Annotated in this window: 176 protein-coding genes, 1 tRNA gene, 4 pseudogenes and 1 CRISPR repeat array (2 of these 182 only partly in view); of the genes and pseudogenes, 108 read left to right on the forward strand and 73 right to left on the reverse strand. The window is 40.5% G+C overall.

Going from position 1 to position 230,686, the window contains the following annotated elements:
* The 3 genes from lipB to QI031_RS06020 all read left to right on the forward strand — a co-directional run.
* Positions 1-536, forward strand: the 3' portion of a protein-coding gene (gene lipB, locus QI031_RS06010) for a lipoyl(octanoyl) transferase LipB (protein ID WP_281484291.1). It extends 139 nt beyond the left edge of the window; only the last 536 of its 675 coding nucleotides appear in the window; the start codon falls outside the window, past its left edge; it ends in the stop codon at positions 534-536.
* A gap of 199 nt (positions 537-735) precedes the next feature.
* The gene (locus QI031_RS06015) at positions 736-1,791 is read left to right on the forward strand and encodes a tetratricopeptide repeat protein (RefSeq protein WP_281484292.1); all 1,056 of its coding nucleotides are present in this window, start codon (positions 736-738) and stop codon (positions 1,789-1,791) included.
* Positions 1,792-2,006: 215 nt separating this feature from the next.
* Positions 2,007-2,249: a hypothetical protein gene (locus QI031_RS06020; RefSeq protein ID WP_281484293.1), complete on the forward strand. Its 243-nt coding sequence runs from the start codon at positions 2,007-2,009 to the stop codon at positions 2,247-2,249.
* A gap of 68 nt (positions 2,250-2,317) precedes the next feature.
* Here the strand turns inward: QI031_RS06020 and QI031_RS06025 are convergent, their stop codons facing one another.
* The 3 genes from QI031_RS06025 to QI031_RS06035 form a co-directional block, all read right to left on the reverse strand.
* Entirely contained in the window at positions 2,318-2,947 is a 630-nt protein-coding gene (locus tag QI031_RS06025) for a thermonuclease family protein (RefSeq protein WP_281484294.1), read from the reverse strand.
* 80 nt (positions 2,948-3,027) lie between these two features.
* Complete coding sequence (locus QI031_RS06030; protein ID WP_281484295.1) at positions 3,028-3,348, reverse strand: S-layer protein; 321 nt, start codon at positions 3,346-3,348, stop codon at positions 3,028-3,030.
* Between the two features lie 185 nt (positions 3,349-3,533).
* Positions 3,534-3,671 carry a hypothetical protein gene (locus QI031_RS06035; RefSeq protein WP_281484296.1) on the reverse strand — a complete coding sequence of 46 codons (138 nt, stop codon included), beginning with the start codon at positions 3,669-3,671 and terminating at the stop codon, positions 3,534-3,536.
* 605 nt (positions 3,672-4,276) lie between these two features.
* On the opposite strand from QI031_RS06035, the gene QI031_RS06040 reads away from it, so the two are divergent.
* Positions 4,277-4,705, forward strand: a complete 429-nt coding sequence (locus QI031_RS06040; RefSeq protein ID WP_281484297.1) for an acyl-CoA thioesterase — start codon at positions 4,277-4,279, stop codon at positions 4,703-4,705.
* Positions 4,706-4,780: 75 nt separating this feature from the next.
* Here the strand turns inward: QI031_RS06040 and dnaA are convergent, their stop codons facing one another.
* Positions 4,781-6,169: a chromosomal replication initiator protein DnaA gene (dnaA, locus tag QI031_RS06045; RefSeq protein WP_281484298.1), complete on the reverse strand. Its 1,389-nt coding sequence runs from the start codon at positions 6,167-6,169 to the stop codon at positions 4,781-4,783.
* 143 nt (positions 6,170-6,312) lie between these two features.
* Here dnaA and QI031_RS06050 point away from each other — a divergent pair, with 143 nt between their 5' ends.
* The gene (locus QI031_RS06050; protein WP_281484299.1) at positions 6,313-7,569 is read left to right on the forward strand and encodes an HhoA/HhoB/HtrA family serine endopeptidase; all 1,257 of its coding nucleotides are present in this window, start codon (positions 6,313-6,315) and stop codon (positions 7,567-7,569) included.
* A 68-nt stretch (positions 7,570-7,637) separates the two neighbouring features.
* On the opposite strand, the gene QI031_RS06055 is transcribed toward QI031_RS06050, so the two are convergent.
* On the reverse strand, positions 7,638-8,684 hold the full coding sequence (locus QI031_RS06055; RefSeq protein WP_281484300.1) for a glycerate kinase: 1,047 nt from the start codon (positions 8,682-8,684) through the stop codon (positions 7,638-7,640).
* Between the two features lie 26 nt (positions 8,685-8,710).
* The gene (locus QI031_RS06060) at positions 8,711-9,043 is read right to left on the reverse strand and encodes a DUF565 domain-containing protein (protein WP_281484301.1); all 333 of its coding nucleotides are present in this window, start codon (positions 9,041-9,043) and stop codon (positions 8,711-8,713) included.
* Positions 9,044-9,643: 600 nt separating this feature from the next.
* Here QI031_RS06060 and QI031_RS06065 point away from each other — a divergent pair.
* The 4 genes from QI031_RS06065 (at position 9,644) to QI031_RS06080 (ending at position 14,377) form a co-directional block, all read left to right on the forward strand.
* Complete coding sequence (locus QI031_RS06065) at positions 9,644-10,249, forward strand: hypothetical protein (protein WP_281484302.1); 606 nt, start codon at positions 9,644-9,646, stop codon at positions 10,247-10,249.
* A 94-nt stretch (positions 10,250-10,343) separates the two neighbouring features.
* Entirely contained in the window at positions 10,344-12,332 is a 1,989-nt protein-coding gene (locus QI031_RS06070) for an ArnT family glycosyltransferase (protein ID WP_281484303.1), read from the forward strand.
* 184 nt (positions 12,333-12,516) lie between these two features.
* Positions 12,517-12,999, forward strand: a complete 483-nt coding sequence (locus QI031_RS06075; RefSeq protein WP_281484304.1) for a Uma2 family endonuclease — start codon at positions 12,517-12,519, stop codon at positions 12,997-12,999.
* A gap of 40 nt (positions 13,000-13,039) precedes the next feature.
* Positions 13,040-14,377 carry an IS701 family transposase gene (locus QI031_RS06080; RefSeq protein WP_281481473.1) on the forward strand — a complete coding sequence of 446 codons (1,338 nt, stop codon included), beginning with the start codon at positions 13,040-13,042 and terminating at the stop codon, positions 14,375-14,377.
* 270 nt (positions 14,378-14,647) lie between these two features.
* On the opposite strand, the gene QI031_RS06085 is transcribed toward QI031_RS06080, so the two are convergent.
* Positions 14,648-15,873 (reverse strand): ISAzo13 family transposase gene (locus QI031_RS06085; RefSeq protein ID WP_425526025.1). Its coding sequence is split into 2 segments (ribosomal slippage): positions 14,648-15,390 and positions 15,390-15,873, totalling 1,227 coding nucleotides; the frame shifts between segments, so codons are not numbered across the junction.
* A gap of 458 nt (positions 15,874-16,331) precedes the next feature.
* On the opposite strand from QI031_RS06085, the gene QI031_RS06090 reads away from it, so the two are divergent.
* The 3 genes from QI031_RS06090 (at position 16,332) to QI031_RS06100 (ending at position 17,205) form a co-directional block, all read left to right on the forward strand.
* Positions 16,332-16,529 carry a hypothetical protein gene (locus tag QI031_RS06090; RefSeq protein WP_281484305.1) on the forward strand — a complete coding sequence of 66 codons (198 nt, stop codon included), beginning with the start codon at positions 16,332-16,334 and terminating at the stop codon, positions 16,527-16,529.
* A gap of 82 nt (positions 16,530-16,611) precedes the next feature.
* Complete coding sequence (locus QI031_RS06095; protein ID WP_281484306.1) at positions 16,612-16,839, forward strand: hypothetical protein; 228 nt, start codon at positions 16,612-16,614, stop codon at positions 16,837-16,839.
* 51 nt (positions 16,840-16,890) lie between these two features.
* Entirely contained in the window at positions 16,891-17,205 is a 315-nt protein-coding gene (locus QI031_RS06100; protein WP_281484307.1) for a hypothetical protein, read from the forward strand.
* A gap of 190 nt (positions 17,206-17,395) precedes the next feature.
* A CRISPR array of direct repeats spans positions 17,396-18,529; the repeat unit is 37 nt; unit sequence GTTTCAATCCCGCGAACGGGTTTCATTTATTTGAAAG.
* A 298-nt stretch (positions 18,530-18,827) separates the two neighbouring features.
* Here the strand turns inward: QI031_RS06100 and QI031_RS06105 are convergent.
* Positions 18,828-22,217, reverse strand: a complete 3,390-nt coding sequence (locus tag QI031_RS06105) for an ATP-binding protein (protein WP_281484308.1) — start codon at positions 22,215-22,217, stop codon at positions 18,828-18,830.
* A 962-nt stretch (positions 22,218-23,179) separates the two neighbouring features.
* Here QI031_RS06105 and QI031_RS06110 point away from each other — a divergent pair.
* From QI031_RS06110 to QI031_RS06140, 7 genes are all read left to right on the forward strand, one after another.
* Positions 23,180-23,491 (forward strand): circadian clock protein KaiA, encoded by a 312-nt coding sequence (locus QI031_RS06110; protein ID WP_281484309.1) that lies wholly within the window; start codon positions 23,180-23,182, stop codon positions 23,489-23,491.
* A gap of 292 nt (positions 23,492-23,783) precedes the next feature.
* Complete coding sequence (kaiB, locus tag QI031_RS06115; protein ID WP_214430437.1) at positions 23,784-24,098, forward strand: circadian clock protein KaiB; 315 nt, start codon at positions 23,784-23,786, stop codon at positions 24,096-24,098.
* A gap of 81 nt (positions 24,099-24,179) precedes the next feature.
* Positions 24,180-25,739, forward strand: a complete 1,560-nt coding sequence (gene kaiC, locus QI031_RS06120; protein ID WP_281484310.1) for a circadian clock protein KaiC — start codon at positions 24,180-24,182, stop codon at positions 25,737-25,739.
* A gap of 104 nt (positions 25,740-25,843) precedes the next feature.
* A complete protein-coding gene (locus QI031_RS06125) occupies positions 25,844-28,135 on the forward strand; it encodes a TolC family protein (RefSeq protein WP_281484311.1) in 2,292 nt (763 codons plus the stop codon).
* Between the two features lie 416 nt (positions 28,136-28,551).
* Positions 28,552-28,929 carry a hypothetical protein gene (locus tag QI031_RS06130; protein ID WP_281484312.1) on the forward strand — a complete coding sequence of 126 codons (378 nt, stop codon included), beginning with the start codon at positions 28,552-28,554 and terminating at the stop codon, positions 28,927-28,929.
* A 165-nt stretch (positions 28,930-29,094) separates the two neighbouring features.
* The gene (locus tag QI031_RS06135) at positions 29,095-29,601 is read left to right on the forward strand and encodes a hypothetical protein (protein ID WP_281484313.1); all 507 of its coding nucleotides are present in this window, start codon (positions 29,095-29,097) and stop codon (positions 29,599-29,601) included.
* 140 nt (positions 29,602-29,741) lie between these two features.
* A complete protein-coding gene (locus tag QI031_RS06140) occupies positions 29,742-30,521 on the forward strand; it encodes a photosystem II electron transport protein, Sll1252 family (protein WP_281484314.1) in 780 nt (259 codons plus the stop codon).
* Positions 30,522-30,534: 13 nt separating this feature from the next.
* Here the strand turns inward: QI031_RS06140 and QI031_RS06145 are convergent, their stop codons facing one another.
* The 3 genes from QI031_RS06145 to QI031_RS06155 all read right to left on the reverse strand — a co-directional run bounded on the left by QI031_RS06145 (position 30,535) and on the right by QI031_RS06155 (position 35,309).
* Positions 30,535-31,875 (reverse strand): cytochrome P450, encoded by a 1,341-nt coding sequence (locus tag QI031_RS06145; RefSeq protein WP_281484315.1) that lies wholly within the window; start codon positions 31,873-31,875, stop codon positions 30,535-30,537.
* A 187-nt stretch (positions 31,876-32,062) separates the two neighbouring features.
* Positions 32,063-32,323: a DUF7219 family protein gene (locus QI031_RS06150; protein ID WP_281484316.1), complete on the reverse strand. Its 261-nt coding sequence runs from the start codon at positions 32,321-32,323 to the stop codon at positions 32,063-32,065.
* 115 nt (positions 32,324-32,438) lie between these two features.
* Positions 32,439-35,309, reverse strand: coding sequence for a sensor histidine kinase (locus tag QI031_RS06155; protein WP_281484317.1), 2,871 nt, complete (start codon positions 35,307-35,309; stop codon positions 32,439-32,441).
* Between the two features lie 66 nt (positions 35,310-35,375).
* On the opposite strand from QI031_RS06155, the gene QI031_RS06160 reads away from it, so the two are divergent.
* On the forward strand, positions 35,376-36,506 hold the full coding sequence (locus QI031_RS06160; protein ID WP_281484318.1) for a quinone-dependent dihydroorotate dehydrogenase: 1,131 nt from the start codon (positions 35,376-35,378) through the stop codon (positions 36,504-36,506).
* A 412-nt stretch (positions 36,507-36,918) separates the two neighbouring features.
* On the opposite strand, the gene QI031_RS06165 is transcribed toward QI031_RS06160, so the two are convergent.
* The gene (locus QI031_RS06165; RefSeq protein WP_281484319.1) at positions 36,919-37,653 is read right to left on the reverse strand and encodes a hypothetical protein; all 735 of its coding nucleotides are present in this window, start codon (positions 37,651-37,653) and stop codon (positions 36,919-36,921) included.
* 252 nt (positions 37,654-37,905) lie between these two features.
* On the opposite strand from QI031_RS06165, the gene QI031_RS06170 reads away from it, so the two are divergent.
* The 8 genes from QI031_RS06170 to QI031_RS06205 all read left to right on the forward strand — a co-directional run bounded on the left by QI031_RS06170 (position 37,906) and on the right by QI031_RS06205 (position 46,271).
* A complete protein-coding gene (locus QI031_RS06170) occupies positions 37,906-38,250 on the forward strand; it encodes a hypothetical protein (RefSeq protein ID WP_281484320.1) in 345 nt (114 codons plus the stop codon).
* A gap of 53 nt (positions 38,251-38,303) precedes the next feature.
* Positions 38,304-40,478 (forward strand): pentapeptide repeat-containing protein, encoded by a 2,175-nt coding sequence (locus QI031_RS06175; protein ID WP_281484321.1) that lies wholly within the window; start codon positions 38,304-38,306, stop codon positions 40,476-40,478.
* A gap of 291 nt (positions 40,479-40,769) precedes the next feature.
* On the forward strand, positions 40,770-41,483 hold the full coding sequence (locus tag QI031_RS06180) for a PspA/IM30 family protein (RefSeq protein ID WP_281484322.1): 714 nt from the start codon (positions 40,770-40,772) through the stop codon (positions 41,481-41,483).
* 6 nt (positions 41,484-41,489) lie between these two features.
* Positions 41,490-42,395: an extracellular solute-binding protein gene (locus QI031_RS06185; protein ID WP_281484323.1), complete on the forward strand. Its 906-nt coding sequence runs from the start codon at positions 41,490-41,492 to the stop codon at positions 42,393-42,395.
* Between the two features lie 284 nt (positions 42,396-42,679).
* Positions 42,680-43,174 (forward strand): hypothetical protein, encoded by a 495-nt coding sequence (locus QI031_RS06190; protein WP_281484324.1) that lies wholly within the window; start codon positions 42,680-42,682, stop codon positions 43,172-43,174.
* 40 nt (positions 43,175-43,214) lie between these two features.
* Entirely contained in the window at positions 43,215-43,982 is a 768-nt protein-coding gene (locus QI031_RS06195; RefSeq protein WP_281484325.1) for an SDR family NAD(P)-dependent oxidoreductase, read from the forward strand.
* 100 nt (positions 43,983-44,082) lie between these two features.
* The gene (locus QI031_RS06200; RefSeq protein WP_281484326.1) at positions 44,083-45,108 is read left to right on the forward strand and encodes an alpha/beta hydrolase; all 1,026 of its coding nucleotides are present in this window, start codon (positions 44,083-44,085) and stop codon (positions 45,106-45,108) included.
* The gene (locus QI031_RS06205) at positions 45,075-46,271 is read left to right on the forward strand and encodes a DUF4336 domain-containing protein (RefSeq protein ID WP_281484327.1); all 1,197 of its coding nucleotides are present in this window, start codon (positions 45,075-45,077) and stop codon (positions 46,269-46,271) included. Before QI031_RS06200 ends, QI031_RS06205 begins: the two co-directional genes overlap by 34 nt.
* Before the next feature lie 44 nt (positions 46,272-46,315).
* On the opposite strand, the gene QI031_RS06210 is transcribed toward QI031_RS06205, so the two are convergent.
* The 5 genes from QI031_RS06210 to QI031_RS06230 form a co-directional block, all read right to left on the reverse strand.
* Positions 46,316-46,738, reverse strand: a complete 423-nt coding sequence (locus QI031_RS06210; protein WP_281484328.1) for an ASCH domain-containing protein — start codon at positions 46,736-46,738, stop codon at positions 46,316-46,318.
* 116 nt (positions 46,739-46,854) lie between these two features.
* Positions 46,855-47,928 carry a c-type cytochrome biogenesis protein CcsB gene (gene ccsB / locus QI031_RS06215; RefSeq protein WP_281484329.1) on the reverse strand — a complete coding sequence of 358 codons (1,074 nt, stop codon included), beginning with the start codon at positions 47,926-47,928 and terminating at the stop codon, positions 46,855-46,857.
* A 255-nt stretch (positions 47,929-48,183) separates the two neighbouring features.
* Positions 48,184-49,914, reverse strand: a complete 1,731-nt coding sequence (locus tag QI031_RS06220; RefSeq protein WP_281484330.1) for a DUF3352 domain-containing protein — start codon at positions 49,912-49,914, stop codon at positions 48,184-48,186.
* A gap of 394 nt (positions 49,915-50,308) precedes the next feature.
* Positions 50,309-50,938, reverse strand: a complete 630-nt coding sequence (locus QI031_RS06225) for a chorismate lyase (RefSeq protein ID WP_281484331.1) — start codon at positions 50,936-50,938, stop codon at positions 50,309-50,311.
* Between the two features lie 140 nt (positions 50,939-51,078).
* A tRNA-Leu gene (locus tag QI031_RS06230) sits at positions 51,079-51,159 on the reverse strand.
* Between the two features lie 468 nt (positions 51,160-51,627).
* Between QI031_RS06230 and accC the strand changes: the two genes are divergently transcribed.
* The 3 genes from accC (at position 51,628) to QI031_RS06245 (ending at position 55,141) form a co-directional block, all read left to right on the forward strand.
* Positions 51,628-52,971 (forward strand): acetyl-CoA carboxylase biotin carboxylase subunit, encoded by a 1,344-nt coding sequence (accC, locus tag QI031_RS06235; protein ID WP_281484332.1) that lies wholly within the window; start codon positions 51,628-51,630, stop codon positions 52,969-52,971.
* A 516-nt stretch (positions 52,972-53,487) separates the two neighbouring features.
* Positions 53,488-54,435 carry a DNA adenine methylase gene (locus tag QI031_RS06240; protein WP_281484333.1) on the forward strand — a complete coding sequence of 316 codons (948 nt, stop codon included), beginning with the start codon at positions 53,488-53,490 and terminating at the stop codon, positions 54,433-54,435.
* Positions 54,407-55,141 carry an HNH endonuclease gene (locus QI031_RS06245; protein ID WP_281484334.1) on the forward strand — a complete coding sequence of 245 codons (735 nt, stop codon included), beginning with the start codon at positions 54,407-54,409 and terminating at the stop codon, positions 55,139-55,141. The genes QI031_RS06240 and QI031_RS06245 overlap by 29 nt, the downstream gene beginning before the upstream one ends.
* Positions 55,142-55,246: 105 nt before the next feature.
* Here QI031_RS06245 and QI031_RS06250 read toward each other — a convergent pair whose 3' ends face one another.
* Positions 55,247-55,540: a YggT family protein gene (locus QI031_RS06250; RefSeq protein ID WP_281484335.1), complete on the reverse strand. Its 294-nt coding sequence runs from the start codon at positions 55,538-55,540 to the stop codon at positions 55,247-55,249.
* A 267-nt stretch (positions 55,541-55,807) separates the two neighbouring features.
* Between QI031_RS06250 and psbX the strand changes: the two genes are divergently transcribed.
* From psbX to QI031_RS06270, 4 genes are all read left to right on the forward strand, one after another.
* Positions 55,808-55,927 (forward strand): photosystem II reaction center X protein, encoded by a 120-nt coding sequence (gene psbX, locus QI031_RS06255; RefSeq protein ID WP_214437294.1) that lies wholly within the window; start codon positions 55,808-55,810, stop codon positions 55,925-55,927.
* 237 nt (positions 55,928-56,164) lie between these two features.
* Positions 56,165-57,079: a Ycf66 family protein gene (locus QI031_RS06260; RefSeq protein ID WP_281484336.1), complete on the forward strand. Its 915-nt coding sequence runs from the start codon at positions 56,165-56,167 to the stop codon at positions 57,077-57,079.
* A gap of 54 nt (positions 57,080-57,133) precedes the next feature.
* Positions 57,134-57,703 carry a hypothetical protein gene (locus QI031_RS06265; protein WP_281484337.1) on the forward strand — a complete coding sequence of 190 codons (570 nt, stop codon included), beginning with the start codon at positions 57,134-57,136 and terminating at the stop codon, positions 57,701-57,703.
* A 305-nt stretch (positions 57,704-58,008) separates the two neighbouring features.
* Positions 58,009-58,536, forward strand: coding sequence for a TolB family protein (locus QI031_RS06270; RefSeq protein WP_281485942.1), 528 nt, complete (start codon positions 58,009-58,011; stop codon positions 58,534-58,536).
* A gap of 72 nt (positions 58,537-58,608) precedes the next feature.
* Here QI031_RS06270 and QI031_RS06275 read toward each other — a convergent pair whose 3' ends face one another.
* Entirely contained in the window at positions 58,609-59,616 is a 1,008-nt protein-coding gene (locus QI031_RS06275; protein ID WP_281484338.1) for a succinate dehydrogenase/fumarate reductase iron-sulfur subunit, read from the reverse strand.
* Positions 59,617-61,155: 1,539 nt separating this feature from the next.
* On the opposite strand from QI031_RS06275, the gene QI031_RS06280 reads away from it, so the two are divergent.
* The gene (locus QI031_RS06280) at positions 61,156-61,593 is read left to right on the forward strand and encodes an AbrB family transcriptional regulator (protein WP_281484339.1); all 438 of its coding nucleotides are present in this window, start codon (positions 61,156-61,158) and stop codon (positions 61,591-61,593) included.
* A 251-nt stretch (positions 61,594-61,844) separates the two neighbouring features.
* On the forward strand, positions 61,845-62,651 hold the full coding sequence (locus tag QI031_RS06285; RefSeq protein WP_281484340.1) for a CPBP family intramembrane glutamic endopeptidase: 807 nt from the start codon (positions 61,845-61,847) through the stop codon (positions 62,649-62,651).
* Between the two features lie 95 nt (positions 62,652-62,746).
* Here QI031_RS06285 and QI031_RS06290 read toward each other — a convergent pair whose 3' ends face one another.
* The 4 genes from QI031_RS06290 to QI031_RS06305 all read right to left on the reverse strand — a co-directional run bounded on the left by QI031_RS06290 (position 62,747) and on the right by QI031_RS06305 (position 65,763).
* Positions 62,747-62,965: a type II toxin-antitoxin system HicA family toxin gene (locus tag QI031_RS06290; RefSeq protein WP_281484341.1), complete on the reverse strand. Its 219-nt coding sequence runs from the start codon at positions 62,963-62,965 to the stop codon at positions 62,747-62,749.
* Positions 62,965-63,207, reverse strand: coding sequence for a type II toxin-antitoxin system HicB family antitoxin (locus QI031_RS06295; protein WP_281484342.1), 243 nt, complete (start codon positions 63,205-63,207; stop codon positions 62,965-62,967). Before QI031_RS06295 ends, QI031_RS06290 begins: the two co-directional genes overlap by 1 nt.
* A gap of 168 nt (positions 63,208-63,375) precedes the next feature.
* Positions 63,376-64,320 (reverse strand): heme o synthase, encoded by a 945-nt coding sequence (locus QI031_RS06300; protein WP_281484343.1) that lies wholly within the window; start codon positions 64,318-64,320, stop codon positions 63,376-63,378.
* 459 nt (positions 64,321-64,779) lie between these two features.
* Positions 64,780-65,763 carry a COX15/CtaA family protein gene (locus QI031_RS06305; protein ID WP_281484344.1) on the reverse strand — a complete coding sequence of 328 codons (984 nt, stop codon included), beginning with the start codon at positions 65,761-65,763 and terminating at the stop codon, positions 64,780-64,782.
* A gap of 414 nt (positions 65,764-66,177) precedes the next feature.
* On the opposite strand from QI031_RS06305, the gene QI031_RS06310 reads away from it, so the two are divergent.
* The 3 genes from QI031_RS06310 to QI031_RS06320 all read left to right on the forward strand — a co-directional run bounded on the left by QI031_RS06310 (position 66,178) and on the right by QI031_RS06320 (position 69,936).
* A complete protein-coding gene (locus tag QI031_RS06310; protein WP_281484345.1) occupies positions 66,178-67,260 on the forward strand; it encodes a cytochrome c oxidase subunit II in 1,083 nt (360 codons plus the stop codon).
* Positions 67,261-67,415: 155 nt separating this feature from the next.
* Entirely contained in the window at positions 67,416-69,152 is a 1,737-nt protein-coding gene (ctaD, locus tag QI031_RS06315) for a cytochrome c oxidase subunit I (protein WP_281484346.1), read from the forward strand.
* Positions 69,153-69,312: 160 nt separating this feature from the next.
* Entirely contained in the window at positions 69,313-69,936 is a 624-nt protein-coding gene (locus QI031_RS06320) for a cytochrome c oxidase subunit 3 (protein ID WP_281484347.1), read from the forward strand.
* Positions 69,937-70,190: 254 nt separating this feature from the next.
* Here the strand turns inward: QI031_RS06320 and QI031_RS06325 are convergent, their stop codons facing one another.
* Positions 70,191-71,339, reverse strand: coding sequence for an AI-2E family transporter (locus QI031_RS06325; RefSeq protein ID WP_281485943.1), 1,149 nt, complete (start codon positions 71,337-71,339; stop codon positions 70,191-70,193).
* A gap of 121 nt (positions 71,340-71,460) precedes the next feature.
* Here QI031_RS06325 and QI031_RS06330 point away from each other — a divergent pair, with 121 nt between their 5' ends.
* Complete coding sequence (locus tag QI031_RS06330; protein WP_281484348.1) at positions 71,461-71,979, forward strand: tetratricopeptide repeat protein; 519 nt, start codon at positions 71,461-71,463, stop codon at positions 71,977-71,979.
* Positions 71,980-72,033: 54 nt separating this feature from the next.
* Complete coding sequence (locus tag QI031_RS06335; protein ID WP_281484349.1) at positions 72,034-72,948, forward strand: DUF3153 domain-containing protein; 915 nt, start codon at positions 72,034-72,036, stop codon at positions 72,946-72,948.
* A gap of 160 nt (positions 72,949-73,108) precedes the next feature.
* Here QI031_RS06335 and pdxH read toward each other — a convergent pair whose 3' ends face one another.
* Positions 73,109-73,753 (reverse strand): pyridoxamine 5'-phosphate oxidase, encoded by a 645-nt coding sequence (gene pdxH / locus QI031_RS06340; protein ID WP_281484350.1) that lies wholly within the window; start codon positions 73,751-73,753, stop codon positions 73,109-73,111.
* Positions 73,754-73,878: 125 nt separating this feature from the next.
* Here pdxH and QI031_RS06345 point away from each other — a divergent pair, with 125 nt between their 5' ends.
* From QI031_RS06345 to QI031_RS06355, 3 genes are all read left to right on the forward strand, one after another.
* Entirely contained in the window at positions 73,879-74,976 is a 1,098-nt protein-coding gene (locus QI031_RS06345) for an AI-2E family transporter (protein WP_281484351.1), read from the forward strand.
* A gap of 276 nt (positions 74,977-75,252) precedes the next feature.
* A complete protein-coding gene (locus tag QI031_RS06350) occupies positions 75,253-76,050 on the forward strand; it encodes a segregation/condensation protein A (protein WP_281484352.1) in 798 nt (265 codons plus the stop codon).
* A 254-nt stretch (positions 76,051-76,304) separates the two neighbouring features.
* Positions 76,305-77,474: a nucleotidyltransferase family protein gene (locus tag QI031_RS06355; RefSeq protein ID WP_281484353.1), complete on the forward strand. Its 1,170-nt coding sequence runs from the start codon at positions 76,305-76,307 to the stop codon at positions 77,472-77,474.
* Positions 77,475-77,576: 102 nt separating this feature from the next.
* On the opposite strand, the gene speA is transcribed toward QI031_RS06355, so the two are convergent.
* Positions 77,577-79,595, reverse strand: coding sequence for a biosynthetic arginine decarboxylase (gene speA / locus QI031_RS06360; protein WP_281484354.1), 2,019 nt, complete (start codon positions 79,593-79,595; stop codon positions 77,577-77,579).
* 162 nt (positions 79,596-79,757) lie between these two features.
* Here speA and ndk point away from each other — a divergent pair, with 162 nt between their 5' ends.
* Complete coding sequence (gene ndk, locus QI031_RS06365) at positions 79,758-80,207, forward strand: nucleoside-diphosphate kinase (RefSeq protein WP_281484355.1); 450 nt, start codon at positions 79,758-79,760, stop codon at positions 80,205-80,207.
* 316 nt (positions 80,208-80,523) lie between these two features.
* Here ndk and QI031_RS06370 read toward each other — a convergent pair whose 3' ends face one another.
* Complete coding sequence (locus tag QI031_RS06370; protein ID WP_281484356.1) at positions 80,524-81,252, reverse strand: TerC family protein; 729 nt, start codon at positions 81,250-81,252, stop codon at positions 80,524-80,526.
* Between the two features lie 180 nt (positions 81,253-81,432).
* Entirely contained in the window at positions 81,433-81,633 is a 201-nt protein-coding gene (locus tag QI031_RS06375) for a hypothetical protein (protein WP_281484357.1), read from the reverse strand.
* Positions 81,634-81,948: 315 nt separating this feature from the next.
* On the opposite strand from QI031_RS06375, the gene QI031_RS06380 reads away from it, so the two are divergent.
* Positions 81,949-83,658: an alpha/beta hydrolase gene (locus QI031_RS06380; RefSeq protein ID WP_281484358.1), complete on the forward strand. Its 1,710-nt coding sequence runs from the start codon at positions 81,949-81,951 to the stop codon at positions 83,656-83,658.
* A 309-nt stretch (positions 83,659-83,967) separates the two neighbouring features.
* Positions 83,968-84,789: a class I SAM-dependent methyltransferase gene (locus QI031_RS06385; RefSeq protein WP_281484359.1), complete on the forward strand. Its 822-nt coding sequence runs from the start codon at positions 83,968-83,970 to the stop codon at positions 84,787-84,789.
* Positions 84,790-84,842: 53 nt separating this feature from the next.
* Here QI031_RS06385 and QI031_RS06390 read toward each other — a convergent pair whose 3' ends face one another.
* The gene (locus QI031_RS06390) at positions 84,843-87,032 is read right to left on the reverse strand and encodes a transglycosylase SLT domain-containing protein (RefSeq protein ID WP_281484360.1); all 2,190 of its coding nucleotides are present in this window, start codon (positions 87,030-87,032) and stop codon (positions 84,843-84,845) included.
* 732 nt (positions 87,033-87,764) lie between these two features.
* Here QI031_RS06390 and QI031_RS06395 point away from each other — a divergent pair.
* From QI031_RS06395 to QI031_RS06410, 4 genes are all read left to right on the forward strand, one after another.
* Positions 87,765-89,555 carry a bifunctional serine/threonine-protein kinase/formylglycine-generating enzyme family protein gene (locus tag QI031_RS06395; RefSeq protein ID WP_281484361.1) on the forward strand — a complete coding sequence of 597 codons (1,791 nt, stop codon included), beginning with the start codon at positions 87,765-87,767 and terminating at the stop codon, positions 89,553-89,555.
* 41 nt (positions 89,556-89,596) lie between these two features.
* Complete coding sequence (locus QI031_RS06400; protein ID WP_281484362.1) at positions 89,597-90,229, forward strand: Uma2 family endonuclease; 633 nt, start codon at positions 89,597-89,599, stop codon at positions 90,227-90,229.
* Positions 90,230-91,167: 938 nt separating this feature from the next.
* On the forward strand, positions 91,168-92,361 hold the full coding sequence (locus QI031_RS06405) for an iron-containing alcohol dehydrogenase family protein (protein ID WP_281484363.1): 1,194 nt from the start codon (positions 91,168-91,170) through the stop codon (positions 92,359-92,361).
* Entirely contained in the window at positions 92,358-93,563 is a 1,206-nt protein-coding gene (locus tag QI031_RS06410; RefSeq protein WP_281484364.1) for an aspartate aminotransferase, read from the forward strand. Before QI031_RS06405 ends, QI031_RS06410 begins: the two co-directional genes overlap by 4 nt.
* A gap of 417 nt (positions 93,564-93,980) precedes the next feature.
* Here the strand turns inward: QI031_RS06410 and QI031_RS06415 are convergent, their stop codons facing one another.
* Positions 93,981-95,318, reverse strand: a complete 1,338-nt coding sequence (locus QI031_RS06415) for an IS701 family transposase (protein WP_281481473.1) — start codon at positions 95,316-95,318, stop codon at positions 93,981-93,983.
* Positions 95,319-95,954: 636 nt separating this feature from the next.
* Here QI031_RS06415 and QI031_RS06420 point away from each other — a divergent pair.
* Both QI031_RS06420 and QI031_RS06425 read left to right on the forward strand, forming a co-directional pair.
* Positions 95,955-96,572: a helix-turn-helix transcriptional regulator gene (locus tag QI031_RS06420; RefSeq protein ID WP_281484365.1), complete on the forward strand. Its 618-nt coding sequence runs from the start codon at positions 95,955-95,957 to the stop codon at positions 96,570-96,572.
* Positions 96,573-96,939: 367 nt separating this feature from the next.
* Positions 96,940-98,550 carry a vanadium-dependent haloperoxidase gene (locus QI031_RS06425; RefSeq protein ID WP_281484366.1) on the forward strand — a complete coding sequence of 537 codons (1,611 nt, stop codon included), beginning with the start codon at positions 96,940-96,942 and terminating at the stop codon, positions 98,548-98,550.
* Positions 98,551-98,617: 67 nt separating this feature from the next.
* Here QI031_RS06425 and QI031_RS06430 read toward each other — a convergent pair whose 3' ends face one another.
* Both QI031_RS06430 and holA read right to left on the reverse strand, forming a co-directional pair.
* The gene (locus QI031_RS06430; RefSeq protein WP_281484367.1) at positions 98,618-99,094 is read right to left on the reverse strand and encodes a DUF4168 domain-containing protein; all 477 of its coding nucleotides are present in this window, start codon (positions 99,092-99,094) and stop codon (positions 98,618-98,620) included.
* A 108-nt stretch (positions 99,095-99,202) separates the two neighbouring features.
* Positions 99,203-100,192, reverse strand: a complete 990-nt coding sequence (gene holA, locus QI031_RS06435) for a DNA polymerase III subunit delta (protein ID WP_281484368.1) — start codon at positions 100,190-100,192, stop codon at positions 99,203-99,205.
* Between the two features lie 290 nt (positions 100,193-100,482).
* Between holA and QI031_RS06440 the strand changes: the two genes are divergently transcribed.
* Entirely contained in the window at positions 100,483-101,271 is a 789-nt protein-coding gene (locus QI031_RS06440) for a DUF1868 domain-containing protein (protein WP_281484369.1), read from the forward strand.
* Positions 101,272-101,500: 229 nt separating this feature from the next.
* Here QI031_RS06440 and QI031_RS06445 read toward each other — a convergent pair whose 3' ends face one another.
* Positions 101,501-102,283, reverse strand: coding sequence for an RDD family protein (locus QI031_RS06445; RefSeq protein ID WP_281484370.1), 783 nt, complete (start codon positions 102,281-102,283; stop codon positions 101,501-101,503).
* Between the two features lie 38 nt (positions 102,284-102,321).
* Positions 102,322-103,167: a hypothetical protein gene (locus tag QI031_RS06450; RefSeq protein ID WP_281484371.1), complete on the reverse strand. Its 846-nt coding sequence runs from the start codon at positions 103,165-103,167 to the stop codon at positions 102,322-102,324.
* Between the two features lie 80 nt (positions 103,168-103,247).
* On the opposite strand from QI031_RS06450, the gene QI031_RS06455 reads away from it, so the two are divergent.
* Positions 103,248-104,198 (forward strand): stage II sporulation protein M, encoded by a 951-nt coding sequence (locus QI031_RS06455; RefSeq protein WP_281485944.1) that lies wholly within the window; start codon positions 103,248-103,250, stop codon positions 104,196-104,198.
* 123 nt (positions 104,199-104,321) lie between these two features.
* Here the strand turns inward: QI031_RS06455 and QI031_RS06460 are convergent.
* Positions 104,322-105,092, reverse strand: a pseudogene (locus tag QI031_RS06460) (ATP-binding response regulator); the annotation flags it as partial.
* Positions 105,093-105,178: 86 nt separating this feature from the next.
* Between QI031_RS06460 and QI031_RS06465 the strand changes: the two are divergent.
* Positions 105,179-106,666 carry an IS1380 family transposase gene (locus QI031_RS06465; protein WP_281481118.1) on the forward strand — a complete coding sequence of 496 codons (1,488 nt, stop codon included), beginning with the start codon at positions 105,179-105,181 and terminating at the stop codon, positions 106,664-106,666.
* 228 nt (positions 106,667-106,894) lie between these two features.
* Here the strand turns inward: QI031_RS06465 and QI031_RS06470 are convergent, their stop codons facing one another.
* A complete protein-coding gene (locus QI031_RS06470) occupies positions 106,895-109,390 on the reverse strand; it encodes a PAS domain-containing protein (protein ID WP_281484372.1) in 2,496 nt (831 codons plus the stop codon).
* 382 nt (positions 109,391-109,772) lie between these two features.
* On the opposite strand from QI031_RS06470, the gene QI031_RS06475 reads away from it, so the two are divergent.
* The 4 genes from QI031_RS06475 to QI031_RS06490 all read left to right on the forward strand — a co-directional run bounded on the left by QI031_RS06475 (position 109,773) and on the right by QI031_RS06490 (position 114,151).
* A complete protein-coding gene (locus QI031_RS06475) occupies positions 109,773-110,240 on the forward strand; it encodes an Hsp20/alpha crystallin family protein (RefSeq protein ID WP_281484373.1) in 468 nt (155 codons plus the stop codon).
* A 204-nt stretch (positions 110,241-110,444) separates the two neighbouring features.
* Positions 110,445-112,325, forward strand: a complete 1,881-nt coding sequence (gene dnaK, locus QI031_RS06480) for a molecular chaperone DnaK (RefSeq protein WP_281484374.1) — start codon at positions 110,445-110,447, stop codon at positions 112,323-112,325.
* 549 nt (positions 112,326-112,874) lie between these two features.
* Entirely contained in the window at positions 112,875-113,120 is a 246-nt protein-coding gene (locus QI031_RS06485) for a hypothetical protein (protein WP_281484375.1), read from the forward strand.
* 11 nt (positions 113,121-113,131) lie between these two features.
* Complete coding sequence (locus QI031_RS06490) at positions 113,132-114,151, forward strand: hypothetical protein (protein ID WP_281484376.1); 1,020 nt, start codon at positions 113,132-113,134, stop codon at positions 114,149-114,151.
* 605 nt (positions 114,152-114,756) lie between these two features.
* Here the strand turns inward: QI031_RS06490 and QI031_RS06495 are convergent.
* The 8 genes from QI031_RS06495 to QI031_RS06530 form a co-directional block, all read right to left on the reverse strand.
* Positions 114,757-116,283 (reverse strand): adenylate/guanylate cyclase domain-containing protein, encoded by a 1,527-nt coding sequence (locus QI031_RS06495; protein WP_281484377.1) that lies wholly within the window; start codon positions 116,281-116,283, stop codon positions 114,757-114,759.
* Between the two features lie 403 nt (positions 116,284-116,686).
* On the reverse strand, positions 116,687-117,709 hold the full coding sequence (gene cheB / locus QI031_RS06500; RefSeq protein ID WP_281484378.1) for a chemotaxis response regulator protein-glutamate methylesterase: 1,023 nt from the start codon (positions 117,707-117,709) through the stop codon (positions 116,687-116,689).
* Between the two features lie 2 nt (positions 117,710-117,711).
* Positions 117,712-120,804 carry a hybrid sensor histidine kinase/response regulator gene (locus tag QI031_RS06505; RefSeq protein WP_281484379.1) on the reverse strand — a complete coding sequence of 1,031 codons (3,093 nt, stop codon included), beginning with the start codon at positions 120,802-120,804 and terminating at the stop codon, positions 117,712-117,714.
* A 14-nt stretch (positions 120,805-120,818) separates the two neighbouring features.
* The gene (locus QI031_RS06510) at positions 120,819-121,568 is read right to left on the reverse strand and encodes a chemotaxis protein CheW (protein ID WP_281484380.1); all 750 of its coding nucleotides are present in this window, start codon (positions 121,566-121,568) and stop codon (positions 120,819-120,821) included.
* Positions 121,569-121,589: 21 nt separating this feature from the next.
* The gene (locus QI031_RS06515; RefSeq protein WP_281484381.1) at positions 121,590-123,179 is read right to left on the reverse strand and encodes a HAMP domain-containing methyl-accepting chemotaxis protein; all 1,590 of its coding nucleotides are present in this window, start codon (positions 123,177-123,179) and stop codon (positions 121,590-121,592) included.
* A 29-nt stretch (positions 123,180-123,208) separates the two neighbouring features.
* A complete protein-coding gene (locus QI031_RS06520) occupies positions 123,209-124,501 on the reverse strand; it encodes a CheR family methyltransferase (RefSeq protein WP_281484382.1) in 1,293 nt (430 codons plus the stop codon).
* Between the two features lie 7 nt (positions 124,502-124,508).
* Positions 124,509-124,967 carry a chemotaxis protein CheW gene (locus tag QI031_RS06525; RefSeq protein WP_281484383.1) on the reverse strand — a complete coding sequence of 153 codons (459 nt, stop codon included), beginning with the start codon at positions 124,965-124,967 and terminating at the stop codon, positions 124,509-124,511.
* Between the two features lie 19 nt (positions 124,968-124,986).
* On the reverse strand, positions 124,987-125,988 hold the full coding sequence (locus QI031_RS06530; RefSeq protein ID WP_281484384.1) for a hypothetical protein: 1,002 nt from the start codon (positions 125,986-125,988) through the stop codon (positions 124,987-124,989).
* 1,151 nt (positions 125,989-127,139) lie between these two features.
* Here QI031_RS06530 and QI031_RS06535 point away from each other — a divergent pair.
* From QI031_RS06535 to QI031_RS06610, 16 genes and pseudogenes are all read left to right on the forward strand, one after another.
* Entirely contained in the window at positions 127,140-128,165 is a 1,026-nt protein-coding gene (locus QI031_RS06535; protein ID WP_281484385.1) for a cyclic nucleotide-binding domain-containing protein, read from the forward strand.
* Positions 128,166-128,347: 182 nt separating this feature from the next.
* The gene (locus QI031_RS06540; protein WP_281484386.1) at positions 128,348-129,973 is read left to right on the forward strand and encodes an NHLP bacteriocin system secretion protein; all 1,626 of its coding nucleotides are present in this window, start codon (positions 128,348-128,350) and stop codon (positions 129,971-129,973) included.
* A 214-nt stretch (positions 129,974-130,187) separates the two neighbouring features.
* On the forward strand, positions 130,188-132,410 hold the full coding sequence (locus QI031_RS06545; protein WP_425526011.1) for an NHLP family bacteriocin export ABC transporter peptidase/permease/ATPase subunit: 2,223 nt from the start codon (positions 130,188-130,190) through the stop codon (positions 132,408-132,410).
* A 71-nt stretch (positions 132,411-132,481) separates the two neighbouring features.
* The gene (locus QI031_RS06550) at positions 132,482-133,639 is read left to right on the forward strand and encodes a DUF7005 family protein (RefSeq protein WP_281484387.1); all 1,158 of its coding nucleotides are present in this window, start codon (positions 132,482-132,484) and stop codon (positions 133,637-133,639) included.
* A gap of 109 nt (positions 133,640-133,748) precedes the next feature.
* Complete coding sequence (locus tag QI031_RS06555) at positions 133,749-134,426, forward strand: DUF7847 domain-containing protein (protein WP_281484388.1); 678 nt, start codon at positions 133,749-133,751, stop codon at positions 134,424-134,426.
* A 384-nt stretch (positions 134,427-134,810) separates the two neighbouring features.
* Positions 134,811-137,525, forward strand: a complete 2,715-nt coding sequence (locus QI031_RS06560) for an NHLP bacteriocin export ABC transporter permease/ATPase subunit (RefSeq protein WP_281484389.1) — start codon at positions 134,811-134,813, stop codon at positions 137,523-137,525.
* A 233-nt stretch (positions 137,526-137,758) separates the two neighbouring features.
* Complete coding sequence (locus tag QI031_RS06565) at positions 137,759-139,600, forward strand: hypothetical protein (RefSeq protein ID WP_281484390.1); 1,842 nt, start codon at positions 137,759-137,761, stop codon at positions 139,598-139,600.
* 120 nt (positions 139,601-139,720) lie between these two features.
* Positions 139,721-140,851, forward strand: a complete 1,131-nt coding sequence (locus QI031_RS06570) for a quinone oxidoreductase family protein (RefSeq protein ID WP_281484391.1) — start codon at positions 139,721-139,723, stop codon at positions 140,849-140,851.
* Positions 140,852-140,866: 15 nt separating this feature from the next.
* Positions 140,867-142,327 carry an MBL fold metallo-hydrolase gene (locus QI031_RS06575; RefSeq protein ID WP_281484392.1) on the forward strand — a complete coding sequence of 487 codons (1,461 nt, stop codon included), beginning with the start codon at positions 140,867-140,869 and terminating at the stop codon, positions 142,325-142,327.
* Between the two features lie 208 nt (positions 142,328-142,535).
* Positions 142,536-142,886: a Nif11-like leader peptide family natural product precursor gene (locus tag QI031_RS06580; RefSeq protein WP_281484393.1), complete on the forward strand. Its 351-nt coding sequence runs from the start codon at positions 142,536-142,538 to the stop codon at positions 142,884-142,886.
* Between the two features lie 55 nt (positions 142,887-142,941).
* On the forward strand, positions 142,942-143,280 hold the full coding sequence (locus QI031_RS06585) for a Nif11-like leader peptide family natural product precursor (RefSeq protein ID WP_281484394.1): 339 nt from the start codon (positions 142,942-142,944) through the stop codon (positions 143,278-143,280).
* A 216-nt stretch (positions 143,281-143,496) separates the two neighbouring features.
* Complete coding sequence (locus QI031_RS06590) at positions 143,497-146,778, forward strand: type 2 lanthipeptide synthetase LanM family protein (RefSeq protein ID WP_281484395.1); 3,282 nt, start codon at positions 143,497-143,499, stop codon at positions 146,776-146,778.
* Positions 146,779-146,820: 42 nt separating this feature from the next.
* Positions 146,821-147,229 (forward strand): annotated as a pseudogene (locus QI031_RS06595) (four helix bundle protein).
* 70 nt (positions 147,230-147,299) lie between these two features.
* Positions 147,300-148,754, forward strand: a complete 1,455-nt coding sequence (locus QI031_RS06600) for an MBL fold metallo-hydrolase (protein ID WP_281484396.1) — start codon at positions 147,300-147,302, stop codon at positions 148,752-148,754.
* A 9-nt stretch (positions 148,755-148,763) separates the two neighbouring features.
* Positions 148,764-149,450, forward strand: coding sequence for a 2OG-Fe(II) oxygenase (locus QI031_RS06605; RefSeq protein WP_281484397.1), 687 nt, complete (start codon positions 148,764-148,766; stop codon positions 149,448-149,450).
* Between the two features lie 44 nt (positions 149,451-149,494).
* Positions 149,495-150,604, forward strand: a complete 1,110-nt coding sequence (locus QI031_RS06610) for a hypothetical protein (RefSeq protein WP_281484398.1) — start codon at positions 149,495-149,497, stop codon at positions 150,602-150,604.
* 343 nt (positions 150,605-150,947) lie between these two features.
* Here the strand turns inward: QI031_RS06610 and QI031_RS06615 are convergent, their stop codons facing one another.
* Together QI031_RS06615 and smc are read right to left on the reverse strand one after the other, a co-directional pair.
* The gene (locus QI031_RS06615; protein WP_281484399.1) at positions 150,948-151,925 is read right to left on the reverse strand and encodes a PRC-barrel domain-containing protein; all 978 of its coding nucleotides are present in this window, start codon (positions 151,923-151,925) and stop codon (positions 150,948-150,950) included.
* Positions 151,926-151,983: 58 nt separating this feature from the next.
* Positions 151,984-155,607: a chromosome segregation protein SMC gene (smc, locus tag QI031_RS06620; RefSeq protein ID WP_281484400.1), complete on the reverse strand. Its 3,624-nt coding sequence runs from the start codon at positions 155,605-155,607 to the stop codon at positions 151,984-151,986.
* Positions 155,608-155,771: 164 nt separating this feature from the next.
* Between smc and QI031_RS06625 the strand changes: the two genes are divergently transcribed.
* Entirely contained in the window at positions 155,772-156,539 is a 768-nt protein-coding gene (locus tag QI031_RS06625) for a Uma2 family endonuclease (protein WP_281484401.1), read from the forward strand.
* Positions 156,540-156,568: 29 nt separating this feature from the next.
* On the opposite strand, the gene QI031_RS06630 is transcribed toward QI031_RS06625, so the two are convergent.
* Positions 156,569-158,575: a serine/threonine-protein kinase gene (locus QI031_RS06630; protein WP_281484402.1), complete on the reverse strand. Its 2,007-nt coding sequence runs from the start codon at positions 158,573-158,575 to the stop codon at positions 156,569-156,571.
* Between the two features lie 224 nt (positions 158,576-158,799).
* On the opposite strand from QI031_RS06630, the gene QI031_RS06635 reads away from it, so the two are divergent.
* Complete coding sequence (locus tag QI031_RS06635; protein ID WP_281484403.1) at positions 158,800-159,657, forward strand: hypothetical protein; 858 nt, start codon at positions 158,800-158,802, stop codon at positions 159,655-159,657.
* Between the two features lie 105 nt (positions 159,658-159,762).
* Here the strand turns inward: QI031_RS06635 and QI031_RS06640 are convergent, their stop codons facing one another.
* A complete protein-coding gene (locus QI031_RS06640; RefSeq protein WP_281484404.1) occupies positions 159,763-161,649 on the reverse strand; it encodes an aspartate kinase in 1,887 nt (628 codons plus the stop codon).
* Between the two features lie 190 nt (positions 161,650-161,839).
* The gene (locus tag QI031_RS06645; protein WP_281484405.1) at positions 161,840-162,289 is read right to left on the reverse strand and encodes a hypothetical protein; all 450 of its coding nucleotides are present in this window, start codon (positions 162,287-162,289) and stop codon (positions 161,840-161,842) included.
* Between the two features lie 398 nt (positions 162,290-162,687).
* Here QI031_RS06645 and QI031_RS06650 point away from each other — a divergent pair, with 398 nt between their 5' ends.
* Positions 162,688-163,332, forward strand: a complete 645-nt coding sequence (locus tag QI031_RS06650; RefSeq protein WP_281484406.1) for a Uma2 family endonuclease — start codon at positions 162,688-162,690, stop codon at positions 163,330-163,332.
* Between the two features lie 59 nt (positions 163,333-163,391).
* Positions 163,392-163,775 carry a calcium-binding protein gene (locus tag QI031_RS06655; RefSeq protein ID WP_281484407.1) on the forward strand — a complete coding sequence of 128 codons (384 nt, stop codon included), beginning with the start codon at positions 163,392-163,394 and terminating at the stop codon, positions 163,773-163,775.
* A gap of 12 nt (positions 163,776-163,787) precedes the next feature.
* On the opposite strand, the gene QI031_RS06660 is transcribed toward QI031_RS06655, so the two are convergent.
* The gene (locus QI031_RS06660; protein ID WP_281484408.1) at positions 163,788-164,348 is read right to left on the reverse strand and encodes a sugar O-acetyltransferase; all 561 of its coding nucleotides are present in this window, start codon (positions 164,346-164,348) and stop codon (positions 163,788-163,790) included.
* A 153-nt stretch (positions 164,349-164,501) separates the two neighbouring features.
* Between QI031_RS06660 and QI031_RS06665 the strand changes: the two genes are divergently transcribed.
* Positions 164,502-165,683: a patatin-like phospholipase family protein gene (locus QI031_RS06665; RefSeq protein ID WP_281484409.1), complete on the forward strand. Its 1,182-nt coding sequence runs from the start codon at positions 164,502-164,504 to the stop codon at positions 165,681-165,683.
* Between the two features lie 282 nt (positions 165,684-165,965).
* Here QI031_RS06665 and QI031_RS06670 read toward each other — a convergent pair whose 3' ends face one another.
* Positions 165,966-166,913: a diguanylate cyclase domain-containing protein gene (locus QI031_RS06670; RefSeq protein WP_425526012.1), complete on the reverse strand. Its 948-nt coding sequence runs from the start codon at positions 166,911-166,913 to the stop codon at positions 165,966-165,968.
* Positions 166,914-168,109: 1,196 nt separating this feature from the next.
* Between QI031_RS06670 and QI031_RS06675 the strand changes: the two genes are divergently transcribed.
* Complete coding sequence (locus QI031_RS06675) at positions 168,110-168,832, forward strand: Uma2 family endonuclease (protein ID WP_281484410.1); 723 nt, start codon at positions 168,110-168,112, stop codon at positions 168,830-168,832.
* Positions 168,833-168,863: 31 nt separating this feature from the next.
* Here the strand turns inward: QI031_RS06675 and miaA are convergent, their stop codons facing one another.
* Positions 168,864-169,766, reverse strand: a complete 903-nt coding sequence (gene miaA / locus QI031_RS06680; RefSeq protein ID WP_281484411.1) for a tRNA (adenosine(37)-N6)-dimethylallyltransferase MiaA — start codon at positions 169,764-169,766, stop codon at positions 168,864-168,866.
* A gap of 446 nt (positions 169,767-170,212) precedes the next feature.
* Here miaA and gyrB point away from each other — a divergent pair, with 446 nt between their 5' ends.
* The 3 genes from gyrB (at position 170,213) to rpoD (ending at position 175,868) form a co-directional block, all read left to right on the forward strand.
* Positions 170,213-172,153, forward strand: coding sequence for a DNA topoisomerase (ATP-hydrolyzing) subunit B (gyrB, locus tag QI031_RS06685; protein ID WP_281484412.1), 1,941 nt, complete (start codon positions 170,213-170,215; stop codon positions 172,151-172,153).
* Positions 172,154-172,326: 173 nt separating this feature from the next.
* Entirely contained in the window at positions 172,327-172,977 is a 651-nt protein-coding gene (locus QI031_RS06690) for a fasciclin domain-containing protein (RefSeq protein WP_281484413.1), read from the forward strand.
* Positions 172,978-174,695: 1,718 nt separating this feature from the next.
* Positions 174,696-175,868, forward strand: coding sequence for an RNA polymerase sigma factor RpoD (gene rpoD / locus QI031_RS06695; RefSeq protein ID WP_281484414.1), 1,173 nt, complete (start codon positions 174,696-174,698; stop codon positions 175,866-175,868).
* Positions 175,869-175,987: 119 nt separating this feature from the next.
* Here rpoD and QI031_RS06700 read toward each other — a convergent pair whose 3' ends face one another.
* Both QI031_RS06700 and gyrA read right to left on the reverse strand, forming a co-directional pair.
* Positions 175,988-176,179, reverse strand: coding sequence for a chlorophyll a/b-binding protein (locus QI031_RS06700; RefSeq protein WP_281484415.1), 192 nt, complete (start codon positions 176,177-176,179; stop codon positions 175,988-175,990).
* 289 nt (positions 176,180-176,468) lie between these two features.
* Positions 176,469-178,985, reverse strand: coding sequence for a DNA gyrase subunit A (gene gyrA, locus QI031_RS06705; RefSeq protein WP_281484416.1), 2,517 nt, complete (start codon positions 178,983-178,985; stop codon positions 176,469-176,471).
* A gap of 216 nt (positions 178,986-179,201) precedes the next feature.
* On the opposite strand from gyrA, the gene QI031_RS06710 reads away from it, so the two are divergent.
* On the forward strand, positions 179,202-179,606 hold the full coding sequence (locus QI031_RS06710) for a response regulator (protein WP_281484417.1): 405 nt from the start codon (positions 179,202-179,204) through the stop codon (positions 179,604-179,606).
* Positions 179,607-179,887: 281 nt separating this feature from the next.
* Here the strand turns inward: QI031_RS06710 and QI031_RS06715 are convergent, their stop codons facing one another.
* Positions 179,888-180,757, reverse strand: a complete 870-nt coding sequence (locus QI031_RS06715; protein ID WP_281484418.1) for a tetratricopeptide repeat protein — start codon at positions 180,755-180,757, stop codon at positions 179,888-179,890.
* Positions 180,758-181,114: 357 nt separating this feature from the next.
* On the opposite strand from QI031_RS06715, the gene QI031_RS06720 reads away from it, so the two are divergent.
* On the forward strand, positions 181,115-181,438 hold the full coding sequence (locus QI031_RS06720) for a DUF1825 family protein (protein ID WP_281484419.1): 324 nt from the start codon (positions 181,115-181,117) through the stop codon (positions 181,436-181,438).
* A 237-nt stretch (positions 181,439-181,675) separates the two neighbouring features.
* Here the strand turns inward: QI031_RS06720 and QI031_RS06725 are convergent, their stop codons facing one another.
* Positions 181,676-183,595 carry a transglycosylase domain-containing protein gene (locus tag QI031_RS06725; RefSeq protein ID WP_281484420.1) on the reverse strand — a complete coding sequence of 640 codons (1,920 nt, stop codon included), beginning with the start codon at positions 183,593-183,595 and terminating at the stop codon, positions 181,676-181,678.
* Between the two features lie 173 nt (positions 183,596-183,768).
* Between QI031_RS06725 and tyrS the strand changes: the two genes are divergently transcribed.
* From tyrS to ctpC, 5 genes are all read left to right on the forward strand, one after another.
* On the forward strand, positions 183,769-184,959 hold the full coding sequence (gene tyrS, locus QI031_RS06730; protein WP_281485947.1) for a tyrosine--tRNA ligase: 1,191 nt from the start codon (positions 183,769-183,771) through the stop codon (positions 184,957-184,959).
* 87 nt (positions 184,960-185,046) lie between these two features.
* Complete coding sequence (gene pyrF / locus QI031_RS06735; RefSeq protein ID WP_281484421.1) at positions 185,047-185,766, forward strand: orotidine-5'-phosphate decarboxylase; 720 nt, start codon at positions 185,047-185,049, stop codon at positions 185,764-185,766.
* A complete protein-coding gene (locus QI031_RS06740; RefSeq protein WP_281484422.1) occupies positions 185,763-186,383 on the forward strand; it encodes a hypothetical protein in 621 nt (206 codons plus the stop codon). The genes pyrF and QI031_RS06740 overlap by 4 nt, the downstream gene beginning before the upstream one ends.
* Positions 186,384-186,638: 255 nt before the next feature.
* Entirely contained in the window at positions 186,639-187,865 is a 1,227-nt protein-coding gene (ispG, locus tag QI031_RS06745) for a (E)-4-hydroxy-3-methylbut-2-enyl-diphosphate synthase (protein WP_281484423.1), read from the forward strand.
* Positions 187,866-188,183: 318 nt separating this feature from the next.
* A complete protein-coding gene (gene ctpC / locus QI031_RS06750) occupies positions 188,184-189,470 on the forward strand; it encodes a carboxyl-terminal processing protease CtpC (RefSeq protein ID WP_281484424.1) in 1,287 nt (428 codons plus the stop codon).
* A gap of 48 nt (positions 189,471-189,518) precedes the next feature.
* On the opposite strand, the gene QI031_RS06755 is transcribed toward ctpC, so the two are convergent.
* A complete protein-coding gene (locus QI031_RS06755; RefSeq protein ID WP_281484425.1) occupies positions 189,519-189,704 on the reverse strand; it encodes a DDE transposase family protein in 186 nt (61 codons plus the stop codon).
* A gap of 271 nt (positions 189,705-189,975) precedes the next feature.
* Positions 189,976-192,441, reverse strand: coding sequence for an ATP-dependent helicase (locus QI031_RS06760; protein ID WP_281484426.1), 2,466 nt, complete (start codon positions 192,439-192,441; stop codon positions 189,976-189,978).
* 157 nt (positions 192,442-192,598) lie between these two features.
* Here QI031_RS06760 and QI031_RS06765 point away from each other — a divergent pair, with 157 nt between their 5' ends.
* Positions 192,599-194,260, forward strand: a complete 1,662-nt coding sequence (locus QI031_RS06765; protein WP_281484427.1) for a glycosyltransferase family 39 protein — start codon at positions 192,599-192,601, stop codon at positions 194,258-194,260.
* Here QI031_RS06765 and QI031_RS06770 read toward each other — a convergent pair whose 3' ends face one another.
* Together QI031_RS06770 and QI031_RS06775 are read right to left on the reverse strand one after the other, a co-directional pair.
* On the reverse strand, positions 194,261-195,598 hold the full coding sequence (locus QI031_RS06770; protein ID WP_281484428.1) for an SCP2 sterol-binding domain-containing protein: 1,338 nt from the start codon (positions 195,596-195,598) through the stop codon (positions 194,261-194,263).
* Positions 195,599-195,653: 55 nt separating this feature from the next.
* Positions 195,654-196,112: a MarR family winged helix-turn-helix transcriptional regulator gene (locus QI031_RS06775; RefSeq protein WP_281484429.1), complete on the reverse strand. Its 459-nt coding sequence runs from the start codon at positions 196,110-196,112 to the stop codon at positions 195,654-195,656.
* Between the two features lie 251 nt (positions 196,113-196,363).
* Between QI031_RS06775 and QI031_RS06780 the strand changes: the two genes are divergently transcribed.
* On the forward strand, positions 196,364-197,380 hold the full coding sequence (locus QI031_RS06780; protein WP_281484430.1) for a sulfate/molybdate ABC transporter ATP-binding protein: 1,017 nt from the start codon (positions 196,364-196,366) through the stop codon (positions 197,378-197,380).
* 18 nt (positions 197,381-197,398) lie between these two features.
* On the opposite strand, the gene QI031_RS06785 is transcribed toward QI031_RS06780, so the two are convergent.
* On the reverse strand, positions 197,399-197,725 hold the full coding sequence (locus QI031_RS06785) for a hypothetical protein (protein ID WP_281484431.1): 327 nt from the start codon (positions 197,723-197,725) through the stop codon (positions 197,399-197,401).
* Between the two features lie 551 nt (positions 197,726-198,276).
* Entirely contained in the window at positions 198,277-199,449 is a 1,173-nt protein-coding gene (locus QI031_RS06790; RefSeq protein WP_281484432.1) for a DUF7453 family protein, read from the reverse strand.
* 225 nt (positions 199,450-199,674) lie between these two features.
* Here QI031_RS06790 and QI031_RS06795 point away from each other — a divergent pair.
* Together QI031_RS06795 and QI031_RS06800 are read left to right on the forward strand one after the other, a co-directional pair.
* A pseudogene (locus QI031_RS06795) lies at positions 199,675-200,016 on the forward strand (element excision factor XisI family protein).
* 41 nt (positions 200,017-200,057) lie between these two features.
* Positions 200,058-200,663, forward strand: coding sequence for a hypothetical protein (locus tag QI031_RS06800; protein ID WP_281484433.1), 606 nt, complete (start codon positions 200,058-200,060; stop codon positions 200,661-200,663).
* 35 nt (positions 200,664-200,698) lie between these two features.
* Here QI031_RS06800 and QI031_RS06805 read toward each other — a convergent pair whose 3' ends face one another.
* Positions 200,699-200,836: a hypothetical protein gene (locus tag QI031_RS06805; protein WP_281484434.1), complete on the reverse strand. Its 138-nt coding sequence runs from the start codon at positions 200,834-200,836 to the stop codon at positions 200,699-200,701.
* 61 nt (positions 200,837-200,897) lie between these two features.
* Positions 200,898-206,627 carry an alpha-2-macroglobulin family protein gene (locus QI031_RS06810; protein WP_281484435.1) on the reverse strand — a complete coding sequence of 1,910 codons (5,730 nt, stop codon included), beginning with the start codon at positions 206,625-206,627 and terminating at the stop codon, positions 200,898-200,900.
* 1,049 nt (positions 206,628-207,676) lie between these two features.
* Here QI031_RS06810 and QI031_RS06815 point away from each other — a divergent pair.
* Both QI031_RS06815 and patX read left to right on the forward strand, forming a co-directional pair.
* Positions 207,677-209,446, forward strand: coding sequence for an FAD-dependent oxidoreductase (locus tag QI031_RS06815; protein ID WP_281484436.1), 1,770 nt, complete (start codon positions 207,677-207,679; stop codon positions 209,444-209,446).
* A gap of 101 nt (positions 209,447-209,547) precedes the next feature.
* Positions 209,548-209,760 (forward strand): heterocyst-inhibiting protein PatX, encoded by a 213-nt coding sequence (patX, locus tag QI031_RS06820; protein WP_281484437.1) that lies wholly within the window; start codon positions 209,548-209,550, stop codon positions 209,758-209,760.
* Positions 209,761-210,122: 362 nt separating this feature from the next.
* Here patX and QI031_RS06825 read toward each other — a convergent pair whose 3' ends face one another.
* Complete coding sequence (locus tag QI031_RS06825) at positions 210,123-211,022, reverse strand: ferritin-like domain-containing protein (RefSeq protein WP_281484438.1); 900 nt, start codon at positions 211,020-211,022, stop codon at positions 210,123-210,125.
* A gap of 408 nt (positions 211,023-211,430) precedes the next feature.
* On the opposite strand from QI031_RS06825, the gene gifA reads away from it, so the two are divergent.
* The 8 genes and pseudogenes from gifA to QI031_RS06865 all read left to right on the forward strand — a co-directional run bounded on the left by gifA (position 211,431) and on the right by QI031_RS06865 (position 220,777).
* The gene (gifA, locus tag QI031_RS06830) at positions 211,431-211,631 is read left to right on the forward strand and encodes a glutamine synthetase inactivation factor IF7A (RefSeq protein ID WP_281484439.1); all 201 of its coding nucleotides are present in this window, start codon (positions 211,431-211,433) and stop codon (positions 211,629-211,631) included.
* 435 nt (positions 211,632-212,066) lie between these two features.
* Positions 212,067-212,297 (forward strand): NifU family protein, encoded by a 231-nt coding sequence (locus tag QI031_RS06835; protein ID WP_281484440.1) that lies wholly within the window; start codon positions 212,067-212,069, stop codon positions 212,295-212,297.
* Positions 212,298-212,799: 502 nt separating this feature from the next.
* Positions 212,800-215,034 (forward strand): glycoside hydrolase family 57 protein, encoded by a 2,235-nt coding sequence (locus tag QI031_RS06840; RefSeq protein ID WP_281485948.1) that lies wholly within the window; start codon positions 212,800-212,802, stop codon positions 215,032-215,034.
* Between the two features lie 406 nt (positions 215,035-215,440).
* Positions 215,441-216,532 carry a protein kinase domain-containing protein gene (locus tag QI031_RS06845; RefSeq protein ID WP_281484441.1) on the forward strand — a complete coding sequence of 364 codons (1,092 nt, stop codon included), beginning with the start codon at positions 215,441-215,443 and terminating at the stop codon, positions 216,530-216,532.
* A 338-nt stretch (positions 216,533-216,870) separates the two neighbouring features.
* Positions 216,871-218,913 (forward strand): protein kinase domain-containing protein, encoded by a 2,043-nt coding sequence (locus QI031_RS06850; RefSeq protein ID WP_281484442.1) that lies wholly within the window; start codon positions 216,871-216,873, stop codon positions 218,911-218,913.
* Positions 218,914-218,944: 31 nt separating this feature from the next.
* Positions 218,945-219,526, forward strand: coding sequence for an NADPH-dependent FMN reductase (locus QI031_RS06855; RefSeq protein WP_281484443.1), 582 nt, complete (start codon positions 218,945-218,947; stop codon positions 219,524-219,526).
* Positions 219,527-219,855: 329 nt separating this feature from the next.
* Positions 219,856-220,395 (forward strand): annotated as a pseudogene (locus tag QI031_RS06860) (Rpn family recombination-promoting nuclease/putative transposase); the annotation flags it as partial.
* A gap of 190 nt (positions 220,396-220,585) precedes the next feature.
* Complete coding sequence (locus tag QI031_RS06865; RefSeq protein ID WP_281484444.1) at positions 220,586-220,777, forward strand: hypothetical protein; 192 nt, start codon at positions 220,586-220,588, stop codon at positions 220,775-220,777.
* A gap of 42 nt (positions 220,778-220,819) precedes the next feature.
* Here the strand turns inward: QI031_RS06865 and QI031_RS06870 are convergent, their stop codons facing one another.
* On the reverse strand, positions 220,820-223,714 hold the full coding sequence (locus QI031_RS06870; RefSeq protein ID WP_281484445.1) for a glycerol-3-phosphate acyltransferase: 2,895 nt from the start codon (positions 223,712-223,714) through the stop codon (positions 220,820-220,822).
* Between the two features lie 695 nt (positions 223,715-224,409).
* Between QI031_RS06870 and QI031_RS06875 the strand changes: the two genes are divergently transcribed.
* The gene (locus tag QI031_RS06875; protein WP_281484446.1) at positions 224,410-225,375 is read left to right on the forward strand and encodes an SGNH/GDSL hydrolase family protein; all 966 of its coding nucleotides are present in this window, start codon (positions 224,410-224,412) and stop codon (positions 225,373-225,375) included.
* A gap of 60 nt (positions 225,376-225,435) precedes the next feature.
* Here QI031_RS06875 and QI031_RS06880 read toward each other — a convergent pair whose 3' ends face one another.
* The 7 genes from QI031_RS06880 to treY all read right to left on the reverse strand — a co-directional run.
* Complete coding sequence (locus QI031_RS06880; RefSeq protein ID WP_281484447.1) at positions 225,436-225,666, reverse strand: hypothetical protein; 231 nt, start codon at positions 225,664-225,666, stop codon at positions 225,436-225,438.
* Positions 225,667-225,779: 113 nt separating this feature from the next.
* Positions 225,780-226,400: a hypothetical protein gene (locus tag QI031_RS06885; protein ID WP_281484448.1), complete on the reverse strand. Its 621-nt coding sequence runs from the start codon at positions 226,398-226,400 to the stop codon at positions 225,780-225,782.
* A 112-nt stretch (positions 226,401-226,512) separates the two neighbouring features.
* A complete protein-coding gene (locus QI031_RS06890) occupies positions 226,513-226,875 on the reverse strand; it encodes a pepsin/retropepsin-like aspartic protease family protein (RefSeq protein ID WP_281484449.1) in 363 nt (120 codons plus the stop codon).
* The gene (locus QI031_RS06895) at positions 226,872-227,189 is read right to left on the reverse strand and encodes a hypothetical protein (RefSeq protein WP_281484450.1); all 318 of its coding nucleotides are present in this window, start codon (positions 227,187-227,189) and stop codon (positions 226,872-226,874) included. The genes QI031_RS06890 and QI031_RS06895 overlap by 4 nt, the downstream gene beginning before the upstream one ends.
* Before the next feature lie 306 nt (positions 227,190-227,495).
* Positions 227,496-227,846 carry a hypothetical protein gene (locus QI031_RS06900; protein ID WP_281484451.1) on the reverse strand — a complete coding sequence of 117 codons (351 nt, stop codon included), beginning with the start codon at positions 227,844-227,846 and terminating at the stop codon, positions 227,496-227,498.
* Positions 227,847-227,996: 150 nt separating this feature from the next.
* Entirely contained in the window at positions 227,997-229,541 is a 1,545-nt protein-coding gene (locus tag QI031_RS06905; RefSeq protein WP_281484452.1) for a trehalase family glycosidase, read from the reverse strand.
* Positions 229,542-229,787: 246 nt separating this feature from the next.
* On the reverse strand, positions 229,788-230,686 hold the final stretch of the coding sequence (gene treY / locus QI031_RS06910) for a malto-oligosyltrehalose synthase (protein ID WP_281484453.1). The gene runs 1,924 nt beyond the window's last position; the window shows 899 of its 2,823 coding nt (coding positions 1,925-2,823); its start codon lies off the right edge, out of view — the gene reads right to left on this strand; its stop codon occupies positions 229,788-229,790.

Here is a 230,686-nt window from a genome sequence, read left to right on the forward strand (position 1 = left end):
TCTTGCTAGAGCATCCGCCTGTCTACACTTTAGGACAAGGAAGTAAGTCAGAATTTATTAAATTTGACCTTGACAAAAGTCAATTTGAGGTATACACGATTGAACGCGGTGGTGAAGTTACTTACCATTGTCCTGGTCAACTAGTGGGGTATCCAATTTTAAATCTGCACCGTTATCGTCAAGATTTGCATTGGTATTTGCGGCAATTGGAAGAAGTGATCATTCGAGTACTAGCAGTTTATGGCTTGCAAGGCGATCGCCTGACGGGTTTTACTGGTGTTTGGTTAGATGGGCGCAAAGTTGCCGCGATTGGTATTAAAGTCAGCCGTTGGATTACTATGCACGGTTTTGCGTTAAATGTTTGTCCTGATCTGACAGGCTTTAGTCAGATTGTTCCCTGCGGTATTGCTGATAAACCTGTAGGCAGTTTAGCCGAATGGATTCCAGGTATCACCTGTCAAGAGGTACGTTCTCATATACCCAAGTGTTTTGCTGAGGTGTTTGGTGTAAAATTTGTGGACGAACCAGCATCATAATAATTATCACTGACATTGATAGATAAGCAAGTTTGTAGTAAAGACTTTAGTCCTTATAAAACGGCAGGATGGACACTCAACTACAAATCACGTCCACAAGTATCAAAGACTCATCCACGAGTAGTTATCAAAAATTCATCCGGTTTTTGGGGATTTCCGGGTTAGTCCTGATAAAATCTGAAAAAGTGTGAGCAGCGTTATGCACAACCGTATATTTATTACTTTATTTTTAACTTTATCTCTGACTAATATACCCCAGTTTGTAGTCGCTCAAAACAATATTGAACAGCTATTGCAACAAGGCGAAGCTGCCTATAAAGCCGGTAAATACTTAGAATCAGAAGCAACATATCGCAGGATTATTCAAATTGAACCAAATAATGCCACTGCTTACTATAAACTTTGTGATGTGTTGGATGAGCAGAACAAACTTGATGAAGCAGTAACAGCTTGTCAAAAATCGGTTCAACTAAACTCACAAGATGCAAAAACTCACAATCTTCTTGGCTACATTTTTCACAGACAGAAGAAATTAGATGCAGCTGTTGCCGCTTTCCAAAAAGTAATTCAACTCAACCCCAACTATTATACTGTTTACAACAATCTCGGCAATGCCTTAACAGAGCAGAAGAAATTCGATGCAGCTGTTGCCGCCTTCCAAAAAGCAGTTCAACTTGACCCCAACTATGCTGGTGCTTACAAAGGTCTCGGCATTGCCCTCAAAGAGCAGAAGAAATTCGATGCAGCTGTTGCCGCCTTCCAAAAAGCAGTTCAACTTGATCCCAACTATACTACTGCTTACTACAATCTCGGCATTACCCTCAAAGAGCAGAAGAAATTCGATGCAGCTGTTGCCGCCTTCCAAAAAGCAGTTCAACTTGATCCCAACTATACTACTGCTTACTACAATCTCGGCATTACCCTCAAAGAGCAGAAGAAATTAGATGCAGCTGTTGCCGCCTTCCAAAAAGCAGTTCAACTCAACCCCAACTTAGCTAATGCTTACTACTTAGCTACTGCTTACTACAATCTCGGCAATGCCCTCAAAGAGCAGAAGAAATTAGATGCAGCTGTTGCCGCTTACGAAAAAGCAATTCTATTCAACCCCAACTTAGCTACTGTTTACTACAATCTCAGCATTACCCTCAAAGAGCAAAAGAAATTAGATGCAGCTGTTGCCGCCTTTCAAAAAGCAGTTCAACTCCAACCCTACTATGCCTACTGTTTAAAACAATCTCAGCGTTGCCCTAAGTGAGCAGAAGAAATTAGATGCATCTGTTGGCGCTTACAAAAAAACCTTAATATTGCCAGAAGACAACAGTGAAATTAGCTTGGATGAATTACAGCTGCAACCAAATACAAAAGTAGCTAGACTAAATTATGACTTTTATCGTATTAAAACTTTCTACTAATGTCGAAGGTGACATCCGTATGGCAGAACAAGAACAGGACATTAAACAAAACTAGTTTATGATGGGAGAAAAACCTAAGACTCCTCTAAATATTCAACTTATCCGCCACCTCCAAGTTATTCCCAAAAAAGGCATCGAAGCCCATTTTTCTGGGAAAACTAAACAGATTAAAATTGGACTAGATGAAGATTTTCCAGTTTCCAAAATTCAGGGTAGCTGGTTAGATCGCATTTTACCTCGTGATGTAATTATTGCACTGTTCTCTTTTGGGGCTGCTACAGTTGCGAATCTTATCTCTTAGTTATTTAGTAATGCTTCTAAATCAGCATCAAATAATAGCAATAAACCATAGTTGTCAATTGTTAGTGGTTAGTTGTTTTTGATCTGGTTTAATACCTTAGCACCACTTACTTTATTTAAACTCCGATATTCCCAAGGATTAACAAACTTAGCATCACTCCAAATTCCTAGCCGTCTTTGTTTCGCTTCAGTTTCGGCTTGTTGCACTAAGTCTTTACTGGGACACTTATTCAAATAAGGACGATATACTTTTGCTAACCCTTCCCGTAACAAAACTTGCTGTACAAAAGTACCATTTTTCAAGCGGATTTCTGCGATTTTACGTCCATAGCGATCGCTATCTGTAATATTTAGTATGACGCGATCGCCTCCTTGTTGCACTAGTTGCTGTACTCGTGCTTGCGCTTTTGTACCCCAGGTAAATTGATTGCGATCGCTAGCACGTTTAGTGGCTTTTTCTTTCTGGGAATGAGCAATTTCTGGTGCATCCATACAAGCAAAGCGTACTGTGAATTTATTACCTTGGGAATCTTTAACTACCAAAGTATCGCCGTCGCTAACTCGTTCGACCAAATCTCCAGAAATGCCGAAAAAGCGTAGATGCGAAGCAGCTTGTCGTAAGACATCGCAGCCGATCAGTCCCAGAAGAATAATAGTTACACCAAGTCCAATTTGTATTCTTTGAATTAACTTATCCATCCCAACTCACTCAATTGCCTCTGAGGCACGATACTAACAAAGAGATTTAGAGATTGGGTAGTAGTAAGAAATTTTATTCTTTATTTTTGCAACTGCTGTTCTGGCTGCGATGGTTGCTGCTGGCTTTCAGTTGGTCGAAATTTCTCAAATAAAGCGGGTGGTGTTGCTTGGCGGAATGCTCCACAATAATGCATTGTCATCACTGCTTTAAAAGCCCAATGGTCTGATGGTACATCACTAAAAGGATTTGGCAATGTTTGTGCCTGATTTTGAACACAAGCATTGATAACTTGATTTGATTTCTCTAGCTCAGTGTTACTATCTTCTTGAGCTTTTACAGGAGCGATTAAGCCAGTCGTGGCTATTACTATGATGACTATTGATATACATTTGCGGTTCATAAACGAGATTTATTGATCTAACACAGCACAGTGAAAATAAACCACCCATGATAAATATCTGAAACCCTTGCAAAAAGTTAAATACGAATTACAAACTTGTACTAAGCGAAGTCGAAGTATTACGAATTACGGCTTATTTTAGTTCCTAGACTGCTGCCTAGAAACTAAAATTAACTAACTGACAATTAAGTTTTAGAAAAAATTGTCAGCACTGATAACACTATAATTAATCCACCAATCCAAAGAGCTAATGATCCCCAAGTTACAGAATCTTTTTGTACTTTCTGCCATAAACTTGTACTTAAATTATTCCGAATAGCCATGTTATGACCTCCAATTTTGAATGAACCTGCTATTAAACAGGATGAATCGAGGCTGCATAATATTAAATTAAGTCAACTAAATTTTTGGGAGTATTAGACTTCAATTACTAATTCCCAAGTATTAACTCAATCAAATTTAAACAAATCAATGCAGCCTATGTCAGCGCATTTTTTCAACAAAAACCAAACAAAAATTTACAAAAAGATATTTTTTGATGATTAATTTAATTGTCTCATAGGTAATTGTTTGCAGTACTCACACTCGTAATTTTGAGAAAATTCTTAACGATCCCTTAAACTTTGAGGAACTGCGTTAATATTTATACTGCTTACTGTAAATCACGTATATTTGTTGTAAAAATAGGTGAGCAATACTGTTCGGTTAAGCATGTTTAACTTTAAATTGCGCTTTGGGAAAAGGTTAAAGGCTTTTCTTTTCCCTTTTACCCTTCCCCTTTCCCCCTTAACCAAAAGATATTGAATAGGCGATCGCTTTTTCTCAATCATGAATAAAACTCCTGTAGAAATGGCAGTAATGCGGAAGTAGAAAAACTAAGATAAAGAAAGTTTGCTTACTAAAACAGCGTCTTACTACCAAATCACCCATGCAACCATTCAAAACCCTACTACGCGTTCGCCACTATGAAATGGATGCTCTTGGACATGTTAACAACGCAGTTTACCAAAACTACTTAGAACAGGCAGCCATTGAACACTCGGAATATCTGGGTGTAAATTTTGATTTTTATCGAGAATTGGGTGGCGTATTTGTCATGCGGCGGGTAGAAATTGAATATTTGCGTCCTTCTGTAGCCGGCGATACGCTAGAAGTCACCACTTGGTTAAAGCAAATGCGTGGCACTCGTGCTTTTCGCTGTTACGAAATTCGCAAACAAAACCAAGATGATTTGTTAGTTACAGCAGAAGCACTATGGGTATGGGTGGATACTAAAACAATGCGCCCAAGACCAATTCCTAATGTGATGTTAGACAAATTTTTAAACATTCAAACTAGCACCACAAGGGGAAATTAAAAATTAAAAATGAATACTTCGTGAATAACAAGATCCCCAACTTTAATAAGTCGGGGATCTGAGCCTCTAAGTCAATTATTTTCCTGATGATTTATGAGAACGGCTCATCATGTTGATGCGATCGCTCAGTTGACGTAGAGTTTGTAGTAAAGCGCGATCGCTTTGTTGAAGTTGGTTGATTTTGTCATAACTGTAGATCACCGTTGTATGGTCTTTACCGCCAAACTCTTCCCCAATTCTCGGCAAACTCAAATCGGTGTGTTGACGCATGAGATACATTCCTATTTGACGCGCCCAGCTAATTTCCCGTCGCCGCGAATTACTCTTAAGGTCTTCAATCGAAATACCAAAAGCATCAGCAATAACTGTTAAAATTACTTCAGGGGTAGCCTCTACTTTCTCGCTAGGTGTTTGTAAAACTGGCGCGAGGTTTTCCACAGTCATAGATAAACCCCCTATAGAAATATAAGCTACCGCCCGAATTAAAGCTCCTTCCAACTCGCGAATATTAGAAGTATAGTTAGTAGCAATATATTCAATAACATCTTTAGAAAGATGAATATTTTCATATTCAGCCTTTTTTTGCAGAATGGCCATTCTGGTTTCTAAGTCTGGAGTTTGCACATCGGCAATTAACCCCATAGAAAACCGAGAACACAGACGCTCTTGCAATCGAGGAATTTGATTAGGAGGGCGATCAGATGCAATCACAACTTGCTTGCCAGCTTCATGTAAAGTATTAAAAGTATGAAAAAATTCTTCTTGGGTATATTCTTTACCTTCCAGAAATTGAATGTCATCTACTAACAACACATCAGCAGCCCGGTAATGCTCTCGAAAAATTTGCATACTATCATTGCGAATTGCTGTAATTAAGTCGTTAGTAAACTGTTCCGTAGATACATAAAATATTTTGGAATCTGGGTAAATTTCGCAGCGATAATGACCAATAGCTTGCATAAGGTGAGTTTTGCCCAAGCCGACACCACCGCATAGAAATAAGGGATTAAACTCTCTACCTGGAGATTCAGCAACAGCCAAAGATGCTGCATGAGCCATCCGATTGTTCGCACCAACTACAAAACGAGAAAATACATATTTAGAGTTTAATTCTGTAGTTGTCTGTCCTTTTTTAGGCACAGTTTCAGCAGCAATGCTTTGGTTTGGTAAATATCCAGTAACTTTTTGTTCACCCAGATTTGAGACTCCATCACCCTGAGCAACAGTAATATAAATTTCTACGGGTTTACCTAAAATGTCTTGTACTACATTGGCAATAGTGTTGATGTAATATTTTTGTAACCAATTACGAGCAAAAGGGTTAGGAGTGATAATTACCAAGCAATTATTTTCTAAGCGCTCCGCACTAGCAGTTTTAATCCAAGTTTCAAAGGTGGGGCGGGATAGTTCTACCTGTAGACGCTCTAGTACCTGATTCCATAGACTTTCAATGGGGAGTTCCATTATTTACCACCTTTGCTGCTAATCGTCACAATAGAAGATATAAGCAAGCACTAATTTATCATTCATTAGCCCTAAACCTGGGACATATTTGGTAGGCGATAGATCCTACCACCCACTTGTTCAGCACGGAGAAGCAAACACACATGAAGACAACAGAACATGACTTGGAAGGCCAAGACAATGATACCTGGGGTTTTACCCACAGGAGAGGATCAACCAATATTATATTAATGCTATTGGGTGGGGTAGCAGCATTGTCCCTAGGGAGCTGCTCGCTTTTACCTGCTAAGAATGATTCTTTGTCTCAGGTTCCAGGACAACAGACAAATAATACTAATCCAATAATTGCTCCTCCACCAATTATTTCATCGTCGGGAGATCCTAATTTTGTAGTCAAAGTAGTACAAAAAATCGGAGGTGCAGTAGTTCGGATTGATTCTTCTAGAACAGTCACTTCTCGCGTACCAGATGAATTTAACGATCCATTTTTCCGGCGATTTTTTGGTAATACAATTCCATCAGAACCTAGACAACGGGTTGAACGGGGTAGCGGCTCTGGATTTATTATTGATTCTTCAGGTCGAATTTTAACTAATTCTCATGTGGTAGATGGTGCTGATACTGTAACCGTTACCCTAAAAGATGGCAGAACTTTTGACGGTAAAGTACTGGGTGAAGATCCTGTTACAGATGTAGCTGCGATTAAAATTAATGCTAATAATTTGCCAATCTTAGCTTTGGGCAACTCCGATGCTTTGCAGCCAGGAGAAGCGGTAATCGCCATTGGTAATCCTTTAGGGTTAAATAATACCGTCACTTCTGGGATTATCAGCGCTACAGGTCGCTCTGGTAGTGATATTGGTGCTAGTGACAAACGCGTTGACTATCTGCAAACTGACGCAGCAATTAATCCAGGTAACTCCGGCGGGCCATTACTGAATGATCGTGGTCAGGTAATTGGCATGAACACAGCGATTATTAGAGGCGCTCAGGGTTTAGGTTTTGCTATTCCTATCAACACGGTACAAAGAATTGCTCAGGAATTAATCAGTAAGGGCAAGGTTGATCATCCTTATTTAGGCATTCAAATGGTGACACTAACGCCAGAAATTAAAGAAAGACTTAATGATAGAGGAGGCGATCGCCTTAGTGTAGCAGCAGACAAAGGTGTTTTATTAATTGATATTGTTCCTCGTTCCCCCGCATCACTCGCTGGACTGCGCTCTGGTGATGTAATTCAAAGTATTAATAATCAACCTGTAACAACAATTGAAGAAGTACAAAAGCTGGTAGAAAGTAGCAAAATCGGTAGTCCTCTACAAATTCAAGTAAATCGAAATGGGCAAGTTGCTCCCATTGTAGTTACCCCTGCACCTTTACCAATGCAACGTGAAGGCTGATTTTAAAGACTTCTAAGAGGCTCAGATCCCCGACTTCTTAAAGAAGTCGGGGATCTTGTTGTTCAAAATTAAATAAGATTGCTATAAACTGCACCAAAAGTATGATCGGCATTAACCTCAATCACCAAATCGATGGCCGATGAAGATTTGACTAATGGCTTGATAAATAATTCTGGGTGAAGCGATCGCCAAAAATAATTGACAAATTCCTCAACTTGTGATTCCGTCATTCCCGATTTACCAGCAGTAATCATTTGTTGTTCTGCCTGTTTGCGCCATGCCAAAGAACAACGATAATCAGTGGGATAAAGCAAAATTAAGTTATCTAATCGTTCCCACAGTGGCAGATAATTATTTAACTGCTGATTGAGATCACGAGCAAAGACCCGATCTTCATCTGTAATAATTGGTGGTGGCGCACTATTAAACACTTCAGGATCAATTGGTCTAACACCCACAAACCAACCTTCAAACAACACAATATCTATATCTGCAATGATTTCTGGAGTAGTGCGATCGCCTGCACCATTATAAGCAGATTTATCAAAGCGCGGAACAATTACAGGACTTTGGCGTTGGCGAATCTGATTTAGTACATTTAAACCTAAGTCTATATCGTGAGTTCCTGGTGGCCCCCGCCAAATTAAACGCGGATTTTGCTGTGTTAAAGTTAGGCGATCGCTGTACGTTTTATACAAGTCATCCAAAGATAAACTTAAGGTACGGTATCCTAACTGCTGAAGAATCAAGTTCAGCACTTGAGACATTGTAGTTTTGCCTGTACCTTGTCCTCCTAAAATCCCCTGAACTATAGGACGGCCTAATTTTTGGCGATGTGATGCTATTTTTATAGCTAATGGTAGCCATAAATCCCACAACACAGTTAACATGTCCTGTGGTGGCATTAAAAGGCTAGTTTGACAAAATTGGCGAAAAGCTGGCCAGATGGATTTGAGTAAATGCGATCGCTTCTGTATGACTGCATCAATGTTTTTTAGTGTGATGCCAAAAGCTTTTGCCCTTAGTTGATCTGCCAACATTGCTGATCGTGCTTGCTGTAGCCAAGTTGTATCTATGACATCCATTGTCAAAATTTCACTTAGCCACAAATTCATTTATTTAATCTCCTTTGCCGCAGACATTATGAACCCAGTTTAAAGGCTTCGACAAACATGCTATAAATAAAACCCACTTTGAGAAGATTTATCGATTCTACCCAAAGCGCTTGTCTAGCCATAAAGCTACGACTATAAAATATCCTGCTAGCAATCTCCGTCAGCCCTACTAAAAGACCAGCGATCATAATATCTATCGTACCTCTTTGTCCAGCTATAGTAGCGATCGCTGTTCCTAAAAAAAAGCCAAACAAAAAACAAATTATCAGTAGCGATAGTCTCCGCCAAGGATTCAAAAACCATTGCCCTAAGCTTCTAGCAATGGACTCAAATAAATTATTAAGACGAGTGTTTTGCATCAATGAGACTGATAGTGAAAAGTCAAGATTTGATGAAATATATTGATATTCGAGACTGGCTTCCCCTTATGGGCGGCTTGGCTTTTCTGTTGCCTGTTGCCCGTTCCCTGTTTCTTTTTATTTTAAAATTAGTATCCTCTATCGTTAGGTGTATTTTTTGTCATAGTTTCTTATAGTATGACGATATTATCTACAAAAAAGCGAGTATTGTTAAGAAATATAAAAAAATTCCAGCAGCTAAATTTGAGAGTTTGACAAAAGTCACTTTGTTACTCACATTACGCGAACCCCAAAAATTTCTGTTTGTGTTTCTACGAGTCAATCTACTATTTATGTATCAAATTTTAACTTTAATCTGAACTGATGTTGACAAAAAGCCACGAATAAATAAGGATAGAGTCTTTTTTATAGTTGAGAAATCAGGTAATCATTCATGCCCATAGTTTATAAAAAAAATGATATTTATGATACATTACACTCCATAATTATACAGACTCTAAAGTAGGTTAAGTGAGCAACTTTCCACAATTGCCACTTTTGAATAATAGGCTACCATTTGGTCAAGACTAGACAAATATTTATTTCTAATAATTATCAATTATGAAATCTTCGGTGTATCGTAACGCTGCTATTACAACTTGTATATTGGGGCTACTGGGTTTACTAGCAGGTTGCTTGGGAATGACTGTGTCTTTTGAGTCCGCGAATCCAGACAAAACTTTGACAGTATCAGATGATACAAGTCAACCAAGAACAAATCCGGCATCCGAAGTTGCATCGCAAACAAGTATTTCTGCTAGTATTACTAATCCCCCAAGTACTAGTAAAACTACCCCTGTATTGGCATCTCGTCAGGGTGCGGCTGACAATGCTAAACAGCAGGGGAGTTTGCGGATGAGTAATCAAACAGATCAGCCTGTGCGGCTGGCACTATTGGCCAGAGAATCACCAGTCAAAGGCTCTAATAGTAAAAAAAATAACTATGATGTTCCAGCACATTGGGATTTTGCTCCTAGCGAAGGTAGTAACAAGGGGTTGATTCTTTCTTTGCCTAATGGAAACTTAAAGTTAGAGAAGGGAGATATATTAGTGGCTTTCGCACAGGACGGTTCTCGACGCTATTGGGGTCCTTACGTTGTTGGAGAAACTTCTTTACCTATTTGGAACTCTCAAAACCAAGAATGGCAATTGGTACTTAGTCAGTAATTGCTTAAAAAGCAGGAATAAAGAACAAAATGTAGGTAGTCAACGACTAATGATTAATGACTGTTGACTATATGACTTATTGACAGATAACGAAATGAGGATGAAATTGAGTATTCCCGCAATTATTGACCAGTGGTTCAAAAAGATAGTGGCGCGTCCGTCTCTTGCTGTAACTGTGTCAATTTTGTGGTTGATACTGATTAATTGGGTGGCTTATTGGTGGAATTTGGGCAGTATTGGCTTGATTGATGAAACCGAGCCGCTATTTGCCGAAGCTTCTCGTCAAATGTTGGTCACAGGTGACTGGATTACTCCTTTTTTCAATGGTGAAACTCGTTTCGATAAACCTATTTTAATTTACTGGTTTCAAGCGATCGCCTATGCAATTATTGGAGTGAATGAGTGGGCAGTAAGGCTGCCTTCAGCGATCGCTGCACTAGCAGTTATTAGCTTGACTTTTTACACTTTACAATGGCATTTGGCAAAAAAAGACGAATTAGAGCAGGTTTTACGCCCGACTCGTCGCTATTTAACGGCTGCTGTAGCAGCTGCGGTACTGGCATTAAATCCTGAGATGGTTGTCTGGGGCAGAACTGGTGTCTCAGATATGCTACTGACTGGGTGTATGGCATCAGCCTTGTTATGCTTTTTTTTGGGATATGCAGGGAAGGAGGAGCAGGGGGCAGCACTTCGGCTACGCTCAGCGACCGGGGGCAGGGAGCAGGGAGCAGGGGGCAGCACTTCGGCTACGCTCAGTGACCGGGGGCAGGGGGCAGGGGGCAGGGAGCAGGGAGCAGAGGGCAGGGAGCAGGTAATAACTAGTCAATCTTTACTTCCTAGTAAGTGGTATTTAGCTTTTTATGTATTAATTGCTGGGGCAATTTTAACCAAAGGCCCTGTAGGAATTGTTTTACCTGGGTTAATTGTTTTTGCTTTTCTGCTATATGTGGGCAAGTTGCGAGAAGTATTACGGGAAATGCGCTTTTTTGTAGGGATGCTGATTGTTGTAGGTTTATCAGCTCCGTGGTATTTGTTAGTGATTTGGCGCAATGGCTGGAGTTTTATTAACTCCTTCTTTGGTTATCACAACCTGGAACGCTTTACAGAAGTAGTTAATGGTCACTCAGCTCCCTGGTACTTTTACTTTTTGGTAGTGTTGCTGGGTTTTGCACCATACTCAGTTTACTTGCCTTTGGCAATGTTTCGGTTAAAGTTTTGGCAGCGATCGCTTTGGCGCACTCAAGAACGTGCTGGGCAATTGGGCTTATTTGTCTGCATCTGGTTTTTGAGTGTTTTTGGCTTTTTCAGTATTGCTGTTACTAAACTTCCTAGTTATGTTTTGCCTTTAATGCCAGCAGCCGCTATTTTAGTAGCCCTGTTATGGAGCGACTTTTTCTCAAGTAAAAATGAAGCAAGATCATTCCCTTCATTTTCTGTTACCTCCTCTGCTGCTTTTTTTTGGAGTGGTTGGATAAATGTCGTGTTTTTATCCGCACTCGCAGTAGGAATGTTTCACTTATCTCAGTTATTAGGTAGTGATCAAGCTGCGCCTAATTTCCGCCTCCAAATTGAAAACTCTGGTTTACCCGGACTAGGTGGCTGGATTTTGCTTTTGAGTGCCGTTATCATTGCATTTTTAATTATTAGTCGCCGTTGGTACTCTGTGGTTGGTGTGAATTTGCTGGCATTTGTGGCATTTTTGATTATTGTTTTAATGCCAGCTATGTTTTTGATGGATCAAGAGCGTCAGCTACCTTTGAGACAGTTATCTGCGGCTGTAGTACAAGTACAAAAACCAAACGAAGAACTACTTATGGTTGGGTTCAAAAAACCAACTGTAGTTTTTTACTCTCATAAACACGTCAATTTTATCAAGCTGACAAAAGATGCTGTCAAGCATATTCAAAACCAAGTTGCCCAACAAGAACAGCCTAATTCGTTATTAGTACTGGCTGAACAGAGAAACTTTGTCAAAATGGACTTGCAGCCAGATGGTTACGAAAATTTAGCGACTAAAGGTGCTTATCAGTTAAATCGAATCAATTTTAAAAAAATGAAACAAAAAAAATCAAACATTTCTTAAATTGCACAACTACTTGTAAGGTCGTTAACGTCATTAGTCATCAGATATAGCAGCTAAAAGACAAATTAAGACATCAACTAATCATAAAATCTTTGCAACAAGAAACTTTCAAGCTTTTCCCTGTTCCCTGTTCCCTGCTATATACAATAGCTGTATTGAATCATCGATGAGGAGTGCGATCGCTATGACCGCAGCAACCAAGAAACTTACTTTTGCAGAGTATCTTCAGTATGATGATGGCAGCGATACTCAATACGAATTGGTGGATGGAGAATTAATCGCGATGAGTCTTGGCACTGGCAAGCACGGCGGCATCTCCAAGTTTTTAGAACGAACCTTCGATGATGAAAGTGCCAAAATAGGAAGAGATTGGACTGCACAAAAGTTTTCTGTGGGGATTCGTTCACCACGCAAGGGACGCTGGGACACTTCGCGGGTTCCAGACGTAGTAGTTTTACCAACACAACAGTGGGAAGCACTCTCCAACCGGGAAGCAGTCATCGAACTCAATGAACCTCCCCCTATACTAGTAGTGGAAGTCGTCAGCGAATCTACTCAAACCACAGATTACCGCAGCAAGCGTTCTGAGTATGCTGTCCTGGAAATTCCCGAATACTGGATTGTTGATCCTAGCCCTCTTCTGTCACTTTCCGGGTATTCTAAATAAAAGAATTAAAAGAAAAAACTCTCTTCAGGTAAGCAGAGCAATGGATGTAGAATTACAAATCCTGAAACATTTGTCGAGAGATGCCCACCCAACAGTTGCGCTCATAGATGAATATTGTGCAGAGTATAAAGACCTGTTCAAAGAGGTAAGAAATTATGAATGCTTTAAATATTTACATTTGGGGATAATATCAACGATAAAAAGAAAATCGTTACCAGAAATAGCTAAAGTAGTAAGTATAAACTCTGCTCAGTCATTACATCATTTTATAGCCTATTCAGATTGGTCAGTAAAGAAATTAAAGAGCCGAAGATTAAATAAATTAAAGAGAGCGTTAAACGATCAGGCGATAACCGTAGTAATAGATGAAACAGGAGACAGGAAAAAAGGTAAAAAGACAGATTATGTGGCTAGACAATATTTAGGGAGCGTAGGAAAAATAGATAATGGAATAGTGACAGTCAATGCTTATGGAGTTTATGACAATATAACATTTCCCTTAAGTTTCAAAGTATTCAAACCAAAGGGGACTTTAAAAGAAGGAGATAAATATAAAACTAAAATAGAATTAGCGTCAGAAATTATTACAGAATTAATTAGTGAAGGCTTTAATATTGAGTTGGTACTGGCGGATAGTTTATATGGTGAGAGTAGCGAATTCATCAGAAAATTGAATGAATATGAATTAGCTTATGTTGTGGCAATAAGAAATAATCACGGAGTCTGGCTACCAGCCAACCAGAGCGTTAGAGCGAATAAGTGGTGTAAATTTAAAAGAACATTTAGCAATCAAAAATCAGAGACTAGATATATTCGAGAAATAATTTATGGAAAAAAAAGAACCATAACTTATTGGGAAATAACTACTGACCCAGAAACCATGCCGGAAAATTCTACTTCTTTCGTGATGACAAATCTTCAAGGTAACTTGAAGAAGATTTTAGGCGACTTATATGGATTAAGAACCTGGGTTGAATATGGTTTTCGGCAGTGTAAACAGGAACTGGGCTGGACAGATTACAGGTTTACAAATTTCCAACATATTCAGAGATGGTGGGAGATTATTTTTTGTGTCTACACAATGATTAGTTTAAGTTCTCCACCTTTCTTATCCTTAAATCAAGCTCCTCAAATTGAAACAGAGGTACAAAACAGTGTTTGTATTGATTGTGTAGATTTTTCTAATCATAAACAATGGAATCATGATTATGGATGGAAGAATACTTTAAATAATCTTCGCTTAATTGTTCAACCTCTCTTATTATTTTGGTTGATTTATCCCTGGCTAGATGTTTTTCCCAATTCCGATTTATTGCTTGGATTTAATCACCTAATTTGTACAATGAACCAATTTAAACCTTTTTTCTCTTCTGGATAATTTCAGTTATTTACTACTTGCTTATTTCGGAAAGTGACAGAAGAGGGCTAGGGACTTCCAAGAAATAAATTAATCAGCAAAAATCATAAGTTAATCTTTAAGAGATAATGATAATCATTCTGAAAGGGTAAGAGGTGGTTGCCGTCGGCAACCACCTCTTACCCCCTCAAACACAGAAGGAAAAGTCTGCATCTGCACTCTGTAAATAATTTCAGTGCAATATCATAATTAATATTCATGTTTTTAGATTTAAAAACTGAAGAGTGAAAATTAAGTGCTGCCACAACAAATATCAACAAACCATTTGCCTAAATCGGGAAATTTTTCATGTTCCGAGTTAGTGAGTCTTTCTATTTGTTTTTCAACAGCAGACATAGCCTCCTTAGTAAGAGTAACCCCAGTTTCATAAGTTTGAGTCACTAACTTAACCACAGGATTCTTACCTTTCCACGTCATGTTTTGAGCAAATTTTAAAGCGGTTGCAACTTCATCTAAAATACTGCCATTCCAAGAATTTTCTAATATCCCCCATACTCGCTCGATGGGATTATATTTGCTGTGATAGGGTGGATAGTAGGCTAAACGTATATTCAGTTGATATTCATGAACAAACTCAACGATACGTTTCATAAACTGGGTACGTCTAGAATTATTATCTGTCCCATTATCCTGGTTAATAATCAGGGTTTTTATTGAGGAAAATCGCCAACTCTCACTCTTCCAAAAATCTTCTAGAACGTCTACAATAAAATCACTCGTTACATTAGACTCTGTAAAGTATAAAAATAGTTCGTCTAATTCTGGAAGGAAGATGCCGTAAGGAGTTACGGTAGTTTTTGGATGAAAATTATGGTCTTCTGTTTCTGTGACAACTCGGTTTTTACCTCCTCTGTCAAAGTAGCCAATATCTACACGGGCTTTGGCATCCAGACTGAGACGTAAGATACTTGGATCATCCAGGGCGGATTGATTAACTATTGCTAATTGTTCAAAGATTGCGTCTGTTTCTGGAATTTTTTTTGAGGTAAAACTTTTGCTACTCGCTTGAGTCTATAACCTAAATCATTCAATTTAACTCTCATTGTTTCTTCAGTAGGTAACTGTTCATCCGTATAACCAAATTTATCAATTAATAGCTTTCTGACCTGACTAGCAGTTAGGCGTGTATACAGCCTTTGGCTTTTAAAACTTGGATCTGTTTGGCTTTGGAAATCAACTAATTTTTTGATATCTTCTAACAGGTTTGGTAAATGCTCTTCTACTTTCCATCTACCCCTAGCTGAATAATTATCTATACAACTAATCCCACTGGTTAGTTCTTTAATTCCTTTACGAATAGTATTTCTATCCCAGCCCAATTCTTTTTGAGCCAGTAATTGTCCTCCGTAACCTAATTCCATGACAATTTGTGCTTGAAAACGCCGCCTTGCTGCACCTTTGAGTTGGTTTGCTGTTTCCTTGAATACTTTTTTGACTGAATCAGTTAATTCGAGCAACACTCCTGTCCACCCACAAAATTCCCTCCAAATTGAATTTACTACGAATAGGGGGGAAGGAGAAGCAGCCTGCGGCTGCTTCTCCTTCCCCCCTTAGAATGATTATCATTATTATAATTGGTCATTTTATTCCTTGGAAGTCCCCTATTCAAGAGTTAGTAACAATATGTAGCTTAGTAGAAGGATTCTATAATGCTGTCACATTTCGAGGAGAAGAACATATTATATCTTTTACTTTCCCAGAATTGGATTTGAGTGCAGAACGAGTACTAAGTAGGCGAAATTGATGTGCCGTCTCTGCGATTTACTAAACTGAACTTTCCCCCAAGTAAAAAGAGCTAACTGTTATCTAGAGCGACTTTCCGGCGAAAGGGTTTCATTTATTTGAAAGTTTCGCATGTTATCTTGAAAGTGTATACCACTATTATACAATAAGTTCGTATATCTGGTTTACATTTATGGCAGGAAGAAAGAAGTTAAACCGTGAGAGTTTACACGCAAGAGTCGCCCCAAAAACAACAGAAAAACTCAAGCAAGTTGCGCTAAATCTTGGTTATACATACAACAATGAAGGCTCTACCGGACAGCTTTTGGATGCGATCGCGTCTGGCGAAATCATTCTGGTTGTTACCAAAACACCCGCCAAAAGTGGTTGACGCTTATTGCAAAAATGGTTATACTAAAAGAGTGGAAGACCAACAACTTCCACACTGAACCATTGAAAACAAAAGGAGGTCTATGACACAATCCGGCAAAAGCGGGAATGGGAACCAAGAACCAGCCCCAAACCCTGAAGATATCCGGTTTTACGAAGAGGCTTATTTAGTTTCAGATGAAGACCAGACCGAACCCATTGGATGGGTAGAGTCAGATATCAAAGGGAATGAGCGTAGGTTTCTTGAAGAACTTCCCTCTGAAATGAGGTTCGACGACTTTGATTCTAATAGCGAGTCAGAATCAGAGTAGAACCAGTGATTTAGTGTTACGTCCCCAGAAACCTGGGGACTTTCTTCAATTATGTCAGACACCACAGTTTTTCTTCCAGACTATTACCGAATTTTCGAGCGCCGTACTGGAGAATGGTTTCTCAAAACCGTCCGGCTAATCCACAAAGAGCTTCCGTTCAGCGTTGATCTCAGAGACTTTAAACTGCTTTACGGAATTACTGATGAGCAAATCGGTATTGAGTTATTCCGTATCAATGGCGGCAAAAGTGGCTATTATCTGGCCAACCTGCGACATAAGCGATTTTATTATTGCGGAACAGGGACGGAGGGAGTGAAAACGAAATTGCGATCGCTCGGTATTGGGCGCGAAGACCCCATGCAATGATGAACGCTATCTAAAGGGCAGTCGCTCCACTTGGTGAGGCAGCCCGCAGAAAGTTGTTCCAACAAAGAGGAGCTAGCGCGGTCATGAGGGTCTTCCCCAGGAGCGACTAGCGTTGGACTGTCGAACCCGCAGGGGCAAAATTTATTTGAAAGTTTATAGTAACTGGTCAAAACTACTGTTGTCTGGATGAGTTTCAATCCCGCGAACGGGTTTCATTTATTTGAAAGTCAGAGAAGCGATCGCAATTAAGGCCGCGGCCAGTTTCAATCCCGCGAACGGGTTTCATTTATTTGAAAGTTCCCGCAGCTTTTACCTGACGCTCGACATCTGCGATGTTTCAATCCCGCGAACGGGTTTCATTTATTTGAAAGCTAGGGCTGGAATGCAAGTATTTATCGGATGTAACTAGTTTCAATCCCGCGAACGGGTTTCATTTATTTGAAAGCCCATTTATATTACCCATGTAAACTATTCCTATTTGTTTCAATCCCGCGAACGGGTTTCATTTATTTGAAAGCCAGGGATAGAAATAGTTGTGTGATTAATAGACAATCCCGGTTTCAATCCCGCGAACGGGTTTCATTTATTTGAAAGCAGAGTCAGCCGTAATACTTTTGGCCTTAAAAGACGTTTCAATCCCGCGAACGGGTTTCATTTATTTGAAAGACAAAGTTGGCAGCCTTCAAATTCTTTAATCAGGTTGTTTCAATCCCGCGAACGGGTTTCATTTATTTGAAAGCATAATGCTTTTCAACTTTCTAATGATATTGCAGTGTTTCAATCCCGCGAACGGGTTTCATTTATTTGAAAGTTTGCGGGCAGCGCGCATTGTCGTAAGGCGTAATTCCTGTTTCAATCCCGCGAACGGGTTTCATTTATTTGAAAGGTAAAGGAGTTCGTAGCATTTATTAGACATGATTGAAGTTTCAATCCCGCGAACGGGTTTCATTTATTTGAAAGTCAGGTTTGAGATTCGCTATGGAGAAAGAACACATGTTTCAATCCCGCGAACGGGTTTCATTTATTTGAAAGTTGAGTATCTAAATCATCCCAATTTACATCATCATGTTTCAATCCCGCGAACGGGTTTCATTTATTTGAAAGCTTACCGTCAATGGCTTCTAGCAAGTCAATGGTTTGGTTTCAATCCCGCGAACGGGTTTCATTTATTTGAAAGTTACAGTGTCAAAATGGTTTATATAACTATATGTCCTAGTTTCAATCCCGCGAACGGGTTTCATTTATTTGAAAGTCCCAAACTTGTTGGAAATATTCAAACTGTCGTGTGTTTCAATCCCGCGAACGGGTTTCATTTATTTGAAAGCCCGCCAGCCAGAAGCTAATTACAAAGCTAGTCCTATCGGCATTTTTGGCAGGTCTACTTAAAAAGTCCGTTTCCGGCATTTATAAATAGCTCTTTATTAGTACTTTAACCGCTGAAACTATTAATTTGTCAAGGTTCTGTGGATTTGGCGGGAGGTGGGGGGTTTTCGCCCGTGCTTTGCCCTGCCAAAAAATCTTGTTAGCATCATAATACGATTGTCTGTTGTTGTCGAGGTTGTTCGCAACCATTAGACACAAAAAACTAAAGTCATTATTAAAGCTTGAATATCTATGACTGTTTAAACTTTTCCATACTGACCTTTCACAGCTAAAGCTTGATTGATATGACTTAATAAGTCTTCCATTGAAATCGAGCGAGGTAAAATTTGGGTAGCGATCGCACCAACAACAGTTTCTACAGACTCAGAGGCACTCTTTCTTGACTTGTCCGGTAATGAAGTCATCTCAATGCTATTTAATCTTTGATCTATCACCACAATTGGCGGTAAATCGAAAGGTGAATCTGCCAAGGTTTTCAGTACTTTGAGCGCTTCTTTTTGGATAGATGATTCTCCTAAACAAATCAGCAGCAAGTCAACGCTTTGGTGACGAATTTGTTGCAATACTTCTGCCCAACAGTTTCCCATTGCGGCTTTTAAGCCAGCTGTTTGCAGGTACTGAACTAAAGCTTGGAACCATTCAGAACCCCGTTCGACGGTTTGACTACTAAGTGAGGAATTTTTAGCTGTGCGATAATTCTTCACCTGTTTACGTCTGATTTGCGGTAAGTCGCGCAACATTGTTAAATCCACTACTAAGATGCTGGGCGGATAACAAACACCAGAGGCAATTTGCAGTACTGACAATAAAGCATCTGGTTTACCATTGCGAGTGCTGTTGTCTTGATCAAGAGGTGTTAAGCAAGGAAACACGGACAGTTCAGGTATTTGGGAAGCTGCTAGGGTAGTTGCGACATCGCAAGTTACTAGGGGAAGTTCAGCTAATCGCGGGTGCTGAGTCAACTGTTTTAGGTAAGTTTGGGCTAAAGAACTTTCTAAATCCAGTAAAATGACATCAAATTGCCAAACTCGTGCTAATAGTTCTGCCTGATCTAAGTCATCTACTTCTATCACCCGATGTTCTCGCAGTGAAGGACGAGGACTGATTGATTCCAATGCCGGATTCACTAATCTTAGAATCCGTAATGGGTTTGTTGTAGAGGTGATTTCGCTACTGTCTACTCCTGGTTCTTGAATGACTGGTGGCTTACACAATTCTTTGAGAAGTGGCTCTAAGGCTTGATGCTCTACTGGCAAGTTCAAAAAACCATCAGCTTGGTTAGCGTAAGCTTGGTCTTTTTCAGCTCCGGTTGCTGTCACCATCACAGGAATATGGCGAGTTGCAGCATCAGATTTAAGTAAGGTCAGCACATCCCACCCAGACAACAGAGGTAACAAGGGATTCAAGAAGATAGCCTGTGGTTGTAAACGTCGGGCTTTTTCTACTGCCTCTGTTCCTGAGCGCGCAATAACTACGCGATAACCTAAACCTTTGAGTTGCTCGGTTAAATCTTCAATATATCTAGCTACTGCTTCAACCACTAAGACTAACCGTTGTGAGCAAGGAGGATGATGCTGTATGGCGGTGGTGATGCGCTGATGTGCTGAGGTAACAACTCCTTGCTTGGTATTGCGTGTTTCCCCCTCAGTTCGTGTTCTTACTTCTGCTTCAGTGAAGCCTGTTGTTGGGGGACTAGGTGGTAAAAGTAGTGTAAATTGGCTACCTTTACCTTCACGAGATAAGAAACTAACATCACCTCCATGCAGACGCGCTAGCGCCCTAGTTAAAACTAGTCCCAAACCAGTACCTTCAAACTGACGGGTAAGAGGGTTTTCCAGTTGTTGAAATTTTTGGAAGATTAAATGTTGTTGATGTTCAGGGATACCAATCCCTGTATCCCAGATTGTAAAAGCAATCCAACCTTCCCAACGATTAACGCGCAAACCAATTTCACCTGATGTTTCGGTGAATTTAAAAGCGTTGGAAAGCAAGTGTACTAGCATCTGGCGTAAGCGTAATTCATCCGCTACGATTTGGTCTAAATCTGGTTCAATCGTTAGAGTAAATTCGGGAGATGACGAACTTTCTGCTGGAGGTTGATTATTGGGTGTGGCTTTGGTAGTTTGAGTGTGAATCGCTTTTGCTTCCAAGAGGGCGCGATCGCACACTGAGCGAATTTTCACTGGTACAGGAGTCAAGTCCATCTGTCCAGTTTCCATGCGGGTCAAATCTAAAATGTCGTTGACCACACTCATTAAGTGTCGTCCGCTTTGATGAATTAATCCGGCATAACGAGCTTGACGTTCGTTGAGTTCTCCCAATTGCTGATCAACCAACAAGCGTGATAATCCTAAAACAGCGGTTAAGGGCGTTTTCAGTTCATGGCTGATACAAGATAAAAACTCATCCTTTAACCGATTTAGTTGCACAAGATCAGCATTCTTCGCTGCTAATTCTTTACAAAGCTGTTGCTGTTCGGTGACATCAGTAGCTAAAACTAACCACAAGTCAGTATTAGCCACTGAGTCTTGAGGGCTGAGTAAAATCTCTGAATCATTACTTAAGACTTTCAACTCTGGACTATCTAAGGGAATTTTGGCAAATTGCCAAATTCGCTCTTGACCATTTTGCACCTCGACAACACAGGTACAAGTACCCACTTGTCCATCTAAAAAACATCGTGATGCACTGGCTGTGGGTGCAGGCTGTTCAAGGTCATTGATCAGTGGTGTTGCGACTGATGAAGATATTAGGGCTTCATTCCTGACAGATAAGGTATGTTCTCCAGGATGAAGTTTTAGTGGTAAGGATTGCTCTTCGCGCCCTTGTTCATTACCTTTAGCTATTTGGTGGACGTATTCTGGCTGGACGAGTAAGACAGGAGCTAGTATGGCCTCTACTTGTTGCCGCACTCCTTCGGGATCTTTGAGTACTCCTAGTTGCTGCCACCAAGCCGGATTTTGCATTACCACTTCACCACTACCTGTTTGTAACATTAGAGGCCAAGGTAGTCGCTCTAATAACTGCATTAGTGGTTTATGTACCGAAGGTTGACGAGGATTATTCCTGGGCGATCGCCGTTGAGTTTTTAACCCTGTATTCTTTTTGTTAGCAGTGTTTACATATTTATATTCTTGCTCACCACTCCTAGACGATCTCTCGGCATTAGAGTAAACATTTCCTCCAACACTGTTTACAGCTTTTTCTTGAGCCAATAATCTCAAAAGGCGTTTACTATCCAATAGTCCTAAAAATTTGCCATCTATATCAACTAATGCCCAATCTAAGTTATTGTTGATGTAGGCGCATTGTCCAGATAAAAGCAGATTAAATTGCTTTAGACGATCATTTGCTGGCAATGTCTGAATCGGCTCAATCAAAGTTTGACCTAAGGTCGACAACGGCTGTTGTAAATTTAAAAATTGATTTTCACTAGCTACAGCCAATAATTTTTGGCTCAAACAAGCAGAGTACAACAACCCAACTGGGCATTGTTGTTGGTTTACTACTACCAAGCGATCGCACTGCTCTTGATCAAAAATCTCCAGCACCACTGCTAGAGTGGTTGTTTCTAAGCAGATAGGTACGGTTGCTAAGAAGTCATAAAGCGGGTAATGTAGCATTGACATAGGGCTTCGGGGTTCACTCTTCCTGTGGTAGACTCTGGCTTGACTAATCAGTGATTTAGTCTGAGTAGCGTTGATGCCTGAAGCAATAACCTTTAAGAAGACTCATATAAGCGATTTTATTATTTAAGCTTCAACACCATTGAAACCATTGGGTTAATTCTTTCAGACAACTTTTGTTTGAGCCGCTAGTTTCTATAAGCGGCAGCGTTTCCTTTTGTCGCTTGAGATTTCTAGGGAAACATTCTTACCCAATATCCTACTAATGTTGAAATTCTTCATCGATAGTAACGGCTAAAACAATTATGGCTCTAAAGATTCGCTTTAGAACCTTGAGGAATTATAATGATTTAGAATGCGACAATACTTTAAGTTCGTTTAAGTATCTTATTAAGGAGCGCAATAAAAAATTATGATTCAGACGGACATGCATATACAAATCAAAATTAAGTTATGTCTACTCTAAAACTAATCTTCCATCTAATGACCTCCTAAATCTTAACTTCTTACGCCCGGTTGTTTTTTTGACTAAATCAGGTTTAGCGAAAACATGGCGCAGATAATTTTTGGAGTGAACCCATAAGTTCACTGCACACTTACTGTTTCCTTTACTACCCCTATTATTCTACCTACCAGTATTTTGGTTAGGGTGATTGACAAAATATCTTTAAGTATATAGATATTACTACCCGTATCGATTTTTCAAGCAAATTTAAAAAAAATTTTAGATTGTCCAGCAAGATTAACTTACAAACAAAGTTCAAGGAGCAGATATGGAGTTTTAGCACATCCGCCATTGACTAATTGTACCTTTTACCTTTAGTTACTGCCACCACTGAAAGAATTTATCATTTACTGAGGTATTTAAAGCCAGACCTCAATAAAATTCTGACAACAGATATTCTGACAAATATTTCTATGTATTTGCTTGCCAAGAGCAAAAACCACAGCAGGTTTCTCAGCAAATGACTCAAGTTGATCAGGACGTATTATTACGGCAACTCAAATCAGATTACCGCGAAATTCTTATAGATTACTTTACTACAGACAAAACACTGAAGAAAAAAATTGATAAATTTATCAACGTGGTATTTTGTGCTAATATTCCTGTGCCACAAATCATAGAAATTCACATGGACTTGATTGAAGAGTTTTCTAAGCAGTTAAAATTAGAAGGAAGGAGTGATGAGACGTTACTCGATTACCGTCTAACACTGATAGATGTTTTAGCCCACCTGTGCGAAGTATATAGGTGTTCAATTTCTAAACAAAGCTAATCTATCATAGTCAAAGATAGTCAAAAATGAAGGAATAAAATGGAGTTTTTTCAGTAGTCAGTAGTCAGCGGCACAGCGAAAAATGCTGTCTTGGGTTTTACCCAAAAAAAGCAACTTTTCAAGAAGATTTGTGAAAACTACCGATCAAGGGAAGGGATATTAAACCAAAAAATAACTAACAACTGACAATTGACCACTGACACGCGCAGCGTTAATTAAAGCTAGATTATTGTTAAAATCCACATTGATTATAATATTATAATTTCATTCTCATGCTCAAGCCCATAGCTTTATGAATAAAGCCAGAAAAACCTATGTTCTCAAGCTCTATGTAGCAGGCAACACCCCTAACTCTGTGAGGGCATTAAAAATCCTTAAAAACATTTTAGAACAAGAGTTTCAAGGTGTTTATGCTTTGAAAGTAATAGATGTGTTAAAAAATCCGCAACTAGCAGAAGAAGATAAAATATTAGCTACACCAACATTATCTAAAATTTTGCCGCCTCCTGTTCGCAAAATTATTGGTGATCTTTCAGACAGAGAAAGAGTATTAATTGGATTAGATCTACTTTATGAAGAGTTGAGTGAAGAAGATTGGGAAGAGTAAATTAATCCTTAAAAAAAGATTACCAACTATTAAATTAAAATTCAGAAAAACCTAAGTTTAATATCTACTTGTCATGAAGCAATGAGCGAAAACGAGCAACCAGAAAAAAAGATTACACCAATCGGGGGTGTAGAAAAGATTCGTACAATGATAGAGGGTTTTGATGATATTACTCATGGTGGTTTACCGATGGGTAGAACTACCTTGGTGAGTGGCACTTCTGGAACAGGAAAAACTTTATTATCTCTTCAGTTTCTCTACAACGGTATCACTTATTTTGATGAATCAGGAGTATTTGTTACTTTTGAAGAATCACCTAGCGATATTATTAAAAATGCTCATATTTTTGGCTGGCATTTACAACGCTTAATCGACGAAGGTAAATTGTTTATTTTAGATGCTTCTCCCGATCCAGAAGGTCAAGATATAGTCGGTAATTTTGACCTTTCAGCGCTCATCGAACGCTTGCAGTATGCCATTCGTAAATACAAAGCCAAACGAGTTTCTATTGACTCCATCACAGCAGTATTTCAGCAATATGAAGCAATGGGAGTAGTGCGGCGAGAGATTTTTCGCTTAGTTGCACGTCTTAAACAGCTCAGTGTCACTACTATTATTACAACCGAACGTAATGAAGAATACGGCTCTGTCGCTTCTTTTGGGGTGGAAGAATTTGTTTCTGATAATGTTGTAATTGCACGCAACGTTTTAGAAGGAGAACGTCGTCGTCGGACAATGGAAGTTCTCAAATTGCGGGGTACAACTCACATGAAAGGAGAGTATCCTTTCACAATTACGAATGGAGGCGTAAATATTTTCCCATTGGGAGCAATGCGCTTAACTCAAAGGTCTTCTAATGTACGCGTATCTTCTGGAGTCAAAACCCTAGATGAAATGTGTGGTGGTGGTTTCTTTAAAGATTCTATTATTTTAGCAACAGGAGCCACAGGTACAGGTAAAACCTTATTAGTGAGCAAGTTTATCCAAAATGGCTGTATTAATGGTGAACGAGCAATATTGTTTGCTTATGAAGAGTCACGCGCTCAATTGTCTCGCAACGCCTCTTCTTGGGGAATTGATTTTGAAGAGTTAGAACATCAAGGTTTACTCAAGATAATTTGTACATATCCTGAATCTACTGGTTTAGAAGATCACTTACAAATTATTAAATCAGAAATTGCATCCTTTAAGCCAGCTCGCATTGCCATTGATTCACTTTCAGCACTTGCAAGAGGTGTAAGCAATAATGCATTTAGGCAGTTTGTGATCGGAGTTACCGGTTATGCTAAGCAAGAAGAAATAACTGGTTTTTTTACTAATACAACTGACCAATTTATGGGTTCACATTCAATCACTGATTCCCATATTTCCACAATCACTGACACAATTTTGATGTTACAGTACGTAGAAATTCGGGGGGAAATGTCGCGGGCTATTAATGTATTTAAAATGCGGGGTTCGTGGCATGACAAAGGTATCCGTGAGTACAATATTACGCCTGACGGCCCCGAAATTAAAGATTCTTTCCGTAATTACGAACGAATTGTCAGTGGCGCTCCTACCCGCGTGAGTATTGATGAAAAGGCGGAACTTTCTCGTATAGTTAGACGTTTTGAAGATAAATCGACTTCTGATTCTTAGATTTTGTATCGTGCTATATTCTCTTCTAAATTTAGTATCGTGCTATATTCTGTGGTGAAGAAAGGTTTTCTGCCGCTAGATTGATTGTCGTGTGAGGGGATGCGGTGAAAGGACAACAATTATTTCATAGTTTTTTGCCTGGCGTTACAGCAGCGGTATTAACAACCCAGCCGACTTGGGCTGGGGAAATGAAGGTAAGTGGTATACAACTAACGTCTTCTCCTGATGTGTTGACTTCTGTTGATAGTCGAACATTTGTTGATGACAATATTGTTCATACCCAACTACCAAATACCACGGGCAACAATTTTCCTGACTTAGTACCAGATAACGGTTTGACTAAGCTCAGTTCTAAGTCTTTAAGTAGTAACAGTAACCCAGTAATTTTAAAAGGAAATACTGGTGTACCTGTAGAGCAAATATCTGAGAAAGATGAAGGTAGATTTTTTAGTTTGACATCTACTGTAAATCCTGATCAACAGCTAAAGCAGAATCATTTTACAAGCAATAAAAAACAGAGTAATTTAGGTATTTATCAGCAACAGTCAAAGACAATAGTCGTTCCTGTTGTTACCTCAAAAACCCATTCTGTTGAAAAAACAACTTTTTCTTTGTCTTCTTTACGGCAGCCAGTATTACCTAAAAAAAATCTTGAAACTCAGTTGCCAACAGTTTTACAAACTGCTGTTAGAGGTGTAGGGGCGGCAAAGTTATTGGAGGTACAAAGTTGTTATCAGGAAAAGGCGAATTTGACTACTTTGCTTTTATCCTCAAGAGCCTGTCAACATTCCAGTCTGACTGGGAAACAAATAGCTCAAAGCAATATTCCTGAACCAACTACACCTGCTGATTCACAATTAACCCCCAATCAGCCAGGAACAGTAACTCCTGCCCCCGCTGATTCACAGTTAATTCCCAATCAGCCAGGAACAGTGACTCCTGCCCCTGCTGATTCACAGTTAACCCCTAATCAACCAGGAACAGTGACTCCTGCCCCTGCTGATTCACAGTTAATTCCCAATCAGCCAGGAACAGTGACTCCTGCCCCTGTTGATGGTGTGCCAATTCCTAATAATCTCAATCCCAATGCCAATCCCTTACAGTATCCCACCAAACCAGAGGAAGTCAGGCTTCAGGTAAATCAGCCGATTACTTTGCTACAGGCTTTAGAATTAGCACGGCGCAACAACCGAGATTTACAGGTGTCGTTATTGGAGCTAGAACGTAGTCAAGCGGCTCTACGTGAGGCACAAGCTGCTTTGCTGCCTAGTCTTAATGTTAGTGCTGATGTTACTCGCAGTCAGTCTGCTGGAGCTCAGTTACAGCGGGAACAACAAGAACGGCAAACAGGAATATCACAGCCAGGAGATGAAGCCAGTACAGGTTTTAATGGTCAAGCACAACTAAGTTATGATCTCTACACTTCTGGGAGACGGCAAGCTAGCATCAAACAGGCCGAAGAACAGGTACGGTTCAATGAGTTGGCTGTAGAAAACCAATCTGAGGAAATCCGCCTCAATGTCACCACTGACTACTACAATCTGCAACAAAGGGACGAACAAGTACGCATTGCCCAGTCATCTGTAGAGAATGCCCAAGCTAGTTTACGAGATGCTCAGGCTTTAGAGAGAGCTGGGGTAGGTACTAGATTTGATGTACTGCGATCGCAAGTTAATTTAGCTAATTCTCAACAAGACTTAACTAATGCTCGCTCCCAGCAGCAAATTGCCCGTCGTCAGCTAGCGACGCGATTAAGTTTGGCACAATCGGCGAATATCAGTACAGCAGACCCTGTACAATTAGCTGGTCTTTGGAACCCAACATTAGAAGAAAGTATCGTCCTGGCTTATCAAAACCGTCCAGAACTACAACAGCAGTTAGCACAACGCAATATTAATGAGCAACAGCGAAGAGAAGCACTTTCAGCGCTAGGGCCTCAAGTAAGTTTAGTTGCTAGCTACAACCTGCTAGACGAATTTGATGATAGTAACAGTGTCACCGATGGTTATTCCGTGGGAGTCAGGGCAACCATGAACTTGTACGATGGAGGAGCAGCAAGAGCCAGAGCAGCTCAAGCCAAAGCTAACGCAGAAATTGCCGAAACCCAATTTGCTGAACAACGCAACCAAATTCGTTTTCAAGTAGAACAAGCCTTTTCTACCCAACAAGCAAATTTGGAGAATGTACAAACTGCTAATGCTGCTTTAGAACAAGCTAGAGAAGCTTTACGTTTGGCGCGTTTGCGATTCCAAGCTGGTGTAGGTACGCAAACTGATGTAATTAACTCTGAAAATGACTTGACAAGAGCTGAAGGCAACCGAATCCAGGCAATTTTGGATTACAACCGTGCTTTAGCTCAGTTACAAAGATCTGTTACATCCAGAGCATTACCTTAGTTGGTCATTAGTACTCATACTAAAATGACTATCCATAGGTTTTGTACCAGTCCAAAAACAGCTAGGGAATCAATTCCCTGGCTAATATCAATATGCTTCGTGTCTACTATGACGCGATCGCCTGACTACATCCAAATCAAGTTATAATTACCACTGACACAGGGACTCATACCGTTTTACTTTAAAGTTGATACATTTGGGCAAGCAGGGGAAGCAGCACTTCGGCTACGCGGCAGTTGAGCGTAGTCGAAACTCAGTGACCGGAGGCAGGGGGAGTAAGAAAAGTAATTTGTATCAATATTTCGTGAAATAGTATCAGGGGTGTAGAAATTTTGGGATTATAAATATTAAGTGGGCTTAATATCACGCACTCAATAAATAGCTGAGTGTCAAAATGCTTGGCTTGTACAAAACTCATGACTCAAGTTACATCAAGAGAAATTGCGCTATTTCGCTCTCAATTAACAGATGATCCCATCGCTATGGAAGCACTGGACTTGATTGAGGACTGCGACGGAGATTTAGAAGATGCAGCAATGACACTAGCCATTCGGGCGGGACAAAAACCAGAAAGAACAAATTCAGAGTGGTTAGACGCTTTAGCTAGAAAATGGCGTGCAGTCATTTGTGAACAAGAATATCGGGAAGACTTACTTAATAGTTCACTTGTAAAAATGATGGAACACCTCAAAACAATGCCGACGTTTCCTAAAACTTTAGCAACGCCGATGGTGATATACATCCTTAAGCAAGGTGTAAACAATTTTTGTGAGCCATTGGATTCGTTAAAATAACAGAGTAACGAGTGCTGAAAAAAGCAAAGCGCGAGGTTTTATTCTCTCAATATTTAAAATGCCCAATACTTCGACTACGCAGTAGTTGAGTTTCGACTTCGCTCAACTGCCGCGCAGGCTAAACTCAGTACAAGTACCCCATGCCCAATGCCCCATCTTTAAATAATGAATTACCTTGTTACCGTATTACCAGACCGCATCCAAGCCGAAGCTGCTTACTTAGCCTTAGAAAAAGAAGGTATAAATAGTACTATCTTGGGTAGGGGATACAAAACTGCTGACGAGTTTGGCTTAATTGATCCCAAAGAGCAAGCTAAAAAGCAAGTACAGCTAATGGCATTTTGGCTAGTCCCATTTGGATTTTTTGCAGGTTTTACATTCAGCGTGATTACTGGTTTAGACACCTTTGCTTGGGCGGGTGAAATTGGCAATCATGTTATTGGCGGACTTTTGGGCGCTGCCAGTGGCGCGATGGGTAGTGTATTTGTTGGCGGTGGAGTTGGTTTAGTCTTGGGTGGTGGAGATGCTTTACCTTACCGCAACCGCTTAGATGCAGGAAAATACATCGTTGTTGTTCAGGGTTCTGAAACTCTATCTCGGCAAGCAACCCGAATATTGCGCCAGTTTGATCCAGAAAATATTCAGGGTTATGCTGATACAACTAGCGTGTAGCGAAAATTTGTGTAGGCAGTATAATCTCTAGTCCCTAGCCCCTAGCTCCTAGTCCCTAATCTCAACGAGATACACCTCACTAAAATAAAAAACGCTATAGTTTTAGCTGATTTATTTTCCATAATTTATAAATTTTCAGAATGTTACCACGAGAAGAACTTTTAAAGGGTGTTGAAAATCGAGATAGTGTAGCTCGTGTAATTGATCAGGCAGAACAAGCTATCAAAACCTGGGAAGTAGTTTTGACAGATTTTCTGTCTCCGCCAGAACTTGCAGAAATTCAGCGGGCGTTTAGTCGGTTAACAGAAGTAGAATTAATAGCATGGGGCGGTTATCCGCAAGCAGAACGTCAAAGAATAGCGATCGCTCGTTCTGAAATACCCTTAGATCAATCTCAAGTCAGCCTTGTTGCTTTAGAAATTGCCGGAAATTTTCTGTTTGATACCGCCACTCACCGCGACTTTTTAGGCGCAATGTTGGGAACAGGAATTGTCCGCGAAAAAACAGGGGATATTATTGTTTTAGGAGAAAGAGGAGCGCAAGCAATTGTTGCCCCAGAATTAGTAGAATTTTTGACAATGAGCCTAACACAGGTGCGATCGGTTCCTGTGAAAACTCAGCCGATTGAGATCAACGAGTTAAAAGTTCGAGAACCCAAGAAAAAAGAATTAACTACTGTAGAGGCTTCTTTAAGATTAGATGCGATCGCATCGGCTGGTTTTGGCATGTCCCGCAGTAAAATGGTTGATTTAATCGATAGCGGTGATGTCCGTGTCAACTGGAAAGAAGTTACTCAAGCTAGTTCTCAAGTTAAATCAAGTGACTTAATCGCCATTCGTGGTAAAGGGCGTTTAGAAGTTGGGGAAATCGCTGTTACTAAAAAGGAACGTTACCGAGTTCAATTAACAAGATATATGTAACACTCCCATCGCTTTAGGCAATTTGCTTGAGTTGCACCTTCAGCCCGTTTTCCGGACGTAAGGTAATTGAAGGCTGTGGTACGATTGGATGTTCTGGTACTAAATCTACTTGGAAGCGTTGAGCGATCGTCGCCAATAACAAAGCCGCTTCCATTTGAGCAAAACCTTTACCAATACAAATTCTTGGCCCATCCCCAAAAGGAAAATATACTCCTTTAGGCAGATGCTTTTCAAATTCTTGTGTCCATCGTTCTGGTTGGAAAGCTTCAGGATTCTCAAAATACTTGGGATGACGATGCATTACCCATTGGCTAATCATGATTGCCATGCCTTGGGGAATTTTGTAATCGCCAATCTGGGTATCTACTGCTGCTTCCCGCCCCATCAGAGCAACTGGAGGATATAGCCGCATTGATTCTTTAACAATTTGCTGTGTATAATCTAACTGCCCAAGATCTGCAAGTGTTGGTAACTTTCCTTGCAGAACTTGATCAAGTTCTGATTGTAATTTTTCACGCACTTCAGGATTTTGTGCCAAAAGCATCCACGTCCAAGATAAAGCATTAGCAGTTGTTTCATGTCCTGCTAACATTAAAGTGGCAACTTCATCCCGCAATAGTTTATCATCCATCTGCTGGCCTGTTTCTTCGTCTTTAGCCTCCATTAACATTGTTAGCAAATCATTAGTTTTTTCTTCACTATTGCGACGTTCTTGAATCAGTTTATAAATAGCCTCATCCATTTGGGCAATAGCATTACGATAACGGATGTTTTCAGGTCTTGGAAACCACTCCAACACTAGAAAATTCTGCCGCCGCTTGCTTTCAAACCATTGCATTGCCCTATCTAATGCGTTGGCAACAACTTGTGCTTCTCCTGCATTTATGTCAGCGCTAAATATGCACTTCATAACTATTTGCAGGGTCAATTGCATCATATCTGCATGAATGTCATGAGTTTCACCATCTTGCCAAGTTTGCAGGATTTTGTTGGTGTACTCTACCATTGTTTCGCTATAGTTATTAATTCGTTTTTGGTGAAATATCGGTTGGGCAAGGCGACGTTGCCAAAACCAAGATTCTCCTTCTGCACTTAATAACCCTTCTCCTAGTAAGCTTTTTAAGGCGCGTAAGCCTCGGCTTTTAATAAAATCATTGCGATTTTTGAGAACTTCTTCTATATATTCAGGATTAGTTACTAAACAACTAGATGTTAACCCCAGTTGCAAAGGAACAATATCACCATAGTCACGACAACTAGTCAGAAACCCTAATGGGTCTTTTCCAAGTTCAAATAGATGTCCAACGATAGAGTTAACCGACGGTGCTGGTAACTCGAATATATCTTTAGCCATACCCAAAATTCTCTAGGTTGATGTGTACTCAAGAACGTTAATTCAACGTTAATATTAAATTCTTCATCACATAGAGAGATTTATAAGGTGATGTAGTGATACCAAGTTGAAGAATGATCACTACAGATGTAGTAGCGCATCTTTCAGACAGTTTTTTATTTTTATTCTTGCTCAATTTAAAGTAACTTCAGGATGAAGGGGGTAGTTCCTTACCAATTCCCAGTTTTTTCTTACTGTGCTTCAACTGCTTCCAAACTGCCTTAATCTGCTGATAAGCCTCAAGAGGAGCAAGCTTTCCTGATGTTTCTAAACAGCTAATGTAGCTAACTATTTGAGTAAATTCTTGCAAGTTGGCATTAAAAACTAGATTTTCTGGTTTAGTTTGACCGTAATAGCGACTGCGAGGGTAAATAAATTTGTTTTTATCTGGCTGATGAGGTTGTACCATAGATTTATCTCTATATAAATAGTTTTGACTAAAGTTTTAATATACTGTCAGTTGCTGGTTATTAGCAACTTGATTATTTTAAGAGAATGCCAGATTTATCAAGAAAGTCATCCGACTAAGAATTACCACCAGCTAAGGGTAGTAGTAGACGGCTAACAATACGTTGATCTGGTAACTGATAAAATTGTAGTTCTCCTGCCAATTGCTGCATTAAGTTTTGACAGATCAACAGATGTAAGCCTGGTGGTTGGTTGAGAAAGGAAGGAACAAGCACGTCTTTGGGTGTATTGTGATCTAGTGCTGCTAGCAATTGTGGTTCAATAATGCCGTTATCTGTGATTGACAGTTCTAGAAATTGATCATCTAAACGGCGACACCAGATATCAATTCTGCTACCACTTTGACAACGGTGACAAGCTGCAACCAATAATTCATGAAGAACTAATTCAAATTTGACGATATCACCAGCGATCGCTAGTGAAGATGGATAATCTGAAGTTTGGATTCCTTTGAAACGTGCGGAATTTGCTACCGACTCTTGCTCCTCTACCGATTGTCCCAAATTATGTACACCAGTCCACAGCTTGTTGTGTTTAAATAAATTGTCTACTCGTTCGAGCGATCGCTTAAGAAAACTGGCTATAGGCATAGTTTCGCTGCTAATATGCAACTGCCATTGTTCCAGTTTGAGCATTCCAGTCATAGAGGCAGTTGTATGATCTAACTGCCGTAGCAGTAGCTGGTAGCGTGTTTGAGTTAGTTCATTAGTAGGAATGCCCAAATCTTGTATTTGACCTAGTAATATTACTGCTGTTCTTTGGATTTCTTGTAAACGCCGATGTTTATACCAATTAAGTTGTTGTAATTCTTGGGTTGTAGATTCTAAAAGTTGGGTAATTTGCCGCTGACGACGTGACCAAGCTAACTGATCTACTAAAATTTCTGTAGCATTTAAGCTTTGTTGTGACCATTGACGCTCTCGACGGTCTGCTATTAAAACTACCCCTGTTGGTTGATAATCAGTAGCAGTACGTAAGGCCATAACTAAAATTTGACCGATGCCTGAACCATTCAACCATTTCTTAGTTTCCGATGGTAAATCATCTACATTTACATTTAAGTAACCATCTTTAGCTAGCGCCCACTGAATTAAAACTTCAGCTTGAATGGATACTTTCGCATTGGTAACAATCCCAAACCCATGTTCGGTAACTAATCCAGGGATAATTTCTGCACAAGACTGACCAAAAGACCAAGACAGTAATAATGTCAGAGGACAGTTGAGAACAGCTGCAATTTGCTCTAATGCCGTACGTTCTAAATGATTGTCTCTAACCTCATTTTTTTCGTTTTGGGCTTGTTCTAGGGTGTATAAACACTGTTTGATGCCATGTAAAATTTTTTGCTGTTGCTTTGTATCACTTTGCAATTGCCACTGATGCACAATCACCCCAATTTGTTGAGCGACAATCCAGAATAATTCCTTTTCTAAACTTGTCCAAGTACGATGATTTTCGTGAGCAATTAGTACCAATGCTTCTGGTGCATGACCTTGGGCGCAGTTGCAAACTAAAAGCGATCGCACATTATTTTCTATTAAAGGGGAACGCCAATTTAAAAACCGTAAATCTTCATTTAAGTTTTCCACTTCCACTGCAATTGTTGCAGACTTTAACATTTGCAGATCCATGTCTTTCAAAGTATGAAAAGTAAATGCTAAAGGACGGCGATTATGAGGTTGAGTTTGATAGAGAATTTGATAATTATGCTGATCAAGGTCGTATTGTAATAGTAAAAAGCGCGTAGCTGCTAGTCGAGCCAATACTCTGGTTGCACAGTTACGTAAAGTTTCGTGAAGATCGTGATGGCTATAAATAGCTTGGGCAACTTGACTAGTTAGCTGTGTATCATCTTGAATTATTTTAATAGTGCTTTCCATGCTTTCGACAGGAGCAACCAAAGAAATTAATCCCGCCGCGCTTTGGACAAAATTCTTGTCTGTCTCTGTCCAAATGCGAGGTTCATTGCCTTCTACCGCCAGAAAACCTAATAAATCATTTTGCCAGATGATGGGTGCTGCCAACAGCGATCGCACCTTTAGGCGTTGTAACAATTTAGCTGTAAAATGACTTTCTAATGAACTCCGGGCATCACCAATCCAGACAACTTGATTCACTGACAAAGCATAATATAATTCACTCAATTCCTGCACTGTCATTCCTGCTGCTGGTTGCTGACTAGAATCACGACCAATATTAATCAGTTGATTACTCATCCGACACCAAAAGTAACGCCCTTGGCGCTCAAACCAGTAAACGTTTGTCCGGTTGGGGGAAATAAATTGATGTGTTGTCTCTATAACCGCTTTGAGTCTTTGATCTAAGTTAGTGAGAGTGCGTAAGTTTTCTAATAATACTAATAATGGCTCATCAGGACGTTTGGTTTGCTTTTGCTGCAAATCCATTTCATGTCTATAAAGTACTGCCCCCAACTCACCCAAAACTATCAACAGCCTAGCTTTCGCTTCTGCTGGCAGTAAATAACCCCAGCGTTCTGAACCTAATAACAGCAAACCCAAACAACGATCTCTATAGCGAATTGGCAAAAAAACCGTTCCTTGGATGTTGAATTTTCTGCCTGTTTCTTGCCACACTGCGGCACGGATTTCAGTTCGTAAGTCTGCTAATCCTAAAGGACGCTGTTCGATTACTACTTGCTCTAATAAATCACCTGGGTTGAGGACAACTCGTTTATGTAACAATTTGGTGTCATGATCGGGTGTTATGCCTCCTTGACCCAACAATGCATGTTTGAGGCGATCGTAAGTAGCAATCCAAATTAAACTGTAATCAAACTGCTGTTGAATATAAGAAATAGTTGTTTTAATCAGAACTTCAACATCATCTTGTTCCCTGAGGCTTTGCAGGACATATCCCAAGGCTTGGATTTGCTGTTCGGCGGCTATAGTTTTTTGTGGCTGCCCCATCTGATTATTGGTTACATAGCTTGTAATATATAAGATGCCCAGAAAACTACTCTGATTAATAAGCTGTTGGATATTTATCAAGTTGCAATTCGTCCACTTTTATTCAATCTGCTCAAAACAGACCCAGAGTGGTTACATCAGCAGACGATTTGGAGTTTAAGCTGGCTTTCGCAAACAGACGCTAGCTGGGTAAACCGGAGGCTAGAAAAATCTTTGTGTCTCAAAGATTCACGTTTAGCACAAACTTTATTTGGCTTACAATTTCCCAATCCTTTAGGTTTAGCGGCTGGATTTGATAAAGATGGGATGGCAGCTAGTATCTGGTCGAGTCTGGGTTTTGGTTTTGCAGAATTGGGTACTGTCACGTTTGTAGCCCAACCAGGAAATCCCCGTCCTCGTTTGTTTCGTTTACCGATGGACAAAGCTGCTCTCAACCGCATGGGTTTTAATAATAGCGGAGCAGCAGCAATGGCCGCACGATTAGCAAAAAGCCAGCAAGAGTTAGGCTGGTCAATACCGATTGGTATAAATTTAGGTAAATCTAAGGTTACGCCCCTAAAAGCAGCAGCAGAAGATTATCTCAATAGTTTTCGCTTACTCAAAGAATTGGGCGACTATTTTGTCGTTAATGTTTCTTCACCTAACACACCAGGATTGCGATCGCTCCAAGATGCTGCCATGCTAAGTACGATCTTGGATTTATTGCAAACCGAAAATAAACACCAAAAACCAATTTTTGTCAAGATAGCGCCTGACTTGGAATGGGAAGCGATCGCCGATATTATTTCTTTAGCCAAGACCTATAAATTAGCAGGAATTATTGCCACCAATACCACAATTAGGCGTGAGGGACTGCAAACTCAAATCATTAGCCAAACAGGCAAATCACCCCAAGATGAAGCTGGGGGAATTAGCGGTATGCCATTACGCGATCGCTCTACTGAGGTAATTCGGTTTATTTGGCAGCGAACCCAAGGACAAATACCGATCATCGGCGTTGGTGGCATATTTTCCACTAAAGACGCTTGGGAAAAAATTACAGCTGGTGCTAGTTTGATCCAGGTGTATACAGGCTGGATTTACGAAGGCCCGATGATGGTAAGCCAGATCCTCAAAGGTTTACTTTCTAAGTTAGAAGAAAATAACTTAAGTTCCATCACCGCAGCTGTAGGCTTAAAAGCAAACATTTCTAAATAAATAAAGTCCACTCGTAGTTTTGTTAGTGGTCAGTGGTCAGTGGTCAGTAGTCAGTGGCAAAGCGAAAAGTCTGTGCGTCCCGGTTTCCGGGCGCAGAACTTTTCAAGACAGCGAAAAGTCAAGCCAGTCTCGTGGGCGGCTTTGCCACGCCAGTCCGCACAACGGGGGGAACCCCCGCAAGCGGCTGGCTCGACTTGAGAGAACTGGCGCTGTGCGTCCCAGTTTCCGAAGAGAAGTTGCCGGGGAGATGTTCTCTCCGGCAAACTTCGGGGCGCAGAACTTTTCAAGAAGATTTGTGAAAACCACCCCTTCAGGGATGGAGTATTAAACCAAATTACAAAAAACAACCTAACAACTGACAATTGACCACTGACACGCGCAGCGTCAATAAATGACTTTTGCCTGAAAATTTTTAATTTTTGCCTTCTTCCTCAAGTGGGAAAAACTCCTTATTTTTTTCAGAGAATGTCCAAGCAATGCCATCTGGGTCTTTGCTGCGACTCCACTCTGGAAACTCTGGATCGTTTCGTCGTTTATAAACTGTGCTGGAATAAACATTTAGCCGCTTGGCTAGTTCTGATTGAATCAGAGAGCCAAAAACCAATTGCTGTTCTAGCGATCGCTGTGCTTCCGTATGGGTTGCTGGGGTTACTAATTCCGGTTCTGTTTCCTCCTTTACTGGTTGTTGTGGCGGTGGTTCCAAAAGCGAACGTGCAGTTTTGGTAACTGGTTGAGCCGGAAGTTTTTTCACAGGCTCACTACTATCAAGTATGTTGCCTAAAATACTGGCAGTTATAAAGTAATAAACTTCACCTCCTTCTTCAGAGTTGCGTAGGCTAGCACCAAATTCCGCAGCTTTACTATCTAGGTAGCGTTTGGCAACTGATCCAGAAAAACTGCCCTTAATTGCCAAATCCATCGGCGTTATCTGACCCTGGTTTTCCCGAATTAACTGATGGAAAATTGGATTAACTTGCTGACACCACTTTTGCCATCGATATTGCTGCCAAAGATTGAAACCTAGGGCTAGCAAAATTAACACTAGTAAAGCTTTCCAAGTAGAAACCAAGAAAATAATCAAAAACGAGATTGGCAAAAGCAGAACGAGAAACGCTTTCCCGTTGCCTTCCATTAGTTTTTCACTCATGCTGATTCTTGCCAAGTGAATTTTTGTGAAATAGTACTATATATCTTGGCAAAAATTGTGACATTTTTTTGTATCATTTGGCAAAGTCTTGGCAAATTTGTTAGCAAAAACCAGACTAAATCTAATAATTTTTACCTTTGGATCAAGGTTTTCTGGCTTAGACATTAGCTAAAATCACAGACACAACCGCCAAACATCAGATTTGGTTGGTCTGTTATTAAATAAGCATCCTAGCTAAGGTAGAAAAAACTGATGAATCCTCAACCTGAAGAAGACTTGCAACGCCGGCTGCAAAAGCTAGAGGCAGAGATTAATTCCTCACCGGGCGAAGTTAGACAACCACAAGAACCAAAAAATACATCTGAGGCTAGTCTGTTCGACTTCAAATCACACTTGAGGCGATCGCAACTTTGGTTTAACAACTTGTCTAAAATCAGCCAAGTAATCTTTGTGGGTGTGGCAGTACTGTTGGGCTTGGCAATAATCCAAATAACACTGAAACTTGTGGCATCGGCAATTAGTCTGGCAGTTCTAGCAGGGTTAGTGTATCTTGGATACAAATTTTTCGTGTCTGGTAGCTTTCGCAATAAGCAATAGTCTATGTTAACTGCGCCGGCAACGGCGCAAATAAAATCAAAGGAAATTATCCGATGGCGACTCCAATTGTCAGGAGAAGTAGTAATCAATCGAGTTTGTCAAAAACATCAGAAACAGCCAATGCACAGCCATTAATTACTAGGCGTTTTGCTGCTTGGACTGCTGAAATTACACTAGTGATTGTCAGTGGGTTAATTCCCTTAGGAATTGGTGCTTATATCAATTCTAGAAGTGATGTCAACCGCGTACCCCTCAACCCCTTGCTAGTGGTCACAGAAAGAGCGATCGCTCGTCCCTTAGCTTTACCTGTTAGCTATGGCATCCGTAACGTCGCCAGTCCAACCAATTACTTGTGGACAATAGCTTTGTTAGCACCATTGACGCTTTCATGTTGGCAATTATATTTACTAGCTAAAACTGGTAGTACTATTCCTAAACGTCGATTTGGTGTGCGGATTGTCAACGAGCAAGGTACAGCACCGGGTTTAGCGGCAGTTGTAGTCCGCGAAGGAATTGGTCGCTGGACTGTACCAGTGTCTGTTGCTTATATTCTTTGGCGTTACAGTTTTGCCTTTCCAAATTTAGGATTATTCACATTTTTAGCTGTATTAATGGTGCTGGGTGAAGGAATGGCTCTACCTTCACGCCAAGGACGACGAGCATTACACGATTGGTTAGCTGGTACTTATGCTATAGATAGCACTCGTCCCTTACCAACTTCACCAGCCACTAGCAAAGAGCAAGCTTTGCCGATGGGAACTAGTGAACTTGAACGCCAGGAAGAAGAAAATGAGCAAGTGGCCTCCCCAGTTATGGTAATGGCAACCGAAGCCCCCAGTCTTCGCACCTTGTGGCGGCGAATGCGGCAAAACCCCAGCCTGACTTTATTTGGTGTAGCGCTGGTCAGTATGACTGCTGTTTTGGCAACTTTAATTACTACTCAAGTTTATATTCAAACTCAGCAAACCCAGCGTGAAACTAAACAAATCAACAGTCAAAAATTTTTAGCCCTAGTCAAACAATTAAGTCCTAACTCTGGCGCTACCACCGAAGAACGCCAAAGTGTCATTTTAGCGATGGGTGGTCTCAATGATCCGCAGTCTATCCAATTTCTGACGGATCTTTTAGTTAACGAAACCAATCCCGTGCTTGTGGATACGATTCAACAAGCTTTAACAAGTATTGGAACTAAAGCTATCCCAGAATTAAAAAACAAAAATCAGTTTTTAGCTGGCGAGTTAGCGGCTATAAGTAACAATCCCCAAGAAAAGGAATTACGCCAAAAGCGGTTACAAGTGAACCAGCAGACAATTAACAAGATTCTCACCGTTTACAGCGGTAAAACTGAGAATATCGATCTGAGTCGTAGCCAATTGAGTCAGAGTGGCACTCCAGGAAGTTCCTTTTTCAATTTGGTTTTAGAAAACGTCGATTTGTCAGGAGTAAAATTCAAATCTGCAAAACTTAACCAAGCCAGTTTTAAAGGTAGTCGTTTTCGGGGGGTTGGTGAAGATGGCCGCTTGGATACCTATGATGATGCGATCGCTGATTTGAGTCAAGCCCAAATGAAACAAGTAAATTTCACCGATGCTAACCTCAGTCGCGTTGTTATGACTGGTAGTGACTTAAGCCGTGCTACTCTCAATAGAGCCAATTTATCGAATGCCCGCTTAGTTGGTGCTAATCTCAGCAGCACCCAATTAGTAAGTGCAGATTTACATCACGCAGTTTTAGAAAATGCCAGCCTGACTGGGGCAGACTTAGGTGATGCCAAATTAAACGAAGCTAATTTATATGGTGCGCGTTTAGGTCGCGTCATTGCGATCGGAACTCAATTATCGTCAGCCAATTTAACTAAAACTGACTGGCAAGGATCAGATTTATCGGGAGCCGATTTAGAACGTGCCAATCTCAGCAATGCTAACCTCAGCGCCACTCGTTTAACTGGCGCTACTTTGCGTTCTGCCCAAATGGAAAATGCCAATTTGCGGAATGCTGATTTAAGCCTTGTAGATTTACGAGGGGCGAATGTCGCAGGAGCAGATTTCCAAGACACAATTCTCACACCTAACAAACAAGATCCAGCCGATCAATTTGTGCAAACACCAGATTTAGGCTCAGTATCTGCTGTAGTCAAAGGAGTTGATTTTTCTCAAGCCAAAAATTTAGACGCGAAACAACTAGCTTATATTTGTACTCAAGGAGGCATTCATCCTCGTTGTCCGTAGGGAAGACAAGAGGCAGGGAGGGGAGCAGGGGAGGCAGGGGAGCAGGGGGCAGGGAGCAGGGAGCAGGGGAGGCAGGGGAGGCAGGGGAGGCAGGGGAGGCAGGGGAGCAGGGGGGAAATAGGTAATTTTTCTTCATCTCCCTTGCACCCTGCACCCTGCCCCAATTCTTCTTCCCTATGCCCCACGCCCCGCCACTTAATGAAGAGATAGAATTTCCCGCCGCTTTCTATGAATTTAATTAAAGTGAGAATATAAAGAAAGAATTTTAGTCAAAATCAAATAGGATTCTATATGAAAAAAGCTGTGTACTGGTTAATGGGTGAAAAAGCAGGACGAACCATAGTTAGTACTTGGAATTGGCTATGGGGAATACCTGTGGAGTCTGGTGGCAAAGTGGCTGTCGCTGTAGCTGAAGAATCACTGCAATCAATGCAAGAATCGGTGCAAAAGCTGGCTCAAGCTGTGGCTATGCAAGAAGGTTCTTACAAAATAGCCAAAAACAAATACGAGACGAAAGTCAAAGAATTACGAACCTTAGAGCAACAAGCAAATATTGCCCAGCGTAATGGTAATCAAGAAGCAGCGCGGATGGCAATGACCAAGGCAATTCAAACAGAACAAATTTTGCCCAAACTAGAGGAGATGGTCAAACAGGCTGAAACATCTGTAAATGCCTCTAAAGATAAGCTAAACCGGGAACGCATGAAGCTAGAAACCTACAAAGCTGATATGCAAAATATGAAAGATATGTCAGAAGTGAACGAAGCATTAGCGATGATTGCCAAAGTCAATAATGAATTTAACATTGGTTCGGCAAAAAGTGACTTTGAAAAAGCTAAAAGTGCAGTTGAACGTCGTAATTTACAAGTAGACGCTTTAGCTGAAATGTCTGAAAGTTCTACTGAAAAACTCCAGGCTGAAATAGAACAAATGACTGTAGATGATGAAGTTTCTCGGCGTTTGCAGATGTTAAATGATTCAACTATTAACCAACTACCAGAGTAAAAAGTTATGAGTAAGAGAAGCGCCCCGCCTCCAATTGTTTTTATCGTTTTATTTCTAATTTTACTGGGTGGTGGTTACTGGTACTTCTTCAAACGACAACCAGCACCTACATCTACAGCACCTACTGCTATTCCCTCCCCAGGCAACACACCTTCTGGTAATACTTCCACTTTCCCCTCTCCGAGTTCAGTATCTGGCGGTACTACCGTGAGGATAGCGGGTTCTACCAGCATGGTGACAATTAATCAAAATCTTAAAAAAGCTTTTGAAAGACAGTTTCCGGGTACTAATATTGTAACCACTGCAAGTGGTTCTGATAAAGGTATCGCAGATCTTGTTGCAGGTAAAGCAGATATTGCGGCTATATCTCGACCTTTGACTGCACAAGAGGAGAATCAAGGATTGGTGGCAATTCCTGTAACAACAGATGCGATCGCTGTTGTTGTTGGCAAAGCAAATCCTTTTAATCAAGGATTAACCAGCGCTCAAGTAGCAGATATATTTCAAGGTAAAATTAATAACTGGTCAGCAGTGGGTGGTAAAAATAGCACTATTCGAGTTATCAATCGACCAGCAATTAGTGGCACACATGAAACATTTCAAGAAATAGTGCTGAAGGGAGCTAATTTTGGCACGACACCAAATATCACAACATTACAACGAGATGCCACAACTCCTTTACTCCAAGCTTTGGGAACTGATGGCGTAGGTTACGCTACTTTTGCACAAGTTGCTAATCAGCAAACAGTGAGATCATTGGCGATTGATGGTTTGACTCCAGATGCAAATGGTTATCCCTATCAAAGACAGCTGTTTTATGTTTACAAGAATCCTGCTAGTCCTGGAGTTCAAGCCTTTTTAGGTTATGCCACTTCGCCTCAAGGGCAGCAAGCTACTATACTCAATAATTAATTTATCTACTCCAACCTATCTTGTTGCGGTTAATTATAGAGCTTCCCGGTTGTGTGCAATACACTCTAGTAAGAAAGGGACTAGGAACTAGGACTAGGGGCTAGAGTGGTGTATTTTCTCCATAAGAAAACCGCTATATTCACAACTTTGGACTTTTGCAAGAAGTTTAGTATCTGTCATTAATAATTTGTGTTGTCATTACTCATCACGGATGGTCATCAACAGAGATAACATAAGTATTCAAAGGTATATTTGAAATCCAAGATGGTGTGAGGAGTCGGGTAATGAAACATCTTAAGTATTTAGTCTCACTTCTAGGAACTGGCGCTGTTTTGAGTATGGTTGTAAATACTCAACCAGCACAAGCTCAAGTAGCTTATGGCAGCTATGTTGGTATCGGGCCAACCATTGGTATTACTGACGGTATCCAATTAGGAGGAGTTATAGCCGCCCGCTATAAACTTTTAGAAGCACCGATTTCTTTTCGTGCCCAAGCATTAATAGGTAACAATACAGCAGTTGTGCCGACGGTTTCTTACGATGTGCCGATCAACTGGCAAACCGATGCCTATTTGGGAGCCGGACTAGTTTTAGCTGGTGGTGGTGGATCTTCTCCTGTAGGAGATAAAATTAGTTTTGCTTTGCAACCAGGAATTGATTACGTCGTTCCTAATAGTAATACCGTTCTTTTTGGCAACGCCATCATTGCTTTTGATGCCTATCGTGATAGTGGTGGTACGGCTGTTTCTGTGCAAGGTGGTGTGGGTTTAAGATTTTAATTATTTCATGGCGATCGCTATGAAGTAAGTACACAAATTAATGCTCAACTTCAATTTTTCTGGAAAAAATGTCCTAATTACAGGTGCTTCGCGGGGGATAGGCAAGGCCGTAGCCACTGCTTTTGCCCAAGCAGGTGCGCGTGTGGCGCTTCATTACCATCAGCAAACAAAAGCTGCTGAACGAGTTCACCAATCTTTGGTAGGTGAGGGTCACATTTTGGTGCAAGCTGATTTAGCAAATCCTGTTGCTGTCGAGCAAATGGTCAATCAAGCGATCGCACAATTGGGACATATTGATGTTTTAGTTAACAATGCTGGTATCTATCAGGAACATCCACTGAAGGAAATCAGCTATGAAGATTGGCAAGCTACTTGGCAACAAACAATTAGTGTTAATTTGCTAGGTGCAGTCAATGTCTCTTATTGTGTTGCCCAACAGATGATTGAACGCCACAATGGCCGCATTATTAATGTCACTTCTCGTGGTGCATTTAAAGGGGAGCCTAGAGCTACAGCTTATGCAGCCAGTAAAGCAGGACTGAATGCTTTTAGCCAGTCTCTCGCTTTACATCTAGCTCCTCATAATATTTTTGTAACTGCTGTAGCTCCTGGTTGGGTAGCAACTGATATGTCTCAAGCGATACTAGAAAGTCCCGCAGGTGAAGCAATTCGCCAGCAAAGTCCTTTAAATCGTGTAGCAAATCCCCAAGAAGTTGCCCACACTATTCTCTTCCTGGCTTCTGAAGGTGCTGAAATGCTCACAGGCGCTATTTTGGATGTGAATGGAGCTAGTTATTTACGGTCATAGACATCACTAACACCCGATTTTTAATACTTGACTAGCTGGAGTTAGTTCAAAAACAACTGACAACTGACTATTGACAACTGACCCGCGTAGCGTAAATAAAATGGAAGTTGGTATTCGCAAGACAGCACAAATCATTGAGCAAGTTCTTCAAGCAGAGTCAGTGCTAGGACTGAAAAACGAAGCCTGTCGCTCACAATTCTTCATTCATCCCCACTCCACTTCCAAAGTTTTTCTATTTTTGCATGGTTTCACAGCAGGCCCTTACCAGTTTAAGCCACTCGGCGAAGCTTTTTTTCAAGCAGGATACAATGTTTTGATTCCCTTACAACCTGGTCATGGACGCTCAGGTAACTGGAATCGCCAAAATCCTCCGCCACTACCAACAGACATTCAAATTTATCAACAATTTGTATTAGAGTGGTTGCAAATTGCCAAAACCTTAGGTCAAAAAATCGTAGTCGGGGGATTATCCACCGGTGGAAATTTAGCTGCTTGGTTAGCTTTAGAGCATCCCCAAGAAATTGACCGCGCCTTATTATTCACGCCTTTTTTAGGTAGTCGTTATTTATTATTTGATTGGCTAATCAAAATCTTACCAATTTACTTTGAATGGTTTAACAAAGACGCACCCGGCAATTTTGGCTATAAAGGTTTTCGGATGAAGGCGTTACGAATATTTCTACAATTAGGAGAAAAGCTGGCAAAACAGGCCAGAAGCAGTGTTTGTGTCCCGGTATTAATGGTATGTAGTGAAGCTGATAAAGCCGTTAATCGCTCTAAACAACAGGATTTTTTTACAAAGGTACTCAAGCAGCAACCAAAATCTTGGTATTACTGCTTTGATGATTCGCTTCACATTGAACACCGAATGATGACAAAATTAGAAGACAATGATTATGAGGAATTAGTTATTATCCTTGCTAAAGCTTTTGTTGAGAGTGATTTAACTTGGACACAGTTTCAGCAAATGGCAAAACGCATAACTCAAGGAGAAGCTTATGAATATATCAAGCAAGAGCTAAATCTTGATGGTCTAGCTTCTCAATATTTATCTGCAATGATGACTCAACGTTTTGGTTGCGATCATCTCGAATGTATCAATCCATCGGAGGAAAAACTCATTTGAGAGACTTTTCTTGGTCTTTCTGGTTCACATTGCCACTTTACCCTTATAGCAAGCGGCGGACTATCCGCAAAGAAGTATTTAAAGACACAATTTGGACTTTTGACCAACTTCAGGGCATATTCTACGTTGTTGTGCCTATTCGGATGACCGTAGTTAAGTTAGATACAGGAGGTCTGCTGGTCTATGCTCCGGTAGCGCCAACTCTAGAGTGTATCAGGCTACTCAATGAGATCGTAGTAAAACATGGCGATGTCAAATATATTATTTTGCCAACTGTTTCTGGGCTAGAACATAAGGTTTTTGTTGGTCCCTTTGCTAGGCGCTTTCCCCAAGCACAAGTGTTTGTAGCTCCCAAACAGTGGAGTTTTCCCTTAAACCTACCCCTAAGTTGGTTGGGTTTACCTCAAAAACGTACCCAGGTACTTTCTGAAGATAGCAGCAAATGCCCCTTTGCTGATGAATTTGACTATGCAATTCTTGGCCCTATAGAATTGGGACCTGGGCGGTTTGCAGAAGTAGCATTCTTCCACAAGCGATCGCATACACTTTTAGTTACAGACTCAATAATTTCCATACCAGAAGATCCGCCTGCGATCGTTCAATTAGATCCATATCCCTTGCTATTTCATGCCAAGGATCAAGCCTCTGATATTGTGGCTGATAATCAAGCTAACCGTCGCAAAGGATGGCAGCGCATCTCGTTATTTGCATTGTACTTTCGCCCCAGTATGTTAGAAATCACTGAATGGGGTCAAGTCTTTCGCAATGCTATTCAAGCACCAGAACGCTCTAAGAAAGCTTATTTTGGATTATTTCCCTTTAAATGGCAGCCTGACTGGGAGCGATCTTTTGATGCACTACGGGGAAAAGGTCGTTTTTTTGTAGCACCAATTTTACAGACACTCATTCTCAACCGCGCACCCCAAGAAACGATTAATTGGGCTAATCAAGTAGCAAGTTGGGACTTTCATTCGATTATTCCCTGTCATTTTGATTCACCGATTCCAGCAGAACCATATCAATTTTGCCAAGCATTTTCTTTTTTAGAAAAGCATAGCAGTAGCAGTTTTCCCTTGCCAGAGGAGGACTTTCAACTACTTAAAGCTATTGATACAGGCTTAAATAAAATTGGAATTGTACCGCCAGCAAAAGAGAAAGTGTAGTTTAGATATTCAAAATACGGCGTTGCTGAATTACAATATGAAATTCAAGTTGTACTAAGTAAGTACTCTCGTATTTGTTCCGATGCTATAGTAAAAGCTATTTTTTCTGCATCTGTCTTTGCTCCCCAGAATATCGCTTGCTTTCCCTTCACTCCCTCTACAGGACGGTTAAACTTTATAGGATTAACCAGATGGTAAATGTAATTTCCTGGAGAACCAACACAACTAGTAATTTTTACTGCACCTACTATTGCACCGCGCTTGACTGTTGTCGGGTCGATGCCATAATCAGCAAAATAATCATCACTTTGTTTTGACTGAGAAGCATGTATTAGCACCCATCCTCTACGATGCGTTGGTTGTGATCGATATTCCGCTTCTTTCATACCTATACAGATGGCATAAGCGAATGGAGCATGGATACTAATAGCTTTTAGCTTTGGTGGATAGTTTATTTCGATGTTCATCAAATTGTAAAAATCATCAAAAGTAACTCGCTATCAATATAAGCGCGTTTTTAATGATATTTACCAGATAAAATATACACCCTAGCCTCTAACCCCTAGTTCCTAGCCCCTTTTCACTAAAGGAACCAGCCATAAGAATGTAAACCTTTACCCAAAAGATTTACACCCAAATAGCAAGTCCAAACAACAACAAAGCCACCAGCTGCTAAAATCGCAGGACTACGACCTTGCCAACCACGAGTAATCCGAGAATGCAGATAGGCTGCGAAAACTAACCAAGTGATTAATGCCCAAGTTTCTTTAGGGTCCCAACTCCAGTAGGAACCCCAAGCTTCATTAGCCCAAACACCACCAGCAATAATGCCAATTGTCAATAGGGGAAATCCTAACCCAATGACGCGATAGCTGATGTTGTCCAGGGTTTCAGCTAGGCTCAAGCGCTGGGGTGAAAGAGGTTCAGAATTTTGGATCAGAGATTGTTGATTGGAAATTGGAGTTGTAACTACTGCTCCCAATACAGCGGTATTACTATTACCGTTGCCATTGTTATGACGCTCACTACGAGCAAAGCCATTGTTTTCTACAGGAGGGGTTGGGGGCAAAGAAACTAGCTCCCCTGCTTTGTGTAAGCGATAACCATTGCTACGATAGCCACCAGCACCAATAGAACTGCCTTGTAATTGAATGTTTTGACCGCGAGTCACAATCAAAAATGCGATCGCTAACAATGAACCCACCATTAAAGCAGCATAACTTAACATCATGACGCTGACGTGCATCATCAGCCAATTTGACTTCAACGCGGGTACTAACGGTTCTGCTACTTGCATTTCTGATGGCAATGTCAAGGTAGCAAAAGCAGTAATCCCCATAGCCACAGGAGCTGTCACAACTCCTACCAAGCGGCTACGACTGGTATTTTCGGCAATCAGATGAATGGCGGTAATTCCCCAAGTTAAGAAAAACAGCGATTCATACAAATTGCTGAGAGGAAAATAGCCAGCTTCTATCCATCTTGCCCCTAATAAAGTCGCTATGCACAAATTCGCGATCGCCATCCCGGCTGTCCCTAACGCAGCAGTTGCTGGTAAATTCGGAAAAGCCGCTCCTACCCAATACACCAACATAGTCAGGAATAAAACAGCAAAGGAAGCATTGTCCAGCCAGTTCTGGAGTCCTACCAGATTCATAAAGCATTCTCCCCAGTAGATTCTTTAAAATATTGATTTTTGACTATTTTGATCCTATCGGCTTAAAGGCTAAAGGATTAAAAAGAGTTAGGAGTTATGAATTATATAGCAAAGAGCATTAATTATAGGTTATACCGTTTCATTTTAAAGTCGATACATTTGGGCAAGCAGGGGAAGTAGTCGAAGTGCTGCCTTTTCTTCCCCATGCCCCCTGGTTACTGAGCGCAGTCGAAGTATGCCCCCTGCCCCTACCTTTTATGGAGATGGCGTAACAGCAGGTTTAGGGACAGGTGAGTTGTTGACTTTTTTGAGTGCTAAAAAGATGTCGTAGCGGGTACTGCGATTATTACTAACAGCAGCAGTTACCCCAATTGAACGTGTTGCAGCTAGTAAAGTACGTTGATTGGAAATCAGACTTGGTAGAGGGAAATTTTTCACAGTGCGTTCTACATCCATGAAAAATTGACCATTTGTAGGATCGGGTTCTGTTGGCACTGTTTGCTGAAAAGGAACAGTATCAGCTAGGGTATTGTTGGGTTTAGGAACAATTTTATCTGTAACGGGAGCGCCAATTACCAAAAAAGCAACATCTTTATCTAACCAGCCGTGAGTGGCGGTTAAAGTCCCAAAAGGTGAAACCCAGTTAACAACAGGTTGCCCTCCTACTGTTGTCGGTTGAATCTGGAACTGATATTGACTTTTCATCACATCATCCAGTTGTTTTAAGGATGCTTCAGCTGATTGGCGATCGCTGGCCTGTACCATGAATACTAAACCTGCCCGAAAATCCTCTGGAGTATCGTCTTGTGGTTTATTGGGAATTAATGATACAGAAAACTCACCTTTCATCCAACTGAGCAAATCCCGATCTAAATCAAGATTAGTCAAAGATTTAACACCAGATCGTAACTGTTCTGGTGTGACAGGCGAAAGAGGATTTCCTTGGGATGTTAAAACGTAGTCTCCCCATAACCGCTTTAAGTTGCCGCCAGACAACATCATTAAGGTTTCAGCCGGTACGCGGCTTTGCATTTTCCCAGCTTTGTTTTCTACCGCTAACACGCGCTGACTATTAGGGTTAAGCCACGAAACACCCTTTAAACGTATACCTTCAGCTTCTAAGGTCATTGTCCCTGCTAAACCTTGATTGTTTTGCAGCTGGGCTAAAACCTGTGCTGGTAAAGGACGATTGGGAGAAGTAGTGGCTATTTTGGCAGCTGTTGGCACATTGACGTAAAACTGGGCAAAAGGTTGGTCACTAGAAATTTTAGGAAAGTTTTCGGTAAATCCTGCTGTATTTGCTAGCGAGGCTTTATTTTTATAAGCATCTATTGCTCTTTCTGTGGCTTTGAGACTATCAGTAATGACTAGGAAACGCTCATCTATTAATGTCGCAGAAAGGTTTTCTCCGGCTTGTCCATTGGTTTGTTTGATAGCAAACCCCTGATATGTGCGGTTAACCCATTGCCCTTGTTGAGGATTTTTCGCCTTTTCCCAAATGCTTTTGGCTGTTTGGGGATTTTTTACAGGCAATACAATAACCATCGACTGCTGAGGGCTAATGTCTCCATCAGTAGCCACTGGTTTCAGGGGAGGTTTATTTCCTTTGGGAGCCAAGATTGCTAGGGTGATTTCATCACCTACCCAAGGTTGAACATCTTTCTCGAAGTTGTAACCATTTTGAGTCAGAAAGCGATCGCGTAACTGTAATATATTTTTATTGAGTGCGGCTTGGGTTTCTTTTGTCCCAAACTCATGCATCTGCTGCCATTGTTGAGGATCTGTAGTGAGAGAAACCGCAAACAGCGCATCTTGAGGAATAATATTTGCACCAATGGGCAAATCTCTAGAAAATTGTTGTCCCTGGTTAAAAAATCGGTACGCTATACTCCCCCCAGCAATTAATAACCCAGTAGCCGAGAGCGTCAGCACCAGAGATGGTTTCTTTTTTTTCTTCATCGGAGCAGACACAATAGGCAGTGCCATTGAAACCTCTACCTCATACTTGCGAAGTCATTATTTGCTTGATTAGTCGAACAAATCAACAGTCTTCCCTTGATTTAGGGCAGTCAATTACTTAATTTTTCTACCCTCAATCCTTATGATACTTAAGTAATAAAACTTTCCTAGGATTTCTAATGTTCATTCAAAAGCAGTGTGTTGATGACTAGTTAACCTTTTTAACATGCTTTATTGAATTTTGCAGGATGTTTTCTAGCATGGCTGTGTCTAACAGTAATTTCCTACTTCGCAAATGGAAAAATTATTCACACTATTATCAGAATCAAAAACAACTGACAACTGACCCACGCAGCGTAAATAAAACTACGACAAGTTTTAAGCTCTCTCCCTAATTTTAAATTATTGTTTGGAGATGATCTTATGTTTTACCATTGGTAGAATTAACCTGCATATTTCCCAAATATTTAGTTAAATAAGGCGAAAAAACCTCATAAATCAGAGTTAATGGTTGTCCGTGATGCCAAAATAAATAGTGACGACCCCAGAATGGCCCAGTCTCATTAAAGCCTGACTGGAGCGCAGTTGAGCAACCATAATAAATTCCTCGTACATCCCGATATAACTCTGTACGCAGACGAGCTAAACTTGCCCAAATAGGTAATGAACGATTTTGTAAATATTCATCTACGTGACTAGCTTCCCACCAAGAAGTGGCATAGGCCAAGCGTTGACCTGAGGCAGTACGTAACCATACTTGTCTTCGTAGTCGTGGACTTGGTACGGCTTGAATTAAATCTGGCGCATCATCTAAGTCTGTGCCAATTAAAGACATATCAATGACATCTACTTCTGTGGGTTCACCTGTAAGTAATTCTAAGTGCCTAGTTGGTGAGCCATCCCCTAAAAGCAGCATTTGCCAAGTTGGAGCCAACTGGGTATGAGGCAAACCTTGTTGAATAACTTCCTCCCCACCTTGCCAAATCGGAGTGAGGCGATGCCATGCTGCTGGCAGTGTTGAGTTGTTTGATGGAGTAAAAGTTGCAGTCAATGTTATTTACAAAAGTTCACCTATCTCTATAAAAGCATAAAAAACCAGTACTAAGTTTATAACCATAGTTAAAAGTCAATAGTTTCAAGTTTTTCACCATTGGTCGTTGACTATTACTCTTAATTATGAACATTAAAAAATGCGGATGGCGAGACTCGAACTCGCAAGGCAAAGCCACACGCCCCTCAAACGTGCGCGTATACCAATTCCGCCACATCCGCATGAATCGTCTAAAAAAAGATTGTAGCACAACAAAATCAATATATTAAAGAAAGCCCGAATTTACCAAAAATTTCAGTTGAAGCATTGATAAATTTCCTAAAGGTAGAGAAGCAGACAGACAGCCACAAATGTAGTAGCTCTACAAGTGATCTTAAAAGAGGTATAACTACAGTGGAATTTACTTGCAAGCTGGGGGCAGAAAAGCTGTCACTACTACTATGGCAACGCTATTTTAGCTACAAATCATTTCGGGCGATCGCCTAAAGCTGAGTTCAGAAAACTAACGAAGAATAGCAACTGTAATGTTGTTAATCTAATCAAATCCTACAGAGGGCATCTCAATTCAGCTGAGGATGAGGTTGGAAAATCTCCTATTATAATTTGAGATCAAGCGAAAGCATTGTTGTCAGTGGGATAGGAGACAATGTCAATCTACTGGTACTAATATCGAATATCGAAGCTAAAAAATGAAGTTTGACAAAATATTAATTGCCAACCGAGGCGAAATCGCCCTTCGCATTCTCCGCGCTTGTGAAGAAATGGGAATCGCCACGGTTGCGGTTCACTCTACTGTTGACCGTAATGCGCTCCATGTCCAACTTGCCGATGAAGCAGTTTGCATTGGCGAAGCTGCCAGCAGTAAAAGTTATTTGAATATTCCTAATATTATTGCTGCCGCTTTGACCCGCAATGCTAGCGCCATTCATCCCGGTTATGGTTTTTTGGCAGAAAATGCCCGATTTGCGGAAATCTGTGCCGACCATCACATAGCCTTTATTGGCCCAACTCCTGAAGCTATAAGACTGATGGGGGATAAATCCACCGCCAAAGAAACCATGCAAAAAGCTGGTGTGCCAACAGTACCAGGTAGTGAGGGATTAGTAGAGTCTGAGCAAGAAGGATTGGCATTTGCCAAAGATATTGGTTATCCCGTCATGATTAAAGCCACAGCAGGCGGTGGGGGACGGGGTATGCGTTTGGTGCATTCTGAAAACGAATTTGTCAAACTTTTCTTAGCTGCTCAAGGAGAAGCAGGAGCTGCATTTGGTAATTCTGGCGTTTATATAGAAAAATTTATTGAACGTCCGCGCCACATTGAATTTCAAATTTTGGCTGATAACTACGGCAATGTGATTCATTTGGGCGAAAGGGACTGCTCAATTCAACGTCGTAATCAAAAGTTATTAGAAGAAGCCCCTAGCCCTGCACTTGACCTAGATCTGCGTGAAAAAATGGGGTACGCTGCTGTGAAAGCTGCCCAATTCATCAACTTTACAGGAGCAGGTACTATCGAGTTTCTTTTGGATAGAAACGGCAAGTTTTACTTCATGGAAATGAATACCCGCATTCAAGTTGAGCATCCTGTAACAGAAATGATTACCGGAGTAGACTTGGTTGCTGAGCAAATCAGGGTTGCCCAAGGGGAAAGACTGAAGCTAACTCAAGATCAAGTAATTTTGCGTGGTCATGCTATAGAATGCCGCATTAATGCTGAAGACCCTGACCATGACTTTCGCCCTGCACCTGGACGTATCAGCGGTTATCTACCTCCTGGTGGCCCTGGCGTGCGAATCGATTCTCACGTATACACCGACTACCAAATTCCTCCTTATTACGATTCCCTCATCGGCAAATTAATCGTATGGGGGCCGGATCGTGCTACTGCTATTAACCGCATGAAACGCGCCTTAAGAGAGTGTGCAATAACTGGTTTGCCCACAACAATTGGGTTTCATCAAAAAATTATGGAAAATCCCCAGTTTTTAGAAGGTCATGTTTACACCAGTTTCATTCAGGAGATGAAACTGTAGAAATTGGGGAAATAGAAAAAGGGTAAAGTATAAAAGGCTGAGAAATATCTTAATTCTCAGCTTAATGCCTTTCCTTTACCTGATCTCGACCTCAGTTTTGTTGAAATTATGGAGATGCTATATAGTCTTAAAAAACGCGTTCTGACTAAGAGCCTACGGTGTACACACAAGTCATTCGATCCCCCTAAATCCCCCTTAAAAAGGGGGACTTTGACTGTTTTGATTCTTGTTCCCCCCTTTTTTAAGGGGGGCTAAGGGGGATCAAGCCACATTTTGCACTCAGTACAAAGATGTGTGTATACCGTAGGGCTAAGAGCGATCGCAAATCCCACTAAATACATTTAATCAAGGGGACTACGAACAGCCTTACTGCCCCAACAACCGTTGACCCAAACCGTTAACCGTCTTAAGCTTCTGCCCCTATTTGATCACTTCGACTTGAAAAAATGTCGAGTTAAGCGGCAAGCTCAATTTATCGTGATAAACTGCTTCAAGATCATTTGTTCTTGTGTGGCAATGGCGAATCTGCCTCATTTCATTCAATATCAAGGTAGCAAACGAAATTTAGCACAGTACATCCTCCAGTTCTTTCCCAAAAATATCAACAGGTTGATAGAGCCTTTTGCTGGAACTGCTGCAATTAGTGTTGCTACGTCTGGAAATCAGATTTCCCGCAGTTTTTGGCTAAACGATCTGAATAAACCCTTAATCGAGCTACTAGAACTGGCGATAGAGAACCCAGATGAGATAGCAGATTTATATTCAGAACTATGGAATGAACAACACACTGATTCCGTAGCTCATTATTTTGAAGTTAGATCAAAATTTAATAAGACTAATGATCCAAAATTATTTCTTTACTTGCTAGCTAGATGTGTCAAAGGTTCAGTCCGTTACAACTCTGAAGGTTTATTTAACCAAAGCCCGGATAAAAGGCGGAAAGGAACACGACCTGAGAAAATGAGAAAAAATATAGCAGGTGTATCTAGTCTCCTAAAGGGCAAATGTAAGTTTACAAGTTTAGATTATCGAGAAGTATTAGATCAAATTCAGGATACTGATTTCATCTATATGGATCCCCCATATCAGGGGGTATGTGGAAATAGAGATTCGAGATATTTATCTGGAATAGACTTCGATGATTTTGTATTAGCTCTTGAACAGCTAAATCGAAAAGAAGCCGCATTTGCTATCAGTTACGACGGGAAGTTAGGTGATAGGGCTTTCGGCAAGGTTCTTCCTCTAAGCTTAAGTCTTGAAAGAATCGAAATTGAAGTTGGAAGATCATCACAGTCTACACTGCTCGGCAAAGAAGAGACTACAGTTGAATCATTGTACTTATCGCCAAGTTTGTCCAGAAGCTTAGTGAATACTCAAATTAATGATTTTACTTGTATCGGTAAGAAACCAAAGCAACTAAACCTCCTGGAAAAACATGGAGAATTCGCAGCAGCTACCAGATGACTTCTTGGGACTCTGCCGCTCAATAACAGCAAAGAGACCGAGAGCGGTTATTAATCACATTTTGCAACATGGATTTATTACAACTGAGGAGTTGAAAGAAACTTACGGTTATAATCATCCTCCAAGAGCAGCTAGAGACGTTAGAGAAAATGGTATCCCGTTAGAGACTTTTCGTGTTACTGGGAGTGATGGCAGAAAAATAGCTGCATATCGGTTTGGAGACATTAGCAAGGCAAGATTTACTCGTCTTTCTGGTAGAACAGGTCTATCTAAGCAGATTAAAAAGATGCTGATTAGCAGATACGGATGTAAGTGTTTTATTTATCTTGAAGAGGTAGATGAACGCGAACTACAAATTGATCACCGTGTCCCTTTTGAAGTTGATGGTGAGCCAGATCTAGATCCAGAAAACTTCATGCTGCTTTGTGGTTCTGCTAACCGGGCTAAATCCTGGTCATGTGAACATTGTGAAAACTGGAACAACACCAAAGATAAATCGATTTGCTTATCGTGCTACTGGGCATACCCAGAAAACTATGAGCATATTGCAATGCGGCAAGTTAGAAGAATAGACCTTCTTTGGGAAGGTAGCGATATTGAGATTTATGAAAGGCTCAAGCAAAGAGCCATCAGCACAGAAAAGGAACTGCCAGAGTTTGTCAAGGAAATTATTGAGCGTGAGATAAATCATAATGGCGACGGCTAACACTGTGTTGGTGCGATCGCTGTTCCTCCTGCTCGCCATTTATGTTGATGATTGGGCGATCGCATTAAGGACGTTCTGAAAAATTATTTAATCCATAGCCAATTTTTAACTGACACGAGACATCATGGTAATTAACCCTTGCTGACCTAGGAGAATTTCTCGTAGCAAACTGAAGATGCCAACCCAAATAATCGGGGTGATGTCAACTCCACCTATGGGTTGTACTAGTTTTCTGAGGGGGATTAAAAATGGTTCAGTTGGCCAAGCAATAAGATTAAAAGGTAAGCGATTTAGGTCTACTTGCGGATACCAAGTCAGAATGATCCGGAAAATAAACAAAAATGTCATTAACCCCAACACAGGGCCAAGAATCCAAACAATTAGGTTAACAGCAGTCATAGAATTGATCTGAAGCTACTATTTGTGAACAGAGAAAAAACTAAAGGCAAAAGCTGACAGTTTTTAAGCTTTGTAAAGCATTATCTATCTAAATTTTAACCAAATGTTGCTAGTTATGAGCGCGGATATAAAAGCAACTGCCATCAAAACTGCCTTTAAATTGTGACAAGGTGTTGGCTAGAGCTGCTACATCGTAACTATAGACTTCTCAAGGAAGTAATAGACTATTAGAATTAGGATGAAGTGTGTAAAAAAAGGTTGAGAAGTATGACGCCTTCTTTAGCAAATTTTCTTTGGAGTCTGGCTTGGGGTGCTGCGATCGTCGTTATCCCTGCTACAGTTGGTTTAATTTTCATTAGTCAGAAAGATAAAATCCAGCGCTCATAATGTTGGGTTAAAGAGTCAGTTCGACTCTCATAACTCATTGTCTGTCAGCTATCTACCAATCCTCCCACCGAGGACGAGGTATACTTAACTGACAGACATAGACTTTTTTAGTTTTGGGTGAACAACTTCTGAAGCTCTCTTTACCAGATGCTTTGAAGCTTCAATATATTGTGACTAATTAGAGTAGTGATTTTAATTGTGGCTCGCTAACATAGATTTGATATTGGGAAAAGAGCAATGGTAAATTTTGGGCTGAACTCAGCCAGTGTTCTGGCTCAGGTCAATTTTGGGACGAACTCAGCCAGTATTCTGGGGATTTTCCTAGCTGTGGCTGGGGCAGCACTGTATTTTCTTCGCACTGTGCGTCCTGAGTTGTCACGAGATCAAGATATCTTTTTTGCAGCAGTGGGCTTACTCTGCGGTTTCATTCTGATTTTCCAAGGTTGGCGCTTAGATCCGATTTTACAATTTGGTCAACTGCTTTTAGTTGGGACAACTGTATTTTTCGCAGTGGAAAGTATTCGGCTGCGAGGTATTGCTACGCAACAGGCTAAGCGTAATACACCGATTGTAGACGAAGACCGACCTGTAAGCGATCGCTATAGCTACACAGACCGCAGAAGATATCAAGCGGAGATGGAAGCAGATTTAGACCCATTACCTTATGAAGAAGAAGAACGTCCTGTGCGTCCTCGGATTCGAGGCACTAGGGATGAACGTTCTTCTCGTGATGATTATTACGAGGATCAATCTCCCCGTCGTTCTGAACGCCGTAACATTAGGGAAAAACCAGAAGTAGCAGACAGAAAGCGTCGGTCTAGTTCTGGGCGTTCAGTAAGCCGTACTCCGGAAAAATATGAAGAAGAAGATTGGGGTTCTCCTTCTAAAGAAACCGATGATTGGGAAAATTTAGGTGGAGAAGTGAGAAAACCTTCTCGCCGTACTAATACTAACAATAACCCCGTGCGTCCAGAAAGCCGCGATCAAGATGTTGTTCCTCCCAGACAAAAAAGACGGCGACCTCCTGCTGACTCAACTCCTCGAAGAGTGCGCGAAGATGATGAGGCAATAACAACTGACTACGTACCATACAATCCAATTGAAAAGTTAGATGAGGAACCGGATAACTCCACAAATTTTGATGATGTTTAAATCACCTCGGATGGATGTAAGCTTAGAGGCGACAAAAAATAGTTAATAGTTGAGGTGAAAAAATTTACACCTAAATTTTGGCTCCAAAGACCAATTCGCTGGAGCCTAGTTTTTAGCTTGACAAGTTTGCTGATATCTTGTAACTCCAATGATATCCCTATTGGGCCGACTTCCCTTAATAGTCGCTACACTGAGGAACAACCAGGATTGAGTGGAAATGGGCGCTTTTTAGCGTTTATTTCTAATCGCAATGGTAGTCATCAACTTTTGGTGTATGACTTGAGCCAGCAGCGCTTTGTTCGCACACCAGGCTTAAATCGACCAGAAACAATTGCTGAAAGTCCTAGCTTGAGCTATACCGGACGTTATATTGCTTATATTACTAGCGACCAAGGTAGACCCGTGGTAGCGCTTTATGATCGTGCTACGCAACAGTCGCAAATCCTCACCCCAACATATCGCGGCTGGGTCAGAAATCCTGGTATTAGTCCAGATGGACGCTATATTGTATTTGAAACCGCCAGCCGGGGTCAGTGGGATATTGAAGTATTAGATCGAGGCCCCAATCTGGAGTTAGATATACCCAATGGCGCTACTGTGGATACACCCCCGACATCACCATAGTGGCAGGGGGCAGGGGAGCAGAAGAAGCAAGGGAGCAGGGAGCAGGGAGACAAGGAGAAAGAAAGATTATGAACAAATTCAAGACATTCTTCATTCCCCTCTGCACCCCGCACCCCGAAGTTGCTCCACTTGGTGAGGCAGCCCGGTCTTGTTGTTCCAACAAAGAGGGACTGCCGAACCCGGAGGGGGAGACCCCAAGACCCACAAGGGGTGCGGCAGTCACTCATGGGGGAAACCCCCAAGACCGCGCTGCCTTACCGCACTTCTCTTCTGCCCCTCTGCCTCTTTCTCATGCCCCATGCCCAATACCCAATCGCATTATTCTTATACCTATATTTACTTGCTTAGGGTTATTAAGTGGATGTTTTGGCTATCCCCGCTTAGTAAGTTATCCTTTTGATCCGGGGGGACGCAGTATTAATAGTCTTGCGTCGGAATTAAATCCCCAAATTTCTGGAAGATACATTGTTTTTACTAGTGACAGGCGGGGTAGCCAAGATGTTTATATGTTTGATACATTGAGCCGCAGCTTAGTTGAGTTACCCGGTTTAAACTCTTTAGATACAATCGCCTCTCATCCTAGTGTTTCAGAAAATGGGCGTTATACTGTGTTTGCCGCTAGTCGCCAAGGGCGATCAGCTATTTTTATTTATGACCGCGAAACGCGCCAATCAAGGAGTTTAACGGCTAATTTGCAAGCAGAAGTTCGCAACCCTACTATTAGCGCTGATGGTAGTAGGATTGCTTTTGAGTCTAGTAACAATGGACACTGGAATATTTTAGTTTATAACCGTTCTGGACAGCCCTTGAATATATCTCAAGATCCCCGTTGAAGAGGAGCAGGGGAAGCAGGGGGAGCAGGGGAGGCAGCACTTCGACTACGCTCAGTACAAGTGCCCCATGCCCTATGCCCTATTCTCATTTTCTCTTTGCACAGATTCAATGAGCGATCGCACTTGTGAGGTTCCTTGAGAAGATTCAAAGGATAAGGGAAATTTGCCTCGACTTAACATTCGTAAACCTAAAGGTGCAAGAGTAAGCAATCCTTTGAGGTCTTTAAAATAGTTACCGACCACTTGTAACCCAAATTTTCGTTCGTCAATCCAACCACCTTCTTTAACTAAATCTACCAACACTTTCCGGTGACGAATTGAGCGACTGTCGTTGGCTTGTTTTTGTGCGAGAATTTCTTGCTTAATTTTAGTAATTTGCTCTAATGGTGCTACATCCATTGGGCAAACTGAATCGCAATAAAGACAGCGGGTACAGCCCCAAACGCCTTTAGTGCCATCATTATAGCTTGCTAAGCGATTTTCTGTATCACTATCGCGAGAATCTGCAACCATGCGGTAGGCTTTGGCTAAGGCGTGGGGGCCAACAAAGCTGGGATCAACTTCACGGGCATTGCACTCTGAGTAGCAAGCGCCACACATAATACAGTTACCAGTTTGATCTAAGCGCGATCGCTCTTGTGGTGTTTGCAAAAATTCTCGTTCTGGAATTTGTCGGGCGGCTGTACTTACATAAGGTGCGATCGCTTCTAGATTATTCCAGAAACTGCTCATATCCACGACTAAATCTTTAATCACGGGCATATTACCTAAAGGAGCCACCGTGATTTCTGGAATACTATTTGCTTTACCTTCTGGTGAACAAACTTTTTGTAATCTAGCAAGTTCATCACCAACATTTTCCTTACAAGCTAGAGCCGAACGTCCATTGATTCGCATAGAACAGCTACCACAAATTGTATTGCGGCAATTTTTGCGAAAGGCTAATGTTCCGTCTTGCTCCCACTTAATTTGATTGAGACAGTCCAGAATTGTATTGCTAGATTCCGCCGCTACAAGGTAAGTTTGCACAACAGGAGAGGAGTTTTCTTGTTGTCGAATGATCTTAAAAATAACTTCCATTATTACCAATTAAAGTCTTAAAATTATTTCACTAGCCTCAGAAATCATGAGTTAAGGCGGGTAGTTGCTAAAAGTGAGCTACACTTACACTCTTATTATTGCCCTTAATTCCAACCCATGTGTTAATAGGCTGATAATTCAAGAGCGACTGATTCTCATTCAAGGATAACCATAAAAATTTTAGTTGTATTAGCTCCATAAGCAAGATTTTTGCTTAACTTTCACTCTGATCACCAACAAGGTAATCGCAGCTTCATATTTAATTCGCCTGTTGGTAAGTACAAAAGCAGAGTATTGTCTAGAAAGCAAATTATATTCATCCTCTGTATCGCGAAAATATCCAAACTTAAGTAGTTTAGCTTCTTAATATATCTTGATGCCAACATTACTCCTAGCTATTTGTCAGCAAAATTCCACGAATAGTTACGAGAAAGAGAATTTTTGGGTTATACAAAAGTATTAAAGCAGATCATAGGCATCTAGAAGTAGTAATGAAGTACTTGTTAGATTGGCTAAGATTTATTCTTCCCATAGACAGACGTATAGAATACCCGACCGCTTTTTGTATTGTCCCAATAAACTGGCACAGAAAATCGTCACTATATTTTGTCTGGTCTCAAGCAAGTCAATCTTTGGATGTAACACATTTGTCAAAACTGACTCGTCTAAATTTAGATTAATTTTTATAAAAGACCTATGGCGATACTCACTAAGATAATAAAGTGGGAGAAAAATCCTCACTGCTTTTTGCTTATGGTCGCTCAAAAATTTAGATAAAACTTTACTAGCCATTTAAATTAAAAATTAAACAACTATTTTGCTATTATTAGTCCATGCTAGTATTTAATATAAAATTACGAAATCAAAAAATCAGAATCAATAGCCGTATAAGCGCGGCTACTACTGGTTTATTATTTCGTAATGTAGAGACATGAAATTTCTTGACTCTACAGGTAGGACAAAAGGGTGTATGTCCGTAAGACCATATTCAAATACAATGTTGTCCTCAGCTTAAGAGCGAGAGTGGTAAAAACCTTACAACTCAAAGGCAATAAGGGCAAGCACTGAAGGTGGAGAGCCTGTATTTTATTGGGTCTACAACTTATTTGTAGTAGAACTAAACGGCAATAAATCGGGAGGAGAATTCACCCTGCTGTCTTGAAAAATAGCTTAGGGGAAGCGACATCTTTGATGTGGCTTCGTTAATACAATGCTTTTTCTGCTTTTTGCCTCCCCAATGTGTAAAGGTGTCTTAAAATTACACCGCTACAGTAACGCCAAAAGAGAAAATAATTTTATTTCCGATGGCGAATAATGGTTAAAAGTGCCGTAAAATCACCGAAATTAATATCTGTGACACCACGAGTTCTAATCTATTATGGTTCCCCATAATAGAGGCACTTGAATTTCCTATAAGCAGGAATTCATACCTCACCCTAGAGTCACCAGTAGCTCTATAGCAGATGCTAAAAATTCAAATACTGGCATTGAGACGATATTATTTATCAGTTTGGAGAGAGTAAGGAAAAATTGAGCGTAATGACTGAAACTGCAACCGCGCCATTAACTGGAAAAGCACTGCTGGCTAAAGTAAAAGAACTTTCCACTTTGCCACGCCGAGAAAGAGCCAAGCAATGCGGCTATTACACAGTTACTAAGAATAATCAGGTTCGTGTTAATCTCACCGATTTTTATGATGCTTTGCTATCGGCTAGAGGGATTCCTCTTAGTCCAGAAGCCCCTAAAGATGGCCGTGGTCGTGAACCGACATATCGAGTGAGCGTTCATCAAAATGGTCAGATTGTGATTGGTGCTACTTACACTAAAGCAATGGGCTTAAAGTCGGGAGATGAATTTGAAATTAGGCTTGGTTACAAACATATTCACCTGATTCAACTTGGTGATACTGATAAAAAAGCAGCTCTAGAAGATATAGACTCTGATGAATCAGAGGAAGATCTAGAAGACGAAGAGTAAATATGCTAGTGGTAGGGATAAGTTGAAGATGAATGCTTCATAACTTGTTTCTACCCCTACAGCAATAAATAGCTATATTTAGAGAATTTTTTGACACTACAGAATACGATTAGACACCTTGCAAAAGTCACAAACTTTAGTAGAGTCTTGATTAGTAAACAGGAAATTTATTGAGCAAGAAGTCTATCGTGTTTTTTTTATTGGTTGAGAAAATTTTTTTAGGGACGGCTATCAATAGTCTGAGAGAATTTATGGAAAATGCGTCAGTACTAGTTGTAGTGATGGCATTTTTCATGAGTTGGATCGCATGTTGGTTGCCAGTAGTAGCAGTAGGGGCGATCGCACTTCATTGGCAACCTGATAAACCTTTACAGCCAGAGCATAAGTTACCCTTATTAGTCTCGCTCTACTTATTAGCTCCTTTAGCTCTTTGGGGAGTTATTTGGTTGAGTGATAGGTCTTTTTTAAATTATGGCTTAGTAGTAAATATTTCCTTACTCAGTTCTTTAGTACTAGGTTTTGGGTTGGGGGTGCTAAGTCTAGCTATAATGTTTAGCTGTCAATTTTGGCTGGGTTGGTGCAATTTTGAAAAATCGAATATCAAGTTAGTACCATCTATCTTGCCAAGCATTTTATTGATAGCATTATTTGTTGGAGGTATAGAAGAGTTAGTTTTTCGCGGATTTCTGTTAACCGAGTTAGAGAAGAATTACTCAATTTGGCTAGCAGCTGCAACTTCCAGCTTAATTTTTGCCGTTCTACATTTAGTTTGGGAGCAACGTGAAACCCTACCCCAACTCCCTGGATTGTGGCTAATGGGCATGATGTTGGTGCTGGCAAGGGTAGCAGATGGTGGCAGGTTAGGCATAGCTTGGGGACTGCACGCCGCGTTAATATGGACAATCGCTACTGTAGACACAGCACAACTAATTACTTATACAGATAACACCTCTGAATGGTTCACTGGTAAAAATAAAAAACCCCTAGCCGGGGTAGCAGGGATTACATGTGTATTGGTAACTACTTTAATTATTTGGTTGATCTCCAAGTATTTTTAATTGCGATCACGTCACTTTCTTAACGCGATCACATTTTCATAGATGTTTCAAGCAACTGAATTTAACGTGAGTCTTCAACAAAGGCGCACGTTAATTTATAAGGTTTCCCATTCATCTCTGGTGATATTAGCTTGACGTAATATTCTATTTAGTAAGCTTGTACTGATGTCTCCCTGATGCGGATTGGGAATTGTCAGCTTTAATTCACCTTTTAGCATGTACTGATGTTTACCACCTGCATAAAGCCCATCAAAATCTATATCTTCTAAGTAACGAATCAGATCCCGCCGATTAATTGAGCCAAAGGGTGGCATTATGCGACCTTTTGGTTAAAATTTAAGTCAATATCATCCAGTATAGGTAAGGTGTGACCCATACGCAGTCCCAGTATTAACCATCCTTCCAGAGTGTCTTGCAAATCTTCTCGACAAGCTTCTAGCGTGATAGCATTTGCCCACACTCCTTGGCATTCTGGAATCTTACCATAGAAAGTTCCATCCTCAAGCAACTCGTAAGTTGCTTTGTGCATAGCTGTATGAATATAATTTGTTAACATTTATACTTTCTTAGAAGTTCATTTAGCTTTTTGCTCGATTTGTCTATGAGTGAAATTTTATTTCTAACTGCGAATCTACAAAACTTGATTTTGTTTAATAAATAATTTTTAATTTATAAGAATACGATCGCGCTACTTTCTCAACGCGATCGCATTTATATCCATAGCCTAAGCAATGAGATTGATCGCTGCACTAATCAAATGATGAGTAATCGGCAGACTATCTACCACCATCCCCAAACACAACAGCATCATGTAAGAGATGGAATAGAGGAATAAATCTCTGGCTACAGTGCGATCTTCTGGATTTTGCAACAAGCGCCAAGATTTGTGGATAAATAATCCTCCTAAACCAACTGCGATCGCGGCATAAATGACTCCACTAGCATGTAAGGGATATACCAATAACAAAGTTGCTGTCACCGTAATCAGCGTGTAGTACCAAATCTGTCGTACTGTTGCTACATCACCAGCAATCACAGGTAACATTGGTATGCCAACTTTGGCGTAGTCATCCCGAATCATCAGCGCTAACGCCCAGAAATGGGGGGGTGTCCACAAAAATACAATGGCGAAAATTAACCATGCTGCCCAGCTTAAAGTGCCTGTGACAGCAGCCCAACCTACTAACGCTGGAATTGCCCCAGCAGCACCACCAATCACAATATTTTGGGTACTGTGGCGTTTTAACCAGTGGGTGTAAACCAAAATATAGAAAACAATGCCAGAAAATGCTAATGAAGCAGCGAGTAAATTAGCAAATACTGCTAGTAGAGTAAAGGAGATTGCGGCTAGGGCGATCGCAAAAATTAGAGCATCACGAGGCTGCACTTTCCCTGAAGGCATTGGACGATGGCGCGTCCTCTCCATGTCATAATCAATATCTCTATCGTAGATACAGTTAATTGTCTGGGCGCTAGCAGCAGCCAATGTGCCGCCAGTAAGAGTTACTAGCAACAGTAACGGGTCTACTTCTCCCTTAGCAGCAATCCACATACTGCCAGCAGTGGTAATTAAAAGCAACGGAATAATCCGAGGTTTGGTTAGCTGGTAGTAGCTTTGAATTACTTGTAGAAATGTTTCGTGGTGGCGGGAGACATTAGTCTCAATCATGTTGGCTGTAGTTCCTTATTTTTTTTTCAACAACTTAATATGCAGCCCCTGCTGAGTCTGGTTCTTAAGTTTGAGTAAAAACACAGACTTTTTTACACCTACTTGGGTCGCAATCTTCGCCGTTGGGGCTTCCATGAAAGAGTGCTACTCACAGCTGGATTTGTAGAGTCAATGACTTGTAGTCTCTTGGAGTGCAGGTGAAGATGAGGTTGGGATAATTCCACCACTTCTAGTTGCTAGAGGTTCGTGCTAGATGTGATGTCAAGTTCTTTTCACTGCTAAATAACCAATGGCTAATATAGCAATCCTATTTGATTTGTGAAAATTGAGAGGCTCAGATCCCCGACTTCTCAAACAAATCGGGGATCTTGTTGTTCACTAATGATTTAGGACTGCTATAGCTATTAGTCATCAGTAACAGTAAGGGAAAAAGCAAGATGCAAATGAACTTGAACTACGCTATGGATTCGATCCATGTGCTTGTGTACTTATAGCAGATGTTGTTAGATCAACAGAGTAAGGACTGATATCACGGCTAGCAATCCAGTCACGCAATGCTAAAACTGTGAAAGCCACTAAAGTACCCAGTAAAGTCGCTCCCACAGCTTGGTGAGAGACGGTAAGAGGCTCGACTTGCAGGTGTAATCGGAAAGTAGCAACTCCCAAAAGGATTTGTAAAACCAACAATCCACCAGCCATATTTGCCAATCGCCGTAAAGCTGGATGCAGCGCAGGTGTTCGCCAGGAAATCAATACTACTGCTAAGGTGGCAACAGTTGGCGGTACTAAGCCCAAAATATGGCTATACATCACACCGCAAAGCTGAGAACCGCCAAAGCATTGGTGTAATGCCCAGCGAGATCCGACTAAAGCACCTAATAGACTTTGTAAGTAAACTAAGATAGCGGCAGTTAAGCCTACCCAAGGCAACTTACCAACATTTCCAGTTCCCTGATAGGGAGTAAGTGCCGTGCCGATAATTAACAGGGTAATGAAAAACAACAGTGCCGTTCCCAAGTGGGCGGTGACAATATCAAACCGCAACAGTTGAGTGACAGTCAGCCCCCCCAAAACCCCTTGAAAGACGATTAAAAACAAGGAGAATGTGGATGCCCAAGGTAGCCAGGTGGGTAAGAAACGACGATGCCACCAAGATAAACCAAATAGGGCGATCGCGCTGACACCAATCAAACTCGCATCTAACCTGTGGAACCACTCCAAAAATACTTGGAAATTCATTTGCTTGGCTGGCACTAGTTCGCCATAACATAATGGCCAGTCTGGGCAAGCGAGTCCAGCATTCATAACGCGGGTGACACTGCCTATTGCCATCAAAATTAATGTAGCTATGCACATCCGCCAAACCAAGCGACGAATCACTTCTTTGGGTTTTTGCTGCTCTGCTGCCGCTTCATTTTGTTGTTCTAGGACAAACTCGTTCATGAACAATACCTTCTGCCCGCTTTTGGTAGTAGTTCTCTAAAAATGAATAATGATCAATTTTTAGTACCGACCCATCTTTACCCTAGCGTATAGCCTCAGGTTTTATAGATTGGCTTTCACTTATACATTGAATCACTCCAGCGAGTTTTAGCCCGAAGCTTTAGGTATTTTTCAAGTTGTTAGCATTTGATAAATGCCAACCAATTTAATTGTTGTGAATTTTTCCTGAAATTTTTTCACTGATTTTCATCTATATTTTGGCAATATTTGATAGATATCTTCTACTTAAGATTAGTAATGTAGTCAAAAAAATTAATAAAAACTTCAGACCTTTAGCCCCGTCAGCTGGCAGCCTAGACTACCTTAGTAAGTGAGCCACTTTCAGATAACGTAGTAATTTCAATTAAGTAAACCGTGAAGATTCCAAGTACAATCTGGACATTACTCATTGGCATTGGGCTAACGCTAGTCAGCCTTTGGTACGGTCAAAATCACGGTCTGTTGCCGACAGCAGCATCGGATGAAGCCGTTTTAGTAGATAATCTGTTTAATACGATGATGATCGTTTCTACAGGTATATTCCTGTTGGTCGAAGGTGTTTTAATTTACTCTGCATTTAAATACCGTCGGCGCGCAGGTGATAATGAAGACGGCCCGCCAGTTGAGGGTAATGTGCCTTTAGAAATCCTCTGGACGGCGATCCCAACAATTATCGTGATCGGTATTTCTGTTTACAGCTTTGATGTATACAACGAAATGGGTGGCTTTAATCCTCATGCCGTCCATGAAGCTCCGATTACTCAGCAATCGATGACAATGCCAGGAGCAGCGATTGCCGCAACTTTAAACGATACCCCTCCTAGCACAGAACCCAACCTCAATCAAGAAAAATCTGATGAGGCCATGCAAGATCCAGCTACCGCAGCAGTCCGCAATGCCGATCAAATTCCTCAAAAACGGAATGCTCCTGGTGTAGGTATTGTGGCTCCGACTATTGGCGGCAGTCTTGACAAAGCAGGCCAACCACCAGAATTGCTAGTTAATATTACAGGTCTCCAATACGCCTGGATTTTCACTTATCCCGAAACTGGTATAACTACAGGTGAGTTACACGTTCCCGTTGGACGTGAGGTGAAAGTTAACATGACAGCTAACGATGTTATCCACGCCTTTTGGGTTCCAGAATTTCGCCTGAAACAGGATGTTATTCCTGGTAGACAGAGCGAAATTCGCTTCACGCCCAAAATAGCAGGTACTTATGACCTCGTTTGCGCTGAACTTTGTGGCCCCTACCACGGTGCAATGAGATCGCAAGTAGTAGTTGAAACCCAAGAGGCTTTTGATCAATGGATGCAAGAGCAGCTAGTAGCCAGCAAAGAAACACTAAATCAAGCTGTTGCGATGAATCCTGCTAATCAATCCCCAAATGAATTTCTTGCTCCCTACATTAAAGACATGGGAATTAAGCCAGAAATGCTTAATCATATTCACCATTAGTCAGTGGTCAGTGGTTAGTAGTCAGTGGTAAAGAAACAACTGACCCTGCGGGTGAATCCTGTGGATACGCTACGCGATCGCCAGTTACTCATGAGGGAAACTCCCAAGACCGTACTGTCTCACAACTGACAACTGACAACTAACAACCAACTCTTATGACACAAACTCAGTTACAAGAAACCGCCAATATTCCTGCCCATATTGAAGAGCCAGGAATCAGAAAATGGCAAGATTACTTTGGCTTTAACACCGATCACAAGGTGATTGGGATTCAATACCTAGTCACTACGTTCATTTTTTACTGTATTGGTGGTGTATTAGCTGACTTAGTTCGCACAGAACTACGAACACCAGAAGTAGATTTTGTTACGCCTGAAGTTTATAACAGCTTATTTACGCTGCACGCCACAATCATGATTTTTTTGTGGATTGTGCCGGCTGGTGCGGGTTTTGCTAACTATTTGATCCCTTTAATGATTGGGGCAAAAGATATGGCGTTCCCGCGCTTGAATGCAGTTGCCTTTTGGATGATTCCACCTGCTGGATTGTTGTTGATTGCTAGTTTATTAGTAGGCGATGCACCGGATGCAGGTTGGACTTCCTACCCTCCCTTAAGCTTGGTAACAGGTCAAGTGGGTGAGGGAATTTGGATTATCAGCGTTTTGTTGCTAGGGACATCATCAATTTTGGGAGCAATCAATTTCCTGGTGACAATGCTGAAAATGCGTACCCCAGGATTAGGTTTCTTTCAACTGCCATTATTTTGTTGGGCAATGTTTGCCACCTCAGCTTTAACTCTGGTATCAACGCCAGTGTTAGCAGCAGGTCTAATTTTGCTAGCTTTTGACTTGATTGCTGGCACAACATTTTTTAATCCAACAGGCGGTGGTGATCCGGTAGTTTACCAGCACATGTTCTGGTTTTACTCTCACCCAGCGGTTTATATTATGATTTTGCCTTTCTTTGGGGCAATTTCAGAAGTGATCCCCGTGCATTCTCGCAAGCCAATTTTTGGCTATAAAGCGATCGCCTATTCATCTTTGGCAATTAGCTTTTTGGGGCTAATTGTTTGGGCGCACCACATGTTTACCAGCGGTATTCCTGGTTGGTTGCGGATGTTTTTTATGATCACCACCATGATCATTGCCGTACCTACAGGAATTAAAATTTTCAGTTGGTTGGCAACTATGTGGGGTGGAAAAATCCAACTCAACAGTGCCATGCTTTTCGCTATGGGCTTTGTGGGTACATTCGTGATTGGCGGCATTAGTGGCGTGATGTTGGCGGCTGTACCGTTTGATATCCACGTTCATGATACTTATTTTGTCGTGGCACACTTGCACTATGTCCTATTTGGTGGTAGTGTTCTTGGCATTTATGCAGCGATTTACCACTGGTTCCCGAAAATGACGGGACGAATGCTCAACGAATTTTGGGGTAAGGTTCACTTTGCTTTGACAATTGTTGGTCTTAATATGACCTTCTTACCCATGCACAAGTTGGGAATGATGGGTATGAATCGCCGTATTGCCCAGTATGACCCTAAATTTACATTTCTCAACGAAATTTGCACTATAGGCGCTTATATCCTGGCAGTTTCGACATTTCCCTTTATTATCAATGCCATTTGGAGCTGGTTATACGGTGAAAAAGCTGGTAATAATCCCTGGAGAGCGCTTACCTTAGAGTGGATGACTACCTCACCTCCAGCGATCGAGAATTTTGACAAACTCCCAGTCTTAGTTACAGGCCCTTACGACTATGGCTTGGAAAAGGCTAATGAAGGTGTACCTTTATCTGATCCTAATCCAGTCTTATCTGGTGGTCCAAACTCAGTACTAAGAGCAGAACCCAATCCAGCGGTTGCTGCTAATCCTGAAGACCGTAAATAAATAGGATATGGGGCATGGGGAACAACAGGAATTGGAGGTGCGGGGTGCAAGGGGGATAAAGATAAAATTAGCTCTTTCTCCTTTTCCCCCTGCTCCCTGCTCCCTGCCCCCTTTCCTCTTCCCCCGCCTCCCCTGCCTGCCCTTTAAATATTAAAGATTCATGCAAAGTCAAACAATTGATCCAGCTCAAACTGAACTGAATCATCACCATGCAGCAGAAACTGCTGGTCATCACGAAGAACATCCAGACCATCGTTTGTTTGGGTTAGTTGTCTTCTTGATTGCTGAAGGGATGATTTTTATCGGGTTGTTCGGAGCTTATTTAGCTTTCCGTGCTACCTTGCCTGCATGGCCTCCAGCAGGTACACCAGAGTTAGAATTATTGCTACCCGGAGTCAATACTATCAATCTAATTGCTAGTAGTTTTGTCATGCACAATGCCGACACTGCTATTAAAAAGAATGATGCGCGGGGTATGCGTACTTGGTTAGCAATTACGGCGGCGATGGGTGCTATTTTCTTGGTAGGTCAGGTGTATGAATATACCCATTTAGAATTTGGTCTGACTACCAATTTATTTGCTAGTGCATTTTACGTTTTGACTGGCTTCCACGGACTGCACGTTACTATCGGCGTTGTCGCAATTGTTGCTGTGCTGTGGCGATCGCGCGTTCCCGGTCATTACAGTAATGAAAAGCACTTCGGTATCGAAGCTGCTGAGATTTACTGGCACTTTGTTGATGTGATTTGGATTATTCTGTTCGGATTACTATATCTACTTTGAGTATTAATTACTTAGTTATTCATTCCACGCGAATAACTAAATTAGCCCCCTTTTGGGGGTTTTTTTAATCGCTAATTTATCGGAAGAGGCAGGGGGCAGGTGGTAAAAATTTGAACTTATACCAATTCTTCATGAAGATGCACTAAATTTTTAATTACGAACCGCCAAGAACGCCAAGAGCGCCAAGAAAGAAAAGTATATGATTAAGTGCAAATTTATAGAGAATTGGTATTAGTGATCAATGTTCTGTATTACTAATTTTCTTGATCCGAAGTATCCTTAGTTAATCGTTCTTGATTATTTATTGGAGTTTCTGCTGTCCAATTCTCATCTAATGGTGGAGATTCAGGTACAACTACTAACTCAGTTTCGTTTGGATGATGACTTCCCCACTGATCTAAAACGTCGTGAATCAGCACTTCTTGCAGCCAAATTTTAGCGACAACGGTTAGAGGTAGGGCGAGAAATAATCCCAGAAAACCAAAGAAGGTAACGAAAAATAGTTGAGAAATTAATGTCACGGCTGGCAATAATGAGACTTGATGCGCCATGACAATGGGCGTAATGAAATTGCTTTCAGCTTGCTGAATAATAAAATATAAAATCAAAACAGCCAGACATTTCCAGGGAGCATCTAATAAAGCGATCGCCATTGCTGGAACTACACTTAATGTTGGCCCCAAATTGGGAATTAAGTTTAAAAATCCTGCCAAAACTCCTAAAGCTAGTGCCGCCTTGACACTCAAAATAGATAAGCCAGTCACACTCATCAGCCCAACGACACACATGGCAATGAAAGCACCTGTAATCCATCCCCCCAAAGAAACTTCACATTGATCCAAAATCCCATCTACCCGCCGCCGATAAAACGAGGGAAACATCCGTACAAATACTTTGCGGTAAGCTAAGGGATTAGCTAATAACATACCTGTCAAAACCAGCACCAGCAAAGTTTTAAGTACAACTTCTAAAGAGGTAGATACAAAAGCGAAAGAACTTCCTAATACCCGATTTATTAAAGGCTGTGCTTGTTGAATCAGGCTGTTGATATCAGGTATATAAGGAATCATCTGGGGAGGAACTAAAGTTTTGAGGTGAAGTAGCCAACTATTGAAGCGTTGTATACCTTGGGGAACTCGATAAGTTAATTCCTGAAACTGCTGCACAAAAGACGGCACAATCAGCCAGAAAAAACCCACAACACCTGCAAAAAAGATCGCTACTGCTAGTAAAACGCCAAATCCCCGCTTCATTCCTGAACGTTGAAAGCGTTGTGCTAAACGATTTAAGGTAGTAGCCAATACAATTGCGGCAAACATCAATAAAAGTACTCCTTTGATTTGCCACAAAATATATAAAGACAAAAGTAAAGCGATTAAGCCGATCCATTGACCGAGTTTCACAGGCTGGCTCCGAGTAGTTGGCAAGATGCAATTTCTGTTTAATGTAGCTAGGTTAGCTGATTTTACTCAAAAGATTGCTGGTATTGGCAAAATTAAAATAGTGCTGATTTATATATAAAACGTGAGTGCAGAAAGTTTAGAAAAAGCTACAGCTAGATACCAAACTGGAAGACTTGCCTTTGAAAGTGGGCAATACAGAGAAGCTGTGGAAAATTTAGAAAAAGCAAGCGCCCTGTTGGCTCGTAATTCTCGCCTTGGGGGTGAAGTAGAACTTTGGCTGGTGACAGCTTATGAAGCAGCTGGGCGCACAGAAGAGGCGATCGCTCTTTGCCAACAACTTAAACGCCATCCCTTCGCAGAAACTAATAAACAGGCAAAGCGGTTGCTCTATATTTTACAAGCGCCAAAGCTGCAAAGACCAAGCGAATGGATGACCGAAATTCCAGATTTAGGTACACTGCCTGACAATGAATCTAAAGTTCGCGTCACTGTTAACCCTCGGAAATCTTCTGGTCAAAAAACGGCTGAACCAGAATTTGTTGACTTAAGTCAGGTCAATACCAGAGATAATCGCTTTATCTGGGTAGCGCTAATTGCCATTGGTTTTACAATTTCGTACTTGATTTGGTCAAGTTTTTGAAGTAAATCCTTACATACTTCATAAGTTAGTTGACTTTTTGGGAGATATACAGTAATGAATGCTTTTTATTTCGACAAGATTTTAACGTGGTTAATCAGACCATTGAGTTTTGTAATGGAAAAAATGGTATTGATCACATCACCGACTAATCGAAATTCGCTCTCCCAAATGCCGCTAAAAAAGAGAAAAGCCAAAATCCCCAAATCTATTTTGTGGCTGGTACTATTAACATCGCTGTTTCTGTCTGGTTGTGTTCAATATGATGTAGGCGTGAACTTTGACAACTCAAATAGCGGTGAAATGGTGCAGCATATTAAGTTGGGAGAACGGCTCACCAGTTTTAGCGGCGATTATGTATATGCTTGGTTAAACAGTATAGAAAGCCGCGCCCGCGACTTAGAAGGTAAAGTGCGGCGAGTTTCTAAAGAAGATTTGATTGTGACAATTCCCTTTACTAATGGTCAAGAGTTACAAACAAAGTTCAACAAATTTTTTAACTCTCGTGTCAATCAAGAAACTGAACCTGTACCAAGTGAAACTGATTCAGAATTACCAAGAATAGAATCTAACTTACTTTTAGAGCAGCAAAACTTTTTACTTTTAGTGAAGAACCGATTGATTTATGATTTAGACTTGCGATCGCTTTCAATAATTGCCAGCAAAGGTAACGTTTTATCTGATACTGGTTCTATTCTCGATTTGGATTTTAGCTTGAAGACTCCTTGGGGAGCTAAGAACATACCCATAGCTGAAAATGCGATTGAGCCAGAAAAAAGAGGCAAGCGGCTAGTCTGGCAGTTAAGAACTGGTGAACTCAACCACATAGAAGTAGTTTTCTGGCTTCCTAGCCCTCTTGGTATTGGTAGTTTATTGATTCTGCTGTTTGTTTGGGGAGGCTTTTATCTCAGATATACTTTCATGCCAGACCCCAGGATTCAGTTTGCTCCCAAAGTAGCAGTTACAGAGTAGAAGAAGCAGGGGAGGCAGGGGAGGCAGGGGAGCAGGGAGCAGGGAGACAAGGAGAAAGAAAGATTATGAATAAATTCAAGAGATTCTTCATTCCCCTCTGCACCCTGCACCCTGCCCCAATTCCTCCTTCCCATGCCCAATGCCCCATGCCCCATGCCCTTCAAGGTGACAACCGTTCGATTTTCCAACTACCATCTTTTAAGTGAGTATAAAGCAAGCGATCGTGTAACCGACTAGAACGTCCTTGCCAAAACTCGATTTCTGATGGAATTACTCGCAAGCCTCCCCAGTGAGGTGGGCGGGGAATCTCCTGATTTTCATATTTGCTCTGAAATTCTTGCATCCGTTGCTCTAGAAATTCTCGGCTAGCAATTACTTCACTTTGATTAGATACCCACGCACCCAAGCGACTTTTGACAGGACGGATTTCAAAATACTTATCTGATTCTGTTTCCGAAACTTTTTCTACATGTCCAGAAATCCTGACTTGACGTTCTAGTTCTGCCCACCAAAATACTAAAGATGCTTGGGGATTTTCTGCTAGTTCTTGTCCTTTGCGACTATTGTAGTTAGAGAAAAACACAAAACCCCGTTGATCAAAATCTTTGAGTAACACCATTCTTGCCGAAGGCTTACCATCTGGTGTAGCAGTGGCAAGAGTCATCGCGTTGGGTTCAATAAGTTGGGCAGATAATGTCTGCTCAAACCATTTTTGAAATTGGATAAATGGATTGGGATCAATTTCAGTTTCACTCAAACCTTCTAAGGTGTAATCTTTTCGGAGATCGGCTATAGTTTTTTCCATCGTCATTTGTTTTTTTAATCAGATACGCTTATATACGTTTTTAATAAAAATATCTATGATGATGATTAACACGAGTAACACTTGTAGAAATTTTATCTAGGAGGCTTGAAAATCGATTGCCTCAGATGCGCCGTTTGGCCTCCCTTCAACGTTTATTGATTTATGGTCTGAGCGGCCCGATTATTGCTCTTAACGTCTGGCTGCTGTCGGTGCTTTTTCGATATTTCCAGCATCCTATTACTATTTTGAGTGTTGCAGCGATTCTGGCTTTTTTACTAAATTATCCAGTTAAGTTCTTTGAACGCGCTCGAATCACTCGCACCCAAGCAGTTATTATCGTTTTGCTGATCACTTTGACTTTGTTGTTGATTCTGGGCATTACCTTAGTACCAATGGTAATTGACCAAACAATTCAACTTCTCAATAAAATTCCTGATTGGTTGAGTATCAGTCAAGCAAACCTAGAAAGATTTGAGGTATTTGCCAAGCAGCGACGCTTACCTGTTGATTTGAAAGTTGTGAGCAATCAAATCAATGCCAATATTCAAAATCTGGTGCAACAAATAGCTTCTGGGGCTGTGGGATTTGCCGGAACGTTGCTTTCAGGATTACTTAATGTGGTGCTAGTGGTTGTACTGGCATTTTACATGCTTTTATATGGCGATCGCGTCTGGTCTGGTCTGGTCAATCTCTTACCATCCCATATTGGAGTTCCTTTGACTGTATCCTTGCAGCTCAACTTCCAGAACTTTTTTCTGAGTCAGTTACTGCTAGGATTATTCATGATTGTAACGCTCACCCCAATTTTCTTATCTTTAAAAGTGCCCTTTGCCTTATTGTTTGCTATACTCATTGGACTCTCAGAACTAATTCCCTTTATTGGGGCAACTTTGGGCATTGGTTTAGTAACAATTTTAGTATTGCTGCAAAATTGGTGGTTGGCAGTTCCAGTGGCGATAGCGGCTATTCTCATGCAACAAATTAAAGATAATTTGTTAGCTCCCAAATTATTCGGCGATTTTATTGGACTTAACCCCATTTGGATTTTTGTAGCGATTTTGATGGGATTTGAGATTGCTGGATTTCTGGGTACACTTGTTGCTGTGCCGATTGCTGGTACTATCAAAGGCACTTTCGATGCTATTAAAAATGGTCAGACAGGTGACTTTGTATCAGTAGTCACGGTGGCTCAAGATCCACCCTCAGATTATGACAGCAATTAAAGAAACAAAGAGTAGTCAGTTGTCAGTGGTCAGTGGTCAGCGATGTACTGAGTTTCGACTACTTCGACTTCGCTCAGTACAAGTGCGCTCAACTACCGTGCAGTCGAAGTGTTGTTTTTAATTAAGGATTTATACTTAAAATTTTGTATAAAAATATGATGTTATACTAACATTTTGGATTCACGACTAGGGCATTGATGGTTTTGCAGATTTTACATCTGTAATTTTAATTTACCCGGTATCTCCAATTCAAATCTGGCAAAATCGCAAATCAGGATGGATGCTTCCGAGCTATTAGAAACAATAACACTCCTCATTGACCAAGCAGAGCGAGGGGAAATAGATCCTTGGGATGTCCAAGTAATTGAAGTAATTGACCGTTATTTAGAACTAATGGCCCCAGAGGCCACGACTAGAGGCTATGAAGCTGATTTATCTCAATCTGGACAGGCTTTTTTATCAGCATCCATGCTAGTGCTATTCAAGGCTAACACCTTGATGCAATTATCAACAGTAGAAAGTTTAGAAGATGTAGCAGATGATGCACTGCTAGAAAGTGAAGACGGAGCATTATATCAAGCCCAGCGTTTACAGTTAGAACGGCACTTGCGTCGCCGCCCATCTGCAATGCCACCACCCAAACGCCGCGTCACCCTGCAAGAGTTAGTCAAACAGTTGCAGATTATGGCGAATCAGCTGAAACTTGCACAAAAAGCCAGCAAGCCTGTTCGCTCCAAACGTCAGCCTAGTGTCCAAAGTATGCGGCAGGCGCTAGAATTAGCTCATCAGGAAAATCTGACGGAAGTAGCTAAAGAGTTAGAGCAAGTGCTGCATATCTCGGCAAGAGAACTACTTCTAGAACAGAATTGTTTAAATTTAGAACAACTTGTACATTTGTGGACTCAGACAAAGGAACCACAGCACAATGAATCCGCCCATGCCTCAGAACACAGCCACTTAGTTAGTGTATTTTGGGCGCTACTACTGCTTTCGGCTCAATCTAAGGTAGAGCTATTTCAAGAAGAATTTTACCAAGAAATAAAAATTCGTTTACTCACAGATTCAACTCTTTAGAGTAACCCCAGAACTGAGCCAGTCTAAACTATGACTATGGACAGCTTACAGGCGATCGCTTTAGCAAAATCTCAAATCAGAGTAAATTGAAAATATGACTAATTGTTAATGATTTGGCCATGCTATTAGTTGCAACAACTAGCAAATTCCTGTTATCCCTGTTGTTAAGGGTTACTTAGAGCATAAATAAAAACTGATGATTAAGTATCCACTCATTAAAAGTAAACTGGCTTGTGGTTGAGGAATAAAATTTTATGAAAGCGATGATTCTCGCAGCGGGTAAGGGTACACGCGTTCGTCCAATTACCTATACAATTCCCAAACCAATGATTCCCATCCTGCAAAAACCAGTGATGGAATTTCTCCTAGAACTTTTACGCCAACATGGATTTGACCAAATTATGGTCAACGTTAGTCATTTGGCTGAGGAAATAGAAAACTATTTCCGTGATGGTCAGCGGTTTGGTGTGCAGATTGCCTATTCTTTTGAAGGAAAAATTGATGACGACGGTAAACTAGTCGGGGAAGCAATCGGCTCTGCTGGAGGTATGCGCCGTATTCAAGACTTCTCACCATTTTTTGACGATACCTTTGTGGTATTGTGCGGTGATGCTTTGATTGACCTGGATTTATCCGCCGCAGTTAAATGGCACAAATCCAAAGGCTCAATTGCCACTATCATTACAAAATCTGTTCCCAAAGAAGAAGTTTCTAGCTATGGTGTAGTTGTTACTGATGAAGATAGTCGCATCAAAGCTTTCCAAGAAAAACCCTCAACAGAAGAAGCACTAAGTACCAACATCAACACAGGTATTTACATTTTTGAGCCAGAGGTATTTAAATATATACCTTCTGGAGTGGAATATGACATTGGTGGCCAGCTATTTCCCAAACTTGTAGAAATTGGTGCTCCCTTCCACGCTATTGCAATGGATTTTGAGTGGGTGGATATTGGTAAAGTACCAGACTATTGGCGAGCGATTCGTGGCGTGCTACTGGGTGAAATCAAAAACGTACAAATTCCAGGTCATGAAGTCGCCCCTGGGATTTACACTGGCTTAAATGTAGCCGTGAATTGGGACAAAGTAGATATCACAGGCCCAGTTTATATCGGTGGCATGACCAGGATTGAGGACGGAGCAAAAATCGTCGGCCCGGCGATGATTGGCCCTAATTGCTGGATATGCAGTGGCGCAACGGTAGATAATAGTGTGATTTTTGAATGGTCACGTTTAGGACCAGGAATACGGTTAGTTGACAAACTAGTATTTGGACGTTACTGCGTAGATAAAACTGGTTCAGCAATAGATGTCCAAGCTGCTGCTTTAGACTGGCTAATTACCGATGCTCGTCAGACACCACCAGACGATACGCCTCTTGAGCGACAAGCGATTGAGGAATTATTGGGAACAAACGCCATTTAGGGAATAGGGCATGGGGCATAGGGGATGGAAATAAATAGGACAGGTCTAATGGAGAATGTGAATAACACTCAATGCCCAATGCCCAATGCCCAATGCCCAATCTTAACTATTTAAGTACGTGTATCTTCTGAGACTCTGTTCATAAGTTTGCAGTAGTCGCTGAGATTCTGCCAAGGTGATGTGCTTTTCTTCTAAAGCTTTCTCACAACGTTGGCGGATGTTTTCCACCATATCTTCAGAGTCATACTGCACGTAGCTCACTACTTCGCTCATGGTGTCGCCTTTGACGACATGTTGAATTTGGTAGCCTTTAGGGGTCAACTGGATGTGAACTGCATTGGTATCACCGAATAAGTTATGCAAGTTGCCCATAATTTCTTGGTAAGCTCCATTGAGGAACATACCCAAGTAATAAGGTTCCCCAGAGTTGAAGGGATGCATTTCTAAAACTGACTTGACATCTCGTAAGTCAATAAAGCGATCAATTTTACCATCACTATCGCAGGTGAGATCCGCTAAGATACCACGCCGTGTCGGTTCTTCATCTAAACGGTGTATGGGCATAATCGGAAATAGTTGATCGATCGCCCAACAATCTGGTGCTGATTGAAACACAGAAAGATTAATGTAGTAAATGGAAGCCATGATTTTTTCTAGGTCTTCCAATTCATCGGGTACGTATTCTTGCTGCCTAGTAATGTTAAGAATTTTTTGACAACAAGCCCAGTAGAGTCGTTCTGCTTTAGCTCGTTCTCTCAGGCGTAAAATACCTAAGTTGAAGCGGCTAATAGCTTCTTCTTTGAATTGGGCAGCATCATGATAAAACTCTTGGTAATTTTCTTGGTTGATGGATTGATATGTTTCCCAAAGGTAATTAATAACCGGGGATTCTCCTTCTTGAGGAGGTTCTGGTGGATCAAGGGGGACATCACTGGTGCTGAGAACGTCAAAAATCAGCACCGATTGATGGGAAGCGATCGCTCGTCCACTTTCACTAATGAGCGTCGGTACAGGAATTTGTCGCTCTGCACAAGTATCTTTTAACTCTGCCACAATATCGTTGGCATAGTTTTGCATGTTGTAGTTTTTCGAGGCGTAGAAGTTCGTTTGAGAGCCATCGTAATCTACACCCAAGCCGCCGCCAACATCGAGATATTTCATATCTCCCCCCAACATGGCTAATTCCACATAGATGCGGCTAGCTTCTTGAATGGCATCTTTAATGATGTTAATGGCGGAGATTTGCGAACCAATATGAAAGTGCAACAACTGTAACGAATCCAGCAAGTCAGCTTTTTGCAACTTGTCAACAGCCTGGATAATTTCCGGCATTGTCAAACCAAATTTAGCGCGATCGCCGCTGGAAGTTCCCCAGCGTCCCATGCCTTGAGTACTTAATTTAGCCCGAACTCCCAAAATCGGCTTAATCCCCAATTGGCGATTCGCATCAATTACCAAATCTACTTCTTCAATCTGTTCTAGGACGATAATTGGTGTTTGCCCTAGTCGTTGGGCTAGCATCGCCGTTTCAATGTATTCTCGGTCTTTGTAGCCATTACAAGTGAGTAATGCTCCTGGCGTATCTAGGATAGCTAGAGCAATCATTAATTCCGGCTTAGAACCAGCTTCTAAGCCAAATTGATGCGGTTTACCAAAACGTACCAAATCTTCAATTAAATGCCGCTGCTGGTTGCACTTGACAGGGAATACCCCTCGATAAACACCAGGGTAGTTGTAGCGGGCGATCGCTTTGGCAAAACAAGAGTTCAATCGCTCAATTCGGTCTTCCAAAATATCGGAAAAACGAATCAAGATCGGAAGCCCCAAATTACGCTGCTTTAAAGCGTTGACCAGTTCAAATAAATCTAGAGAACCCCCGCGATCGCCTTTAGGAGAAACAGTCACATGACCAGCAGCATTAATCGAAAAATACGGTTGTCCCCAACCTTCAATGCGGTATAAAGCTTCGCTATCCTCAATTTTCCAGGAGCGAGGTAAATCTCCTTTAGTAGTATTCGGTGGTAAGAGCTTTTTTTGCTTATGATTTTTCACTTCAGAATTATGTCCATTGGACGGTACTTTTACCACCTCTTCAGATGTAGCAGTTAACTCAACATCCATTGATTCCTGACCTCTGTGTTTCACCCACGAAAAACAATTTAACTCATTAATCTGGTAATCGATATGTACCTAGAGATAATTTCTGAGATAAACTCTGATTGGTCAGTAGTGAGCCAGCGTTACTGACGAAGTGAAAAATTAATTAAGCTTTGGGAGATAATTTTGGAACGCACATTCTTAGCAATTAAGCCCGATGGCGTACAGCGTGGACTAGCAGGTGAAATTATCCGTCGCTTTGAAACTAAAGGTTTTACCTTAGTTGGTTTAAAGTTTCTCAAACCTAGTCGGGAATTAGCTGAACAACACTATGCTGTTCATCGACAAAGACCATTTTTCGCTGGTTTAGTCGAATTTATCACTTCTGGGCCAGTCGTGGCGATGGTATGGGAAGGTGACGGTGTGATTGCCGCTGCCAGAAAAATGATTGGTGCGACAAACCCCTTAACAGCAGAACCAGGGACAATTCGTGGCGATTTAGGCATTAACATTGGTCGCAATATTATCCACGGTTCTGATGCTCCAGAAACTGCTAAAAACGAAATAAGTTTGTGGTTTAAAGAAGAAGAGTTAGTTAGCTGGCAACCACATCTAACACCTTGGTTACACGAATAAATTAGGGCATGGGGAATGAAGAAGAGGAATTGGGGCAGGGGGCAGGGTGCAGAGGGGAATGAAGAAGAGGAATTGGGGCAGGGGGCAGGGTGCAGAGGGGAATGAAGAAGAGGAATTGGGGCAGGGTGCAGAGGGGAATGAAGAAGAGGAATTGGGGCAGGGTGCAGAGGGGAATGAAGAAAAATTAGCTCTTTCTCCTTTTCTCCCTTCTCGCTGCCCCCTGCCTTTTCTTCTCCCTGCTCCCTGCCCCCTGCCTTTTCTTCTCCCTGCTCCCTGCTCCCTTCCTTGCCTCCGGTCACTGAGCGTAGCCGAAGTGCTACTCCCTAGTCCCAACTTCACTCTTTTCTGGTTCTACTTGGGGTGACTCGATTAAAGTACGTTTGGAAAATCCCCAAGCCAAGATTAGACCGATCGCAGAAATCATGATCCATTCTGGCGGTACTAAATCATCGTTCACCACTTTTAGTAATAAGCGCAAGCCCACCAATGCCACAGTTATGTAACCTGCATCTTCTAAGTTTTCAAATTCATCTAACCAACGGATAAATAATCCTGCCATAAATCGTAGAGTAATAATTCCGACTGTTGCCCCAGTTAAGACTAACCACCTTTCTTGAGAAACAGCGATCGCAGTTGTCACACTATCTAAAGAAAACGCCAAATCTGTAAAGGCAATCACCGGGATTGCTTGCAATAAGGAGTTAAAACGCGGCCCGTGATGATGTTCGTCATTGGTTTCTTCAGAAGTAAAGTGTTGAAACACCAACCACAATAGGTAAGCCGCGCCCAATAACTCAAACTGCCAGAACTTTTGCACCCAAGTAGCGGTCAAAATGAGACTGATTCGTAGCACATAAGCAACGACTAAACCAAAATTTAAAGCCCGACGTTCAAGTTCTTTGTCTTCTAGTCCTTGGGCGATCGCAGCCAGGGCGATCGCATTATCTGCTGATAACACCGCCTCTAAAAAAATCAGGATCAGCAGGACTATAGGGGCTTCAATGTGGAAATTAAAGTGAAGATAATCAAAAATACGGTCTAGCATTCCAGGTTTCTCAAGCAGGAAAAATTAAAAATTAACAAAATCGGTTAATTTTGATATAACTAAAGTGCAATGAATTACTACTTTTATCCAGCTTAACGCGTGGCTCGTTTATTCCCAAAAGATTGGCATCCATGCGATCGCTACACAATTAGTTGGATAAAGACATTGACAGTCAAAAAACTAAGCTTCGTCAGAAGATTCATTCACTGATGATTGTAATGGCTTAATGACTACCCGACCATTTTCAACTACAGTACAACTTTTAACCAAATTTTTGCTATTAGCGACTGAAACAGCTTGACACTGGTTTTGATAAGAAATATTTTGCTTTTGTTGTTGGTTAAGAACAGCAACACAACAGCCACAAGCATTAAAGGACATATTAGGTAATTTGATCTCTATATCTATTATCGCACTGTTGATTTTCTTTGAAATAAAAATTTATCGAAAGCGGCGGGAAACTCCATCCCTTCATGGGTGGTTAAAAAAGTGATAACTGATAACTGTCTATGCCCCATGCCCCATTCCCTATGCCCGAAAACTTTATCCCGCAAGTGGCGTGAAGTTTTTTATGTCTTTGCGCCTTAGTGGTCAAAACCTCTACTTATATACTTTAAAAAGGAAAACGGTAAAGATCCCGCCCTATTTCCTTAATGCTCAAACAAGTTTGAAAAGCGTAGACAGTGGGTTTTGTCAATGAAAAAATTGTTAAGATACCTGAGTTTAGGTCTGCTATCTACGTTAATGACGGCTACTCCAGGAATGGCAGCCGACCGTATTAGTTTTTTTTATCCTCCTTTTGGGGAATTTTCTTTATCTACTGATTCTTTAGAAACCTTTGCTAAAGAAGGTAAAATCACTGATGAGTTGGCAATTTACGCCAATCGCGCCACTCCCGAACAATTAGCTCAACTACGGGAAGTACTTCAGCAACGTTTTAATCTTACTCCTACCTTGATATCTCAGTTTACCTACTCCCCTATCGGTGAACAGTTAATGCAACGTTTGGGCGAATTGCTTTTAAACGACTCTCGTCAAAACGGCTTTTACGCTTTGCGGAGTGCTTTGATTATAGCTGCTGCCGATCCTCAAGGCTTGACTGTTATTAATGTACTGCGTAAGTTTCCCTCATCTAGTGTGCGACTTAATTTTTCTGAGGGAATACAAATAGTTAATGATTTATCACAATTGCTAAAAACTAGGGATGCGGTTGTAAGTTTTATTCAACAAGAGGCGATTAAAGAGACAATCATACAAGCAGATGCCAATTCCAACGTTAATTTTGCTTTCAAACCGGATTTGCGTCAGCCAGGGCCATTTAGTTTCCAGGAAATCAGCTTTCCTGTCAATGATACTAAACGCGATCGCCAATTACCAGTAGATCTTTATTTGCCTGAGGTAAAATCACAAACTACACCAGATTTACCCTCACCACCTTTTCCATTAATTGTAATTTCTCATGGTCTGGCCTCAGACCGCACTGCTTTTATCTACCTAGCTAAACATTTAGCGTCTTACGGTTTTGCCGTCACTGTACTAGAACACCCTGGTAGCAATGCCAAACGTTTTGAATTATACTTTGCAGGCTTGGCAGGGCCACCAGAACCCTCAGAATTTATTAACCGACCATTAGATGTCAAGTATGTACTAGATTCTCTCCAGCGTTTAGAACAGATTGATCCTGCTGTTCGGGGGAAATTAGATTTCCAAAAAGTCGCAGCAATTGGTCAGTCTTTTGGTGGTTATACTGTTTTGACTTTAGCAGGAGGGAAGCTTAACTTTCCTCAACTAAACGAAGACTGTAATCCTAACAGATCATTAAATTTATCTTTATTTTTACAGTGTCGTGCCGATGAGTTACCGCCAATAGATTATCCGCTACAAGACGATCGCATTAAAGCAGTGATTGCGATTAATCCTATCGATAGTTCTGTGTTGGGAGAAACAGGAATCAGTCAAATTAAAGTTCCGGCAATGTTGGTGACAGGTAGTCAAGATATTTTCGCCCCATCAGTACCAGAACAGGTTCGTCCTTTTACTTGGCTTCCTAACCCGAATAAATACTTAGTTTTAATTGAAAATGCTACCCATTTCACCACTATCGACGAGCTAGATGCTGAAAGTGATGTCTTACCAGTACCACCGACTCTACTTGGCCCGAATCGCGCTCCAGCTTATGACTATATGAAGGCGCTGAGTGTGGCTTTCTTAGAAAGCAATCTTCTCAACAAGCCGGAATATCGTATTTATTTACAGCCATCTTATGCCCAATATCTGAGCCAAGCTCCTCTCAAGCTGAGTTTAGTACAATCGCTAACGGCAAATCAGCTCACACAACTAGTAAATGGCTCTACTTTCCGAACTCAAAAACCAGCAAAACCTCAACTAACTCCGATATCGCCTTAGTAGGGTATGGGGTATGGGGCATTGGGCATTGGGCATTGGGCATTGGGCATTGGGCATTGGGCATAGAAACCCAACATATACAAGACTTTGGAGTGTTGGGTTACTTTTCTCCTTACGGAGACGCTACGCGAACGAGAAGCCCCTTCGGGTCTACGTTCCTCAACCCAACCTTGTATATTGAGGGGGTGACAAATTTTGCTTGCGTAAGTCCTGATGAAGTTAAGTCAACAAATACAAATAAGAAATTATAATTTCTACCTATCGCCAGGTATTAGTAATTTGAACCATTGAAGTGAGCAAGACTAGCTTATGCAAGACTCTAGACAAGAAATAAATGCCAGAGCTTCTATGAATTTGGAACAGCGAAGGAATTGGTATTCTCCTGTTGCTGATGTTTATTACAACGCCAGACCGCGCTATCCCAAGGAACTGATTGAGCGGTCTGTCGCTTTAGCCCAACTTGACTCAGATGCATTGATTCTTGAGGTCGGTTGTGGCCCAGGAAATGCGACGGTAGCTTTTGCTCAATTTGGTTTTTCAATGAAGTGTATTGAGCCAAACCAGGATTTTTGTCATTTGGCACAACGTCACTGTGCAACCTATGCAAACGTTGCCATCCACAACACTTCATTTGAGGAGTGGGAACTGGAAGCAAAACAGTTCAATGCCGTTCTATCTGCTAATGCCTTTCACTGGATACCGTCAGAGATTCGGTATGCCAAGGCAGCGAGGGCATTACGCGACAACGGGTTTCTCATGCTGCTATGGAATCTGAGACCTGAACCGAAATACGAAGTTTATCAAGCAATCGAGGAAGTGTATCAAGCCTATGCTCCCTCACTTGTCCGGTATGAAGGTGCAGAAACTCAAGCGGAAATTTTGAGAGGGTTTGAACAAGACATTCTAGATTCTGGTTGTTTTAAGGAATTGGTAACTGAGCAAATCGCGTGTGAGGTGACGTACAGCATCGATGACTTCTTTAAGCTATTAAATACCTTTGGGAGACTAGAGCCAAAGGCGAAGGAGTTGCTATTTGCAGGATTGCGGGAAAAGCTGAGGAACTTTGGAGACAGTATACAGCTCTCGTTTCTTTCTGCTGTTCACGTTGCCCGAAAACGAAAAGATGGATAAGGGGAAAAGCTCTTCTTCTCTTCCCCTGCTCCTCTGCTTTCATATATCACAGCTTACTGTTGTGGCAATTTTGGGTGTGTGGTTGAGTACTTTGCTACTATTCCCGAAATCTCTGGGTTGTAAAGTCTTAGATAATTCCAATAGTTACCGAATACTTGTCGCACGTAATTTTGGGTTTCTTCAAAGGGGATTACTTCTACAAACTCATCTGGATCTTTTGTAGGTATAGTTTGCAGCCATTTGGCGACATTGCCTGGCCCAGCGTTGTAACTAGCGATCGCTAACAAGGAATTATTATTATATTGCTGGTGAGTATGATCCAAATACCAAGTACCCAACATAATGTTATCGCTGGGATTTTCTAGGTTCAGGGTTTTGCTATCTGCTTTAATTTGCGGGGCTATCCATTGAGCTGTACTTGGTAGAACCTGCATTAAGCCAGTAGCATTAGCCACAGATTTGATTTTAGGCTCAAATCGTGACTCTTGACGAATCAAGGCTGTCACTAATAAAGGATTCAGTTGACGTTCTGTAGACCACTTTTCAATCTGCTGGAGATAAGGAAAAGGATAACGAGCTTGCCAGTAGGTGATTTGTTTGCTCAAAGCTGCATATTCAGCTTTTCCTTCTGGTGTTTTTTGGTCTTCGACTTTAGAAATAATGTCAATTCCTGAGATGTTTTCTCCTTTAGCTAACCGCATCAAACCTTCAGTAAATTGCTCTGCTACTGTGGGCTGTTCCTGATTTTGAAATTCTGTTTCCCATTGCAACCAAGCATCACGATCTTGTCCTAACAGATACAATTCTTTAAAGGTTTCTGAACCTGCGGTAGGCACTGGACGCTGACGCGGGATTATTTCTGGTGTCATTTGACGCACAGTATTAAAGTTGCCGACATTTAACCCTAGAGTTGTTGCCGCTCGCCATGCGTAGTAAGAATAAGGAAATTGGCTGATGACATACTCATAAGCAGCTTTAGCATCTTCTTGTTTTCCGAGGGCAGTTGCCCACTTGCCTACCCAAAAACCTGCTCTGGGAGCCAAAATGCTAGTTGGATTATTAATAGTAATTGGCCCTGCCCATTCCCAAGCTGCTTGATAATCTTTAGCTTTGGCTTTTTCTTGGGCAATTTTCCAGCGATACTCTGCTGCTTCATCAGAGTTTTTGTATTTAGTGATTAGTAATTCCCAAGCTTTTTTAGCCGAATTTTGATCGTTAAGACCTTGCAAAATCTGGGCTTGTGCTACCAATGCTTCACTCGCTTGTTCGGGAAATTTGGTAACTACCTGATTCAAATAAGGTATGGCATCTTTACGGTTTTTGGCCATTTCTGCTAAACGTAACAAAGCATTTCCAGTTTCGCTAGCATTGGGAAATTTCTGCACTAAGAAATTATAAGTGGCGATCGCCTGTTCTCGTTCTTTGCCTCCTACTTGCAAACCCCGTGCAAGACGATAGAGGTTGCGGGGTGTTTGGGGTGCTTTAACGTAAGCAGCAGCAGCTTTGGTAAATTGATTATTTGCCCAATATGCTGTACCAATAATTTCCCAGTCTTGCGGTTTCAAATTTGACTGCTTAACTAACTTGTCTAATACACCAACTATTCCTGGTTGGCTATAGGCATATTTTGCCAAAATTAACTGTAATCGCGGCTGATTGGGATTTTTTTCTAATTGCTTGCGAATAATTTCCCAAGTGAGGGGATGGGAAGGAAATTGAGCGATCGCCATTTCCTGTTGTTGTGGTTGGGCGATCAGATACATTGCTTTGACAGCAGCAGGTTCTTGAGGATATTGTTTCAGCACCTTTTGTCGCAGATCCGAAGCTTTACCTTCTTCACCCAGCAAATCTTCTGCTTGAGCCTGTTTCAGCAAAATATAAGGCGCTAAGACAGGATAGTCTTTTTCAAGTCCTTGCAGTAAAACTAACGCTTTTTTACCTTGGGTTCTTTCTATATAATCACTTGCCAGCAAATAACGCGCCCTGGCTCGATCTATAGAGCGAGAATTTTGGACTACCTGTGCTAGCTTTTCTGCTCGTTCCGCTGGTGACTGCGATATCAACGGAAAAACCGCCGATTTAGCTTTAGCAGCCTCTGATAGTTGCTCAGGTTGATTTTTACCAAGCCATTGTTGTAAAGATTTTCCGATCTCAGGTGCAGACACCATTGCTCCTGCTGAAAAGGCAAATAGCGCCGCACCAGCAATCAGGGGAATTTGTTTGTTTTGTAATTTCTTCAGCATGAATACCCGCTGAAAAGTTGCAATGAATTTCTTGAAACTTTAGCATTCCTGGACATAAGTGTAATCAGTTTTTGAGTGGAAATTTTTATTCTCTGAGGAATAATGCCAGTACTTAATTTTTAGTTCTTTGGATTAATGTATTTCTGAGGCTTTGTAGCTTCTCAATCAAGGAAAAAGTGCTTACTGTGAACATAACATACAGAAAATTCCAGATGCCAATTTTACCGCATTCCCAGAATTCAAGAAGGTTATCGTCATTGATTTGAATTTAATTCCTGAGTGTGATTGGTCTTTCTAAATGAAGAAGTACCCATTTTTGCATAACTGTCTATAGAAACTGGTAGCGGTTCAATCAATTTCAAGATTTACGCCAGCAAAATTTGTCATTAATAGTAGCTCATACCGTTTCACTTTAAAGTTGATACATTTGGGCAACCAGGGGAGGCAGCACTTCGGCTACGCGGCAGTTGAGTTTCGACTACGCTCAACTACCGCGTAGTCGAAACTCAGTGACCGGAGGCAGGGGGAGTAAGAAAAATAATTTGTATCAGTAATTTCGTGAAATGGTATCACTTCTTTTTACTCTGTTAGTGGTCAAAACGTAAAATATGCTTAGCAGTGTTTTTGCTGTATTCTAATTTTTGTTTACAAAACGAGATAATAGATGTTTAAGCAACTCAATTACTGAACTTACTTATGTATCATTCTTAGTCATGGGAGATTACTACAGAGATGGCACTTGAGTATGGGCTTGATAGAAAAACTCTAGATGGACGCTATAAAATCCTTAAAAAACTAGCTGAAGGTAACTTTGGTGAAACTTACTTGGCAAGAGATGAAAAACGCCCTAGTAAACCTATATGTGTAGTTAAGCGACTCAAGCCCAAGTATAACCATCCCAAGATCCTAGAACTGTTTGAGCAAGAAGCAGTAATGCTGGAGAAATTGGGCGAACATCCTCAAATTCCCAGATTGTTGGCTCATTTTACTGTCGAGAATGAACTGTATATTATCCAAGATTACGTCCAAGGACATACCCTCAGAAAAGAAATTATCCGGGGAAAGCCTTTACCAGAAGGCGTTGTCACAAAGCTGTTGCAGGATATTTTAGAAGTACTGGTGTTTGTGCATCGACACAATGTAATTCACCGAGATATCAAGCCGGAAAATGTGATGCGGTGTAAACAAAGTGGCAAGCTGTTTCTAATTGACTTTGGTTCGGTGAAAGAACTAGGTAACTTCTTAATGAATCTTCAGAGAATGATTAATTCTACTGTGTTCATTGGTACTCCAGGCTATATACCCAAAGAACAAGCCAGAGGCAGGCCTCGCTTGTGTAGTGATATTTACGCTTTAGGCATGATGGGCATTGAAGCTTTGACAGGTATTACTCCCTATTTCCTACAAGAAGATTCCTTGACTGGGCTACCTTTGTGGCGTAACAAGGTAAAGGTGAGCGATCGTCTTGCTGATGTTTTAGACATAATGGTATGTGATAATCATAATAGGCGCTATCGGTCGGCAGTTGAAGCATTACAAGCACTGACTTCAACTTTAGTTTTACCGCCATCGCTGCCGTTGTTAGTTTCATCTTCACCATCAAACCCCAAAAAACAATCTGATCTCAATTCCTCTGAGTTAAATCAAATTGAATCGGAAACAGTAATTTTATCTCTAGAGCAATTTGAATTTGAGACAGCAACTATAGAGCCATCTTTTAATTCTACAACTGCCTACCAAATTAATCGTAGTCGTCAAGTTGCTCAAGGTTTTATTGAAGACTTAGGCAATAATATTAATTTGGCAATGGTATCAATTCCTGGTGGGCAGTTCCTCATGGGTTCGCCAGAAGATGAGTCAAAAAAATTTGATGCCGAAAGTCCCCAGCATCTTGTAACAGTTAAACCTTTTTTCATCAGTATATTTCCAGTTACTCAAGCACAATGGAAAGCTGTTGCAGAACTGCCCTTAATTAACCGCAATCTTAATTCTGAACCAGCTAATTTTAAAGGCATAAACCGCCCAGTAGAACAAGTTTCTTGGGACGATGCAGTAGAGTTTTGTGCTAGGCTACGTCAGAAAACAGGACAAAACTACCGACTTCCTAGCGAAGCCGAGTGGGAATATGCTTGTCGTGCTAGAACTATTACTCCTTTTTCTTTTGGTGAAACTCTTACCTCTAGCTTGGCAAGTTATAACAATACCTCTATACATAATGCTGGAGTTCCAGGAAAAAATTATTGTCAAACCATTCCAGTAGGAAGTTTTCCGGCAAACGCCTTTGGATTGCATGATATGCACGGGTTAGTTTGGGAATGGTGCGCCGATCATTGGCACGACAATTATGAAGGCGCACCCTTTGATAGTAGTGTGTGGTTGTCTAAAGATGACAGTCAGTCTCGTCTAATTCGAGGCGGTTCTTGGAAAAGTTCTGCGAAGCTGTGTAGGTCTGCATATCGCAGTTGGAATCCTCAGGACGGTCGAGGTAATATCCTCGGTTTTCGGGTTGTAGTTTCTTTTTGACCTCAAGAAACCAACAAAACTTTACTAGGAGACAAAAAACAATGGTCAGCAACCTAAAAGAATTTTTAGAAGATTCAGAACTTGCACAGATTGATGACCCCGAAGAAAAATTTGTCACTAGTGGCGTTAGTTGGCAAATATATGAAGCATTACTAACCAAACTAAAAGATAACTCTCATTATCGTGTCACTTACTTGGATGAAATTTTAGAAATTGTGTCACCGTCTATCCGACATGAAAATCTCAAAAAACGCTTGGCTATTTTGATTGAACGTTATCTGTATTCTCAGCGTATTCGATTCAGCCCAATGGGAAGTTCTACTATTAAAAGACAACTCAAGCAAGCTGGGATTGAACCGGATGAATGTTATTGCATTGGCGAGAAGAAAAACATCCCAGACTTAGCTATAGAAGTTAACATTACTAGTGGGAGCATTAATAAATTAGAAATTTATCGTCGATTGGGAGTTGTTGAAGTTTGGATTTGGCAATTCAATCGACTTAAACTTTACCATTTGCGAGAAGAAACACCATTTGAGTTTTTGGATACCCACGGCTATAAACAAATTACGTCAAGTGAATTATTACCAAAATTAAATATTGCTTTATTAGAGCAATGTGTCCAGATTTCAGACGATATTGAAGCTATTGATCAATTTGAACAAGGTGCATAGTTGGCTTTGGCTTGAGCAATTTGCTTAATTGTCGAAAATACATTACAGATTGTCAATCCATTTCTGGAGGTGAAGACATGACTCTTGAAGTTCACGTACAAGTCTGACTTATCCTGTTATCTTTTTGTTTGTTCACTCAAGTTGTGAAGCGATTTGGAATCATCAGCGATCGCTCAAACATCTACATTAGCTCATTGTCAGATGGGCATATATACAGAAATCCCATACCAAACCAGAATTATTCCCTCGTGTCTGTTAAGTAACATAAACTACATTATTGCATCCCGTCAGGGGGTATTTTTATGGCGTTATTATTACACTTCAACAAATTAATGCTGCTTCGCCTCTTGTAAGTATATTACCTGAGGACAGTCTAATTCATCTGTTATCAGGAGAACATAAGTTTTTTTGTATTTTACTATACAATATTTATTATTTTTAGATTAAAATATTATGTTACAAACTCCATATAATGTAATGCAAAAAATTCTATCAGCGTAGCATCAATGACGTTAGGAGCGTCACCCGTTAGGGTCTGCTTATTTCCACCATGCTGTGCTGTACTAGTGGTCTGTCCCATTAATTTTGAGGGTTAGAAGAACGAACCGCAAAGGACGCAGAGAACGCAAAGTAAAGAAAAACTAAAAATGAGTTAACCAATCAAATTTTATGCGATGAACCACTAGTGGTCTGTCCCATTAATTTTGCGGGGTTAATGTGAAAAAGTCCAGTTCTTTTCTCCCCCTGCTTCCCCTGCTTCCCCTGCCTGCCTCCACCTGTCATTTTTGGGTTGACAGACCACTAGTTGAGTTAGATGGATTACTGGTAGTGGTAACTTGCTCAGGCGATCGCCATTCTCAAGTCAGAATGGAAACAAGTAGCACTAACCGCAAGTCCAACTTGATTAAGAAATATCAAGTTTTGGCACAATAGTTTATATGCTTAATCAATTATTTTCTACTCAAACTTTGTCTACTCAAACCTCTAGCTCGTTATTTACACTTACTGTTGCTCCGGCAAAAGTTATTCGTGGTTCTGGTGTCTTGGAGATAGCAGCAGCAGAAATTGCTCGTTTAGGAAGTCGTCCTTTAATTGTGGTAGGGAAGCGCACTCTTGCTACTGTCTCCAATCATCTGCAAGCAATTTTGGAAAATCCAGGATTGCAAATTGTCCAAGTTTCTTATGGTGTAGATTGCTGTGAAACGAGTCTGAAATCTTTAACAAAGGCGGCTAAAGACCATAAAGCTGATGTCGTTATTGGCATTGGTGGCGGTAAAGCAATGGATACGGCTAAATTAGTCGCTGATCAGTTGCAGTTACCAGTAATAACAATTCCAACCTCGGCGGCGACCTGTGCAGCTTGGACTGCTCTTTCTAATGTATATTCGGAAACAGGAGCATTTTTATATGATGTGGCATTGACTCACTGTCCCGATTTATTAATACTTGACTATAAATTAATTCAAACTGCACCACCAAGTACATTAGTAGCTGGAATTGGTGATGCGATCGCCAAGTGGTATGAAGCCTCAGTTAGTAGTGGGCATTTACAGCAAACTTTAATTATTGCCGCAGTGCAACAAGCGCGAGTTTTGCGAGATATCTTATTACAAAAATCAACTGCCGCCTTGCAAGAACCAGGCAGCGAAGTATGGCAAGAAGTCGTAGATGCCAACGTTTTATTGGCTGGGGTAATTGGGGGACTAGGCGGGGCGCAGTGCCGTACCGTTGCCGCTCATGCTGTACACAACGGCTTAACTCATATTGCCAAACACGGCAGTATCCACGGTGAAAAAGTCGCCTACGGGATCTTAGTACAATTGCGCTTAGAAGAAATGATTCCAGGCAATCAACTGGCAGCAGCCTCAAGGCAACAATTATTGAAGTTTTACGCAGAGATTGGGCTACCACAAAAATTAGGTGATTTGGGATTAGGTGATATTACATTAAGCGAGTTGCAAACAGCCGCGGAAATTGCCTTAGCTCCCAATTCGGACATCCATCGACTACCATTTAAAGTTGCACTAGAACAGTTAATGGCAGCGATGGTTTCTACCACTGCACCAACAGATTATAAAGACACGACAAGTCGGGTCTTGACCAGGGGAATAAGCGACGAGGTTGAGGAATGAGTTTAGATTGGATTGTCCCAGCAGAACGTGTACAGCAACTACCACCTTATGTATTTGCCCGTCTGGACGAACTTAAGGCGAAAGCACGAGAACAAGGACTAGATTTAATTGATTTGGGTATGGGAAACCCCGATGGTGCGACACCACAGCCAGTGGTAGAAGCAGCAGTTGCGGCTTTAAAAAATTCCGCCAACCACGGTTATCCGCCCTTTGAAGGCACTGCTAGTTTCCGTCGTGCAATTACTAACTGGTATCGCCGCCGCTATGATGTCGTTCTCGATCCTGATAGCGAAGCTTTGCCACTACTTGGTTCTAAAGAAGGATTAACTCATCTGGCGATCGCTTATATTAATCCTGGCGATGTAGTTTTAGTTCCTTCGCCAGCTTATCCCGCCCATTTTCGTGGCCCTGTAATCGCTGGCGGCAAAGTTCACAGCTTGATTCTCAAACCAGAAAATGACTGGTTAATTGATTTAGCTGCGATTCCTGATGAAGTTGCTCAACAAGCCAAAATACTTTATTTCAACTATCCCAGCAATCCTACCGCCGCTACCGCCCCCCGTGAATTTTTTGAAGAAATCGTCGCCTTCGCCCGTAAACACGAAATTCTCTTAGTACATGATTTGTGTTACGCCGAGTTAGCTTTTGATGGTTATCAACCTACTAGCTTATTAGAAATTCCCGGCGCGAAAGAAATAGGTGTGGAATTTCATACCTTATCTAAAACTTATAATATGGCTGGTTGGCGTGTGGGGTTTGTGGTGGGGAACCGCCATGTAATTCAAGGTTTACGGACACTCAAAACCAACTTGGATTATGGCATTTTTGCCGCCTTGCAAACAGCAGCCGAAACAGCTTTACAACTGCCAGATGTATATTTACACGAGGTACAACAGCGTTACCGTACCCGCCGCGATTTCCTCATTCAAGGCTTAGGAGAATTGGGTTGGGATATCCCCAAAACTAAGGCAACAATGTATTTATGGGTCAAATGTCCTGTGGGTATGGGTTCCACGGATTTTGCCCTGAACCTATTGCAGCAAACAGGTGTTGTTGTTACCCCAGGTAATGCCTTTGGGATTGCAGGTGAAGGTTATGTCAGGATTAGTTTAATAGCAGACTGCGATCGCTTGGGTGAAGCCTTACATCGCTTCAAACAAGCAGGTATTTCCTATCAACCTGAAGCTGTACTTTCTACTTGAAAAGCGATCGCACTCATTCTGCCACAACAGCGATCACCGAAGAAAGCAGTGGAGACAGGGGAAGAAGAGAACCGATAACAATAACTCTTTTCCCTTCCCTGCTCAAAAGGGGTTTGAAGTCCCTAAATTTATTTATATAAGAAAGAAAAAATATTTTTTACCAAGAAGGGCTTGACAGTACATGTAGTGCGTTCGCGCAGCATCATCCCTCTTTTGTTACCTTCGGGAAAGAATAATCCCTAAACCTTGTTCTTTGGTAATTTCTCAACAATTAAACTTAAATGAGAAAACTAGAATGCGATCGCTCAATTGATGATTTTGTCTAAGGTTCAGGTTGGGGGTAGTATTTTTCTCTCCCTATAGTGATTAACCCTCTTCTGTCACTTTCCGAAATAAGCAAGTAGTAAATAACTGAAATTATCCAGAAGAGAAAAAAGGTTTAAATTGGTTCATTGTACAAATTAGGTGATTAAATCCAAGCAATAAATCGGAATTGGGAAAAACATCTAGCCAGGGATAAATCAACCAAAATAATAAGAGAGGTTGAACAATTAAGCGAAGATTATTTAAAGTATTCTTCCATCCATAATCATGATTCCATTGTTTATGATTAGAAAAATCTACACAATCAATACAAACACTGTTTTGTACCTCTGTTTCAATTTGAGGAGCTTGATTTAAGGATAAGAAAGGTGGAGAACTTAAACTAATCATTGTGTAGACACAAAAAATAATCTCCCACCATCTCTGAATATGTTGGAAATTTGTAAACCTGTAATCTGTCCAGCCCAGTTCCTGTTTACACTGCCGAAAACCATATTCAACCCAGGTTCTTAATCCATATAAGTCGCCTAAAATCTTCTTCAAGTTACCTTGAAGATTTGTCATCACGAAAGAAGTAGAATTTTCCGGCATGGTTTCTGGGTCAGTAGTTATTTCCCAATAAGTTATGGTTCTTTTTTTTCCATAAATTATTTCTCGAATATATCTAGTCTCTGATTTTTGATTGCTAAATGTTCTTTTAAATTTACACCACTTATTCGCTCTAACGCTCTGGTTGGCTGGTAGCCAGACTCCGTGATTATTTCTTATTGCCACAACATAAGCTAATTCATATTCATTCAATTTTCTGATGAATTCGCTACTCTCACCATATAAACTATCCGCCAGTACCAACTCAATATTAAAGCCTTCACTAATTAATTCTGTAATAATTTCTGACGCTAATTCTATTTTAGTTTTATATTTATCTCCTTCTTTTAAAGTCCCCTTTGGTTTGAATACTTTGAAACTTAAGGGAAATGTTATATTGTCATAAACTCCATAAGCATTGACTGTCACTATTCCATTATCTATTTTTCCTACGCTCCCTAAATATTGTCTAGCCACATAATCTGTCTTTTTACCTTTTTTCCTGTCTCCTGTTTCATCTATTACTACGGTTATCGCCTGATCGTTTAACGCTCTCTTTAATTTATTTAATCTTCGGCTCTTTAATTTCTTTACTGACCAATCTGAATAGGCTATAAAATGATGTAATGACTGAGCAGAGTTTATACTTACTACTTTAGCTATTTCTGGTAACGATTTTCTTTTTATCGTTGATATTATCCCCAAATGTAAATATTTAAAGCATTCATAATTTCTTACCTCTTTGAACAGGTCTTTATACTCTGCACAATATTCATCTATGAGCGCAACTGTTGGGTGGGCATCTCTCGACAAATGTTTCAGGATTTGTAATTCTACATCCATTGCTCTGCTTACCTGAAGAGAGTTTTTTCTTTTAATTCTTTTATTTAGAATACCCGGAAAGTGACAGAAGAGGGTTAAAGAGGGGTCATACCATTTCACGAAATTATTGATACAAATTACTTTTCTTACTCCCCCTGCCTCCCCTGCTTCTCTTCTTCCCCTGCCTCACGGCAGTTGCTCCTGGGGGGAACCACGCCAGTTCCTTCAAGTCGGGAAACCCGCCCAACGGACTGGCTCCCCAAGACCGCACTGCCTCCCCTGCTTGCCCAAATGTATCAACAACAGTATTAGCACTTCTTATCAAGCTACGAGCTATGCAATAAATTGTTATTTCAAGACACTTCATCCGAAATAGACAATTTAAGAGTTGTATTTAAACAGTGTTACTAATAACAGCTATAAAACTTATGAATTGGTAATAACTACTGGAATTAGGTATTACATTATTCACAGATAATTACTTAGAAAGAGATGTGTTTTTTTATAGCTATTACTAGATAGTTTAAAATCCGAAAATACTTTCAAGCCTATTCCTTATTGCCTGTTATACATATCTCTTAAAAACTCCAGGTGCATCTTTAAAGTCAAGTTAAGTCTACTAAATGAGCCATTTTGTGAACATTGAAGCAACTAATTATGATTCCGCTCACAAAGACATCTATAAATGTAAATACCGCAGTTTTACCAAAACAAGCGAGTGTTAAATTACCTAACTTGCAACAAGCTGAGTTTTTACAAGAGATTTTAGAAGGATTAGGAGATGGTATTTTAATTTTAACTACAGCAGGTGAGCTAGTTCATGCTAATGCATCTGCTCATCACATTTGTTCTCAACTAAATCAAGGACATTTTGATTCTAATTATATTCCTTCAGCTATTTGGCATCTTTGTCAATTTTTAATTGATAATCAAAGATTGTTATCTGATCCAATCATGATGTTATCTGACGAAATTGTACTTGATAAGTCAACTATATTTCGGATTCGGATAAAATTTATGGATTTAGAAATATTCGATATTCCTTGCTTATTAGTGACCTTGGAAAATCGATGTGAGTCTATGAAAAACATAGCGATCGCTGAAATTAAAAAATATGAATTAACACCGCGAGAAGCTGAAATTTGGTGTTTATATAGAAGTAACTACAGCTATAAAGAGATTGCTGTTAAGCTTCATATTACTTTAAATACAGTGAAAAAGCACATGAAAAACATTCATGCTAAACGGCAAGACTTTCTGACAAATCCAAATTAGTCATAACTACCCAATTTTGACACAATTCTTGACAGTGATCACATTTAGGTCATAAACAAAGATTATTTGCTTGTAGCTTTTAACTTGTTCATATCCTATCTAGTTAAGCTGTAGTATTTACCAATTGTAAAATTAGCGATCGCCTCCAAAAATATTATAGAAAAATCTCCAATATTTTCCGAAAAGCTGCTGCTCTAATAAGTAGGTATAAAACACATTAGCACCGCTTACCAGATAGGATTAAAATCCTTGGCTTAATTCTATCTCCTAAGCAGTAGCTCATATTTTGTAGATGATTTAATCAAAATTGATTAGGGGCATCTTATTTTTTCTGCAAACCAAAATAAAATTTATTGAGGAATTTCAAATGTCTAACGAACTTCACTGGCATCAAGACTGTCAAGAACTTGGCCCTGAAAATAATAAACAACGTCGGCAATCATCTCGTTCAATACGTCGTGACGCAGCACAAATTGCTTTTAATCGGGGTGCAGCCAAGCATGTTTGCAACGGTGAAGAACAGGAATATAAAGGTAAGGATGGCTCTCCTAATTTTATTGCCAACTTCTCTAAAGGCTTACCACACAACGAACTTGGCGAAGTAGACCCCAAAGCCTACAAAGCCCTATTAAAAGCTCTTGAGAGTGGTAAACCACAAGACTTTGAAGCTATTCCTTTAGGTAAAGACCGTAAGCTTACCAATCCCCAAGCAGGACTGGGTTTTGACTTAGAAGGCCCCGATGGTCATGCACTGGCTATACCTCCAGCACCTCGTATTGACTCACCCCAAAACTCCGGGGAAATGGCCGAACTTTACTGGATGGCACTATTACGGGATATTAACTTCACCGACTTTAGTCAAAATTCCGAAGTAGCGGAAGCAGTAGCTGATTTATCTACATTCTCTGATTTTCGTGGGCCAAAAGTTGATGGCTGCATCACTCCAGACACCCTTTTTCGGGGTAATTATGCTGGTGACTTAGTTGGTCCTTATATTTCTCAGTTTTTACTCAAAGATATTCATTACGGTTCCTTGACAATTTCTCAAAAACAGCAAACCGTAGTACCCGATATCAATTACTTAACTGATTACGACTCTTGGTTAGACATCCAAAACGGTAAGATACCAAGTGGAGATAAATTTGACCCCAAACCCCGCTATATCCGCAACATTCGAGATATTGGTCAATATGTCCACGTTGATGCTCTTTATGAAGCTTACTTAAATGCTTGTTTAATTCTGTTAGACATGAAGGCTCCAGAGGATGAGGGTAATCCTTATAAAAATTCCCAAACCCAAATAGGATTTGGTACTTTCGGAGGCCCGCACATTCTCAGCTTGGTAACTGAAGTTGCAACGCGAGCGCTGAAAGCCGTGTGGTTTCAAAAGTGGTACGTGCATCGTCGCTTGCGTCCAGAAGCATTTGGAGGACTGATTCATAATCATTTAACTGGACGTGCAACATATCCAATTGATAAAGAAATTTTCCGTTCCAGTGCATTAGAGAAAGTTCATCATCTTTATGGTACTTATCTGCTGCCAATGGCATTTCCTGAAGGTTCTCCTACCCATCCTGCCTACGGTGCTGGACATGCCACTGTCGCTGGTGCTTGTGTAACCATACTCAAAGCTTGGTTTGACGAGTCTTGGGTAATTCCTAACCCAGTAGTTCCCAATAATGATGGAACTGAATTAGTTGCATACACTGGTAATGATGCAGAGAAACTAACTGTCGGTGGTGAACTGAATAAAGTTGCTGCTAATATTTCGCTGGCTCGTGATGGAGCAGGTGTTCATTGGCGTACTGATTATACAGAGTCAGTTAAACTTGGTGAACAAATAGCGATTGGCATTCTGCAAGAGCAGTCACTTACCTTTAATGAAGAGAACTTTTTCACGCTCACAAAATTTGATGGCACAAAAATTAAGATTTCTTGCGATGAGGTAAAACACTTAATGGTTGAAAAAGATGAATAGTTAAGCTGTTCTACATAACTAAAACTTACCCTCGTATTGATGCGGGGGTAATATCATGTCTTTTGAATTATCTAGTTTCAGGAGTTTTTTGCAGACGGATTAATGTATTGTAAACTTGCCGTTTCAAGTTATTGTTATTTTGTAACTCTATAGTAATATTGTTAAAACGATCAATGCTAAGACCATTATTTTCGACTATTTTTTGAGAGTTATTACAATAATTGACTGCGATATTTCTGGCCTTATTTGGTAGACGGTTCATACTATTAGAGTCGTTACAAACAATTTGAGGAATTTCTCCGCTACCAATAAGTTTTTTAATTTCTTCAAAAGCTTTTTGACGTGATGGCTCCATTGCCAAAACGGCTTGAGCATAATTGGTAACTTCAGTATTATCAACTGATAGAGTTTGCGCGCTAGCTTTTGAACTCCATGTCAAGGTACTAGCAACTAAACTAGCAGTGGTAACAAAACCAAGACATAAACTGCGAAAAAACATCTGTTGTAAGCTCTTTTGGAAAACTGAATTAGGAGTTATTTTCATAAAGTGTGTGACACAGAACTATAGTAGGGATATGTTAATAACTTTGAATTATTTTAGGAGCGAGAAGTTCCAGAAGAATATGGAGTAGTCAAAGTTGTTTTTACAGTATTAACTTGCTCGGCATACTTGACAAAGTTCTATAACTTTAGTTTGCAGTGCAGATATTTCCGTAGATCCTTGCTTGAGACTAACCTCTAACTCCAATAGTAGAGGTAAACAAGAAATTAATTGCTGTACAGAAAGTAATTTTACTTCTTGCTGTAAAAAATAGATACGCTTAGGGTTGCCGACCTCAGTAGCCTTAGCGATCGCTTGGGGATTACGCTCACCACTTTCCATAATAATCTTGACCAATAACCAAGTGCGAAATTGACCGATTAGAGTCGCAACTATCCGTAATCCCGGTTCAGAAGCATTCATGAGATCATTCAAGATAGTTAATGCTTTAGCTGCATCCCCTATTCTAATTGCTGCTGCTAATTGTAAACTATTTTGTGTAGTATTTCTTACTAATCGGATAATAGTATCTTCATTTAAAGACTGATGGTTATCTGCTATGTAAAGTTGCAATTTCTCTAATTCATTGTCGAGAAGCCGTGTATTATTGCCTACAGCTTCTGCCAACATTTCCGCAGCCTTAGGAGTCAGTTTCATACCTCTAGCTTGAGCAGCTTGATTGACAGCTTGTATAAGTAATTCTGTCTTCCAGGGAGGAATGAGGGGAAATTCCCGGAACTCAGTAGCGAATTGTTTGAGTAATTTTGTAGATTTTAGCCGTTCATCAGGTTTATTGTGAATAGTAAGCAATAAAAAAGAATTGTCTGGAATACTCGGCAAAGTTCGCGCCATTTCTGTGAGGACATCTTCTGGACAATGTTGACAGATAGTAGTATTGCTCAACCACACTAAACGGCCACCTGCGCCAAAGGTTGGTGTCATCACTTGGTTTAACCCACAGATTACAGCGTCGGCTTGCTCTGGGGGAAATGCAGTATAGTTAAAACTTATCCATAAAGGATCAAGAATGCGATCGCGCAACGAAGCAATAGCTTGTTCAATAGCAAAATCATCTTCACCCCAGTAAACATAAATTGGCATATAAAACCTCATATAAGATGAAGGGTATAGGGCATGGGGCAACTAAGAGGAATTGGGGCAGGGTGCAGGGTGCAAGGGGGAGTTTGAAACTACTTCGCACTTATTCACTTGTGCTTAACACTCTTTCCTCTTCTCCCTGCTTCCCTGCTTCTTCCCTAGCTCCTAATCCTTAGCCTCTAACCCCTAATTCCTGTGTCATCATTCTAAAAAGCTAAATACTTTTTAAACACTCTGCTAATTTGGGCAAATTTCCCTAAAATCTATCAAGTGAGAGCGCGAGGCTACGAAGATTGGACGACAACTATCAAACTTACCTGAATCGGGTAGCAAGAATGACGCTGCCAGAAGCTTACAGATCCCAAATCCAGCATATCCAGGAATCAGCTAAATTTCAGCCAGATTCTGGAGCTAGACGAGCAGCGCCTTTCCCTGGCTACACTTTAATTACCCCGACTGCGGCAGAAGAATCAAAAAATTCTGTTTTCTATGCCCAATTACAAGCTTACCAACAGGAACTTTTGCAGTTACCTGTAGACAACGATTTGATTGTCCCTGTACCTTCTGCCAGCTTTCATCTAACCTTGGCGGATTTAATTTGGGATGATGCCTTTCGTGATGCCTGTGCCAAAAATCCTGAATTTGAACAACAATTACGCTCTTGCTGTGCTGAAATTTTTCAGCAATATCAACAATCCGTAACAAAGGTAGCTAATCCAATTTATTGGCAAATGTTGGGATTGATAGTAATGCCAAGAGCAGTTGGTGTTTGTTTAGTACCACAGGATGAACGTTGCTACGAGCAGATTTTGCAATTTCGTCGCACAATTTATCAAAATCCAAAGTTAATAGCTTTGGGTATTGAACAGCATTATCATTTTACAGCCCATATCACATTAGGCTACTTTGGGGAGGTTTCGCCAAATCTAGACCGCACAAATCTCAGTACCATGCTTTCTCAGTTAAATCAGCAATGGTTGCTAAATTCTCCAGAATTTTTGATTAACCGTGTTGAATTGCGGAAATTTGACGATATGACCTACTATCATCGTGAATCAGACTGGCCAAGTTTAGATTTTTGAAGAATAGGGCATGGGGCATGAGAAAGAGGAATTGGGGCAGCACTTCGGCTACGCTCAGTGGCCGGGTGCGGGGTGCAGAGGGGGAATGAAGAATGTCTTGAATTTGTTCATAATCTTTCTCCTTATCTCTCTGCTCCCTGGTTACTGAGCGCAGTCGAAGTATGCTCCCTGCTCCCCCTGCTTCTCTCTAGCCCCTAGCCCCTAGCCCCTAGCCCCTAGCCCCTAGTCCCTAGTCCCTCTTTTGATAGGCAAGGTAAACGGCTTCTAAAAACACATCTGGAGTCACATTTTCTGGTAGTTTTTCTAGGTCAATAATATTTTTTACCTGTTGAGCCAGCTTGATAGCTAGTGCAATTCTCGCCTTTGATGCCATTGCACCACGTCGCTGCAAATACTCACGAATTATAGCAAAATCATCGGGCAACAATGGTGATAAATCAGCAATTTGCAGTAAATGCTCATACAGCAACTTTGCTTGTTCTGAAATTGTTAAGGTCGGCGATACAATAGATGTCTGAGCTTGAATGACAATTGTGCCAGCAACTAAATCACCTAGGCGCTTTTCACGGCGACCAAACATAATAAAAAAAGCCCCAATAAATAGAAATTCGTCAAAAGGTCGTAGTAAGGCACGTAAGGTTGCCTGTTGCAGCCCAATTGGTCTACCATCATCTCGAACTACGCGGATTTTAGCAAAGCGTTTACCTGGGGTTTGACCTCGCCAAAGAGTCTCAAATAAAACAAAATAACCAACGTAGATGACAAACATAATAATGAAGAAAATTGCTAACAACCAAAGCCCAAAATTTGGGCCGTTTGTCACAAAATTTTCAATCAAATCAAATAGCTGAACAGACAAAATAGCCCAGGCGATTAAAAACCCCAGCAAAGTTAAACCTAAGACTAGATAATCAATGATCAGTGCCAAAGCACGATTACCAATTCCTGCTAGAGTGAACTCCAGTTCTACACTTTCTGGAGTTTGAAGCGTGATGCGGTTAAAAAAGTGCATATTAAATTGTCACTGATTGAAAATTAGTAAATTTTAAGTTAGCGAAAGTCTTGGGATGGTGGTTGACGCAACTGTAAACCTAGACCTTCACGCCGACTACGCAAGTCGAAGTACAAAACAGCTTTGAGGGCTTGCCAGAATGGCATCACAAACACCCCGCCGATCATGCTTGTGATGATAGAAATGGTATACACAATCCAATAAATAGTAGAACCTGGCTCTAGTCTCAATGTAAATAAACTAGGTACATAGTTTAAAAACAGCAAAATCGGTAGTGTTACAAAAAACGCAACTAAAACTACGCCCTGAATACGAAATACTGAAGCCTTAGTTAAATCCCAACTTCTATCGACGCTTTCAGCTCCATTGATGTTGTCTTCGACTGCTAGTGGTACTTCAGCCACTACCCAACGCGCATAGAACCAAGTTAATCCCAGAAGCACAATAACTACCATTAAAATGACTGCTAAAGTAGTTCCGATGATAATGCCTGAACTGCCTAGTATTGCTCCTAATGCTGCTCCCAACAAGCCCGCCAAAATACCACCGACGATCGCCAGCCCAATATAAATTAAAAACATCGATATTCCGACCTGAAAAGAAACTCTTAAAAATGACCAAAGACGTGGATTAACTTGACTACGAGCATTGCTAACACTTTCGGGCTGGTAAATTAATTCTTTAAATGCCAAGCGGGAAATTAGTCCAGATATGGCAGCATATTTTGCCCAGCCATAAACAGGAACAAAAACCCATAAGTAAGCAAATAACGCTAATTTGAAATAAGTTTTGAGATGAGAACGGTACAATCGCACCGCTGCACTAACAACGTTACCGATACTCAGTGGTTGCGTGGGGCTGGGGTAACCAAAGTTTTCCGACATAATGTCAAACTTTCCTTGAAAGTACGCAGAGGAGTTTGAGGCTATCTTAAGGTACGCTAAACTCAATGTCTTCAAAATTTATGAATATTCAACGTTGGATTGCCCGACGAGAACCAAATTGGCAACGTCTGGCTGCTTTGTTAAAGCAGGTAGAAAACAAAGGAATAAAGTCACTACGGGCTGCGGAAATTAGAGAATTAGCGAGTTTATATCGTTCAGTGGCAGCAGATTTAGCACGCGCCCGTACACAGCAGGTTGGCAATACTTTAATTCAAAGTTTACAATCTCTTGCAACTCGTGCTTATACACAAATTTACCAAGGTTCGCGGCGACAAGAATGGTATGCAGTGGTGGACTTTTACCGCTGGGGTTTACCATCTGTAGTACAAGAAACATTCCTATACATTAGCGCCGCTACTGCCATGTTTTTAATAGGGGCAATAGTTGCTTGGTGGTACGCATGGCAAGATCCAACATTTATGACGTTGATAGTACCCGAAAATTTGATTACTAAGGTACGAGATGAACATCAATTGTGGATGGGGTCAATTGTTGGTATTGAACCTTTGGCATCCAGCGGTATTATGATCAATAATCTTTCTGTATCCTTTGGTGCGATCGCTGGTGGCATCACAGCTGGGATATACACAACTTATTTAATGATATTTAATGGCTTATTAATTGGTGCTGTAGGGACATTAGTAGCTCAAAACAATCTTGCTTATCCCTTTTGGGCGTTTGTGTTTCCCCACGGTTCCCTAGAATTACCCGCCATCTTTTTTGCCGGTGGTGCAGGATTGTTACTGGCAAGAGCGATTTTATTTCCTGGTAAGTATCGTCGAGGCGATGCCTTGAAATTTTACGGTTATCAAGCAGTACAGTTAATGTTTGGCATTGTGCCAATGTTAGTTATTGCTGGTATTATTGAAGGCTTTTTTTCTCCCAACCCCAGCATACCAGACCCATTCAAGTATCTCTTCGGTTTAGGATTATTTATATTTTTGGGAATGTATTGTAGAAGAAGGGGCTAGGGGCTAGGGACTAGGGACTAGGAGAGAAGGGAGTGTGGGAAGAGAGGGAACAGAGGGGGGAAAGATTTCTTCCCCATCCTCCCACACCTCCCACACCCTGCCTCATGCCCAATGCCCCATGCCCTATTCCCTATGCCCAATAGGATGAAGCAATTGGACGATCGCCTGCATTAACATTTCTGGTTCAATCGGCTTGGGGATATGCATTTGAAATCCCGCAGCTAAAGCTTGTTGTTGATTTATTTCTCCAGCATAGGCAGTAAAGGCGATCGCTGGCAATGTTCCTCCTTGCTGATGTGACCACTTTCTAATTTGCCGAATCAAAGCATAACCATCCATTTCTGGCATACCAATATCACACAGTAATAGATCGGGGATAGACTGATTCAAAAGTACTAATGCTTGTACTGCCGAAGCGGCTGTCGTAACTTGTGCGCCAGCTTGTGTAAGGATGAATGCTGCCAACTCTCGCATATCTGCATCATCATCTACAACCAATATTCGTATACCTGTCAGATGTGTCACAGTTTCTAACTGGCTGTCATCAGAAAAAGGTTCTTGTTCAGTCAAGTTTAATGGTAGCCTGACGGTGAATATTGCTCCTAAATTCACTCCCGGACTGCTAACCTCTACAGTTCCTCCATGCAGTTCAGTGAAATGATGAACGATTGCTAATCCCAATCCCAGTCCGCCAAATTGTCGTGTTGTTGTGCCATCTTCTTGCCGGAAATATTCAAATACATAAGGCAAAAACTCTGGACTGATACCTTTACCTGTATCTTTGACTTGAATTTGAGCATACATGCCAACTTGCTTGAGTTGTACCTCAATTCGTCCTCCAGATGGTGTAAACTTCACGGCATTAGAAAGCAGGTTCCAGACAACTTGTTGTAAGCCCGAATTTCTCACAAAGAGATAAAAAAAGGGGGTCAAAAACTGCGAAAATGTATATAGGATAAGCATTTCAGCAGTTATAAAGCATGACCCCGACTTTCACAGATCGTACACCAAAACAATTCAAATTCTCCGGGGAAAAATCACACCCGATTGTAGTTAATTTTCAGGGTGGGACGGTAACATCGGATGCAGGATTAAGCTTAATTGCGGAAATAGACAGAAAATTAGAAATCACATCAAAATTTGCACAGTGTTTCCAAGATTACCGTCAACCAAATCGAGTTGACCATTCAATAGAGAGTTTAATTAAACAACGTATATACGGGTTGGTCATGGGATATGAAGACTTAAATGACCACGAGGAATTACGTCAAGACCCGATGTTTGCTCTAGCAGTGTTAAAAACAATGGGAATAGAGGATGAACCAACAATATTGGCAGGAAAAAGTACATTAAATCGGCTGGAACATTGTCCAGAAGATGTGGAACAAGGAGCAGACAGCCGTTACCATAAAATTGGGCATTGTCCATCAGAAATTGAAAGCTTATTTGTCAAAATATTTCTAGAATCTCACGCCAAAGAACCAAGGCAAATTATTTTGGATCTAGATGTAACCGATGATTTAGTACACGGTTCGCAGGAGCAAGTTTTCTTCAACACTTATTATGGAGGATACTGCTATGCTCCACTTTATATATTTTGTGGAAAACATCTATTAGCAGCCAAACTGCGCCCTTCTAATGTAGACCCAGCATTTGGGGCGTTATCAGAATTACAAAGAGTCATTAAACAAATACGTCAACAATGGAAGAATGTTGAGATTCTAGTACGTGGAGATAGTGCCTATTCTAGGGACGATATTATGACGTGGTGTGAATCACAGCCCGGTTTAGATTATGTTTTTGGATTAGCGCAAAATAGTCGTTTAATTGGGATGACTACGACGATTCAAAGTAGAGCCTCACTTGAGTTTGAGCAGAAATTATCAACAGCAGTTTCGTTTTTGGAAACAGTATTTAAACCAGATGAACAGCTTCCAAGGCTTGCTTGTGACTTGATTGATAACTCAATTTGGTATAAGTCATTAGACTATCAAACTCGTGAATCTTGGAGTCGTAGTCGTCGTGTTGTTTGTAAGGTTGAATATGGAGCAAAGGGGACTAATATTCGTTTTGTTGTAACAACTCTTGCTACCAATAAAGTACCACCTAGTCAACTATATAAACAAAAATATTGTCAGCGAGGGGAGATGGAAAATCGTTTTAAAGAACAACAACTAGAACTTTTTAGTGATAGAACAAGCACCCACACATTTCCAGGGAACCAATTACGTTTATGGTTTTCTTCTTTAGCTTACGTTTTGATGAATGCTTTGCGCCAAAAATGTTTAACTAAAACTGAATTACAAAATGCTACTGTTGGAACTATTCGTACCAAGTTATTGAAGTTAGGAGCTTTAATTACTGTAAATACACGCTGTATTTTAATTGCAATTACTAGTTCTTGCCCATACAAAAATATCTTTGCTACTGCTCATAGACGTTTAAGAATGCTGACTAATACTGCTTAATTTTAAGTTAAATTGCCTTTGACTTATTTCTAATCAGTTATACTTTGGGCTTAGGTTGATTCAAGATTCAAGTCTTGTTTTGTCATGCTTAATTTTATGAGCAGAGCATTTTAATTTTACTCCCCATAAAAAAATAGTGATTATTTTACCTTTATAAATGCGGTTTTATACTTAATTTATCTCTACACCTAAATTTTGATTGATGATGTATCAAAAAAATGCCTCACATCAGGTCATGTAAATTGATTTTTCACTACTTGTGAGAAATCCGGGTAAGCGGTTCATATCGCCTGAAACTGTTCCGGAAACTGGGTTGAGATGAGTCTGGATTTGAATGTTCTTAGCATCTGCTGCCAGTCGTACTGTTTCTAAGGCTGCTGCAATTGTTGCTGCTAAATTTACAGGAGCAACGTTTAACGTCATTTTTCCTTGCAAAATGCGTGAGACATCTAATAAGTCTTCAATTAATTGCGCTTGCAGTTTTACATTGCGTTCAATTGTTTCTAAAGCTAGGTCAGTTTTTGTCGCATCTAGGCGCTTACTTCGGAGCATTTTTGTCCAGCCTAGAATTGGATTGAGGGGCGATCGCAATTCATGAGATAGTACGGCTAAAAATTCGTCTTTAACTCGGTTGGCTGATTCGGCTTTGGTGCGATCGCGTTGCGCTACTCCATACAACTGGGCATTGTCGATTGCTAAAGAAGCGCGGCGAGCTAGTTCTTCTGCTAGTTGTAAATCAGTTGAGTCATATTGCCGCCCAGATTCGGCAGAAACAAAGGAAATTACACCTAAAATTCGTGCTTGGGTTTGTAGTGGCACTGTCATCACCGATTTAAACCCAACCTGTCGCAAAATTTCTAAATGTTCTGGATCACGGGCTGCTTGCACTAGCAATTCATCTGGAATATCTGGCAAGATATCAGATTTTCCTGTCCGCAATGTCAAGGCAGCACCGCGCACAGCATCCGGGTCAAGAGGATATTTATGGCTAATTTGTTGCGCCCATTGAAGTTTGGCAGGATCGGTGTGAGCGACAGTAATTTGTTCGATTGAACCGTCTGCTTCCACGATATGAACTGTACACCAATCCGCTAATTCCGGAACGATGAGCTGTGCTACTTGCTCTAAGGTGATTTGATAATCGAGGGAAGAGGCTAAAACTGCGCTTGCCTCTGACAGAAAGCGTTGCCCATGCTCTAACCGGACTCTTTGTGTCACGTCTAAGACATAGATTAAAACGTCTTCTACTTGCTGATTCAAGTTGATTGTTGGCAGATAGTAAACGTTGTAGTAACCAGGGGAGCGAGTACTGCGTCCAGGAACGTTGACAGCAAAGCAGGATGAAATAAACGGATTTCCTGTGGTGTAAATTTCGTCAAATACTGCGACTAATTTAGGATCGGATTGACCAAAAAGTTCTGGAATGGAATGCCATAAATGTTGTTCACGGGTTAGTCCGTTGATTTGAGCTAATGCTTCATTAATGGCAATAAATCGTTGCTCAGCATCTAACAGAGCAATTCCCACTGGTGAGGTTTCAAAAATGGTTGTCAATTGGCGTTGTGCGGCTTCTGCTTGAGTCCGGGCAATACTTTCTCGCTCTAGTAATTGTTCCCGTTCTTGTTCTACTTGCTTGCGTTCTGTAATATCAATCACAGCACCGATTGAATGTTGAGGATTCCTTTGAGAATCGTAAGTAAAATTTCCTCTCACTTCTACCCAGTGAATAGAACCATCCGACCAACGCAGACGATATTCATGGTGATATTCTTTTTTCTCAGCGATCGCTTGCTGAATTTTTGCCTTTGTTGTGGCTAAATCATCGGGATGCACTTGATCTGCCCAAAGCTTGTAACTGGGTTCGCACTCATTTACTTGCAGACCTAGAATTGTAAAGTGACCTTCTGACCAGAGGATTTTGCCTGTCTGCATATCCCAATTCCAGGTTCCCATACGGCCAACCTTCAAGGCCAGTTGCAAGCAAGCTTCACTTTCCCGTAGTGCTTCTCCTGCCTGCGATCGCTCTGCTTCAATTTGTTTACGCTCGGTGATGTCAACCGAAACCCCAATCATCCGGACTCCCCGCCCTGTTTGATCAAAATAGACTTGTCCCTGGCTTTGGAGCCAACGTACAATACCATTTGGGTCAATCACCCGATATTCTTGCATGTAGTACTGTTCGCCAGCGATCGCTTTTTGGGCTGCTTGTATCATTCGTTGCTGATCATCTGGATGAATAACGGCAACAAAGTCTTCTACCGTACCTATTTGCGCGCCCCAAACCAAGAGCGAATTGGGAGAATACACTACATGATTTGTGATTAAATCTATGTCCCAGGCAACCATTTGAGCAGAAGATAAAGCTAACTGCAAGCGTTCTTCTGTCTGCTGCAAATTTTCTAAGATCGTTGTTACTTGGCGCTCAGTTTCTTGGGTCACATTTTCTAGTAATGCTGACAATTCTTGTTTTTGGCGCTGCAAGGTGGCAATTTTTTGCTGCTGTTCAACAATTTGGGCTTTTAGTAAAGCGTTTTCAGCATTTGTCCCAACTTCGTTTCCCAGGCTACGGGCAATGCGTTCAATTAATTCCGAACGAGAAATACCTTGCTTTCGAGCTTCCTCATCGAGCGATCGCCATGCTGTATTGGTAAGAGATACGCTTACTCGTTGTTTTGTTTCTAAGTCCCAATTGTTGACAAACTTACCATTAGCATCGCGTTTCATGAATACTTACCCGTATACATACACGGTCATTTTTATTTAATCTAAATTATTTCTCATCAGGATCTGTCTTAAGAGTGAGGTTTTGATTCCCAAATTAAATCAAAGTTTTATGTTTATAGATAATTCTGCTTAAGTGCTTAATTTTTAGCCACTATTTTGTAACTAATTGTGAACTATAAATAGGGTACGGTTATTGCGATCATTTGTGACATAAAACCGAACATCCTAACATTTAATGTTGATCTAATGTGTTTATTAGGAAGCTTGAGATTAAGCTTGAAAAAATTGAATAGTTATTAAGTAAAGCTGACTGCTTTACTGCCAGCTAAGAAGCTTGAGATTGAGCCTCCTAGAACAAATAATGGATTTTAGAGGTGATATTATGGCACTAATTCGTTGGCAACCATTTCGAGATATCGAACGCTTAGAACCGTTCAATGAAGTTGACACTTTACAGCGGCAAATGAATCGTCTATTTGATAGATTAATGCCAACTGATGGAGAACAAAGGATGGGCTTTGCCTTTACTCCTGCCGCTGAACTCGAAGAAACCGAAGATGCGATTCACTTAAAACTAGAAGTACCTGGTTTAGAAAAACAAGACTTGAATATAGAAGCGACTCCCGAAGCAATTTCGATTAGTGGTGAGCGTAAGTCTGAAACCAAAACTGAAGAAAACGGTGTCACTCGTTCTGAGTTCCGTTATGGCAAATTTCAACGGGTAATTCCATTACCTTCACAAATTCAAAACGACAAAGTACAAGCTGAATATCAAAACGGTATTTTGCGCCTTACCCTACCAAAAGCGGAATCAGAAAAACACAAAACCGTAAAAATTAATCTTGGTTAATTAGGGACTAGGGGCTAGGGGCTAGGGGCTAGGGAAAAAGCAGGGGAGGCAGGGGAAGTAGAGGAAGACAAGAGGGGAAAAGGTTAAAGGGTAAAGGATGAAGAAACAAACTCTTTTCCCCTTACCCCTTTCCCTTTACCCTTCTTCATCTATGCCCAATGCCCAATGCCCCATGCCCTATTAAAAAAGAGGAAATTTACTTGTATGGCAAAAGTAGTTGGAATTGATTTAGGCACAACAAACTCCTGTGTTGCTGTCATGGAAGGAGGGCAACCATTAGTAATCGCCAATGCTGAGGGACAGCGCATCACTCCCTCTGTTGTGGCTTACACTAAAACAGGCGAACGCTTGGTTGGTCAAATTGCTAGACGACAAGCGGTGATGAACCCAGAAAACACCTTTTATTCTGTCAAACGCTTCATTGGGCGCAAATACGAAGAAATCACCCATGAAGCTACAGAAGTAACTTACAAAATCCTGCGGGATAGCAATGGTAATGTCAAACTCGACTGTCCCGCAGTTGGTAAACAATTTGCACCCGAAGAAATTTCTGCCCAAGTTCTGCGGAAGTTGGTTGATGATGCCAGCAAATATTTGGGAGAAACAGTCACTCAAGCAGTAATTACAGTTCCTGCTTACTTCAATGACTCTCAGCGGCAAGCTACTAAAGATGCGGGAAAAATTGCCGGTTTAGAAGTCCTCCGCATTATTAACGAGCCAACAGCGGCAGCTCTTGCCTACGGCCTAGATAAAAAGCAAAATGAAACTATCTTGGTTTTTGACCTTGGTGGTGGAACTTTTGATGTTTCTATTTTGGAAGTTGGTGATGGTGTTTTTGAAGTCAAAGCTACCAGTGGAGACACCCACTTAGGCGGTGACGATTTTGATAAGAAGATTGTAGATTGGTTGGCTGATGAATTTCAGCGTAACGAAGGTATTGACTTGCGTAAAGATAAGCAAGCTTTACAAAGACTGACTGAAGCAGCCGAGAAAGCCAAAATTGAACTTTCGAGTGCGACTCAGACCAATATTAATCTTCCTTTTATTACTGCTACTCAAGAAGGCCCAAAACATCTCGATACAACTCTGACACGAGGTAAATTTGAGGAGATGTGTGCAGATCTTTTTGATCGTTGCCGTAAACCAGTGCAACAAGCATTGCAAGACGCTAAATTGAGCAATGCGGAACTTGATGAGGTTGTATTAGTTGGTGGTTCGACTCGTATTCCTGCCGTTCAAGACTTAGTGCAGCGAATGACAGGTAAAAGCCCCAACCAAGGAGTTAATCCAGATGAAGTTGTAGCCGTTGGTGCTGCTATTCAAGCAGGTGTCCTGGCGGGTGAAGTCAAAGATATTCTACTCTTGGATGTTACGCCTTTGTCTTTGGGTGTGGAAACCTTGGGCGGTGTGATGACTAGAATTATTCCCCGTAACACCACCGTCCCTGTGAAAAAATCAGAAATTTTTTCCACAGCAGCAGATGGTCAAACAAATGTAGAAGTTCATGTTCTCCAAGGTGAACGGGAATTGTCTAAAGATAACAAGAGTTTAGGTAATTTTCGCCTGGATGGCATTCCCCCAGCGCCCAGAGGTGTACCACAAATTGAAGTTACCTTTGACATTGATGCTAATGGTATTCTTTCAGTTACCGCCAAAGATAAGGCTACAAATAAGCAACAGTCGATTTCGATTACAGGTGCTTCCACTCTCGATAAACGAGACGTAGAGCGCATGGTGCAGGATGCAGAAGCTCATGCCCAAGAAGATCGAGAACGTCGTGAAAAAATTGATACCAAGAACTTGGCAGATTCTTTGGTCTATCAAGCAGAGAAACAATTAAGAGACTTGGGTGATAAAGTGAGTGCAAGCGATCGCTCTCGTGTTGAAGGATTGGTACAGAATTTACGAGAGGCAATTAATCAAGATAACTTTGAGCAAATTAAGTCTCTCACCAATGAGTTACAGCAAGCCTTGATGCAAGTAGGTAGCGCTGTCTATGCCCAAGCAGCAAGCCCAACAGATGGCGCACAACCAAGCAGTGGCAGTGAAGATGTGATTGATGCTGATTTTGTGGAAAATAAGTAATGTTGGGTATGGGGCATGGGGCATGGGAAAGAAGGGGTAAGTGGGAAAGGGGAAGGGTAAAGGATTGGTTTTTTCATCCTTTACCCTTTAACCTTTTCCCCTCTTGTCTTCCTCTGCTTCCCCTGCCTATCCTGTTTTCTTGTCTCCCTGTCTTTTTTACATATCAGCTATGCAAACCGTCTCTCATGAATGGGAGGCAGTTTCATCCAATCTCGTTATCAAAAATCAAAATTTTAAAGTACAACATAAACATTCTTGCCAGTTTGTCATAAATTTTTGTAGAAATGATTGAGAACAAACTGATATCTACTTTGGGAATTTAACAGCCTAGAGATTATAGAGAAAATAGCAATGAGATGTCGATAATGAATCATTAGCCTAGAGAATAGACAAGAAACTACTTCTAAAACTATCCTCATGGATAATATGCGTCTGACACTTTGCACCAAATCACTAGTTTGAATAAAACTTATAACTAAACACACACTGATATATTTTCATTTGCTTGAATAGGTATATTGATAAGATTAAGATTCACCATTCTTGACTATGGCTAGTAAGTTAATTGATGTTAGGGAATATACTGTTAGGGCGCATAAACGAGAAATTCATACTCGTGTTTTCAACTTCGTCTGTAAGCAGTGCAACGAGACTACAAAACGTGAGACCTATGGGCCTCGTCCGTTATATTGTGAGAGATGCCGACCTCCCCAACCGCCTAAAAAGTCCCAACAGTCATCTAAAAAAGCCAAGCCTAGACCAATGACTTATACCAGTGATACCAACTTGGGTTAATTTGAAGCTTTATGAATCATCAATTGCAATTAGAGCCTCCTCCTCAAGCCTTTTTCTCTCCATTATTAGAATTAAGAGACCACTATGCTGGTCTTGTAGAAAAGTATGAACAATTGTATACACAGGCGCGATCGCATCTCAATCATGTAGAAGCTTTGTTATCTAATTGGTCTGCTGACTTGGATGTTAACGGGAAGCTGTCAACAATTGATGTGAATCATCATCAATTATCTCTGCCTGATAGCATTGCTCGCTCTGGCATTGACTCTGTAAACTCTATCTCGTCGGAATCTGATAATTTAGATAATTTGCAGATAGATGAGTCTTCTAGTGTGGTTGCAGATACCAACAAGCCTCAAATGTCAATTACATCTCCAACTATAGATATATCCCCAGAGAGTAAAGAAAACTCAATCAAAGGAGTTGACATACCGATGCTTCCCCAACATAATCCTTTATCTCGGATGGAAGCCATCAAAAAGCTATTAGAAGAACATTCGGGTACTGTATGTCATATTGATTTCATCGTGCGATCGCTTTATGGTGATTTAGAGCAACCTGTCTTCAGAGTAGTCAAAGGTAGAGTCCAATCCTCATTGACTCAGGGCAGGGAAAGGAATGCGTGGTCAGCTATTCCTGACGAGCCTGGTTGTTACACTTTGGATTTAAGTTTAGTCAAGTCTAATCGGACTCATAATGGTCATTCTCAAGCCAACAAAAACAAAAAGAAGAAACCTATCGTACTTCCGCAGACAAATGTAGTTCCGATGTTGAAAGAGTTTGAGGGTCAGTTTTTAATAGATGCCCTTTCGTCTTTCTTTGAGCAAAATCCAGGGAAAATTTTTACTGTCGCCGAAATTATCGCTGGGCTTTACGGAGAACTAGATGCTGAGGAAGTTAGAGAGATTAAAAGCAAGGTGTTAAATGAGTTATCACGAGGTCATAGAACAGGAAGATTTTCTAGGGTTCCTGAACAAATCGGACTTTATACCTGGGACTCCAATCTAAAACTAGAGTCCAGGTCAGTTTGAATTAGAGGCGTTGGAAAGCAGGAGCAGGGTTAAGAGGTTTATTTATTTTTTACAAGCCCCTTCGGGGCGGGAACATAACATAATTCTTTCCCCCTGGTTACTGAGTTTCGACTGCGCGGCAGTTGAGCGAAGTCGAAACTCAACTACCGCGTAGTCGAAGTATGCCCCCTGCACTTGTTAAGCTCATCCCACCCCTGGAAGGGGCGGGATTTTGTGTCATCCCTCTTTTGTTACTTTTGGGAAAGAATAATCCCTAAACCTTGTTCTTTGGTAATTTCTCAACAATTAAACTTAAATGAGAAAACTAGAATGCGATCGCTCAATTGATGATTTTGTTTAAGGTTCAGGTTGGGGGCAGTATTTTTCTCTCCCTATAGTGATTAAAGAGGGATTATCCCTCTTTTGTTACTTTTGGGAAAGAATAATCCCTAAACCTTGTTCTTTGGTAATTTCTCAACAATTAAACTTAAATGAGAAAACTAGAATGCGATCGCTCAATTGATGATTTTGTTTAAGGTTCAGGTTGGGGGCAGTATTTTTCTCTCCCTATAGTGATTAAAGAGGGATTATCCCCCTGTTGCCCGTTTTCTGTTCCCTGTTCCCTTTCATTTCTCAGTAAAACGCCAAACACCATCCCATTCTTCCAGAGTTTTATCTTCTAGTAAAAAATAATTTATTCTACTCAGGTATAAACCAGCAGTTTTATCAGCAGAATTTATACTTAAAACTTTTTCAAAATAAACTTTTGCCTGTTCAAAATTACCTTGACGATAATTATCTAAAGCTTGCTCAAAATCAGGCTGAGACTTGAGCTTTAAATATTTGATTTCATCAATTTCTGCATCGAGTATTTCATAAACAGAAATAGGTTCGTTTCGTCCTTTAACGACTGCTCGGTCTAAAAAACGAATTTGATATTTTCCAGAATTACTTAAATGCTCCAATGTCTGCTCAGAAATGAGTAAAGAGACTCCATAAAATTTTGTTAAGCCTTCTAACCTAGCTGTTAAATTAACATTATCTGAAAAAGCATCTCCCTGCATCCGATTTTCTTCACCTACCATACCTAGCATCATGTGGCCAACATGAATACCAATACCAACTTGTAGAGGTAAGTAACCTTTTTCTACACGTTGCTTGTTATATTCATAAACCTGTTTTTGTTTAGCAACACCAGCAGCTACTGCATCATCAGCGCCATCAGGAAAAACTGCCATCATTCCATCACCCAAAAATTTGACGATAATACCGTAGTGAGAGCGAATTTCTGGACTGACGCGCTTGAGATAGGCATTGACAAAGTTAAAATTTTCTTGAGGTGTCATGTTTTCAGAGATTGTTGTGAAAGAGCGAATGTCACTAAACATTACTGCCATAACTTTGCTAACATGATCGCCTAATTGCACATCTGTAATCGTTTCTTTGCGTAAAAAGCGTAAATATTCGTGAGGAACGAATCGTCCGTAAGCTTGAAGAAGAGATTCTAATCGGGTATTAGCAGTTGTTAATTCTTTCTCTCGTGCTTTAACGATTCTCACCATATTAGTAAAAACTCTAGCCAATTGTCCTAGTTCGTCGCTGCGTTTGGCAACTTCAGCTAGAGTTTCTGGTTGAAAAACATCGCGTTCCACTTCATAAGCAGCAGAGGTGACTCTATCTACTTCTTCAATATATGCTGCTTGACGCATAATTTCAGCTTTGAAGAGAGCTTCAGCTTCCTGTCGTTTGAGAAAGTTTATATAAGCTTTAGAATGATAGCGAATGCGAGCAATTAGTTCAATATTATTAGGCAACTTTACTAGATAGTCATTTGCCCCTAATTCAAATGCTTTTGCTTTGATAATGGGTTCTTCTTTACTAGATAGAACGATGAGCGGAATATGACAGGTAGGTGAATTTTGAGAGCGAAGATATTTTACTAAGAGTAATCCTTCCATTTGTGGCATTACCAAGTCTTGCAAAATCACAGTGGGATTGCAATCTTTAGCTACTTTTAAAGCGAGTGTGGGATCACTGCAATAATGAAATACAATGTCTTGTTCGGTAGCTAGCATTCGAGAAATAGCTTCGCCGATTATAGATTGGTCATCAATTAGTAAAACAATTATTTTTTCATCTATTGTAGATGTCATATAAGTTAGGGGTTTCCAATAAATAAATTATTTAAGAAGGCGAACCACAAAGGCGCAGAGGTCACGGAGAAAGAAGAAGAAATAAGTAGGTTGATGTCAATAATTATGCAGGGGGCAGGGGGCAGAGGGGCAGGGGGCAGGGAGCAGGGGTAGAAAGAGTTTGAGCCTTCTTTATTTTTATTCACATACAGGACTCCTATTTGATTAAGGAACACGATTCAGTACATATCTATCCCTTCTTAACTATTCCCTGTTTCCTGTTTCCTGTTCCCTACCTACACAAATAAATTCACCGAATCAAACCGGATTACTATAGTTTGATTTTATTTCACCGACTTACTTATGATATTTTTGAATGTTTTTTAATTGAGAAGTTACTTACATATCAAAGATGAAGAGAAATTTAATTTTTTTTAAGCAAGGTCGTAGCAATATTATCTAGTGGCAATACTTCTATACCAGTATTTAGCTCGACGGCTGCCTTAGGCATACCATATACTACACAGCTTGTTTTGTCTTGAGCGATTGTATGCCAACCTCTTAGTTGTAAAGTACTCAATCCTTCAGCGCCGTCTCGTCCCATACCCGTGAGCAAAATAGCTGTTCCTTGATGTTTCCAGTGTTGAGATAGACTTTTGAAAAATACATCAACCGATGGCCGGTAAGGATAATCAATTGGGTCTTTAGTGTAACCCAGAGTTAAGTCTGGTTTTAAATATAGGTGATCGTTAGTACCAGCAACTAAAACTGTTCCTTTTTGAAAGCGATCGCCTGCAACGGCCAATCTCACCGATAATAAAGTTTGTTGATTTAACCATTCCACAAAACCAGTCGAAAACTGAGCATCAACGTGTTGGATAATAGCGATCGCCCCAGGAAAATTAGCTGGTAACTTCGACAAAATAGTTGCCAAAGCTTTCGGCCCACCGGTTGACGATCCGATAGCTACTAAAGGAACCTTCAAAGATAAATCGCTTTGTCGTTCATAATTCAAGGATGAACTAGGTAATTTTGTCTTGGTGCTAATGGGAGATTTTTGCAACATTTTGCCAATTCGAGCGATTTTAGTTAACAACTGACTTTCGTCTGCTTGAACTGCACCAGCTATCACAGGTGTATTCACCGCATCCAATGCGCCATAACCCATCGCTTCATACACCTTGGCTACATTCTGTTCAGTATTAGCTGTGACTATAACAATGGCACAGGGAGAATTTTGCATAATCTGCTTAGTGGCTTCTGCCCCATCCATCACAGGCATTAACAAATCCATTAAGATTAAATCAGGTGTATCCTGAGCGCATTTGGCAACGGCTTCTGCGCCATTATGGGCAACCCAAATTACTTGATATTCAGAGTGTGTCTGCAATACTCGTCGTAGTGCTGCAACTGCAATTGTTAAATCGTTAACGATCGCGATTCTCATAATTAACGACCAATTAAATCGACTACGGCATCAATCAGCGTTGAATCATGAAAACTACTTTTTGTCAAGTAGTAATCAGCACCAGCTTCCAAGCCCTGAATGCGGTCTTCGGGGCGATCGCGATAAGAAACAATAATCACAGGCAGCGAATGCAAGCGCGGATGACTTCTGATCTGCCGTACCAATTCGATACCATTCATCCGCGGCATATCAATATCGCTAACTACTAAATCGTAGTGGTTGGTACGCACAGCATTCCATGCCTCCATTCCATTAACAGCAATATCTACGTTATAACCACGATTTTCTAACAGCTTGCGCTCCATTTCCCGCACCGTAATTGAATCGTCTACCACCAAAACTTTTTGACGCTGATCTAAAATTACTGTTGTCTGTAGCCCCACTTTATTTAATTGTCCGATATTGAGAATGGCATCTATTGTCCTGACCATATCTGAGACATCTACAATTAAAATAGGCGAACCATCCCCTAATAAAGATGTCGCACTAATATCTCGGACTTTACATAAACGGGAGTCAAGAGGTCTGACGACCAAATCACGTTCGCCTAGAAACTTGTCTACCACCAATCCGTAAATACTAGCGTGGTCACTAATTATTACCACTGAAAGCGAGTCAGAGGCATCTAGAGATTTCGGTAATTCTAATACTTGATGAGCAGCGATTAAACCTATATTTTGTTGATTCATTGCAAAATATTGACGATTTTCCACCTCTGCAATTTCAGCTTTATCGACTGTGACAATTTGCTCAATTCTGGCTAAAGGAATAGCATAGGTTTTGCCAGAGATTTCGACTAACAGCGTTCGCACCACCGACAGCGTTAGCGGTAGTTGGAAGTGAAAACTAGTTCCTTTTCCAGCTTGGGATACAGCACGTACAGTTCCTCCTACCTCCTGTGCCATACTTTTGGCAATATCCAATCCTACACCCCGTCCAGAAATTTCTGTCACTTGCTTGGCTGTAGAAAATCCCGGTAAAAATAAAAACTCCATCAATTCAGTATCTGTCAATTGAGCAGCTATTTCTGAATTTGCGAGATTTTTGTGAACAATTTTTTGACGTAAGTTTTCTGAATTAATACCTCGTCCATCATCGGATACAGTAATTGCTAGCATTCCTCCCCGATGAAATGCCTCTAAGCGGATTGTGCCTTCTGCCAATTTTCCGGCTGCTATTCGTTCTTGGGGCAACTCAATTCCGTGGTCAGTAGCATTTCGCAAAATGTGTGTTAAGGGTGCTTCCAATTTCTTGAGAATGTCCCTGTCTACAGATGTTGCTTTGCCGACAATTTCTAAGTTAACTTTCTTGTTTAACTTACGTGCTAAATCACGAATCATTCGGGGAAAACCTTGGATACCGTCTGCAAACGGACGCATATTAGAAGTAATGACTTCTCGGTAAAGGCGGTCAGATAAATTTGCAGTCCGTTGAGCGTATAATTCTAATTCATTGAGGCGATCGCTCAATAAAGTCAGGCATTCTTGTTCTTTGTGTCTGGCTTCATCTAAATACTGTTTTCCCACTTGTTCATAATTGCCCCGTTCTAGAGTATCCTGTAACTTTTCTAAAGTTCTTGATAACTCTACCAAGCGCCATTTTAAAGACATCATTGAGTCTGCGTGGGGTTGCAACCAGTTAGCTTCGATTAAAGATTCCCCTGCTAAACCCATAATCCGGTTCAAGTTTTCTGCACTCACTCGCACTACCCGATCTTGTGCTAGGGTTTGTTCGGATGCAGATGTTGCTGATGATGGCAGACTCCTATCTTGGGAAGAAAGAGATTGTGACTCTACACCTGGATGATTAGCAAACTCTATTGGTGAGGGAGACTGATTTAGAGATGATATAGATGATTCTAAAGAAGTAAGTTTGTTTGAACTTGGTGTTGGAGATACAGATATTTCTGTTTTTGCCTCTTGCTTCCTCACCTCTTGTGCTGGCTGCGGATTCAAAATCGCAGCGACTGCCGATTGCGTCCTCATAAAAGCTATATTTTGGTTGGTCAACCAATTGGGCAACTCTGCATTACTAACTTGGCTGATACCTTGTAATAAATCTGCTCCTTCTAGGAGAATATCAACATGGTCAGAATTTAGCGTAATTTTTTGATTTTGGGCGGCAACAAAGCAATCTTCCATCACATGAGCTAAGTTGACTACTGCATCCAGGGCAACAATCCTAGCAGATCCTTTGATTGAATGAGCTGCGCGCATTAAGGTTTCTAATGCTTGGGCAGATTTTAGATTATTTTCTAATGCCAATAACCCCTCGTTCATCAGGTTAACCTGCGTCTCCAGTTCTAAGCGAAATAAATCCATCATGGAACTGTCATCGCTGCCTATGGTAGTTAAATTTGCGGATGCAACTACAGCGATTGGAATAATTTCTGGAGATAATGTACTTTGTGTTTCTTCCCCAAGATGCAACGGCAGATCGATTTGAGAGTTTTCTGGTTCTTGAATATCATTAATAAATGATTGATAAGAGGCAGGGGGCGGGGAAAAAGGTACAAACCTTGCCCCCGAACTTTGCTCAACGGGGGAAACTCCCGCACGCAAGTTCTCTTTTTGTGGGTGGTTTCTCTCCCTGCTCCCTGCTCCCTGGTTACTGAGCGCAGTCGAAGTATGCTCCCCTGCTTTTTCACTCTCTGGTTTTTGGAAAGACACATTAGTTGTTTTAGAGGTCAAAAAGATTGAGATAGCTTTTTGAGTTGTTGAGAGTTCCCAAGCATGTTCTGACATCCAACGTTCAATTTCTACTTCTGATGCTTTACCAATACTCAAGAGCAAAGAGCAGCCATGAAGTAAAAGATCAATTTGTTCGTCACCAAAAGTAACAGTACTGTTTTGGGCGGCAATAAAACACTCCTTAATAATTTGTGCTAACTCAGCAGCTACTTCTCGTTCGACTAATTTGGAACTTCCCCAAATAGAATGTACTGCTTGAGTTGCTTGTTCTAAGTCAGTTAGAGAAGATGGTTGTGTTCTCAGTGCAGTTAAAGATTCTTTGAGGATAGATACCTGAGTCTCGATTTCCTGGCCAAATAAATCTAATAAAGTGTAATCATTCATTTCATCTGCACCCGCTACAAGATTTTGCTATTGAGGGTGTAAAACAATAATTCAGAGTCAAGACAATTGACTTTCTTGCCCTGCCAGTTAATGATGCCTTGGGTGTAGGCTTGAGCAGCTTTAGCTATAACAACAGGCGCATCTCGTAACTCATTTAGATGAAAGCGATAAATGCCATAAACCTCATCAACTGGAAACACCCATTTCTCATTTTGATGTCCTGCTACCATCATGCGTTGTGTGTTTACAGATTTGGGAGGTGAAGAATTTTCTTGAGTTGATTCTAAGTCTAAGTTTAATAAGTGGCTCAGAGACGCACAAAGTAAAGTTTCTCCTCGAATATTCACTAATCCCAAAAATAATTTGTTGCTGCGGTGGGGTAGAGGTTGAATAACACAGGGATGAGTAACTTCTTGCAAAACTTTAGCACTCAAGGCTAATTGTTCATTTCCCAGACAAAAAATCATTACAGAAAGGGCTTCTGCTGTTTTAATAATAGTTTCATTATTTTGGGTTTCTTCATCAACGGGTGTTTCTGCCAATACATTAATCCACTCGTTGACATAATTAAGTGGTGGCTTTCGTTCTAACAAACTATCTCCAACCGCAGCAAAAACTAGACAATCATGACAATGAATGACGTTTTTTAGCTCTGTACAGGAGCGATCGCCCATTACCCCAATTTGATTCCAGCAATCATTTAAGACGGGACGATCAATGATTTGATTTTCCCAAGCAGATGAATTATCTAAATGGTTATTCATTAGTCATTTGCTCTGATTAATTCAATTTTTAGAGGATATTGAGTTTCGTAATCCTCTAGCAGCATCATCTAATTGCTCTAAGGCATTGTTAGTCTCACGCAAAGCATCCACTGTTTGCTCAGAGGCTTGGCTTAGTTGCCCCATAGCCTCACTAATTTGCTGTGCGCCTTCAGATTGTTCTTCTATACTCTGGCTCACCTGCTGAAATCTAGGAGGCAGACTTTGCACTTTGTTAATCACTTCAGCAACTTGGTAACTAATCTTGCTGACGCGTTCGACACTATCATTGACTGATTTGTGGAATTTATCCATTTCCATCACGCCTATTGTTACCGCCGATTGCATATCTTTGACAATTTGCTCAATTTCCAAGGTAGCGACAGCTGTTTGATTGGCAAGCCGTCGAATTTCTCTAGCAACAACAGCAAAGCCTGCGCCATACTCTCCGGCTTTTTCGGCTTCAATTGCTGCATTCAGCGACAGGATGCTAGTTTGATCGGCAACTTTAGTAATCGTCACTACTACATTGTTAATATTGCCGGCTTTATTATTCATCACTCCCAATTTTGAAGAGATGGAGGTAGTAGCCTCTGTCAATTGCCGCATAACATTTTCCATCTTTGCTAATTCATCTTGACTATGGCTTGCCGATGTCGCTGTTGCTAGAGCCATACCTCCTACTTGTTCCATTGTCTTGACTAATTCTCTAGATGTAGCAGCAATTTCTAGAGCAGTTGCTGTGACTTCATTTGTGGAAGCTACTTGTTCTGCAACTGTAGCTTCTAATTCTTTACCGGATGCCGAAATTTGAGTAGTAGAAGTTGTAATTTGGACGACAGACTTTTGAATTTGTCGAGTTAAAGCCTTGCTGATAAACTGTCCTAAAATAATTGCGATTATCGGTCCTAGTAATATAGCGGTTAACGACCAGAACTTTGACTGATTGCTATCTTGTTCTGCGTCTTTGTCAGCTTTAATCGCAATGTTTTCATTGACTTTCAAGAGGTCTAAAATTGACGCGGTCGCAGCTTCAAATGTGACACGATTGACTTTAGCGCGATCGTTAAGTCGGTTCAAAGCATTTTCTGCTCTTTGAATAATTACTAATTCTGGAGAAGCTGCTTGGTTTTGCTTAAGAATTTCTACTTCCCTTTCATGGGGATTAAGAATCCCTAAACTTTCAAATTGCTGATTAAGCTTGAGAAATTCGTCGTGATCGTTTTTCCATTTACTCCAATTTTCTTGGAGTTTTTTATAGTTTTTATCTTCCTCAACAGTTCGCGGAGTAACTTCGTATTGCTTAAATCCATCGTCAATTTGCTCCCAAGCATTCTTAATTCGAGCTAATTCGGCTTGTCGTTCTTGTAAAGTTAATCCTGTAATTAATAAAGCCCGTTCTGAAGATTCAATTTGAGTTTTCCCTTCATTGACTTTCCACAGTCCTACTAGACTTGGCAAACTATTATTACTTAACGTATCAATATTGTTACTTAACTGAAACGTCCCCACCAAACCAATCAATGCCACAATCAGAACCAATGCCCCCATAAACATAAAGGCAGTCATGATACGACCTTGTAAGGATTGATCTTTAAACGCGTTGCTGATCATAATTTTTTGCCTGTCTTGTATGTTGATAGTTAAAAATTTTGCTGTAGTTTCTGGATTCGCTCTTTGAGAATAGATGCACCAATTAAATCGCCACGATGTTCTTTTAAAAGGGCAAGGTGCATTAGTGCTTCATAATCATTAGGATTTAAATAAAGCGCTTTTCGGAAAAATTGTTCAGCTTGAACATTGTTTGCTTTTGCTTGATATAATGTTCCTAGCAAAGTGTAAATTTGAGGATCAGTAGAAGAAACATGCTCCAAATAGTCATTACAATGTTTGATAGCAGCTTCTGTATGTCCTCCATCGGCTAATTGTCTAGCTAATTCCCAAAATTTGCTTTCTTGAACAGCTGGCTGAGTTTCTTTTGAGGATGTTTGAGAAACCGAACCAGTGGGAATAATTGGTAAAGATGAGACATTTTTAACTAGGATTTCTGGCGAGTCGAAAAGAGAAGTTCCAAAATATACTTTTTTAGTTTGACTATTCTGCTTGTTTACTTCTGGTGGATGATGTGAGTTTTCACTGATCGTTACTTCTGATTTCTTTTTATAAACAGTAAAAGGTTGGCGAATTGAGGTAAATAGATGACTAGGAACTTTTGCAGTTTCAGCAGTCCCAACAAAGAGTAATCCATTTGGCAATAAGAGACGATTCAGAACTTTTAAAACTTCGGTACATGCAGAATCTTCTAGATAAATCAACAAGTTGCGACAGAATATCACATCATATTGTAATTGCATATTCACAAATATATTGAGAATATTTCCCTGTTTAAAGTTCACTAAATTTTGTATCAACGAGCAAACTTTATACTTTTCTACTATTTGTTGAAAATAACGGTTACGGTCAACCAATGCTTCACTCCGAAATGAATTTTTACCATAAGTTCCTTGCTGCGCTTTGACGATCGCCTGTTTGCTAATGTCAACTGCATCAATGCAAAAATCTGAGGGAGATAAGCCTACTTCTATCAAGGCGATCGCTATTGAATAAGGTTCTTCACCAGTGGAGCAAGGTATACTTAAAAAACGAAGTTTAGATTGACCAGATCTGCTAAGCCACTGCGAACGTACAAAACTCATGAGAAAATCAAAAGATTTGCGATCGCGAAAAAAATATGTTTCTGGAATAACTATTTGTTCAACTAATTCTGCAAATTCTTCTGATGAGTTTTGTAAAAGTTGAAAATAAATTTTTATATCGTTTGTATTACAAGCTAGACAGCGATTATTTATTGCCTTGGCAATCTTTTTTGAGCCAATAATATTACAATTAATACCTATTCTCTTACTTAATAATTTCTCAATGTCTGTGATTGACATCTGTAGACTATACTCCAATTTCTAATAGATTTATCTGTTTTAAAATATTCAGCAATTTTTCTAAATCTATATGTTGAATCATACCTTTCTCATCCATAATCATTTTTCCTAAGTATGGTGCTTCATTTGTTTGAATACCAGATGTTAAAAAGTCGCTTGCTGCTTTTTTAACTGTTTTAATAACTCGCTCTGCCATCAAACCAACATACTTAAAATTATCACCTTCTTGAGTAGGATAACTAATAATAAATACCCGTGTACTTAAGTTGGCTTGACTTGATGTTCCACGAATTAATTGACAAAGATCGATAACTGGAACAATTGCACCTCGATAATTAAATAGGCCAGATACATAACTTGGTACGTGATGAACTTCTCTATAAGAAACTCTAGGAATTACTTCTATCACATGAGAACTTTCTATTGCATATACATTATTGCTAATAGAAAAAAGTAACATTAGCATAAAAAATGGTAATTAATAATTAGTTTTTATTACTGATGAGAGATTTTAATTGAAAAAAATCAATTAATTCTTCTAAAGTTGTGTCTTCGCTTGTAGGTGTAGTTGATTCAATTTCTTTAATTGTCTGCATATTTAAATATCGAAAAGTTTGACCAGTCAAAGTTATTATTGCTTCTTTGGGAAGATTAGCAATTTCTTGATAATGACGGATGAATCTGGATTTCGCAAAATTGACTTGAAAACGAGCGCGTTTTAAAAGACGTTGTCGGATGTTCTCATAAAGTTGTGGATTATCTACAGCTAAAGTCGCAGTTATTTGATTTAAAATAACAGTTACAATATCTGGATTTTCTTCTAAAAAAAGCAGACTGCCTTCTTGATTGTAAGCAGCTATCCCATCCATTCCTAATGAGCCAATATCTGCAATGGCAATGATATAAGCTACAACAGACAGCTTTTTGTGTGGATTGTAAAGGGCAGGTTGATAAATACTTTGCTCAAATGAATCGTAAATGCAAATAGTAGCTTGAATAGCATCTTGAATAATCGATATGTCTGCGTCTGTAAATAGTACAGAATCATTAACACAATACTTTTTTAACTGCTGATTTAACTCTTCTATATAACTTAATACTTTCTTAATAGTTAAAGTTTCGCTAACCCCAGCTTCTCGCCGTCTAGAAGTATGAAGTTGAGTTTGAGAAACAAAAATCTGAATCATGTCATGAGCTACAGCGCATAAGTCTAGTAGTAGGTATAGGCGTGTGTAATCTAAAGACTCTCGCCAATCAGGATAAATTACTTGAAAAATAGCGATCGCTCGACGTTGTACATCTTGTAAATGTTCACGAGTATGATAGTAAAGCTGATTTTGGATAACTTCGCGATCAAATTCTTTAAGTACAAAGGTTTTAACCATAACAACTACTTCTGCAAAAGTACTGGGAAGCCAAGCTAAGTTTTCTTCTGAATACTCTGGGAAGTGCGTATTATTTTGGTCTAGTGACTTATATGTAGTCAAATCCAAAACTCTTACTCCTTGTTTTTGAAAATTTTAATATTTAGTTATTAATACTCTCAGTAAATTTCTCCGTAGACTTTTGTATGCCCTATTGTTCCCATATCTAACGGCAGTATCACAACTAATCTATAAAAAATTTATTTACATAAATAACAGAAATTTATAAAGCCTTGTTCCACTAAATTTGCATAGTTTTTATATATTTACATCTGAAAATACTAGGTGGTCTCAGCAAATATACGTAAAAAGAATAAAATTCACTTTTAATTTTTCAGAATATATAGTAATTTTCCGGTTGTAATTTAAGTGTTATAGAACATAGTGTAGAAGCGTACAAAAATTGAATTTTTGATTTTGAAAATAAATTCAATAACTAATTAGTATCGGGACTTACGTACAGGTAACAGAAAACGATCCACAGAGAACGTAGAGAACACGGTGAAACAGCGCTGCGGGAGGGTTTTCCTCCGCAAGTAACTGTGTAAAGTTTACGGCATTACCCTTAGAGCGCAGCGGTAGCGAACTTGCGTACTCCTGCGGGGAAGCAAGCTACGCATAGCGTCTCGTAGAGAGCGTTACCCGAAGGGAGGAATTAAGAGTTTAGAGAGGTTTATTGCGTAAGTCCTAAGTATATTTATGGACTGCATAGATAATCTGTTTGTTACCAAATGCTACTTTAGTAGTCTACATTTTTTAGAGCAATTGTATATCTATATAGTAATCCGGTTTGATTCGGTAAATTTATTTGTGTAGGTAGGGAACAGGAAACAGGGAACAGTTAAGAAGGGATAGATATGTACTGAATCGTGTTCAAAAATCAAATAGGAGTCCTATAGCAATTCTAAATTGTTTGTGAAATTATCTTTTTTTTGCGTAGTGTTTTTATTGATTTGGCAATTCGAGAACTTTCACAAATGAAATAAAATTGCAATATTCAGAAAGTAACTAATTGTGATTTAAAAGAAATGTCAAGAAAAACATCTTTCTTTGATTGCAAGCTTACTTCTGTAATTTTTCATACTTTTTAGCTGAGTTTAGTATCGGTATTACTGAAGCGTTCGCCATAAAATATAGCCTCTCCCTTGTTTTAATAATTGCTCAGAGTATTGGTATATAAACCTTAAAATTGCATCTTCATAAAAGAAAATACCATGAAAACAAATCTTGTTGATTTTCCTTATTTCCGCGCTCTTAAAGGCAGTGATTTTGATTGGCTAGAGTCAATTGGACAAAAGAAAACTTATCAACCGGGAACAATATTGATTGAAGAGGGTAAGTCCACTTCATCAATGTATATTTGTATAGCCGGCAGTCTCAAAGTTACTTCATCTGCATCAGGAACAGATTCACAACAATTTACTACATTTACTGCTGGTGAAGTCATTGGAGAAACACTATTGTTAGACCAGCAAATAGCAACTGTAACAGTGAAAGTTGATGAGACTTCAGAACTTTTAGTTTTACCCAAACAACAACTTACAGAGCGATTGGAAAGCGATTGGGATTTTGCTGCTCGCTTTTATCATTTATTAGCAGTTAATTTATCTGAACAACTACGCAAATTAACTAAATTAATGGCAACTAGAAATATTAAAGAAGGAGAACCATTAAGAAAAGTTTTAGTAGTATTTGCAACTTTAAATGACAGTGATATTTCCTGGATGATTGCTAATGGAACAGCAAAAAAGGCAGGATCAGGAACAGTTTTAATTCAGCAGGAGCAAGCAGTTCCTGCTGTTTATTTATTGTTAGAAGGCATGTTAGGTATTTATGTCAATATTAATAACAATGGTTTAGTAGAAGAGAAAAAAGTTGCCCAGCGCGTTAAGGGTGACATCTTAGGTGAAATGTCCTTTGTAGATGGAGGTTTTGCTTCAGCAAGCGTGAAAACAATGGAAAATGCTTGGGTTTTGGCATTACCGCAGGCTCAACTATCTGCAAAGTTTCAAGAAGATAGGGGATTTGCATATCGTTTTTATCGCTCTCTTGCCTTGATTTTATCTAATCGTTGCTTGGATTTACTCTCTCGTGGTAGTACTGCCAATCTCAACTACAAAAATCTAGAGTTGCTATCAGATGATATTGAAGCAGAAGACGAACTCGATATGGACTTATTAGAAGGAACTGCGATCGCTGGTAAACGTTTTGACTGGATGATTCAACAACTTCGGCATTAAAAAAATGACTTGGTCAAAAAGTTAATAACTCAATCACTAATTTATACTCAGGAATTTGGTAGGAAAAACTACACGTTATGACGAAAGATGAGCAAATCTAAAATTTTATTTTTTCTGCCTTACTTGAACCACAAATGTTTATGCGTACTTGTTTAAAAGTTAGTAGTGAATAATTAACAACAATGGTTTCCAATCAAGATCAAAATAAGGAAAGTATCTTTCGGCAAGAGTCTCTAGAGCGTTTATCTTCTCCAGAACGTTTGGATCAACTAATGCAAGTTGTGAATCCACAAGATTGGCTGATCGTGACAGTTTTTTGTGGCTTAGCAACAGTTGGTTTGCTCTGGAGCATTTTCGGACGTATTCCTATTAATATTGATGGACGGGGTGTATTAATTCAACCCCGGCAAGTTGTTGATTTCCAATCCTCTATTTCTGGACAATTGAAAAATTTGTACGTCAAAAGTGGGCAATGCGTCAAGAAAGATGAAGTATTGGCCATGATAGATCCAGTTGATTTGAAACAGCAGTTACAGCTAACAAAGGGAAAATTAGAACAGTTAAAAATACAAGCTCGCAATTCATTGTTGTTATCTAATCAGCGAATCCAGTTAGAAAAAAGTGCGATCGCAGCTTCCCGGCTAACTCTAGAAAAACGCTTGCAAGATTCTCGTTCACTCACTCCTATATTAAAAACAAAAGGTCTGGATGCGATTAAAGAACAACAAAAAAATCTCCTGGAACGCTTAGAAGACACGCAAAACTTGACCCCAGTCTTGAAAAATAAAGCATTAACAGCTCTCAAGCAACAGCGAATTAGTGTCAAACAACGTTTAAAAGATGCTCAATCTTTAGTTCCTGTGTTTGCCGAAAGACTCCAAAAGCGCCGCGAGTTAGCAAAAATTGGAGCGATCGCCACAGATTCATTTTTGCAGGCAGAACAAGAATATCAACAGGGACTTCAGACTGTAGCTCAATTACAAGCAGAATTAAAACAACTCGATGTCAACGAAACGCAAACAGAGCAAAGCTATTTACAAAACCTGCGAACAACAGGCGAAATTCAAGCACAGTTACGACAACTGGTTTTAGAAAATACCAAAACAGAACGCGAGTATTTAGATAATCTGCGCTCGATTAGCGAGATTCAAGGCAAACTGCAAGAACTAGAAATACAAGAAAAACGTTTAGTACAAGAAAATCTCGAAAGTAAGAATCAACGTAATAAAGAAATTCAAGAAGTCAACCGAGAAATAATTAGACTTGAACAACAAATTACTCAAAATAGCCTCATTCTAAGCAGTCAAGACGGATGTGTTTTAGAATTAACTGCTACTCTTGGCCAAGTTGTACAACCGGGTACTCATTTAGGAACTCTCAGAACAGGAAGTAGTAACGATACTTCCACGATGACAGCTTATTTCCCTATCAGATATGGTAAACAAATCCATTCTGGAATGTCTGTCTCTATTACTCCTGATACTGTACAACGAGAAAGATTTGGCGGGATTCTAGGCACAGTCGTTGCTGTTTCTCCCTTTCCTATAACCAAAGAAGGAGCAGCTTCTTTGATTGGTAATCCAGAAGTAGTGATGAACTTAATCGGTCAGAATGGTGCGGCTATTCAAATTAATGCTGACTTAATTAAAGATTCAAATACTGTAAGCGGCTACAAATGGTCATCTTCTAAAGGTCCTAATTCTGAAATTACTACAGGTACTACTACTTCTGTTCGTGTCACTATCGAAGAAAGAGCGCCAATTACCTTTGTTCTCCCCATACTTAGAGAATTTATAGGCTTCAAATAATTCACAGTTTTAAATATCGCGCCTGATACCGTTTCACTTTAAAGTTGATACATTTGGGGAAGCAGGGGAAGCAGGGGAAGCAGCACTTCGGCTACGCTCAGTGACCAAAGGCAGGGGGAGTAAGAAAAGTAATTTGTATCAATAATTTCGTGAAATGGTATGAATCCTGACTGAGAAAATTCCCAACGAACATAAGCAAATTTGATTGAAAATAATGCAATTACTGGAAAAAGTTGTCAAAAAATCAGACTTGGAAAAGTCTAGTTCTCAAGCACCAAAAATGCAAAATATCCGTGTGAAAACGCCAACTCTCTTGCAAATGGAAGCGGTGGAATGCGGAGCAGCAGCTTTGGGAATTATCTTACGTTACTATCATCTAATTTTACCTTTAGCAGAATTGCGTACTAGCTGCGGTGTTTCTCGTGATGGTTCTAAAGCCTCAAATATTTTGAAAGCAGCTCGTAATTATGGAATGCAGGCCAAAGGATTTAAAAAAGAACTCACCCAACTCCAAGAACTTAAGCCACCCTTTATCATTTTTTGGAATTTTAATCATTTTTTAGTGGTAGAAGGTTTTGTTGGAGAAAAAGTCTGGTTAAATGACCCAGCTACAGGCCCTCGCAGTGTCACAATTCAGGAGTTTGACGAAGCATATACTGGCGTGGTTCTAATTATGGAGCCAGGTTCAGAGTTTAAAAAAGGTGGTCATAAACCCAGTATTATCAGAGCCTTACTGACGCGATTACAAAAATCCTTTAATGAATTATTGTTCTGTATTCTCGCTGGCTTTTTGCTGGTAATTCCCCAATTAACACTAGCTGCTTTTAGCCAAGTCTTTGTTGATGATATCTTGATGCAAAATCGCACAGATTGGTTGAGACCTCTGTTATTGGGTATGGGGGTTGTAGTTTTACTACAAGCAGTGCTGACTTTCTTGCAATTAAGAAAGCTGCGATATCTGCAACTTAAGCTATCTATTGGGATGAGTAGTCAATTTTTATGGCACATTCTCCGCTTACCTGTGAGTTTCTATGCTCAACGCTTTGCTGGAGAAATAAGTAATCGCGTCAAGCTGAACACCAAAGTAGCAGAAGTTCTATCCGGTGAATTAGCAAGAACCTCCATTGACGCAGTTATGCTTGTCTTCTATGGCATAGTCATGCTGGCTTATGATTGGGTATTAACTTTAATTGGCATTGTTGCTGTAATTATCAACGTTGTGGTGCTAGGTTGGGTTGCCCGTCGTCGGGTTGATACCAATATGCGCCTGACTCAAGATTACGGTAAAATTGCTGGGGTAGAAATCGGTGCATTACAAAGTGTTGAAACTATTAAATCTGCGGCTTTGGAGTCTGATTTTTTTAGTCGTTGGGCTGGATATTATGCTAAAGCCACTAATGCACAGCAAGAATTAAGTCAGACTGACCGACTAGTAGGACTAGTGCCACCTTTGTTAACTTCCCTGACTTCCATGTTGCTATTAGTAATTGGCGGGTTACGAGTCATTGACGGACATCTTACCATCGGTATGTTAGTAGCTTTTCAAACTTTGATGGAGAGATTCCAAGAACCAGTTAAAACTTTGGTTGGTTTGGGAAATAAAATTCAGGAACTAGACGGGGATCTCAATCGCTTGGATGATGTACTATCCAACCCGATTAACCCAGCACTGCAAGCGCAATCAGCTCAATATGCTACTCCAAGTATTCCCTATCGCTTACAAGGTCATATAGAGTTACGTAATATTACCTTCGGTTATAGTCGAGTTGATGAACCTTTAATTCAAAACTTTAGTTGTACTCTCAAACCAGGACAAAGAGTGGCTTTTGTTGGTGGTAGTGGTTCGGGTAAGTCTACTCTTTCCAAACTTATTACTGGACTCTACCAACCCTGGGACGGAGAAATACTTTTTGATGGTATTCTCAAACAAAACATTCCCCGTTCAGTTTTAACTAATTCTCTAGCCATAGTTGAGCAGGAAATTTTTCTGTTTGGCGGTACGGTACGAGATAATTTAACTCTTTGGGATGAAACTATTACCAATACTCAATTAATTCAAGCTTGCCAAGATGCTGCCATTTTAGATGTTGTCATGGCTATGCCCGGTGGACTGGATGGAAAATTACTCGAAAGTGCAGCAAATTTAAGCGGCGGACAGCGCCAACGTCTAGAAATTGCCCGTGCTTTGGTAAATAACCCAGCCATTTTAGTAATGGATGAAGCAACTAGCGCCTTAGATACGGAAACTGAAAAGATGATTGATAGGAATATCCGACGACGGGGTTCCACTTGTATTATTGTCGCTCACCGTCTTAGTACTATTCGCGACTGTGATGAAATTATTGTGTTGGAACGGGGAAAAGTAGCGCAAAGAGGTACTCATGAAGAGATGAAGAACACAGATGGTTACTACGCAAGGTTGATTCAGGCAGAGTAATTTTGGGCAATTTAAAAATGACAAAATTCCAGAAATAGTATCAAAATCCGTCACAGCTAGCTGTTAAAACTATGCCTACTCAACTTAATTATCGCTCTCAAGTTTTATCTGAATTGGGAGCAACACCAGAAGAAATTACAGAACTTTTAGCCTACAACCAAAATAATTTTAATCATCCAAAATTACCACCTAATATTACCTTTCCCCTAGCATCAGAACCTCATGTCACAGAGTGGAAGCGCTATCATGCACAGGCACAAAGTTTGGGTACATTCACCACTTTGCGCTCTGCATTAGTACAATTGCAATTTCCTATTCGTCTGGGAATTAGTGAAACCGAAAACTATCGCGCCGCTACCCGTCAAGGAAATCCTGCTGATAGCATGGTAGAGGCAACTGGTTTGGAATTAGAACAACCAGAATCATTGCAATTAATCATACATCCTACTTTGGCTGGGGAAGTTCCCATTTTAATTGCTGGATGTAGAGCAGATTTTATTGTTTTGGTGCAAGCGTTGAGTAAGCGTAACGAACCCGTCAGCATTCCTGACTCAATGGGAGCAATTGCTATTAGTGGTTTCAATAACTGGCAACGTATTAAAAAATACCGCACAGAATGGGAAACACACCAAGAACAACCTGTAACGGAAACAGAGTGGAAAGCAGAATTTCAACGCTTGATACCTCAAAAGCATCTTTACCAAGACTTTTTTATCATTCTCAGTCAAGGCAATTACAGCGCTGTTAATGCCGCAGAATTAGGGCTAGATGAAGCAGAATGGTTACTTTTATGCCTGACGATTCGGCTTGAACATGAGTGCTGCCACTATTTTACCAAACGGGTTTTTGGTTCAATGCGAAATAATATACTTGATGAATTAATTGCTGACTATCAAGGAATTGTTGCTGCTAATCATAATTATTATCGCGCAGATTGGTTTTTGCGGTTTGTGGGTTTAGAAGCATTTCCCAATTATCGTCAAGGTGGAAGATTAGAAAATTATTGCGGAAATCCACCTTTATCAGATGGGGCTTTTAGGATTTTACAAGTTTTGGTAAAACAAGCAGCACAGAATTTAGAGCAATTTAATATTAGTCATATTGAAGAACTAAAAAGTCTGGAAAATAAAGCACGATTAATCATGTTTTTAACTTCTTGTACATTGGAAGAATTAGCAACAAAAACAGGAGTTCTGCTAGAGCAGATGTGGCAAAGATATACTATGTAATATTTGAGGTTTTCAGATTAGATAGTTTTAATTTTAATGAAATGAAAACTATCGATAATTTGCACTGCTGAAAATACCTAAAAATATCTTGCTTTTAATCATAATTATTATGCACGAACTAAATATTGTTTTTTATAAGTCATTTTTAGCAATTCAAAAATATTGGTTTTCTTTGTTAACTATTACTTTTATTACTGAGGGTATTGTTTTGTTAACACAAGAGTTTGTCAAAAATCAAACTCTTGATTTTTTAGGCTTTTTATCTTCCCCTGGTAGAGTTTTTTTAGGATTTTTTGTAATTAGTCTTTTGACCCCGCTTGGTAAAGCTGCTGTAGCTTGTTTGATCAGTCAAGGTCAAGCACAACCTAGCTCAGGTTTAGTTGCTTATTTAGAAGTTATTAAAGTTTTACCACTTGTTTTGACTGTGGGGATACTTTGGTATATTGGTACTATTATTGGTCTTGGATTACTACTTATACCAGGAATTTGCTTCTTTTTTTACAGTCAGTTTGTGGCTCAGGCTTTGGTTGTAGAAAAGTTAAGTATAGTTGCAGCTTTTCAAAGAAGTTGGGATTTAGTCAAACAAAAATTTTGGACATTAGTGGTTTTATTTTTTGCTTTAGAAATAGGACAAGGTGTAGTAAGCGAAATATTCAGTGCTGTTATATTTGCAATAATTCCGTCAGCAAAGCCATATATTGTGGAATGGTTTGTAGCTACAGTGGTGGCAATTTCTGTTTATGTTCCACTGGCTGTAATGTATTTAGAACGCAGTAAAAAAGGTTAAAGTTAATCATAAACTCATTTACATTGAAACCCTAGTTTTTGGGTGCATCCCAGTTTTTATTTGACAACAAGAGAATAAGTGTCATTGCGAGGAGGAACGACGAAGCAATCGCATTGACTTGTTTGTAGTCAGAGATTTTGCGATTGCTTCACTCCACTTCGTTACGTTCGCAATGACGTTCAAAAAAGTGGGATGCTCCCCTAGTTTTTCTTCGTCAGGGTCAGGATTATCTAGCTTTTGTAAAGCTAGCCTTAGTTTTTTTAATTTCTACGTGAATTTCCGGTGGACAAGCAGTATAAATGGTTGTTATTTTCCTTTAAAGCTGTATTCAGGATAACAACTAACTATTAATACGATTTAATTGTATATGTGAGAGTAGACACAATGACCAATGTGCTAAACAAAACTGGCGCTTCTGAAAGTGTTGTTGTCAAGGGCAACAGTTACTTAGCTCTGAATAATGCTGATACTGTCTGGCTAGTATCATCGGGAGCAATGGCGGTGTTTGCAGTCACTATTGTCGATGGTATTTCTCAAGGAGCGCGTCGTTATTTGTTTGATGTAAATACTGAGGATGCCTTATTTGGTATTTTTACAATTCCACAAGGGCAGTCTTACGAACTGATTGCCGTTGCTTATGAAGAAACTTATCTAGTAGCAGCTAGTCTTGAAAATTGGATACAACAGGAAAATTGTATCAATAGTAATACCTCAACTCAGATTCCAAATTTGATGCAGCAGTGGAGCGATCGCCTCGTAGCGGTTTTTGAGGATACTAACATTGTTTTTGATGGGATCAATAGCCACACACTCGATCTCTCAACATCCTTAGTCGAGCATCTATATCAGTTACAAACTAATTTTATCAACTGTTTATCTGAACTCAACCAACAAGACGAGGAAATAAAAGCAACGCAGTTTCGCGATCGCCTACAACTTAATCAACAAGTTAGCGAACGCTCAATTGGTAATCTCACCGCTATTTTTAGACCCAAAGCAGTTGCATCCGTGCAGGAAGGAACAGCACTGTTAATGGCTGCGGGAGCAGTAGGTAGAGCTATAGGAATTGAGATTCGTCCTCCCGCGCGATCGGAAGATCCTAAGCGAATCAAAGATCCCTTAGCTGCCATAGCACGAGCATCGCGTATTCGGACTCGACGGGTAATTTTAAGCGGTAATTGGTGGCATTCAGATAGCGGGTCTTTGTTAGCTTATACAGTTGAAGGCGAAAAACCTGTAGCTTTATTACCAGCGAGTAACAATAAATACGAAATCTTTGACCCCGAACAGCGTCGCCGCCTGCCTCTGAATCACAATACAGCTAGGTTGATTTCCCCAGTAGCTTTTATGTTTTATCGCCCGTTCCCTGAACAGGCACTCAAAACACTGGATATTCTCAAGTTTGCTGTCAAGGGAAGAATCAAAGACATCATTACCCTGTTATTGATGGGTATTTTAACTTCATTACTGGGAATGCTCATTCCTCAAGCCACGGGTATCCTAATTGATAGTGCAATTCCTGATGCTAATCGGGGCTTAATATTTCAAATTGCTCTGGGTTTGCTAACTGTAACAGCTGCTAGCACCTCATTTGAATTAATAGAAAGTATTGCTACCTCGCGGCTACAAACCTTTGCTAATATTCAAACCCAAACTGCTGTTTGGGATCGTTTGCTCAAACTACGAGTTGCTTTCTTTCGCAGATATTCAACTGGCGATCTTCAGTCTCGTGTTTCTGCAATTAGTCAAATTCACCACATACTTAGTGGCACAGTTCTCAGAACCATATTTAATGCCTTCTTCTCTCTCCTCAATTTGGGATTGTTATTTTTCTACAGCGCTCAGTTGGCATTAATAGCTGTAGGAGTTGCTGTGGTTAATATTATCGTCACTAACGTTGCAGGTGTCCTGAATCGCAAAAAAATGCAGCCACTAGAAGAAATACAAGGTGAGGTATTTGGCCTAACAGTAGAGCTAATTGGCGGAGTATCTAAGTTGTATGTTGCTGGTGCTGAACAACGAGCATTTGCTTACTGGTCTAAAAAATTTAGTCGGGAACTACAGTTAATTCTGAGTACAGAGGCTATAGAAAATGCCGTCAGTTTTTTTAATACACTTTTACCTACTGTTAGTTCAATTATAATTTATGCCGTCGTTATCAGCTTAATTGCCAAAGCTGAAGCAGAAGGAGGTAGGGGATTTTCTGCTGGTACTTTTCTCGCCTTCAATGCAGCTTTTGGTATATTTGTTTCGGGTGCAACCAGTTTGAGTAATACACTTATCCAAGTTTCGGAAGTTTCAGTGTTATGGGAACGCGCCAAACCAATTTTAGAAGAGCCTCCTGAAGTTGATAGTGAAAAAACAGATCCAGGTCGGCTGACTGGAAGGGTGAAGTTAGATCGGGTGAGTTTTCGCTACCGCCCAGACATTCCCTTAACACTCGATAGAGTCACGATTGAAGCAGAACCAGGCTCGTTTATTGCTTTAGTCGGCCCTTCTGGTAGTGGCAAATCAACTACTGTACGGTTGCTGTTGGGTTTCGAGCAGCCAGAAGAAGGCACGATTTATTATGATGGTCAAGATGTCTCAGGTTTAGATATCTCTGCGGTGCGGCGACAGTTGGGTGTGGTTTTGCAAAATGGTCGCATAAACAGTGCATCTATATTTGAAAATATTTCCAGTGGGGCATTAGTAACAATAGATGAAGCTTGGGAAGCGGCGCGCATGGCCGGCTTTGCTGAAGACGTGCAACAGATGCCAATGGGTATGCACACAGTCATTTCCGAAGGTGGTACAAACATTTCTGGTGGTCAGCGTCAGCGGTTATTAATTGCTCGTGCTTTGGTAATGAAACCGAAAATTTTGATTTTTGATGAGGCGACAAGTGCTTTAGATAATCGCACTCAAGCAATTGTTAGTGAAAGTTTAGAACAGTTGAAGGTGACTCGTATCGTTATTGCTCACCGCCTCAGTACCATTCGCAAAGCCGATTGCATTTATGTAATTGCTGCGGGACAGGTGTTACAACAGGGTAATTTTGAGCAATTGATGGCGCAAAAAGGTATGTTTGCGGAACTCATGGCGCGACAAGTGGCGTAATATCGTGTCCGGTTAAAGACTTGTCATTTAGACCGCAGGGGGCAGCACTTCGGTTACGCGGCAGTTGAGCGTAGTCGAAACTCAGTGACCGGGGGCAGGGAGCAGGGGGAAGGGGGAAAAGATAACTGGTAGTCTGTAAATCTAATTTTCAAGATAATTCCGGAAAAATTTCATCGCAATATTAATGATTTCAGAATTTGTCCAGATATTAGTTGATGTTTATTTAAAGTCAAATGTTAGTTTCAGAAATTCTTCACACTTTACCTGCACCGTTAGAATGGATGGTTTTGTTTAATCTTTCACCCATCCGTCATTTGGCAAATGAGGACACGATTAAAGCAATGTACCACTTGCCAATGGAAATCGATTTAACTGCTTACAGCCATGTGGTGTTAGCCAGTTCAGGACGATTTTTAGCATCAGCCGATCAATCTAGACTGGTGGAGGCTGTTTCTGGTAAAGGTTGGTCTCGTGAAAGCATTCGCCATTCTCTTTTTGATCGCTTTGCCAAGCAATTAGCATTATTTCCTGTTGACGAAGCTGATTGTTTGGGATTAGGAGAACAACTAGATATTTACCCTCCAGTTTTACTGCATATTAAAATTCAAGAGGGAATTGGCCATGCCCAGGCTATTTTTGAGCGAGAACCAACTAAAGAACATTATGAATTGCTTCAGGCAGTCGGAGTCAAGTTTTTAGGAGGCGAAGCTAAAGAAGGCTATTATTTGGCTCAATTCCAAAATCGTCTGCCAGTTCATATTCATGCCGGCATATTGTCGCACTTTAGTCGCACTGCCCATTGCAATCTCTTTTTTCTCCAGCACGGCAATATCGATCCACCCTTAGAAAATGGTTTACTTAAAGCAGCAGAAGGTCGAATCACTTGGGCTAGAAATCTGAGTATTAAAACTTTGACTAAGCTAGCACTAAAGACAAGCGATCGCTCGTTAGCTATGATTTGTCAATCACCACCCCCAAATCCCAGTTTTCCCTATGGTGATTTAGTTCCCCTGGGTTTTTTATTGAACGCTTTAAACACAGCTACGAATTTCAGCGAAACCCTTGATAACTCAATAGCTCAATCAACTATAGATGCGCGTCAAGTATTAAGTCAATTCTTATTAAATCAACGTCAAGATCATCTCTGGGCATTTCACTCCAATCGATTAGTTACAGCAACTGACTCTGCCTTAATCTTGCAAGGATTTAATGATCCAAATGCTGTAGAGGCATTGGAACGTTTTGCTGATGGCCTGGGAGGATACTATCCTCAACTGTGGTCTATAGATGAGCAACCCAAAAAGATGGTATTAGATCAAAGTTGCCGTCATTGGTGTCAAAGCGACTATGCCACAACCTGCATGGTTAAGGCACTCAGACAAGAAGCAAAATTAGAAACTAAAACTCCAGCGGATTATTTAACTGTTGGTATGGCAAATCGCAGTGGGTTATATTTTGCTAATCCTTATTTGGTGGATTGGGTTTTAGCTCGTGCTATTTGCCATGATCAATCAGAATCAGCCGCACTCTTACGGCAACAACTTTTGTCTGAGGTTTTAGCCAGCTTAAACGCAGACTATTCTTTTGGTAAGTATGATGTTGCCCTCTCCACAGCTTTGGGAATTTTGATTATGGCAGCTTTGGGATTTAGAGGCCGAACGATGCGGGCTGCACAAATCCGTTTATTAGAGTTTATCGATACCCAAGGGCGTTGGCCTATCACAATTCCTTTTTATTCCAGTCTGCGTTTAGATCCGGAAATTCCCACCAAAGACTTGCTTGAGTTATCAATGATTAATGCTTTTGTCCCAAAAACCTCAATTCACCAACAGCGACAGGTGAGAAATATTCAAAATCAGTACCACGGTATTTCTCTTTATTGGGATGTCCATCGCTGTATTTCTACATCTTTGGCATTTCTAGCTTTATCAGAACCTTGTTCGCCCACTCAACAAGATTTACCTGACAAACTGCAAGATGTTCACCCGCGTTATCTTTGCGATCGCCACTGTGAATATATTGCTAAGTTTGCCCTGCCGCCCTATTTAGCTACGCAGGCATTAGTGAATGTCTAGTATGTCAATAAAGCAGGGAGCAGGGGGGAGAAAGAGTTTGAGCCTTATTTGCTTTTATTTACATAGTTTAATTTTATTTCACCGACTTACTTATCATTTGTCATTCTTCCAACTCAGCTAATGAAAAATGTATCTATTTGTGGCAGTCAACTCCAACACTTAATGCCTTTTCCTAACATTGTTCAGGCAATGCAAATTGAAGGCGTTGATGTCTTCTGCGGGCTAATTCATACTGAAGATCCTCAGTTTGATGTTAATGCACCAGAGAATATTCAGAAAGTTCTGGTGAAAAAACGGGCTTTTTCCTGTAATTATCGAGACAAAAATTTAATTCTCAAAACAGCTGTTAATGCTCCAAAAGATTGCTTTTATACAGTCGGGTCTGATTTTGTTGGGGAAGTTGTAGCTGTTGGTGCAGAAGTTAGTGAGTTTCAGGTTGGCGATCGCGTAATTGGAAATAACAGCTATCCTGATTCCGGTGTAGTTGGTTTGCTGCCTGGGGTTCCGACTAATAACGCTTCCAAAGAATATCAAAGCTTTCATCAAGCTAAACTCTTGAAAATTCCCCCTAAGATGTCAGACGAGTCGGCTGCTGCTTTTAGTATTGGCGGACAAACTGCATACAGCATGATTCGGAAACTGAACATTCAACCAGGCGCTAATGTTCTAGTAACTGCTGCTAAATCGAATACCTCTTTATTTGCGATCAATGCTTTAAAACAGTATAAAGTTAACCTCTATGCTACATCTACTTCTATGCGCTTTGCCCAAGAACTCAAGGACATGGGAGTAAAGCAATTGATTCGAGTCAATCAGGAGGATGATGATTGGCTGGCATCCGCCCAGATGCGAGAGGTTTATGACGAAACAGGTGGTTTTAACTATATTATTGACCCTTTTTTCGATCTCCATCTGGGAAAAGTGATTTCTCTGTTTGTACCGCGTGCTGGAGGGAAGTATATTACTTGTGGATTTTACGACCAATATTCTCAATTTACAGGTAAAGAATTTCAATATTACGGATTGCCATGCAACCAGATATTAGTAAACATGATGGTGAATAATATCCATCTGATTGGCAATTGTGTCGGCACAACTGAAGATTTACAACGAGCGATTCAAGACTGTGCGAATGGTAATTTTTCGGTAGCGATTGATTCCGTATTTCAAGGCGATCGCATCAAGGAATTTTTTGAACGAACTTATAACGCCAAAGACCGATTTGGCAAAGTTATCTATCGCTATGAATAAACTGAGGAAAGACCAATGCAAATTGATATGATTGGCCATGCTACTCTCTTTGTCGAAACCAAAGACTGCAAAATTCTTATGGACCCCGTGCTATGGGACCCGTTTTGCGAAGGGTTGAACGAATCCTGTCCCAAACGGGAAGTCATGGCCGATAAATTATCTAACTTTGATTTTTTGGTGATTTCTCATCAACATCTTGATCATTTTGATATTCGTTCTTTAGCTTATTTGCCCAAAACAGTTGATGTTTTGATTCCACAAGATCGACTGATTGAAGATTGTTTACGTCACCTCGGATATTCTCATATTTATCCATTGGCTGACTTTACAAAAGTCCGGTCAGGATCGACTACATTAATGGCAACTCGTTCTGAGGTGCGAGTTCCGGAGTTTGGTATGGTGTTTGCCGATGATTCTGGGGTTTTTTGGAATACGGTCGATACATATTTTTCACCGGAAACCATTCAAAAAGTTCGGAAGTTTTTTCCAGAAATTGATTTTCTGCTGACAACTTGGCACATCAGCATGGAAGGAAAATTTCAATATAACCAGAGCATTTCATTTCCATTTGAATTATACAGTTATTTATTCTATCTTATTAGTTTAATTCAACCGCAAGCGATCGCTCCAGGCGCTCAGGGATTTAAATATATTGGCGAGTCTGCGTGGCAAAATCAAGTTGTCTTTCCCGTCACCCGCGAACGATTCTGTCATGACCTCAAAACAGCTTTTCCAGAATTGGCAGACAAAATATTTCCCATCGATCCGGGCGATATCTTGACCTTTGATGGCGGTAAATATGATTACATCAGGGGTAAATCTAATTATGCCCAAATGCTCGTAGATAATCGTGAATCTATTGACTTTAATCCTGTCGCGATCGCAAATACACTAATTGATTCTAATCCAGAGAATTATAGCTTAGAAGATATGAGACAAATCATTGAAGAAAAAATTTGTCTCGATTTACCTCAATTCATTATCGAAAATCGAAATTCTTTATTTACAGAACATTGTCAATGGCAAATTGTTTATCAAATAGAAATTACTTTTCCCGACGGTGTTAAAACATGGAATATCGATTTATCGGAAGCTGTGATTCAAACCAAACAAGGGCGAAATCCATTAGCTAATCTGTTTACTTATATTACAGCATCGACCTTGTATAGTCTGATTGATAAGAAACGCGATTGGGACTATTTGCTTTGTAGTGGAGACTATAGGACGTTTCACAAAATCTATTCTATTAGTAAAGAGAAAATTAATTTTGCAGAAACAGCTACTTTTGTCGATCCGATCCAGCTACAGTTTCCTTCTAGTTACGTTGCTAGTAATAACATTTATCGGGAACTAGCTAAATGGATGCCAGCTAATGAAAGTATATCTTTAACTGAAGACGAAGCTTCCATGATCTGCTTAGGTAACCTTTTAATTAAACGTAAAAATAGAAACAAAGATAAAGAAGAGACTATATAGTCGAGATCTTTTTTTCCCGTATACTTACTGATTTAGTCTCTATTAATAACGATGACTCTGTATATTTCTGGCAAATAAAAAATAAAATTGTGATTAATTAAGTATTAACACTGAACTTGTCTTTAGTTAAAATGTATAAAATAAGATTTACAATATACGCAGTAAAATTTGATTTTGCTGCGATCGCAATAGAAAAACTGGAGATTTTATGCCTACTACAGTTCAAGAATTTCTTAACCAGATTGCAGAAGATCCATCTCTGCAAGGCGAATTGGCTCAAGCTTTGGAATCAGAAAATGACCGCGAAGCTGTCACAGCAATGGCTCAGTCTAAGGGCTATGATTTTTCATCAGATGAACTTTGGGCTGAGATCCAAAAGCGTCAAGCAGAATTTAGCGCTAGAGAAGCGGCTGGAGAACTTTCTGACGCAGAACTAGAAGCGGTAGCTGGTGGTGTCACACCAACAATTGCCTCAATTGCTGTTGCTAGTGCAGCCGCTACTATCTTTGGTGTTAGTTATACCGTTGGTACTGGTGTTGGTTCCAAAATCAAGTGGTAATCATTGCTGGTGTAAATAAGTTGAATGCGAACAATCTTAAGGAAATTTGAATATTATGTCTAATCCAAAAGTTGAACAATTTCTCAATCAGATCGAAGCAGATCAATCTCTGCAAGGCGAATTGGCTCAAGCTTTGGAATCAGAAAACGATCGCGAAGCGGTAACAGCATTAGCTAAATCTAGAGGTTATGAGTTCTCATCAAATGAACTTTGGGCTGAAATCCAAAAGCGTCAAGCAGAATTTAGCGCTAAGGAAACAGCCGGAGAACTTTCGGATGAGGAATTAGAAGCAGTAGCGGGTGGTATGACACCTGCTGCCGCCGCACTCGTCACTGTTGTAACTGCTGCCGCTGGACTTGGTACTGGAATCGGTGTTTCTAAAATTAAGTGGTAAAGGCTACGGTGTAAGCACAAGTCGGAGTTTCTTTTTAGATCCGGGTTTTACCCCCCTTGATTCTCCCTTAGAAAGGGCAGGGTTAGGGTGGGGTAATACTAACGCTTAAGTTTTGCACGTCGAGAGCCAAATAAAATTGGCATTTCGACGATTTTTTATTTCCTAACAAATATTTAAAAAAAACTCTTTTTCGTTGTTTATTCCTCATACAATCCTATGCTTTTAGCTCATCCATTGACTGATACCCTAAAAGCGATCGCTATCAAAGCCAGTTCGCTATCGGAGTGTGTCAACGCTTTGTCTGCTCATCAGTTTCTTGACGACGATCTAATTGAAAACGACTCAGAAGAGATCGAAAGAAGACTAGATTTTTGGTGTCAGGTGGTTGCAAAAGGAAACTGGGAAAAGTTTCAACGGCGCTTGGCATGGGATGGATTAAGCAATGAAACAGTTCGTCTGCTTGTCAGTAAGTCCGACCGAATTGAATTAGATACTTTACCTGCTTGGACAGATACTCTCAAACAAGTCATTGAAGCGACACAAAAATTTCAATTTCAAGATTCTGCTAGATTTCAACGCTACATAGATCCTGAAAGTCCCCTACCATTTGAAGATTTTTATCTTCCATGTCTGCAAGTAGCTGAGAATTTACTGCAAAAACAGTTTAGCGATCGCAACAAAATTTTAGCAAGTCAAGTTCAAACTATTCTGGGACGCAAATTACTAGAATCTCTGCTAAAAATCTTCGCTCCCACTTTGATGCGCGAGTTTGCCCAATTTCGGACATCGGGAAATGCCTTACGAGATTTTCTGACTCTTGCGGTTCAAGGCTCTGCTAAACGCGATAAATATCAAGCATTTCTCGATACTCATTTACAGGATGGATTGCTCTGGTTATTTGAAAAATACAGCGTTCTAGGACGTTTGGTAGCAACTACCATCGACTTCTGGGTTGAGTCTACCTCGGAACTACTCGACCGACTGCTAACTGATTGGTCGGCAATTCAAGAGCATTTTTCCCCTGATCAATCCTTAAATCAAGTTGTAGACATTACCACAGGATTATCGGATAGACACAAACGGGGTCGTTCGGTAACTGTTCTTACCTTTGATACCGGACTGAAGCTGGTTTACAAACCCAAAGACTTGTCACTAGAAGTCGCGTTTAACAACCTATTGCAATGGTACAACCAACATCAACTAGAACTGACATTCAAATTTTCTCAAGTATTGAATCGTTCTACCCACGGTTGGGTGCAGTATGTGGAGTCTTTATCTTGTGATACAGAAGCAGCCGTCCGGCGATTTTATCAAAGATCGGGAATGTTAATGTGCCTAATTCACGTTCTAGAAGGAAAGGATTGTCACTACGAAAACCTGATAGCCAGTGGCGAACATCCAGTTTTAGTTGATATGGAAACTTTGTTGCACCCAGAAATTAAAACTCCAGAATCGGCTCAAATAGATGTTTCCACACAATTTACTCAAAAATTGGCAAACTCAGTATTGCGTACTGCCTTACTACCACAAAAGGAACTGTTAGTTGGCAACGATTTGTTGTCAATTGACATGAGTGGTTTGGGGAAACTAGACGAGCAAACTGTACCCAGTCTAGTTTGGAAGCACATCAACACCGATGGAATGACGATGGACTATGAAGCAGTCTGCTTTACCTCCAAAGCCAATGTACCAACTTTAGATCGAGTTCCTGTAGCACCAAAGCAATTCATTGACGAAATTGTCACTGGATTCGAGCAGATGTATCGCTGGTTGATACTCCATCGAGAAAAGCTTTTATCTCCAGACAGCCCCTTGATGTTGTTTGCCAATCGAGAGTGTCGTCTATTGTTTCGCAACACTAGAACTTATGATGTGATTTTAGCGAACTCATACCAACCAGATTTCATGGAAGTGGGCATTGCTCGCAGTGTGGGATTGGACGTACTAAGTCGAGGATTTCTCAAAGCCTCGGATAAACCTGACTTTTGGCCAATCTTGGAAGCAGAAAAGCAGGATATGGAACAGCTCGACATTCCCATGTTGACGGCTAATACTTCTGGTTTGCACCTGCATCTTGGTAATGGAACCATGATTGCCGATTTGTTTGACAAATCCAGTTTTGAGCGAGTACTCAAGCGCGTTCAATCTTTGGATGAAACAGACTTAATATTTCAAAGTCAGGTAATTAATCTTTCGCTTTGCTCAAGGTTTCTAGAAGAACCTGGACTGCATCAGGCTGATGTCTTGATTTCTCCTCATACAGTCGGAGATTGGATAACATCGGATGTTTTGCGAGATGAAGCTATTAATATTGCTCAGACGCTTCAGCAACAGGCAATTACAACATCTGAAAATAGCGTCGCTTGGCTCGGTATGGGATATAAACACAATAGCCAAAACTTTTATATCCAAAATGGGGAATTAAATTTGCATAACGGTTGTGTAGGAATTAGCTTATTTCTAGCAGCCTTAGCCCAAGTTACTGGCGATTCGCAATGGCGGGATTTAGCTTTGAGAAGCTTACATCCGCTACGTCAAATACTTCCAGAATTTACGAACGATACAAATCACAAATTAGTCAACCAGTTAGGAATCGGCGCAAGTGAAGGACTAGGATCGTTGATTTACGGACTTGTTCGCATCAGTCAGTTTCTTGACGAACCTTCACTCTTGGTAGAAGCGCAGCAAATTACAAAGCTAATTACCCCACAATTAATTGCAAATGATCGCATCTTTGATGTCATGGGGGGAACTGCTGGTACGATTCTGGGACTTTTAACTTTATGGGCAAATCAAGAGAATGCTACACCTGCTATTTTAGAATCGGCGATCGCTTGCGGACAGCATTTACTCGACCATCAAACCAAGTCTGAAGGCAAACCAAAAGCTTGGAAAACTTGGCGCGATCGCCAGCTTGTAGGTTTTTCTCAAGGTGCTGCTGGGATTGCTTATGCGCTGTTGAGATTGTTCGCCGTCACTGAAGATTCTCGCTGGCTGGAGGCAGCAACACAAGCCATCGCTTACGAACAAACACAGTTTTCTGCCGACGCTCAAAACTGGCCGGATCTGCGATCGCAGCTAGCTAAGTTTCAAGTGAATTGGGCAAATGGAGCGCCCGGTATTGCATTGGCCAGATTAGGAAGTCTATCGGTTTTAGATACAGAAATGATTCGTCAAGAAATTGCGATCGCTTTGGAAACAACGCAAAAGTCTCTAGTTTGGGGTGTTGATTCTCTGTGTTGGGGCAATTTTGGTCGAATCGAAACATTGTTGGTAGCTGCTCAAACGCTGAACCGTCCCGATTTACTGACTGCTGCTCATCAAGCTACAGCCGTTGTATTAGAAAATGCTCGAATACAAAGTAAATTTACCTTATTCGTTCGCGGTTTTCCTCAAGTGATGAATCCCGGTTTCTTTCACGGCTTATCTGGCATCGGCTACGAAGTTTTGAGATTAGCCTATCCTGACAAATTACCATCTGTTTTGCTTTGGCAATGAGCAGCAAAGAGGCAGGGGAGCAGGGAGCAGGGGGCAGGGGGAATGGAAAAGGAAGCAATTAAAAGTCATGAAGATTTGGAAGTATATAAAATGGCATTTGATGTAGCCATGAAAATTTTTGAATTATCTAAGAAGTTTCCTGTTGAAGAACGTTATTCTTTAACCGATCAGATTCGTAGATCATCCCGTTCTGTATGTGCTAATTTAGCTGTTCGCGGAGCGTTCCCGAAGGGTAGCTTGGAGAAAACGTCGTTATGAAGCAGCCTTTGTAGCTAAGTTGAATGACAGTGAAGCCGAAGCAGCAGAAACTCAAACTTGGCTGAAATTTGCTGTCAAATGTAGTTATTTAGACGTTGATACAGGCAGAGAACTTTATGCAGTTTACAACCAAGTTTTAGGCATTCTAGTAACTATAATCAACAATTCATCTCCTTGGCTCATAAAACGCTAATTTCTAATCCCCCTGCTCCCTGCCCCCTGCTCCCCTGCCCCCTGCCCCCTACCCCCTACCTAAACCAAGCATGGAACAAGTCATTTCTTTTACTAAAGGATCGCAACTTCAAGCATTAACTGCTAGTGAATATTTTGGTTATAGCATTCAGCCTTTTATTCAAGACATCTTGAATCAATTTGTTGAATGCGACAATCTCAAAATGTCCATTATTCAAGCAGCTAAAAATCATCCGCAAATAGCTGAAACTTTCTTTGACATTGATTCAAATAATGTCGTTGAAAGTTTTTCCCTCAAAGAACCTTTTCTATTTCCAGAGCAAAATCCAGTTTTATCTTTATCTTTTAATAACAAGCGTCTGTCTCCATTTTTATCCACTCATGCAACCCAGACGATTCAAAATCAGTTAGTCTTACCAGAAATTCATCATTTACTTTATTTATGCGGTCAAGCAAAATTTAACTACGAGCAAATTTGTCAACAGGTAAGCGATGAGATGGTAATCCTGTTAGATAAATTGCTGAAGTCGTGGATTGTCAGAGAACAACCCCAACCAAATAAAGGAGTTCCTCTAGAAACACCTGGGGTTTTTCGATTACAACATGCAGCATTACTCTATCGCACAAAAACAACGGGGATACTTGTTGACCCACAATTACACTCCAACTATGGTCTAACGAATCTCAAGCAAGATATTACTCGTGCCATGCTGGAGGGGTTTGTTGATGCCATTCTCATTTCTCACAGTCACTACGACCATTGGAACTTACCCACGCTGATGTTGTTTGCGCCAGAAATTCCAATTATCGTTCCTAAAGTGCCTCGTGGTTCGATGACTTGCGAAGATATGAAAGCCCGTCTCGAAGGTTTGGGATTTCAAAAAGTAATAGCAGTAGATTGGTATGCCGAGCCGATCGCGATCGGAGATATGGAAATTCATGTCTTGCCCTTTTATGGCGAGCAACCTTTAGTTCCAGAGTACAATCAACCTAAACATCCAGATTTACGAAACTGGGGTAATACTTATTTACTGCGTACACCTTATTACTCTTCTTGGTTTTTGATTGATGCTGGTGACGATCCGATGGGATCGATGAGAGATGTTGCAGAGTATGTCAAACAAAAATTTGGTGGAGTTGACCAAGTATTGAGCAATTTTTTATCCCTATCTTACAACTCAATCGGCACTGATCTGTCTGGATGGGGAGCAGATATCTTAGGTAATTTACTTAGTAACCCTCAAATTTTCTCTGTTACCAATAAAAAAGAAGGATTTCACCTCGCTACCTTGGGGGCTAAAGGTATTGCAGAAATCTGTGCGATTGTAGATGCCAAAGTTTGTTTACCTTATGCTCATAGCTGGGCAGAACTAGGACAATACACTAAAAGCGACGAACAGCTAATCGAAGATGCGATCGCCGAACTTGCAAAAGTAGGCTGTTCAACTCAAGTGATTCCTTGGAAAATTGGCGATGGATATATTGCTGATAGTAGTCCGGGATTAAACAACAGAATTTTGTATTAGTAAAATTTTATGGTTCAACCTCTATCTCAATCAAACCAACCGACAACCTTTAAAGAGTCGTTGATAGAACTAATGCAAGCGAAACAAAACGTTTCTACTGCTTGTTATGCTAAAAAATGCAATATTTTTCCATTGACATATCTAGACGAACTCAAGTCTGCTATTATGTCATCTCCATATTTAGCAGATAGTCAGTTGAGCGATCGCTTCAATAAAACTAGAGGCTTTTCTGTAGTCTTTAAGCGTTCTAGTATTCTGGAAGTTGTCAGACTATTTCCTTATTTTCAACTCTATTTAGAAACGGCATTAAAGTCAGCTTGTAATGCCTTTTATCTCAACTTTCTAATTATAGAAAGTGGCGGTTGTGTAGAAACCCATGTTGATTGTAGTCTTTCTGATTATGGGAAAGTGTGGACAATTCCCAATTTAGTCAGCGTTCTTTACATTCAAGTTCCAGAAGATTTACAAGGCGGAGAACTAATTTTAGAAAAAGGCGATCGCCGAGTTGCCCAAATCACTCCTCAAGTTAACACTCTGCTTTATTTTATTGGCAACTTATTTCATTCAGTCAATTCTGTGCAAAGTTCGCAACCACGGATCAGTTTAATTTGCGAACAATACACTTTAGCTCCAGAAAGGTTGCAATTAATTCCTGAATTTGAAATTCTATCAGGCGCAACGATGAAAAGTTCGTAGAATAATTTTCCATATTCGTTTTTTATTTATCTTATTTTCAAAATATGATTTGTACTCAAGAGCATTCACTCACAGAATATTTAACCTTAGTAAAGCCCTATGTATCTTCCCAACTGATTGATACAGAAAGTTGGGATAATATTGAGGCGATCGCTAATTTATTACCCAGTCAACTTACTAACTTTTTTGGTTTTGAATGTCGGTTGGGAACCGAAACCGCAAAAGCTGACTTTTTACTTTGTATCGGTGCAGCAGAAGTAGGTCAGAAAATATTGACGAGTCAAACCGCTTTCTCAGATGACTTGTTAAAAGAACCTGTGTGGAGACAAATTCGCAACTTTGCAAACTGTTGGCAGAGTCAGACTTCGCCCCTCTACTCTAATGTCGATAACATCTGGTTAGAGTTTGATGTTGATGGTCACTTAGATAGGTCTCCAATACCAAGCTGCTTTTTTGGTTCCCAGACCATTCATGCTTTATCATCTAATGTTTCTTATCCTCATAAATGGGTGACTCAAACAGCAATTCAATTATTGCGCGGTCATTCCCTGTTACCAATTGTTGAGAAACAACTTTTTAGATGCCTGGAAGCATTACCAACTCACGTCTATGTCTTTCAGGTTGGTTTAATGTTGGCTCGTCAGTCAGATATGGTAAGAATTTGCTTGCGTAGTATATCGCCAGCACAAATTATAGATTACCTCAGTTATATAGGTTGGTCAGGATCGATTGATGGTCTCAAAACTCTGTTGCAGGAACTCTCGATTTACGTAGAACGAATTGACCTGGATTTGGATATTGGTGAAGCTGGGGTAGCAGCCAAAATTGGTTTAGAGTGTTATTTGACTCTACAGCCCAAATACGAGCCTCGGTGGAGGGCTTTCTTAGATTATTTAGTTAAGGTCGGTTTATGCTTTCCTCAGAAACAAGAGGCACTCTTGACGTATCCCGGATATGTGCGTGAAAAAAATCATCAAAATTACTGGCCATCTCACTTGTTAAAGCTTTCTCAGTTTTTGGGTCAGAATCATGAAAACGTCTTTATGAGGGGATTACATCACATCAAAGTAGTCTATCAATCCGAGAGAACTATTGAAGCAAAAGCCTATTGTTGGGTAACACATTCTTTGCTCAGTAAACGGTCTGAATATTAGTCTTTAACATGAAAGGGAACAGGGAACGGTCAACAGGTGAAGCAGTGCGGTCTTGGTGAGGCTTTCCCCCATGAGTAATACCGTTTCACTTTAAAATTAATACAAATAGGCAGCAGAGGAGCAGGGGAAAGAATTAAAGACTAATCATCTGTTTCAAATATTTCGTGAAATGGTATAAGGTGCAGCCGACGCACCAGAAGAGGCATTAGTAAAAAAAAGTCTGAGCAGCAAAGTTGCTGCTCAGAACTTTAAAATATTAAGCTAAAAGGTGTTTGGGAATGTTGAGGTTTGATGTTGGGTTTCGCTTACGCTCAACCCAACCTACTCAGGGAAAATGGTAAACTTAGTATCCGCCTTCCTCTTCATATTCTGGCTGCCTTTCCTTGACTTTTTTAGGAATATTCACTGGTTGTGGCGGTGTATCTTCCCAAGCATCACTTTCTAGGTCATCATAATCGTCGTATTCATCAACGTAAGCCTTGGGTTCATACTTGGGCGGTTCTTGATACCTATCACTACCTGTAGCCTCGCTCCAGTTATCTTCCTCGTCTTCTTCGTATTGAATGGATTCGTACTGTCGCGCTCTCATTACCTCGCGCCGTGGTCTTTCTTCTTCCACATAGTCTTCAGTCCATTCTTCTTCCCGTGCTATGGGTTCGGGGGTACGAACTCTGGGTTGAGGTGGCTGTAATGGTACGCCACTGGGTAGTTGATTAGATGCTGGAGTGGTGCGAGGAGCGCTATAGCCAAATTCCTCTTCCATATCACGCTCCCAGGGGGCTTTACCAATACCCAAGCGTTCCAGTACACCAACAGTTAACTGATTGACTCTTTCTTCGGCTCCTTCAAACACAATCAACCGACTAGGGCCTGTGCTGACGATTTCATCCACCGAAAATTCGTAGGTACTGAGAAACTGGTCAGGAATTTGGGGTAATCCTAAAGAAGCGATCGCTATAGATTCTAGCTTACCTGTTTCGCCGTTAAATTTGAAGCCCCTGACTCTGCCTAGTACTTCACCTGTTTCTGTGATTACTTCCCAGTTAATCAGGTTACTGAGGGTGTCAACTTCAATATCTTCGATAACATCTTCATTATCAACCAGGATGACATCCCCGATTTGGTTGACGTTGTTGAGGTACATATAGCGTGGTAGACCAGAAATAGAGATCAGGCTGTCTCGTAAGCCAAGAGCCACAACCTCTCTTTGATCTATATCAACCCAAATTTGATTGACAATACCTAGCCGCTTACCGTTGTCACGGGTAATTACCTGGGTGTTTAATATGTCGGAACGCCTAATTATCTGTTCAGAGGTCATTCTATACCGAGTCCTGATCTCGAATCCGGTTTATCTATACACTATTATTAACAAAAACTCAAGCAGATGTATTCGAGGATTGTAACTTAATTCCCAAAACTTGGGTATAAGCTCCCCGTGCTTGAGTAACGCCAATTGTGCGTTCGGCTGATTCTATCATCGGACGACGCAAACTCACAACAATAAATTGAGCTTGTTGTGCCTGTTGTTTAATCATTTTAGCTAATCGCTCTACGTTTGCCCCGTCTAAAAACATATCGACTTCGTCAAAGGCATAAAATGGCGATGGGCGATAACGTTGCAAAGAAAAAATAAAACTCAAGGCTGTGAGGGATTTTTCTCCCCCAGACATGGAAGCTAAACGTTGTACAGGTTTACCTTTGGGATGAGCGACTAAATTTAAGCCGCTACTAAAAGGATCTTCAGGATTTTCGAGTTGCAGGTAGCCATCACCGTCGGAAAGGGTGGCAAAAATCGATTGAAAGTTTTCATTGACAGCATCAAAGGCTTCTTTAAAAGCAAGTTGTCGCAATGTAGTAAAGTTTTCAATCCGTAAAAGTAATTCGGTACGCTCTGCTTCTAATGTTTCCAGCTTTTGCGTTAATTCTTCGAGGCGGTTTTGGGTGCGTTCGTATTCTTCCAAGGCCAGCATATTTACGGGTTCCATCGCCTGCAAGCGTTTGGAAAGCGATCGCAATTCTTTTTGTAATTCTTCTAAATCTACTTGATCTGGCACTTCTGGCAGAGGATTGGGCAATTCTGCACCAACATCGCGCAGCTGATTTTGCAAAGCAATTAATTCATCTCGCCGCTTTTGTTGGCTTTCTTGAAGTTTTTCGATTTCCCATTCCAGTTGTTGTTGACGCAAAAGATGCGATCGCACTTCTTGTTCCATTGCATCGCGTTTATGTTTCTCTTCGCCCAGGCTTTGCTCCATTTGGCTCAAATTGGCGCGAGTTGCAGCAATTTGATTATTAAACGCCTCAACAGTATTCTTCAGTTCGCTGAGTTGATTTTGCTGCGTTTGTTGCTGCTGCTGATATTGAACAATTCGCGCATCGGCTTCTTGGATGCGTTCTTGCAACCGTTGCTGCTGATTTTCCAAATTTTTTAATCTTTGCTCGGCTTCCCGTAAAGCTGCTTCCCGCTGTTGTAATTGTTGCTCTTGGGTTTTAATTGTCCCTTGGATTTGTTGCCATTCACTAGGGGTTTGGGATGCTTCCAACTCTGCTAAAGCGTGTCGTAGTTGTTGTAATTGAGTTTCTTGTCCTGGTAATTCCTGTTCTAAAACTTGTAGACGAGATTGAGCCGTGGCAAACTTTTCGCTATTTTGCTCAAGTTGCGATCGCGTCCCTGATAACTGCGCTGTTAATCCCTTAATCTCTTTTTGTAACTGCTCCAACTGTAACTGCTGCTCTCGCCTGGCTTGGCGCGCTTCTGTGAGTTCTTGGGTGAATTTTTTTGTCTTGGCTGACAAAGAAGCGATCGCTTCCTGACATCGAGTTAAAATTCGCTCAATATCCACTAAGCGATTTCGCAAATTAATTACTTCATCTGATTCTGTCGCTTCGCCTCTGCCAAACCGCAATGCTGAACGCTGGTTACTGCTACCACCAGTCATTGCCCCGCTAGTTTCTAATAATTCCCCGTCTAAAGTGACAATGCGATACAGTCCTAAATTTTTACGCGCCGTTTCCAGATTGGCAAAAACTACCGTGTTGCCAAAAACGTAACTAAAAATATCTTTATAGCGGCGATCGCAATCAATTAAATTAACAGCATAGTTAACAAAGCCGTTGGCTAACCGCAGTGTTGCATCTTGAGTAAGTTTGTGAGCATGAATTTTATTCAGCGGTAAAAAAGTTGCTCTCCCAGCGCGTTTTTGTTTCAGTAGTGCAATACCCGCCGCCGCTATGCCGTCATCTTCCACCACAATATGTCCCAAGCGTCCACCAGCCGCAATTTCCAAAGCTAACTGATAGCGAGAATCCACCCGTCCTAACTGCACAACTAAACCACAAACACCAGGCATTGCCGATTGTAAAATGACTTTGCTGGCTTGGGTTCCCTGTACTTCTTGCTGTGCTTGCGCTTGCGCTTCTATTTTATCCAATTGCCGTTGTTTTTCTCGTTGCTCTTGCAATAAACGGTTTTGGGTTTCTTGTTGGATTTGCAGTTCTTGCTCTGTTGCAGCTAAATTTTGAGCTAAATCTTGGATAGGTTCACTAGAAGTATTAAACGCCGTTTCCAGGCGATCGCACTCAGCTTGTTTTTCTACTAATTCAGGTTCTAAAGTAGCAATTAATTGAGTTTGTTCGGTGATCAATTGCTGTAATTGATGATTGCGTTCTTGAAGTTGTGCTTGTTCTGTACGTTGTGGTTCTAGCGTTTGCAGCAAAGTTTCAATTTGGCGGTTAAAAGCTGTTTGTTGTTGTACCCAAGCTTCCGAAGCCGAGGCGATTTCTGCTGCTGCTTCCCGTGAAGCATCTAAAGCTTGCTGTGCTTCATTTCTTTGCTGCTGAGAGTAAACAATAGATTGCCCTTCCACAACCTGGGTTTGGGCAATTTCTACCAGAGAATTTTGATGTTGTTGAATTTCTTGCGCTTGTTGAGTTAGATGTTTGGCAGTTTCTTGAATAGCTGTAGTTAAGTCCGTTTGTTGACGCTGTAATTGTTTACGTTCCGCTTCTTGAGTAGCCAGAGTAGCTTGTACCGCCAAAACTTCCTCTTCTCCCAAAGCCTTCACATGAGCATTGAGTTCTTCAAGTTGTGCGGTTTTTTGAGCAATTTCTGTATTCAGATTTGTCAGTTGAGTCGTGAGTTCTGCAAAATTGCGATCGCCTGTTTGAATTTCATTGACTAACTTTTCTTGTTGTGCTTGGAGCGATCGCCATGATAAAACAGCTTCCCAAGATTGCTTATGTAAAAATTCCGTGCGGAGTTTTTGGTACTTCTCAGCTTTAGCACGATCTTGAGACAAGCGATCGCGTTGTGCAGTTAACTCAGTCTCAATAATCCGACAGCTATCTTCTTTGTCCTTTACCTCATCTAAAGTTTTCTTCGCTTGATTAATCTTGCGATCAAACGCTGCTACCCCTGCCAACTCATCAATAATTTCCCGCCGTTCCTTAGCATTCATCGAGATAATGCTAGTGACATCCCCTTGCAGCACAACATTGTAACCTTCAGGATAAATCCGCAGATTACTCAGTTCCTCGTGCAACTCTGTCAGCGTACAAGAAACCCCATTAATATAATAATTCGACGTATAACTTCCTTGATGAGTCACCCGCAGCCTTCTAGTCACACTCCATTCAGTCGGACGTTGACCATTTTCTGTTGATTGCTGTTCAGTTTGTGTCGATTCTTCGCCGCTACTGACAACTGACGACTGACAACTGACATCTGACAAATCCGACAAATCAAACGTCACCGTCACACTAGCCTCAATTGCCGCCCGTCCCTTAGCCGTTTGATTATTATTAACCAAATCCGGCAAGCGATCGGCCCGCATCCCCTTAGAACTGGAAAGTCCTAGACAAAACAGCAGCGCATCTAGAATATTAGATTTACCCGAACCATTAGGGCCAGAAATGACAGTAAACCCCGGTAGCAGAGGAACTGAGGTAGTACCACCGAAGGATTTGAAATTGGTAAGTTCCACACGCTTCACATGCACCATAGGCGCTGGTTCACTGGGCTAACGGCTAATGAAGAACAAGTGTATCAATTAATTAAAGATGTGCAATAGGGTAGGCAGAATTTAACAAACCACACAGGTGCAGAGAACGTAGAAGGAGGAATTATTTCATAATAGAGTCAGAACTTCTAAAGGACTGCTTTCCAATGTATCAAACTGATCCACCCCGTTCTCCCGAAGAAGTGTTACCCACCATGTACGATCTCAAGAGTGAAGATCCAGAGGAACCTGGCTTGCCTGATCAGTTTCATTTATTACAACCCCGTTTATTAGACGAAACTTTTAACTCTCCTAGTTATCCTAGCGACAAAATATTTACTGCTAGTGACATGAATCTTTATTATGACCCCCATCATCCCACATGGTACAAAAGACCAGATTGGTTTGTGGCTGTGGATATTTCACCTCTATATAAAAATGGGGATTTACGGCTGAGTTATGTGGTTTGGCAAGAGGGAATTAGTCCATTTATTATTGTGGAATTACTTTCACCGGGAACTGAAAAAGAAGATTTAGGACAAACTTTGCGGGATGCTGCAAAACCTCCAACAAAATGGGAGGTGTATGAACAAATTTTAAGGATACCCTATTACGCAATTTTTGACCGCTATAAATACGAATTTAAAATGTTTAAATTAGATGGTGGTCGTTATGCAGAAGTGAGTTTATCAAATTCTCGTTTTTGGATACCAGAAATAGAGTTAGGTCTAGGAGTTTGGCAAGGCAGTTATCATAATATTCAGCAGCCTTGGTTACGTTGGTATGATGCCTTAGGTAATTGGGTTTTGACTCCTACAGAAGCGGAAAGACAACGTACTAAACAAGAAAGACAGCGCACTGAACAAGAAAGGCGGCAAAAAGAACGGTTGATAGAACAACTGCGGGCTTTGGGTGTAGAACCTGATTTGGAGTAAAAATGATTAATTATTATACAGAATTGGTATCACCTATTTCGCAATAAGTTAAGTTCCCTTTGGGCATCTTTGTAACTATTTTTATCTCCCTTCTTTTTAAACAGTTGTGCTGCTTTCTTAAAATCTGCAACCGCTTCCTTTTTATTCCCCAACTTGGCGCGAGTAATACCTCGGTTGTAATAGGCTAAACCATAGTCAGAATTAATGGCGATCGCCTTGGTATAGTCTTGATTTGCTGCTTTTTTATTTCCCATATCGAGATAAGCGTTACCACGGTTATTATAAACCGCAGCATTATTCGGCTCTAGTTTGATTGCTTGGGTATAATCTTTGATTGCTCCTTGATAATCTCCAAAAGATAACAAATGAGTACCTCGGTGAATATAGGCTACAGTCAATTTAGGATTAATTTGCAAAACCGTGTTGTAGTCTACAGTAGCTTCTACTTTATTACCTAGTTCGCTATAAATATCCCCACGGTGCAGATAAGCTTCTATATATTGAGAATTAAGATTAATTGCATTGGTATAATCACTAATCGCAGCAGATTTTTGTTGATTCAAAGATTCAGTTAAACCTTTTTGATAATAAGCTCTAGCATCGTTAGGATTCATTTCAATGATGGCATTAAAATCTTTAATTGCTGCTTGCTTTTGTTTGAGGCGACGGTGGAGAATACCCCGCTGTAAATAAGCGTCAGTATATTTAGGCTTGAGGGCGATCGCTTTGCTAAAATCTGCAATTGCTTTTTTATGTTGTTCAAGTTGAGTATTAGCTAAACCTCGTCCATAGTAAGCGTAGGCATTTTTAGAATCAAGTTTAATTGCTTGGGTACAGTCAGCGATCGCTTCTTGATATTTACCCAATTCGTAAGCAGAAAATCCTCGATCATAATAAGCATTAGCATCTTGAGGATTGAGCAAAATTGCTTGACTAGAATCTGCTTGAGATTTTTGATAATCTCCTAACCGATAAAAAGCATCACCTCGTCGATTGTAAGCTAGAGCATTTTTTGGTTCTAGTTTAATAACCTGAGTTAAGTTGTCAACTGCTTGTTTATAGTTGCCTTGGTTGTATTTGGTAATTCCTTCCTGAAATAATTGTTGGGTATTATCTACAAATTTTGGTGACTGAAAAAACCAACTTGCGATACTAAATGTTATACAACTTGCTATACCTGCTGTGATTAACCATAGTTTTTTAGAATTATATTTTTTACCTTCAGGTTCCTGATTTGTTAACTGCTGGAGGTCATGTAAAACTTCGGTTACAGATTGGTAACGCTTACGGTAATCAAAACGTACCATTTTATCAATAATTTTTGCAAGATTTTGGTTAACTTTCATACTGCGGTTGCGCCAAACAATCTCGCCTGTCAGCACATTTTTCTGACTTTGGAGTTTAGATATTTCGTTAGCTGGTAAACCAATAAGTGCGGCGATCGCTACTATACCTAAAGCGTATATATCGCTATTATATTGAGGGTTGCCATGCAATTGTTCTACAGGTATATATTCGAGATTACCAACTATCGTAGTCACAATTTCCTGTACAGCACCAAAATCTACTAAAACTAATTTATTATCTGACTCTCGGCGAATAATATTTGCTGGTTTAATGTCTAAGTGAATTACCCCGCAACTATGGACAAATAACAAAATTTCTAATACTTCAAAGAGGAGGCTGATTACTTGGTCTTCCTCTAGAGGAGTTCCTAATAAAACCTCTTCAGTTAAAGGACTACCAAAAATAAATTCTTGGACTAAGTAAAATTCTTCATTTTCTTCAAAAGAAGCAATTAGCTTTTGAATTTGGTCATGTTCTTTTCCTAGTTTTGCTATGGCTGTTGCTTCTTCTGCAAATAAACGCCGTAAAACTGTTAAATCTTGGGGATGGTTTTTAGCAAGATGTAGCTGTTTCACTACAAATTGTTGGTCAGGAAGACTAGTGTCTTCAACTAAATAAGTTTGTACTACTTCCTCCACACTTAAGACTTTGATAATTCGGTAGCGTGCATCTAGAATTTGTCCATCCATGATTTTAGATAAGCTTTTATACTAAAATTATTTGATTATATATTAGTGTTATTACTGGTATTTATTAATTTTATCTAACTTTCTTATAGAGATAAATCAAATATATATAAAGTTTTGTATTATAACATATAAGTTGCTTTTCAGTGATCCCACTCATGACACTTTATTTATAGGTGAGGTACAAGGTATTGTAAACGGAAACACTAGAAACCCCCAATAGTAAATTGAAATTCAACGTATTTAGAGGAAACAAAAACCAAGCGGCTAATGCGAAGCGTCAATTGTTTGAGGCGCTACATCGGCGTGATATAACTGCAATTAACAATTTAATAGAACGGTGGCAAGAAATTTTGGGGGGAGAAAAGTTAACTGAGGTAATTATTAACGAGGTAATAGTCGAATGCGATGCTGATAGCCACTGTTGGTTAATGCAACATTTTTTGGGAGAGTCAAAATATCAACAATTGCAGCAACAAGCCCAAAATAATGTTTTTCATATTTTCGTGAATGCGGGCTTAGAACCAGGCAAGGACTTCAGTTTCGGGCTAGATGATGAGATGATCATTAGCGATCGCGCTCAACAAATTTTACTCAACCAATTACCGCCAGAACATCGGGCATTATTTGAGGCACAGGTACAAACTTCCTCAGTCTTAGATCCCATGATGGCGATCGAACAACAACTGGGGTGTGCATTTTTTACAAATTTAATCAAAATAGCATCCCAAAAGGTGCAATCATTAACTAATTATCAAGCAGCAGCTTATTTGGGAGTAGTACTGGCTGGTTTAGTAAAACGTCATCCTGCACTCCAAGATGTGGATTTCCCCACAAAATTCATTTTTCAATCTCTCCAAGGACTATCACAGGAACGTGCTACGGCAATCTTGAATGACGAACAAACAAATCCCCAGTTCGATGAAATCGTTATCTTCCAAGATTTACTAGCAGCAATGGGAGAATTTAACTCTTATCGCATTGCAGAAGCAGAAAGTATTAGTCTAAAACAACTCAAGGAACTTGATTTAGTTTGGTGCGGTGAACATCGAATTTCTGAAATCGTAGCTGTCATGCAAAGCTAAACCTCCTACGGAAATTAAAAATTAAAAATTAAAAATTAAAAATTTAAGAACTTTTCAAGAAAGCGAAAAGTTCTGCGGGAGGGTTTCCCGGCGGGAGTTAGTCTTTTAAGCTGGAACTACAAATTTTTCACTACCTGCTAAATCGAAGGCAGCATGAATGGCTTGTAAAGCCTGTACGCCTTGCTCTTGTGACACAACACAGCTAATTTTGATTTCTGAGGTAGCAATCATTTGAATATTAATTTGGTGTTGGGCTAGCGCCTCAAACATTTTAGCAGCAACTCCTGGTTGTCCTACCATACCTGCACCAACAATGCTTACCTTCGCGATCGCATTATCCAAGACAACTTCACCCCATCCTAATTCTGCTGCGACTTGGGTGAGCATTTTTTGTGTACTTTCTCCATCGACTTGGCAGACTGTAAAAGCAATGTCTCGCCTGGGAATACCATCAATTACCCGACAGCGTTGAGATTGAATAATCATATCCACGCTGATATTATTTTGTGCCAATAGTCCAAACAGTTTTGCCGCCATTCCTGGGCGATCTGGTACTTGGCGAATGGCCAGACGTGCTTGGTTGATATCTAGGGCGACACCGCGAACGAGGGGAATATTCGACAGAGGTTCTGAGATAAATTGATATCCTGCCCCCTGCTCCCTGCTCCCTGCCCCCTGCTCCCTGCTCCCGGTCACTGAGCGTAGCCGAAGTGCTGCTCCCTGCTCTCTTACCTCGATCTCAAAGGCGCTACAAAGTGCAGCGATGGCGCGATCGCATTCTGTGGCATCAACTACACAACTGACTTTTACTTCACTGGTAGAAATCATCTGGATGTTCACCTTGGCGGCTGCTAAGGTGGCAAACATTTTGGCAGCAACCCCAGGACGACCGATCATTCCTGCACCAGCAATACTGACTTTGGCGATATTTTGCTCTACCATCACCTCAGCTTCTTCTAGTTTCGGGTGGGATTGATTCCTTAAGGCTGGGGCGATCGCTGCGGCAACTGCTTCTGCCCGCTTTAATATGGGTGTAGTTACAGTAAAGGCAATATCGTTGCTGTTACCTTCGTGAATTGACTGAATAATCAAATCTACGTCTACTTGTTGTCTTGCTATTTCTCCAAATAGCCTCGCTGCGACTCCTGGTTTATCGGGTACGCGTAACAAGGCAACTTTTGCTTGATCGGTGTCAAATTCTACATGATCTACAGGACGGGCAATTTCTAAATTTACAAGCGATCGCTCTTGGGGTTGAGGTGATGTTACCCAAGTACCAGGGGCATCAGTCCAGCTAGATCTCACCACTAAAGGAACGCCGTAGTTACGAGCAATTTCCACAGCACGAGGATGGAGTACTTTTGCACCCAAGCTTGCCAACTCCAACATTTCATTGCAGGTGATGTCATCCATTAATTGAGCTTCAGGAACTAAGCGAGGATCTGTAGTTAAAATTCCTGGTACATCTGTATAAATTTCACAAAAATTAGCTCGTAATGCGGCTGCCAAAGCTACTGCTGAGGTGTCGGAACCACCACGTCCCAAAGTGGTAATTTCCATTTCTTTGGCGCTAGATATACCTTGAAATCCGGCTACTACAACTACTTTGCCTTGATTGAGGTGGCGACTTAGGCGATCAGTTTCAATATGCAAAATTCGGGCGCGGGTGTGTTCAGCTTCGGTTACAATTCCGACTTGAGCGCCAGTCATAGAAATTGCTGGTTGTCCCATTTCTTGTAATGCCATGCTGAGTAAGGCAATGGTGACTTGCTCTCCAGTAGAAAGCAGCATATCCATTTCTCGGCGGTTAGGATTAATCGAAATTTCTTTAGCTAGTTTAACTAGTCCATCGGTGGTTTTACCCATTGCGGAAACCACTACAACTACAGAGTTTCCTGCTTTAAAAGTTTTATGAACACGTTGAGCAACAGCTTGTATGCGTTCGACTGAACCGACAGATGTACCACCGAATTTCTGAACTATGAGCGCCATAACTTTATATTAAATCGATATGTGCCTGCTTTAATCAACACTTCCGCCGGATCAGAAAGTTGTGCAAGCATTACCAGCTACTTAGTTTACTAACTTAGCAGAATCAGTCGCCACAAAAAACTGAAGTTCACATTTTGTTGATGATTTTTTTGTACGGTGTCTCATTCATACAGTCTTAACAAATCTGCGACTAAACGGGCTGAGTTGCTAAATTATCTGTCGGTGGTTCGGTATACTCACAAAATATATTGAGTCCAATTTTGAGGATATATAAAACAATCACAGTAGCGATCGCTGGATCAATTGGTAAACCATGTGCCGTAGCTATCCCAACAAGAGAAACAATCAATCCTGTCAGTAAGGGCGCATTTCCTTGATTTTTAGTGTACTCTTTGAGTTGACCACGAAAGCCATCGTCGCCGCAGAGTTCTTGACGCAATACTTTCAATGTTGTCTGCCAAAGAGATTTTCCCTGTGGCATTACCGTTACGCCATGTTTTTCTACCCACAAATCATTAAAAGACGTGTCAAATTTGCCATTGTGTCTTTCCAAGTGATCTAATGCGTGCTGTGCAGGGGTGTAATCTGACAATAATTCACGCGCGGTGTTAATTTCATTACTGCTTAATTGTGCATCCATAATTTATTCGCATTTTTTTAGCTATAACTACAAAATAAACTTTATTTTTCTCATCATTCCATTTCCTCTTCTGTATCCTTTATAGATTTAGATAAATCAAAAGCATTGAATATTGTTACTTATTCGAGTCAAGCCAATCAAACATATTATTGTTAATTAAATACTTAAAAATAAGTATAAATACGTAAAAATATCATGTTTTTAGTAAGGACTTTAGTCATAAAAATAAGGCTAAAACCCTTATAAAAAGCTAACTTTAGATTAGTTAACATAGTTTGATTTATTCTCACTGACTTACTTATTGATTGGCGATCGCATTATGCCAGTTGCGTAAGTCCTGTTCAAATAGCTTCTAGCCAATTCCTTGATATCTTGGTAGAAAAGCTGAGGTAAAACCTATGGTAGCAACAGCAGCAAAAGCGATTAGTTCTCAACGGGTCATATTGCCTAATATCAGCTGGCAAACTTTTGAAACTATTCTTGCAGAAATGGGGAATAATCGTGCTACGCGATTGGCTTATGACCAGGGAATACTGGAAATTATGACTCCTTTGATGCCTCATGAGCATAATAAAAGACTGATTGAGAAACTAATTGATAATCTAGCAGAAGAACTCAACCTCAACTTAAAAAGCACTGGTTCAGTGACTTGTAAGCGTCCAGATTTACTAAGGGGTGTAGAGCCAGATTCGAGTTTTTACATCCAGAATGAACCTGTGATGCGACAAAAGCAAAATCTTGACTTGACCCAAGATCCACCACCAGATTTAGTAGTTGAGGTAGACTACACTAGCGCTTCTGTTGATAGACTCTCCATATATTTTGCTTTGGGTGTTCTGGAGGTTTGGCGTTATGACGAACCTGTAATGCAGATTTATCAATTGCGAGATGGCGTGTATGTCCCTAGTAATGTTTCACCAACTTTTGGCAATCTACCTTTAACAACTGAAATTCCCCGTTTTCTGCAAGAAAGCCTGAAAATAGGCGAGATTCCCATGATTAAATCATTTAGGGCGTGGGTAAAACAGCAGAAAAAAAATTGACACGAAATCGTCAAAAGGATATACCATATCAAAGTCCAACATACGCAAGCCTTTATCTTATGCCTAGTGTTGAACGTGACGAAAAGCGAGAACATCGTATTGAGACAGAGATCATTGTCGATACCGATAATGATAAAGAAGAACGGGCAATGGGTTGGTATTACTACCTCGACGATACTTTGAACGTTCCGTTTATGGCCAAGTGGAAGAAAAAGTCACGCAAATCGTCTGAGATTGAGGAAAAACAAGTCGAGGTGATAGGAATGGCCCCAGATGATGAATGTTTAAAAGATATGTATCTGGAAGTAGTTTATCCAGAGGGCAATGATGAAGATGTTTTTTCTGTCAAGCTATCGGAATTAGAGGCAATTGATGCGGATAGTGAAACTCAAGAAGCGATCGCAGACTGGCACTATTGGCTAGCAAGAGGATACAAGTTCTAATAAATAATCATTTTAGGGCAAATGTCGAATGATGCGGCAGGGATTGCCTGCTGCAACTACATTGGCTGGGATATCTTTGACAACGACACTACCAGCGCCAATGGTCGTATTGTCGCCAATTGTCACCCCTGGACAAATAATCGCACTGCCACCAATCCAGACATTATTGCCAATTTTAACTGGAGCAGCTAATTCTCTGCCTGAAAGCCGAATTTTTGGGTCTATAGGATGATAAGCAGCATAAATTTGTACATAAGGAGCGCACAAAACATGATTACCAATTTCAACTGTACTACAGTCTAAAATTACACAACCATAGTTCATATAAAATCCATCGCCCACAGAAATATTGTTGCCGTAGTCGCAGTGAAATGGTGGCACAATCGATGGTTTATTTCCTACTTTTTGGAATAATTCTTGTAAAATTTGCTTGCGTTCTTCGGGCTGTTCTTCTGTAGTTGCGTTGTACATTCGCAATAGACGACTAGCACGTTTATTTTCCGCAACTAATTCAGGATCATTGGCAAGATATAACTTACCTGCTAGCATCTTTTGTTTTTCGGTTTGTTCCATTACAAAATCTCTAAACTGATTAAAATAAGATTTACTTTCAATAAATACTGCAATTATTCTGATAAAAAAATCAAGATTATTAATCAGATATAACATGTAAGTTATATTCAGATAAATAGGTCAAATTAAAAATTGCAGACAGTTGGGAGTAATATGCCTTTTCGTATTTTGAGCTTGGATGGTGGCGGGATTCGGGGAGTGGTTACAGCGACCATTCTAGCCGCAATTGAACAGCGAATTAATCAACCTTTAAATAAATATTTTAACTTAATTGCGGGAACTTCTACAGGGTCGCTTTTAGCAGCTGCGATCGCTAGAGGACGTAGTAGCAATGAAATAATTGATTTATACAAACAAAAAGGCAAAATCATCTTTCCATACAAAAGTCGTTTTTCTCTCCAACGGATTCCTTTACTATTAAAATATGGTTTATCTGCTCCCAAATTTGCCGATAGTGGTTTGATTCAAGCCCTTCAAGAATGTCTAGGTAATACAAGATTATTAGATATTACAACACCAAAGCTATTAATTGTTTCTTATGACACAATTACTAGAGAACCAATCATATTTAAAAGCTGGCGACAAGATAAAGGATATGGTAATGTGCCATTGTGGGAAGTTTGTCTATGTTCAGCATCGGCTCCAAGTTATTTTCCGGCACATCAACTAGAAAAAAGAGTCAATGGAATCGTGCAAAATGGAACTGCCCAAACCATTACTTTAGATCATGATGCATCCTCAATAGAAAATATATATAACAATACACAAATCAGAATTACTAGCGGCAAAGGTAATGGTCAAACTCGTACTATTAATAAGTATGCAGGAACAACTCGACTAGCTTTTGTAAATGCTTCTTGGGAACAGATACCAGATAATACTTCTACCTACTCGATTAAATGCATATATTCTGCCATTGATGGCGGGGTTGCTGCTAATAATCCTTCTAGTTGTGCTGTAGCCGAAGCACTAAGATTAGGTTATAAAGCTGAAGAAATTACCGTTCTTTCAGTAGGAACTGGACATCGCACACGAATAATACCATTTGAGCAAGCTCAAAGTTGGGGTCTGATACAATGGGCACAGCCATTAATTGGTATATTATTTGATGCCTCTTCAAATATTCACGAGTATATTACCAATCAGATAATTCATGATCGGGTTTTGCGATTGCAATTTAAACTTGATCGAGAACTAACTAATAAACCTTTGAATGATGATATTGATGATGTAAGTCAAGAAAATATCTGCAATTTAATTGAGGCGACAGAAGTTTATATTAAGCAACCAGAAGTACAAGCTGCATTGCAGAATTTTTTACGTATTAATCAATAAAATATTTTTGAAAAGTGGATACTTTATTATTGTAAAACAAAGTTTTATTTTCAAAATATGAGGTTAAATGCACCCAATTAGAACGTATATTTTTGGTTCATCAGTAGTTAGTATGCCAAATTGACGTAGCGAAATATCGAAAAGGTAGATATATAAGATAAATCATGCTTATTAACGAAGATAATCGCTTTATATTGCCTCTTCACCTCTTAAGAAAGCTGCGAATTTAGCATAACAAGTACGGTAAAACCATATTTTTAAGCTGTTCATATAATTAAGCCGCTAACAATTAGTAGCTTCATCAAATACACTAAAACGGGCTTTTCCCTGTTGTTTAGCACGGTACATAGCAATATCAGCATCCCTTAATAGGCTTTCAGGTTCATGATAACCACCACAATTTAAAGCAATACCAATACTGGCTGTAGTACCTACTTGATGTCCATTGAGGTTAAATGGCAATCCTAAGGTGTCTTGAATACGTTTAGCTACATTAATAGCGTCGGTAACATCTCTAATTTCTTCTAAAAGTACGGCAAATTCATCGCCGCCAAATCTGCCTACAGTATCACCACTGCGTACACATGATTCTAACCTACGGGCGATCGCTACTAAACAATCATCTCCCATTCCGTGTCCTAAGCGATCGTTAATCTCCTTGAAACCATCTAAATCTAAAAATAAAACTGCAAAATAATAATCAGTGCGTCTTTTTTTACGCTCTATTGCTTGCTTAAGTCTATCTAGAAATAAAGTTCGATTGGGTAAGGTTGTTAGCCCATCACAAAAAGCATTACGCAGCAGTTGTGCTTCCATCAGTTTACGTTGAGTAATATCTTGAAAAACCAACACTGCACCAGTAATATTACCATCTCCATCGCGGATCGGTGCAATATTATCTCCAATTGGTATTTCTTTGCCATTTTTTGTGATTAGTATACAGTTTTCTGGTAAATTTATCACTTCGCCTAATGCCATTGCTCGTACAGCTAAATTATCAATTGATTCGTCCATATCTTTGTCAATTAAACTGACAACTTCTGTTAAATCTTTTCCTAAAGCTTCATCTTGATTCCAACCAGTTAGAGCTTCTGCCATTGGATTCATCATTTGGATACAACCATTGGTATATGTGACAACAACTCCATAAGCCATACTATTAATAATTGCCACCATTATTTGCTTTTCTTCCTGCAATTTTTTGTTGCTTTGATGCTTGGATGTAGCCATCTTGACGACAATCTGTAAGTCCGTCTCAGCAAGTAGTTTGAGAATATAACTAAAAGGCTCACTTAGACGTTTTGCATGTCATTTTATATATTCCGAATACTTGGTCAAATATAATACGTGTATTTGGATGTTATTCAGAATAATATCTGCTACTTATATACCATTTGTTTTTCCTGATAGACAGATATCAATTAAGACTAAATATGGACGAGTTTCTGCTACTTTTTTTATTGCCTCCTTGCTAGAATCCATGATTTATGCAACATTGTATCCTAACTTATGTAAACTATTTCTAATATTTAATGTTAGGGGCTTTTCATCCTCAACAACTAGAATTTTACTGGCGAACATGTTAGAATAGCCCGTTTGCTAAGGTGAATATGTTTTTTTAGTTTCACTCAACCTAAAAGTCAATAATTCTATGATAATCAATCTCTAATATATTGGGGTACTTGCTTGACTAAAAGTTTGCTTAATTAGCAACTATTTTATTTTTATTAGCCATAGCCTACAGGTTTTTTGGAGTTAGTAAAATTAGTTAGTCTAGCTTATGTAGTTAATACTCGTATTGAAAATAAAATATAGTTTTGAGAGATTAATTTCCGTAAAAACACTAAACTTAACAACATATTTGTGTCTACAAACAATACTTAAATTAAAAGTTACTAAATGTAGGTAAACTTATATGAATAAAACAATATTTAATATAATAAAATTACTCAATCCAGATAGGAAACAAAGATATTATGGCTCAATCGTATACGCATTACTTGTATAGGACTCCTATTTGATTAAGGAACACGATTCAGTACATATCTATCCCTTCTTAACTGTTCCCTACCTACACAAATAAACTCACCGAATCAAACCGGATTACTATAGTTAGGTATGAGTTGATGGGTGCATCCCAGTTTTTATTTGACAACAAGAGAATAAGTGTCATTGCGAGGAGGAACGACGAAGCAATCGCATTGACTTGTTTGTAGTCAGAGATTTTGCGATTGCTTCACTCCACTTCGTTACGTTCGCAATGACGTTCAAAAAAGTGGGATGCTCCCTGAGTTGATTATCTACATACACCATAGTCTGTATAGATTTTGATACAAATTAACTGATAATATATTTTTGTTACTAAGTATCCTTCAACGCCTAATTAAGTAACCTAGAAGTAACACCCTCAATTCTTGGATAAAGTCATGGTTGAGCAACTCTTAATTAATGATGATGATTACTACGTGCCAGATGCCAACCAGTTAGTCACTGAAGATGATACACCTGTGGACAATTTCGCATCTGCCAAACAACAACGCCTTTTAGTTGGCTCTCTTTACAGTTCTATACAAAGCCAGACTTTCGTAGCTGAGGCTAATGTAGGTATTTACTATACAGACCTTCAGCCCGCTATTGTACCTGATGTTTTTCTCAGCTTAGATGTCCAATTACCTCAAAGTTGGTGGGAGAAACAGAACCGTTGTTATATGGTGTGGCGTTTTGGTAAGCCTCCAGAAGTCGTCATTGAGATTGTCTCTAACAAAGAAGGTGACGAACTAGGAAAAAAACTAAAAATTTATGAACACATGCGGGCTAGTTACTATATTGTATATGACCCAAACCAGCAACTAAAAGAGCAAGTACTACGCATTTATGAACTTAGAGGAATGCGTTACTTTGAAACTTCAGAAACTTGGTTAGAACAAGTGGGTTTAGGTGTAACTTTATGGGAAGGTGAATTTGAAGGTAGACAAGATACTTGGTTACGCTGGTGCTATCAAGATAGAACTGTCTTACTGACTGGAGATGAACGCGCCGAACAAGAACAACAACGCGCCGAACAAGCTGAAAAACGTGTCCAGTTACTTGCACAAAGACTACGAGCTATGGGTATAGATCCTGATACTCTCTCAGATACTGATGTATGAGCGCTAAAAAATGTCTTGTCTTTGCGCTAATTTAAAGCTTAGAACAGCAAAAATTCTTTACTCGCTGCCAAACTTTCTCTAACAAATCAGGATCATTTGCATCAAACCACTCAATGTGGGAATATGCTCTAAACCAAGTGCGTTGTCGTTTAGCAAATTGCCGCGTATGTAAAACTGTTAATTCTTTTGCTTCATCTAGAGAAATATCCCCAGCTAAATACTGCTTAATTTCTTGATATCCCAAAGTATTCAACAAAGGTAAATCAGCACCGTATTTCTGACAAAGATATTCCACCTCAGCCACCAAACCATTTGCTATCATTTGCTCAGTGCGCTTGTGAATACGTAGCTCTAGCTTTTTCACATCACAGTCTAACCCAATTTGCAAAATGGGATAATTTGGTGGATTTTCTCCTTGCTGTTGAGAAATAGGTTTTCCAGTGATATAAAATACCTCTAAAGCTCGTAAAGTCCGCACAATATCGTTAGCATGAATTTTTTGTGCAGCTAAGGTATCAACTTGTTGTAATATTCCATAGAGCGTGGTTTGACCAAGAAATTCAAGTTGCGATCGCAGTTGTTTATCCGGTGCAACTCTGGGAATTTTCATGCCTTGAACAATGGAACGGATATATAAGCCAGTGCCGCCAACTAATAATAATGGTGAAACACTAAGGGAAGCAACTAAACTTTGTGCTTGTTCTTGGTAGTCTGCTACCGTCATGATGTCTGTGGGATTGCAGATATCTATTAAATAATGTGGTACTGATTTTTGTTCTGCCAATATTGGCTTTGCCGTACCAATATCAAACTCGCGGTAAACTTGACGAGAATCAGCACTTAAAATTACAGAACCCAACCGCATCGCTAAATTCAAAGCTAACCCAGACTTACCCGTTGCTGTTGCTCCACAAATTACAATCAATTTTGTCATTAGTTTAGTTGTCAGTGGTCAGTTGTTAGTGGTCAGTGGTCATTAATTATTTTCGTTTTGTTTACAATGTCTTAGAGTTATTGACAAGGCTTTTGTGTTAAAATATTGAAGCTTTTTTGCATTTTTTGCCTGGGACGGTTTCAACCCCACTGTTCACAACAATTTTGATCACCATCAGTTACAGTATTAGCCAGACTTTTATTCTAGAAGCTATTCATAAGTGATTAGAGATTCACATTGCAAATAATAAAGTATTTATACTTAATAAACAAATTAACTTAAAATTGAGGCAATTCATTCAAAAAACATATAGGGTTATATCCCCTATATAAACTTCTCATAAGATTGACCTACAGTCGCCATTAAGGCTTTTGTGTTAGAATTTTGGTGTGTTTTGACTTTTTTGCCCTTGGGCGACTTCAACCCCACGCATCAGGAGAATTTTCATGACGAGCAGTTACAGTGCCGATCAGATTCAAGTTCTGGAAGGTCTGGAAGCCGTCCGCAAACGACCAGGGATGTACATTGGTACTACTGGGCCGCGAGGACTCCACCATTTAGTTTATGAGGTAGTAGATAACTCTATTGATGAAGCTTTAGCGGGTCACTGCACTCATATAGAGGTGGATATCAATGCTGATGGTTCCGTGACTGTAATAGATGATGGTCGGGGGATTCCTACCGATACTCACTCGCGAACGGGAAAATCGGCTTTAGAAACTGTATTAACCGTATTGCACGCTGGAGGAAAGTTTGGCGGTGGTGGTTACAAAGTTTCTGGAGGATTGCACGGGGTTGGTATTTCTGTAGTTAATGCCCTGTCTGAGGTGGTGGAAGTCACAGTTTGGCGAGACAAAAAAGTTCACGTCCAGCGTTACGAACGTGGTTTACCAGTTACAGAACTGCAAGTTAAACCTGAAAAAGAGGGAAGAACCGGAACTTCTGTCAGATTTAAGCCTGATACTCAAATTTTTACTAACGGCATTGAATTTGATTACATCACCTTAGCAGGTCGTCTGCGGGAGTTGGCGTATTTAAACGCAGGTGTCAAAATTACCTTTACCGACCATCGTTTAGAACTGCTCAAAAGTGATACACCCAAGGTAGAAAGCTACGAATACAAGGGTGGTATCAAAGAGTATATTGCTTACATGAACCGTGAAAAGCAGCCACTGCACGAAGAAATTATTTATGTGCAAGGGGAACGTAACAACGTACAGGTGGAAGTTTCCTTGCAGTGGTGTACAGATGCTTACACAGATAATGTGCTGGGTTTTGCTAATAATATTCGCACCATTGATGGTGGTACACACTTAGAAGGTTTAAAAGCGGTTCTGACTCGGACATTAAATGCGATCGCCCGCAAGCGCAATAAAATTAAAGAAAGTGAATCTAACCTTAGTGGTGAACACGTCCGCGAAGGTTTGACAGCAGTAATTTCTGTCAAAGTCCCAGATCCGGAATTTGAAGGACAAACTAAAACTAAACTTGGTAACACCGAAGTCCGGGGGATTGTTGACTCTCTAGTAGGAGAAGTTTTAACTGAGTATTTAGAATTTCATCCTGGTATAGCAGACTCGATCTTAGATAAAGCTATCCAAGCCTTTAAAGCCGCAGAAGCAGCCCGTCATGCACGGGAATTGGTACGGCGAAAATCAGTGCTGGAATCTTCGCCATTACCTGGGAAGTTGGCAGATTGTAGTTCTCGTGACCCTGGCGAATCGGAAATTTATATTGTGGAAGGTGATTCCGCGGGTGGAAGTGCCAAACAAGGACGTGATCGCCGCACCCAAGCAATTCTGCCCCTACGTGGTAAAATCCTCAATATTGAGAAAACTGACGACGCTAAAATTTATAAAAACAACGAAGTCCAATCCTTAATTACCGCCCTCGGTTTGGGTGTCAAAGGTGAGGAATTTGATGCGTCTCAACTGCGCTATCACCGGATTGTGATCATGACTGACGCTGACGTGGATGGGGCGCACATCCGTACTTTGTTGTTAACTTTTTTCTATCGGTATCAGCGATCGCTGATTGAACAAGGCTTCATTTATATTGCCTGTCCTCCACTATATAAATTAGAACGAGGACGCAGTGAGCCAAAATATTGTTATAGCGATCGCGAACTACAACAAGAAATAGCTAAGTTTCCCAGCAACGCTAACTACAGTATTCAACGCTTCAAAGGTTTGGGTGAAATGATGCCGCAGCAACTCTGGGAAACTACCATGAATCCAGAAACCCGCACCCTCAAGCAAGTGGAAATTGAGGATGCAGCCGAAGCAGATCGCATTTTCACAATTTTAATGGGCGATCGTGTTGCACCTAGACGTGAATTTATTGAAACCTATGGTTCTAAACTCAACTTCACCGATTTAGACATCTAATATCAAACAGGTAGCAGAACAGGGGAACAAATGGGTAGTTGGTAGACACCAATTACCCATTTATATTTGGAGCGATCGTTTTTGAAATTACCTCATTAGGCTGAGGGATTTTATAGATAAGTTTATTAACTATTGTCAGTAAATCTCCATATCTCTAGATTTTCCGCAAAATTATGAACGCGAACAAAAGCATACAAAAAACATTGTGCAATATTAGTGTAGGTAGTCTAATTGCTTTATCTGCCTGTACCCAACCTGTCGTTACGCAAACTCCCACAACAACCGTTTCTCCTGCTGCGCCAACTCCCATCACAACCAACTCTCCAATTACAGAAACTCCCACTAGTACAACTGCTAACCGCAACTTAGCAGAACTAGCACAGTCAGCAGCCAGTCAAGGACAGTTTCAAACTTTAACAAAAGCGGTACAAGCCGCAGGCTTAAATGGACAGTTGACTACCTCAGGCCCTTACACAGTCTTTGCACCCACTGATGCTGCTTTCGCTGCTTTACCAACAGGCACTTTAGATAATCTCTTGAAACCAGAAAACAAACAACAATTAGTAAGGCTGCTTGCCTACCATGTGATACCGGGGCAAATTACCTCCAGCCAAATCACACCCGGACAAGTCAAAACACTAGAGGGAACTCCCGTTACAATCAAGGTTGAGGATACGGGCAAAGCAATTACTGTCAACGGTGCTAAAGTCACTCAAGCAGACATCCCAGCTAACAATGGTATTGTTCATATAGTTGATAAAGTAATTCTGCCACCTAATTTTCCAGCCAGTTTTAATACAACGCCAACACCAACACCGCGTTAATTAGGCATTGGTTATGGGGCATTGGGCATGGGAAAGAGGCAGTACTTCGACTTGCTTCAACTGCGCCCTTCTCCTGTCAAAGACGCTGCGCGCTAAGCGTAGCTGTGCCGTAGGCTTTACGGCTACGCTCAAGCTCAACTCAGCAACCAACGTTCAGGACAAGCTCAGTGACCGGGACACAGCACTTCGTGATGGGAAAAAACTTACCAATGCCCTACGCCCTATGCCCTATGCCCTATGCCCCAAGCGACGGGGCGATGGTTACTGAGCGTACTTGTGCTGAGTTTTGACACTTCGACAGGCTCAGTGCAGCGCTGCCCGGTAATCAAGTTTCGACTACGCGGTAATCGAGCGAAGTCGAGATTCAACTGCCGCGAAGTCGAGATTCAACTACCACGTAGTCGAAGTAGCCGAAGTACTATCCCTCTCCACCACCAGGGGATGGAGTTTACCGTCGCTTTTAATGAATTTATCCCACAAGCTAGAAAAGCATTTGTTATGCTGAAAAAGCCAATATCCATCCCATGTACTCAAATGCAATTGCTTAACTATTTCCAGGATTAGATATCGTATTCTGAACAATATTTTGCCGGAGATAGCAGTATTATATTTAACAACTTAATTACTGAATCTAATTTGGTAACTCTATTTAAACTAATCATCTGAATACTGTATGTTCTAACTTCTTGCTACTATCAGCAGATAACAGCTTGCTATTAACTTCCAAGATTACTGTAGTAATGGCTATTGTTTTCCTAGTATCCGATAAAATTTTGTCTGAAGTAGGTTAAATATCTGTAATCTCAACTGTTAAATTCTTTCTAAATTGATTAAAATATCGGTGGATACAATAAAAACAGTTTGTCAAGTTTCATAGGGTTGAAATCTCAACAGTGCGCTAATGTGTAAATAAGACTGAATCAGTTAAATCTTAATTAATCGCGATCTAGCTGATTCTGCCACAGCCTTAGCTCCCTAGTTCAGGCAGTTGGCGCACATCAGGTTAAGCATCTTAAAATAAGCATCACCACTTTTACTTTGATCTATCCTGCGGGGAAATCCCGCTAAAACTCTCCAAAAGAAGTCATTTATGAAGGAAATGTAAAAATGGGTAACTTAATACATTGAACCGAAGTTAACATCAAGTACGCTCTTTCTAAGTAATTAATGTTGTACATAATACCTAAAATTATGTAAGGGTACTTGTAGTTTCCTTTTCATGTAAACCTAATGTCACTGCAATTGAAAAAAGTTTTAGGAAAAATTTAAGCGTATGCCTACGATTTCCTATGTCTTTATTGATAATAGTGACTTTACCCTGCTTAATAACTTTATGAGTGATACACAAAAAGAGTGCAATTTCTGTGAAACAGGCTACAATCGGAACAGTCTTAATAAGGAAATATGCCAACAGTCATATTTGTTATATATGGAGTGGTAAATTTTTTTATGAGGGCAAGTCTTTTTTGAGACTAAGCGATTAAAAGTTGTGTGTAACAGCAACACATAATTACTTTTGCTAAGGTGATTAAGTCAGCATTAACTGCGACTTTCTACATTCAGTAAAAAACTCCTCTCAAAGAGGAAAAAAACTTCCGAAAGTATCTCAGGGAAATCAGCCTAAAACCCTATTTTCGGTTATTAACTAGCTCTTTTAATAAAAGAGCTGTAAACACATCTTGAGTAATTGATTCTGCAAGGAGCATGAGGAACGCGGCATGAACCAGGCTAACAACGTACTCGAAAGCATATATCAGCCTGACCTAGAAATGATAAATCAGCCTGAGCTCGAGTTAGGAGAACTCTTAATCGAGGATGAAGAAGAGGACTTGCTGATTACCGATGATGGCGACGATGAATTTTTAGAGCCTCAGTCTGATGAGGACGACGCAAAGTCTGGAAAAGCCGCTAAATCGCGTCGTCGAACCCAGACCAAGAAAAAGCACTACACTGAAGATTCAATTCGTCTGTATCTGCAAGAAATTGGTCGGATTCGTCTGTTGCGGGCAGATGAAGAAATTGAATTGGCACGGAAAATTGCCGATTTGCTGGAATTAGAAAGGGTGCGGGAAAGACTTTATGAGCAACTAGAACGCGATCCCAGAGACAGCGAATGGGCAGAAGCAGTACAACTCCCGCTGCCAGCATTTCGTTATCGTTTGCATGTTGGCCGCAGGGCAAAAGATAAGATGGTGCAATCAAACTTGCGCCTTGTGGTTTCAATTGCCAAAAAGTATATGAATCGTGGTTTATCCTTCCAAGACTTAATTCAAGAAGGCAGTCTTGGCTTGATTCGTGCTGCTGAGAAGTTCGACCACGAAAAAGGTTACAAGTTTTCTACTTATGCTACATGGTGGATTCGTCAAGCAATTACCAGAGCGATCGCTGACCAATCCCGCACTATCCGTCTTCCGGTTCACCTCTACGAAACCATCTCGCGGATTAAGAAAACCACCAAATTGCTTTCTCAAGAAATGGGTCGCAAACCCACTGAAGAAGAAATTGCTACTCGCATGGAAATGACCATCGAGAAGTTGCGGTTCATTGCTAAATCTGCTCAATTGCCTATTTCATTAGAAACGCCCATTGGGAAAGAAGAAGATTCTCGACTGGGCGATTTTATTGAGTCCGATGGTGAGACCCCAGAAGATCAAGTTTCCAAAAATCTTTTACGCGAAGACCTCGAAAAAGTCCTAGATAGTCTCAGCCCTCGTGAGCGAGACGTTCTTCGACTCCGCTATGGTTTAGACGATGGTCGGATGAAGACCCTAGAAGAAATTGGACAAATTTTCAACGTTACCCGTGAACGGATTCGGCAAATTGAGGCAAAGGCACTCCGCAAGTTACGCCACCCAAATCGTAACAGTGTTCTTAAAGAATATATTCGGTAATTAATTGTCATTCTTTACTGACAATTGGTAACTGACGAAAAGTCAAAAATTAAAAACCTGGTAGTGAATTGATCACTCCAGGTTTTTTAGTTTATTGACAAGATTCTGTCCTAATAATTTTATAAAATACCCCAGAAGTGTAAAAAGCCTTTACCAGAGAAAAGCTCAATTAGTACTGCTGCTAAAAAGCCGATCATTGCCAAACGACCGTTCCAAATTTCTGCTTGAGGAGTAAAACCCCAACGCCAAGCATTGCGATCTTCAATTACGGGGGTGGTAATTTTTGTGGTGGTTGTAGTTGCGTTAGTCATGATTGGCACTCCAAACTGGATTTACGAAGGATTGTTGCCTTATGTAAACTAATATAACAATCTTTCTCATTGATGCAACCCTAATTTATATTTTTATTTCTATAGCTTGACTAGATAATGGATATTAATAAGTGAATAACTAATACATCTATCTTTAGATATAATTACTAAAATTGCTTAATATTTTGCAATTTCAATTTTTAGCCTTACTAATGACCTGTTTTAATTAACTTGACCAATGACAAAACTCTATCCACAAAGAGATAGAGTTTTTATTTAATCTCCCTGGCTAACGAACTTCGGCAACAGTGATAATTTTCTCATCACGGCTAAGTTGCAGGATGCTTTCACCCTTACCATCTCTACCTAAAATAGGCACTGTTTCTACAGGTATTTTGACTACTCGTTCTTTGTTAGTAACTAGTGCTACTTCAGCAGAAGCGATCGCCTTCACCATACCAGCTAAATTGTCAGTTTTATTGCCAAATTTCACCGCTTGCGTACCTAAATCACCCCGACTAGCTGCTCTTAATTGACTTGCAGCTATTCGCTTGGCATATCCTTCTTGAGTAACTAATAGCAGTTGGTCATCTTTACCTACAGTGACACAGCCAACCATTTGCTGATTTCTCAACAGTCTAAATGCTTGTAAACCCATTGCTGTGCGACCCATGACAGGTAATTGCTCATCATTGGCTGCAAACCGCAATACTCGCCCACTGGAACTAGCTAAAACTAAGTGTTCCCCTGGAGTGGTGAACTGAGTATATGACAATTCATCGTTATCTTTAAGCTTCAAAATCGTAATTCCGCGACGAGTCAGATTAGTCAATTCTTCTAAAGACAAGCGTTTGATTCGTCCGTGTTTTGTCAGCAAAATTAGCTGTTGAGTATCTAAATTTTCTGGTAGTAAAAGGCGGCTTACTACAGCTTCTTGAGCGCTTTGAGCAGTACTAGTAAGTGTAGTAATTAATGGTGTTCCTCTTGAAGAACGTCCAGTAGTTAAGGGAATTTCTCCTACCTGCACTGGGTAGAGTTTGCCACTACTAGTTAATACCAGCAATTCTTTTTCTGTATCGGTCAACTCGGTTTGGATGATGAAATCATGATCGTGCAGACCGTTTTCTGTTTTCGACTTTCTCCCTGATGGTTGAGTGTGGCGTACATAACCCCGTTGGGTAAATTCTAAAACCGCTGCTTCTGGTGATTGTTCTAACTTAGGAGTTAGGATTTGGGATTTAGGATTATCTGAATCAGATCCTTTTTTGCTTGTTTTTTTATTTTCTTGTAGCTTTGTTTCACTAATATTAGGTAAGAGTTTAGTGCGTCGGGGATTGCCATACTTACGCTTGAGCGATCGCAAGTCTTTTTTCATTGACTTGAGTAATTCTCGGCGATCGCTGAGTAATCTTTGTAATAAACTAATTTGCTCACTAAGTTGGTCAAACTCTTGCTGCAAGTTCTGTTGTTCTAAACTTGTGAGGCGGCGCAACGGCATAGCTAAAATTGCATCTCCTTGTACCTCACTCAAATCTAATTGAGTACAAAGGTTGATTTTTGCTGTACTACCATCGGCAGCACGGCGCAAAATTTCAATGACTGCATCTAAATTAGACAAGGCTTTGAGTAACCCTGCGACTACATGCAACCGACTTTCCGCTTTATCCAACTCATAACCGTAGCGACGATTTAACGTTTCTTCTCTGAAGTTCAAAAACTCCTGCAATATTTGCCGCAAGCTTAACTGGCGGGGTTGTCCATCTACTATTGCTAAGAGAATTGCGCCAAAAGTTGTTTGTAAAGCGGTTTGGTGATACAAGTGCTGGAGAACTTCTTGAGGATCGGTATCACGTTTGAGTTCAATTACTACCCGCATCCCTTCGCGATCGCTTTCGTCCCGCAGATCAGAAATTCCTTGCAGACGGCCTTGATTGACTAAATCTGCTACTTTCTCAATCCAACCTGCTTTATTCACTTGATAAGGCAATTCTGTAATAATGATTGCTGTCCGCCGCTTACTACCTCTAACAGGTGCAATTTCCTCCAGCGTTGCGACTCCTCGCAATAAAATTCCACCTTTACCAGTGCTGTATGCTTCTTTAATTCCTGTATCACCAACTATTTCCCCACCAGTAGGAAAGTCTGGGCCAGGAATTAATTTTAATAATTTTTCATCTGATAAATCCGGTTGATCGATTAAAGCAATTAAGCCATCAACCACTTCTTCTAAGTTGTGTGGAGGAATATTCGTTGCCATACCTACAGCAATACCAGCACAACCATTCAGCAATAAAAACGGCAACTGAGCAGGTAACACTGTTGGTTCTTGCTGGGAATTATCGAAGTTACCAATAAATTCCACCGTTTCATCACCAATTTCTGCCAGCATTCCCTCATGGCTAATAGGTGAAAGACGCGTTTCTGTATAACGCATCGCCGCTGGTGGATCGTTATCAACGCTGCCAAAGTTACCGTGTCCTGCTAGTAAAGGATAGCGACTAGAAAATTCCTGTACTAGTCTGACTAAAGCATCGTAAACCGCTTGATCCCCGTGGGGATGGTATTTACCCAGCACGTCTCCCACGACACGAGCACATTTACGATAGGGTCTATCGGGTGTCAGTCCCAACTCGTGCATAGCATATAAAATCCGCCGATGCACAGGTTTTAAGCCATCACGCACGTCTGGTAACGCCCGCCCAACAATCACACTCATGGCATATTCCAAGTAAGACCGTTGCATCTCGGTGTGCAGGGCTGTTGTGATCACCTGTCCCGTTGAGAGAAGGTTTAACTGTTTGGCCATGAGTTTTTTCCCTGAATTTTAACTACACAAAAGTCGCTATAACTGAACATCGCAGCAAACACAGCATAACGGATGAAATGGGATTACTAACACAATCTTGATAGTCAAAAGATAAACAGCAGTAGTATCATCCTTGATGACGGGGATGCACTTTGATTACTCAAAAAATGTTTTGCTCAGGTTGTAATCTCCCTCACCTCTATAAATAAAATTCTCATGAAAACCGTTCTAATTGTTGAAGACGATTTAATTAATGCTCGTGTTTTTTCCAAAATTTTGACCAAGCGCGGCGGTTTGGATGTGAAACACACTGAAAATGTAGAAGAAGTAATAAGCATTGCCCAATCAGGAGAAGCAGACCTAATTTTAATGGATGTTTCTCTTTCCAGAAGTGTTTACCAAGGTAAATCTGTTGATGGAATTAAAATTACACAAATGCTGAAATCTGACCCCAAGACAGCAAATTTGCCTGTTATTTTGGTAACAGCACACGCAATGGAAGGCGATCGCGAGAACTTTCTCAAGCAAAGCGGCGCTGATGGTTACATCTCTAAACCTGTTGTAGACCATCAACAGTTTGTTGATCAAATCTTGGCACTTCTCCCCATAGATAATCACTAAAAACTAACGATATCTTTTCAAAAAGATTCGCCCAAAAGTTTGGGGCGAATCTTTTTCATCAAGATAGTATATATGTACTACGAAAAGGTAGTATTCGCAAGTATTTAATTGAAATGGGGCATGGGGCATGGAGAAGAGGAATTGGAGCAGGGTGCGGGGTGCAAGGGGGAGTTTGAAACTACTTCGCACTTATTAATTTGTGGTTAACACTCTTTCCTCTTCTCCCCTGCTCCCTGCTCCCTGCCCCTTGTCCTTTTCCCCCTGCTTCCCCTGCCCTATTTTTATTGAGTAGGTTCTGGTCTTTGGCTTTGTTCTAAGGCAGCTTGGATACTGGGTAGTTCTAAGAATTTTTTCGTATCAGACAGTAAGCGATCGCCCCAAAGATTTTGCTTGAGGAAGTCTAAATCGCCATAACGCCCATCAATTCGGAGTGCAGATTCTCCCATTTTTAGAGCTTGTTGACGATCACCTTTGTTATAAAGTCCTACTGCCAGTGCTAACAATGGTTCTGCGGCTTGTTTGTCAATACTAACAGCACTTTGCCATTGCTTAATTGCTCCTTCAGTGTCACCTTGCTCATATTTGATTAAGCCAATATTGTTAATTGCTGGCCAGAATTTTTGATCTTGAGATACGGCTTTATTGTACTGAGCGATCGCATCGGGCAATCGATTTAGCATATAGTAAGCATTACCCAAATCAAACAATCCATCTGGGTCATTAGGTTTTAACTGCAAACCCGCTTGATAATTGCTAATAGCTGCTTGATATTTTTCTTGTTGAAAATTAGCTGAACCCAAAGCAAATAAAACGTCAGGATTTTTAGGATTGATTGATTGTGCCTTTTTCAAGGCAGCGATCGCCGCATCGAAATCTTTGGTTTGCAGTTGCAAACCACCCAACAAAAACCATACCTTATCATTCTGAGGAGCTAGTTGACTGGCCAGTCTAGCCCTTGGTAAAGCCAATTCAAACTGTTGAAATTGTCCTAGTTGAGCCGCTTCTTGTGCTAAACTCAACCCCTGCTTCTCCAACTTTGTTGGATCTAATTGCAGTGTATGTGGTACAAGTGCCTGTGCATGAGCTGCTTTAGGCATACTCCACAAACTACAGACAATTAGAAGAGAAATTAAACTAATATGTTTAGGCACACTACCGCCTCTTAGCCACAACTCAAAGAATCTTTCAGCTAGCTTAAACGATCTTTACTCTGCACGAACAGCAAAGTTGAAACTCATTAGTGCTGGCTGCATCAATCACCTTAACCTACTTCCACTATTGACATCACCATTGGCAAGAAATAAATTAACCACTATGTAAGTAGTTGCACAAAATTTAGGTAAATTTATTTTCAAAACAAAAGCAAATTCCAGTCAAGTGTTGAAATTTCGGTAAAAAACCGTACTTAAACCGAAGCTTGTTCTCTAGATGAGTTCACTAGACTAGAATAAAAATAGAGGCAAAAATATAAGCTGCTGAGTGTCATTACTCAGTTGAGTATAAATATTATGGGATTCTTTGATTCTGATATAGTTCAGCAAGAAGCAAAACAGCTGTTTGAAGATTATCAAGCCCTAATTCAGCTGGGAAATAGCTATGGTAAATTTGACCGCGAGGGCAAAAAGCTGTTTATTGATCAGATGGAAGCCATGATGGATCGCTATCGCGTTTTTATGAAACGCTTCGAGCTATCAGAAGATTTTATGGCACAAATGACAATGGAGCAGCTTAAAACTCAGTTAGGTCAGTTTGGTGTCACTCCGCAACAGATGTTTGATCAAATGAATGGCACTCTAGAACGGATGAAAACTGAACTAGAAAAACAGCCCTAGTAAAAAAGCAGGAGAGCAGGGAGCAACAAGAAGACACAGAGACAAGGAAATAGGGAGAAAAAGAGACATTTCTTTCTCCAATTCCTTTTCTTCCCTGTGTCCTCTGTCTCTTAAAAATTCTAGGTTTGAGATTTTGGATTAATTTTCAATCTAAAGTCTAGCTAGAAAATTTTTTGAGGGGGACAAGGAAACTCTCCCCTAACTTTGCCGTTCTCGACAAATTTTTACACAATCTATTTATGATTTGGGACGAGAAAATTGGGAAGGTGATTTGAATTTTTCTGCTGGCACATTTTTCAGTGCCTTCTGCATAAAATCGCGCCAGATGGGAGCCACCATCCCACCACCTGTAGCACTACCAGCCAATTGTCTGTTATCGTCCCTACCTACCCAGATAGCTGTTGTTAACTGTGGTACAGTTCCTACAAACCAAATATCTTTTTCTGAGGAAGTTGTTCCCGTCTTACCAGCAACTGGACGGCCTATTGCTGCACCTTTGCCAGTTCCTTCATTAACTACTGTTTGCATCACATCTATAATTGCCGCTGATGCCCAAGGATCGAGAACCAGTTGGGGTTTGGGGGTATTATCTAGCAACACGTTACCACTACTATCGGTGACACGGGCGATGATTGTAGGCGGTGACTGCCAACCATAATTAGCAAAGGTAGCATAAGCACTAGCCATTTCCAATGGTGTAACACCAATAGCACCAAGTGGTAAAGAAGTTACAGGTGCCATAGGACTCATAATTCCTAAAGTACGGCAGGTTTCTATTACCCTGTTCATCCCAACAGCCTTGCCAATCTTAATCACAGGAATGTTGCGAGACTGCGCTAAGGCTGTGCGAATTGACATTGGCCCCCTAAAACTACCATCATAATTTCTGGGATAGTATCGATTATTACCGTCTTGATAACTGACTGGTGAATCTACCACTGTCGAATTTGGTGCATATTTGCCAGTGGCAAAAGCAGTATAGTAAACAAACGGTTTAAAAGAAGAACCTGGTTGACGTTGAGCCTGAGTTGCTCGGTTAAATTCGCTGATTTTAGGATCTACACCACCGACCAAAGCTTTAACAAAATGTGTACGTGGATCAATTGCTACTAAGGCTATTTGATTCTTGTATAATCCTTGACCTAAAAGTGTTTTATGCCACTTGGTAACAGTTTCCTCTGCCATTGCTTGAAAGTCAGCTGCAACAGTAGTTTGTACCCGCATTCCGCCTTTTAGTAGTGCTTCACGGCCAAACTTTTTAGCCAATTCTTGTGCCACAGTGTTAGTAACATAGGGTAAGGCACTACCTTGAAAAGACCTAATTCTACCAAGCTTAATTTCTTGCCTTAAGGCATTATCGTAGTCTTGTTGGCTAATCCAGTTCAATTCCAGCATTCGCCCTAGCACTTCTTTTTGTTTCTGCTTTGCCAGTTTCATACTGACAAATGGGCTAAATTCTTCTGGCGCTTGGATCAAACCCGCCATCATTGCCGACTCGCCCAAAGTTAAATATTCTGCTGACTTATCAAAGTAACTGCGTGCTGCCGTTTGTACACCATAATTATTATGACCCCAATAAACTTGATTGAGGTACATTTCTAATATTTGGTCTTTGCTCAGAATCTGTTCTAAGCGAATTGCCAGCACTCCCTCGGCTAACTTGCGGGTGAAAGCACGCTTTTGAGACAAAAACAGGTTTTTCACCAATTGCATGGTGATAGTAGAACCACCTTCTCGTACACCACCTGCTACCCAGTTAACTACTATAGCTCGGCCAACCCCGGTAGGATTAATACCGTGGTGATCGTAGAAATGACTATCTTCGCTGGCTAACACTGCCCGTTTGAGATTTGGAGAAATTCTATCTAGAGATACGACTTCTCGGTTTGCTTCTCCGTGGATACGTGTTAGTAACTTGCCCTTGATGTCATAGATGTAAGTCGTTTCTGATGGGATAAAATTTCGTAGCTGTCTTACATCTGGCAAATTGCGGAAACTAATGGCTAAGCCGACTAATCCTCCGGCGACAATAGAGCTTCCTAGCATCGTTATTGATAACAGAGTACCGCCAGTTACCTGGCCTACTCCCTTTAAAAATTCAAACCCAGATGAAGACCGACGTTGTGGCTGCTTGTTTTCAAAAGTCCTAGACGACACGGCGATTCCACTTCCTCACTTGTAAATGTAACTGTAATTAATTCAATTAAGCAAGACGGTTAATTTTTTGCAATTATATTAGTTTGGCAGATCACAGAACGGACAAATTGCCAGTGAATATAACCAACCTAACTTCTAAAGTAAAAAGCGTAGTTAAGAACGAGTCTCCTAGTATGACGCAAAATTTTTCTTGGCTGCATCGCGGCATAGTAGAAATTTTCCCACAACCAACTGATGCTGACAGTGAAAGTTTAGAGAAGTACTTAGAAACTACAAACCAGCCTTTAAGGATCAAATTGGGAATCGACCCTACAGGTGCCGATATTCATCTTGGTCATAGCATACCAGTACGAAAACTGCGAACTTTTCAAGATGCAGGTCATACAGCAGTCCTAATTATTGGTGATTTTACAGCTCGAATTGGCGATCCGACAGGGAAATCTGAGGTGCGTCGTCAACTGACTAAAGCAGAAGTAGCACAAAATGCTCAGACTTACCTTGACCAAGTGCGACCTATCTTGGATTTTGACACACCAGGAAGGTTAGAGGTGCGTTATAACTCCGAATGGCTATCCCAGCTTGATTTAGGGGAAATTTTGGAGTTACTTTCCACGATGACAGTCGGGCAAATGTTAGCAAAAGAGGGATTCGCAGAACGTTATAGAAAAGAGAATCCTATTTTTATTCATGAGTTCCTATATCCGTTAATGCAGGGTTATGATTCTGTCGCTGTCAAGGCAGATGTGGAACTAGGAGGAACTGACCAAAAGTTTAACCTTGCTGTTGGGCGAGATTTACAACGTCATTTTGGGCAAAAGCCTCAATTTGGTTTACTATTACCTATTTTAATCGGCACAGACGGTGTGCAGAAAATGTCTAAGTCTTTGGGTAACTATGTAGGCTTGTCAGAACACCCTGCACAAAAATACCAGAAGTTACAAGGTGTGCCGGATAATCTGCTGTCACAGTATTTTGAACTGCTGACAGACTTACCTTTAGATAAATTACCAGAAAACCCCCGCGATCGCCAGATGCTTTTAGCTTGGGAAGTTGTCAAACAGTATCACGGCGAACAAGCAGCCAATGAGGCGAAAGAAGCAGCAAAAACTGGTGGTAAAGAAGGTTCAATCCCAGAATTTTCTTTAGCTGAAGTATCGCAGTTTCCAGCTAAATTAGCTTATCTTCTTAATGCCACTGGTTTGTGTAAAAGTACTGGGGAAGGTAAGCGAAAAATTCAAGAAGGTGGAGTACGCTTAGATGGGGATCGCATTCATGATGTTGATACTACTTTCGATCTACCCAGCGAATTACAGGGGCGAGTGCTGCAAGTCGGTAAAAACAAGTTTGTTCGACTTGTACTTTAAGTTGGGCATTGGGCATGGGGGAGGCAGTGCGGTCTTGGGGTCTCCCCAAGTGGAGCAACTGCCGTCATAGGGCATGGAGAATTTTTAATGAATGCAGAACAACAAATTATTGTGGCTTTGGATGTGCCAGATTTGGCAAGTGCGATCGCTCTTGTCGAGCAACTACCGCAAGTACATTTCTGGAAAGTAGGCTTAGAATTATTTACCAGTTCTGGCCCCGCAATTTTGGAAGTACTAAAGTCGCGGCAAAAGCGCATCTTTCTCGATTTAAAGTTTCATGATATTCCTAATACCGTTGCCGGTGCTTGTCGTGCCGCAGCTAGTTATGGGGTAGATTTGCTGACAATACATGCTACTGCTGGTAGAGATGCCCTGAAAGCTGCAACAGAAGCTGTACAGATTGGGGCAGCCCAAGCGGGTGTAAAACCACCTAAATTAATCGCTATTAGCTTGCTGACGAGCATCTCTTCTAGACAACTGGCATTTGATTTAAAAATTCCCCTAGAATTGCCAGAATACGCTTTAGAGATGGCACTCATGGCTCAAGAGATGGGGTTAGATGGGGCAGTTTGTTCGCCTCAAGAGGTAGCACAGTTAAGGCAAACTTGCAAAGATGATTTTTTGCTGGTTTGTCCGGGGGTACGACCAACTTGGGCAGAAAAAGGCGATCAAAAGCGATCGCTGACTCCAGCGCAAGCAATTCAAGCTGGTGCAAATTACCTAGTAATTGGTCGTCCCATCACTGCTGCTGCTGAGCCTGAGTTAGCCTGGAGAAGGATTTCTCAGGAGTTAACTACAGTTGCATGAAGTCAGGATTTCGGCAGCATAATTATGGCTTGTGGGTTGTCACTTGTAGCTTGGGGTTGTTAGTAGCAAATAGTTTTAATAATTCGGCATTCTCAAAAAATCTCTCTTCTAAGCCCTTAACCCAGGAAGGGGTAGTAAAAAATCAGTCGCAGTCTGCTTGTTCTAAGCAAAATCTAGATACATTAACTACTCAGTTATTGCAAGATTTACCAAGCTATGCTAATCGTGCCACTCAACGCGCCCGCCGCAGTGTCAACAATGAGGTTTACAGTTATGTTTTAATAGCAGGAAAACCAGTATTTCAACCGCTACCCCTCAGCCCGGAAGGATATACCGCAGAGAGGCAAAAAAAAGTAGTAACAAAAGTTGAGCAAGTTTTCTTCACTACTTTAGAACGGCATTATACAGGTGGAAAAGCAGTAGAAGTACAGCAATTTCATTGGCTATTGTTGACTCCAACTAAAAGTGGTTGGCGCTTGGTGATGATGTTTACCCAAACTGGCGGTTATCCTAAACAACAACCACCATCACCTCCACGTAATAGTAGTAATGGGGCGATCGCTCAAGGTGTTAAAACTTGGTTGCGAGATTGTCGAGCCAGAAGCATATCACAATAAAAGCTGCTAAATATTTATATGAGCTATGACTTACACTCCACCCAAACTCTTCACTTTTGAAAAATTTATAGCCGAACATGGCGACAATGTTGATCACAACAATATCGCTTAAAATCGCACACACTTTCTTGATTTGAAGTCTTAATTTTATTTTTTGCTACCTAATCATCAAAAAAAGTCCTTCCTGTGGCAATCTGAGAGACAGAGACTTTTCAATCTGATATTTTAGCTACAGCAAATTTACCTAATGGGGTTATGCAAACTCTGCCGACTTTTACAACTTCCAATACCACAGCAGAACAACCCACCATTGATACCACTATCAAGCGGCGCAAAACTCGCCCCGTAAAAGTGGGAAACATCACCATTGGAGGGGGCTATCCCGTTGTGGTGCAGTCAATGATTAATGAAGACACACTTGATATAGATGGTTCTGTTGCAGCTATTCGTCGTTTGCACGAAATTGGCTGTGAAATTGTCCGCGTCACAGTGCCAAGCATGGCTCACGCTAAAGTGATGGCGGAAATTAAACAAAAATTAAATAAAACTTATCAAGACGTGCCAATTGTTGCCGATGTTCATCACAACGGTATGAAAATCGCCCTAGAAGTCGCCAAACACATAGAAAAAGTGCGAATTAATCCAGGGTTGTATGTATTTGAAAAACCCAACTCCAATAGAAGCGAATATACTAAAGCCGAATTTGATGAAATTGGTGAAAAAATCCGTGAAACTTTAGCACCTTTAGTAGTTTCTCTGCGAGATCAAGATAAAGCGATGCGAATTGGTGTAAATCACGGTTCTCTGGCTGAAAGAATGCTGTTTACCTACGGCGACACTCCAGAAGGAATGGTGGAATCTGCCCTAGAATTTATTCGCATTTGTGAATCTTTAGATTTCCGAAACTTGGTCATTTCGATGAAAGCCTCACGAGTACCCGTGATGGTAGCCGCTTATCGCTTAATGGCTCAGCGTTTAGATGAGCTGGGTATGAATTATCCTTTACATTTAGGCGTTACAGAAGCTGGTGATGGCGAATACGGACGTATTAAGTCTACGGCTGGTATTGCCACATTACTTGCCGATGGCATTGGCGATACAATCCGCGTGTCACTTACAGAACCACCAGAAAAAGAAATTCCCGTTTGCTATAGCATTTTGCAAGCTTTAGGATTGCGGAAAACAATGGTGGAGTACGTTGCTTGCCCTTCTTGTGGACGCACTTTGTTTAATTTAGAGGAAGTGTTACATCAAGTCCGGGAAGCCACCAAACATTTGACTGGATTAGATATAGCCGTCATGGGTTGCATTGTGAATGGCCCTGGAGAAATGGCAGATGCCGACTACGGTTATGTTGGTAAAACTCCTGGTTATATTTCCCTATATCGCGGCAGAGAAGAAATTAAAAAAGTCCCAGAAACCCAAGGAGTAGAAGAGTTGATTAACCTAATTAAAACAGACGGACGTTGGGTAGATCCATAAGAAAGCAGGGGAAGCAGGGGAGGCAGGGGGGCAGGGAGCTGGGAGAAAAGGAGAGAAGTGCGGTAAGGCAGCGCGGTGAAGCAGTGCGTTGGGCGGGTTTCCCAAGTGGAGCAACTTCGGGAGAAAGAGGTAATTTTTCTTCATCCCCTTGCACCCCGCACCCTGCCCCAATTCTTCTTCTCCATGCCCCATGCCCAAGTTAGCCTAATTATTAAGTATTTTTCATGAATTAGAAATATATGCTCGGCCTGTTACGATGTACCCTGTGTTAGATTGGGCATACTGACTATAATTTTTCCCTCTGACAAAGCTGTCATTATGGTGATTACAAAAAGTAGACTTGTTTTGGGTGCTACGGCAGTGACACTCTCCACGATTGCTGTTACTAGTCTAGGCATCCACTCGCGAGGTCAGGCTTTATTTAAAGCAAGTCCCAAGGAAACGGTAGACGAAGTTTGGCAAATTGTTAACCGCCAATACGTAGATGGTACTTTTAACCAAGTAGATTGGCAGGCTGTTCGTAAGGAGTACTTGAACAAGTCTTACAGTAGTCAGCAAGAAGCTTATAAATCCATTCGGGAAATGCTGAAAAAGCTGGATGATCCCTACACCCGGTTTATGGACCCAGAGGAATTTAAAAATATGCAGGTGGATACCTCTGGAGAACTCACAGGTATTGGGATCACAATCAGTCAAGATGAAAAAACCAAGCAGTTAGTTGTAATTGCACCAATTGAGGATACACCAGCATTTAAGGCGGGAATCCTGGCAAAGGATGAAATTACCCAAATTAACGGGAAAAGCACTAAGGGGATGGATACTAACCAAGCAGTATCTTTGATCCGAGGTGAAGCAGGAACGACAGTAAACCTGACAATTCAGCGCAGCGGCCAAACAAAACAGTTTCAAATCAAACGAGCGCGAATTGAAATTCATCCAGTTAAGTATTCGCAAAAACAAACGCCAGCAGGTAAGCTTGGCTACATTCGCCTCAACCAGTTCAGTGCTAATGCTGGTAAGGAAATGCAAAACGCCATCAAAGATTTAGAAAGCAAAAAGGTAGCTGGCTATATCCTAGATTTGCGTGGTAATCCTGGTGGTCTACTTTTCTCTAGTGTAGAAATTGCCCGGATGTGGCTAAATAGCGGCACAATTGTCTCTACTATTGATCGTCAAGGTGAACAAGAAAAAGAAGTAGCAAACGGACGTGCTTTGACTACTAAACCATTGGTGGTATTGGTAGATAAAGGTTCAGCTAGTGCCAGTGAAATCCTCTCAGGAGCATTGCAAGATAATAAGCGTGCTACTTTAGTGGGTACTCAAACATTTGGCAAGGGATTGGTACAATCAGTACGTCCTTTGGATGATGGTTCAGGACTAGCGGTGACAATTGCTAAATATCATACGCCTAGTGGTAAAGATATTAACAAGCATGGAGTTGATCCAGATGTCAAAGTGGATTTGACCGATGCCCAGCGGCAAGATTTGTGGCTGCGAGAGCGTGATAAACTTGCTACCTTAGCAGATCCCCAATTCGCTAAAGCAGTAGAAGTAATCGGAAAACAAATTGCAGCTAGAGGACTCACCAGCGCCGAAAAAAATTAAAAAAGCAAAAGGTAAAAGATAGATCATGTTTCTTTTGCCTTTGGTCTTTTAGACGGGTTGGCATTTACCAGCCCTAATTAATCCTACGCGGCGAGCGATCGCTTCTTCTTCTGAAGTAAAAGGCCCCCATTGCTCTATAATTTCTAGATTATCGTTCCCAACTTGTTTGCTGGGGATAATTTCGCAATGTCCAGTAGGACGCTTGATAATATACAAGTCTTGTGTGTTTTCCATACTGGAAATAAAAATTTGTTTTTTCCAATAAAAATTTTACGATATATGTCAAACTTTTTGAGACAAAACGAAATTTTTGTTCAGAATGGCTGGCAACAGATGGAAAAAGCATCAAATAGCCGAAGTGTGGTGAGTAGTAAAAACAACACTTCGACAAGCGGCAGTTGAATCTCGACTTCGCTCGATTACCGCGAAGTCGAAACTCAGTGCATCGCTGACAACTGACCACTAACACAAAATCCCGCCCCTTCCAAAGGTGAGATAAACTTAATTATTTCTTGACGCTGTATTCATTTTTAATTTTTAATTTCACGAAAATATCAGTAACTACGCATTCAGGAAACTGCCGTTTTAATGCCCCAAATACAGGACAAGGGGCTTGCTCTTGTAAATTCTCCGGTTTACTCCAGGTAAAAGGTGCTTTCTGTGCCGCAGACATCCACAATAATTTTTTTGCCCGTGTCATAGCAACATAAAGCAAACGATACTCTTCAGCGGTTTTTAGGTGTTTGGATTGTTCCCATGCTTGGGCAACATCTGGTATTTCTAATTCACCGTGGAGAGCAGCGCGAATTTGAGCGCGAGCTACTTCTGATAAAGTAAAGTCACCTAAAAACTGGCTTTGGGGAGGAATCCAAAACCTACCAGGAATCAAATTTTCATGCAGAAAGGGAATGAAAACATAGTCCCAATCTAGCCCTTTGGCTTTGTGCATGGTAATAATGGTCAGTTGATTAGTACGGGTATAACGTGCTTCTAAGTCTTCTGTTTCTACTGGTTCAAATCTTTCGGAACTGACTATTTCACTTAAAGCTGACAATATTGCTCCCATTGAACTGTTACCAGCTATTTGCTGATTGACTCGTTCTGCTAGTTTGTCAGCGGTTGCAAGTTCTGCTTGGTCGTAATTTAACACCAAAGCCAGGAAAGAAATTAGTTGATATAGAGGTAGTTCTAATCGAGCGCGGAGTAAACTCCGACATAAATGAGAGGCTTTTTGGACTGCTTCTGACTGGGGTGGAGCCAAAGGGCCAGGATACAAAAAATCTTCTGGTAGACTAGCCAAGGCGTTGAGGTCTTGGGTAGGAATCAATTGACGCTGTACTAAGGCTTCTAGGGCAGCTTTGAGGTAATCAGGGGAATGAGGACGATCGCAAAATTGCAATAATGCTAAAATTTCTTGGGGAATATGGGAACGGCGATCGCGTTCTCCAACATCGTAAAGTGTAATATTATGCTCTTTGCATATCGGAGTCAGAACCTCTGCTAACCACCGACCTTGACGATTTTCTCTAACTAAAATTGCCGCACTAATTTTTGTCGGGTCTTCAGCAAATAACTCAATTACCCTTTGAGAAATCAATTCAACTGTGTGATGAATATCACGAGGATTATAAATTTCTAATCCCCTGCCTACGGGCGCTGGGTTAGCATTGGGTTGAGGATCACCAAGACCAACAGGAAGAATTGTTTGAGGACGGAAGGGAAGAGGAGAAATTTTGGCCTTTCTCTGCGAGACGCTACGCGAACGACTGCGCTCAGGGTCAACTTTTCCTTGACTGCCATAAAAGCTATTGACCCATTGCAAAGCAAAGTTAGCAGCTTCTAGAATAATTCTAGTACTGCGACCAGCTTGATCCATTGTGGCTAATTTTTCTAGGCGATCGCACTCTTCACAAAATTGCCGAAAATAAATTGGATCAGCTGGGGTAAAAGTCGAATTAATTGCTTGGTTTGGGTCGCCTACTCGTACTAAATTGAATGTTGAGTTAGAAGAAGAATCTTTTTCATTTTCCCCTGTTAAATCACTCGCCAAAATCTCTAATAGCTGTGTCTGTAGAGGGCTAGAATCTTGGGCTTCATCTTCAAAGACGGCGAAAACTTGGTTTTGCTCAATGCGTCTAGCACTGTCATTTTCCAGAACGCGCAGCGCGGCTAAAATCATATCGTCGTAGTCAATAAATTCACGCGATCGCATGATATTTTGATATTGCTCATACAACCCCGCCGCTACTCGTAAAATTGCATATTCGTCTGTGGTTTGTTGACTCCACTCTTGTAACTTTTCTGGCAGGATACCAGAACTTTTAGCTTCATGAATAACTGTAGTAGCTAAATCCGGTAATACTTCTGTGCGTAATACCGATTGGCGGCGTAATCTTTCTGTTTCTTCTCCATCAAATTGATGACCTTCTAACAAACGTAAATAATGCTCTAGATTGTGATTAATCCACTGTTCTACGGCTGTGCGAATGAAGCGGTGGCTTTGACTAGGCGTGATTAATGTGACATTTTCTAACTGTAAACCCGATAAATCAGGGTGACGAGTAGCAATATTTAATGCCAAACCATGCAGAGTATAAACAGCAAAACCTGTCTGAGGTAAAGCTAAATCATCTTTTAAATATTGGCGGATTTTTGCTTTAATATTGGCAGCAGCAGAGCGAGTAAAAGTCACAACGACAATTTGACGGCGAGAAGACGAGCGCGATGTAGTAGAACTTTCATACTGACGAGCGATCGCGATCGCCGCCGCCGCTGCCATTCCCGTAGATTTGCCAGCTCCAGGAACCGCAGAAACAGCCAAAGGCCCAGATTGCCAGTCAGCCATTTGCTGCTGTCCTGGACGTAAGCTATTGCGAATTTTTAAACTCTTCTCCCGCAGAGAAATAATAGGCGATCGCTGAGATGATAGAGATTCTTGAGTCACAGTAGCGGTAAAATTATCATCTGACATATAAAATTTTAGATTTGAAATTGAGTTATCAAACTACATCTTGGTTCGTAGTCAGGACTAAAGTCCTGATTACAAACATGTACCATCATCATAATGAATAAAACAGACCACTAGTTTTGATTATTCACTATTTTAATGAATTACTAATAGCTAAATAATGACAAATCCCAGACATTATCTAAGTTTAGCTGGGGCGATCGCCCTGGGTGCTATTTTGCGCTTTTGGCATTTAGACTTAAAACCTCTGTGGATGGATGAGGTAATTACTGCAATTTTTAGTTTAGGTAAAAATTATCACGATTTACCTTTGAATGTAGCCTTTCCTCTAGAACGGGTGCAAGAACTTTTTACATTCCAGCCTGGAGTAAGTTGTGATCAAATTGCCGAAAATGTTGCTAATGGTTCTACCCATCCGCCGCTGTTTTTTTGTGGAATGTATAGATGGTTGGGGTGGATGACTCCCTTGGGTTCAGAGTGGGTAGAAAAATTGCGATCGCTACCAGCTTTATTTGGTATCGGTGCGATCATGGCAATTTATGGTGTCAATCGTACTGCCTTTTCCCCTAAGTCTGGAATTATTGCAGCATTAATTATGGCTGTTTCGCCTTTTGCTGTGTACCTTTCCCAAGAAGCACGACACTATACCATGCCTATGTTCCTAATTACTTTATCATTATTAGGACTCATACAAATTCAGCGAAATATTTTTGACGGGCAACGCTTAAGAATTTGGGTTTGGATTTTATGGACGATTATTAATAGTGTCAGTTTTTATGTTCACTACTTTTGTGTGCTGGCTTTCGTTGCTGAAATTGCTACATTATTTATATTAATATCCTATGGTAAAGCAAAAATCACAAACCAACGTCAAATCTGGCTTATTCTTATTCTATCAACCAGTGCAGTAGTAATTAGCTTTGTTCCTTGGTTATTAGTAACATGGCATCATTTTCAAAGTTCGGAAACTAATTGGTTGCCTTCTCCTAACTTTATTGCACCCCTATATCAAACTCTAATTAGTTGGGTACTGATGATAATTGCCTTACCTGTGGAAAATCAGCCTCCACTAATTACAGCTATTTGTGGATTATTAATGGTGAGTTTTGCGATTTGGATAGGGCGGCAAGTATTGAAAGGTTTAAAAATATTGTGGTTAAAAAATACAACTCATTTAGCGACATTTACACTTTTAAGTTTCACTATTTTTATTATCTTGCAATTTTTGGCGATTGTTTATTTATTCAAAAAAGATATTACTGCTGTTCCCCGCTACGCCTTTGTTTACTATCCTAGCTTTTGCGCTCTTCTCGCAGCCAGTATTAACACAAGTAAAAGTTCTAAATTCATAGTTTCATCTATTGGCTTAATTAGTTGTCTTTTTATAGTTAATAATTTAGCTTTTCAAAAGCCATTCCAGCCCGAAAAAGTCGCTCACAACATCAATTTAGAACCTGCCATACCAGTGATGTTAGTGATAGGATACAGTAATAATCAAGATATAGCTTTGGGATTGAGTTTTGCTTTGGCATTAGAAAAACTTAGGAGTTATACAAGTACATCTATAATTCACTCCGATAGTTTGGTTTTATTAGATAAAAAACCTAATTTATCTGTTTTATGGAACAAACTTGCTCAAATGCCTGTACCAAAAATATCTAAATTGAATTTATGGATAGTTGGCCCTGGAATGAGAAGACGAGATTATCCAAAGCAAGTAGCGCTTTCTAGGCAAACTACCTGCAATATAGATTCTACACACCACTATCGTATAGGTATTCCCTATCAGCTTTATCGGTGCAATAATGCTAATTTTCGCTAATTATGAAGGAAAGCACTTACCAAAAGCCTGGAGTAATTTCAGTGATCCCTTAATCTGAATTTTTCTTCGCACTATTGCCCAAATAATATTCTGTTCTTTAGCTAAAAAACGTAACCAAGTGTCACTATCGGCAATAATATGAATATTGGCTGTACCAATATGATTATTTTGTACTTGAATTGTTTTATTTTGAATAATCACTGTGACCTGATGTTTCTCTGCACCAAAGAATGTGAAGTGATAAGTAGCATTTAAGCCTTTTGATTGATCGCGTTGAAATAATAAAGGTAATCCGAATAAAAACCCCTGAATGGAAGAAGGGCGAATACCATTACCAATTTGCTTAATTTGCTTGTGAGGAAACCTTTTTTTTACATGGTCTTGAGCATCAGAACCAGGAACAACATAAATAGTTTCTGCTTTATCTTGTAAGGGTTTAACTATTTCCTGTACAAACCCTTTCTGATCTCTCAAAAATTGACCAATTACATCTTCTCCTGCTGGACAAGCAGCCACACAATATGCTGCTTTGTAATTTGATTTGAAAGCCAGACTTTGCCACATTGATGCTGATTCTGAATCATTCACTTTCTGGCGATATTCGCGATCGCTTTTACTTTCAGCAATATTTTCTACCCAATCTGTGAATCCTCCCATAAATTCTCGATAGTTATGGGTATAACAGGCAGAAAAGTTAAAGTGACCATCTGTACCAATGGCTCCCACTGGGCAAGCTACTACGCACAGCTTACATTCTAAGCAGGGGTTATAGTCAATTGGTTTGTTATATGCCGTCACTTCAGCGTCTATCAAAATTGTCCCTAGTAAAATGAAGTTGCCAAATTTGGGATGAATAACGTTGCGATGAATCCCCATGTGACCCAATCCTGCTGCTACTGCTACAGGTTTATGGGAAACAACCCAAATTTTGCCAGGAAAGCGATCCATTTCCATCGGAAAACCCATTGCTGGATTTAAAGCTCGGATACCTTTTTGCTCCAGAGTTGCTACAATCTCACGAGCAATCTGGTTAACCTCATCCCCTGTAGTATGAAATTCCACGTTGGCAACTGACCGCGCTGGAGAACGCACATTCTCGCGGTTCATCCGACAGACAAAACTCACTAAGGTTTTTGTTGGTGGAAAAGCAGCAAGAATATCCTGGTGCTGGTCGACTATCTCTGGTCTATTAATCTCCACAAAACCAACGTCATCTGCGCCCATATCTAAACATAGCTGACGTAGCCAATCAGCATCTATAGGTGAAACGGGTAAATTATTCCAGGCATCTCGCTCACGTAGCTGTTTAACTGTTGGATGATTGTCAAATTTAGACATTTAGTTTCTCCTAGTTAAGAGAGATAAGTGTATATACACCTTTTGCGGAAAAAATTTAGCTATTACGAAGCAAAGATACTGTTTGAGACAACCCAGATAGCAATACATTCCACTGTTCTTGTCCTAATTGCTCTATAATTCGACTTTGGGCTTGCTCCCATAAAGGTAGCGCTTTGGTCAAAACTGCCTGTCCTTGCTCTGTTAAACTGACAATTCGCATCCGCTGATCTTGACCTGGCTGAATTTGAATAAATTCTTGTCTTTCTAGTGGTTTGAGGTTACGTGTCAAGGTGGTTCTATCCATAACTAATTCTTGGGCTAAGTGCGTGATTGTTACCGACCCAGCTAAATTGATCGCAACTAGCAAAGTAAACTGATTCACTAACAGCCCGCTTGGTTGCAACACCTCATCGAAAATTTGGGTAACTACGCGAGATGCTTTGCGTAAATGAAAGCAAGTACAGGTAGTTGGGACTTTTTTGAGTTGAGCTAATTGATTGATTTTGCTTGACATAGATTAAGTGTATATACACTTAAGTATTCTGTCAAGTGATTTGATTTGACGTTGCCGAAGGCTAGCCGCACAACGGATTGCCTCCCCAAAACCCACAAGGGGTGCGGCAGTCGCTCCTGGGGAAACCCCCAAGACCGCGCTGCCTTACCGCACTTTTCTCCTATTCCCTGTTGCTTACTTATGTGATATATATAAAAGCACGGTAATCCCGGCGACGAGCCGTAGATTTTATTTGCAGAGGTACAGCACCAGTGGGCATAGTAGTTGAGAGTGTATCCAAGCATTTCGGTAGCTTTAAAGCGGTCGATCAAGTTAGTGTGGAGATCAAGAGTGGTTCCCTGGTTGCTTTGCTGGGGCCTTCAGGATCTGGTAAATCCACCTTGCTGCGGTTAATTGCAGGTTTAGAGATGCCAGATAGCGGTAAAATCTTGCTCACTGGTAAAGATGCTACAAATCAAAGTGTGCAAGAACGAAATATTGGGTTTGTGTTTCAGCACTATGCTTTATTTAAGCATTTGACTGTGCGACAAAATATTGCTTTTGGGTTAGAAATTCGCAAAGCCCACGCCAAGAAGGTTAAAGGGCGGGTAGAACAGTTATTAGAATTGGTGCAGTTGAGTGGATTAGGCGATCGCTATCCATCACAACTTTCTGGTGGTCAAAGACAACGGGTAGCCTTAGCCAGGGCGCTAGCGGTGGAACCCAGCGTATTGTTGCTAGATGAACCTTTTGGCGCACTTGATGCTAAAGTCCGTAAAGACTTGCGGGCATGGTTACGCCGCCTCCATGATGAAGTTCATGTTACCACTGTTTTCGTCACTCACGACCAAGAAGAAGCAATGGAAGTTTCTGATGAAGTTGTGGTGATGAATAAAGGGCGTGTAGAACAGATCGGTACACCAGCAGATATTTACGACAATCCGGCTACGGCCTTTGTGATGAGTTTTATTGGCCCAGTCAATGTTTTACCCAATACTTCAAAGATTTTTCAAAGCAGTGGCTTTGACTCACAATATCCGCAAGTATTTTTGCGCCCCCAGGATGTGGTGATTGAAAGACAGTCCAATGGTACTACTGCCCCTGCGACAGTGACTCGATTAATCCATTTGGGTTGGGAAATTCAGGTGGAATTAACCTTAGACGATGGACAAGTAGTAGCAGCGCATTTAACACGCGATCGCTTTAATGAGTTACAGATAGAACCACAACAGCGGGTATATGTCAAGCCAAAAGATGCAAAATCTTTTCCTTTGTATTATTCGATTTAAGATTGGGGAGGGTGATTGCTATTGAACTAACGATTGCATGTTTTGCAATTGACACTTCACTTCGGCTGTACTCAAGCGATCAATTACCTGTTCTGCACTCATTAGACGCTTCAGCACTACTTGACCAATTGTCTTACTAGCGATCGCTGAGACTGTTGGTTTAACTTCCACGGTTAAAATAGCGTCTTCTACCCGATAAAGCCATAGTAATTCATCGTTTTCCACTAAACAAATATTTATACGTTGAATATCTGGTTGTCGTCGCCATGCGGTTATCTGCCATAATCCCTCAGATGCCCACACTCTACCAACAGCCCATCCCTCAGAAAGAAAGAAATACTTCACGTTTTTAGTCTCTCACTATTGGACTTATTAATCTCGTATTTGCAACCTTGAAATCATCTCCAGTCGACGATGTATAAAAATAAGCTCATCCCACCCCTGAAAGGAAAGGGATTTCGTATCAGTGGTTAGTTGTTTTTGCTACTCACCACATTTCGGCTACGCGGTAGTTGAGTTTCGACTACTGACACCTGACGGCGACGGGGCGATGGTTACTGAGCTTGTCCTGAGTTTATCCTGAGTTTATCCTGAGCCTAGCCGAAGGGCATAGCCGAAGTACTATTACGGACACTCCTTAAAGAAGTGGGTAACGCGATCGCCTTTTGATGAGATTGTAACTAAAGCCATTACGACGAACTTTGACGAGAAGTCACCCTGCCTATGAATTTACGACAAATTTAACCGATGTGGAAAATTTTAATCAAATAAAAAGTTTTTAGCAGTTACTAAAACTACTCTCCCTGCCCCTTTGACTTGAAAGAGCAGGGGTAGCAGAGGAAGCAGGGAAAGAAAGATATTTTCATCAACACTGCCTCTTGTGCGATATGGGATGATTATTCCCTCTGCCCCCTGCCTCTTGGTTGACAGCGACGTTTAAAAAATACTAAACCAGCAAGCGCTAACCCTGAACTTGCAACGGTGTAAGGTTCAGGTACAGCGGTGGTAGCGACGTAAATGCCTTCAGTTCCATTCGCAAGTCTAGCGCCAAAAGCGATTTGATCGCGATTATTCAGTCCTTCTAATCCAAAAGAACTAATTTCTGTGACAGTGGAACCCAAAAGTTGATCACCAGTAGCAATGACTTTGTTTTTGACAGGATCTGAGCCAGTAAAAATGCCTTCTTCTCCAGAGTTCAAGAAAGCCCAAAAGGCTACTGTGCCTTGGTTGTTAATCGCAGGAGAACCAACAAAAGTAGAAAAAGCACCTTTTGTGTCAGCGATGGTATTAAGTGAACCACCATTACCAGTAAAAATACTTTGCTCTCCGGAATTTAAATAGGCCAAAAAAGCAACAGTACCTTCATCGTTGAGTGGGGAACCATCACCAGACAGGGAACTAAAGGAACTTTTGGTATCAGCAATGGTGGTAGTCACTTGATTATTGCGAGTTACCAGACTCGCACCTGGTAAAACAAAAGATACTGTTCCTTGATTATTGATTACAGGATTACCACCATCGGCGTTAGCAACCAAGTTAAGTTTTCTATTCTTGCTAGTGTAGATGTCGCCAGATTCATTATCTGCAAAAGCTACTGTGCCACTGTTGTTGATTGAAGGCTGCGATACCAAAAAACTGCCAGCATTAGCGTTGAAGGAAATAGTGTTTAACGCCCCACCATTGCCAGTGTAAATGCCAACACCAGGGCCGACTCCATTTAGCACGCCTCCTTTGAGGGCAGCTCTAAAAGCTACTATTCCGGAATTATTAATAGCAGGATTGCCAATGGTATCGAAAGATCCACTAATGGTGTCAGTAATTTTGGTAATAGATCCGCCATTACTGGTGAAAATGCCTCTACCTGTTTCGTCCTCAGCGATAAAGGCTACTCTTCCTGAGTCATTAATGGCAGGAGAGAATAAATTAGGATAGGAACCATTCAAAGGACTGCTGGTAGTATCGATAATTTTTTTAAAAGTAATGGCAGCGGCTGTGGCTTTGCTCGTGGGAAGCAAGTTCACAACCATGCCTAATACTATTGCTGTTGATAAGTTTTTAATTACATTCATAGCTTTTGTCAAGATTCATCAGTAAGATTTTTTTGGAAGTCGAAGCTTGCTGCTCCATCTTTGAGGTTTGGCATGGAGAAATATTACTATAGTTATGGGTAATAAAGACTAATTTTTAAGTTAATGGCTGCTAAAGATATTTTTCATAATGCTGTTAGGAAAGGATTGGAAAAAGAAGGTTAGGTGATTACACATGATCCTTTCAAACAATGAGGTGATTTTAGAATGGAAAAGATAGAAGAGTATCGCACATATATTCAAAATCTATTAAGTGAATACGCCAAGGGAAGCCCATCGGATGATGAAGTGGAAACAGAACTGATTTTTGACACGGAACGGGATCATTATCAGGTTGTTTATACAGGTTGGAAAAATCGTCAGCCGATGTATGTATGGGTGCGTACTACATCTTGATATAAAAAATGGCAAAATTTGGATACAATATGATGGGACTGAGATTGGTATTGCTAATGAGTTAGTGAAGTTATGAGTACCAAAAGAAGATATTGTTTTAGCTTTTCATAAACTCCATTAGTAAGACAGCATACAGGTTTTGCAGTTAATTAATTTAAAGATGAATTTTACAAAATTTTTGGAGAAAATTACTGATGTCGTATAGCGATTTTACTCTAAAAAAAGTTAAACAAACCTTTGGTATAACTACTGTTGAAGATCAACCATTTCTACCAAAAATAGAACCGATTGCTCCTGGTATTACTCTTAGTGCATTTTTAGAAGAAAGCTTACCATTAGCTATTGCTACAGGAAGTGAAAAAGCGCGTTCTGAGTTGATTATTAGTCCGGTTTTATTAGAAGTACGTAAGCTTTTACAAAGAAAAATTAGTTTATTTTCTGGAGTAGATTTTACTGTAGATCCTGCTTCTGGATTGAGTGGAGTCTGTGATTTTCTTCTGAGTCGTTCATCAGAACAGTTAGAAATTGAAGCTCCAACCGTAGTGATTATAGAGGCAAAAAAGGCAGATTTAAATCCGGGTATTGGACAGTGCATTGCAGAAATGATTGCGGCTCAGAAATTTAATGAAATTAATAATCAACCTATTTCTACGATTTATGGTAGTGTTACCAATGGGACTGCTTGGCGGTTTCTTGAGTTAACAGAGCAAACTGTCAAGATTGATTTAACAGATTATCCTCTACCTCCTGTTGATTTAATACTAGGAATTTTAGTGTGGATGGTATCTTTTGGTAAATAAATAATAGTTGAGATTGCTTCATCAAAGCTATCTATTTAGAGTCTCATTTTCCAAGCCTGAATTTTAGTCGAGTTTGGATGCTTGAGGGCATGGTTTCTCGATTTCCCAGCAATAATTTCTCGCTTCAATACACTCCAATCCATTGCTGCTGCTAAGTTTTTAATTACAGTCATAGCTTTTGTCAAGACTCATTAGTAAAATTTTTCTGGAAGTTGAAGCTTGCTGCGATCGCCTTTATGATTTCTCCTCCAATATCAGTGTAGAATCAGCAGCGCGACCAAATTCTTCTGGTGCATATTGCAGGTGAACTTCTGCACCAGGATATCTAAATGTGCCGGGAGTAACGGAACGCACTAAGTAATGCAGATTGTAAACTCCTGGTTCAAGGTGGTCGGCGTAGGCGATAATGCGATCGCGGTAAATTGTTTTAAAGCCAAGTTGCCAACTATCTGCTTGTGCTTGTAAAGCAGTAGTAGCTGTTTGAAAACTTTCATCTACTGCTTCAAATCCTGCGGGTAAAGGATCTTTAATGACTAGATGATTTACAGGATGGTCGGCGATAACTTCTAAACCAATATCAAACACTTGTCCTGTTTGTAGACTTAATGGTTTATCAAAGGCGTAAAGACCTGTTTTTTGCAATAATTTTTCTTCACCTACTTGACTAATTTCCCTGGTGACTCGTAAACCATTAAATCTTCCTGGTTGATTTCCCTGCAAGCGATAATTATAGGCAACTAAATAATGTAAAGTACCGTTACCAGATTTTTGCAGAGTTAAATCATGTCGTCCACGGGGTAATTTTGCCATTGGCACTTTTACCTGTAAGCTAGGATTTTGATAGCCATTAAAGCGATTTTCTCCTAACTTTTGATTAGCTAATTTGACTGTAGCCACAAAATTTGGCGGTGTTGGTTGCAGTTGGCTATATTCTACTAAAGCTGTCAAAGCTTGGGCATTATCAAAACTAGTTTGCCATGTCCCATTTCTTCGCAGTGCCAGCAGACTTTGAAATAATTTATCTATAACTTCTGGTTGACTTTTTTGAGCAATAAATAAGCGTAATGCTTGGGCTTGGGCTGTAGTAGGTGAACTCATCCAACCCCAACTGGGAGGTAAACTAATAGCTGCTGTGCGACCAGTTTCATAGATATTTTGTTGCAACTGCTGCATCATTTTTTGTGATTCATCTTGCCATTGCGAAAATTGAGATAGATATCGCGCTAGTTTAATTTGAGTTACAACATCAAAGTTATTGCGCTGTTGATAAATATCCGATAAGAAGGTATTGCGTTGATCTCCCAATTCTGCTAAAGCGATTAAAGTATGCAGTTGCAGTTGTCTTTTACAAAGTTGCTGTTTACAAAAGTCATATTGACCTGGGTTGGCTAAAACTTTCTGTAAATATCCTTTGACACGAGATAGCATTGCAGAATCTACTTGATTAGCTTTCACCAAAGATGACGCTGCATAACTAGAAACCCAAGGGTCTGATTTTTCCTGTCCTGGGAAAGCAGCAAAACCACCATCTGCATGTTGAAGTTTTTGTAATTGTGTAATTGCTTGGTTGGCTTTTTGACTAGGATTAAATTCTGCAAATGTCTGATTGTATTGTTTAGCCAAAGTTTGCAGATTAGCCGCAATGATTAATTGACTCGCCGCTGGTTCTGCGAATGGTAAATCATTATTTACTAAAACCTGTTGGGCTGGGGCTTTAATTTCTGGAATTAAAGTACTTGCTAGCTGTACATTTAAACCTCCGGCTGCTGGGAAGACATTTTTCTCAACATTGAGGGGAATTTTTACTTGTTTTTCGGTGACACCAGTTTCAATTACTTGTTCTGTAATTTCCAGTGGCTTCACATCCAAAGGCACTTCAAAGGCATCTGCTGTACTGTTTAGCTGGGTAGTAAAGCGGACTTTCCCGACTCCCACATTTTCTGCCAACATGGGAAAGCGATAAGCATGGGTAGCAGTTTCAGCTTGAGTTTGCAAGGAAGTAGTGGTGGGATTTTTATCGCTAAACTTGACTGCACCACTTAATTCGCCATTAATTGTCAGGTTTCCAGTATTCCCAGTATTGTTAGTTACAGATAGCCCACCAAGGATGCGATCGCCTGGACGGACAAACTGTGGCAATATAGCATTAGTTAGCAATGGTTTTGTGGTGATAAATGTAGCATCTCCATTGCCGAAACGCAGATTGCCATCAGTTGCCACAGCCATGACTCGCCATGTAGTTAAATCGTCTGGTAATTTAAAGGTTATCTGGGCATTACCAGTGGCATCAGTCAGCACAGAACCGTTGTAGTAAGCTAAAGCTTGGAAATCTTTGCGAACACGAGTATTTGCCAAACCAGATGATAACCCACCGCCGTAACCCCAACCTTTAGGTTTAGCAACATCTTGTGTTTGTAATATCACATCTGGTCGATTATCACTAAAGCGGGTAGATATTGGCTGTTCTGCATAAACTGTATCTACCAAATCGGGTGGACGATAACCAGAAAGTTGCAGCACCGCCTCATTCACCACCATGACTGTAACTTGTCCTGGGGTGGGATTACCTTGATTGTCTTTTAGTTCTAGCTGTATTGTTTCTTCTTTACCCGGCGAAAGTGATGCTTGAATGGGTTTGACTTGTACCTTTAAATATTTATCTTCCAAGTTGACTTTAAAAGGTGCAAAGCCGATTTTGACTAATTTATCTAAACCCGTTGGTTCTACTTGATTTAGAGGTGCGCCTTGTCTGATTAATACAGCTTGCACTGCTGCATTGGGTAACATTTCTGGTGTAACTGTAAACTGAATTTGTGGTGCGCCTCCCTTGACTTTGGTCATTTGCTGATAAATGGGTTTGTCTTTAATCACAGCAAAGTACAATTCTGCTTCTGGATAGGGAGATTGAATCAATGCAGTAGCAGTTTCACCGGGTTTAAATTCTGTTTTATCTAATTTGACTTCTAAAATATCTTGTTCTCTAGAACCCCAAAATACTGGGTTATTTCCAGTTGCCCAAATTTGTAAATCTGTAGCGCTTAATTCATTGTTAACATCACTAAAATTCGCTCGAATCCGATAAGATCCTGATTCCGGCGGTGTTAAAATTACAGACTGTGGACTATTTTTGGATTTAAATTCTGCCTGTGCAACTGTTTTGTATTCAACTTGATTTTTTGGTGTTTGGCTACCTTCAACTACCTGCGTCACCCTGCTGTATTTGATTTCTTGTAATTCTATACGTATCGGTTGATTTTCGATGATTTTACCTGTAGGATCAGTTACTATCACTTCTACAGGTAAAGCTTTACCAGCATCGGCAACAAAATTACTTTTGAGACCAATTAAGCGATTAGTTGGTAAGGCTGTAAAAGTTTGAGAATTGGCTACAGATAAATTAGAAACATCAGCAACTTGTACATCAACGCGGTAAGTCATCGGGTAAGGTAAATCTTGAGCTACTGTTACTGTTTGCTCAGTTTTACCGTTAGCGTTCAGTTGGGTATTAGTTTGCAAAACATCTGTAGGGACGGTAGGGTTTTCTTCCGGCCAAAACCATTGTCTACCAAAACTAAATTGTTCCCAACCTTTGGGAATAAAATTAGTCTGCTGGCGGGTGACAAAATATTTGGCTTCTCCTCCTTCTACTGGCGCACCAAATAAATAATTACTTGTTGCTTTCGCCTCGACTTTTTCGCCAATTAGAGCAAATTCCTGATTTAAGTTGAGTTCAACTTTAAAATTCGGGGGTTTGAACTCCGCTACCCGAAACTCTCCAGAAATTTCATGATCATTCTTAGCTTTTGCTTTAATCGTATAGTAGCCTAAACGCTCAGTATTACTAATTGGCAATTCTAAAGAAAACGTCCCAAATTCATTTGTATTTTGTGTACCCAAATCAGTTTTTTGTCCATCAGGATTGACTAAAGTTACTTGGTAAGCAGCATTTTTATCTTGCTGAATATTGCCGTTTTGCAAATAGTCAGCAAAAGCAGTCAACCAAGCTTTTTCCCCTGGTTGATATAACTGTCTATCCGAGAAGATAACACCACGCGATTCTGGTTTACCATCTTGCCAACCTGCATCAATTCCATGGCCAAAAACACCGCTATATTCTTCTGTTCTCGCGAATGCCCAATCTTGATTTTCACGGGCGATTATTAATAATTCTGGCGGTTTGATAAAGCTAGATTTATTAGTAAAACATTGCTGTAAATTATCTTTTTGCAGTTTTAAATTTCCATTATCATCAGTTTTACCCGTAGCACAAGGTACTGTTTGAGAACGAGATTTTGCTGTGAGTTTTGATTGATAAATTTCAATAGTTGCGGCTTTGACTGGTGAACCATCGCTGAGGTGATTAACACGAATTAATCCCGAATCAGGAAACCATTGAGAAAATACACCTAAGTTTGTCAATTCAACCAAACCATAAGTTGTAGGTTCTCGCCAGAGTTCTTTGCCATTATCTTGATATTTATTTGTCCGTGCTTGGACTCCATAAGCTAACATCCCCGTAGCACCGTTGAGCTTTTCTCGTAACGGAACAGTCACATCAACTGATTGGTTTTTCTTAGTTGGTACTTTAAAGCTTTGCCATTCACTTGGTTTGGGCAGTAAATCGTTACCGTTACCTTGAGGATAAGCAGAATTAAAATAAACTAAATCTGTAGGTTGAACTACGCTATAAGCTGCTTTATATTTCGATTCCGGCAAGTTGACGGTACTAATATTTAGCTTTAAGTCTTTACCTGCGGGGAAGATATGTAAATCTGAGGGAACCCAAATATCTCCTGCTAAATCGCCTGTATCGTATTTAACGGTGATGGACTTACCTAAGGTTTGCCCAAATTTATCTTTGAGATTGCCATTAATAGTAATTTGATAGTTAGTAGCTGGCGCTAAAGCATAAGGATTAATAGTGACAATTTTATCTTCATTGCCGATTTGTAAAATTCGGGCAATATCTTTTGGTGCGGGATTAATTCTAATATTTTCTCTAACTAAATCTGGCACTAAAATGTTATTAAATTCTAATTGAGGACTGCCTTTAACAAATCGTCCATAAGTTCCGCCTGCATCTGGCTGTCCATAATAGTTAATTCCCTGAAACGCTAAAGGTGAATAAGTCGTTAACTTACTCACAAATTCTTTTTCGCTAGGTAAATTACCATCAGCTGGCATGATTCCTGGGGAAAAAACTAGGCGATAATTGGTGGCTTTAGCGAGAGTTTGCTGAGGTTTGAGTTGATAAATCCAATTGCGTGCTGAAGGATCAAATTTTTCTAAAGGATCTGGATTTTCTGATAGCTGTTCTGATGCTTTTTCTTCTTTAGCTAACTCAATTTGGAAATTTACACCTTTACTTTTTCCTGCTGGCGTTAACTGTAAATGTTTTTGTACAGAATCTAAGTTTAGCTCTACATTGGAAGTGAACTGCAAATTTTGCTGCAAGTCAATCGGTTGAATATCAGCCTTTTCAATCGGGTTAACACCTGGTAGATTAGTTATTTTAATCGGTTCAGTATTAAAAGTCCAAGCTAAATCTTGATCTAATCGATGATTTTTCAAATCTGCTAAACCTGCTTTTAAAGTAACCTGAAATCTAGTTGCGTTTGGTAATGCCTTCTCAGCTTGAAAACCCACCATGCGCGGCGTTAAAAAGCGAAATTCACCGGGTATAGGTGGCCAAAGTGCAAATTTTTGTAACAAATTTTGTTTTTCTGGACTATCAAGGCTTTCAACTGGGATTAAAGCTTCTTGAAAGCGGATACGAATTTGATTCAGAGATTTTGCATCACCAATAGGACTAATTTGTTCTATCCATACTGGTAAATTTGGTGGGGCAAGTGGTGAAACTGCTGGTAGTTGTTCTTTACCGGAAATACTAAACAGGTTACATCCTGATATGCTGATTATAAATATGAAGACAAGCAAGTATTGGATTAAGAATTTAGTGATCATGTTTAATATATTTTTAAAATAAAAATTAATATGAATCGGATGTTTAAGTTTACCGGACTCTAGTCTAATGTCTAGAAGTCAAGATTGTGTCAAAATAGCCGCAATATGTAACTTTAAATAAAAAAAGTTCACCTAAGAAGGCTAGATAAACTGTTAAACCAAGTATAATTTCGTAAAACAGTTGCTATTTATGGAACCAGTAACCCAATACTGTTTGGTTAACAAACTGATCTGTTGAGGTAAGCAGGGGGATAAAAATACTAGACAATAACTTCCTTTTCTCCATGCTTCAAAAGCTTATCCGAACCGTATTGGCTGATACTCTTGACAAAACTTGATCTAAGCTAATAAAGTAGCACTGCCTTTTGGGGGGTGGGATTTTGCGTTAACTGATCCGTAATTTATTGACTGTTATCAGCCATCAGTCATCAGTTAACGGTGTCGAATGAGTTTAGTAGAACTTTATCAGCAAAATCAAACTTTACCATCTAAAGTTTAAAACGAGATAGATGGGGTTGACTTAGATTTTTTAATGGAGGATTTACTTAAACTTTTGACTTCAATGAAACTAGGAGTTGATCGTATTCATCAAATAGTATTATCTTTACGAAACTTTTCTCGCCTAGACGAAGAGTATCTAATTATAAAATGGTTTTTGATAAGCGATCGCTGATTCGCCATTCATTTTTTCAGAATGATCCGTTTATAGTAAGGACTTTAGTCCTACTTTTATGCAACTTAAATGTTTATTAGCTTACGATTGTACAACCATTTGCTGTAATCAAACTCGCTGTTACACTAACATTAACATTGCAACAGCGACAAATTCCTAATTTATATAAAATAATTGAGTTCCTTATTTATTTAAAGCATAAATACGTAATGTAAATTAAAGTTTGTTTCATATTTAAATTATCTATTTGTTAGCTATTGCAAGTATTACGTCATCCTAAAATGCTTGTACAGCAGAGTAAAGATGGAAATCGAGTTAAAAAACTTATCCTCTTGTATCCTAGTAAAAATGTTACGTAATACCTAAATTTCTATACATGGTTAATCAAACGCATACAGCTGATGTCTTAGTTGTCGGTGGGGGAACTGGAGGCACTGCTGCTGCTATTCAAGCAGCACGACGAGGCGCTAAAACTATTTTGGTGAGTGAATTTCCTTGGTTGGGAGGAATGCTAACTACTGCTGGAGTGTCTGCACCCGATGGTAATGAATTAGTTGCTTTTCAAACAGGGTTATGGGGTGCGTTTTTGCAGGAATTACGACATCGACAGTCAGGAGGGCTAGATAATAGTTGGGTAAGCTTTTTTAGTTATGATCCCCGCATTGGGGCAGAAATTTTTACAGATTGGGTAAAAGAGTTATCAAATCTGCATTGGATTTGCGGACGAGTACCTTTAGAGGTTATGCAGTTAAGAAACTGTATTACTGGTGTTCGGTTTGCTGATTTTACCGTCAACGCTAAGATTATTCTCGATGGTACAGAATTAGGAGATTTATTGGCTCTGGGAGACATAGCTTACCGCTGGGGTTGGGAGTTGCGATCGCAATGGCAAGAACCCAGCGCCCCAGATGTATTTAATTCCTTCACCGAGAAATATCCTGTGCAGTCACCGACTTGGGTTGTGATTATGCAAGACTTTGGTGAAACTGTTGCACCAAAAATTCCTGCTGCTCCTAATTATGACCATTCTAAATTTATTGGTGCTTGGGATAATTATGGTGCAGAAAAGTTTCTCAATTACGGACGTTTGCCAGGAGATCTATTTATGATCAATTGGCCTATCTGCGGTAATGATTACGGCGAAGGAGTAGGACGATTAATCGAGTCAGAGTCATCCAAAAGTGAATTTCTTCAAGAAAGCCGCTGGTATAGTCAAAATTTTGCCCATTTTATCCAAAATCAGTTAGGCGATCGCTGTGGTTTAGCAAAAGAAGTTTTTCCCTGTGCTGATACTGCTTTTGCACTACATCCCTACTACCGAGAAAGTCGCCGCTTAATAGGATTAACTACTATCCGAGAACAAGATATCTTGCCAATGTCAGGGGGTAAAGTAGCATCCATTTACTCAGATGCGATCGCTATTGGTAACTACGCCAATGACCATCATTATCCTGATTTCGACTTGCCACTGCAACCTAAATCTATTCGCTGGGGCGGGCGTTGGACTGGGACACCGTTCACTATTCCCTATCGTTGTTTGGTTCCGGCTGCAACAGATGGTTTATTAGTCTGTGAAAAAAATATTTCTGTCTCTCATATTGCTAACGGTGCGACTAGATTACAACCTGTGGTCATGGGTATCGGTCAAGCTGCGGGAATGGCGGCGGCTATGTGCGTTGAGTTCGATATCCAGCCTAGAGATTTACCCATAAGAACATTGCAAGAAGCTTTACTTCAAGACGAGCGATCGCCTGTAGCAATCATCCCTTTATTTAATTTAGATATCTCACCCAAACATCCAAAATGGCTGGATTGGCAACTGTACTATTTAAACGATCCTCAAATTTATCCACTGAGTGGCAATTATCCTAATTCAAATTTAGCAGCCGATTCAAAGCAAGTATTAACACGGCAAAATGATTGTTTTACAGGCATATTTCACCGTTTGAATCAGCAAGATTACAGATTTACTATCACCACCCCAGCCACTTATCAAGGTCAAACTTGGCAGCTTGTGACCGGGCGATCGCATCTAGATCAGCGTCTACAAGCCTGTTTAGATGGGCAACTGCTCACTATTTGGGGTCGCTTAAATCATTCTGGTCATTGGTTACTAGTTGAAGATACTGATATATTACGAAAGTAGTTTTATTTCAGTAAAAACCAATACTTTTTAGTAAACTTTCCGGGTACATATCAAGAAACTAGGAAGCAGTAGATAAGAGAGTTCTAAATTAAACATCTGCTATGCGTATTTCCGTTTCACTTTTAGTTTCTATTTTGGTGTTCGGTTCCTTAGCTGTTAACCACCAAGAAACAGTAAACAAATTATCTTTAGTACGGCTTTCCTCTTCTGATTCCCAGCAGTTGCTTTCAGCTAAACCTAAATCTAATGAGCCAGAAAGCCCAAGACCTTTTCGAGGTAGTGGGCGCAGGGATCTAATTCAATCTCGCGGATAAGCTTTTATTGCTTTTATTGATCAAGTCCGCTTTCATGCTTGTATCGACAGCATCACCAACTGTTGCAAAACTCCACTACCGCTTCTATTTACAGGATGTCGTTACTCAAGCTATCACTTTAAATCCAGAGCATCTAAATCCAGATGTTTTTTACAAGTTTTCTCATTTATCAAGTTGTTTACTACTCAACTAAGAAATAGTTTATTTCTGCTTTGGTAATTGTAGGGTATTTTGTGTTAATCCATGAATAGCTTTTGCGTCACTACAGATATTGTAGAGACCCTCATAGCGCGTCTCTACAATATTTATGTGATCATGATTAATGTAAAGTGAAATGAGGCTTCACCTTAACCTAGCAAGTTTTACACTTTTGTTTGCTTACGGTTCTTTTCTAGATCCTGAATACCATTAAAAAACATTGGGACAAACTTCTCCATAAACTCTTGTGGATTACGTTGCCAAGATCTTTGTGCAGATCTAATTCTCGTAAACTGCAACTCTGGTGCTAGCAAGGTTTGTGGCAAGCGCTCCATTAAATATTGAGGACGTTCCCAAGGTGACATAGTATTTGCCACTTCCAGAAGGTTAGCCACCCGTCGTAGTTCTGCACCTAAGGTAATATCCATTCCTGATTCAAAGGCGGCTTGCTCAATTGCGGTATATTTGCGTTTGGCTTGCTCTACTTTTTGCCGATGTTCTGGACTTTTATCAGCTATTTGGGCTAACCAACGATTGCCCCAACGGACATGTCCTGCTTCCTCTGGCAAAATTTTAGCAATAGTTTCCCGAATCTTGGTGTTTTCTTCAGTTTGTGGCTGTTGCTTAAGCACATGAATGTGAGCAGAAAAATACTCACAACCCCGTTTTTCGGTGGTGTTAATTGCTGCTAAGGCAGAAATCACAAAATCTTCTAGGTCTTTAGTTGCATCTTTTTGTTCGCTATCCAATAGGCGTTCAAATTCATCAATGTAAGACATGCCTGGTGGCTTACCAATATCTGCTCCCAATTCCACCAACACATCGGTTAGCCACATTGCATGACGAGCTTCATCGCTAATGTGATGAGATAAATCCTGAATTAGTTCTTTTGGCTTTCCATTCAGTTGTTCAATTATCTCAGTTAGATCTTTACAGCTGCGTTGTTCGCTGTAGCGATAACGATTGAGAGTTATGAGATGAAGTTCGCGATCGCTCACCGTATGCTTTAAGATATCCCTTGCACTTAAAGCATTTTGTAATTTACGTGGATAAACAACTGCCATAAATTTCGTACGTAGAATTCCGTTAACTTATATTTTTTGATAGTAACTTAGTTTACTGTCAATAAGGTTTTAGGATTTAATGTCAAAAAATTATCTTTAATATTTTTAATATAAACAAATGTAATGAATTAATTATCAATCTTGGGAAAGGTGTGTCTTTCCAAACAAGACCAAACTCAAGCTAGCTACCAATAGCTAATTGCTTATTTTGCATAATCAAAGAGATTTTTCCCAGTTTTTAACCATATTGCAGTATTTATACCTGTAAAAATATAAAGATTTATCAAGATATCACTATAAAACTACTATTTTGTAACTTTGGTTACAGAATTTTTGCTATATTAGTTTTTGAAAAGACAATTATCTAATCAATCATATATATCTAAAACAATAAGGAGGACTATGGTTATGTCTATTCAAGATAAATCTCGTGCGTTAATGATGCGTCAATATCAGCAAGTCAAAAATCGTCAACAATCGATGTTAATGCGTGCTGCACAAGAAATTGGTCTTCCTGAAGAAACATCTCATTACTGGAATCCTATTCAAGGGAAGATAGAACCTACTACACGAATGATTTATGGAAGCAGCAACGCAGCTATGAGCTAGTACCGCTGTGCAAAAATAAATTGGTTTTGTACACACATCTGTGTACACGGTAGCCCGTAAAGCCTACGGCATAGCTACGCTTAAGGCGCAGCCTTTCGTAGAGAAGAGGCTTAATCAAAAGTCAAGGCTTCGGCTACGCGGCAGTTAAGCGCAGTCGAAGCCTTAACTTTGAGTACAGTCGTCAAGCCTGTGGCGTAGCTACGCACTAAGCGTATGCGTCTCGCACATCAGGGTCAAAACTCAAGTTATTAAAATTAGCAGCAGTTAAATTAACGTGAGTATCCAAGGGAGACTCACGTTAATTTATAGGTAATGCATTCATGACTATTGCTTTGTCAACATCTAGGGAAAACACAATCTAGAGGCAATTAGATCTAGGATTGAGTTAACAAACATTCAGTATAAAGATTTCTTAGCTGAAAGAGGACTCAAACAATGGAACTGACAACTGAAAATGTGGAAACAGTTTTAGACGAAATGCGCCCTTATCTGATGTCTGATGGCGGCAATGTAGAACTTGTGGAGCTTGATGGGCCTATAGTCAAACTTCGGCTGCAAGGCGCTTGTGGTTCTTGCCCTAGTTCTGCAATGACCCTGAGAATGGGCATCGAGCGCCGTCTACGGGAAATGATTCCTGAGATTGCAGAAGTCGAGCAAGTAGCCTAGGAACTGGAAGGGGCTAGAAAAAGCAGAGGAGGCAGGGGAAGCAGGGGAAGCAGAGGAGCAGGGGGCAGGGAGCAGGGGAAGAGGCAGGGGAGCAGGGAGCAAGGAGAAAAGGAGAGAAGTGCGGTCTTGGGGTCTCCCCCTCCGGGTTCAGCAGTCCAACGCCAGTCGCTCCTGGGGGAAACCCCCATGACCGCGCTGGCTCCTCTTTGTTGGGACAACAAGACCGGGCTGCCTCACCAAGTGGAGCAACTTCGGGAGAAAGATTAAAGATTAGGTACACATCTTTAAATTCAAGGCATTTTCTTAATTTCCTTCTTGCACCCTGCGCCCTGCCTCTCTGCTTTTTCTTTCTCCTCTGCACCCCGCACCCTGCCCCAATTCCTCTTAATTGCCCCATGCCCAATGCCCCATTCCCAATACTCTTAGCCCAATTAAAAATTGAATTAATTCAATTTTTAATTTTTAATTCCCGATAGGGATGCCCAATACTTCATCATTTACTATGTCCCATCCCCTCTACGTTGCTTTTATTTGGCATCAACATCAGCCGCTGTACAAATCTCCTGACAGCGGCGTTTCAGTTTCTTCTAGCCAAAAGTACCGTTTACCTTGGGTACGGTTGCATGGAACTAAAGATTATTTGGATTTAATATTAATCCTTGAAAAGTATCCTAAGTTACACCAAACGGTGAATTTAGTTCCATCGCTGATATTACAACTGGAAGACTACATTGCTGGCACAGCTTTTGACCCTTACCTGACAGCCAGTTTGACACCCGCTGAGCAATTAACTCAGCAACAACGAGAATTTATTATCCAACATTTTTTTGATGCCAATCACCACACCTTGATTGATCCCCATCCTCGCTATAGCGAGTTATATCAGCAAAGGCAAGAAAAAGGGCAATCTTGGTGTTTAGCAAATTGGGAGTTGCCAGATTACAGTGATTTGTTGGCTTGGCACAATTTAGCGTGGATTGATCCGCTGTTTTGGGATGACCCGGAAATTGCAACTTGGTTAAAACAGGGTCGGAATTTTAGTTTAAGCGATCGCCAGCGCATTTATTCTAAACAGCGAGAAATTCTCAGTCGCATTATTCCTCAACACCGAAAAATGCAGGAAACTGGGCAATTAGAAGTTACCACTACACCCTACACTCATCCAATTTTACCTTTATTAGCTGATACCAATTCTGGGCAGGTAGCTGTGCCTTTAATGACACTGCCTAACTCCAGATTTCAATGGGTAGAAGATATTCCTCGCCACTTACAAAAAGCCTGGGATTTATATCAAGACCGCTTTGGGCAGGAGCCTCGTGGTTTATGGCCTTCCGAACAATCAGTAAGCCCGGAAATTTTGCCATACATTATTAAACAAGGATTTAAGTGGATTTGCTCAGATGAAGCCGTTTTAGGATGGACAAAGCAACACTTTTTCCACCGAGATGGTGCGGGGAACGTCCAAGAACCAGAATTACTATATCGACCATATCGCCTGGAAACCCCAGCAGGTGATTTGGCAATTGTGTTTCGTGACCACAGATTATCGGATCTAATCGGCTTTACATACGGGGCAATGTCGCCCAAACAAGCAGCCGCAGACTTAGTGGGACACCTGCAAGCGATCGCTAAAATGCAAAAAGATCATCCTAGCGAACAACCTTGGTTAGTCACTATCGCTTTGGATGGAGAGAATTGCTGGGAATTTTATCCCGAAGATGGTAAACCTTTCCTAGAAGCTTTATATCAAAACCTCAGTCACGAACCCCATCTAAAACTTGTTACTGTCTCAGAATTTATTGCACAATTTCCGCCTACTGCAACTATCCACCAAGAACAACTACATAGCGGTTCTTGGGTGGATGGCAGTTTCACTACTTGGATTGGCGATCCTGTTAAAAATCGTGCTTGGGACTACCTCACACATGCTAGGGAAACCCTCGCCAACCATCCCGAAGCGACAGAAGAAAATAACCCAGCAGCGTGGGAAGCTTTGTATGCCGCCGAGGGTTCTGACTGGTTTTGGTGGTTTGGGGAAGGACATTCTTCAAATCAAGATGCCATCTTCGACCAATTATTTCGAGAACATTTGTTTGGCATTTACAAAGCTTTAAATGAACCTATACCGCCATATCTCAGACAACCATTGGAGGTTCACGAAGCACGGGCAGATCATATCCCTGAAGGGTTTATTCATCCTGTAATTGATGGCAAGGGTGATGAACAAGACTGGGATAAAGCTGGACGCATAGAAATCGGTGGGGCGCGAGGCACAATGCATAACAGTAGTGTTGTTCAGCGTCTTTGGTATGGGCTAGATCACCTGAATTTTTATTTGCGGTTAGATTTTAAAAGTGGTGTTGCACCAGGTCGCGATTTACCAGCAGATTTGAATTTGCTGTGGTTCTATCCCAATAAAACTATGAACAACAGCCCCATCCCTTTAGCAGATGTGCCTGATATCGCGCCAGTTAATTATCTCTTTCACCACCATTTAGAGATTAACTTGCTGACACAATCAATTCAGTTTCGAGAAGCAGCAGAACATTTTCAATGGCATCCCCGCTTTAGCCGCGCTCAAGTAGGTTTCAATACTTGTTTAGAAGTGGCAGTGCCGTGGGCAGATTTGCAAGTTCCACCCGATTATCCCCTGCGCTTGACTTTAGTGCTGTCGGATGAAGGATGTTTCCGTAATTATTTGCCGGAAAATACTTTGATTCCGATTGACGTACCTTAGTACAACATTTCGTTAAAATTGCTAAAATTATGCGTCCTTCTGCGTCTTGAAATACTACTTTTTTGACGCAGAAGAGCGCAATTGAAGGCGATTAAAAATATTCACATTTATTGTGAGCGATTTTAGATTAGGAGTATTGTGAAGCCAAAAATTATTGCAAAGACTTAGGACTTACGCAATAACTCTCTGAAACTCCTATTCCTCTGTGTCCTCAGCGTCCTCAGCGGTTAAATTTTCCGTTACCTGTGCTTAAGTCCTAAGACTGTCTTATTTTATATCTCAGCGTTTTAATACATGACGCAAATGCAGTACTTGTGACGATTTTGCAAAGATACCGTAATAATACTAGCGCAAAATAAAGTTTATAGTTAAATTAAAGACACTATAAAGTAGATTGCTTTGGCTGATGAATCGTTTTACTGCGAAAACTCCCAATGTTCATGATTACAGCTTACAGCAGAATCAGCTTGGTCAAATGTGTGGCTCCAAGCAGCTGTTTCGCGATCGCTATAAAATATTGCGAATTATAGGTAGAGGTGGATTTGGCATCACATTTCTCGCTCAAGATGCTGTACTGCCTGGGAATCCCCTGTGTGTAATTAAACAACTGTATCCAAAAGTGACTAGTGCTAAAAGTTGGCAAAATGCCTGTCAACGTTTTGAAAAAGAAGCAAAAACTTTAGGTCAACTCGGTAGTCATTCACAAATTCCCTTACTCTTAGACTATTTTCAAGGCAATGGAGAGTTTTATTTAGTTCAAGAATATATACATGGTCATACTTTAGCCACCGAAGTCAAGCAAAATGGCGTTAAGAGTGAAGCCGCAGTCAAACAGTTTTTACGGGAATTACTGCCAGTTGTGCGATATCTTCATCAAAACCATGTAATTCATCGAGATATTAAGCCCCAGAATTTGCTGCGGTGTCAAGATGATCGGCGGTTAGTAGTGATAGATTTTGGTGCGGTGAAAGAAAAGCTGGCTGATGCTGGCGAAAATTCCATGAGTAAAACCGCAACTACTAATTTTGTCGGAACAATGGGATTTGCACCCCCAGAACAGTTTGCCCTGCGTCCAGTTTATGCCAGTGATATTTATGCAGTCGGTGTAACTTGTCTTTATTTACTGACTGGTAAATGGCCTTTAGAATTTGCACATGATAAGTATACTGGGGAGATCTGTTGGCATCAAGAGGTAAATATCAGCGATAGTTTTACCCGGATTTTGGAACAAATGGTCAGAATTTCTTTAAAGGAGCGTTTTCAGACAGTTGATGATGTGATTTTTGCTTTGGGTACTGAAAGTTATGCACCAATGTTAACTAACTGTTTGACTACCCAACCACTAAGCAGTAAATCTCAACCCACAGAAAAAACTTCTCCGATATATATACCACCTGTAGCGCGAACTGCGATCGCTATCCGTGAATGGAAAGCTAAAATCAAAAACAAAAAGTCGTCTTATATGTTCAATAATTACTTATCTTCAGTATCAAATTAATAAGTGAAGATAAATAAATTTAGTTATTGTTTTAACTATTAGCTATCATTCAAAACTGGCATTCAGTAAAATTTAATTCATTCAAAATCAAGCATTATTACCAGAGTTTCCAGTTTTAGAAAATTTTTATCTCAGAATATTCTATAATCGATAAAATATTAGTTATCAGGCTCTTAAAGTTTTCTGGCATAGAAGAAAACTGACTAGCATTTACCAACATTGACTATACAAGTAACTCCCCAATCCCAACAGTTATCAGTTACTGTTCACTGATTTAAATCAAAGGAAATTTCGGGGTAACATAACATATTTTATAGTGCAGTCGCGCCTGTCAGATTATGATCTGCTGCTTGAATCCCGATTGCCTAGATCCCCTAAATCCTAATGGCAAGAAGTTGTGCCAAAGTTGTAGCACACCCTTAGTGCCACTTTTAAGAAATCGCTTCCGTGTCATCCGGGTACTTTCTGATGAAGGGGGATTTGGCAGAACTTATCTATCAGAAGATACAGATAAACTGAATGAACGTTGTGTAATCAAACAATTAGCACCAAAATTTCAAGGTACTTGGTCGCAAAAGAAAGCAATGGATTTATTTGCTGAAGAAGCAAAGCGACTACAAGAACTTGGAGAACATCCTCAAATACCAACTTTGATAGCTTACTTTGAGCAAGAAAATTGCTTATATTTAGTGCAACAATTTGTGCACGGTCACAACTTGTTAAAAGAATTACAGCAGCGCAAAGCTTATAAACCTGGAGAAATTCAAGCAATTTTGCTGCATTTGTTACCTGTCCTCAAATTTATTCACGATCGCGGTGTCATTCACCGAGATATTAAACCAGAAAATATTATTCGCCGTCATGGTGATGGACGATTAAGCTTAATTGATTTTGGTTCTTCCAAACAATTAACAGTAAAAGCTAAAAGTAAAGTCGGGACATCAATTGGTTCACATGGTTATTCGCCCCTAGAACAAATTAGAGACGGTAAAGCTTACCCAGCTAGTGACTTATTTGGTTTGGGCGCTACCTGCTTTCATCTATTAACAGGAACTTCTCCTTTTGCGTTGTGGATGGAATTTGGGTATGGTTGGGTGAATGACTGGCGGCAATATTTACGAACTCCATTGAGTGCTGAATTAGATTTTATTCTCGACAAGCTGTTAAAAAAAGATCTTCCGCAGCGCTATCAATCAGCTGATGAAGTCATTCAAGATTTAACTCCTAAACAACCACTCGCACTGTCATCAGCAGGTCAAACTTCTAGAAAATTACCAGCAACTCAAGCACCATTTTTACCAGCCAGATATACTCTATTGAGAAGTTTAGTCTTGGTAGCTGCTTTTGTTTTATTATTCGGTTTTAAAGAGTCTTGGTATCAGCAATATCATCAAATTCAGACTACTGTACTCTCCAAGTTGATGCATTTTCGCCAAAATTCAGACAAGGGTAATGCAGGTTTGGGTCGGTTGCCAAACAATACTTTCAAGAAAATTTCTTTAGCTAGTACCATTAAAGGTGATGAAAAATCGGTTTTATCTGTTGCCATCAGTCCTGACGGTCAAATTATAGCCAGCAGTGGCGATCGCGATCGCATCATCAAACTGTGGAATCTCACAACTGGCAAACAAATCCGTATTTTAGCAGGGCATTCCCAAAGAGTGAATGTCGTCACTATCAGCCCAGATAATCAAACCTTAGTCAGTGGAAGTGATGATAAAACCATCACAGTATGGAATCTGACAACAGGAAAAGAAATACGTACATTAATCGGGCATTCCGACTCGGTTCAGGCATTAGCCATTAGCCCAGATGGCAAAACCCTAGTCAGTGGTAGTGATGACAACACAATTAAAGTGTGGAATCTAGCAACCGGAAGGCTAAGGCGTACTTTGACAGGACATAGATTCTGGGTGCGATCAGTAGCGATTAGTCCTGATGGTGAAACCCTAGCCAGCGGTAGCTTTGACAAAACAATTAAAATTTGGTATCTGAGTAAAGATTATCCCATCCGCACACTGACAGGAAATACAGAAACAATAACATCCGTGGCCATTAGTCCCGATGGGAAGATTCTAGCTAGTGGCAGCCGCGATCGCACCATCAAATTGTGGAATTTAGCCACAGGAGCGAAAATTCGTACACTTATAGGACACGCCGAAACAGTCACATCTATTGCTATTAGTCCAGATGGTAATACCCTCGCCAGTGCTAGCCGCGATCGCACCATCAAATTGTGGAATTTAGCCACAGGAGAAACAATTCGCACACTACTAGGACATGCTGATACTGTTACATCTATTACCTTTCGTCCTGATGGTAAAACTCTTGTTACAGGTAGTGAAGATAGTACAATCAAGATCTGGCACTTGTCTGATTAAAATAGCGCTTATCAGTTGTGTGCAGTGAATTATGAATTTTAAAACATTAGTCTTTTATGGTTCCTACAGGAGCGATCGCCAGGGTATTAAAGCTGCCAGATTTATAATTGATCAGCTCAAGCAAAGAAACCATGAGGTAATTTTTGTAGATGCGAAGGAGTATGACTTTAGCATCTTAGACCGGATGTATAAGGAGTATGATCAAGGTCAGGCTCCTGCAAAAATGGAAGAATTGGCAGACCATATCCGAACAGCAGATGGTTTTGTAGTTATTGCGGGAGAATATAACCACTCTATTCAGCCAGGGCTAAGTAATCTCATGGATCACTATCTAGAAGAATACTTTTTCCGTCCGGCTGGTATTGTTTCCTACTCAGCTGGTGGCTTTGGAGGAGTGCGGGCAGCTATACAGTTACGCGCTTTTTTGTCAGAAATGGGGATGTCCACTATTTCCAGCATTTTTTCCATTTCCAAAATAGGGAACTCTCTGGATGAAGCCGGTACTGCACAAGAAGCGACTTTGACAAAGAGAGTTAGTCAATTTTTGGATGAATTAGAGTGGTATGAAGAAGCATTGCAACGACAAAGAAAAGAAAAAGGAACCCCCTTCTAATCAAATGATGCTGATGATTGTAAGCCAAAGTAGGTAAGCTGCGTAACAACTTATCACTTAAAGAAGAAACCGCGGCAAAAAAAAGCGTACCTCCATTACCAAACACGTAAGCTGCGTAACAACTTAATCAGCAGAAGTAACCATTACAATCTTTACTGATCAAACCAGTACTGAATAATCAGCCTAGTAGTCTGACAAGTTAACTTTGCTGGGTTAATGTGAAAAAGTCCAGTTCTTTTCTCCCCCTGCTTCCCCTGCTTCCCCTGCTTCCCCTGCCTGCCTCCACCTGTCATTTTTGGGTTGACAGACCACTAGTTTCGGATATTTTAGTGAAACGAGACTCCATTTATTACCAAATATTTAAACGCTTTCCGGCGTTAATTTTTGAACTAGTTGATTACCGTCTTGAACAGGTGCAGAACTATCGATTTGAGTCAGTTGAGGTGAAAGAAACCTCCTTTCGCATTGATGGTGTCTTTTTACCTCCAGAAGGTGCAACACCCAGGATTATATTTTTTGCAGAAGTTCAATTCCAGAGCGATGAAGGTTTGTATCATCGGTTTTTTACCGAATCAATGATGTATTTGAACCGGAATCGGTCTGAATACGATGACTGGTACTGTGTGGTAATTTTTCCATCACGCTCTTTGGAACCAAGCGATACAAGAACTCATCGAATATTTTTAAACAGCGACCAAGTGCAGCGCATTTATTTGGATGAGTTAGGTACTTCTAATACTCTGCCAATAGGCATTAATTTAATGCAGTTGACAATCGCCTCAGAGAAGGTGATGGCAGAGCAAGCTCGTCTATTAATTGAACGGGTACAATTAGAGTTAACTGGCACACTGCCGAAAAACGAGATAATAAGTAGTTGGACAAAAATATTTACAGTCATTGCGAGCAAAGCGAAGCAATCCCAGCCCTTGCGATTGCTTCATTCCGCTTCGCTCCATTCGCAATGACATTGTGTAATTAATTCTGTCTGGTTACTTAGATATTATTACTACGATTGCTGTTTACAAGTTTTTTCAGTTAAGCCGTGAAGAGGTGGAAGCCATGTTGGGACTGAACATTGAAGAAACACGAATCTACCAAGACTTGGAACGTCAAACCAAATTAAAAGCAGCAGCACGCTTTTTGAGCATGGGCTACAGCATCTTTGAAGTGGCAAAGGCTGTTGATTTATCCGTTGAGGAAATCACAACAGAGGTGGTAAATTCTCAAACTCCCACAGAACAAGCAGAGTGAGTAGAAGAACGTAAACGCTATGTCAAAGTATGATAATTAATATCATTCTGGTCGCAAGTCGTTAGATAATTCCACAATACCCCTAGAACCATCAATCCGTACCCGTTGACCATCTTGGAGCAACCATGTTGCGCCTTTGACATCCATGACAGCGGGAATCCCGTACTCACGAGCGACGATCGCACCGTGAGAAAGCCGTCCACCAGCCTCAGCGATGATTCCTCCAGCCCTGACTAATAAAGGAGCCCAACCGGAATCTGTATAAGGTACTACTAAAATTGTCTCTCTATCAATTTCTGGCAAGTCTTGTAAATTCCGCACGACTTTGATCCGTCCTTCGGCTTGTCCGTGGCTAGCGGGAATACCTTGTAAAAATTGGTCAGCATAGAGTTCGGAGGGAGCTAGGGGATGAGGCGGTGTATTGCCGTAGACTAAAATAGGGATTTGAGAAATTTGACTATCTTGGACAAATTGCGATCGCCTTGATTGCACTAATTCTAATAAACCATCTTTTAACTCAGTATCAGACTCGGCAACTAAACGCCGCACTTCATCCAACTCCAGAAAAAAGATATCTCCAGTTTCTTTAAGTAAGCCAGACTGCAACCAAATTTTTTCTAAAGCCACAAATCGCCAACGCAACTCAGCTAATAACCGGGAATAAACTTCGGTAACTCGTCCTTTAATATCTACGCGTCTTTGCACTACTCCCCGCTGGCGTTTTCCTGATAAAGCCCGATTGATCGGGTCTATACCGCCTGTCTGGGGTTGGTTTCCCTGAATCAACTGCACAAACAACTGCTTAATTGGTTGGGGATCTTCCTTCCAGGTGGGAACGGCTATATTAGTGCCGACATCACTTAAATAACCGTAATCTTCTAAAAGTTCGTTAAATTCATAGAGAATCTTCTCACCCTCTGGACTTTGCGTCAATTGCTCAAACACTTGATCTGGTTCACACTCAGGTAATAATTGTTTAGCTTGGGCAGCTACAGCACTTAGCGATCGCAATGCTGCAACTTCTGGAGTAATGCTATTATCAATTTTCCCATCTTTGACGCGAAAAATCGCTTGTCTAAGGGCTGCACTTAATGGGGCTAAAATGCTGTAGTAAGTTCCACGATGCAGTAATTCTAGAGTAAAATCTACTCTTTCTAATATTTGGGGTGGTTCTAATTCATCTATCGATTCGTGAGCTAATTGCGACAAACCTGGAATAAATAGATTGCTGTAGTCTTGTTTAAAATCTTTTTCCAAATTCATTTCTTGGCGCAATAGGCGCATTAATCCTGGGAGATTCTGCCAAGTAGACTGCAACGGCGGTTTACTTAATTTCGCTCCTCTAGTTAAAAAATCCAGGCTTTCTGGTGGTAAGCCCATCCGCAGGAAAATTTCACCTAAAAGCGATGCACTAAAATAAGCCCTGGAATAATGTAATGTCGCCGTTTCGGTAAAATCTAACCCAAAAGCGCGATCGCCCAAAACAACGCTAAAAATATCTCCCCAAACTCCACAAGTTAAAGGACGATTAATCGACCAAGTTAAGGGATGAACTACGCCGGGAATCACTTCAGCGGCAATTTTCCGTGTCCAGATGGGTAGTAAGGTAGTAATTGGTCTAGATTGCAATACCCAAAGCGTTTGGCCGTCGTAACTCCATTCAATATCTTGAGGAATACCGTGATATCGTCTTTCTAAGCGGCGGGCTAAATGTGCCACTTGTTTGATGATTGCCTGTGGTATTTGCCCTGTACCTTCTAATTGTACTGATGAGATTTTCTCGGTTTCGACAACAAAAGCGCGATATTGTTCTGGAGTAACGTGTCCAGAGACAACTTGAGTGGGGCTACCTGGAAGGGCTTCAATGACAATCGCATCGCCTTGTTGAGTAATCGGATCACGAGTAAAAGCTACTCCCGAATAGACACTCTGGACTTGTTGCTGTACCAGCACAGCCATTGCTGTATCTTGTAAACTGCGATCGCGTCGATATTGTACCGCAGATGGATGATTGTAAGAGTCTCGAACTTGGGCGATCGCATCTTGTAATTGCTGTTTACTGGTAACGTGCAAAATTGTTTCATATTGTCCAGCGGCGGAAGCTTGTTCTGAGTCTTCCCCAATGGCGGAAGAACGTACCACCAAAGGAGATAAATCTGAAGGTTGGAGAATATCAATCAATTCTTGGGGATCATCAACTGGGGAAACTACCCAACCTTTGGGTACTGGGTAGCCCCATCGTTTAATTTGAGCTAGTGTCGCCGCCTTTTGTCCAACTAGGGCAGGATCTAACTCTTCATCTAAAGTTAAGATAGAGCGATCGCCACGTAAATACTCAAACGCCGCTTGGGAATCTGTGGCTGCGTCTTGTGCTGGTAAATTCAAATCATCACGGATTTGTCTATAAATCCACCCCATTAAGGCAGCTAAGGCAACAGTAGCCAGTATTTTGGGAAAATCGTCAGCGTGCAGGATAATCACAAACAAAGGAAATAGAAATAAGACTCCGTATTTTACCAGTCGTTTGGATTGCAGAACTGTGAAACTGATCAGCGCAAAAAAACTGACGAATCCTGCTACTAGTGGATCATGTACAACAAATCCCCAGACGACATTTGTTGTACCTGCTCCTTTAGCAATCCAGTATCTACCTAATACCAGGGCAATTAAGGCTACTATTTCCCAAGGCGAACCGCTAGGGAAAAAAGCACGGGAGATGAAAACTGCCGCGATTCCTTTTAAAGCCTCTGATAAAACTGCCAAAACACCTACCAGTGTGCCACCGTGGTAAAAAGCGGCGGAGACACTGATATTTCCCGTACCAATTCTTGCCAATTGCTTGCGCTTGAGGGCGTATGTAATCCAGGCAATTAGCGGCAAGCCACCCAAGAGAGGGCAGACAATTAAAATAACTAAAGCACCCCAGAGTTCAATCATTGTGGATTTTGGAACCACCGCATTGCTTTAATTGCCAAAGTTGTAGCAAGTGGCATGATTTTAGATTCATTTTCACACCTAAAATCTGCAATCTCAAATTTTAAAAGTTTTCTGATATTTTTCGATGGTTGTGAGGGCGCTTTTATTGAGTTGCTTGATGGACACTTAGCTGATGCGGAAACCGCTTTTGCCAGTGTCCCTCTAAAGCTACTAATGATTTTAGTTTAGCGCATAAGCGGCTTGCAACGCCCAAATAATCAGTGCAGCAATCGATCCCAAGAGTAACACGGTAGAGATAGTGACTACTTTTGGGGAATCTGCACCCTTAAATTTCATAATGCCTCGATTTAAGTCGGACATAGCTTTCTAATCCTCCTTTGTTACAGGGCTAATTTGCCCGCTTCGATTGTAGTCCTTCTATTTGGATATAGAGCCAAATTCCTGATTATATTTTGTTTAAACTTTGCAAAAATTACATGCTTAAATTTGCCTATTACTCCAGACATAGTATCTATATTTATATGAGTGTGCAACTAACCCTGAGTTCAATTCATTAGCCAGTGTGGGTGGATGAGTTACCGTAAATTCACTGAATTAAGAACATTTATTTGCTAGCTAGTTAGAGTTAGAGACTATAGTATAGTTCACAACTTTGTTTTTAGTTAAATTTTTCCAAAATTTAGGAGTATTAGCGGGTGAAAGTAGCACTGATCGCAATTTTGGCAGTGGTTATTGGCTTGTTACTGGCAATAGAGGTAGGGCTGCGATCGCTATTTGGCTTTGGTAATCCCTTGATTTATATTGGCGATCAACAAATTGGTTATTTATTAGCCCCTAATCAGCGCACCCGTCGTTTTGGTAATTGCATTGAGATTAACGAATATTCTATGCGCAGTGGGTCAATCTCTAAAACTCCTGCCCCTTCTACATTGCGAGTACTGCTTTTAGGAGACTCTATTGTTAATGGTGGTTGGTGGACGGATCAAATAAACACAATATCTAGCCTGATGATGCATAATTTAGCATCAACTAAAACTAGTAATTATCAGGAAACGGAAGTATTAAATGCTTCAGCTAATTCTTGGGGGCCAAGAAACGAATTAGGTTATTTACAAAGGTTTGGTAATTTTAACGCTCAGGTGGTGGTGTTATTAATTAATACCGATGATTTATTTGCGACTGCTCCCACAGCTTTGCCAGTAGGACGCGATCGCAACTATCCAGATAGTAAACCTTTCCTGGCATTAATAGAAGTTTGGCAGCGCTATATCAAGCAACAAAAGCCAATTCCCGAACTACAAGCCTTACAAAAAGAAGCAGGCGATCGCGTGGGAATTAATCTAGAAGCAATTAGTAAAATTCAAGTATTAACTCGTCAAAGCAATAGTAAATTTCTGCTGGCGATGACTCCCTTACTGCGAGAAATCGGTGAACCAGGCCCCCGCGATTATGAAATTATAGCCCGTCAACGCTTAAAGGATTTTACCAACGCTCAACAAATTACTTATATAGATTTTTTACCGATATTTAATGCTTACACTACACCACGTAGTTTATATCAAGACCACATACACCTAAATTTACAAGGCAATCAACTTGTAAGCGAAGTTATGGAGCGATCGCTTTTACAAATATTGAGTGAGTCTAGCTTATCCATTTAGACTTCCGCAATCCCCCACGCCGTAGTATTGGCATGGGATATGGGGAAGTAGGGCTTGAATTTAACCCGCACTTAAATTTGCAGAGATAATTTGTTGATCTCCAAGTTTTTCCTCTCTAGCGGGGTCAAAAGGTTCTGGAGTGTTAATATCAACGTTTTCATCATCATGAACAGAGTCGTTTAAATCATTGATATCTTCAGAAGTTGCTTGCTGCGAATTAGGATTAATTACGCTTGGATCAGAAGATTCATGAACTGATAAATTAATCGGTCTACGTGACTCCTGAGTCATAGTTACCTCTTTATTCGACTAAATATAATTTAATACTTGGTAGATAGTGATTTCCTCTGACAATTGATATATTCTTTGAGACTCAGACAGCAGAAAAAATTGTTGTTAATTGTTTAATTTTCCCGAATCCAAATTGCTAACCCTCCCCCACGACCACGAGCTGCAATAAAATTTTCATTCACTAGAAAGAAGGCAAAGAATGGTAGTTTAGCTATGGGTTGGTTGTAGAAATCCTCAGACTGAACTTTACCAGAGCGTATTTGTTTTTGATAAACTACACGACCAAACAGACTTATGAGCATTTGGGTAAAATCAAACGCTAATAAATTTTTCTTGCCTAAATATTGTGCTGACCCTGTGAGTTGCAACAATACTGAGCCTAATTGAATCTGATTTTCAATTTTACCTCTGCCTAAATCTTGTTCTAAAGCTGCACTCAAGGAAAGATAAATTGCGACAAATTTAGGCACATATAAACCTTTACCTAATATAATTCCCCCGCGCTCTCTAGCTTTTTTAGTACCAGTAGCAAAGCAAAGCCGCCATTTGCCTACAAGAGATTCAAAATTATAAATTAGCCGTTGCTGTTTAGCAGCTTTTTCTGCTTGTAGCAAGGCATTTACTAAGACTTCTGGTTTAGGGCGTGTGCTTACCTGTCCTCGAAATGCATTTGTAGCTTGGGATAGCACACTTATAAAATCAGGCGTAGTTGTAGATGTCAAATCAGCCTTCATGAGGACTTAACTATATTTTCTGCTTATCTGTATAGATTGTAGCGTTCATCGCTCTGGTACTGTGTAGTGATGTTTGAACAGTGCGTAGGCGTAGCCCGTCGTAGACATCGCTTTATCCCAAAGTTAGTAATCTTTCTGGAAAATCTACTACTAATCGCCGAGTTCTTAACCAAGGCAATCCTAATATAATTTCTGGGAATTCAGAACCAGCAACGGCCTCTACTGTAAATTCCTGTGTATCTAAGACTACTTTTCCAGAATAGCTATTAAAAGATGCTTCACCCATTCCCGTTACTATATTCCGCCCACTTAAAAGCGACCATTCAAGAGCCTCTAAATCTTGGTCATTAATTGCCAGCCACTCTGTCGAACCTGTATCCAGTAATGCTGTGACTGGTAACTTCTCACCATTGGCAGCAATCAACTCAATTTCAAAAAATAACTGACCAATTTCATCAAACTCACCTTGGATCATATCCGACCGCAGATCCCTGTTTCATTGAGCCGGAAAGTAAAAAATCTTGCCTGCGGGTGTTTTTCATGCGCTTTCTGTACTGCTACTAGGCTATCTGGATCAATGAAATATTCTCCACTCTCTGGCTCAATAACTATGAACCAGTTATAGTATTTATCTATTAATTCTGGGCGGAGTTTCTCAAAAATCGGGCGACAACGCTGGCGAAATGCTTCTAGTTCGGCTTGGCGTTTTGCTTGTTCTTCAGGAGAAATAGTTAGTTCGGGAAATAATCTGCCTCTACGAGGTTGGCGATGAGAATTCAGTTTAGTCATCACTATGTATTTTCTAATAATATCTATCAAATATATCATAAAATTGGCATTCATTTATTAGTAATCGCTATTATAATAAACCAAATAAAATTATATTTTTTTAATTAATATTTTTATTATTTATATTGTAAACGTATCTAAAAATGTATTAATTATAAAATTAGCTTTATATGAGTACAAGCTCCCACTAATAATTGTCTTTAATTTTTAATTGATTTGACTTGGGCTAGTGCTTATTAAATGCCTAGGGGTACAACCATCGTTGTACCCCTACAAAAACTAGTATCTTTGACAGGTCGTTAAAGCTTAGTAAACCAATGGTGCTACACCGCGCATTTGGCGTAAAGAATTTATACAAGCGGGACAGTCGCAGTTAAATAATGTAACCGCCATATCGCTTTCTTCAACATTGAACGCTAGCATGGGAACTTCATCATTAGAAAATTCTACTTCAGTCTGAGAGTTAGGAATTTGAGCCAACACGGAAGCTCTAGCACATACTAAATTCGCTTTATGGTAGTTTTTAATGCAAGAGAATTTGTCTATGGTTTTTGCTTCTGGTTCTACGGCTTGTGCTTGATTTACTATTGCTCCCATAGAAAGAATAGAGCTAATTAATACAGGGGTAGAAAGCAAACTAAGTATAATTTTGTTCATTTTTATTCCTTGTAAAATCATCCCGAATGCTCAGATTATCCGATTAAGTCTTACAATTCAAGTGAATGTCCATCAGGAATATACTGATGCGCATTGGATTTGTATTGTTGACTTACTAAGTGAAAGGGTATTACACAAAATCAAGAACTGCTACATTTTTTGAGGATGTGTTAATGATGCTAAGAGTTCCAAAACGACTCCATTAGTCCAGCCAAAGCCGACTTCGTTGGAACTGTAACCAAAACAGATTTCGTCAGAAACGTTAGCAGAACAGCGTTCCACATCATATTTCTCGACTAGATTGCCGTGACGCTCAAATTCTTTAAAGACCATAGCGAGGAATTTTTGGGCAATCCGATCGCCTTCGGTATGATATCCATAGCGGTGCAATCCTTGGACGGCAATTAATGTTAAAGGAGCCCAACCAAAAGGAGCGTCCCACTGGTTACCAGTAACATGAGTACTTGTGAAGATTCCCCCTGGTGCTTCAAACAAAGAAAGATTTTCTACAACTCGTTGAGCTTGACTTTCTGAGGCCAGTCCCATCCACAAAGGATAAAACGTGGTGGCAAATTCGTAAGGGCGGCGATCGCCACTTTGCAGGTGATAGTCTAAATAAAGTCCCTTTTGTTCATCCCAAAGGCATCGATCAATCTGATCGCGGCGGTTATCTGCACGATCGCGCCATTGTTTAGCTAATTGTTCATTCCCCAAAATATCGTTAATTTGCGCCAAGTCTTGCTCTGTTTGATAAAGCAAGCTATTAAGACACACAGGCGCATAATGGAGAATATCAATACTAAAAGGCCCAAAGCGATTGGTAATATCAAAACCAGACTCGCGCATGGTGCGATCACCTTTGTAAAACAGACTAGTCAGTTCGTCTTTGTCGCGTTTGTAGTAAAGATTGACATTATAATCTTCAATATCAAAGGTTTTATAATATTCCTTGACGCGATCATAATGGCTGCGTCCTTCCTCATCTCGCTCAGAAAACAAGACTTCTGGTGCAGGGCCTTCGCCAAAAGCATAGTATCGAGATAAACCTGTGGCAGGATTCAAGTGGGGCGGTACTACCCAGTAATAATAAAATTGTTCTAGCAGTGGGACAGCTGAACATAGCCATGCTTGATCCTTGGTGTGCTGAAATAACGCCAGCACCATCATACTCAACACGGGCGGCTGCGATCGCGATAACATGTAAGTCCGGTTGGAATTGAGGATCGTGCCGTAATTTTGCATTTGGTATAGTAGCTGATCAACTTGGCTTTGGGCTAAATCCCATTCTTGATCTCGCAATAGCCCCAACAAAATAAAATAACTATCCCAACCATACATTTCATTAAAGCGACCTCCAGGCACAACATAAGGCCCTGGTAAGTACAATAATCCATGCTCACCCTCCCCAATTGCCTCGACTTCAGTTGGGAGAGTGCGAATTTCCAGTTGTTGCATCTCGTCTGGAGATAGCGATCGCTCTAAGATAGATTGAACGTTGGGACAGTTTTCTCGTGGTGAAATGTAAACTATCCAGGGGTTTCCGGGTTTGTGTTCTAGTTTGGCATCTTTAGCAGATTGCAATAGATGCTCGTGCGATCGCGTTAACGTTTTCCACGTTTTTTTGATGTGGGCTTGGACAGCATTAATTTGGGCAGTGGTAAATGGCAATGTTGTTTGGGTAGATTGAATGGTCATATTAATATGCATGGGGCATGGAGAAGAGGACAAGGGGCAGGGGGCAGGGGGCAGAGGGGAAAAAAGAGGACAAGGGGCAGGGGGCAGGGCGCAAGGGGATGAAGAAAAATTACCTCTTTCTCCCGAAGTTGCTCCACTTGGGGAGACCCCAAGACCGCACTTCTCTCCTTGTCTCCCTGCTCCCTGCTCCCTGCTTCTTCAGTTCCTCTGCGCCTCTGCGTCTCTGCGTGAGATAGATTTATCTTTTCACTCAGCACTACTAATTAATAGCGCAACTGGAAAATGAGCGAGGGCTGTACTGATAGATAGGGTATTTGTAGCTTGTAAGGTTTGATGAGTTAAGACGTTTTTCCAAGTGGGGGAAGTTCCTGAGGGTAATTGCAAGTGGGTATCTTGCCATACCGACTCACCTAGGGGATAGTTTTGGGGCTTGATCAGGCGCGTCAAAAAGCGAGGGGCGATCGCAATCGCTGTTTGATTTGCTTGTCGCCGGGCAAAGGCGATGATGTGATTGGCATGGGTTCCTTCAATTTTTAACGGTAGATAATCCCCATTTTGGAATAATTCCAGATATTCTGTTCTGGCTTTGAGGACTTGGGCAGTTAAAAATAGTTTGACTCTGCCATCTGTTTTATTTGTCAGTAATTCCTCAATTAATGCCAAAATATCGGTTTTGATTTGCTCTCGAATGTCGCTCAAATAGCCACGCCGCTGCTCAAAATCTACAGGGCGGCGGTTGTCTGGATCAACTAAACTCAATTCCCAAAGTTCTGTTCCTTGGTAAAAGTCTGGCACACCGGGCGCTGTCGCTTTTAATAAAGTTTGGGAAAGAGAGTTAAAAATCCCGTAGTCGGCAATTCGCTGTTGAAAGGGGCGAAAAGCTGCCAAAAATTGCTCTGATACAGCTGGATCTAAGACTTTCTCAATAAAAGCAGTACATGCCTCTTCATACTCATTATCAGGCCGCAACCATGCTGTATGTACTTTCGCTTCTCGTATTGCCTTAATTATGTAGTCTTTAACCCGTTGCACAAAAGATGAATGTTCTTCTTTGCCAAAAGGAAAAGCCCCAACTAGGGTTTGATAGAGAAAATATTCATCATTGCGATCGGGCATGGCAAATTTGTGGCTGATGCCGAAGGGAT

The organism is Halotia branconii CENA392 (genome assembly GCF_029953635.1).
Classification (GTDB): domain Bacteria; phylum Cyanobacteriota; class Cyanobacteriia; order Cyanobacteriales; family Nostocaceae; genus Halotia; species Halotia branconii.

Bases quoted from the DNA above. Each gene is read 5' to 3' on its own strand.
- QI031_RS06615 (WP_281484399.1), bottom strand. From the start codon at position 151,925: ATGACCTCTGAACAGATAATTAGGCGTTCCGACATATTAAACACCCAG.
- QI031_RS06075 (WP_281484304.1), top strand. From the start codon at position 12,517: ATGACCGCAGCAACCAAGAAACTTACTTTTGCAGAGTATCTTCAGTAT.
- QI031_RS06510 (WP_281484380.1), bottom strand. From the start codon at position 121,568: ATGAATAACCATTTAGATAATTCATCTGCTTGGGAAAATCAAATCATT.
- QI031_RS06550 (WP_281484387.1), top strand. From the start codon at position 132,482: ATGCCTACTCAACTTAATTATCGCTCTCAAGTTTTATCTGAATTGGGA.
- gyrA (WP_281484416.1), bottom strand. From the start codon at position 178,985: ATGGCCAAACAGTTAAACCTTCTCTCAACGGGACAGGTGATCACAACA.
- QI031_RS06895 (WP_281484450.1), bottom strand. From the start codon at position 227,189: ATGACTAAACTGAATTCTCATCGCCAACCTCGTAGAGGCAGATTATTT.
- QI031_RS06135 (WP_281484313.1), top strand. From the start codon at position 29,095: ATGAATTACCTTGTTACCGTATTACCAGACCGCATCCAAGCCGAAGCT.
- QI031_RS06600 (WP_281484396.1), top strand. From the start codon at position 147,300: ATGGAACAAGTCATTTCTTTTACTAAAGGATCGCAACTTCAAGCATTA.
- QI031_RS06465 (WP_281481118.1), top strand. From the start codon at position 105,179: ATGACCCCGACTTTCACAGATCGTACACCAAAACAATTCAAATTCTCC.
- QI031_RS06295 (WP_281484342.1), bottom strand. From the start codon at position 63,207: ATGTTAACAAATTATATTCATACAGCTATGCACAAAGCAACTTACGAG.
- QI031_RS06645 (WP_281484405.1), bottom strand. From the start codon at position 162,289: ATGGATGCACAATTAAGCAGTAATGAAATTAACACCGCGCGTGAATTA.
- QI031_RS06810 (WP_281484435.1), bottom strand. From the start codon at position 206,627: ATGATCACTAAATTCTTAATCCAATACTTGCTTGTCTTCATATTTATA.
- QI031_RS06195 (WP_281484325.1), top strand. From the start codon at position 43,215: ATGCTCAACTTCAATTTTTCTGGAAAAAATGTCCTAATTACAGGTGCT.
- QI031_RS06130 (WP_281484312.1), top strand. From the start codon at position 28,552: ATGACTCAAGTTACATCAAGAGAAATTGCGCTATTTCGCTCTCAATTA.
- QI031_RS06675 (WP_281484410.1), top strand. From the start codon at position 168,110: ATGGTTGAGCAACTCTTAATTAATGATGATGATTACTACGTGCCAGAT.
- QI031_RS06850 (WP_281484442.1), top strand. From the start codon at position 216,871: ATGATCTGCTGCTTGAATCCCGATTGCCTAGATCCCCTAAATCCTAAT.
- QI031_RS06140 (WP_281484314.1), top strand. From the start codon at position 29,742: ATGTTACCACGAGAAGAACTTTTAAAGGGTGTTGAAAATCGAGATAGT.
- QI031_RS06220 (WP_281484330.1), bottom strand. From the start codon at position 49,914: ATGGCACTGCCTATTGTGTCTGCTCCGATGAAGAAAAAAAAGAAACCA.
- QI031_RS06775 (WP_281484429.1), bottom strand. From the start codon at position 196,112: ATGTCAAGCAAAATCAATCAATTAGCTCAACTCAAAAAAGTCCCAACT.
- QI031_RS06380 (WP_281484358.1), top strand. From the start codon at position 81,949: ATGAAAAAATTGTTAAGATACCTGAGTTTAGGTCTGCTATCTACGTTA.
- QI031_RS06320 (WP_281484347.1), top strand. From the start codon at position 69,313: ATGCAAAGTCAAACAATTGATCCAGCTCAAACTGAACTGAATCATCAC.
- QI031_RS06185 (WP_281484323.1), top strand. From the start codon at position 41,490: ATGAGTAAGAGAAGCGCCCCGCCTCCAATTGTTTTTATCGTTTTATTT.
- QI031_RS06420 (WP_281484365.1), top strand. From the start codon at position 95,955: ATGATTCCGCTCACAAAGACATCTATAAATGTAAATACCGCAGTTTTA.
- QI031_RS06105 (WP_281484308.1), bottom strand. From the start codon at position 22,217: ATGTCAATGCTACATTACCCGCTTTATGACTTCTTAGCAACCGTACCT.
- QI031_RS06390 (WP_281484360.1), bottom strand. From the start codon at position 87,032: ATGCTGAAGAAATTACAAAACAAACAAATTCCCCTGATTGCTGGTGCG.
- speA (WP_281484354.1), bottom strand. From the start codon at position 79,595: ATGGATGTTGAGTTAACTGCTACATCTGAAGAGGTGGTAAAAGTACCG.
- QI031_RS06855 (WP_281484443.1), top strand. From the start codon at position 218,945: ATGAATTTTAAAACATTAGTCTTTTATGGTTCCTACAGGAGCGATCGC.
- gyrB (WP_281484412.1), top strand. From the start codon at position 170,213: ATGACGAGCAGTTACAGTGCCGATCAGATTCAAGTTCTGGAAGGTCTG.
- QI031_RS06455 (WP_281485944.1), top strand. From the start codon at position 103,248: ATGAATATTCAACGTTGGATTGCCCGACGAGAACCAAATTGGCAACGT.
- QI031_RS06520 (WP_281484382.1), bottom strand. From the start codon at position 124,501: ATGTCAATCACAGACATTGAGAAATTATTAAGTAAGAGAATAGGTATT.
- QI031_RS06285 (WP_281484340.1), top strand. From the start codon at position 61,845: ATGGAAAATGCGTCAGTACTAGTTGTAGTGATGGCATTTTTCATGAGT.
- kaiC (WP_281484310.1), top strand. From the start codon at position 24,180: ATGAGCGAAAACGAGCAACCAGAAAAAAAGATTACACCAATCGGGGGT.
- QI031_RS06755 (WP_281484425.1), bottom strand. From the start codon at position 189,704: ATGGAAAACACACAAGACTTGTATATTATCAAGCGTCCTACTGGACAT.
- QI031_RS06905 (WP_281484452.1), bottom strand. From the start codon at position 229,541: ATGACCATTCAATCTACCCAAACAACATTGCCATTTACCACTGCCCAA.
- QI031_RS06835 (WP_281484440.1), top strand. From the start codon at position 212,067: ATGGAACTGACAACTGAAAATGTGGAAACAGTTTTAGACGAAATGCGC.
- QI031_RS06575 (WP_281484392.1), top strand. From the start codon at position 140,867: ATGCAAATTGATATGATTGGCCATGCTACTCTCTTTGTCGAAACCAAA.
- QI031_RS06720 (WP_281484419.1), top strand. From the start codon at position 181,115: ATGGGATTCTTTGATTCTGATATAGTTCAGCAAGAAGCAAAACAGCTG.
- QI031_RS06815 (WP_281484436.1), top strand. From the start codon at position 207,677: ATGGTTAATCAAACGCATACAGCTGATGTCTTAGTTGTCGGTGGGGGA.
- QI031_RS06485 (WP_281484375.1), top strand. From the start codon at position 112,875: ATGGCTAGTAAGTTAATTGATGTTAGGGAATATACTGTTAGGGCGCAT.
- QI031_RS06415 (WP_281481473.1), bottom strand. From the start codon at position 95,318: ATGGATGTAGAATTACAAATCCTGAAACATTTGTCGAGAGATGCCCAC.
- holA (WP_281484368.1), bottom strand. From the start codon at position 100,192: ATGCCAATTTATGTTTACTGGGGTGAAGATGATTTTGCTATTGAACAA.
- QI031_RS06190 (WP_281484324.1), top strand. From the start codon at position 42,680: ATGAAACATCTTAAGTATTTAGTCTCACTTCTAGGAACTGGCGCTGTT.
- QI031_RS06445 (WP_281484370.1), bottom strand. From the start codon at position 102,283: ATGCACTTTTTTAACCGCATCACGCTTCAAACTCCAGAAAGTGTAGAA.
- QI031_RS06170 (WP_281484320.1), top strand. From the start codon at position 37,906: ATGAATCCTCAACCTGAAGAAGACTTGCAACGCCGGCTGCAAAAGCTA.
- QI031_RS06095 (WP_281484306.1), top strand. From the start codon at position 16,612: ATGACACAATCCGGCAAAAGCGGGAATGGGAACCAAGAACCAGCCCCA.
- QI031_RS06555 (WP_281484388.1), top strand. From the start codon at position 133,749: ATGCACGAACTAAATATTGTTTTTTATAAGTCATTTTTAGCAATTCAA.
- ispG (WP_281484423.1), top strand. From the start codon at position 186,639: ATGCAAACTCTGCCGACTTTTACAACTTCCAATACCACAGCAGAACAA.
- QI031_RS06900 (WP_281484451.1), bottom strand. From the start codon at position 227,846: ATGAACAAAATTATACTTAGTTTGCTTTCTACCCCTGTATTAATTAGC.
- QI031_RS06155 (WP_281484317.1), bottom strand. From the start codon at position 35,309: ATGGGGCAGCCACAAAAAACTATAGCCGCCGAACAGCAAATCCAAGCC.
- rpoD (WP_281484414.1), top strand. From the start codon at position 174,696: ATGAACCAGGCTAACAACGTACTCGAAAGCATATATCAGCCTGACCTA.
- QI031_RS06430 (WP_281484367.1), bottom strand. From the start codon at position 99,094: ATGAAAATAACTCCTAATTCAGTTTTCCAAAAGAGCTTACAACAGATG.
- QI031_RS06495 (WP_281484377.1), bottom strand. From the start codon at position 116,283: ATGACATCTACAATAGATGAAAAAATAATTGTTTTACTAATTGATGAC.
- accC (WP_281484332.1), top strand. From the start codon at position 51,628: ATGAAGTTTGACAAAATATTAATTGCCAACCGAGGCGAAATCGCCCTT.
- QI031_RS06825 (WP_281484438.1), bottom strand. From the start codon at position 211,022: ATGGCAGTTGTTTATCCACGTAAATTACAAAATGCTTTAAGTGCAAGG.
- QI031_RS06525 (WP_281484383.1), bottom strand. From the start codon at position 124,967: ATGCTAATGTTACTTTTTTCTATTAGCAATAATGTATATGCAATAGAA.
- QI031_RS06275 (WP_281484338.1), bottom strand. From the start codon at position 59,616: ATGGAAGTTATTTTTAAGATCATTCGACAACAAGAAAACTCCTCTCCT.
- QI031_RS06560 (WP_281484389.1), top strand. From the start codon at position 134,811: ATGACCAATGTGCTAAACAAAACTGGCGCTTCTGAAAGTGTTGTTGTC.
- QI031_RS06040 (WP_281484297.1), top strand. From the start codon at position 4,277: ATGCAACCATTCAAAACCCTACTACGCGTTCGCCACTATGAAATGGAT.
- QI031_RS06060 (WP_281484301.1), bottom strand. From the start codon at position 9,043: ATGCAAAACACTCGTCTTAATAATTTATTTGAGTCCATTGCTAGAAGC.
- QI031_RS06870 (WP_281484445.1), bottom strand. From the start codon at position 223,714: ATGATTGAACTCTGGGGTGCTTTAGTTATTTTAATTGTCTGCCCTCTC.
- QI031_RS06055 (WP_281484300.1), bottom strand. From the start codon at position 8,684: ATGAATTTGTGGCTAAGTGAAATTTTGACAATGGATGTCATAGATACA.
- pyrF (WP_281484421.1), top strand. From the start codon at position 185,047: ATGAATGCAGAACAACAAATTATTGTGGCTTTGGATGTGCCAGATTTG.
- QI031_RS06690 (WP_281484413.1), top strand. From the start codon at position 172,327: ATGAACGCGAACAAAAGCATACAAAAAACATTGTGCAATATTAGTGTA.
- QI031_RS06175 (WP_281484321.1), top strand. From the start codon at position 38,304: ATGGCGACTCCAATTGTCAGGAGAAGTAGTAATCAATCGAGTTTGTCA.
- QI031_RS06880 (WP_281484447.1), bottom strand. From the start codon at position 225,666: ATGACTCAGGAGTCACGTAGACCGATTAATTTATCAGTTCATGAATCT.
- QI031_RS06250 (WP_281484335.1), bottom strand. From the start codon at position 55,540: ATGACTGCTGTTAACCTAATTGTTTGGATTCTTGGCCCTGTGTTGGGG.
- QI031_RS06015 (WP_281484292.1), top strand. From the start codon at position 736: ATGCACAACCGTATATTTATTACTTTATTTTTAACTTTATCTCTGACT.
- QI031_RS06650 (WP_281484406.1), top strand. From the start codon at position 162,688: ATGGTAGCAACAGCAGCAAAAGCGATTAGTTCTCAACGGGTCATATTG.
- QI031_RS06210 (WP_281484328.1), bottom strand. From the start codon at position 46,738: ATGAACATCGAAATAAACTATCCACCAAAGCTAAAAGCTATTAGTATC.
- QI031_RS06145 (WP_281484315.1), bottom strand. From the start codon at position 31,875: ATGGCTAAAGATATATTCGAGTTACCAGCACCGTCGGTTAACTCTATC.
- QI031_RS06585 (WP_281484394.1), top strand. From the start codon at position 142,942: ATGTCTAATCCAAAAGTTGAACAATTTCTCAATCAGATCGAAGCAGAT.
- QI031_RS06165 (WP_281484319.1), bottom strand. From the start codon at position 37,653: ATGAGTGAAAAACTAATGGAAGGCAACGGGAAAGCGTTTCTCGTTCTG.
- QI031_RS06700 (WP_281484415.1), bottom strand. From the start codon at position 176,179: ATGACTAACGCAACTACAACCACCACAAAAATTACCACCCCCGTAATT.
- QI031_RS06845 (WP_281484441.1), top strand. From the start codon at position 215,441: ATGAATCGTTTTACTGCGAAAACTCCCAATGTTCATGATTACAGCTTA.
- kaiB (WP_214430437.1), top strand. From the start codon at position 23,784: ATGAATAAAGCCAGAAAAACCTATGTTCTCAAGCTCTATGTAGCAGGC.
- QI031_RS06885 (WP_281484448.1), bottom strand. From the start codon at position 226,400: ATGAAGGCTGATTTGACATCTACAACTACGCCTGATTTTATAAGTGTG.
- QI031_RS06540 (WP_281484386.1), top strand. From the start codon at position 128,348: ATGGTTTCCAATCAAGATCAAAATAAGGAAAGTATCTTTCGGCAAGAG.
- QI031_RS06410 (WP_281484364.1), top strand. From the start codon at position 92,358: ATGAGTTTAGATTGGATTGTCCCAGCAGAACGTGTACAGCAACTACCA.
- QI031_RS06305 (WP_281484344.1), bottom strand. From the start codon at position 65,763: ATGAACGAGTTTGTCCTAGAACAACAAAATGAAGCGGCAGCAGAGCAG.
- QI031_RS06025 (WP_281484294.1), bottom strand. From the start codon at position 2,947: ATGGATAAGTTAATTCAAAGAATACAAATTGGACTTGGTGTAACTATT.
- QI031_RS06605 (WP_281484397.1), top strand. From the start codon at position 148,764: ATGGTTCAACCTCTATCTCAATCAAACCAACCGACAACCTTTAAAGAG.
- QI031_RS06395 (WP_281484361.1), top strand. From the start codon at position 87,765: ATGGCACTTGAGTATGGGCTTGATAGAAAAACTCTAGATGGACGCTAT.
- QI031_RS06070 (WP_281484303.1), top strand. From the start codon at position 10,344: ATGAGGATGAAATTGAGTATTCCCGCAATTATTGACCAGTGGTTCAAA.
- QI031_RS06375 (WP_281484357.1), bottom strand. From the start codon at position 81,633: ATGTCCTTTAATGCTTGTGGCTGTTGTGTTGCTGTTCTTAACCAACAA.
- QI031_RS06290 (WP_281484341.1), bottom strand. From the start codon at position 62,965: ATGCCACCCTTTGGCTCAATTAATCGGCGGGATCTGATTCGTTACTTA.
- QI031_RS06565 (WP_281484390.1), top strand. From the start codon at position 137,759: ATGTTAGTTTCAGAAATTCTTCACACTTTACCTGCACCGTTAGAATGG.
- QI031_RS06425 (WP_281484366.1), top strand. From the start codon at position 96,940: ATGTCTAACGAACTTCACTGGCATCAAGACTGTCAAGAACTTGGCCCT.
- QI031_RS06035 (WP_281484296.1), bottom strand. From the start codon at position 3,671: ATGGCTATTCGGAATAATTTAAGTACAAGTTTATGGCAGAAAGTACAA.
- QI031_RS06065 (WP_281484302.1), top strand. From the start codon at position 9,644: ATGAAATCTTCGGTGTATCGTAACGCTGCTATTACAACTTGTATATTG.
- QI031_RS06590 (WP_281484395.1), top strand. From the start codon at position 143,497: ATGCTTTTAGCTCATCCATTGACTGATACCCTAAAAGCGATCGCTATC.
- QI031_RS06740 (WP_281484422.1), top strand. From the start codon at position 185,763: ATGAAGTCAGGATTTCGGCAGCATAATTATGGCTTGTGGGTTGTCACT.
- QI031_RS06080 (WP_281481473.1), top strand. From the start codon at position 13,040: ATGGATGTAGAATTACAAATCCTGAAACATTTGTCGAGAGATGCCCAC.
- QI031_RS06630 (WP_281484402.1), bottom strand. From the start codon at position 158,575: ATGGATGGACAAATTCTAGATGCACGCTACCGAATTATCAAAGTCTTA.
- dnaK (WP_281484374.1), top strand. From the start codon at position 110,445: ATGGCAAAAGTAGTTGGAATTGATTTAGGCACAACAAACTCCTGTGTT.
- QI031_RS06890 (WP_281484449.1), bottom strand. From the start codon at position 226,875: ATGATCCAAGGTGAGTTTGATGAAATTGGTCAGTTATTTTTTGAAATT.
- QI031_RS06840 (WP_281485948.1), top strand. From the start codon at position 212,800: ATGTCCCATCCCCTCTACGTTGCTTTTATTTGGCATCAACATCAGCCG.
- QI031_RS06450 (WP_281484371.1), bottom strand. From the start codon at position 103,167: ATGTCGGAAAACTTTGGTTACCCCAGCCCCACGCAACCACTGAGTATC.
- QI031_RS06345 (WP_281484351.1), top strand. From the start codon at position 73,879: ATGCGCCGTTTGGCCTCCCTTCAACGTTTATTGATTTATGGTCTGAGC.
- miaA (WP_281484411.1), bottom strand. From the start codon at position 169,766: ATGACAAAATTGATTGTAATTTGTGGAGCAACAGCAACGGGTAAGTCT.
- dnaA (WP_281484298.1), bottom strand. From the start codon at position 6,169: ATGGAACTCCCCATTGAAAGTCTATGGAATCAGGTACTAGAGCGTCTA.
- QI031_RS06100 (WP_281484307.1), top strand. From the start codon at position 16,891: ATGTCAGACACCACAGTTTTTCTTCCAGACTATTACCGAATTTTCGAG.
- QI031_RS06535 (WP_281484385.1), top strand. From the start codon at position 127,140: ATGAAAACAAATCTTGTTGATTTTCCTTATTTCCGCGCTCTTAAAGGC.
- QI031_RS06350 (WP_281484352.1), top strand. From the start codon at position 75,253: ATGGATGCTTCCGAGCTATTAGAAACAATAACACTCCTCATTGACCAA.
- ccsB (WP_281484329.1), bottom strand. From the start codon at position 47,928: ATGAATCTGGTAGGACTCCAGAACTGGCTGGACAATGCTTCCTTTGCT.
- QI031_RS06470 (WP_281484372.1), bottom strand. From the start codon at position 109,390: ATGAAACGCGATGCTAATGGTAAGTTTGTCAACAATTGGGACTTAGAA.
- QI031_RS06790 (WP_281484432.1), bottom strand. From the start codon at position 199,449: ATGAATGTAATTAAAAACTTATCAACAGCAATAGTATTAGGCATGGTT.
- patX (WP_281484437.1), top strand. From the start codon at position 209,548: ATGCGTATTTCCGTTTCACTTTTAGTTTCTATTTTGGTGTTCGGTTCC.
- QI031_RS06150 (WP_281484316.1), bottom strand. From the start codon at position 32,323: ATGGTACAACCTCATCAGCCAGATAAAAACAAATTTATTTACCCTCGC.
- QI031_RS06355 (WP_281484353.1), top strand. From the start codon at position 76,305: ATGAAAGCGATGATTCTCGCAGCGGGTAAGGGTACACGCGTTCGTCCA.
- ctpC (WP_281484424.1), top strand. From the start codon at position 188,184: ATGGTGATTACAAAAAGTAGACTTGTTTTGGGTGCTACGGCAGTGACA.
- QI031_RS06240 (WP_281484333.1), top strand. From the start codon at position 53,488: ATGGCGAATCTGCCTCATTTCATTCAATATCAAGGTAGCAAACGAAAT.
- pdxH (WP_281484350.1), bottom strand. From the start codon at position 73,753: ATGGAAAAAACTATAGCCGATCTCCGAAAAGATTACACCTTAGAAGGT.
- QI031_RS06625 (WP_281484401.1), top strand. From the start codon at position 155,772: ATGTATCAAACTGATCCACCCCGTTCTCCCGAAGAAGTGTTACCCACC.
- QI031_RS06335 (WP_281484349.1), top strand. From the start codon at position 72,034: ATGAATGCTTTTTATTTCGACAAGATTTTAACGTGGTTAATCAGACCA.
- QI031_RS06090 (WP_281484305.1), top strand. From the start codon at position 16,332: ATGGCAGGAAGAAAGAAGTTAAACCGTGAGAGTTTACACGCAAGAGTC.
- QI031_RS06490 (WP_281484376.1), top strand. From the start codon at position 113,132: ATGAATCATCAATTGCAATTAGAGCCTCCTCCTCAAGCCTTTTTCTCT.
- QI031_RS06280 (WP_281484339.1), top strand. From the start codon at position 61,156: ATGACTGAAACTGCAACCGCGCCATTAACTGGAAAAGCACTGCTGGCT.
- tyrS (WP_281485947.1), top strand. From the start codon at position 183,769: ATGACGCAAAATTTTTCTTGGCTGCATCGCGGCATAGTAGAAATTTTC.
- QI031_RS06405 (WP_281484363.1), top strand. From the start codon at position 91,168: ATGCTTAATCAATTATTTTCTACTCAAACTTTGTCTACTCAAACCTCT.
- QI031_RS06245 (WP_281484334.1), top strand. From the start codon at position 54,407: ATGGAGAATTCGCAGCAGCTACCAGATGACTTCTTGGGACTCTGCCGC.
- QI031_RS06640 (WP_281484404.1), bottom strand. From the start codon at position 161,649: ATGGCGCTCATAGTTCAGAAATTCGGTGGTACATCTGTCGGTTCAGTC.
- QI031_RS06710 (WP_281484417.1), top strand. From the start codon at position 179,202: ATGAAAACCGTTCTAATTGTTGAAGACGATTTAATTAATGCTCGTGTT.
- QI031_RS06670 (WP_425526012.1), bottom strand. From the start codon at position 166,913: ATGGCTACATCCAAGCATCAAAGCAACAAAAAATTGCAGGAAGAAAAG.
- QI031_RS06665 (WP_281484409.1), top strand. From the start codon at position 164,502: ATGCCTTTTCGTATTTTGAGCTTGGATGGTGGCGGGATTCGGGGAGTG.
- QI031_RS06545 (WP_425526011.1), top strand. From the start codon at position 130,188: ATGCAATTACTGGAAAAAGTTGTCAAAAAATCAGACTTGGAAAAGTCT.
- QI031_RS06570 (WP_281484391.1), top strand. From the start codon at position 139,721: ATGAAAAATGTATCTATTTGTGGCAGTCAACTCCAACACTTAATGCCT.
- QI031_RS06580 (WP_281484393.1), top strand. From the start codon at position 142,536: ATGCCTACTACAGTTCAAGAATTTCTTAACCAGATTGCAGAAGATCCA.
- gifA (WP_281484439.1), top strand. From the start codon at position 211,431: ATGTCTATTCAAGATAAATCTCGTGCGTTAATGATGCGTCAATATCAG.
- QI031_RS06110 (WP_281484309.1), top strand. From the start codon at position 23,180: ATGACTCAAGTTGATCAGGACGTATTATTACGGCAACTCAAATCAGAT.
- QI031_RS06180 (WP_281484322.1), top strand. From the start codon at position 40,770: ATGAAAAAAGCTGTGTACTGGTTAATGGGTGAAAAAGCAGGACGAACC.
- QI031_RS06800 (WP_281484433.1), top strand. From the start codon at position 200,058: ATGTCGTATAGCGATTTTACTCTAAAAAAAGTTAAACAAACCTTTGGT.
- ctaD (WP_281484346.1), top strand. From the start codon at position 67,416: ATGACACAAACTCAGTTACAAGAAACCGCCAATATTCCTGCCCATATT.
- QI031_RS06660 (WP_281484408.1), bottom strand. From the start codon at position 164,348: ATGGAACAAACCGAAAAACAAAAGATGCTAGCAGGTAAGTTATATCTT.
- QI031_RS06030 (WP_281484295.1), bottom strand. From the start codon at position 3,348: ATGAACCGCAAATGTATATCAATAGTCATCATAGTAATAGCCACGACT.
- QI031_RS06865 (WP_281484444.1), top strand. From the start codon at position 220,586: ATGTTGGGACTGAACATTGAAGAAACACGAATCTACCAAGACTTGGAA.
- QI031_RS06260 (WP_281484336.1), top strand. From the start codon at position 56,165: ATGGTAAATTTTGGGCTGAACTCAGCCAGTGTTCTGGCTCAGGTCAAT.
- smc (WP_281484400.1), bottom strand. From the start codon at position 155,607: ATGGTGCATGTGAAGCGTGTGGAACTTACCAATTTCAAATCCTTCGGT.
- QI031_RS06200 (WP_281484326.1), top strand. From the start codon at position 44,083: ATGGAAGTTGGTATTCGCAAGACAGCACAAATCATTGAGCAAGTTCTT.
- QI031_RS06370 (WP_281484356.1), bottom strand. From the start codon at position 81,252: ATGCTAGACCGTATTTTTGATTATCTTCACTTTAATTTCCACATTGAA.
- cheB (WP_281484378.1), bottom strand. From the start codon at position 117,709: ATGAGAATCGCGATCGTTAACGATTTAACAATTGCAGTTGCAGCACTA.
- QI031_RS06400 (WP_281484362.1), top strand. From the start codon at position 89,597: ATGGTCAGCAACCTAAAAGAATTTTTAGAAGATTCAGAACTTGCACAG.
- QI031_RS06385 (WP_281484359.1), top strand. From the start codon at position 83,968: ATGCAAGACTCTAGACAAGAAATAAATGCCAGAGCTTCTATGAATTTG.
- QI031_RS06655 (WP_281484407.1), top strand. From the start codon at position 163,392: ATGCCTAGTGTTGAACGTGACGAAAAGCGAGAACATCGTATTGAGACA.
- QI031_RS06205 (WP_281484327.1), top strand. From the start codon at position 45,075: ATGTATCAATCCATCGGAGGAAAAACTCATTTGAGAGACTTTTCTTGG.
- psbX (WP_214437294.1), top strand. From the start codon at position 55,808: ATGACGCCTTCTTTAGCAAATTTTCTTTGGAGTCTGGCTTGGGGTGCT.
- QI031_RS06050 (WP_281484299.1), top strand. From the start codon at position 6,313: ATGAAGACAACAGAACATGACTTGGAAGGCCAAGACAATGATACCTGG.
- QI031_RS06760 (WP_281484426.1), bottom strand. From the start codon at position 192,441: ATGTCAGATGATAATTTTACCGCTACTGTGACTCAAGAATCTCTATCA.
- QI031_RS06770 (WP_281484428.1), bottom strand. From the start codon at position 195,598: ATGTCTAAATTTGACAATCATCCAACAGTTAAACAGCTACGTGAGCGA.
- QI031_RS06475 (WP_281484373.1), top strand. From the start codon at position 109,773: ATGGCACTAATTCGTTGGCAACCATTTCGAGATATCGAACGCTTAGAA.
- QI031_RS06300 (WP_281484343.1), bottom strand. From the start codon at position 64,320: ATGATTGAGACTAATGTCTCCCGCCACCACGAAACATTTCTACAAGTA.
- QI031_RS06020 (WP_281484293.1), top strand. From the start codon at position 2,007: ATGATGGGAGAAAAACCTAAGACTCCTCTAAATATTCAACTTATCCGC.
- QI031_RS06610 (WP_281484398.1), top strand. From the start codon at position 149,495: ATGATTTGTACTCAAGAGCATTCACTCACAGAATATTTAACCTTAGTA.
- QI031_RS06805 (WP_281484434.1), bottom strand. From the start codon at position 200,836: ATGACTGTAATTAAAAACTTAGCAGCAGCAATGGATTGGAGTGTATTG.
- QI031_RS06515 (WP_281484381.1), bottom strand. From the start codon at position 123,179: ATGATCAGCAACGCGTTTAAAGATCAATCCTTACAAGGTCGTATCATG.
- QI031_RS06505 (WP_281484379.1), bottom strand. From the start codon at position 120,804: ATGAATGATTACACTTTATTAGATTTATTTGGCCAGGAAATCGAGACT.
- QI031_RS06765 (WP_281484427.1), top strand. From the start codon at position 192,599: ATGACAAATCCCAGACATTATCTAAGTTTAGCTGGGGCGATCGCCCTG.